The sequence below is a fragment of the Delftia sp. 11MD genome, from assembly GCF_050907895.1.
Classification (GTDB): Bacteria; Pseudomonadota; Gammaproteobacteria; order Burkholderiales; family Burkholderiaceae_C; genus Comamonas; species Comamonas tsuruhatensis.
The window spans coordinates 5,284,051-5,506,665 of record NZ_CP194333.1 but is presented as its reverse complement, the minus strand read 5'-3'; the positions used below and the strand labels follow the sequence as shown (position 1 = coordinate 5,506,665).

Here is a 222,615-nt window from a genome sequence, read left to right as displayed (position 1 = left end):
CCAGTTCGCGGCCGGCTTCCTCAAGACACCCCAGCCGGGCGTGGAAGAAGCCCTGCAGGCACTGCTGGCGCTGGATATCGAAGTCGCGGACGCTCCGGACAGCCGGCTCGATGCGCTGCTGCCGCAGCCTGGCACGGATGCCGTGCTCGACGCCGGCGCCCATGCGCAGGCCCAGGCACAGGACGTGGCGCCGCTGGCCTATTCCATGCGCCCCCTGGTCAACGACGCACGCCAGGAAGCCGAGCTGCAGCGCCGCATCGATGAGGCCATCGCCCATGCGGTGGCCGTGGGCAACGACCTGGACGACGACATCGACGCCCTGGACGAGGTGGACCCCGACCTATTCCCCATCTTCGAGGAAGAGGCCATCGAGCTGCTGCCCCGCCTGGGCGCTGCACTGCGTCGCTGGCATGGCCGGCCTTCCCTGGACGAGGCGCGCCACGAAACGCTGCGCGCCCTGCACACCCTCAAGGGCAGTGCCCGGCTGGCTGGCGCCATGCGCCTGGGCGAAATGGCCCACCGGCTGGAATCCGCCGTCGAGCGGGTCGACAGCGAATCTCCCACGGCCGAGCAGATCGAGCCCTTGCTGGGCAACTTCGACGCATTGCAGGCCGGCTTCGACGTGCTGCGCGTTGCGGGCGAACAGGTGCAGGATGGGCCGCTGGGCCTGGCCGATGGGCCGGACCAGGCCGAGCCTGCCGCCTCTGCGGTGTCTTCTGACGCCACGGCCTCCGACGCCTCGGGCGCTGGCGCATCCCCGGCGCCGGCCGACGCACAGCCGGCTCCTGTCACCGCGCCGCTGCGTGCGGGCGCCCACCAGACGGTGCGCGTGCGCGCCCAGTTGCTGGACCGCCTGATCAGCCAGGCCGGCGAGGTGCTGATTGCGCGCTCGCGTGTCGATGCGCGCCTGGCCCAGGCCCGTGGCTCGCTGGACGAGCTGGCCGGCAACCTGGAGCGCCTGCGCATGCAACTGCGCGACATCGAGGTCCAGGCCGAGAGCCAGATGCAGTCGCGCCTGGCCCTGTCCAAGGACTCGGCGGCCGGCTTCGACCCGCTGGAGTTCGACCGCTTCACGCGGGTGCAGGAACTCACGCGCATGATGGCCGAGTCGGTCAACGACGTGGCCACCGTGCAGCGCAACCTGCAGCGCGACATGGCGGGCGCCGAGGACGACCTGGTCGCCCAGGGCCGCCAGGCGCGCGAGCTGCAGCGCGACCTGCTGCGCACGCGCATGGTGGAGTTCGACTCCCTGGCCGAGCGCCTGTATGCCGTGGTCCGCCAGACCTCAAAGGAAATGGGCAAGCAGGTGCGGCTGAACATCCTCGGCGGCACCATTGAAATGGACCGGGGCATGCTGGACCGCATGATGCCGGCCTTCGAGCACCTGCTGCGCAACTGCGTGGCCCACGGCATCGAGCCGCCCGAGCAGCGCACCGCTGCCGGCAAGCCGGCCATGGGCACCATCGAAATCATCCTGAGCCAGGAGCGCAACGACGTGGCGCTGTCGGTGGAGGACGATGGCGCCGGCCTGAACCTGCAGCGCATCCGCGACAAGGCCGTGGCCCAGGGCCTGTGGCCCGAGGACCAGACGCTGACCGAGCAGGACGCCGGCCGCCTGATCTTCGAGCCCGGCTTCACCACCGCCACCGAGGTGACCGGCGTGGCCGGCCGGGGCATCGGCATGGACGTGGTGCGCTCCGAGGTCAACGCGCTGGGCGGCCGCATCGAGACCCACAGCGAAGCGGGCCGGGGCAGTGCCTTCCGCCTCGTGCTGCCGCTGACCACGGCCGTCACCCAGGTGGTCATGCTGCGCGCGGGCCGGCTGCTGGTCGGCGTGCCGGCCAGCCTGGTGGAAATCGTGCGCCGTGCGCCCTTGGATCTGCTGCAGCAGGCCTATGCCAGCCACGGCTTTGAAGATGGCGGCGAGACCCTGCCTTTCTACTGGGCGGGCGCGCTGTGGCAGTCCTCCCTGCGCAGCGAGGAAACCGTGGGCCGCACCCGGCCCGTGGTCATCCTGCGCAGCGCGTCGCAGCGCATTGCGCTGCACGTGGACGAAGTGCTGGGCAACCAGGAAGTGGTGATCAAGAACCTCGGCCCCCAGCTGGCCCGCCTGCCCGGCCTGACCGGCATGTCGGTGCTGGCCTCGGGCGCCGTGGTCCAGATCTACAACCCTGTGGCGCTGGCCAACGTCTATGGCGACGAGGTGCGCGCCCGGACCGAAGAGGCCGAGCGTGCCGCCGGCCAGGGCGACGGCGAAGCCGTGCCGGCCAGCGCGGGACCGGTCTCGGTGCCGCTGGTGCTGGTGGTGGACGACTCCATCACCGTGCGCCGCGTCACCCAGCGCCTGCTGCAGCGCGAAGGCTACCGCGTGGCCCTGGCGGCCGACGGCCTGCAGGCCATGGAACGCCTGGCCGAGGAGCGCCCGACCCTGGTGCTGTCCGACATCGAGATGCCGCGCATGGACGGCTTCGACCTGCTGCGCAACATCCGCGCCGACGAGGCCCTGCGCGACCTGCCCGTGGTCATGATCACCTCGCGCATCGCCCAGAAGCACCGCGAGATGGCGCGCCAGCTGGGCGCCAACCACTACCTGGGCAAGCCCTACTCGGACGAGGAGCTGCTGGGCCTGATCCAGCACTATTCCCTGCAAGGGAACAGCACCCAGCCTGCGCCGCTGTCACTGCAGACGGAGACGCAGGTGCTGGGCGAAGAGGCCTGAGCCTCGGCGGCCAGCCCTCGCCCCGCAAAAAAGGAGCAGCCAGCGCTGCTCCTTTTTTCTTGGCTCCGGTGTCTTTGCACCGGCTTCCTTCAGCCCGCCTGCTTGACCACGCTGTAGCGGGCCAGCGTGCGCTCGCGCGCGGCTGCGTGGTCCACCACGGGATGGGGATAGTCCGTGCCCAGCACCACGCCGGCCTCGGCCAGCTCCAGCGGCCGGGCCTGCCAGGGCGCGTGGCGCAGCGCGGCGGGCAGGCGGGCCAGTTCGGGCACGTAGCGCTCGATGAAGCGCGCGTCGGCATCGAACTTCTGGCTTTGCGTGATGGGGTTGAAGATGCGGAACCAGGGCTGGGCGTCGCAGCCCGTGGAGGCCGCCCACTGCCAGCCGCCGTTGTTGGCCGCCAGGTCGAAGTCGTTGAGCTGGCGCGCAAACCAGGCTTCGCCCCGGCGCCAGTCTATGCCCAGATCCTTGACCAGGAAGCTGGCCGCCACCATGCGCAGCCGGTTGTGCATGTAGCCCGTGGTGTTGAGCTGGCGCATGGCGGCATCGACCAGCGGATAGCCGGTGCGGCCCTCGCACCAGGCGGCGTACAGCGCATCGGCCTCGGGGCCGGTATCCCACACGATGGCGTCGTAGGCGGGCTTGAAGCTGGCGTGCACCACGTGCGGATGGTGGGCCAGGATCTGGAAATAGAAGTCGCGCCAGACCAGCTCGGACAGCCAGGTGGCGGCGCCCTCGGCATCATGGGGCTGGCTCTGCGTCTGCTCCCAGGCCAGCCTTGCCAGGCGGCGGATGGAGACCGTGCCGAAGCGCAGGTGCACGCTCAGGTAGCTGGGGCCCTTGACGGCGGGAAAGTCGCGCGCCTGCCTGTAGCGCGGCAGGCGCGGCAGGAAGTCGGCCAGCAGTTCCTCGGCGCCGGCGCAACCCGTGGGCAGGCGCAGGCCGTCCAGCGTGCCGGCCTCAAAGCCCAGGTCGGCTGCGGTGGGCACGGGGCGGCGCTCGCCTTCGGGGCGTGGCGCCAGGCGCTCGGGCAGGTCGCGCTCGCAGGGATAGGCGGACAGGAAGAACGGCGTGACCTGGCGCAGCCAGGCGTTCTTGTACGGGGTGAACACCGAGAACGGCGCGCCGGCCTGGGTCAGCACCTCGTCGCGCGCAAAGACCATGTGGTCCTTGAAGCTGTGCAGGGCCACGCCCTCGGCGGCGAGGGACTGGCGCACGCGGGCATCGCGGGCCAGTGCGTCGGGCTCGTCGTCCCAGTTGCAGAACACGGCCTGGGCGCCGAGCTGCCGGGCCAGGGCCGGGATCTGCTCAGCGGGCCGGCCGCGGCGCACGATGAGGCCGGTGTCGGCGCGGCCCGAGGCCTCGCGCAGCGCCTCGTCCAGGCCCGCCAGGCTCTGGCAGATGAACTCCACGCGCCGGTCGGCACGGGGCAGGGGGGCGAGGATGTCGTCGTCGAAGATGAACACGCAATGCACCTGCCGGCACTGGCGCAGCGCATGGTAGAGGGCGGCATGGTCGGACAGGCGCAGGTCGCGCCGCAGCCAGACCAAGCCCACAGGGTAAGAAGGTGGCATGGATCGCCGGTAAAATCCGTCGTTATGTCTGCTGAAACTGCGCCTATCAATCTGACGCACCACTTCCTGATTGCCATGCCTGGCCTGGAAGACGAAGCGTTCTCGCGCAGTGTGATCTACCTGTGCGAACACAGCGAGCGCGGTGCGCTCGGTCTGATTATCAACAAGCCCTCGCAGCTTACGCTGGAAGGCCTGCTGGAAAAGGTGGATCTGGCCCTGGGCCGCGAGGACCTTCGCGGCAACCGCGTCTTCAACGGCGGGCCCGTACAGACCGATCGCGGCTTCGTGCTGCACGATCCCATGGTGATCGAAGGCGCGCCCGACGACGAGTCCGCCTACGCCTCGACCATGACCATTCCCGGCGGCCTGGAGATGACCACCTCCAAGGACGTGCTCGAAGCCCTGTCCGACGGCGCAGGCCCCAAGCGCCTGCTGGTCACCCTGGGCTATGCCTCCTGGGGCGAGGGCCAGCTGGAGTCGGAGCTGGCCGAAAACGCCTGGCTCACGGTGGGCGCCGACGCCAACGTCATCTTCGATACCCCGGTCGACGACCGCTATGACCGCGCCCTGGGCCTGCTGGGCCTGCAGCGCTGGATGATCTCGCCCGAAGCGGGGCGCGCATGAGCCTGCCCGCTCCCGAGTCCCAGGCAGCAGCGGCAGCCGGCACGGCCGTGCCGCCCACCGTTCCCTCCCATTTCCAGAGTTTCGTGGCCTTCGATTTCGGGGCCAAGCGCACGGGCTGCGCCGTGGGCACGCGCATGCTGCGCTCGGCCAACCCGCTGCCCACCATCCGCGCCGAGGCCGGCGAGGCCCGCCTGGCCCAGGCCGGCGAGCGCATCAAGGAGTGGCAGCCCGATGCGCTGGTCATCGGCGTGCCCTACCACCCCGACGGCAACGCGCACGAGAACACGGCGCGGGCGAAGAAATTCGGCCGCCAGCTCAAGAGCCGCTTCGGCCTGCCTGTCTACGAGGTGGACGAGCGCTACAGCACCACCGAGGCCCTGGCCGGTGGCGCAAGGGATGCCGATGCGGCCTCGGCCTGCATCATTCTTGAACAGTTTTTGAGGAGTCTTCCATGAGTGAATCCATTGCGGGAGCCGGCAGCCTGGTGCTGGACGCCGAGGCCCTGTACCGCGAACTGCTGCGCGGCGTGCGCAGCCTCATGGGGCCTGAAACCCGCCTGGCCGGCATCACCTCGGGCGGCGCCTGGCTGGTGGAGCGGCTGCACAAGGACCTGAACCTGCCCGGCAACCCCAGCGTGCTGTCCTCGGCCCTGCACCGCGACGACTTCGCGCAGCGCGGCATGGCCACCAGCGCCCAGACGCAGATCGACTTTGACGTCAACGGCGCCGACATCCTGGTGCTGGACGACGTGCTCTACACCGGCCGCACCGTGCGCGCCGTGCTCAACGAACTCTATGACTACGGCCGCCCGGCCTGCGTGCGCCTGGCGGTGCTGGTGGACCGGGGCGGGCGCGAGCTGCCCTTCCAGGCCGACTTCGCCGCCGCGCGCATCGCGCTGCCGGCCGACCGCCTGCTGTCGCTGGCGCGCGATGACGCCGGCGTCTTCCAATTCCGCATCCAAGAGGCCTGACCGTGCTGTACAAGCGCAATCCCCAGCTCAACAAGAACGGCGAACTGATCCACCTGCTGTCCACCGAAGGACTGTCCAAGGACATCCTGACCCACATCCTGGACACGGCGGCCAACTTCGTCAGCGTCAATGACCGCGAGGTCAAGAAGGTGCCGCTGCTGCGCGGCAAGAGCGTGTTCAACCTGTTCTTCGAGAACAGCACGCGCACGCGCACCACGTTCGAGATCGCGGCCAAGCGCCTGTCGGCCGACGTGTTCAACCTGGACATCGCGCGCAGCTCGGCCAGCAAGGGCGAGTCGCTGCTGGACACCATCGCCAACCTCTCGGCCATGGCCGCCGACATCTTCGTCGTGCGCCACAGCGAGTCGGGTGCGCCCTACCTCATCGCCCAGCATGTGGCGCCCCATGTCCACGTGGTCAATGCCGGCGACGGCCGCCACGCCCACCCCACGCAGGGGCTGCTGGACATGTACACCATCCGCCACTACAAGAAGGACTTCGCCAACCTGCGCGTGGCCATCGTGGGCGATGTGCTGCACTCGCGGGTGGCCCGTTCCGACATCCATGCGCTGACCACGCTGGGCGCGGCCGAAGTGCGCGTCGTCGGCCCGCGCACGCTGGTGCCGCCGGACCTGGCGCAGATGGGCGTGCGCGTCTTCCACACGCTGGAAGAGGGCATCCGGGACTGCGACGTGATCATCATGCTGCGCCTGCAGAACGAGCGCATGAGCGGCGCCCTGCTGCCGTCCAGCCAGGAATACTTCAAGAGCTTCGGCCTCACGGCCGAGAAGCTGCGCCTGGCCAAGCCGGACGCCATCGTCATGCACCCGGGACCCATCAACCGCGGCGTGGAGATCGACTCCGAAGTGGTCGATGGCCCGCAGGCCGTGATCCTGTCGCAGGTGTCCTTCGGCATCGCCGTGCGCATGGCCGTCATGTCGATAGTGGCCGGCAACGAGGCTTGAAATGAAGCACCCCCTGAGCGACTGCGTCGCTTCCCCCTCTCTCGCTACGCGGGAGGGGGGCGTACGGGCAGCCGGCGACGCCCTCGCTGCAGGGCGGCCTTTGCTCGGCGTCCCTGAGATGGGCCATGCTTTTTCCATGCCCGGTGTCCTGGACTGAGTCCAGGCGCTTTTTGTGAATGCAAATGTTTTTGATCGCCGCAGGCCGCAGCCCATGCGCCGCCTGCGGTCTACGGGGTAGCAAACCATGAAGATACTCATCCGCAACGGCCGAGTGATGGACCCGGCACGGGGCCTGGACCAGCAGGCCGACGTGGCCATCGATGGCGGCAAGGTGCTGGCCATCGGCAAGGCGCCCGAGGGATTTGCCGCAGAACGCGAGATCGATGCGGCCGGCTGCTGGGTGCTGCCGGGCCTGGTCGATCTGGCCGTGCGCCTGCGCGAGCCCGGCCACGAGCACGAAGGCATGCTGCAGTCCGAGATGGCCGCCTCGGTGGCCGGTGGCGTGACCAGCCTGGTCTGCCCGCCTGATACCGATCCCGTGCTCGACGAGCAGGGCCTGGTGGAGATGCTCAAGTTCCGCGCCGAGAAGCTGCACCAGTCGCGCCTGTTCCCGCTGGGCGCGCTGACGCTGGGCCTCAAGGGCGAGGTGCTGACCGAAATGGCCGAGCTGACCGAGTCCGGCTGCATCGGCTTCGGCCAGGCCGAGGTGCCCATGACCAGCACCCAGACCCTGCAGCGTGCCCTGGCGTATGCGGCCACCTACGGCTACACCGTGTGGCTGCGCCCGCAGGAGCTGTACCTGGGCAAGGGCGTGGCCGCCAGCGGCCCGCTGGCCACGCGCATGGGCCTGTCCGGCGTGCCCGTGGCGGCCGAGACGATTGCCCTGCACACCATCTTCGAGCTGATGCGCGGCACCCAGGCGCGCGTGCACCTGTGCCGCCTGTCCAGCGCCGCAGGCGTGGAACTGGTGCGCCGTGCCAAGGCCGAAGGCCTGCAGGTCACGGCCGACGTGTCCATCAACTCGCTGCACCTGACCGATACCGATATCGGCTACTTCGACAGCAGCGCCCGCGTCACGCCGCCGCTGCGCCAGCAACGCGACCGCGATGCGCTGTCTGCCGCGCTGGCCGATGGCACCATCGACGCCCTGGTCTCCGACCACACGCCCGTCGATGAGGATGCCAAGGTCCTGCCCTTTGCCGAGGCCGAGCCCGGCGCCACGGGCGTGGAGCTGCTGCTGTCGCTGGCCGTCAAGTGGTCGCAGGACGGTGGCGTGCCTTTGAACCGTGCCCTGGCCGCCATCACGGCATCGCCCGTGCAGGTGCTGGGCTCGTCTCTGGGCGAGCTGCAGGGGCAGCTGGGCCGGCTGGCCGAGGGCGGCGTGGCCGACCTGTGCATCGTCGATCCGCAGGCGGCCTGGACGGTCAAGCCCCAGGAGCTGGCCAGCCAGGGCAAGAGCACGCCCTTCGGCGGCTACGAACTGCCGGCCCGCGTGCGCTGCACGCTGGTCGACGGCCATATCGCTTACGAACGCCGCTGAACATGAGCCGTCTGCGCAGGGGAGGGCGCGCCACGCTGCGCGCAGCGCGCCTGTTCGGCCATGTGTGCAAGGGGCTGTGGATCGTGGCCCTGCGCTTTCCGCAGCTGCCCGAGGAGCGCCAGCACGCCCATGTGCAGGCCTGGGCCCTGCAGTTGCTGGCCCATGCGGGCGTGCGCCTGGAGATCCAGGGCGGGCCGCCGAGCCAGGGCCCCATGCTCATGGTCAGCAACCATATTTCCTGGCTCGACATTCCCGTGCTGCATGCGGCGCGGCATTGCCGCTTCATCTCCAAGTCCGACGTCAAGGGCTGGCCGCTGATCGGCACGCTGGCCACGGCGGCGGGCACGCTGTACATCGAGCGCACCTCGCGCCGCGATGCGCGGCGCATGGTGCAGAGCATGGAGGAATCCCTGCAGCGCCGCGAGATCCTGGCCATCTTCCCGGAAGGCACGACGGGCGATGGCCGCAAGCTGCTGCCCTTCCATGCCAATTTGCTGCAGGCGGCCGTGCAGATCGGTGCGCCCGTGCTGCCCGTGGGCCTGCGCTTCATCGACGGCGCCACCGGGCAGATCAGCCACGCGCCCAGCTACGAGGGCGATGAAACCCTGCTGGGCTCCATCTGGCGCACGCTGTGTGCCGACGATCTGGTCGCCGCCGTCCACTATGGCCAGCCGCAGACGGCCGATGGCCGCGACCGCCGCGTCTGGGCCCAGGACCTGCATGCCGAGGTGGACCGGCTGCGCCAGGCCTGAACCTTGCCAGCGACATGACAGACACCTTCTCGCTTCGGCCCTCGCGGCCCGATGACCTTCCGGCCCTGAACGCCGTGCTCTGGGCCACCTACGACAGCACCTGGAAGCCGCAACTGACGGCGGACAAGGATGCGCGGTTCCGCGCCTCGGGCCGCACCGCGCAGTACGTGCAGTCGCGCGGCCACCTGTTCTGGGTGGCCGAGTGCGATGGCGTGGTGGTAGGCTTCGTGGACCGCGTGGATGACTTCATCGGCGCCCTGCATGTGCTGCCGGCCTGGCAGGGGCGCGGCGTGGGCCGTGCGCTGCTGGCCCACGCGGAGCAGGCCATGCGCGCCGACGGCCACGCCCAGGTGCGCCTGGAGACCGACAGCTTCAACACCCAGGCCCTGGGCTTTTACACGGCGCAGGGATATGCCACGCTGGACACCTATCCCGACGAGGAATGGGACTGCGGCCTGACCACGGTGCTCATGGGCAAGCCGCTGGCCTGAAGGCCAGGGCGGAGCAGGCCTGCCCTCAGTTGCTGTAGGGCTGTCGCTCCAGCACCAGGTTGGCGAAGTCCTCCACCAGGTCGGCGCCCAGTTCCTCGATGGCGTCGTCCTCCTCGTCAAAGGCCCAGACCACGCGGATGTCCGTGCCCTTTTGCCCGGCCTGGTCCAGCAGCGCGAACAGCGAGCGCAGGCCCATGGTGGAGGCGCTGTTGATGTACTGCAGCTTCATCTCGGCCACGAAGCGAGGAGGCTGGCTGGCCTCGAAATACCGGCCCAGCATGGACAGGATGGGGTTGAAGAAGGGCAGGGGGTTTTCTGGATAGCACTCGCCTTCGATGCGCAGAAGCTGCTCGGCCGGCGAGAAGACCACTTCGGGCGTGACGGAGGTGCGTTCGGATTTCAATGCTTGCATGGCGGCAGGTCGGTTCGTTGAAGGACGCCCGGCGTTCAGATCAGCGCCTTGACGTGGAATACGGCATGGGGCGCGGTCTCGGCGGCGTCCTCTCCCGTGGCGATGTGGTACTGCAGCGGTGCCGAGGCATCGCGCGCAATGGTCAGCCAGCCCAGGCCCGCGCCCCGGCTGATGTCGTCGCTGGTGCCGTGGTCCGTGTTGTGCAGCTGGGCCTTGTAGGCGGCCTTGATCTCGGGGTGGCTCATGGCGCGCACGGCGTCCAGCTTGGCGGCCAGGCGCGGCACATGCTCGCTGCGCACGGCGTTGCTGCAGGCGATCCAGAAGCGGGCAGGCGCCTGATCGGGCCCTGCCTCTTGGGCACAGGTCTGCGCATCGATACGGCCCACGCCGATGGCGCCCTGTGGCACGGGCGCGCTGAGCGCCTGGCGGGGGCCGGTGTCGGCCGCAGGCAGGGGCGCTGCGTAGTGCAGCACGTTCTGCGCCATCTCGATGAAGGTGGAAAACAGCTTGCGCTTGGCGCTGCTCGATCCGTCCTCGCTGGCCAGGCGGCTCTTGAGCGTGTCGGCCGCCGCCTGGATCACATTGGGGTTGAAGGTGCCCGCGTAGTACAGCAGCAGGCCGTTGTGCTCGGCCTGGGCGCGCAGCTGAGCGAATTCGGCCGGGCTCATGGCTGGCCTTGCACGCAGGTGGCGGGCTGCAGGGCCTGGTTGCGCCAGACCAGCAGAGACACATCGTCGCGCCGGCGCTGCGTGCCCTGCCACTGGGCGAAGGCCTGCCGGAACTCGGCGCAGGCCTGGGCGGCGGGGCGGTCCTGCTGCTCGTGCAGGAAGCGCGCCAGGCGCTTTCTGCCGTGGGCGATCTGGCGCGGCCCACCCAACTGGTCGATGACGCCATCGGTGGCCACCATCAGCAGCGAGCCGGGCGCGACCTCCAGCACCTGCGTGCTCCAGGCTGCGTCGTCGGGCGTGGTCGCATAGCCTATGCCCAGCTTGTCGCCGGCATGGATCTGCACCTGGGCCGCCTCCTGTACGCCGGGCGGCGCCACCAGCAGGTCCAGCCGGGCCGATGCAAAGCGCAGTTGCGTGCCGCAGGGCGACTGCAGGAACAGCGCGGCGTCCAGGCCATCGCTGGAGGTCTTCTCCGCAGGCAGGCCGTCGGCGGGGGCCGCTGGTGCGCCCCAGGCCGGCTGGGCGTCGCGGCTGCGCTGCTGCAGCACGCGCTTGATGTAGCGGTTCATCTGGCCCAGCAGGGCGCCGGGGTCGATGGCGGCGCCGGTGCCGGTACTGGTGCCGATACCTGCAGGCGCCACGGCCTGTTCGAGGAAGGACAGCGCAATCAGCGTCATGAAGGCGCCCGGCACGCCGTGGCCCGTGCAGTCGAACATGCAGCCCAGCAGGCCCTGCGGTGTGGCACGGAAGAAATACGCATCGCCGCCCACCACGTCGCGCGGCTCCCACAGCAGGCCGTGGTCGGCCAGCTGGCTGGCCAGCACGCGGTCGGACTCGACCAGGTGCGAGCGCTGGATCAGGCTGGCGTAGTCGATGCTGGCCATGAGCTGGCGCGTCTTGTCGGCCTCGATGTCTGACATGGCGGCCATCAGCGCGTGGCCCGTGCCTATGCCTGCATAGCGGCCTTCCTCGACGGTGATGAAGCCGTCCTTGAGCACACGGCTGCCGCTGGCCAGCGCCTGCTGCACCAGCTGGTCGATGGGCAGGCCGGCCGCCACCACCATGGGCGCGGTGTCGGTGAATACCAGGCAGCTGCGGCGGCCGAACACGTCGCGCGCAAAGGGCCGCGCGTACTGCTCCATGAAGCGCTGGCGGTTGATCAGGCCCAGCGGCCGGTCGTCGGCCACCACGGCCAGGGTTTCGAGCAGGGGCTGCTCGCTGAACAGCCGATGCACGTCCTCGTTGCTGGTGTCGGGGGGAATCGGCGCCGTGGGCTGGCTGAGCTGGCCTGCGCGGGCCAGCAGGCGTGGCGCGGCGGGCGCAGGGGCAAGCGCCGGAACCGGTGTCGGAGCAGATGCAGCGTGCTGCGTGGAGGAGGGGTCCAGAGCAAACATGGGTGGCCTTGAATTGTCACAAGATGTGACAGATTCTGGGTTTCACCCATGACCGTCGGATGACAAAGGCCTGGACGGCGCGGCGGCGGCCGCCTGCTCAGGCCGCTGCGGTCTGCGCAGTGCCCTGTCTCTCTCGCGGGAAGGCGACCACGTGATTCATGTCCAGCCGTATGCCCACCCACTCGCCCACCGCATGGTCGTGGTGGCTGGGCACATGGGCCAGCACGCTGTGGCCGCTGGCCAGCTCCAGCGTGTAGAGGAACTCCGAGCCGCGAAACGCCTTGCGCAGGATGCGCGCCTGCACGGGCGAGGCATCGTCGTGCACCACATCGTCGGCGCGCAGCAGCACATCGCATTCGCCGCCCGGGAACTGCGCAGGCAGCGGGCAGGTGGCCGGATCGACCAGATCGCCCAGCGCCGTGCGCGCCACCACGCCGCCGGCACCGCTGGGCGCCAGCGTGGCCGGCACGAAGACGCCGTGGCCGATGAAGTCCGCCACGAAGCGCGTGGCCGGACGGTGGTACAGCGAATAGGCGTCGTCCCACTGCTGCAGCTGCCCCTGGTGGACCACGCCGATCATGTCGCCGATGGCAAATGCCTCCAGCTGGTCGTGCGTGACGAACAGGGCCGTGGCGCCTGCGGCCTTGAGGATGCCGCGCACCTCATGCGCCAGGCGCTCGCGCAGGTCCACGTCGAGGTTGGAAAACGGCTCGTCCAGCAGCATCAGCTGCGGGCTGGGCGCCAGCGCGCGGGCCAGCGCCACGCGCTGCTGCTGGCCGCCTGACAGCTCGTGCGGAAACCTTCCTGCACTGCCGGCCAGGCCCACCAGCTCCAGCACCTCGGCCACGCGCTCGGCCTGGCGCGCCTTGGGCAGATGGTGGATGCCGAAGGCCACGTTGCGTCCCACGTTCAGATGGGGGAACAGCGCATAGTCCTGGAACACCATGCCGATGCGCCGCTGCTCGGGTGGGAGCGAGAAATCCGCGCTGCCCACGAGCTGGCCGTCGATGCGGATCTCGCCGCCGCTCACGGGCTCCAGGCCCGCCACGGCACGCAGCAGCGTGGTCTTGCCGCAGCCCGAGGGGCCGATGAGCACGCCGATGTCGCCAGCGGCCAGATTCAGCGTGACGCCCTGCACGGCAGGCCTGTCGCGGCCCGGGTAGCGCACCTCGAGTTGGGAGACGGTCAAAAACATGCGGCGATTGTAGAACCGCGCAAATGAATAGAATTCGCATTTGCATTGGCGGGCCAGGGGCATGCCCGGAGCCCGCCGACTCCAGCAGCCCGCAGGCACGTCCGGTCTCGGCGGCACCTCGGCCCACAGGCCGGTGGCTGCCGCGGATCCCGGCCCGTTCCATAGCCCGGCAGCCAGATCCTCCCCCTCATCCTCTAGCCGAGACCTCCGCTTTGCGCCGTCTGTCGTCCGTACTCCGCTCCCTTCCCCTGCTCCTGCTGGCCCTGGTGCTGATGCTGCCCGTGCTGGCCGTGCTCGGCTCCTGGCTGCCTCTGGGGCAGGGCGATGCCCTGGCCGGCTCCATCCTGCGCGAGATGGCGGCCACCGTGCTGCCCGGCTACCTGTGGACCACGGTCTGGCTGGGCCTGCTGGTGGCGCTGGGCGCGGCCATCGTGGGCACGGGCACGGCGGCGGCCGTGACGCTGTTCGACTTCCGCGGCCGGCGCCAGCTCGAATGGCTGCTGCTGCTGCCGCTGGCCATGCCGGCCTATGTCACGGCCTATGCCTATACCGACTTCCTGCAGTTCAGCGGCCCGCTGCAGACCTGGATGCGCGACACCTATGGCCTGGAAGGCCGGCTCCTGCCCGAGGTGCGCAGCCTCGGCGGCGCGGTCTGGGTCTTCATCTTCTCGCTCTACCCGTATGTCTACCTGCTGGCGCGCACCGCGCTGGGCGAACGCGCCGCGCACCTGATGGAGGCCGCGCGCCTGATGGGTGCGCCGCTGTCGCGGCGCATCTGGTCGGTGGCGCTGCCGCTGGCGCGCCCGGCCGTGGCCGCTGGCGTGGCCCTGGTGGTGATGGAGACGCTGGCCGACTTCGGCGTGGTCAGCTATTTCGGCATACAGACCTTCACCACGGGCATCTACAAGGCCTGGCTGTCCATGGACAACCGCATTGCCGCCGCGCAGCTGGCCACCTTCCTGCTGGTGCTGGTGGTGCTGCTGCTGCAGCTGGAGCTGCGCGCGCAGCGGCGCATGCGCTTCGTCACCGGCGGCGCGGGCCGTGCCGGCTCGGCCGAGGCGCAGCCGCTGCGCCTGCGCGGCTGGCGCTGCGCGCTGGCCTGGCTGGTGTGCCTGCTGCCTGTGCTCATGGGCTTTGTGGCGCCCGTGTTCTTCATGCTGCGCCCGCTGGCGGCCGACTGGTCGGTGCTGCCCTGGGACCGCTTCCTCGACTGGGCGCTCAACAGCGTGCGCCTGGGCGCCATCACCTCGGTGCTGGCCGTCATCATCGCCGTGGCCCTGGCGTTTGCCGTGCGCCGCCACAAGGAGTCGGCCGTCACGCGCGGCGTGGTGCAACTGGCCAGCCTGGGCTATGCGGTGCCGGGCGCCGTGGTCGTCGTCGGCCTGCTGCTGCCCGTGGGCTGGGTGCAGCAGGTGCGGCCCGAATGGGGTTTTGCCGGCCTGGTCACGGCCACCGCCGTGGGCATTGTCTGGGCCTACCTGGTGCGCTTTTGCGCCGTGGCCCTGCAGTCCATGCAAAGCGGCTATGCGCGCATCGCGCCCAGCCTGGACGACTCGGCCCGCATGCTGGGCACGGGCGCCTGGGGCGTGCTGTCGCGCGTGCACTGGCCGCTGCTCAGGCGCTCCACGGCAGCGGCGGCGCTGCTGGTCTTCGTCGATGTGATGAAGGAGCTGCCCGCCACCATGGTGCTGCGCCCCTTCAACAGCGACACCCTGGCCGTCGTGGCCTACCAGCTCGCGCGCGACGAACGCCTGGGCGAGGCCGCCCTGCCGTCGCTGGCCCTGGTGCTGGTGGGCCTGATCCCCGTGATCATGCTCAGCCGCACGCTGCGCGCCGAGCGCCCGGGCACGGCCCGCTGAGCCTGCGCCGCCGGGCGCTGCAAAGCGCGGCCCGGCAAACCCCGCTACGCTCGCGCCATGCACGCCAGAGTCCTGCGCTATCTCGACGAAGTAGTCCGCCGCGGTTCCATCCGCAAGGCGGCCGAACATCTGCACGTGGCCCCCACGGCCGTCAACCGCCAGATCCTCGACCTGGAGGCCGAGCTGGGCACGCCCCTGTTCGAGCGCATTCACAAGCGTCTGCGCCTTACCCCGACGGGCGAGATGGTGCTGGCCCATGTGCGCGCCACGCTGCGCGAGCATGCGGCGCTGCGCGAGCGCATTGCCGAACTGCAGGGCGCGCGCAGCGGCGAGATCACCGTGGCCGCGACCACGGGGCTGGCCGGCTCGCTGCTGCCCTCGCTGGTGCATGAATTCCGCCAGCGCCACCCGGGCATCGTGGTGCGCATCATCGACCTGCCCCTGAGCGACATCGCGGCCGCCGTGGAAGGCGGCGACGCCGACCTGGGCCTGGCCTACGACCTGTCCGAACGCCCCGCGCTGCGCGCGCTGGCCATCAGCGAATGGCAGATCGGCGCCATCGTGCCGCCCCGGCATGCGCTGGCGCGCCAATCGTCCGTGCTGCTCAGCGAGTGCATAGGCCATCCGCTCATCCTGCCCGCGCCGCCGCTGTCCATCCGCAGCCTGCTGGACGAAGCCTTTGCGCGCAACGCCATCGAGGTCACGCCCGTGGCCGAGTCCACCTCCATGGCGCTGATCCAGCGCCTGGTCATGCTGGGCGAGGGCATTGCCCTGCTCAATCCGCTGGACGTGATGGAGGAGCGCAGCCGCAATGCCCTGGTCTTCGTGCCTTTGCGCGATGCGCATCTGCGGCGGCAGACGCTGGTGCTGACCGGCCGGGCCAGGGGGCAGTTGAGCGCGGCGGGCGAGCTGATGGCCCAGTCCATCGGCCAGGCGCTGGCAAGGCTGTTTGCCGGGGGGCGGTGAGTCTTAGGCGCTTGTCCACTTTTTGTGGACACATCGGGCGAAATTCAGCGCTATCGGCAATGGCTTGTCCTTCCTAGACTGGCGGCTTTTCCATTTCGAAGAAGAGAACGCCATGACCTTGATCGCACTGAACGCCGATGTACTCGTCACCATGGATGCGCAGCGCCGCGAGATCCGCGACGGCGCCCTGGTGGCCGACGGCCCGGCCGTGCAATGGGTGGGCGCCACGGCCGATCTGCCGCCGCAGTACCGCCGCATGGTGGACGACGGCACGGCCCAGGTGCTGGACATGCGCGGCCGCGTGGTGATGCCGGGCCTGGTCAACACGCACCACCACATGTACCAGAGCCTCACGCGCGCCGTGCCGGCCGCGCAGGATGCGGAGCTGTTCTCGTGGCTCACCAACCTGTACATGCTGTGGTCGCACCTCACGCCGGAGATGATCCACGTCTCCACCCAGACCGCCATGGCCGAGCTGATGCTGTCGGGCTGCACCACCACCAGCGACCACCTGTACCTGTATCCGAATGGCGCTCGGCTGGACGACTCCATCGCCGCGGCGCAGCAGATGGGCATGCGCTTTCATGCGGCGCGCGGCTCCATGAGCCTGGGCCGCAGCAAGGGCGGCCTGCCGCCCGACGCGGTGGTGGAGGAAGAGGAAGCCATCCTGCGCGACAGCCTGCGCCTGATCCAGCAGTACCACGACAGCGCACGCCACTCCATGCTGCGCGTGGTGCTGGCGCCATGCTCGCCGTTCTCGGTGACGCGCGAGCTGATGCGCGAGTCCGCCGTGCTGGCGCGTGCGCATGGCGTGTCGCTGCACACCCACCTGGCCGAGAACGACAACGACGTCGCCTTCTCTCGCGAGAAATTCGGCCTCACCCCCGCGCAGTACGCCGAAAGCCTGGGCTGGGTCGGCCCCGATGTCTGGCATGCCCACTGCGTCAAGCTCGATGCCGAGGGCATTGCGCTGTTCGCGCGCACGGGCACGGGCGTGGCGCATTGCCCGTGCTCCAACATGCGCCTGGCCTCGGGCATCGCACCCGTGCGCACCATGCGCGATGCGGGCGTGCCCGTGGGCCTGGGCGTGGACGGCAGCGCCTCCAACGACGGCGCCCACATGCTGGGCGAGGCGCGCCAGGCCCTGCTGCTGCAGCGCGTGGGCCACGGCCCTGCCGCCATGGGCGCGCGCGAGGCGCTGGAGATCGCCACGCTGGGCGGCGCGCGCGTGCTGGGGCGCGACGACATCGGCGCGCTGGCGCCGGGCATGTCGGCCGACTTCGTGGCCTTCGACATGGCGGGCGTGGGCTACGCGGGCGCAGGCCATGACCCCGTGGCCGCGCTGGTGTTCTGCACGCCCACCGACGTGTCCACCAGCGTCATCAACGGCCGTGTCGTGGTCCGCGACGGGCTGCTGCTCACCGCCGACCTGCCGCGCGTGCTGACCCGCCACCGCGAGCTGGCCCGCACGCTGTTCGAGCGCGCAGCAGGCCGCTAATTTCTCCCTGCAGCGCGGCAGGCCAGCACCCAGGCCATCGCGGGTGCCGACCTGCCGCGCTGCGCCATTCCCCCGAAGCATCTCCAGGAGGCTCGAAGACCCGGACAGCACTTTCAGGACCCCCACCCTTTTCCGGCACCACTGCCCCGACATACATACAAGCGCCTCTGAAGAGGCCAACGGCCAGGACACAAGGAGACAAGACAATGGAACAACTGCTTTACAAGGTGGAAGACCGACCGCCAATGCTCATCACCACGGTCCTTCTGTCGCTGCAGCACCTGCTGGCGGCGCTGGGCGGCATCATCGCCGTGCCCCTGGTCTTCGGCGGGGCGCTCAAGCTGCCGGCCGACCAGATCGTGGCGCTGGTGAATGCAGCGCTGCTGGGCTCGGGCGTGGTCACCATCGTCCAGTGCAGAGGGGTGGGGCCCGTGGGCATACGGCTGCCCTGCGTCATGGGCACCAGCTTCGCCTTCGTGGGCGCGGGCATCAGCGTGGGGCTGGAGCATGGTGTGGCCGGCATCCTGGGCTCCTCGCTGGTAGGGTCGCTGGTGATGATCGTGGGCAGCTACTTCATGCCCGTGATCCGCCGCTTCTTTCCGCACACCGTGACCAGCGTGGTCGTGACCATGATCGGCCTGTCGCTGACCCCCGTCGCGGTGGACTGGGCTGCGGGCGGCGTGGGTCGCAGCGACTACGGCGCGATCGGCCATCTGGCCATCGCCGGCTTCGTGCTGGTGCTGGTGATCGGCTTCGTGCAGTGGGGCAGGGGCATCGTCTCTGCCTCGGCCGTGGTGCTGGGCATCGCCTGCGGCTATGTGCTGTGCCTGGCGCTGGGCCTGATCGACTTCACCCAGGTGAGCGAGGCTGCGGTCTTCGCCATCCCGCAGCCGCTGACCTTCGGCATGACGTTCCCGGTGGCCGGCATCGTCGCCATGTCCATCGCCTTTCTGGTGACCATCGTCGAGACCACGGGCACCTTCATGGCCCTGGGCGCAGCCACGCAGACGCGCATCGACGGCAAGCGCCTGTCCAGCGGCATGCTGTGCGACGGCGTGGGCTCGGCCTTTGCCGCCGTGATGTCCAGCCCTCCGCTGTCCACCTTCGCCCAGAACGTGGGCGTGGTCTCGCTGACCGGCGTGGCCAGCCGCCATGTGGTCATGCTGACGGGCGTCATGCTGCTGCTGGCCGGCCTCTTTCCTGTGCTGGGCGCACTGGTGGTGACGATTCCGCAGCCCGTGCTCGGCGGCGCGGGGCTGATGATGTTTGCCATGATCATTTCTGCCGGCATCCGCATGCTCAGCGGCGCCGAGCACTCGCGGCGCGCCAGCCTGATCATCGCGGTCTCGCTGGGCTGCGGCCTGGCGGTCACGGTGCGCCCGGACCTGCTGGCCCGCATGCCTGCCTTCGTGCGCGAAGTCTTCGGCTCGGGCATTACCGTCGGCGCCCTGGTCGCGGTGGGGCTGAACCTGCTGCTGCCCGGCCGCGAGGTCGATGCCCATCCCGAGGAAGCCGTGGCCTGAGACGCATTTTCATGGGCCTACACTGCGGCCCATGAACACCACCGCCCCCCGCACAGACATCACCATCTACCACAACAACCGCTGCAGCAACTCGCGCGGCGCGCTGGCCCTGCTGCGCGACAACGGCATAGAGCCGACCATCGTCGACTACATCGCCCAGCCCCTGGACGCTGAGCAACTGCAGGCGCTGGTCCGGCAGCTGGGCATGCCCGTGCGCGAGCTGCTGCGCAGCAAGGAAGCCGTCTTCGCCGAGCTGGGCCTGGGCGATGCATTGGCCAGCGATGCGCAGTTGCTCGCCGCCGTGGCCGAGCACCCGGTGCTGCTCAACCGCCCCATCGTCGTCACGCCCAAGGGCGCGGCGCTGTGCCGCCCGCCGGAGAAGGTGCTGGCGCTGATCTGAGATGCACGGCGAGGCCTCTAAGCCTCGCCTAAGTCTGCCCCTTCAGACTTCTCCCCAACGCAGCAAGGAACGCTGCTTTTGAGGAAAGGTCTGCCATGAACAAGATTCTGTCGACTCCCCGCCGTCTGGTGCTGGCCCTGGTGGCCGCAGGTGCCATCGGCGCCCTGGGCGCCACGGGCGCCGGTCTGGTTGGTGTGGTGCATGGCGATGCGCGTGCCGCCACGTCGCTGTTTGCGCCTGCGGCACAGCCTGCTTCTGCCGCTTCTCCTGCTTCTCCCGCCGGCGCCGTGGCGGCGCCCAACTTTGCCGACATCACGGCGCGCAATGGCGCGGCCGTGGTCAACATCAGCGTGGTCGGCAGCTCGCGTGCCATGGGCGAGGACGGCGACGAGGCCGCAGCGCGCCAGGGGCAGCAGGGCGTGCCGGGCATGGACCCCAACGATCCGTTCTTTGAATTCTTCCGCCGCTTCGGCGTGCCCGGCATGCCGGGCATGGGCCAGGGCCAGCCCCAGCGCGATGTGCCCACGCGCGGCGAAGGCTCGGGCTTCATCGTCTCCAGCGACGGCCTGATCCTGACCAACGCCCACGTGGTGCGCGGCGCCAAGGAAGTGACCGTCAAGCTGACCGACCGGCGCGAGTTCAGCGCCAAGGTGCTGGGCGCCGATCCCAAGACCGACGTGGCCGTGCTGCGCATCGAGGCGAAGAACCTGCCCACGGTGTCGCTGGGCAAGACGGCCGATCTGCGCGTGGGCGACTGGGTGCTGGCCATCGGCTCGCCCTTCGGCTTCGAGAGCAGCGTGACGGCCGGCGTGGTCAGCGCCAAGGGCCGCACCCTGCCGGACGACAGCTTCGTGCCTTTCCTGCAGACCGACGTGGCCATCAACCCCGGCAACTCGGGCGGCCCGCTGTTCAATGCGCGCGGCGAGGTGGTGGGCATCAACAGCCAGATCTACTCGCGTTCGGGCGGCTACCAGGGCGTGTCCTTCGCCATTCCCATCGAGGTGGCCACGCGCGTGCAGCAGCAGATCGTGGCCACGGGCAAGGTGCAGCATGCGCGGCTGGGCGTGGCCGTGCAGGAGGTGAACCAGGCCTTTGCCGATTCCTTCAAGCTCGACCGTCCCGAAGGCGCCCTGGTGTCCAGCGTGGACAAGAACGGCCCTGCCGCCAAGGCGGGACTGGAGCCCGGCGACGTGGTGCGCAAGATCGATGGCCAGCCCATCGTGGGCTCGGGTGATCTGCCGGCCTTTGTGGGCCAGGCGCTGCCGGGCCAGAAGGTCACGCTGGAGATATGGCGCAACGGCGAGGCCCGCACGCTCAGCGCCGTGCTGGGCGATGCCAGCGACAAGGCCGCCAAGGTGGCCAAGGACAAGCCCGACGCCGGCAAGGGCAAGCTGGGCCTGGCCCTGCGCCCGCTGCAGCCCGAGGAAAAGCAGCAGATCGGCGTGAAGGACGGCCTGGTCGTTGCCGACGCCGCAGGCCCGGCGGCCGAGGCCGGCATCACGCAGGGCGATGTGCTGCTGTCCATCAACGGCTCGCCTGCCGGTGATATCGAGGCCGTGCGCGCCGCCATGGCCAAGGCCGGCAAGACCGTGGCCGTGCTGATTTGGCGCGATGGCAACAGGATATTTGTTCCCGTACGTCTCGGGTAAGCGAAAGGAGGTAAGGGACTGAAAAGCACCTGCACACTGAATTGATCGCACAGCCCCGGCACGAATGTGCCGGGGCTTATTGCATGGGGAATTCAACCGGCCAGTGGCTGGCTATTCCTGCATTCGTGCGGCAATGTGATGGTTGTATTCTGTGAATTCGCGTCCTTTTGCGTTAGCGGTGTTTCAAATTGTGACGATTTGAGATAGAGCGAATACGCTTAGACTGCCGGCCCATCCAGGCGGGCGTGCACCGTTCTGGTTTCAGGAAGAAGCGCCCGCAAGGGCCCATGGCAAAACAGGAAGGGCATGCTTTGAAGCAGGACTACAGCTTGCAGGCGGCGGGTTTGGGCGCATCGTTCGGCGCGCGCGTCATCCTGGCTGAGGTGGACTTCACGCTGCCCACCCACGGCATCACGGCCCTGCTGGGCCCCAGCGGCTCGGGCAAGTCCACGCTGCTGCGCACGCTGGCCGATCTCAATGCCGCCAATCCGCGCTTTCGCCGCTGGGGCAGCGTGCGCTACGCGGGCCAGGAGTGGACCGGCGCCATGCAGGCGCCGCGCCTGGTGCAGCAGCAGGCCCGGCTGATGATGGCCAGCACCTTCGACGCCATCGTCGAGCTGGCCCGGCCCCGCCTCAAGCTCGTGCCGCATGCGCTGCGCGACTGGTGCCGCGCGCAGGTGCAGGCCTTCGGCTTTCCCGAGCTTGCGCTGATGTTCGACCAGCCGGCGCTGCAGCTGTCCCCCGTGCAGCAGCGTGCCGTGGCCATCCTGCGCGAGGCGCTGGCCGAGCCGGCCCTGCTGATGGTGGACGAGCCCACGGCAGAGCTTGAGGGCTACGAGGCCTTCGTGCTGCTGGAGCTGCTGCGCCAGGTGGCCCAGCGCACGGCCGTGCTGATGAGCACGCACCACCAGCAGCACGCACAGGCCGTGGCGCAGGACATGCTGCTGCTGGCCGGCGGCCGCATTGCCGAGGCGCAATCCATGGAAGCCTTCCAGCGTGCGCCGCTGTCGCTGGCGGGCCAGCAGTTCCTGCGCACCGGCAGCTGTGCCGTGGCCTCTCCCGATGCGCGGGCCGAAGACCTGGAGGAGGGCGTGCCCCTGCCTCCTCCGCTGCCTGCAGCGGCCGTGGCCGCGATCTCCGAATTCCTGTCGGATGCAGTGGCCGCCGAGCCTGCATCCGAACCCATGCCTGTACCTGCATCTGCGCCCGCGCCTGCACCCGTGCCTGCACCCGTGCCTGCGCCGGTACCAGCACCCGCGCCCGCACCGGCACCCGCTGCCGCGGCCCGGCCGCGCGCCGTCAATCCCTCCGTGCTGGTGGACTGGCAGCCGCTGGTGGCCGACCCGCAGGCCGTGCCGGCCAGCCGTGGCCCCAGCGGCTTTGCCTGGCTGGTGCCGGGCCGGCTGGCGGGCGCGCCGCAACCGGGCGTGGTGCAGTCCATGGACTTCGACCTGAAGGCCCTGCGCGGCTGCGGCGTCACCGTGCTGATCACGCTGACCGAAAACGACCTGCCGCAGGAGCCGCTGCAGCGCCATGGCCTGCGCAACCTGCACCTGCCGGTGCGGGACCACGAATCACCGTCGGTGGCCCAGATCCAGATGCTGCTGGCGCGCATGTCGGCCATGCTGCGCGCGGGCGAGGTGCTGGCCGTGCACTGCCTGGCCGGTCTGGGCCGCACGGGCACGGTGCTGGCCGCATGGCTGGTGCGCGAGGGCCTCACCGCCGACGAGGCGCTGCGCCGCGTGCGCCTCATCGATGCCCAGTACGTGCAGTCCCAGGCCCAGGAGGACCTGCTGTATGCGTACGAAGTGGCACTGCTGCTGAAGATGGGCTGACCGATCACATCCATTCACAAAAAAGGAAAGCTGCAATGAGCCTGGATAACGTTTTGAGCGAGGTGGCCGGTTCGGTGCCCGAATGTCTGGCCATCGGCTATGTGGATGCCGCCTCCGGCATGCTGCTGGCCATCCGCACGGTGGACTCGCATCCGCGCGAAGTCATCGATCTCGTGGCCGCTGCCACGGCCGACCTGTTCAACGGCCCCAACGTCTCGATGATCGAGAGCCTGTTCAAGAAGTCGCGCGGCCTCAAGGACGACGGCCACCACTACTTCCAGGAACTCATCGTCAACAGCGACAACCTCATCCACGTCTTCCTGCGCGGCAAGCTCATGCCCGACTACGTGGCCGTCTTCGTCTGCCGGCGCACGGCCAACCTGGGCATGGCGCTGACCAAGGCCCGCATGGCCATGCCGAAGATTGAAGCGGCGGTGTGACCGCCGCTCACCCCCTGAGTCGCTGCGCGCCTTCCCCCTCTCTAATCGCTTCGCGAAGGAGGGGGACGACAGCCTCGCGGCGGGGCGGCGCGGCCGGCTTAGGCCCTTGCTCGCTGTCCCCGACGTTTGAGCGCGCCAGTTTCGGGCGGCATGTGCCTCAGAACTGAGCCAGCCGTCCAGGGAGCTATTCTTCTGCCATGCGCTTACTGCTTGTCGAAGATGACGCCATGATCGGCGAGGCCGTGCAGACCCTGCTGCGCGGCGAGGGCCATGCGGTGGACTGGGTCCGTGACGGCCTGCAGGCCGATGCGGCCCTGTGCCCCGGCCCGGGTGGCGGCCATGGCTATGACATGGTGCTGCTGGATCTGGGCCTGCCGGGGCAGGACGGTTTGCAGGTGCTGCGCCGCCTGCGCGGGCGCCGCGACCGCACGCCGGTGCTGGTGGCCACGGCGCGCGATGCCGTGCGCGACCGCATTGCCGGGCTGGATGCGGGGGCCGACGACTACGTGGTCAAACCCTATGACCTGGACGAGCTGCTCGCGCGGCTGCGTGCGCTGGCGCGCCGGGCGTCGGGCGCAATGGATCCGCTGTACGAGCGCGAAGGCGTGCGGCTCAATCCCGCCACGCGCGAGGCCAGTGTTGAGGGGCGCGACGTGGTGCTCTCGGGCCGCGAATGGGCGGTGCTGGAGACGCTGCTGGCGCGCCCGGGCAGCACGCTGTCGCGCCAGCAGATCGAGGACAAGCTCTACGGCTGGGGCGACGAGGTTAGCAGCAACGCCATCGAGGTCTACATCCACGGCCTGCGCAAGAAGCTGGGCGCGGGGCTGATCCTCAATGTGCGCGGCGTGGGCTACATGGTGCCCAAGCCATGACGGCGCCGGCTTCCTCTGTCATCGCCCGGCTGCGCGGCCGCCTGCCCGGCGCACTGGGCACGCGGCTGCTCCTGTTCCTGGGGGCGGCCATCGTGCTCACGGCGCTGCTGCAGGGCCTGCTGGCCTACCGCAACGCGCTGCTGCAGACCGACACCCTGTTCGACTACCAGATGCAGCAGACCGCCTTTGCGCTGCGCGCCGGCCTGCCGGTGGATGCGCGCGGCAGGCCCCAGGGCACGCCGCCCGAGGATGAGAACCACGAATTCATCGTCCAGGTCTGGACCAACGAGGGCCTGCGCATTTTCGAGTCCGCGCTGGGTGCGGCATTGCCGCAGATGGCCGTGCTGGGCTTTGCCGATGTGCCCGCGCGCGGCACCGTCTACCGCGTGTTCTCGCTGCAGACGCGCTCGCAGGTGATCCAGGTGGCGCAGGACATGCGCGTGCGCCGCACGCTGGCGCGCGATGCCGCCTGGCAAAGCCTGCTGCCCATCGCCTTGCTGGCGCCCGTGCTGGCGCTGGCCGTGTGGTGGGTGGTGCGCAGTTCGCTGGCGCCCGTGCAGCGCGTGCGCCGCGAGTTGGCCGCGCGCCGCCCGCAGGACCTGGCCCCCGTGCCGGCCGAGGGCCTGCCCGACGAGGTGCGGCCCCTGGTGGCCGAGCTCAACGCGCTGCTGCAGCGCGTGGGCCAGGCCTTCGAGGCGCAGCAGCACTTCGTGGCCGACGCCGCGCACGAGCTGCGCTCGCCGCTGGCCGCGCTCAAGCTGCAACTGGTGGCCTTGCAGCGCGCGCCCGATGCGGCCGCGCATGACGAGGCCGTGCAGCGTCTTTCGGCCGGCATAGACCGGGCCACACGGCTCGTCGAACAATTGTTGACATTGGCGCGGCAGGAAGCCCAAGGCACGGTACAAGGCACGGCCCCAGGCCCGCAAGGCATGCAGGGGCAGCACGGCGCTGCCACGGCCGCACCTGCCGACGTGGACCTGCGCGAGGTGGTGGAGCAGGCCCTGGCGGACCAGGCCGTGGCGGCCCAGCAGCACGGCCTGGACATGGGCCTGAGCGAGTCCCCGCATCTGCGGCAGTCCTTTGCCGTGGCGGGCGACGCACAGGCCTTGCAGATGCTGGTGCGCAACCTGCTGGACAACGCCATCAAGTACGTGCCGCAAGGCGGCCGCGTCGATGTGGGCTGGCGCAGCGATGCCCAGGGCCGCGCGCTGGTGGTCGAGGACTCGGGCCCCGGCATTGCCGAAAGCGAGCGCGAACTGGTGCTGCGGCGCTTTGTGCGCGGGCCTTCAGCGGCTTCTGCGGGCCAGCAGGCGCAGGGCAGCGGACTGGGCCTGGCCATCGTGCAGACCATTGCCCAGCGGCATGGAGCACGCCTGCTGCTCGACCGCTCGCCCACGCTGGGCGGCCTGCGCGTGCAGGTGATATGGCCGCCTGTGTCGGCCTGCTGACAGCGGCGCGTGGCGCGCAGGCTTGTCGGCCTGCAGCGCGGCCGGGATGCTTCCCGCCTGCGTCTGGCCGGGTCACAATCCCCAAATTGGTGCCGGCCCGCCTGCCTTCCCATTCCCTCATCAGGCGCGCGGGCAGTCTGCTTCCGTCGTCATTTCGAGAGGTATTTCATGGAGTCCCTTGTCCAGCGCCTGTCCCAGTCCGTGACCCAGGCGCATTCTCTGGAAGAGTTGACGCGGCCCCTGCTGCAAATGCTCGAAGAGAGTACGCATCTGGAGTCCACCTATCTCACCACCATCAACGAAGAACAGGGCCAGCAGCGCGTGCTGTACGCGCGCAACGCGAGCGAGATGCAGATTCCCGAAGGCCTGGTCGTCCCCTGGGGCGACACGCTGTGCAAGCGCGCCCTGGACGAAGGCCGCATGTACACGCCCGATGTCGGTGCCTGCTGGGGCGACTCCGAGGCCGCGCGTGAACTGGGCATTCGCACCTACGCCAGCGCCCCGGTACGCTTTTCCGACGGCCAGCTCTACGGCACGCTGTGCGCGGCCAGCAAGACCTCCCAGGCGTTGAGCACCGAGGCCCAGGGCCTGCTGCGCCTGTTCGCCAACCTCATCGCCGAGCGCGTGGAGCGCGAGCAGCTCATCACCAGCTTGAGCAAGGCCAACCAGGAGCTGGCGGCACTGGCCTTGCTGGACCCGCTGACCGGCCTGCCCAACCGGCGCTGCCTCACCGACGAGCTGGGCCGGCTGATTGCGCGCTGCGCACGCAGCCAGGAATGCGTGGTGGTGGGCTTCATCGACCTGGACCGCTTCAAGAACGTGAACGACGAGCACGGCCACGAGGCCGGCGACGCACTGCTGCGCGCCATGGGAGAGCGCCTGTCCTCCCATCTGCGCAGCGCCGACATGCTGGCGCGCTTCGGCGGTGACGAGTTCGTCTTCATCGGCGTGGGCCCGCTGTTCGGCAGCGAGGCCGACGCCGTATCGCGCGACCTGCAGCAGCGCCTGTCGGAGGCCTCGGTCATGAAGGTCGAGCTGCCCGATGGCAAGACGCTGGACTACGGCGGCGCCAGCGTGGGCGTGGTCTGCCTGCGGCCGGACTCCATTGACGCCGACGACGCGCTGCAAAAGGCCGATGCGGCCATGTACCGCGTCAAGATGGCGCGCAGCCGCGGCGCCAGGGGCACCGCGCTGCATTGAGCCAGCCGCAGGCACTGGCCCGGCGGCCAGGGCCTGTTGCTGCCTTGCTCTGGCCTGTCTGGCGGCTTCTCGCGCGCGCTCTTTCTTGTTTCTTTCCGTCTCAGCCTGCTGCCAGCATGGGCTGCCTGCGCTGCAGCTCCACGGCGGCATGCTGATGGCCGCTTGCCGCCTCCAGCTTGAAGGCGCCCACCGTGCGAACCAGGTCGCCGGCCTGGCCGCGCAGGCTGGAGGCCGCGGCGGCCATCTCCTCCACCAGCGCCGAGTTCTGCTGGGTGGCCTGGTCCATCTGCGTGACCGCCTGGCCGATCTGGGCCACGCCCGAGCTTTGCTCGGAACTGGCGGCGCTGATCTCGCCCATCAGATCCGTCACGCGGCGTATGGCGTCCACCACCTCGGCCATGGTCGTGCCGGCCTGGTCGGCCAGCGCGCTGCCGTTGTGCACGCGGCTGGTGCTGTCGGTGATGAGCTGCTTGATCTGCTTGGCGGCCTCGGCACTGCGGCTGGCCAGGCCGCGCACCTCGGTGGCCACCACGGCAAAGCCCCGGCCCTGTTCGCCGGCGCGTGCCGCTTCCACGGCCGCGTTCAGCGCCAGGATGTTGGTCTGGAAGGCAATGCCATCGATCACGTTGATGATGTCGGCGATCTGCCGGCTCGATTCGCTGATGCCGCGCATGGTATCGACCACCTGCCGCACGACTTCGCCGCCCTGCTCGGCCACGGTGGAGGCGCCCAGGGCCAGCTGGTTGGCCATCTGTGCGTTGTCGGCGTTCTGGCGCACGGTGGAGCTGAGCTGCTCCATGGAGGCTGCCGTCTGCTGCAGCGCGCTGGCCTGGCTTTCGGTGCGCGAGGACAGGTCCTGGTTGGCCTGCGCGATCTGCCCGCTGGCCGCCGCCACGCTGACCGATCCCTGGTGCACCTGGCGCACCACGCCGCGCAGCCCCTCCTGCATGGTCTGCAGCGCGCGCAGCAGCATGGACACCTCGTCCTTGCCGCGCACATCGATGTGCCGTGTCAAATCGCCTGCCGCCACGGCATCGGCCGTATGGATGGCCTGTCGCAGCGACCGCGCCATGTTGCGGATGATGGACCAGCCCAGCAGCACTCCCAGCAGCACGCCCCCGATGATGGAGCCCACGGCCACCGCAAAAATCACCTGGTACAGCGATTGCGCGGCCTCGTATTCCTCCTTGGCGACGCGGGTCTGCAGCGCGGTCAGCTGCACGATCACATCACGCAGCGGCGCGTACAGCGCCTCGTCCTTGTCGATCAGCAGCTGCCGGGCCAGCTCCAGGTCACCGGACAGCAGCGCCTGCTGGGCCGGCTTCAGAAAGCCTTGCAGGAACAGCGCGCGCACGGCCTCGAAGCGGTCGGCCAGCTGCGCCTCTTCCTCTGTCATCCGGGTCTGGCGGAACGAGGCCCAGGCCTTGTTCACGTCGTTGATGTTGGTCTGTATCTCCTGCTGCTTTTGCTGCGTGTATTCGGGCAGGTGCACGGCAATGGCGCCCGAGACCGCATTGCGGTTGCGCAGCAGCAGGCGCTGCACTTCCAGCAGATCGCCCAGTGCGACCAGGCGCTCTTCATAGACCACCTTGAATCGGCGGTTGGACTCGCTGATTCCATAAAGCCCGAAAGCGCCGATCACGATCATGAGCAGTGAGAGAAAACCAATCAAGGCGGTCAGGCGAGTCGATAACTTGAAATTATTCATACTGCGTCCTTTGCATGCATTGCGGATGGTTGGTGGGTACTCGCGTTGTCAGGCCGCCCCGTGATGGCCCACATCTCTCGCAAAAAGAACTCGGTCGTGAAAATGAGATTTCATTCACGGTAAATGCCCGGTCTGCACAAAGGCTCACAGGCATCCGGAAACGGCGATGCTGGCTTGCCGATGGCCTGCGTGGCCAATGGCGATCCATGTTGTATTGGTTTGTAAACTATTTGTTACAAACTATAGTATGAATCGGATGGAGCAGGCAATACCAGCTTTTCAGGTATTCGCCCTGGCCTGATAGGGGTTCTCTGCCCATTGCTGCGGCAGGAAGAGACGGCCTGTGCCCGAGGCCGTCCCTGGCCGGCGCCGCGCGCCGGACGGGCCCGCCTAGAATCCGCGTTTGCGCGTGGCCGCTGGCACGCTTTCACGAAAGAGATCCATGAAACCCAAAACACTGGCCGGTGCGCTGGCCGCCCTCTGCGTGGCTGCGGCCGGCCTGCTCTATGCATCGCCCTATATCGTCCTGCACCAGATCGGCAAGGCCGTGGAGCGTCGCGACGCCCAGGCCCTGTCCGGCTACGTGGACTTCCCTGCGCTGCGCGAAAGCATCAAGGGCCAGATGATGGCCAGGCTGCAATCCCAGATGGGCGGCTCGGGCGACAGCGCCTCCAACCCCCTGGCCGGCTTTGGCCAGCAACTGGCCCAGGGCCTGGTCAGCCAGTTCACCGAGGCGCTGGTCTCGCCCGACGGCGTCATGCTCATGCTGGAAAAAGGCAAGCCCGGCAAACCCACGGACGTGGCCGCCGCAGGCGTGGGCGTGGACACCCAGGGCGGGCCGCCGCGCAAGGACTACTCCGTGGAGTACCAGGGCTGGTCCAAGGTCTTCGTGCACCCGCGCGGCGAGCCGGGCGGCTTCGTCTTCAGGCGCGAAGGCCTGATGGGATGGAAGCTGGTGGCCGTGAAAATGGATTGACAGGGGCGGGCCTGCGGCCTTCGCCCCGGCGCTTTATCCCTGGTGCAGTACCTTCATCACATGGCGCTTGCCCAGCCGCAGTGCGCGGACATCGGCCTCCTGCCGCGTGTCGCAGCCCTGGTCTTCGGTGACTGCTCCCAGGGCCTTGCCGCTGGCCACCTCCAGCAGCGTGGCGCGCGGCAGCCAGGCGCCGGGCGTGACATCGCTGGGCAGTGATGCTGGCGTGATCCGCACGCCCATGTAGAGAAGACTGTCCATGGCCTGCCAATATCCCGGGGGGCTCAGCCTGCCAGCGGCGGGCGGGGCAGGGCCAGCCACTGCTGGACGGCGGGGTGCTGCCACTGCCGGCGCGCATAGGCGGCCAGCAGCGCAGGCACGGCGTCGCCGTTGAGCACCAGGCGGTTGAGCATCAGCGCCAGATCCACATCGGCAATCGACCACGGGCCGGCGATGTGGTCGCCCTCCGAGCGGATGAAGGCTCCGGCCACCGAAAACAGCTTGCGCGCCGCCGCCTGGCCCGCATCCGACAGCGGCGTGGGCGTGGGGCGGTAGAACACCACCTCGGTGCTGCGCTCCGAGCGCAAGGCCATCAGATCGCTGCGCAGCCAGGCCTGGACCTGGCGCACACGGGCGCGCGCCTGCGCATCCTCGGGATAGAGCCGGGCGCCGCCAAAGCGCTCTTGCAGATACTCGGAAATCGCCGACGACTCCGACAGGCTGAAATCGCCATCCACCAGCGTAGGCACCCGTGCCGTCAGTGACGCGGCCACATAGTCCGCCCCGGTGTTCTGTCCCGCCGAAAGGTCCAGCGTGCGCAGCTCGAAGTCAATCCCCTTGACCTTCAGCGACACGAACACGGACAGGGCATAGGGAGAGGCGAATTGCGAATCGGCGTACAGCAGCATGAGGGCCTTCCAGGGGGACTGCATCGGTGATTGGGGCACTGATGGTAGCTGAGCACTCGGGGCCTATGGCCCGAGTAGGCAGTCTGCCTCACCTTGTGACTCCGATTGTCCAAGTCAGCCTCGCCGACTGGCCCACGCCATGAACTTTGCCAACCGGTGGGCACTGTACATGGATCGGCAGCATCGGTCAGAAGGTTAAGGGTCCTCTGCACAGATCAAAAACGATCTGCTACGCACCATTCATCACAACACTGTCCAGACAGCCAGTCGCCTGTAAGTCGTTGCGATTGCAACGATAGATAGTTCATGCCTGAAGTTGGCTGTCACAGAAAAAGTCGATTTTTGCAGAGGATTCCTAAGAAAATTCTTAAACTATCGATAGCCTGTTTGCACGCATTTATTGCATCTATAGAATTTCCCTATAGCATTGGGCCAGCCCCTAAAAATAAGTAGCCGTACGCTGACTCCAGCTGCGCCGGTCCGCTCTTGGCGGATGGTCACGCCAGAACAATGCCGCCCACCTTTGGAGTTGGGTTTTTGGTGCTTTTGATTATCCAGTTCTCAGCTTTTCCCAAGCTGGAGTTTTAGGATTCAATTGATTGGACCATGTTCCCTCTCGAAGGCTGCTTGGCGCAAGTTGAGCAACTCGCCTGTATTAAATCAATAGGCGATATTTCTATGGTTCTTAATCTTTCTGGGGGAGAATTATGAAAAGTTTACTTGTTTTTTTCTTTGTAATATTGAGTGCGATTTTTCCTGATACCGTCCTGGCGAATGAAGAGGTCGTGCAGGTAAAAATATCCACTCATTTCAAGGGTGAGGTGGTTAAAAGGAGTGCCGTCGTGGGTTTGGGTGATTCAATAAAGCTCACATCCAGTCAAGAAGGAATGATTGTTGCTATAGAATATGTGATAAAAAATATTCAAGTGAATAATTTGAAGAAATATAGCTTATCTGCGTCTTTATACTCTGGTGTAGAGGGTGGTGAAACTTGGTTGTCCAAGCGCGATATTTTTGCAGTTGTGGAAAAATCAGTTCCTGCCTTTTTCAGACTGGACGAAGCATCTGACGAGATGCAGGTGGAGGTAACCATAGCTGACATCCAGGACGAAGAGGGATACTTGAAAAATATGCCTAGAAAAACCTGCGATTTGAGCTTGGAAAGTCCTATTGTCCTGAAATCTCAGAGTGCATCAGGAACGTATGGCTGCTGCGATATTCGTTGCCAATCTCTTAATGGAACCTGTTGTGGCGCAATTATGTGCTGTCTCAGGGATCCCGATAGCTATCCAGTTTGGCAAAATGATATTGCGCATGATTGCTGCTGTTATCCACCTCAATATTAAGCAAAGATAGCATAAGGAACTCATTTACCGTCCAGCACGAGCGCCCCGAACCCACCCTCGCGGCCCGCCTGCAGCAGGAGCGCCAGCGCCTGAACCTCAGCGAAGCCGAACTCGCCCGCAAGGCCGGCCAAGCCAAACAGGTCCTGCAGCAATTCGAGTCCGGCGCCCTCGTCCCCGACGCCACGGCGCTGCAGCAACTGCACCTTGCCGGCGTCGATATCGGCTACGTGCTGCTGTCCCTGCGCTCCCATGCGCCCGACGCCGATGTACAGGCACTGCTGGCGCATTACGGCAAGGCGACGGACGCTGGGCGCGCGCTGGTGCGAGGGGTGGCGGAGCTGGCCGGGCGGGGGTGAGGCTCACCCTCCACAGGGTTCAGTGTCTTGTCGCCCGGCCCAGCGACGTGCGCGGCTTGCCGTGCAGAAGGCGCCGCAGGACATAGGGCAGGCGCCAGGCGGGCCGCAGCGATGGGCCTGTGCGCTCCACAAAGAGTAAAACGGCAGCAACAGCCATGGCCGGCAGGTGCCAGGCCGCGGGAAAGGCGAAGGGCGCCAGCATCCACGGCCAGCATGCCGTGGCGCATGCCACGCCGGTTCGCAGTCCGTGCTGCAGGCTGTCCCGGTTGGCCGTGGGGCCGCTGGCGGCCACGGGGTACAGCCTGTGGCAGGCATTGTGGGCGCGCGTTCCTGCGGGCGATGAACTCCACAGGACCGCCACGGCAATGCAGGCAAGAATGAGCGCGGGATGCGCGGCTGCGTGCAAGAGGGCGGCAAGCGGCACCATGACCAGGCCGGCCGCCATCCACACCAGCGCATAGCCCGCAAGCAGCAGGCCCGCCGCCAGCAGGCGCCGGCGGGCCACGCTCGATCGCATGGCGTGGCGCACCTGCCGCAGTGCCAGCAGCGGCATCATGGCCAGAACCATGGCCAGCCATGCCACACCGAGGATGCCGAGCGTGTGCCCGTCCAGCACCAGCGGCGATAGGTCGGCCAGCGTGACCGAGGACAGCGAGCCGCACAGCGACAGGCCGGGCGTGGCAGGCGGGCTGATGGCCAGGCTGATGAAGCCTGCCCCCGACACGGCCATCAGTGCTGGCGCGGGAGCGGTCCGCAGGTCTCTCAGCAGCGCGTCCATACGCGGGCCTTAGCGGGTGGCGTCCTGTGCGACCACGCTCACGCGGTCCACGGTGATTTCGCGCCCGGGGTCGGCTTCGGGCTGTTCGATGGCCACGTTCAACTGGTCCAGACTGCCGCCTGCGTCCAGGATGGCCTGCGTGGCATCGGTGATGTCGATGGTGGCGCCCAGTCCGTTGCCTCCATGCGGTCCGTCGCTGGCCGAGGCCTTGGCCAATCCGAACAGGGCGACGGTGTCTGCATGCCGCGCTGCCGCCCCGGGCGAGCCGATGGAGACCGTCAGCACGCCGCTGGGCGCATTGCCGCGAATGCCTTCCAGGTGAAGAAAGTAGCGCTGTGGCCGCGGCAGCGCGGCGCCTGCCTGCAGCAACTCGACCTTTGCGGCACCGGGGTCCGCGATCGATACGGTGGTCAGCCGCGGCGTGCGGCCCACGATGACCCGCTCCGCATTGGAGCCCAGTACACGCGGCGCGGGCGGCGGGACCGTCGAGAATTCTGCGGGCATGTCGATCTCCTGCGGTGTAAGGCCTGCCGTGCTGGCCGTGAGCGTGGTGGCGCCCGTGCCGCTGGTCAGATTGTCATAGTCAGGGGCCAGCGCACCGCCAGGCAGGGTTTCACCCGGATCATAGGAGGCCAGCTTTCCTTCGGTGTCCGGCATGACGAAGCCGCGGCCGGCAGGTCCGTTGCTCCAGGCGGCGCTGTTGTCCTGGATGTTGCCGGGCTGGGTCAGCCAGGCGGCCCAAAGCCGGTCCACATTGCAATGGTGCACCCAGAAAATCGGGTCCAGGGCGGCATAGTCGGGGTCTGACATGAATCCATAGGGCTCCTGCAGTCCGCCGACCATGATGTGAACCAGATTGTGCGGATTGGATTCAATGGCGCCAGTGTCGCTGCCGTCATGGGAAAAGGCGGTGATGCCACCGCCGTATTCCAAGGTGCCGGGAGCGCTGGTGAAGCGGTGGTAGTCCTGGCAACCCAGCGTGATATCACGGGGAATGTCAGGCGTTGGTCCCAGGCGCTTTGACCCATTGCGCCTGGCCTTGGCCAGGAAATTGGGAGAACCATCCGGCAATTTCTCTTCCAGGAAAGCCTGGGGTATGTTGCGTGCGGCCTGATTGCTGGAATTCAGGTAGTTCCAATAGGGAAGCGCCCAGTCCGCAGGACCGCCAAGCTCCTTGACGGTCTTCGCCACAATGGCTTCGAATGCGGCGAGATAGCCGCGATGCCAGGGAAGAAAGTACCAGGTGCCATGCTGGCATTGGTCCCACATCTCCTCGGTTTCGGATGTGGGTGGCAAAGGGTCCTTGGCCGAAAGCACGCCGGCACTGATCCAGCCGCTCTTGTTGATGCCATGAATGGCGGCAAGATATCTCCAGCTGGTCCTGTCCGTAATGGGAAGAGAGTAAAGGTGCCCCACGGCCTTGGAATACCAGATCAGCGTTTCATTCCAGACAGTTCCACCTTGATTGACATCGCGACGAATTCCAGTCATTGCGTTCTCCTCCATGAAAGTTGGAGACTGGAGTGTATGAAGGCGGATTTTATTTTGCAAGGAATTGTTTTTTATTGTGTCGGGTAGGGCATTTCAATTGATATTGAGATCGCATTCACATTGCGATCATCCCAATGGGATTGAATTGAGGATTTCCAGTATTGACCCATGGTAGGCATTGAGTCAGCTGACGGTGACGATTTTTTGTGTTGGAGCCGGGTTCTGGGTTCTTGCCATGGCGCTATCAAGGAAATGCATTGAGGGACGGCAGAGAGCGGTAAGCCCGGTTGCTCGTTTCGCGGCCGGTGAAATGAAAAAAGCCACCCGAAGGTGGCTTTTGTTTTCAGCCCTGGCGGCGGCGCATTCTTGCGATGCCGAACATGGCCAGAAGGGACGACAGCGCGATGATGCCCCATTCAGACAGGGTGGGAATCGCCGCAGTGCTGGCGGGTGCTGCCAGCAGTGCAAAGCCTCCCGGATCCTGGATGGATTGGTTGGCTATGCCGTCGTTGTCGCCGAGCCCGCCGTCGGTCAGCGTCAAGGTGGCGCTCAGCCGGTCCGATGCCAGCACAGCACGGTTGGCAGGCAGTTGGTACCAGTGTGGTTGAGCACATGCTGCGCCTTGGCAGTTGAAACCATCAGGGCTGGGGCCGTACTTCATGTATACCGCGCCTGCAGGCACCGGTGTGCTGAAGTTCAGGGTGACGGTTGCATCGCTGCCCAGGTTGCCGCTGCTGAGATTCAGCGAGAGCAGTCCAGAGGGGAAAGTCACGCCTTGCGGAGCGGTCGCGGGTGGCGTGGTGCTGAAGCTGGCGTTGCTCACCTGCCAACCGTTGGCTGTCTGCAGTGCGACCATTGCCTTGCTGCCTCCAGCGGTGGACCAGGGGGCTTCGCAGCTGTTGGCGCTGCCGCCGTTCAAGCCCTGGCACTGCCAGGTGTATTTGCCACTGGCGCTGGAGATCGCCGTAGCCGTGCCCGCGCTGCACAGGCCCGCTGCAGGGGCCAGTGCCGTGGCTTGGCCCGCCGCCGTGCCACAAGTGCCAGCGACTGGCACCTGTACATCAACGTTGTGCACGGTTCCTGTCGCGAAGCCCCCTGCAATGGGCTTGGCTGCTGCGGTGCTCTCGATGCCGGTGCCGCTGCTGTTGAGGTCCAGGCGCAGGCTGCCCGTGCCGCTGATGGCAGTGACGGGTACAGTCCATGTGATGCCGTTGTCGGTACTGGATGGCGTGCCCATCGTGCCGGTGGCGGTGCCTGTAGTGGTCAGCGCGAAATCGGTGCCATCCACTCCGTTGACCGCTTCGCTGAAGGTCACTGCGAAATTGATGCTTGTGGCGCTGGCTGATGGTGTGCCCTGCGGGGCAATCGATGCCACCGAGGGTCCACCCGGCGTGGCACTGGCGACGACGTTGCCGAGGAAGTCACCCCAGATCCATAAAGAAGAGGCGCCGGCTGCGGCAGATATCGTCTTGGTTTCCGTATCGGTGGCGACATCAATGACATGGACTGTGCCATTCGCTGTTACAGCATACAGCGCCGCATCGTTTGCCGAGATACCAAGGCCCGTGATACCTGAGACCTCACCGCTCAGTGTGAGCGTTTTCTGTGTTGAAGTGTTGGCAGTGTCAACGACGTGCAGTACATTGTTGTTTCCGCCAACATATAGTTTGCTGCCATTCTTTCGAACTGCTACTGCCTTGGCGGTGCCATTAATGCCGCTTATTGTGATCTGAGTAACCGTGTTGTCTGCCAAATCGATGAGGCCAACCGTGTTGCCAGCATTGCTCGACGTATATAGTTTTCCGGCTCCTGTCGGGTCATAAGCCAAGCCAAATCCCGAATTTGAGACGTTTTCCAGTGTGGATAACGTGTTGGTGGCAGTATCCAGTTTTTTGATCTCACCAGTGTCTCCACACCGCACATAAAGTGAGGCACCGTCTTGGCTTAGTGCAGAGGAGATTGTCCAGCATCCCGTATTTAAGCTGGCAGTGATTTGTTTGGAGTTGGCGTCTATAATATGCAGCTTACTATTGACGTAATCACTGACGTAGGCGATGGCACCATCTGCAGAAAAGGTGATGGAGACAGATGATCCAGTGTTGTCGATAACTGCTTTTAGGGAGTTGTTTGTTGTGTCAATAACTCCCAGTTTGTTGTTGGATCTGTATTGCCCGAACCACGACTCATTGTTGGCGCCTGGTCGCAATGCAAGAGTGTAGATGTTATCATTTAACCTTGCGTCCATGCTTGCTGGACTTAATGTGGTGGCGAGTTCTCCAGTCGCGGTATTGATGACCGAAATTGTTCTGCTGTTTGAATTGGGAATATAGGCGTAATCGGCGGCGCTTACGGCACAGGCAATGAGTGAGAGCGAAGCGGCGGCGAGGACGTGCTGCAAAGAACGGCGCTGAATCATGTGTGGACACCTTTGAGGAAAACCCCTGAAAGCTTGCAATGCACGCCTTGAGGATTGGGGAGGCTGGAAAGAAGACTTGCTTAGACCGGAGGTTTGGGCCTTGGTCTCATAGTGAGACTTTTGCTACAAATTAGAACAAAAAGAAACATTATGAATCTGAGCAAGTCTGAGCAGATCGCGTTACCAGGCGCGTCATCAGAGGGTGCTGGGGTAGGAGAGAGTCCCCCAGTTGTTGTGTTTTTGCTGCAGGTGCAGGGTCCTGCGGCCATTGAGTCTCCATGCTGCGGCAGTCGGGCAAAGGCTCCATCCAATTCATGCCAAACCGCAAGCGACTCAGTCCGCGTGCTTGATGGGTGCGCCGAGGCTGCAGCAGCTCGTCAGCCTGTGCTATCGGTTCCGTACATAGGACTGGCTCTGGACGATCGCCCCGAACGGGAGCGGGGCGAATCGCGATCTATGACGGTGTGCGATGCAAAAAAGCCCCTCAACACCCTATCCGGTGTCGAGGGGCTCTTGTCGTTTCTGCACTGTTCATGTCCCCGGTATGTCACCAGACCATTTACAGTGCGCGCAAATGATTAATGCAAAAACCATCTGATGGTCCCTCCGACAGGAATCGAACCTGATTCAATTGGATTTAGGCCAAAATCAACTGACTATCCATACAGTTTTCGGCCTCAAAACCCAATCTAAATCAGCCTAAATCGGTCTTCATGTCCCCGGCTTCAGCGGATATGTAACCGTCCAACTTCCGGCGCTCGGCCCCCTTGTCGGCGTGGTCGATCCATCGGCTGTAGACCCGGTAGAACATCTCCACCGAATGCCCCATCTGGCGGGCGGCCCATGCAGGCTTGATGCCAGCCATGAGGCACACGGTGGCGAACGTGTGACGCGTCTGCCTGGCGTCGCGGTGCCTGATGCCAGAGACTTTCATGGCTGGCTTCCACCAGGTGCGCAGCGGGTCGTCCGTGGACTTGAAGGCCTCGCCAGCTTCACCGACGAACACCAGCCCGCCAGCCAGCTGCGTCACCTTGCGCTGGCGCTCCAGCACCCTCAGCGCTCGGCTGGTCAGCTCCAGCTCGCGCGCAGCCGAGGTCTTCGTGCCCTTCACCTTGCCACGGGTCAGCGCAGCATCCACGAGCACTGTGCCAGAGCGCAGATCGACGTTCGGCCATTTCAGGGCCAGCATCTCGGAAGGGCGCAGGCCGGTGAAGAAAGCGAACTCGTAGTAGTCCCGCGCCCTGTCGCTGCGAAACTTGGACAGCAGGTGCTCGACCTCGTCCAGGGTGAACGGATCCGGGCCGGGCTTCTGGTGCTTGCGCATCGTTACCTGCAGGTGCAGCGGCTCGGCGATGAACTTGGCGTTATGCCCATACTCCAGGGCCATGCTGAAGACGCTGGCCACGTTGTTGAACGTCTTCGGGTTGTCAGGCAGGACCGCCATCAGCAGCTTGAGCTCGCGGAACGTGAACTCGGCGGCCGGCGTTTTGCGCACCGTGTCAAAGTGGTAGCTGTCGAGGGTCTGCTGGTAGTGGTGCGAGGTGCTGTGCTGCACCTCAGGCCGCTTCACCTTCAGCCACTCCTCAAACACATCGCCCAGCGTTGGGCCTGCCAAGCTCTCCGGCTCTTGCTCAGGCGCTTTTTCGGCACGCGGGCTTGTAGGGAAGTATTCGGCCACCACGAACGTGCCGCGCTCGATCTTGCCCAGGATCTCCGCGCGCAGCCGCTCGGCATATCGAACGTTGACCGGCGTGGGCGACAGGGCAAGTGGCTCTTTGCCGTACCCTTGTGCCCGAAGATCGATCTGGATGGCGTTCTTGCGGATGATCACGCCGGGCATGCATGCACCGCCTTTTTCCGTCCGCGCGTGCTGGGCGCGCATTCCGCCTGGTCAATGAACGAGTCAAGAGCCTCGCTGTCGATCAGCTTCCTGCCCTCGAACCACTTCCACACCCTCCCCTCGGGCCAGCGCCCAGACCTTCCAGTCCTCTCGTCAAAGAACGTTGTCGGCAGGCCTGTCAGGTCGGAAACTTTCTGAATCGTTACCCATCGAGTTGTCATGATCTTGGTCCTCTCTGGACTTGCCATTTTCTGGCTCTTTGCGCGAGCCAAGTGAAATGCGGCGGGTCTCCCGCCTGCTGATATGCATCCCACAGCGCCGCGCCGGCATCGCAGCGCGGCTGAGACCGCGTTACGCCGGCAGCGATGCACTGCGGGCACTGAAAGTGGTGGGCCTGATACGCGCGGTCGGCCAGCTCCCACTGGCCGGCGCTGGGCGGCTCAGGCATAAAAAATCCCGCTCTCGGCGGGTTCCCTGTAGTGCTTCTCTTCGTCTCGCCATTTGCGCGCTTGGCGCACGTCTCGCTTGCTCACGACGATCCTCCGGTGATGCTCGGCATCGCTGCCGGCCGATCTTGCAATTTCGCGGTTTTGTCAACCAGCGGTTCTTGCAGATTCGGTGATTTGTCAACCAGCGCGGCGTCGTACTGGTCAGTGATCTCCACGAACCACGCCTCGGCCTCTGCCATGTCGGTGAAGTGCAGGCTGACCATGGCGCCACCGTCAACGCTGCTGGCCATCACGCCGGAACGGTAGCTCAGCGGCAGCGGCTTGCACGCCTCCAGCTCTGCCTGCTCTTGGCGCTTGAGGATGCTGTTCTCGGAGGCGAGGTCCAGGGCGTCCATCTCCAGCTTGTGGATGCTCGCGTTCTTACTCGCCTCCAGCTCTTTTGCGAGAGCGATAGCACGGTCAGAAATGAGGCGCTGGGCCTCCAAGCTGCCTTGCAGGTGCTCGTTGTCGGCCTGCAGGCGGCTCAGCTCCACGGAAGCGTCGCGCGCAACATGCCGAGGGACAGTCACATAGCTCATGTCTGGCACGGCGCTGGCGATCTCCAGCGTGATCGCCAGCCGCTGGACTTTCTCGGAGGGTGTTGGTGCTGTGGTCACGGGGTCTGTCCTCCAACGTCAATTGCGTACACCTCGACCGGCTCGGGGCCGAAGTGTGGATGCGTGATGGTCTTGATCGTGTAGCCCCGCCACGGGCGCACGAGGCGTCGGGTGTGGTCGTCGCGCGCCGGGTAGCCCAGCGTGAGCACGATGTCGTCATAGTGGCCAGCGGCCACAGCGGCGAGCCGCTTGGCCCAGTACTGAGTGCAAAGCCGGTACTCCTCGGTCTTGCTGCCATCGCGGATGGCCTCGAAGTACTCGCGCTTGAGCGGCAAGACCAGGGTGCGGGAGTGCTGTTTCACGACGCAGGTCCTTTCTGCTGCGCCTGGGCGCGCTCGAAATAGAAAACTATGGGCGTGGCCTTCAGTTCAACCAAGCCATAGCGGACAGCACGGCGGAACGTGCTGACATCGCGCATCAGCACCTCGTTGCTGCGCTGCATGAGCGCGCGCCAGGCTTCCAGCGTCAGGCTGTGCTTGTCGAGGTTGCAGGGCGCGCATGCGGGGTTGAGGTTCTCCAACGTGTCGCGCTCGGGCCTGAGCATGCGTCCGGTGGAGACGACGCCTTTGCCGGGGACGAATACCAACTCGCGCTCCACATACTCGATGTGGTCGGCATGCCAGCGGTCGCCCAGTTCCTCGCCGCAGTACGCGCATCGGCCCCCGAACTTCTCGCGCAGGGCCGCGCGCTGGCTCTTGCTGAGCTTCATGTGCTCTCCTTGTGCCCAGTGGGGCGCTGGAAAAGGGGTAGGGCGTGGGCCTCGGCACGCACTGCAGCGGCGGCCTCGGCGCCGTAGCCCCAGATGTCGCCGTTGGTAGGGTCGATCCGGCTCGGTGCGATGTACTCGGGGTGCAGCAGCTCGCCGCGCAGGACGTAGCCGCGCAGGGCCTCCACCAGCGAGCGCAGCGTGCCCCCATGGCTGAAGCCGCGCCAGCGGTGCGGATAGCCCATCACCTTGCCCGTGTAGACCCGCGAGCCCCGGTATTCGTCAATCCACCAGAGCCGGCCGCTAGCATCCAGCTCCAGGCGCGCGATGGCGCCGGATTCGCGGTTGCGGAAGAAGCGGCGGCCATGCCGGCTGATGATCTCGATCAGGGCATTGGCGTGCCCCAAGCGTTCGGCTTTACTCATCGCTCGCCCCCTTGGCTGCTGCCTGGGCTGCGAGAGCGGAGTCCACAGCAACGGGGTCGAACAGCTCATGCGCGGCCGAGAACTCGATCCAGTTGCCGCGGGAGTCATCCACACGGCGGAGATTTCCCCGAGCATCAAGGTGAAATGACCATCGCGGGACCTTGCACAGGCGCTGGCGCACGGCCTCGAATGCCGCGCCGCGTTCTTCCTGGGCATCCACTGCAGGCGCAGCAGGTACTGCCTGTGGCGCGGCGTACAGCAGCGTGCCCACGGGCGGAACCTTGCCCTTCCAGAGAACCTGACCGTTGTAGCCATTCGACATGATCTCAGCCACCACAACGGATCCCGTATCCTGGGACTGATCCGATGCCGGGCTGAGAATCTGGCCGATGCGCTTGGAGGCGGGCTCAGCACGTACTACTGCACGGCCATCGCCCGTCACGGCCATGGCGCCGGCATCAGTTGCTCGGCAAACCTCGAAGCCGTGGCGCTCGGGAAGTGTTGCAGCGGCACGGATGTAGCAGAGCACATCGTCGGGCGTAGTAGGTGCTGCCTCCGGGCTCGGCCAGGGCGCGCCGATCCTCTCCAGCACGGCCTCGACCTTGGCCCGCGCCGCATCGCTGATCGCGTTCTCGCCGGCGCCCACATGCACCACGTCCACCGCCACGGCCTGCAGGGCCGCCAGCATTTCCGCATGCACTGGCTCATCAAGAACCTTCTGGGCCAGCAGCTCGAAATAGCGGCCCAGCCACTTCTTGAGGCGGTCCATCATGATCTGCGGGCCGTATGCCACCTCTTCGGGGTGCTGGCCATCGTGGGTCAGGATGCAGGGCACCCAGCCGCTCGGCAGACCCACGGGCGCAGCAGGTGTTGCCTGTGCACGCAGCACACGCGCCGCCCGGGATGGGCCGCTCAGAATCACGCCTTCCTCTGGCGGGGCATCGGGCAGGCTGTCAAGGAAATCCAGGATCTCTTCCAGCTTGTCCGCTTGCTCCTTGTGGAAGATGACGTGCAAGGTGTTGTCTTCCTTCGTCTCGCCCCAGTCCTCCACTGCCGTGTTCACGATGCGGGCCAGCTGCAGCAGGTTCTCGATGACCTGCGTTGCCATGGCCGATGGCGCAGCAGGTGCCTGGGGCGCTGCCGCGTGACGCGCGGATTCTTCGGCGACGATCTTTTCAAGCTCGGACCGGAACTCTGGCCCGGTGAGCGTGTGCTGATTGGAGAGCAGCCTGCGGAGCAGATGCAGCGCATCTTCACCCAGCCGAGGTGCCTGGGGCGCTGCTGCCAGCAGGTCAACAGCAGCAGAGATGACGGCCTCGAATGCATCTTCGATGCTCGGGCATGGCACGCCACGGCCAGCCTGCCATTGCGCCTCACCAAATGCATTCAGCAGCGCGCCCAGATTCTTTCGAGCCAGGGAGTCCAGTTGATCCCTGTCTGCCGTTTGCTTTGTCTCCGTGGGTATTGCAGAGATCAGCGCATCCAGATCCGCCAGAGCTTGGTGATACCGACCCTCTGCGGACTTGAGCAGCTTTTCATCTGGCCAGGCAATGCTGATATTTGAGTATGAAGAGTGCCGCACGGCCAGTGTTGCTGCTGCTTTTCTCAGGCGCGCGGCCAGTTCATCGGGTATTGCAGCATGCGCGGCACGCACGACATCGACTGGCAGCGCGGGGTCGCATGCGCGCCTGGCGACATATTGGAGCAGTTCACGCTGACCTTGCCGCCACGCCGGGTCGCACTTTGCGAGAGCTGCCAGCGCGGCAGCCTCGATGGCGCGAGCGAAGTTCATCCAGTCAGAGGCATCGATCGGTCGGCTTGGCGAAGGCTCTCCGACGCGCGTTTCCTGCAAATGCGTGATCTGCGCATCCGTCAGAACCTGGCGCACAGGGGCTGCAGGCGCTTCCAGGGCGGGCGCTGCGGCGGCAGGCTCGCCAGCACGCACCAGGGCGACGGTGTAGGGCCGCAAGCTGGACAGGCTGGCCCCGCCATCCTTGCGCGCTCCGTCCATCGTCTCTGCTGTCACAACGCGGTCGCCTTCAGGCGTCATCCACGCCGCCACGCCCCACCTTGCCACAGCGACAGGAGCTGCCCCTGCCGGCTCCTCGATCTGGGCCAGGCACTGGTGATCCAGGCGCGGCAGCTCGCACCACGCTACGACGTTGCCGCTGACGCCCCAATGCTGCTCCTCGAACTGGTTCATCTCGTACCAGCCAGCCGGGCAGAAGTATTCGTCTTTCTCCTCGCTGTATTCGCCCCATTCGGGGTCGGCGTCATCCCCAAGCGGCAGGGTGTGCTGGTCTGCCCACATGGCTCGCATTGGGATCTTCGCGCCCTCCAGCCAGGCGAGGACGTAGCGGCCAGATTTCGGAAGAGCCTCGGAGGTCTTGATGATCTTCATGGTTGCCTTTCGGGGCGCAGCTGCCAATGCGCTGCAGTTGTGTTGATGACGTGGCCTGCGCGCTGCAGCAGCTGCGGGCACGCGGCATGGGGTGGGGTCGGGGTCATGGGGTGCGTCGTGCTGATCGAGCGATCGACAGCAGCAGGTCTCGGAACTCGGGGGGCGTAGCAGCGGCCTCACGGCTTGGCAATGTCGGCTTGTTCCGGGCCTTGCCGCGTTGGTCGCGGAAACCAACCTGGTGCGTCCCTTTTGGCCGCTCCCAGCAAAGCTCCCTTGGGCGATCGCTCCCCACGTAGTAGAGCCATGTCGCTTTGTTGGCGCGGTGTCCGTACGCGGACTGCCAAACTTCGCAGACCCAGCCGCCAGACCTGCACGCCTGCCATCCGATGCGGGTTGGTTTTGTTAGGCCGTGAAGCTCCCATGCGCGGCTCTTGGCAGGATGCTCAAGCACCCCGCCCCATTGCTGGACGGCTCGCACCGCGGCCATGAAGCAGCCAAGATCGTTGCCAGGGCGGTTGTGTTCTCCGCCCCATCGGGTGTAGTTGACGGCTGCCATGGCTCCCCATCGCTGGCACGGCGGGTGCGCCACTACCGGGTGCGGTCCGTCATAGCGGCGTGCGTCCCGGGGCTCATCCCACGGGTCCACGCCAGGCAGATCGAAATATGCGCCGCCTGTCTCGACGTACAGGGCGGCAACAGGTTGGTGGTCCATGAGGTCTCCAGAAACAGGAAAGCCCTCGCGGCATGCGCCGGGAGGGCTCAGGGGGAGGGGAGGTATCAGGACAGCGCCCATGCGCTGTGCTCATGCCTCGGTCAATGGCCGCAGGGCAGGCCTTCGCCGGGTTTGGGCGGTGATTCGACGGGCGCGCCACAGCTGGCGCAGCGCGCAGGTGTCTGCTGCTCCCACCAGATGGACCGCGCACGGCGGCTGGCGCTGAGAGCTGCTTGTCGGTCGCGTTCCGCGCGTTGCGCGGCAATGTCGTGTGTCTGGCTGGTCATGTGGTGATCTGCTGCTTGATTGCGGTATCGATTGCGAGGCGTGCGGTCTCGAAGATGCCGGGCTGCGTTGCGCCGCTGGGCCATTCGAGCCAGTAGCCGTGCTGCCCGTCAGGGGTGGCCAGGTCGGAGCGGCTGCCCTGGCACACGCGTGCACCCTCTGCGATGAGGAAATCGAGGTGCTTTGAATCGGCACGGGCCTTGCTGGCGCTGGTTTTGCCCCCGCCGATGGTCTTGGGCGTCACGCGCGCTGCGCCCTGGGCCTTCGCTTCGCTGACCTGGGCGGCGAGCATTTCCGCAGCCTTGTCGCCGCCAAGAGAGCGGGCCGTCTTGGCGGCATGGCTTGCAGACACATCGCCGGCCGTTACCATGTCGCGCACGGGAGTTGGCGCATCGCCGAGCGCGAGCAGCTGCTGGACGTGCTCTGTGGACTTGCCTACCTTCTTGGCGATGTGGGCCGGAGGCCATCCGAAGGCCCGCAGGCGCTTGTATCCCTCGGCCATCTCCAGTGGTGTCAACGGCTTGTTGGCGGCGCTGGTGATGATCCGGGCAGTGCGGTCTGCGTCGTTACCCTCGAAGAGCACCATCGGAATCCACACCTTGCCGTCGCGCGGGTCCTCCAGCGGCGCGCCGCGCTCCAGTGCCAGACCGATGGCCGCGTGGCGCCGGTGGCCGTCCACGATGTACATGCCGCCCGCATCACGCACGCGCAGCTCCAGGGGGGGGTAGGTGCCGCCGTCGATGATGTGCTGCGCGAGGGCTTCGATGGACTCTTCGAGTTCGGCGCCGCCCAGGCGCAGGTTGAAGCCTGGCTCGATGTGGATCTCTTCGTAGAGGACTCGCACCGCGTCGGCGCGCTTTGCGACCTTCGCGGCCAGCATCTGGCGTATGGAGTTCGTCATGATGGATTGCGGTAGATGTGTTGCTGGACGGCCAGCGGAATGACGGAGCACACGTCGCTCAGGACGGCGCGCGCATGGGCGGCGTCGCGGCCGTAGCCGGAGGGGGCGCTGAATTCGAGAGCGTCGCGCAGCTTGGCTGGGCCTATGCGGGCGAGGGAGCCGATGGGGTCGGCCTCGGGCAGGGCGGTAGACCAGGTCTTGGCCATCGAGTGCACGATGAGCATGGGCACGCCACCCACGCGGGATGTGCCGGGCTCCACGACCAGGTAGATGTCGCCGATGTCTGCGATCTCGGTGACGCGCAGGGAGAGCAGGGGAGGGGTGTTGGTGGCTTTCATGGCCCCCTCAGAACGGGATCGTTTCGGAGTCGTCGTCTGCTGGCGCTGCCGACGGGCCGGTCCGGTTCAGGGACGCGGGCAGATCCTTGCCAAGCCCCGTCCGCCCTTCGCCGCCCAGCGCCTCGATCAGATCGGGGATGAGCTTGGACAGCTCGCCCGTGGCGATCGCCACATCGGCATCGAAGCCGCCGTCGTCCTGCGACTGGCCTTCCATCACGGCATCGAGCAGCGCGATCTTGCGGATCTGCAGACCCTCGGTGAGCACAAAGCTCACTCGGTCGTCCCAGGTCATGGCCACGCGCGTCGGGAGCTTGCCGTGCTGGATGTGCTGCTTGACCTCCTCGATGTCCAGCGGGTGCCGTCCGTACCGGACAACCGATTTGGACTCGTCGCAGGACTTCAGCTCGCACTCGCGATCCACACTGAAGCCAGTGGGCGGCTCCTGAGAAACCAGCCAGTGCGCCATGGCGGCCTGTGCGCTGGTCTGCGTATCGACCAGGGCCAGCGCAAAGCCTGTGAGGCCCTCCACCAGCGAGCTGACCACCTCGTCGGCGCGCGCCTGGCTGCCGGTGTCCAGCACCAGGGTGCGGGCCTGCGGGTCCAGCCAGACCCACATGGCGCCCTGCTTGGTGAAGGCCATGGGCAGCAGGTCCAGCTTGGCCTCGTCCTTGAGTTCCTTCTTTTCCTTCTTGCCGGGCTTGCGGCCTTCGGTGGCCTCGATGTGGGCGGCCTTCTCGTTGACGCGGCGGTTGAGCACGCTGGCCGGCAGCATCTTGGCCTCGGTCATGAAGCGGAAGATCCACTGGCCGCCGATGTTCTCCGCGAGGGCGCCGTGCTCTTCTCCCCGGGGCGGCACCCAGCCGGCAGAACGCTCTTGTGTCAGGCCGCATGCAGCGAACGGGGACTTAGCCAGCGCTGTCTCGATGGCCTGGAAGTCGGGCGCCCAGGAGGAGTCAATGCGATAGATGGTGAGGTTGGTGAACATGATCAGGTGGGGTAGAGGTTTCTTGCAGCCGTGGCGGCGGCGATGGCGCCCGCGCAGACGGCGGACCAGATGAAGACATGGAGCAGCGCGCGCATCACGGCCGCTCTCGTAGGCAGGTGACAACCTCCCCGGACCACTCGGCATGCATGCCAGGGCACAGCCAGGCCGAAGCCGCCGCGCGCTTGATGTCCGCCGCGCTGGCGCTGGGCTCCGCCGCATCTGCCGCAGTGCAGCCGCTGCAGGACAGCAAGATCAGGACCAGCAGCACAGCGGCGAGCCAGCGGCCCGGGATGCGCTCCTGCACGGCGAGCGGCCCCGGGGATTCGCGCAGGTAGCGCGCATCCGGGTCGTCGCAGAACGGCTCAGAAGGAGTAACGCGAATCATCGATAGCTCCTTTCGTTACCTCGGTCAGCTCCAGTGCCAGCCAGCCCGAGCGGTCGGCCAAGTCCTTGCACTGCATCGCAGCGGTCATGACCTCGTAAGGCTTGGAGCGCACTGGCTTTTTCTTTGCCTTTGCGAGCCACGCGCCCTGGTCGAAATCCGCAATCGGTTTGCCGCGCTTTTCCGCGTCGCGCGCCTTCTTGATGTGCTCCTCGCGCGCCTTTTCCAGGCTGCCAGGCGGGATGCCCATGACGCGCCACCCCTTGTGGAACGCATCGGGCTGGGCGCGGGCTTTCTTCTTGACTTCGATTGGGGGGGGCGACGCTCACGGGCCGCCCGTGGATGTTCACGTAGCTCAGCATGCGGATCTCCTGGGGATGTGGCCCGTGGGGCCGGAAACGAAAACGCCCGCGATGTGCGGGCGAGAGGTGAACAAAGGCCGGTGCCGCATGGCGGCGCGCAAGGGAGAGATGGCGTGGTGGTGAAGGCCCTGGCCCGGCGAAACTGAGATGAGGGTTGATGGCTGCCGTGTTCGCCCCGGCTTGTCCTTCTATGTGGAGGGCAGACTTTCACTGGTTGCAGGTGGGCAAGTACCTGTCACGATTTGCCATCAAGAAAAAGAGCGGATCACCCGGCCCCGGTATGTCGATGGAGGCATCTCGGATTGCCTTGCTCCCCGCCCGGTTGCAGTTTTTCAGTGCCGCGCTCTTTCTTGATGGTCCTGGCCTTTTATGTCGCCAGGGCGGACAACCCAAAATCAACTCTTTGCGTTGTGGTGCAGGTGCGGTTACATGGCGGCCTCCATGAGTTGTCCCCGAGCGTTCTGGCGGCTCAGGTTTCGCCGTGGCTGAAAAAGAGTCGCATGGTGTGCACGAAACCTTGCATTCCGGCCATCGGAGGTGGTGCACGCGACTTCAAACCAAGGGGCACTGCTGGCGCTGAACCCCTTGGTTTGCGCCCTGATGTCGCTCAGGGCTGGCGCCGGCAGTGCCGGAGGGCTTTGCTGTTCTTGGCAACCCTGTTTGCCTCACCTATTCACCCGTCTACCGCGCTTTGGCGGACTGTGGCCTGGCAGGACTGCCAGAGCAGAGCAGCGGCCATGCCCGCTGGTGCTTGTGCCGGACGAATGCCCCGCAGGTGGAGCAAGCAACATCGGCGGCAGGTTGTTAGAGATCCGGTAGAGCGCGGCCCGATCACCTCACCCGGCGCAACCTGTTTGTGGTGCGCTGGGCTGAATATTAGGACTAGCTAAGAATTTTGGCAATAGGAGTTGCTAACTTTTTTCTTGGACGGGATACTCCAGTCCATGACTACTCAACACACAGACGAAAAAAATCCCGCTCAAGGTGGGGTTGGCGGGCAAGTCGAAGCACGGGAGCCCATGCTGCCCTCATCGGCGCGCTGCGTATGGGCAGGCCCGCAGACGGAACAGGAGCGCTGGCGCCTAAAGGAGCAGGTGGAGCGTGCCCTTCAGCGCCTGGACAAAGCGTTGTGGGCGCTGGACAGCGGCAACCTCGACAATCCTGCAGCTCGGCTTGAGATTGCGCGCCGCGACATCATCCGGGCGATGGATCAGGCATTGGCAGTGGAGGCGCTTCTGTTCGAGCGCTGCCCTGAAGATCAGATGCGTCAGTCCGCCACTTGGCACTTTGACAGCCTAAAAAATGACAGAAGATTATTTGCTGCGGCGACGTCAGGCCTTCGCTGCGGCCTTCTGGATTCTTGCTCGGATGGCATTGGCCACCTTTAACTCTGCTTGCTTTGGGAACACGGAGAAATACTCGTCGGCCGCAGCTGCCGCTTCGGATGCGCGCTTACGTTTGCACAGACATATCGTTAGCCTGTCTAAGCACGATATTTCACCAATGTCTGCGGTCATTGACGGGCCAGACCAGTCGGCCGTGTTCTTGTATATTTCCACTCTTCCCGCATCAATTGCTAATTTTATTGCTTTGAGGTGGATGCTGATGGCCTCATCTAGATTCTCAGCCTCCTTCTCTTTGCCTAGAATTGATAAACCCTTTGCCTTGTTTCTGAGAAGGTGATATTTCTCGAGGTTTTCAAAATCCACCTCTCGGTCTGACGATCTAGGGCTTGGAGGGCTCGGCAAGAGTCCGGAGCTTATTGCTAGAAATAACCTTAGCGCTCGCTCTGCATCGTACAAAGCACGATGCTCAGAGAATCCTTGCTTTTCTGCTTCTGTATCAAAGATTCCGAATGCATCGCACACATCTCCAAGACGGTATCGCCTTAGATCTGGATGCTTATTCTTGACGTATTGCATTAGGCATACGGTTTCATTCTCAAAGATTCGGTTTATCCTTTTTGCTTCTTCCTTGAGAAATGAGGTATCGAAGCTTGCGTTGTACGCAGCTACAGGTCTATCTCCTATGGCATCAAGGAGTTCTCTAACAACTTCGCCCACAGGTCTTTCATCTTTGACCATTGCATCCGTTATTCCCGTTAAATCCGTTATCCGCGCTGGTATTGGAATGCCTGGATTCGCCAGTTTGCTATACCCTTCAACCATGCAAGAAACGCCAATCGGGAGTACTAGTAAAGCTACCTCAATTATTCTGTCTTTCGATGGGTCAAGACCGGTGGTCTCAACATCAATGAAGGCGACCTCTTCTCTTTTAGTGTCTTTAATTACTTGCTCGGGAGAATCGCATTGCGAACTCTCTAATGAATTCTGCGGGATTCCATTATCAGAATGTTGGTCACATCCAGCGACTTCATCAGTAATCGCTGGCGCATCCTTGTGATCGATAATTTGACCTGACTCGGAAAATTTTCGCTTGCTTTTCCTAATCCTCAAAAACACATAGCATGCCAATGCCGCAAGAATCAGGTAAGCCAAGTAAACCACGGTCAGCCTCTCCTTCCCGCTTAGATCCGCTCGCTTTGTTTGTGGACAACTTCGCCAATAAGCCTAACGTCTTCGTGGCACACCTTGCGTGGGTAGCGGCGCTGGTCGGGATTATCTGAAGAAAGCCACCACTGCCCGTCATCTCGGATTAGCCGCTTCACAACCATCTCGCCTTCGTAGTTCACGGCGAAGACTACGCCATCCTTGGGTTGCGTTTGGGCGGTATTGATGATCACAGTGTCGCCGTCGTAGAGGCCGGGTTCCATGCTGCCGTTGCTTACTGTTGTAGCCAGCAGGTCTGAGGGCTTGAAGCCTCGGCGCTCATACCAGTCCTTGCGGAAAGCCAGCGGGTTTCCTGCATCGCCTGATGGCTCCACCCCAAAACCGGTGACGCCAGCTGATAGCTTAAAGCGTACGCGGCGGATGATGGGGTACTCAGGGTTGTTCTCCAAGTCGATCTCCACCGGCTCAGGCATTGGCCCTGCCATAGGCCCTTCGCCTGTCGCGAGCCACAACTGGTTGACCTTGAGCGCGGCAGCCGCCTTCAGCAGGTTCTCGCCTCGGAGGAATTTTGCTTTGCCGCTCAGCCAGCCGTGAACACTCGGTGGCTTCACATCGCAAGCCCTTGCGAGGTCGGCCTGGCTGGTGCCCGAGGCCTCCATGGCTTTGGAAAGTCTGTCTGCAAGTGTCATTAGGAAAGGCTAACAGCTTGGTTGTTCGGAGTGGCTATTGACAATGAGTTAGCGACTCCTAATAATGGGAAGCATGAACACCTCCGCAACCCAGGTTATCGACGCGCTCGGCGGCACCGCTGCGGTGGCGCGCATCTTCAATGTGAAGCCGCCCAGCGTGAGCGACTGGAAGAAGGATGGCATCCCCGCAGCGCGGGTGATGTTCCTGAAAGTTGCGCACCGCAAGGTGTTATCGGGGATCGATCTGGCCGCAGCTACGGCGCCTCGCCGCGCTCGCGTGCCAGGTATGCCGCTGGCGCAGCCCACCCCCCAGACCCAGGAGGCCACCCATGGCTGAGCAGCGATACCGTTTCGGCGGCCCCACTCCCGAATCTGTGAAAGCGCTCAAGGCGCGGCGCCGGTTCCGCGACTCCAGCCTGTATGCCCGCATGAAGCGCGGCATCCGCGACCGGCTGGAGTCGGAAAAGCCGACTGCAAAACCTAGCGGACGGTGATTTTGGTGGGCGCTTTCCTTGTGGCCAGCCCCGTTGCAGCGCGCTTCTTTGCGGGCTTCTCTCTGCGCTCGAGTTCGCTGTTCACGCGCTCTATCCCATCCAGGAGCGTGAAGTACGCATCCTCGAAGGCGCTGGTAAGGATTTCTCGCGTGAATACGGAGTGCTCGGGTTCGACCTTCGAAAGGATCGCGGCGGCCAGTGTTGCCGCCGGCCCGATCAGCTCTTCCTTGATTTTCATGTCCGCCCTCCTTGGCGCTGGTTGTGTAGGAGCTTCCAGCATAGCCCAGGGAGTGGCGGGCACCTCTCTCGCTCGTTGTTGTGATTTTTTGCATGCAGCGAGTTTCGTTTCCAGCGGTAACGGCCGCAACGTCCTTTTTTCTGGAGCCCGGACATGAACTCCCTTGATGCCCTGCGACGCATGGTCGCGAACTATCCCGGTGGCCGTCCGGCCCTGGCCGCCCGCCTAAACAAGTCCGACGAGGTGCTGCGCAAGGAGCTGAGCGGCTCGTCGGCCCACCACAAGATTGGCTTGCTGGATGCCGAGCTGATCGCGGACATGTGCCGCGAGGCGAACTGCTCCGAGGCCCTTGCCTTGGGCACTGTGTTCTCGTTCAAGGCCGGCATGCTGGCGCTGCCTGCCGTCCCCACTGGCGGGAGCCTGTGCTTGCAGGGCGCTACCGCCCACGCTGTCCATGAAATGGCCGATGTGCTGCTTGCTGTCACCAAGTCCAAGTCCGACGGCAATGTGAGCGACAACGACCGCGCGTATGTGCGCACCGAACTCGGCCAAGCGCTTGCGGCGCTGCAGAGCGTTGCCATCGCCCTCGATGCTGAGCACGCGGCGGACAACGCAAGGAGCCAGGCATGACCAAGCGACTCCCCTGGCTCCGCCTGTACACGCGGATGGTCGATGACGACAAGCTCAAGCTGCTGGCGTTTGAAGATCGCTGGCACTTCGTGGCGCTGCTGTGCTTGAAGGGCGAGGGCCTGCTGGACAAGGCGGACACTCCGAGCCTGCTGATGCGCAAGGTTGCCGTGAAGCTGGGCCTGGACGTGCGCAGCCTGGAAGAGGTGGCCCGCCGCCTGGCCGAAGTGGGCCTGATCGAGCAGGAGACGCTGCAGCCGGTGAAGTGGGCCGTGCTGCAGATGCAGAGCGATGTGGACACCACGGCGGCTGTTCGCAAGCAACGCCAACGCGAACGCCAAAAGGCCGCGAAAGCCGCTCCAGGCAACGATGTCACGCAAGGTCACGAAGACAGTACGGATGCGTCACGCGTGACAGGTACGGATGTCACGCGTACAGATACAGATACAGATACAGATAAAGAAGAAGAGACATTTAAAGAACAAGTACCTGTTGGTCCACGTCACGCCGAAACTTCGCCTCCGGCTCAGCCTGCCAAGCCCGAACCCGATGCAAAGCCATCGACCACGGGGACTCGACTGCCGAGCGACTGGATGCTGCCGAAGAGCTGGGGAACCTGGGCAATCGAAGAGCGCCCCGAGATGACCGCCGAGGAGGTGCGACGCCAAGCGGCCATGTTCGCCGACCACTTCCATGCCGCTGCAGGCAAGGACGGGCGCAAGGCCGACTGGAAGGCGACGTGGCGCAACTGGATCCGTCGCGCCAACCTGCCGCGCAATGGCCGCCCGGTGGCTGGCGCTGCTGCCCCGGTGAACAAGCAGGAGGCCCTGGAGCAGCGCAACCGCAATGTGGGCGCGGCCTGGGCGGCGCAGGGACAGGGAGGCAGCTATGCAGCAGCATGAACAAGGCCAGTTCGCCGACCTCCTGACCGACGTGATGGCGTACTACGGCAAAGACGTCTCCAAGTTCCTGCTGGACGTGTGGTGGGACGCATGCAAGTCGTTCGACATGCAGCAGGTTTCCAAGGCACTGCAGCGACACGCATGCGACCCGGAGCGCGGCCAGTTTGCGCCGAAGGTGGCGGACGTTGCTCGCGTCCTGTCGGGCACATCCACAGATCGCGCGGCCATCGCTTGGGGCAAGGTGCACGAAGCCATGAGCGCTGTGGGTGCCTACACCGATGTCGTGTTCGATGACCCTGCGATCCATGCCGTGGTCGAAGACCTGGGCGGCTGGCCCAAGATGTGCCGGATGGAGCTCAAGGAGCTGTCCTACCTGCAGCACCGCTTCCAGGAATCGCACCGCGCATACACCGAGCGCGGCCAGTACGAGTACCCGCGCCGTCTGATGGGCGACCGCTCGCCCGACCATGAGTACACCCGCAATGGCCTGCCGCTGCCTCGGCCTGCGCTGGTTGGCAACCGGGAGCGCGCCGTCGCTGTCCTGAAGAACGGCAGCGCAGCGGGCAAGACCAACATCACAATGCTGGCGCAGCACGCCATGCATCTGCTGGCCAACTCCAGCGCGAGCCAGGAAGCGAGGCTCGCATGAGGACGCTTGAAGAAATCAAAGGCCGCTGCTTCATCGATGAGGACGGGCACTGGCTGTGGCGCGGTGCGACCCGTGGCGATGATGGCGTCCCGTTCATCTATGCCCCGAACCTCGCCCGGGGCGGAAAGATGTCCTCGCAGTGTGGATACCGCGCTGTCTATCACGTCACCAAGGGTGTTGCTGTGCCTCCAGGGCATCGGGTATTCAACACCTGTGGCAACCCGGCCTGCGTGAACCCCGAGCACATCCGCTGCGCCACGGATGCCGCATTTGGCCGATACGTGCGCAGCAAGGGAGCGTTCAAGGGCCAGGTTCGCCGCATCCTGGCGAACCGCTCCATTGCATTGGGTTGCACAAAGGTGACGCCCGAGATGGTCAGCCAGATCCTGGCCAGCCCCGACAGCTGCGCGAAGACAGGGGCAGCGTTCGGCGTGAGCGGCTTCCTGGTCTGGCGCATTCGCAATGGCAAGCACCCAGTCAAGCCGGCTGGCGCGGGCGGCCTATCCACCATGGTTTCAGCACTCACAAGGAGAGGGAAGTGATGCGACTGATCGCACTTTGTGGCGCCGCTGGCGCTGGAAAAGACACGGTGGCGGGCATGCTTCCCGCCTGGAGGCTGGCATTCGCCGATGCGCTGTATGCCGAGGTGGCCGAGGCCTGGGATGTGAGCGAGGACGATCTCAAGCGCAGGGACGCCAAGGAGCGCGCCTCGTGCCTGATGGCCATCGACTTCTGCAAGGACTCCGGCTTCTGCGACTTCAAGGCGGCCGAAGACTGGCACGCGGCGCGCAGCCCACGGCAGATTCTGCAATGGTGGGGCGACTACCGCCGCGCCCAAAACCCGGAGTACTTCGTCCAGCGCGCCCGCGAGGTGCTGCAGGGCGAAGGGGCTGGCCTGTTCTGGGTCATCACGGACTGCCGCTTCCAGAACGAGGCTGCGATGGTGCGCGAGATGGGCGGCCAGATCTGGCAGGTCACGCGCCCAGGGGTCTCGGCTGGCGCAACGGGCCACGTCAGCGACACCGACGGCAGCCAGTTCGCGCCCGACCGCGTGATCGACAACCATGGATCGCTCAAGGCCCTGCAGCTGGCGCTGCGCGATGTGATGCGGGAGGTCCAGTGAGGATCGAACTCCCATGGCCTCCGAAGGAGCTGAGCCCGAACGCTCGCCTGCACTGGGCGAGCTTGGCAAAGGTCAAGAAGCAATACCGCCACGCGTGCGCCTACGCCGCTGTGCAGCAGGGCGTACGCCGCATCCAGGCCCAGAAGCTGCACCTCGCCCTGACGTTCCACGCGCCGACGCGCCGCGCCTATGACCTGGACAACGCCCTGGCGCGCATGAAGGCCGGCCTGGATGGGCTGGCGGACGTGCTGGGCGTGGACGACAAGCACTGGAGTCTGAGCATCACGCGGGGCGACACCCCTGGCGGCCGTGTCGTAGTGGAGGTGTCCCCATGCTGAACAAGCTGAGCGCCCGCGAGCGCGAGCACCTGGCTGCCGTGAAGGAGCTGCCCTGCAGCGTGTGTGACGCCCCGGGCCCGAGCGAGGCGCACCACGTCAAGCAGCACCGCCAGTACGTGTGCATTGCGCTGTGCGAGAGCTGCCACCGTGGCGCGCTGCTCGGCCTGCATGGCCAGCGCCGCATGTGGGCGGTCAAGCGGATGGACGAAATGGACGCGCTGAACGTGACCGTGCAGCGCCTGCTTGGAAACTGAGGAGTAAGCGTTCCGCGAACGACACCCTTGCGCCGTCGATGACGGCGTGTTGAAGGATGGTTCTACGCGGCGGCGGCGAGCGCCGCGTTTGGCACGGCGATGTCGGTGGCAGGCCGCCAGTTGTGCGGCAGCAGCTGCGCGAGGTCGCGCTGCTTGAGCGTGGGCAGACGCTCGAAGACGTCCTTGAGGTAGGCCCAGGGATCGTGCCCGTTTAGTTTGGCCGACTCGATCAGGCTCATGACCACGCCAGCGCGCTCGCCGGCCTGCTGCGAGCCTACAAAAAGCCAATTCTTGCGGCCAACGCACAGCGGGCGCACCGCGTTCTCCGCCGCGTTGTTGTCGATTGGGACGTCGCCGTCGTCCAGGTAGCGCGTGAGCGCGCGCCAATTGCTCAGCGAATAATCGATCGCCTTGGCCGTCACGTCGGCATTGGCCAGCTTCTGGCGCTGCCCGGTCAGCCAGAGGTGCAGGGCCTGGACGATGGGCCTGGAGCGTTGCTGGCGCAGCAGCCACCGTGCCTGGGGTTCGAGTTCGCGCGCCTCGCGCTCGACCTCGTACAGCTTTGCGATCAGCGCCACCGCCTGGCCGGCGATCTGGCTGGCGTTGAACTCGTGCGCCTCGAACAGCTTGCGCCGCGCGTGGGCCCAGCATAGTGCGGCGCTGACGCCTTGCGCCTGAAGCCCAAAATAGCCGCTGTAATCGTCGCTGACCAGCGTGCCGCCGAAGCCTCGCAGCACGCGCCGCGGATGTTCGCCGGCGCGGCTGGCGGTGAAGTCGAACAGCACCGCGCGCTGGGCCACGAAGTTGGTCGTGCGGTAGACCCAGACGTAGGCCCGTTTGGTCTTGCCGCGCCCCGGCGCCAGCAGCGACACCGGCGTCTCGTCGGCGTGGATCACACCGTGGCTGAGGATGAAGCCCTTCAGTGCATCGGCCAGCGGTGCCAGACGCACCCGCAGATGCCGATCCACTGGGCCATGCTCGAGCGCGGGATGTGCACGCCAGAGCGCGCGTAGATCTCTTCCTGCCGGTACAGCGGCAAGTGATCGTCGTGCTTGGCCACCACCACCTGCGCGAGCAGGCCCGGCGCGGGGATGCCTTTGTCGATGATCTGCGCGGGCATCGGCGCGGCCTGGATCGTCTGGCAGCACGTGCAGGCGTACTTGCCGCGGATATGGCGCAGCACGAAGAATTGGGCCGGCACGCAATCGAGCTGCTCGCTGACTTCTTGGCCGATGCGCTTGAAGGGCTGGCCGCACTCGCAGTGGGTCTGCTCGATCTCGTGATGGTGATCGATGCGCGGCAGGCTCGCCGGCAGCGCCTGGCGCACCGCCTGGCCTTTGGCCCGGGGTGGCGCTACCGGTGGCTTCTGGTCTTGCTGGGCGGCGCGGTCTTCCAGCGCCGTGTCGGCCAGGATCTGATCGAACAGCACCGCCTGCGTGCTCGTCTCCAGGCTCTCGCTGGAGGAGCCGAAGCGCCAGCGCTTCAGCCGCGCGATCTCGAAGTTCAGCGCCTCGATCCTGGTTTGCTTGAACTTCAGCTCGCCTTGCATGCGCCCGATCACATCGCGCAGCTCCTGCATCGAATCCAGTGCGCCCGGCGCATCGATCGTGTGGGTGTCCGGGCCTTCGAGCATGGCCGCCATCATGCCTCGCGCGCGTGCGCGCGAGGCATGACTTTCTCCAATAGACAAACGCGCAAATCCCGACCTCGAATCGAGCGCATTCAGACCACCGTGATCGACTGCGGCTGCGCGCTGCCCAGGCGCTGCCACGGCAGGCCCGCGACGAGCCAGTCGAACTGCTCGCGCGTGAGTTGAAGTGACCCCGTGTCCTGGCGCGGCCAGGCGAAGCTGCCCGCTTGCAGCCGCCGGGTGCACAGCCACATGCCCGCGCCGTCGTAGACCAGCACCTTGAGCCGGTCGGCGCGGCGGTTGGCAAACACGTAGGCGTGGTGGGCTTGCGCGCCCAGCGCGAAGCCGCGCACCACTTGGGCCAACAGCGTGTCGATGCCCCCGCGCAGGTCGGCCGCGCCAAGCGCCAGCCAGATGACGTCGATGCGAATCATCGGCCGAACTCCCGCAGCAGCGAAGCGAGTTCACGCGTGTGCGCCAGCGGCCAATGCAGATCGAGCCGGGTGCCTCCCACGTTCAATTCGACGCGCACCGATGTCGATGCGGCACCAGGCGCCACGCGGGCGGCCACGAAGCCGCTCGGCCTGGCGGCTGGCGAGGGCTCAGGGCTGACGCCGTCGAGCCGCGCCTGCCAGCGCCGCGCATGTGCGCACCAGCTTTGCAGCGTTCCCGCTGGCACCCCGTTGGCCTCGGCCCATACCTGCGCCTTCTGGCCAGAGGCACGATACGCCGCCACTTGCTCCAGGCACCGTTCCATCTGCTGTCGATCCATGTCCACCTCGTCTCGTTCGTTGATTGCGAAGACCCGAGGTTCGCAGCTTCAACGGTGAGATGAAAGATGGGTTCGCGGAACGCTTACACTGAGGAGATCACGATGAGCGAAGCACCAACGATGCAAGAGCGGTACGCCGCAGCCACCCACTCCATGTCACTGCGAGTGGATGCGCGCACTACCGGGGATGCGGACTACCTCATGGCCGTGGCCTGGGCGCCCCAGCAGTTCGGCGCCGCGCTGATGCGCCTGCAGGCTGAATTCGATGGCGCTGGTCGCCGCCTGCCGAAGAAGCCCTCGCGCAGCGATGTATTCCGCGCCGCCCGTGTATCCATGGGCAAGGGCATCACCAAGGTGACCGCCAACAGTACGAAGGCGGCCAAGGACAGGCTGCAGGCCAGCTACGACAGCGAAATGCTCCTGCTTGTCCAGCCGCTCAAGTCGCTCCGCAGCGTGCGCCGTCATCTGGCCATCAAGCTGCTGCTCGACGGCATGCCCGACAAGGCGGTCGATCAGATCATCCTGCAATGGCTCTCCCCGAAGTGCCCGCTGTGCTGCGGCCGAGGGCTGATGCTCAAGCGCTGGAGCGACACGGAGCTGTCCGACGACAAGTGCATGGCCTGCGCTGGCTCGGGTGTGCTGCCCGCTCCAGAGGGTGCGGTAGGCGCGAAGGCGATGCGCTACATGGACAGCTGCATGCAGGACGCTGGCGGCCGGATCGGCGCAAAAACACACTCGAACCATTGACCGCCTGAAAACTGTTGTTAGAATTGCGACTGCCGGTTCGCATGAGAAAGTCTGCATGCCGGCGTCACCGTCCAGCACTCCGATGACTGCCCGTAGCGGCTTCGGTGAGCAAGAGATGGAAAGACACGTCCAAAGCCCGCACGGTTTGCGCCTTGCGGGCTTTTCTGTTTCCGCCCTGAGCCAGTCGGGGTGCGCGCTGTGGACTGAGCGTGCGGGGTTCTCCACCGTGAGCTGCCACGGTGCTGGTTGCGAAGCGAACGGCACATCCCCAGCGGCATTGCGCCGTAAGTCCGATGGGGAACCATTTCAGCCGCCACCAGGTGTACCCGGCAAAGCATGCATAGCGCATGGGGTGCAAGGCTTGCGTGGCGGTACCTATCAAGGAGGGCAGATGCTCAAGACGCTCAAGAGCACGCTGCCCGTGCTCGACACCCGCCGTGTGCAGACGATGCAGGCCGGCAGCTGGCGCACCAGCGACCAGACGGCAGCGCAGCGCGGCTACGGCTACAAGTGGCAGAAGGCCCGCGAGCAGTTCCTGCGCGAGCACCCGCTGTGCCTCATGTGCCAGGCGCAGGGCAGGGTCGAGGCGGCTACGGTCGTTGACCACATCACCCCGCATCGCGGGGATCAGTCGCTGTTCTGGCGGCGCAGCAACTGGCAGCCGCTGTGCGCCACCCACCACAGCAGGGACAAGCAACGCGAGGAGCAGAGGCAATGATCGAAGTCACAGACTGCAATGGTCACAGACATCTGCTCAACCCTGATGGCATCGTCCGGGTGAGCGAGGCCGGAACATCCAGCCAGTGGCATGGCATCCGGTCGTACATCGTGACGATGCACGGCAAGACCATCGAATGCCAGCAGAGCGTCCAGGAGGTGCAGAAGCTGCTGCGGGCGCTGGATCTATCCCGTCTCGGTGCTGGCGCTGCCTGAGGCCGTCTGACACGATCCAGAGGCATTGCCGGCGCGGTCAGGGGGAGGGGGTGGGGCAAAGTCTGGAGCCCTCGCCGGCCTAGACCGCCCTGTTCCTCACGCGCAGAAAATTTCCCCCGTGGGAAAAGATGTTAAAGGCCCGGCCTGCCCGTTAACACGGCTGCAGGCCGCGCCAGTACTGGGTTTGCGCGATTTTTAACGCGCGCCAGATGTTAAAGGGATGTTAAAGACTGGAAGGGGTTTGCGATGGCGCTGACAGGCAAGAAGCGGCTGTTCGCCGAGGCCTTGTTGGCGGGCAAGTCGAACAAGATGGCGGCGCTAGCCGCTGGGTACAGCGCGGCATCCGCTTCGGCGGCTGGATCGCGGCTGGCCAAGGACAAGGATGTGCTGGCGCACCTGCAGCGCAAGGCCAAGGTGGTCAGCGCGGCACCGCCTGCAGCGCCTGGTGCGGAGCCGCCAGCCGGAAGTTTCGATTTGAGCCAGGCGCTGTCCCACCGGGACCCCCGGGCTTTCCTACTGGCGGCCATGAACGACAAGATGCTGGAGCCGAAGCTGCGGATTGACGCTGCCAAGGCGCTGATGCCGTTCGAGTTCGCCAAGAAGGGCGAGGGCGGCAAGAAGGAGCAGCAGGCGGATGCCGCCAAGAAGGTGGCCAGCAGGTTTGCGCCGGCCGCGCCCCCAAAGCTGGCGGCATCTAACGGAAGAAAGGTATAGGAATGGACTGGACGACCGCATGCATCGACTGGGAAGAAAGGTTGGTGCAGCGGAAGTCCATCATTCCGCCGCCGATCTTCCGAGACCAGGCAGAGCAAGCCCTGGCCATCTTCAAAGAGTTGAAGGTGGTGGACCTGGCGAAGGTGTGGGATGAGGAGATAGGGCAATGGCGCCCTCCCACATTCGGCGAGTGCAGCGAGGAGTGGGTTTTCGACTTCGTTCGCGCCATCTTCGGCGCCTATGACGCTGAAACGGGCCAGCAGCTGATCCGGGAATACGGGCTGCTGATCAGCAAGAAGAACACGAAATCGACCATCGCGGCCGGCATCATGCTGACCGCGCTGATCCTGTGCTGGCGTGAGGACGAGGAGCATTTGATCCTCGCCCCAACAAAGGAGGTCGCGGACAACTCGTTCAAGCCAGCGGCCAGCATGGTGCGGGCGGACGAAGAGCTTTCGGCCTTGTTCCACATCCAGGACCACATCCGGACGATCACGCACCGCGTGAACCGCAACACCTTGAAGGTGGTGGCCGCCGATACCGACACCGTGTCGGGCAAGAAGGCCGGTCGGGTGTTGGTGGATGAGCTCTGGCTGTTCGGCAAGCGGGCCAATGCCAGTGCGATGTTCCAGGAGGCCCTGGGTGGCCAGGTGTCGCGGGAAGAGGGCTGGGTGATCTTCTTGACCACGCAGTCCGACGATGCGCCGGCAGGCGAGTTCAAGAAGAAGCTCGATTACTGGCGCGACGTGCGCGATGGCATCGTCCACAACCCGAAGGTGCTCGGCATCCTGTACGAGTTCCCCAGGGCCATGCTGGAGAGCAAGGCTTACCTGCTCAGCGAGAACTTCTACATCACCAACCCCAACATGGGGCGTTCGGTGAGCCTGGAGTGGCTGCAGGACGAGATGAGTAAGCGCTCGCCGGAGCGCGACGGCGGATTCCAGCGCTTCCTGGCCAAGCACCTGAATGTCGAGATCGGCATGAACCTGCGGGCCGACCGCTGGGCCGGCGCCGACTTCTGGGCCGGCGCTGTCGAGCGAGTCACGTTACAGGAGCTGCTGGCACGCTGCGAGGTCATCACGACCGGCATCGACGGCGGCGGGCTGGATGACTTGCTGGGCTTCGCACTGGTGGGTCGTTGCAAGGAGACTGGCCGCTGGCTCGCCTGGTGCAGGGCCTGGGCTCATCCTTCGGTGCTGGAGCGGCGCAAGGAGATCGCGCCGCGACTGCTGGACTTCGTGAAGGACGGCGACCTGGTGCTGGTCGAGCGCATCGGCGATGACATGGAGGAGTTGGCCTCCATCGTGGCCGAGGTGGAGCAGGCCGGCCTGCTGGATCGGGTGGGTATCGACCCTGCGGGCGTCGGCGGCGTGCTGGAAGCCCTGGTGGCGGCCGGCGTGCCGCAGGACAAGATCATCGGCATCAGCCAGGGGTGGAAGCTGGGAGGGGCCATCAAGACTGCCGAGCGCAAGCTGGCTGAGGGTGTACTCAAGCACTGCGGCCAGCCGCTCATGGCCTGGTGCGTCAGCAATGCGAAGGTGGAGCCAAAGGGCAACGCCATGTTGATCACCAAGCAGGCCAGTAGCTCGGGCACCGGCGCCGCAAAGATCGATCCGCTGATGGCGCTGTTCAACGCGGTGCAACTGATGTCTCTCAATCCAGAGGCCATGGGTGGCTTGGATGACTGGTTGAGCAACCCAATACGGACGGGCAAGGCATGAAAAATCGAACGAACACAGGCCTTGTCGGCCGCGTGCGCGCGGCCATCGACGGCTGGGTGCGCTCCTTCAGCTTGCGCGACAAGGACCTGTATACGGATCGCGTGATGGACAGCGAGGCGGGGGTGGATGTCACTCCCAAGGCGGTGATGCAGGTGGATGCAGTTTGGAGCTGCGTGCGCCTCATCTCCGAAACCATCGCCACGCTGCCACTGTCGATCCATGAGAAGACCTCGGCAGGCAAGCGCCTGGCAAGCCATCACCCGCTGCACTTCATCATCCACGACCAGCCGAACGCGGACTCGACCGCATCGGTGTTCTGGGAGGCCCTGGTGGCCTCGATGCTGTTGCGCGGGAACGGGCGAGCGGAAAAACTCTATGTCGGCACGCAGCTGGTGGGCCTGGCCTTCCTGGACCCGAACAAGCTGGTCATCACCCGCGACATCAATGGCCGAAAGATCTACCAGTACCCGCGAGCCGACGGCACGCCCCGGGAGATCCCGGCATCGCGGATCTGGAACGTGCCAGGCTTCACGCTCGATGGCGAAACCGGCGTGTCGGTGATCGCATACGGCGCCAAGGTGTTCGGCTCGGCGATGGCCGCCGAGCGCTCCGCCGCAAAGACGTTCCGAAATGGGATGCTGCCGACGGTCTACTACAAGGTGGCTGCATTCCTGAAGCCTGATCAACGGCGGATGTTCAAGGCCGAGATCCAGGGTTCGGTGGAGCGCGGCGAGGCCCCGGTGCTGGAGGGTGGAACGGATGTCGGGACTGTCGGCATCAACCCAGTTGATGCACAGCTCCTGGAGTCGCGGGCGTTCTCCGTGGAATCGATCTGCCGCTGGTTCCGTGTCCCGCCCTGGATGGTCGGGCATACAGAGAAGTCCACCAGTTGGGGGACCGGCATCGAGCAGCAGATGATCGGCTTTCTGACATTCACGCTGGGGCCATGGCTGCGGCGCATTGAGCAGTCCATCAGCAAGGACTTGATGACGCCAGCAGAGCGCACGCGCTTCTACCCCAAGTTCGCCGTGGAGGGCCTCTTGCGCGCCGACAGCGCAGGCCGCGCCGCGTTCTATGCCGCGATGGTCAACAACGGGATCTTGACCCGCGACGAAGTGCGCGAGTTGGAAGACCGGGAGCCGATGGGCGGCAACGCCGCTGTGCTGACGGTCCAGTCGGCCATGACGACCCTCGACGCCCTGGGCCAGGAAGGCGGCGCAGACCAAGCAAACCAGGCCCGGGCCGCGTTCCGCGCGTTCCTGGGCTTCAACGAAGAGCCGCAGAAAGGCTGAACCATGAGCATGAAGAACTTGCCGGTGGCCCCGATGGGTCGGCCGAGCGCTAGCCTGCGCAGCGAAATCCTCCCGCGCGCTATGGAGCGCTGGAGTCCCGAGGTTCGCGCAGCTGATCGCGACGAAGAGCGCTCCATCAGCATCTATGACGCCATCGGCTACGACCCCTGGACGGGGGAGGGCGTCACAGCCAAGCGCGTAGCCGGCGCGCTGCGCGGCCTGGGCAAAGGCCCGGTGACCGTCAACATCAACAGCCCAGGAGGCGACATGTTCGAGGGCCTGGCCATCTACAACCTCCTGCGCGAGCACGAAGGCGAGGTGAACGTCAAGATCCTGGGGCTGGCCGCGTCGGCGGGCTCTGTGATTGCCATGGCCGGCGACACGGTGCAGATTGCCCGTGCAGGCTTCCTGATGATCCACAACGCTTGGGTTGTCGCCATGGGCAACCGCAACGACCTGCGCGAGCTGGCCGCCTGGCTGGAGCCCTTCGATGCCGCCATGGGCGACATCTACGCGTCTCGCACGGGCCTGGAAGCCAAGGCCATCGCCAAGCTCATGGACTCCGAGTCCTGGATCGGCGGCGCGGCGGCCGTGGAGCAGGGCTTCGCAGACGAGCTGCTTGCCTCCGACCAAGTAGGCAAGGGCGGCGGCAACGCCAGCGCCTCGGCGGTGCGCCGTCTGGAGGCTGCATTGCGCAACAGCGGCATGCCCAAGAGCGAGGCCATGCGCCTCATCAGCGATTTCAAGTCCAGCGTGGGTGATCCCGCTGGCAGCGGCGAGGGAGATCCCGCCGAGCGCGGCCCTGCGGCCGACATCAGCAGTACGGCGGCTCTGGCCGCATCCCTCACCTCTATCCTCCTTTGAAAGGGCATCCCATGCCTCAAATCGATGACGACATCAAGCAGATCAATGCCAGCCTGAAGACGGTGGGCGATCAGCTCAAGACGCACGCCGAGTCGGCCGCGAAGAACGCGGAGCTCAGCGCCGAAACCCGTCGCCAGGTCGATGACCTGCTGCTCAAGCAGGGCGAACTGCAGGCCAGCCTGCAGGGCGCGCAGCAGCTGCTGGCGAAGCTGGAGGCCAACGGCGCTGGCGGCGATGTGCAGCACCAGTCGCTGGGCCAGCAGTTCGTGAACAACGAAAAGGTCAAGTCCTTCCTTGGAGAGACCACCCCCCGTGGCCGCGCCGACATGACCATCAAGGCGGCCATCACCAGCGTGACCACCGACACCGACGGTGCAGCTGGCGATCTGGTGCAGACGACGCGCCTGCCTGGCGTGCTGGCCCTGCCGCAGCGCCGCATGACCGTACGCGACCTGATCACCCCCGGCAACATGGACGGCAACGCCCTGGAGTACGTGAAGGAAACGGGCTTCACCAACAACGCCGGCATGGTGGCCGAGGGCGCCAAGAAGCCCGAGTCCAGCATGAAGTTCGACCTGGTGAGCACGACCGCAAAGGTGATCGCCCACTACATGAAGGCATCGCGCCAGATCCTGAGCGACGCTTCGCAGCTGGCTAGCCTGATCGATGGCCGCCTGCGCTACGGCCTGGCCTTCAAGGAAGAGCAGCAGCTGCTGAACGGCGACGGCACCGGCCAGAACCTGCTGGGCATCATCCCGCAGGCCACGGCCTTCTCTGCGCCGTTCGACCCGGCCGGCACCGAGACGAACATCGACAACATCCGCCTGGCATTCCTTCAGGCTGAGCTGGCCGAGTTCCCGTCCACGGGCGTGGTGATGAATCCCATCGACTGGGCGCGTATCGAGCTGCTGAAGGACACCACGGGCCGCTACATCATAGGCAACCCGCAGGGCATCATCGGCGCCTCGTTGTGGAACCGCCCGGTGGTCACCACCCAGGCCATCACGGTGGACAAGTTCCTGGCGGGCGCCTTCAAGCTGGGCGCGCAGCTGTTCGACCGCTGGCAAGCGCGTGTCGAGGTGGCCACCGAGAACGAAGACGACTTCGTGAAGAACTTGGTCACCGTCCTGGCTGAAGAGCGTCTGGCCCTGGCCGTGTATCGCCCCGAAGCCTTCATCTACGGCGACTTCGGCAACATCACCTGATGGCTGGGCCCGCTTCGGCGGGCCTGCCCATCTCCACCAGGAGAGAGCCATGCTCATCAAGTTCAAAAAGCCGGACCCGCGCGCCGGCATGGTCGCGTGCATGGACAGCAGCCGAGGCCGGCAGCTGATCGACGCTGGCGCTGCTGACCAGGTGTCCGAATCGGTTGCCAAGGAGCAGCCCGCCGAGGCCGAGCAGCCCAAGGCGGCAGACGCTGGCGCTGCTGACCAGGTGCCTGCAGCCGCCCCGAAGCCGGCGCGAGGCAAAAAGTGAGCCTCATCGACCTACCGACGGCAAAGCTGCACCTGCGCGTCGATGTCGATGATGAGGACGCCCTGATCGAGCTCTACATCGGCGCGGCCGAGACGGCGGCCAGCGACTTCCTGAACCGGAACGTCTACGCCACCCAGGCCGACCTGGATGCTGCTGACGAGCCAGAGGAGGCGATGCCCATGGTGATCAACCCCGCCGTGCGGGCCGCCATCCTGCTCATCCTGGGGCACCTGTACGCAAACCGCGAGGATGTTGTTTCCACGGCTGCCAACAAGCTGCCGATGGGCGCGCATTCGCTGCTGTACCCGCATCGGGTTGGCCTGGGGGTGTGACATGCAGGCCGGCACCCTCAAGGATCGCATCCACATCCAACGCAAGACTGGCGGCGCGGATGACTGGGGCACTCCGCTGCCCGAAGGCTGGGAGAACATCTCCACGGGCCGTATCGCTGCCAACGTACAGCACAAGTCTGGCCTGGGAACGATCAAGGCAGACGCTGAGGTGTCCATCGTCCGCGCGAGCATTCGCATCCGCCGCCGCGCCGGCCTGGACGCCGGCATGCGCGTGCTGTTCGACGGCCAGATCTACAGCATCGAGGCAATGCTTCCGGGTCCGACCCGGGAATACATGGACCTCGTGTGCAAGCTCATCCATGGCAAGTCCTGAAGGAGGATTGAATGGCAAGGCGCACCCTATCCAATCCGGGGCGGGATGGCCGCCGCAAGGTGCTAACCGGTGGCAATTCGTTCGGCATGGAGCTGGACCTGAGCGCCGTGAACGACATGCTCCGCGACTTGGAGTCCGGCGTGGAGGCTGCCATCCGGCCGATGGCCCAGGCCGGCGCACAGGTGATCTACGAGCGCGTCAAGCTCAACGTCCAGGGCCTGGGCCGTGTGACTGGCAACCTTGACCGCTCCATCTACCAGTACTTCAGCGACGAGAAGTCGGAGGACGGGAAGAGGGCGGAGTACCACGTCAGCTGGAACCACAAGAAGGCGCCGCATGGGCACCTGGTGGAGTTCGGCTACCTGCAGCGCTACCGCTACTACCAGACCAACGACGGCCAGGTGCGACCCATGGTCAGGCCGGGCATGGACGGCCAGCCGCCTCCACCCCGCCGCGCGAGTCAAGCCCAGAAGGATGCCTACTATGTGACTCTTCCGAGCCCGAAGCAGGTGCCTGGCAAGGCCTTCGTGCGCAGCGCAGCCAGCTCGCTGCCGGAGGCGCAGAAGGCCGCCCAGGCTGAGCTGTGGCGCCGGCTGTTTGGACAGGGGGCCTACGGTGGCGCTTGAATCTGACCTCATGGCCGTTCTGCTGACCGCCTGCCCACGCGTGCATGTCGGCACGGCGCCATTCGGCACCCAGCAACCCTATGTGACCTGGCAGCACATCGGTGGCGATCTGCTGGAGTGGCTGGACAACACCGTGGCCGACAAGCGCAACGTGCAGATCCAGATCAACACCTGGGACAGCACGCCGCTCAAGGCCTTTGCTCTCATGCAGACCATCGAGGCCGCACTGCGCGCAGCGATGCCTCAGCTGATCGCGCGGCCGGTCTCCGAGCCCATCGGGGCCTATGGAGACGGCGACGAGACGCCAGGCTACCTGCAGACCTACACCATCTGGGGCGCCCGATAGGGTCCCGACCAGTTCCGCCGCCTGGCGGTTTTCTTGCCCGCTCGGGCGCAACTCTCAACCCGCTTCGGCGGGTTTTTTCATATCCGAAAGGCCCACCATGGCATATAGCGTTCCGGACGGCTCCAAGCTGTTCATTTCCACCGAATACGACGCAGTGATCCCGATCACCGCCATCAGCAACGCGACAGCAGCGGTTGCCACGGCAGCGGGCCACGGCATGGCAAACGGCAAGGAGTTCATCCTGACCGCAGGCTGGGACGACGCGAACAACCGCGCGTACCGCGTCGCCAATACGGCCGCAGGCACCTTCGAGATCGAAGGTCTGGACACCTCCAACACTGCGCGCTTCACCACAGGCGGCGGTGTGCCGGCGTCTGCCTTGCCCATCAAGAAGTGGCAGGAAATTCAGCAGGTCCTGAACCCGTCCACCTCGGGCGGCGAGGCTCAGTTCGCCGAAGTGGCGCCCCTGGCCAGCATGAACACCTTCCAGATCCCCACGGGCTTCAGTGCCACCAGCATCACCATTCCCATCGGCGATGACCCCAGCCTGCCGGGCTACAAGGCGACCAAGAAAGCCTCCGAGGACCGCCTGCTGGTCGCGCTGAAGGTACTCAAGCCCAACGGCAACGTGAACTACTTCTACGGCTACATCGCCCTGAACGAGGTTCCTTCGCTCACAAAGGGCCAGGTGGACACCGTGACCGCCGCCATGGCCCCGCAGGGCCGCACCACCCGCTACGCCGTCTGATCGGCCGCCAGTTGCACCGGCCCGGCTGTTTCGTCTCTCAGCAGAGGCGGGCAGTCGGGCGCGGGCATTTCTCATCCATCTGCTGAAAGAACATCACCATGACCGCATCCGCAAAGAAGGCCGACAAGGCTGCTCCGTTCATCCTGGGCAAGCGTCCCGAGACCATTTCCGGCACCATCGAATTCCCTCTGCCGGATGGCACCAGCGCGAAGCTGGAGTGCAAGTTCAAGTACCGCACCCGCAAGGAATTCGGCGCCCTCTGGGACGAGATCGCGGGCGCCACGCTGGCGCTGGCCACGGCCCAGCAGGACACGGCCAAGAAGGAAGGCGAGGAAGCCAAGTTCAGCTTCGCCGGCATGTTCGAGCGTGGCGATGCCGTGAACGCAGACAACGTGCTCAAGTACCTGGCCGCCTGGAACGAGGAGTTCCCCGCCCTAAGCAAGGACACGCTGATCGAGCTGTTCGACCAGGCGCCGGCCGCGCCCGCCGCGCTGTGGGACGGTTACCGCCAGCTCTGCACCACGGGCCGCCTGGGAAACTGAGGGCCATAGCTGCTGCCATCTACCGCAAGCCCCCGACAGCCGAGCAACTCGGCTTTTGGGGCATGACGTACCGGGACTGGGAGGCAGAGCAGCAGCCCGTGGAGATATGGCCCGAGAACTTCCCGGCCTACAAGCTGTGGTGCAAGGTCGGCAGCCAGTGGCGCTACACCATGAGCGGTCCGGCCTCGCTCGACTACATCCCGCTGCAGCACGAACTGGACCGCATGGGCCTGAGCGAAGAGGACTACGACGCACTGTTCAGCGACATCCGTGTCATGGAGTCGGAGGCCCTGGCCGCCATGCGTGAAGAATAACGCCGCCCGCTGGCGGCCTTGAAACATCTGGAGGCTGTATGGAAACTCAAGGAAAAGCAGCAACAACACACTCCGCAGAAGACTGCGCCTGCCAAGCCGAAATCGCTGCCAAGGCCCAGGCCTACGGCTTCAGTCATGCTGATGTCTTGCGCGCGCTGGACGCCGCCGGAATGCCGAAGTTCGCCGTGGGCAGCGAGCTGTTGGCCGAATTGCGCGCGCTGCGGCAGGAAGTTGCGACCGTCCGGCGCAGCGACCAGCTTTTGCAGCAAGTGCTGGAAGAGCTGCAGTCCTTGCGCCGTTTTGAGGAGTGCAGACTGATCTGTGCTACTTAGGATGTGTGCCGCTTGATCTCTGTTGAGATTTCGGAAAGCTGGCGCAAGGCATTCTGAACATATCCCGTCAGCGGGTGCGATCTAAGCCATTCCTCCTTGAACTCGGCGTAAGCGATCCGCTTGGATTCCGTATCCAATTTATCGTAGCCCTCGGTTTTTTTGAGATTCCTATGGCGCTCATCCTCTATTGCATGCAACTCCTTGCTACGAATATCGTACGCAAGTGACCTCACATGAGCAGCTAGAAGTAGGTCAGCGGTGGCTTGGTTCATGTTCACCCTCCTGGCGATGGGTTGTGTGGAAGCTCCCATCGTATGCCAGGAGGGCAACTGCACTGCCAGGGGGTGGGCTGGCGCTACCTGCGAGGGGTGTTTGATACCATCCCCTCCAGTTTTACCTACTGGAGGGGATATGGCGCTCATCGCATGCACAGAATGCGGGAAGGAAATCAGTGACAAGGCGGCTGCATGCCCTGGATGTGGCGCACCTGTTCAGACGCTGATTGCAACACCTGAAATAGGCGCGTGCCCTGGGTGCGGCAGCTCGGTGAGCATGAGTGCGGGAAGCTGCCAGAAGTGCAAGGCGATTTTTTCTGAAGATGGATGGAAACCTGTTGCTGGCGCAGGATCAATTGACGCTGTTGCAAATATCCCCGTAGGAAAGCAGCGGGTAGAGAAGGAGAAGTCCAGCGTCTGGAAGTGGTTGGTTGGCGTCCCTGTGGTCGGCTTCATTCTCATGATGATTGTGGGATCTTGCGCTGGCAACACGCCTGAAGGCAAAGAGCGTCAAGCATCTCGCGATGCGATTAGCTATTGCTGGGAACAGCAGTCGAAGAAATCACTTGATCCAAGCGCCGCCAGGTTCGCGGCAAGCGCATGCGAAAAGATGGAGAGCGATTACCGAGCTAAATGGGGTCGTAATCCGTAGAGAATATTCTGATAAGTAAGCCCGCTTCGGCGGGTTTTCTATTTCTGGCTCGCCGTTGGCGGGCCTTTTTTATGGGCGGATCTATGACGCAAGAAGGACCCAAGGCCGTAGTCAGCGTTGTCGCTGAGGACAACACGAAAGAAGGGCTGGATCAGGTCAAGCGCGGCATCCAGGAAACCGCTCGGACTGTAGTCAAGGCCGGCCAGGAGGCAAGCAAGGGCATCTCCAAGATGGGCGAGGGGGCTGACCAGACCGCTCGGAAGCTGGAGTCCTTTGAGAAATCCTGGGTCAACAGCGTGCAGCGCGCACTGGTCGCGGCAGAGGCCGGCGAGAAAGGGACCGCCAAGTATTTCGAAGCCTGGGGCAAATATCGCGGCATCGGCGGCGACGTTATGGAGCCGATCCTTGCCCAATTGCGCGCGGTCGAGGCCGCCCAGGCCGCCGCCGCTGGCGCTGCCGCAAAGGGGCTTGGCACCATGGGAGTGTCCGCCGCTCAAACCGCCGCCGCGCTGCGCCAGGTGCCCGCTCAGTTCACCGACATCGTGGTCAGCCTCCAGGCGGGCCAGGCTCCCCTTACTGTGCTGCTGCAGCAGGGTGGCCAACTCAAAGATATGTTTGGCGGCACTGGCGCCGCTGCCAAAGCCCTTGGCGGATACGTCATGGGGCTGGTGAGCCCGCTCACACTGGTTGCTGCCGCTGGCGCTGCGATGGCCGTGGCGTTCCATCAGGGGGCTCAGGAGAACGAGGCGTTCGTGCGTTCCATTGCCCTCACTGGCAATGCCTCGGGCGTCACCACAAGCCAGCTGCGCGAGTACGCACGGCAGATCGATGCTGTGGTGGGGACTCAGGCGCAGGCTGCGTCCGGCCTGGCGGATTTTGTCGCGGCTGGTGTGCGCGGCGGCGAAGAATTGCGCCGCTACACACAGACCGCCATCGAGTGGGAAAAGATCACGGGCCAGGCAGTCAGCAAGACAGCTGACCAGTTCGCCAGCCTGCAGAAGGATCCGTTGGCTGCCGTCCTCAAGCTCAACGAGGGAACCAACTTCCTGACGGTATCTGTGTACGAGCAGATCAAGGCCCTGGATGACCAAGGCCGCAAGGCTGACGCATCGAAGATAGCCATGGACGCGCTGGACGGCGCCATGCGCGAGCGCAGCAAGACCATCAAGGACTCCCTGGGGTACATCGAGCGTGGATGGAATGCCATCAAAAGCGCAGCGTCTGGAGCTTGGGATGCGATGCTCAACGTTGGCCGCGCATCAACCCCCGTAGACACGCTGGCTGCGGTGCGGAAGCAAATCGCTGATCTTGAGAAGCGCTCCTCGGGCGGGTTTGGCGATACGGGTGGCGGGGCGGCGACTGGCAGGCCTAGCCAGGAAGCTGTCGAAAGAATCAAGGCGCAAGTTGCGGCTTTGAAGCAGCAAGAAACGCAACTGCTCGCGACCATTGATGCTGAAAAGAAAAATGCGGCCGCGAATGAGGAGTCGAGCCGTGTAATGCAGGCACGGCAGGAATTTGACAAGACATACGCCAAGGCGCTGGATAAAGAGGCGACTCTTGAAGAGAAGCTCACCAAAGCCAGGAATGAGGCAGTTGCAGCTGGGAAAAGCGAAGCTGACATCAAGACGGTCTTGGCCTGGGTAACCGAAGAGCACAACAAAGCCAACAAGGGCAGTGCTGCTGCCGCGCGCGAGGCGAAAAAGGAGCTTGCCGATCAGGCTAAGGTTTATGCTGAACTGGCCGGATTGAGCAGCACTTATTACGAGGAACTGGCGCGTGGTCAGAAGGAATTCGAGAAGGGCAACATCACCCAGGCTCAATACGTCAAATACGTCGAGGACCTGATCAAGAAGCAGCCTTTCGCCATCGCCCTGGCCAAGGAAGAGGCGGAGGTCACAAAGTCGCGCGTGAAGGCCTGGGGCGATGAGGTCAAGGCGCAGGAGAAGTTGCTTGCCGAACGCCAACGCGCCACGGCACAGGTCGAGGAGACGCTGCGCAAAGCAAAGGATGAGGAGGAGGCTCACCAACTCGCCGCCTCGGCCGGCATTACGCATGCTGAGGCGCTGGCCCGCATCGCACTGGCGCGTGCTGAGGACAGCTATCAGCAGGCACTGAGCCGTCAAGCTGATGGGGAAACGCTGCTCGCGCTCCAGAAAGAAATAGAAGCCCGTCGTGAACTGCTCGGCCTGATGCAGCAGAAGGGTGTTCGCGAGGCCAACAAGAAGGCCGCAGACGAAGCCGCGAAGGACTGGGACAAGACCGCCCAGACCATCAGCCGGACCTTGTCCGACTACATCATGGCCGGTGGCAAGGACGCTGCGCAGTACCTCAAGCGCCTGTTTGCCACGCTGGTGCTTGAGCCCATCGTGCAGTACGGCGTGAGCTCTCTGTTTGGCATGGGCGGCCAGGCCGCCAGCGTTGCCAGCGGCGGCCTCAACCCCTTGAGCATGCTCAGCGGAGGCAAGTCCGCCATGGGTCTGTTCGGTGGTGGTGCCGGCGCGGGCTTCATGAACGGCCTGGGAGCATGGGGCAGCGGTGGCAGCGTCACTGGCGTGCTCACGAATCCGGGCCTGTACACGGGTGCGGAGCTGCTGGGAACGGTGGCGCCGATCCTGCTGGGTGGCATCGCGCTGTTCAAGATCCTGTCCGGCGACTGGTTCGGCTCTCGCGGCCCCAACCACTCTGGCGGCGTGGCCTCCACAGCAACGACCGATCGTGACCTGGCCGCGCGCCAGGCGCTTGGAACGGACGCATGGGGCAACACCCTGGGCGATTTCACGTCGCGCAAGAACGAGGCCATCGACAAGCAGCTCGACACCACGGTGAAGGGCATGCTCGACATGTACAAGGCGCTGGCCAAGATCGGTGGCGTCACGGCCCGAGAAGTCGATATCGCTGCCGGGTTCTCCACGAACCCCAAGCACGGCGACGAGGGCGCGATGGGCTTTTTCCAGCTCATCGACAAGACCACGGGGGAGGTGCTCAAGAAGTACAAAAACCGTGACCTCGACAAAGACCCGCAGAAGGCCTGGGCGCAGTTTGTGGCCGACATGGGCGGCGAGCTCATCAGCGAAATCAAGAAGGGCGACATACCCGGATGGATGCGCGAGGAGCTTGATGCTCTGGGCGACAACGTGACCATCGAGGGCCTCAACGCAGCGATTCAAAAGATCGCGGTGATCGACGCCTCCTTCAAGAACTGGGCGAACACCCTGGTCGGCTTTAGCGACTTGAGCGCCAAGGCGCAGACAGCGCTGCTCAAGTTCAGCGGCGGCATCGAGGCCCTGACGGGCAACATCAATGCGTTCTACGCTGGGTTCTATTCCGAAGCCGAGCGCGCCGAGATCCTGCAGCGGCAAGTCCGCGAGCAGCTCAAGGGCCTGGGCGTTGACATTGACCCGAAGGACGGAGAGGCCGCAAAGAAGGCTTTCCGCAAGTTGATCGAGGACGCGCTCGCTTCGGGCAATACAGAGCTTGCTGCCAAGCTGCTTGCGCTCGCGCAGCTGTTCGGTGTCGCAGCGGACTCGGCTCAAAAGGCCGCAGAGACCGCGGCGGATGCTGCGAAGACTGCTGCTGATGAAGCCGCTCGCGCCCTGGAAGAGTCCCGGCAGAAGGCCAAGGACGCGGCGCTGGCGAACTTCGAAGCGGCGGTGGCGCGCGAGCAGGAGTACTGGCAAGGAATCGTGTCCGCCTCGCAAGAGGCGATCAACAGCCTGACCAGCGCCCTCAATACGCTCAAGAGCAATGCGCGCGACCTGTATGGGACTGTGGATGCAGTGCAGCAGATGCTCGCTGCGCAGGGCATGGTGTACATCGAGCAGGCTCTCGCGGGCGTGCGTGGTGGCGCCAAGCTGACTGCCTACGACGGCTTGTCGGATGCGATCAGTGCTGCGCGTGGCGGCATCAACGCAGGGCGCTACGCGTCCCAGTTCGAACGGGAGCGTGATGCGCTGATCCTCGCCGGCCAGCTCACCGAGTTGGCCGAGAAGGGTGATGCACAGCTGAGTGTCGAAGAACGGCAACTCAAGAACTCGCAAGAACAGCTTGAGCGGCTGGACAAGACGCTGACCTACTGGCGGGATCTGCTTGACGGCAACAAGGCTCAGATCGATGCAACGCTCAGCGTTGAGAAGGCCATTCAGGCTCTCAAGGCGCTGATGTTCCCGGAAAGCCCCGCCACAGGCGGTGGCAGCGGCGGCGGCAGCAAAGGTAATCAGCCAAGCTGGGGCAGTGGTGGCGGCGGGTTTGAGCCGGCCAACAGCGGCAAATACAAGACGCCTACTGCAATCTTGTCGGGTGGCGCCGTCATCTATGACTACGCCGACGCTGATTACTCGAAAAAGCTCGACGGGCTCTCGTCCACGTTCCACAAGTACGACGGCACGGGGGATTTTGCGGGCCTGGCAAACGAGTTCAAGGGCGCTGGCGGCACGGCCAAGGACCTGGCCTACCTCTACGGCTTTACCGAAGCCGATGTCCTGGCCGCGCTCGACCGCAACGGCATCCCGCGCTTCGATGTTGGCACCAATCGCGTCCCGCACGACATGCTGGCAATGATCCACAAGGATGAGGCCATTGTCCCAGCGCCGTTCAACCCATGGGCCGGAGGCGCATCAATGGGAAGCGTCGGCAACGCGGAGTTGCTGGCGGAAGTGCGGGCGTTGAGGTCTGAGGTCAGCGAGCTGCGAATGGCTGCCCAGCGTACAGCGCAAAACACAAACCCACTGCCTCAGATGGCAGATCGATTCGACACGGTTTCCGAGTCGGGGGTACTGAGGGTTGCACAGGTATGAACATCCTTTTGCCGAAAGAAATCACGACGGATTCTTTCGGCCCTGCCACCTCGATTCCTGAGCTGGATACAGCCCGGGGCGAAGTGGCGTGGGTCGGATCCGGAAATTACAAGGTGGGTGACCGCCGCGTCTATGAAAGGAAGATCTATGAATGCGTGAAGGATCACACGGGCACCGCGACAACGCCGGACAAGATGCCGGCGGAGTGGCTGTTCAAGGAGCCTACGAATCGCTGGTGCCCGTTCGATCAATACCTGTTTACCAAGGCCCGCGCCCTTCAGTCTCTGACCTACGAACTGAAGGGCGTTTTCATTGATGGGCTTGCGCTGTACGGCCTGGAGGGGGACTCCCTCACCATCTCGATCACTGCAGGACCCGGCGGGTCAGATCTACTCCCACCGATCAACGCGGACCTGTGGCGCCAGGCGTACGGTGAGTGGGAGTATCTGTTCGGTGATCTGCAGCGCGGCGATCACTACGTGCTCAAGGGCATCCCTCTGCATCCAGATCAGCGCATCAAGATCACCGTGCGCCGCACCGCGCCGACCGCTGAGGCCGCCGTGGGCTACATCAGCATTGGTAATCACAAGACGTTGCTCTCGCCCGTGGGGAATTTCAGTGCGGTTGAGCGAGGCGCAGAGGTGGCGACAAAGGACTACGGCTACACCAAAGACAACCCCGATGGAACCTATGAATACATCGAAGGGCGGAAGGCAAAGAACATCAACCTTTCTGTGGTCGTGAAGGATGACCAGGCGCCGCTCGTTGATTCGCTCTTGAGCCAGATCGCAGGAAAAGTGGTTGCAATCGAGGTGTCCAACATGGCCAAGTTCTCCCACCTGGCGACTGTGGGGAAGGTGTCCGGCACCGTGAGGTCCACAGGCGGTCCGACCGCCAGCGCAGAAATCCAAATCAAAGGCAACGTATGACCGATATCGTCACGATCCCGGACGTGCTGCCCATCTCGCCGTATCCGGCGCTCGGCAGCATCAATTTCAACAACGAGGCCTATGCGTATGCGACGAGTGTCCCGCCTGCCGTTGCTCGCATGCGCGAGATCGCTGTCGCGTGCTGGACGAACGCAACGGCGGCGCAGGAGCGTGCCAGCTCTGCGGCTGGGAGCGCCTCTGGCGCCGCAGGCAGCGCTTCAGCTGCCGCTGGTAGCGCGAGTGCGGCCAGCGGCAGTGCATCAGCAGCTGCAGGGAGCGCGAGCACCGCATCCTCGGCTGCAAGCACTGCATCCGCCTCTCTGGCAGCAATGCAGGTCATGTACCTTGGCAGCAAGGCCGTCAACTCCCACCCAACGACCGACAACCTGGGCCAGCCGTTGCAAGCTGGTGCCATGTACACAAACACGGGCACCAACGCCGCGCTCAACAAGCGTGGATATTGGTACGACGGCGCAGCCTGGCAGCTTGCCTGGGGCGACATCACCGGGCAATACATGCCGACCACGGGTGGCGTGTTCACCGGGCATGTGAGTGGCCCATCCGGCGCCACTGGGGCGCAGCACCCGCAGGCGCAGGAAGTGGTTCCCCGCAACGTGGTCGTGCTGCCGAACGCCACGGACCTGAACTCCCTGGCAAACACGTTGATGGCATATGTTGCGAATGCGACCGTCATCAACGTGCCTGTTGCGGATGGCTATTGGTACGTGCAGCACTTTCCTGGCGATGGCGCCAACTGGTCCAGCCAGCGCGCGCAGTCGATGGACCGCACTCTCGGCAGCTTCGTGCGCTACAAAAAGTCGGGCACTTGGAGCGCCTGGTCGCGTGTCATCGATGATGCAACTTTCATCGAAAAGGTCACGACTCAGACCGCAGCATCGAGCTACACGGCGAATCCCGCAACCGCGAGCGTTCACCATGTGACCATCACTGCGGCTTGCACGATTTCATTGACAGCGCCGCGTGACCTGGGCGACCAGCTCACGCTGAAGGCGCAATTCAGTGGCGGCGCCTGGCCGCTCACATTCGGCAGCAGCATCAAGGTGCCGGTCGGCGGGGCGCCAAACTACACCGCGAACCAGATCCTTACGCTGGTGTTTGAATGCTCGCGTGCGAATATTTGGGATCTGAGCTACGGTCAAGTGAGGCCCGTATGACAGCGCGCAGGCTTTTGATCACACGGCGCGCCGCGACTGTGGTAATTGCAGCAAACGTATTCAAGCCAAATATCAAAGCTCTTGCAACAGCGCAGGGATGGGATGGATATGGCAATGTGGATGTGGTAATTAACTCCGGGGTTTATGTCGTGGCCCTGGAAATTATCGATATGCCGCATGATGTCGTGACCATCACGAATAACGGAATCATCGGCGGAACGATCCACAGCGACGGCACGGGGATGTATATCCGCAATCGAATTCGCGTCATCAACAATGGCACGATTTTCGGATGCGGCGGCACTGGGGGTGTTGGTTCAAGCGTTTCCGTTTGCTGGGGTGGCGCCTGCCACTCTGCATCTGGCGGCGACGGAGGAATCGGCGCAGGTTTCTATACGACAAATAGCTGGGCAACGGTTTTGTACAGGGCGACCGGGCTTCCTGGCGTCGCAGGACAAAATGATCACCGCCCTTCATCTGGATATCCCGGGGACAGTGGTAGCGACATTGTCGGAGGCACGGGCGGCACGGGGGGGTCTATAGGCGTTGCTGGAAGTCCTGGCGGCGATGCTCAGGCGTATGGTAGTTATGACTACTACAACGCAACAGTTGCCGGATCTGGCGCACCGGCTGGCTATTACATCAATGGAAATTCATTCGTAACGTGGCTTGTTAATGGCAGTCGTTACGGCCGAGTGATTTAGGGGGCGAGATGTACATCGACAAAGAAACCCAAGAATTCGGATTGACGGCATTTGAAATAATGCAGCGTCATCCAGATACGATTTTTCCTACTGCGCCATTCGTGCCATTGGGGAAATACGCAATTGTCGAGGAGTCGCCGCATCCGGTTTTTGACAGCAGCACGCAAAAGCTTGCCGAGATAACTCCTGTGGAGATTGATGGCGTGTGGCGTCAGCAGTGGTCCGTTGTGCCGCTGTCCGAAGAGGAGCTGGCAGAGCTGCAGCGGCAGCGAGATGAGGCGGCAGCCGCCCTGATCCCCAAGTCCTGCACGCGCCGGCAGGGGCAGCTCGCACTGCTCACCCATGGTGTGCTGGACGATGCCGAGGCGGCCATAGCCGCGATCACGGACCCCGTGCAAAAGCGCGAGGCTCAGATCGAATACGAGGCGGACACCTGGGAGCGCGCGAACCCGTTCCTGCAGCAGCTCTGGGCGCAGCTCGGCGGCACGCCGCAGTCGCTCGATGAGGCCTTCGCGCTCGCTGTGACGCTCTGATCAGTCCCGCTCCACAACAGCCGCCTTCGGGCGGCTTTTTTATGCCCGGAGGAGGGCCGATGAATCAACTTGAACCAACAGCTGCAGCTGTGGCAATCGCGTCTGTGCTCTTCGGGCCTGCGATGGCGGGCTACATCGGGCCGTATGCAGTGATCCTCATTGCATCGACCGTGGGCGCCGCGTGGGCCCTGGGCCGTCGCGACCCCAGTTCGCGGCTCGGTGCCGTGGGCTACTTCGCCCGGCTCAATGCGACCGCCCTGCTAATCACTGCCGGCCTGGCCACGCTCGCGGGGCGCTGGATGGGCATGGATGAGACGAATTGGATGCTGGCGCCCATTGCGCTCGTCGTGGGCGGTGTGGGCGACGACTGGCCGCGCCTGGGCCGCTGGGTCTTCGAGCGCGCCGGCCGCGTACTGGAGCGAAAAGCTGGCGGCGGCGGGGAAGGAGGCACTCCATGACATGGCAATCCCATCAGCTGCTCGCGATGCTCAACCTGGGCATTTGCTTGGCCATCGGCTGGGCATGCATCTGCCGCCTCAACTCCCACGTTGCCCGCGTGCACAAGCTGGCTCGCGCTCGGTACGCGCTGCTGCTGGCCGGCGCGGTGGCCTCTGGCCTGCAGCCCATGCTGTGGAACACCTGGACCACCGTGGGCGACACCATCTTCAGCGCCTGCGTGCTCGCGGGCCTGCTCATCAACGTGGCGCGCTGGCACGGCGCTGGCCACCCAATGCGGAGGCAAGACGACAATGAACTTTGACCAGGCATTCGACAGGCTGATCGGGCACGAAGGGAAGTTCACAGCCAACCCTGCCGATGACGGCAACTGGACCGGAGGCCGACAAGGCCGCGGCGAGCTCAAGGGCACCAAGTACGGCATATCCGCCGCCGCGTACCCGCATCTGGACATCAAGGGCCTGACGCTTGAGCAGGCTAAGGCGATCTATCTTGAGGACTTCTGGGACGTGATCGGCCGCGCTCACCCCTCGATCAAGTTCCAGATGTTCGACGCTGCAGTCAACCACGGCCGGGGCAACGCCGTGCGGATCCTGCAGCGTGCTGTGATGGTTGCCGATGACGGCATATGGGGGCCGCGTTCCCAGGCCGCCCTTGACGGCATGCAGGAGCTGCGCGGGCACAACGATGTGCTGCTGCGCTTCCTGGGGTTCCGGCTGAAGTTCTGGGCCAGCCTGGCCAAGTTCGACCAGTTCGGGCGCGGCTGGACGAACCGGGGTGCTGAGAACCTGCTGTTCGCTGCGGAGGACAACTGATGATCAGCGAAAAGCTTCTGCCGGCCCTTGTTGCCGTGCTGGTGGCCAGCGCTGCAGGCAATGCCCTGCTGGGCTGGGCCTGGCTGTCCGCCCGGGACGACGCGGCCAAGACTGCTGCTGAGCTGGGGAGCATGACGGGCCAGCGCGACGGTGCGCTCAAGGGCGCGCAGGCGTGCAGCGACGCGACCGAGGCCCTGGGCACGGTGGCCGCACAGCGTGCAGCCGAGGCGGCGCCGGCCCGTGTTGCGGCCGCTGGCCAGGCCCAGGCACTCAACGCCCGCGCCGACTACACGCTTTCCCGCCAGCCCGCTGCCGGCGACAGCTGCGCGAGCCTGCAGGCCCTGGGCGGCGACTGGCTCAAGGGGAGGGCCAAGCCATGATGCGCGCCATCCTGCTGCTGGCTGCGCTGGCCCTGGCCGGCTGCGGCTCCGTGCCGCGTGTCGAAATCCAAGAGGTCAAGGTTCCCGTGCCCGTGGAGTGCCGCGAGCCGATCCCGGACAGGCCTGCCATGCCGACCGACGCCCTGTCAGAGGACGCCGATCCCTTTGAGCTGCTGCGCGCGGCCCTGGCCGAGATCGACCGCCGCGAAGGCTACGAGGTGCGGCTGCTTGCCGCGCTGATGGCGTGCACGAGGCTGGCGTCACCAGTGATCATTCGGCGTCTTTAACTTGGTCGGTGAACATGTTGATCACGCCACTATGACCTGCAGGGCAGGTCAAATGGGCATCGCCTCGCGCCATTGACGACCGAAAGTTGGAGTACGTCTCCTGGCACTGAACACAATCAAGTAAGTCGATCCGGAACCCTGTGGCAATCAACTGCCCTGGACCAGGCTTCAACTCTCGGGACTCCGTATAGGTCAGTTCGCCAAATGCCGTGAATTCTTTCGTGTTCCACATGGTCATAAGTCACTCCTCGTTGAAACGGCGAGGGTACTGCATGCGGAGAAACAGAGGATTTGATCAGACCTGAAATCTGGGCAAGTTGGTCAAGGGTTGGACGTGAAATCCGACCCTGCCAACTGCTGCTCATGTCCCACTTATGTCCCAGACACCCACTTAATGCTCTGTAAGTGGTTGTCATCATTGGGAAAGGGGTGGTCCCTCCGACAGGAATCGAACCTGTATCTGGCGCTTAGGAGGCGCCCGTTCTATCCATTGAACTACGGAGAGGAGCAAACGGCGATTGTAAACCCATGGCGGGTCCGCCCCGCGCAGCGCCGGCAGGGCGGCTGCGCAGGGGTGGGGCGTCAGTCCTTGCGCACGGTGTAGATCAGGTCCAGCGCGCTGGTTTCCCCGGTCTGGCCGCGCAGGGTGAGGCGGCGCGAGAGGTCGTAGAAGATGTACAGCGTGCCCATGGCGCCCGAGAGGCTTTGCTCGTAGGTGACATAGAGGTCGCTGGACAGGCGCTTGCCCAGGGTGAGGGCGGCGCCGGTGGAGCCTTCGCCGCCCGGTCCCTTGAAGCCGATCTCGTCCAGGCCCAGGTTGCTGGCGATCTTGCCGCTGTTGTTGCGCCCGCCGCTGAGCAGGGACAGCGCGGCCTGCTGGAGCAGGGCGCTTTCGGCGCCGCCCGTGGCGGGGTCGCGGCCCATGACCACCCAGGAGAGCTTTTCGGCATCGGGCATTTCGGGGTCGGAGTACAGGCGCACGCGCGGGGCGTTGGCCGTGCCCTGCACCTGCACGCCTGCGCGCACGGCGATGTTCGGGCGCAGCGCCAGGATGTCCAGCGAGGGGTTGGCGTAGGGGCCGTTGAAGCGGATGAGGCCGGTCTCCACGTCCAGCGACTGGCCCCAGGCGCGGTAGCGGCCCTGCACGGTGCGGATCTCGCCGGTAATGCGCGGCGGGCCGCCCGCCACGGTGGGGCCTTGCACTTCCAGCGCGCCTTCCAGGCGTGTGGTGATGCCGTAGCCCTGCAGCGCGAAGTCGCGGCCCAGGTCAAGCTTGACGAGGATGTCGGGCAGCTTGATGGTTTCGGCGCGGGCCTGGGCCTTGCGGTCGGCCTGCTGCTGCTTGCGCGCCGCTTCCTGCTCGGCCTTGCGCGAGGCGGCCGAGTGCACGACCACGTCGGAGTCCAGCGATGGCGCGGATTCCTCGGGCAGGATGATGGTGGCGCGGTCGGTGGTGAGGTCGCCGCGCAGCGTGAACTGCCCTTGCTCCAGCCTGGCCTGCAGGCCGCCCGAGACGCTGACCTGGCGGTCCGCGCGCACCAGCACCTGCAGCCTGGTGGCCTGGGCGCGCAAGTCCATGCTCAGGCCAGAGTTGCTGCCATCGGCGTTGGGCGGGTCCCAGCGCACGAAGCCCGAGCCCGTGAGTTCGCCGCCTTCGCGCGGTGCCGTGGTGAGGTTGCCGCTGTAGCCCAGGATGCGCGCATTGCTGCCGCGCCCGCCCTGCATGCGCAGCTCGGTCAGGTCCAGGCGGTTGCCTTGCAGGCGCGCGCGCAGCACGCCGTTTTGCAGGTCGATGCCGTCCAGCGCGGACAGGATGCTCAGGCCGTCGGCCGAGAGATTGCCCTGCCACTGCGGGTTCTGGCGGTCGCCGCTGATCTCGGCCTTGGCCTGCAGCGAGCCGGTGACGCGCCAGCCGGGCGGAGCGAACAGCGCCCAGATGCCGATGTCGGGCATGCGGGCGTCGATCTGGCCGGACAGAGGGGCCTTCTCGGGCCAGGTCCAGGTGCCGTCCTGCTGGGCCAGGCGCGTGCCCAGCTGCGCGGTCAGGGTGCCGGCGCGTTCGCTGTCCCAGTCGAGCTTGGCCTGCACGTCGTCGCCCTGGGCGCGCACGCTCAGGCGGGCCTGCTTGATGTGGGCGCGCATGCCGGCGCCGCGCACGGTATGCGTGCGCACTTCGCCGGGCTTGCTGGAGCGCGGCCCCGTGGTGTGGATGACGGTGGTGCCCGAGCCGTCTTCCACGGCCAGGCGCAGGTCGCCGGCTGCACGCTCGACCAGCAGTTCGGCCTTGAGCGCGGGGCCCGTCGTGTCGATGTCCCAGCGGGCGTTGAAGCTCAGGTCGCCGCTCAGGCCCATGGCGGCCAGCGGGGGCTCCTCGGCCATGGACAGGGCATCGACCCAGGCCAGCGGCAATGCCTGGGCGCGGCCTGTGCTGCGCAGGGCCCAGCGGCCGTCGCCGCCCTGGCTGGCGCGGGTGTCGTCCCAGGCCAGCAGCACGGGCTGGGGCGCTTGGGCATTGGTGCGGCGCTGGGGCAGGGTGGGCGGCGTGACCTGCAGGCTGCCGGCCGATGCCGTGAAGGCGGTGGACAGCACGGTGCGGCCCGTGATGCGCTGGGCGATCCGTATGGGCTGGTTGCCTGCCAGTTGCAGCTGCCATGGGCCGGGCAGGTCCTGGCCCGGACTCAGCCGGGCCTGCAGCCTGTCGATGCTGGCCTGCCAGTCCAGGGGCGCGGCACTGCGCGCCGTGGCAAGGCCTGCCTGCAGGGCCGTGTCGATCTGCGCGGTCTGCGTGCCGCGCTTCGCCTGGCCGGTGAGGGTGAGGCTGGCCTGCTCGGGCGAGCCCTTGAGGGCCAGGCGCAGCTCGGGCAGCTCCAGCGCCTGCTCGGGCGGCGTGTTGGCGGGCAGGTAGCGCAGCTTGGCGGCCTGCAGGTCGGCCTGCAGCTGCAGGCCGCTGGCGGGCAGGGGGTCGCCCACGGCGGCCTTCATGCGCTTTTGCAGTGCGCCCCATCCGCCGCGCCAGCTGGCGTCCAGTTGGGCCTGGCCTTCGAGCAGGGCGCCGGCCAGCGGGTCCTTCATGCCGGGCAGCTTGCGCAGCCACTGTGTGAGGGCGGTGAGTGACGACAGCTTGAGCTGGCTGCTGCCCTGGCCTGCGGCAGGGCTGATGTGGCCGTCCAGCGAGAGTTCGGCGCCGGGCAGCTGGGCCTTCAGCACGGTCTGCAGCTTTTGCTGTTCGGTGTCGAACTGCAGGCTGCGGCTGCGCACCGAGGCCTGCAGCGCATCAAGCTGCAGGTTCTCCAGCGAGAGCACGGGCTGGGCCCAGCGACCCTTGGTGGCGAGTTTTTCTATGCGCAGGGGCTGGCGCTTGGCGCCTGCGGGCGCTGCTGCGGCCTGGATGTCCACGCTGAAGTCCACCTGCTCTGCCGTGGTGCTGGCGCGCAGCTCGCCCTGCAGCGGCGCTGCTTCCAGGAGGCTGTAGAGCGCGGCGGGGTCCAGGCGCTGGACCTTGGCCTGGCCTTCGAAGACCTTGGTGGCGGGCTCGAAGCGGCCCTGGGCGTCGATGCTGCCCGAGCCGATGGCGATCTGCGCCTGCTCCAGCAGCCACTGCTGGCCGTCATAGCGCACTGCGGCCTCGATCTGGTCCAGCGGCAGGCGCTGGCGGTCCCAGGGGCCGGGCATGGCGTTGTTCAGGCGTGTCGTCAGCTGCCAGGCGGTGGTGGCGATGGCCGAGCCTGGTGCCTGGTCCGATGGCTGTTCCGTGGCGGGTGCCTGGGCTGTATCAGCTGCCTTGCCATCCGGCCCGGCCTGCAATTCGCCGCTGATGCGGGTGCGCGGTCCCTGGGGCCAGAAGGCGGCGATGTCGATCTGGCTGAGCTGGGCGCGCGCGGTCTGCAGCGGCTGGGGCTGCCAGGGCCGGATGCTGGCCTCGATGTCCGCGTGCATGGGTTCGGACACGGGGGCGGCTTCCTTGCGCTCCCTGCCCTTGCCGTTCTTGCCATCGGCCCTGGCGGATTTCTGTACGGCGGAAGGGGCAGGCGTTTCCTCGGGCACCGTCCCGGGCTTGGCATCAACCTGGAGCTTGATGCCCAGTTGCGCAGCGGCGGTGGCCAGGGTGCCGTCGATCCGGGCCTTTGCCTGCACGGCCAGCGGTGCAGGTTTGGGGGCCTTGGCTGCGGAGGCCTCGTCGTCCGAAGCCAGGGCAGGCGCCTGCAGGTCGCCCTGCAGCTCGGCCTGGATGGCCATGGGCGCGCGGGCCTGCAGGCTCAGCCTGGCCTGGTAGCTGCCATCGGCCCATTGCAGGTCGCGCACGTCCAGCTGGTGCTCGCTGCCGTCGTAGGCGTAGTGGCCTTGCAGGCCCAGTACCTCGGCCTGGGGCGGGCCTTGCCAGACGATGCGCTCCACATGGAAGGGCACGTCGATCTTCACGGGCAGCACGAGCTGCTGCAGCGGCTCGACGGGTTTCTTGTCCTCGGGGTCAGGCGTGCTGGCAATGTTCAGCTCGGCGATGCGCACTTCGCCCAGGCGCACGGTGCGCGACAGCAGGGGACGCAATTGCCAGCCGATGGTGGCGTCGCGCAGCTCCACCTTCATGGTGGGGCTTTGCCATTGCAGCCAGCCGATGCGCCCGCCCTGGCGCACGGTGCCGGTGACTTCCTTGGCCTGCAGGCTCTGGCCTGCGGGCAGCCAGCCGGCCACGCGCTGCAGGGTGTAGGCCAGCGAATCGGCACGGCCGCTCCACCACCAGGCGGAACCCAGCAGGGCGGCCAGCAGCAGGACCAGGACCAGGAAGAACCAGAGCAGGTAGCGCAGCCAGCGGCGGCGGGGCGCAGGCGACGGAGGGGACGCCTGGGGGCTTTGGTCTGGCGCGGCGGAGGAGGCAGGGGTATTCAAGCGGGAATCCACCATGGTCAGAAGTTGAAGCCCAGGCGCAGGTGCAGGCGCAGCTGCTTTTCCTGGGCGCCCCAGGCGATGTCGGCCTGCACGGGGCCCACGGGGCTGCGCCAGCGCAGGCCGGTGCCCACGCCCACGCGCATGTACATGGAGTCGGGCGCATCGCCCACGGTGCCGGCGTCCAGGAAGACGGCGTGCTCCCAGTCCTGCGTGTTGCCCTTGATGACGATGGGCCGCTGCCACTCGATGCTGCCCACGGCCATGTAGCGCCCGCCGATGACCTTGCCGCTGTCGGTGCGCGCACCGATGCTCTGGTACCCGTAGCCGCGCACGGTGTTGTCGCCGCCGGTGATGAACAGCTGGGTGACGGGCAGGTCGGCATCCTTGCGGGCCAGCAGGGCACCGCCGGAGGCGCGCAGCGCCAGGCGGCTGCGGCGCTTGGTCTCGGGATCGACCTCGCCGATGGGAATCAGGCTGAGCCAGCGGCCCGAGACACGGCCGAACGGTGTGCGCTGGGGCGTGAGCGTGGTGCCCGCGCCGACTTCCCAGGCAAAGCCGAAGCCCGAGGAGGGCGCCAGCGTGCTGTCGAAGTAGCGGCCCGTCCAGCCGTAGTTGGCCGTGACCGACGAGCTGGACGGGGGCGCGCCCTCGCCCTGGGTCTTGGCGTAGTCGTACTGCAGGTAGTAGTTGCGGTCGATGTGGTCTTCGGACTTGGTGCGGCCGGCGCGCAGCTGCAGGCTGTTGACATCGAAGTCGCCCGAGGGCGCGCGCTCGGCCTTGGCCGTGGTGAACCAGCGCCACAGGGTTTCGTCGGGCAGGGCGGTCCACTGCGTGGAGATCAGCGGGTTCTTGCGGTCGAAGCGCATGCGCGTGACGGCACGCCAGCCCAGCCAGGGCAGGCGGTTGTGGATGTGGTCCACGCTCAGGCGCGGGCCGGTGTCGGTGCTCATGCCCACGCCGAAGACCCACTTCTGCATCTGGGCCTCGCGCACCTGGGCGATGACGGGCGTGGTGACCTGGGCGCCCTTGCGCTTGATGGCTTCCTCGTCCTCGGCGGCGCTGTCTCCCTGCTGGGGCACGTTGGCCAGCGTGAGGAAGACGGAGTCGTAGTAGCCGCTGCTGGCCAAGCGCAGCTGGGCGTCGACCAGGGCGGTCTGGTCGTATTCCTCGCCCTCGGGCAGGCGTGCGATGCGGGCCGTCCCCACGGGGTCGTAGCGCTGGGCGCCTTCGATGCGCAGCGGGCCGAAGGTGTAGGCCGGGCCGGGCGCATAGGCCACGCTGACGTCGGCCTCGTGCGTGTCGGCGTCGATGTCGGCCAGGCTGGAGTCGATGCGCGCCAGCGGGTAGCGGCGCGACTGCAGCGTGCGCAGGCCCTGGCTCTTGGCCTGGCTCCAGCTGGCCTGGCTGAAGCGCTGGCCGGGCTGCAGCGGCCATTGGCTTTCGATGGTGGCGCGCTGCGAGGCGCCATCGGGATCGTCGGCATTGACGCCCGCAAAGCGCACCTGGCTGCGCGCAATGGTGGCGGGCTCGCCCGGGTCCACCTTGACGGTGACCTCCAGCGGGGCCTCGTCGGATTCGGGCGTTTCCTTGATCTCCACCGTGACCGTGGGGCTGAAGTAGCCCAGCGTGCCGATCAGGTCGCGCACGTTGGCATCGGTGGCGCCCAGCAGCCGCGTCAGCTCGCGCCGCTGCAGGTCGCTCTGGTAGCGGTAGCGGCGCAGTTCGAGGTGCTTTTCCAGCAGCTCGCGCACTTCCTTGGGCGCATCGACGACGAGCGAGAAGGCCGGGTCGCCGGTCGCTGCAATCAGCGACGGGTCCGTGTCCTTGTCATCATTCTTGGACGGCAGGAGGCTGCAGCCGCCGAGCATCAGGGCTGCACTCAACAGAAACAAAAACGCCGGCCCTCGGGCCGGCGCTGTCGCGGGGGGGAGCTTGGGCATCGGCCTATTTTGACAGCAGGCGCATGGCGTCTTCCAGACCTTTGAGTGTCAAAGGGTACATGCGGTTGCCCGTGAGCTGCTGGATGATGCTGATGCTCTGGCGGTACTGCCAGACGCCGGGCGGCTCGGGGTTGATCCAGGCAAAGCGCGGGAAGGCATGCGTCAGGCGCTGCAGCCATTCGGCGCCGGGCTCCTCGTTCATGTACTCCACGCTGCCGCCGGGCTGCAGGATCTCGTAGGGGCTCATGGTGGCGTCGCCCACGAAGATCAGCTTGTAGTCCTTGTTGTACTTGCGGATGATGTCCCAGGTCGGAAACTTCTCGGCGAAGCGGCGGCGATTGTTCTTCCACATGAAGTCGTAGACGCAGTTGTGGAAGTAGTAGAACTCCAGGTGCTTGAACTCGCTCTTGACGGCGGAGAACAGCTCCTCCACGCGCTGCACGTGCTCGTCCATGGTGCCGCCCACGTCCATGAGCAGCAGCACCTTCACGTTGTTGTGGCGCTCCGGGATCATCTTGATGTCCAGGTAGCCCGCGTTGGCGGCCGTGCTGCGGATGGTGTCGGGCAGGTCCAGCTCCAGGTCGCTGCCTTCGCGTGCGAACTTGCGCAGCCGGCGCAGCGCCACCTTGATGTTGCGCGTGCCCAGCTCCTGCGTGTCGTCGTAGTCGCGGTAGGCGCGCTGCTCCCAGACCTTGACGGCGCTCTTATTGCGGCCCGGCCCGCCGATGCGCACGCCGGCCGGGTTGTAGCCGCCGTGGCCGAAGGGGCTGGTGCCGCCCGTGCCTATCCACTTGTTGCCGCCTTCGTGGCGCTCCTTTTGCTCCTCCAGGCGCTTCTTGAGCGTGTCCATCAGCTCGTCCCAGCCCATGGCTTCGATGGCGGCCTTCTGCTCGGGCGAGAGTTCGCGCTCCAGCAGCTTCTTCAGCCAGTCCTGGGGAATCTCGCGCGTGAGGTCGGCCACCATCTCCACGCCCTTGAAGTAGGCAGCGAAGGCGCGGTCGTACTTGTCGTAGTGCTTCTCGTCCTTGACCAGCACGGTGCGGCCCAGGTGGTAGAAGTCGTCCAGGCTCCAGGCGTCCTCGCTCCTGGGGCCGACCACGCCGGCCTGCAGCGCCTCCAGCAGGGTCAGGAACTCCTTGACCGAGACGGGCAGCTTGGCCGCGCGCATGGTGTAGAAGAAGTCGATCAGCATGGCATCTCCCGGGGGCCTTGCGTACGCGCCCTCATGTGCGCGCCACGGCGGTGCTGCCGTCCGAATGGCGCTGCAACTGGTCCAGCAACTGGGCGCGCGACTCGGGCCATTCGCCGCTGCGCAGGCTGTACATCACGGTGTCGCGGATGGTGCCGTCACGGCGCAGCGCGTGGCCGCGGATCACGCCGTCCTTCCTGGCACCCAGGCGCTCGATGGCGCGCTGGCTGGCGAAGTTGAAGCAGTCCGTGCGCCAGCCCACCACATGGCAGGCCAGCGTGTCGAAGGCATGGCCCATGAGCATGAGCTTGGCCGAGGTGTTGACATGGGTGCGCTGCACGCTGCGCGCGTACCAGGTGTAGCCGATCTCCACGCGGCGCACCTCGGGCAGGATGTCGTGGTAGCTGCTGGTGCCCAGCACGCGGCCGCTGTCGTCGTCGAGCACGGCAAACGCGAAGCGCTTGCCCTGGCTGCGCTGCTCCAGCGCGGCCTCGATATAGGCGCGCACGTCGTCGGGCTCGGGCGCGGAGGTCACGCGGATGCGCCACAGCTGGCCGTCCTGCACGGCCTCGCGCAGGCCCGCTTCATGGCTGAGCGCCAGGGGCTCGAGCCGCACGCCGTTGAAGCGCATGACCACGGGCTGCACGAAGCCCTGGTGCGCCACGGCGCCAGCCACGGGGATGGTGGTGACCTGGCCGGTGATGACCGGCACGCGCGGGTCTGCGCCGGCGTGGTCGGGGCCTTCGGTGTCGGGCTTGGAATCCGGCATGGCTGGCCTCAGCGGTTGCGCTGGTTCATGAAGACCAGCTTCTCGAACAGGCTCACATCCTGCTCGTTCTTGAGCAGGGCGCCCACCAGCGGCGGCACGGCGACCTTGCCCTCGGCGGTCTGCAGCGATTCCACGGGAATGTCCTCGGCCACCAGCAGCTTGAGCCAGTCGATCAGCTCGCTGGTGGAGGGCTTCTTCTTGAGGCCGGGCAGGTTGCGCACGTCGTAGAACACCTTCATCGCGGCGGCCAGCAGCTCGCCCTGCAGCTTGGGGAAGTGCACGGCCACGATCTGGCGCATGGTGTCGGCGTCGGGGAACTTGATGTAGTGGAAGAAGCAGCGGCGCAGGAAGGCGTCGGGCAGCTCCTTCTCGTTGTTGGAGGTGATGAACACCAGCGGCCGGTGCTTGGCGCGGATCATCTCGCGCGTCTCGTAGCAGTAGAACTCCATGCGGTCGATCTCGCGCAGCAGGTCGTTCGGGAATTCGATGTCGGCCTTGTCGATCTCGTCGATCAGCAGGGCCACGGGCCGGTCTGCCGTGAAGGCCTGCCACAGCACGCCCTTGACGATGTAGTTGTGGATGTCCTTGACGCGCTCGCCGCCGTCGATGTCGGACAGTTGCGAGTCGCGCAGGCGGCTGACGGCGTCGTATTCATACAGGCCCTGCTGGGCCTTGGTGGTGGACTTGATGTGCCACTGCAGCAGCGGCATGTCCAGCGCGGCGGCCACTTCCTCGGCCAGCATGGTCTTGCCCGTGCCGGGCTCTCCCTTGACCAGCAGCGGGCGCTGCAAGGTGGCTGCGGCATTCACCGCGAGCATCAAATCCTGGGTGGCGACGTAGTTCTCGGAACCTTGAAATTTCATGGGCGGTATCAGCGTAAGTATTGATGGGGACGCTTGACGGTGACTGCCATAATCGTTCGCGCTACCCGCTCAGCAGTAGGCATCCGTCAGAACTCTTGAAGGATTGTGCGCGCAAAATGATAAAAACTTTGACCACGGTATTGGCGCTGGCTGTCGCATCTGTGACCTCTGTGGCACAGGCCCAGCAAAGCAAAGGTGACGCAAAGGCAGGGGAGGGGAAGATCGCCATGTGCATTGGCTGCCATGGCATCCAGGGCTACCAGGCCAGCTTCCCCGAGGTGTACAAGGTCCCCAAGATTTCCGGCCAGGGCGCACCCTACATCGTGGCCGCGCTGCAGGCCTACCAGAAGGGCGAACGCAAGCATCCCACCATGCGCGGCATTGCCGATCCGCTGACCGAGCAGGACATGGCCGACGTGGCGGCCTACTACGCCGAGCATGGCGTGGCCAAGGCCGCCGACGCCAAGGTCCGCGAGCCCAGCACCCAGGTCGCCGCGCTGCTGCAAAAGGGCGCCTGCGTATCCTGCCACGGCCAGGGCTTTTCCAAACCCATCGATCCCAGCTACCCCAAGGTGGCCGGCCAGTACGCGGACTATCTGTACTCCGCCCTCAAGTCCTACAAGACCGAAGGCAACCCCCACATCGGCCGCAGCAACGGCGTGATGGCCGGCATTGCCAAGCAGTTCACCAACAGCGAACTCAAGGCGCTGGCCAACTACATCGGCAGCCTCGATGGCGAGCTGCAGACCCTGCCGCAGCCCCATTTCCGCCTGGGCCACAAATCGCAGTGAATCGCGCGCAGCCCCATACCCCATAGCAAAAGCCCGCAATCGCGGGCTTTGTCTTGAGGGGGATGCACAGAGGCGCTATGCGCCGCCCGTGGCCTTGGCGCCGTCGCTCGTGGCGCGGCGCTGGACTGCGGCGATATAGGCCTCGCCATCGGGCGGGCGGCCCGAACGCTGGCTTTCCCAGAGCATCTGCCCCAGGCATTCCATGGTGGCGTGGTGGGCGTCGTGCAGCGAGTCCAGGCGGCGGCTGAGCAGCTCCACGGCCTGGCGTATGCCGCGCGGCTGGTCGATGCTGCACTGCTCGCTGATGGACAGATGCATGGACAGATGCAAAAACGGATTGGTCACGCCGGGCGTGGCGTCGTAGTCGCGCAGCAGGGCGGCGTCCACGTCGGCAAGGTCATCGAAATACTCGGGATGCTCGGCGATCCAGAGGCTGGCCAGCGTCTCTATGGCCTCCATCGGCGCGCCGCTCAGCATCTTGGTGCGCACGCCGCAGAAAAAGCGCCGCACATCGGCTTGGGTGGGGTTGAACATGGTGGCGCGCAGCGTAGCACGCAGCCTTTTTGGGCGGGGCACGCAAGGACTTTGCCGAGGGCCCGCCGCAAGACATGGATCAGAGCACTTCGAAGACCCTGCCGGTCTGGGCGCCTTCCACGCTGCGCTGGTAGGCCAGGGCCACGCGCGCGGCGGGCACGGTCTCGAAGCCGGGGAAGACCGAGCCATAGGCATCGGCCGATTCGGTCAGCAAGGTGGGGCTCACGGCATTGATGCGCAGGCCGCGCTGCAGTTCGACCGCAGCGCCGGTGACGAAGCCGTGGAGGGCGGCATTCACCGTCGATGCATTGGCGCCGTGGCGGATGGGCTCGGTGGCGGCGACGCCGCTGGTCAGCGTGATGGAGCCGCCGTCGCGCAGCCAGCGCTGGCCCAGCAGGGCGAGCCGCACCTGGCCCAGCAGCTTGTCCTGCAGGCCGGAGTTGAACTGCTCGGCCGTCATCTCGGACAGCGGGCCGAAGTGCAGTTTGCCGGCCGTGCTGACGATGGCGTCCACCTGGCCGGCGGCTTCGAACATTTTCTGCAGCGTCTCGGGCTGCGTGAAGTCGGCGCGCAGGTCGCCGCTGTTGCGGCCCACGGTGACGATCTCATGGCGCGGGGCCAGCAGGGCGTGGACAGCGCGGCCAATGGTGCCGGTGGCACCGATGAGCAGGATCTTCATGCGGTTTTCTTTCGGAAGGAGTGAACAGGCCTCCAGTGTTTTGCAAATCGCTCATGCCATAAAGTAGCGAAATCTTTTTGTACTACTAAGCATTGGTTAGCAATCCATGGACAAGCTGCGCAATATGGAGGTCTTCATGGCCGTGGTCGAGGACGGCAGCTTTGCCCAGGCCGCGCGGCGCCTGGATATCTCGGCCGTGATGGTGGGCAAGCATGTGCAGCAACTGGAAGCCCACCTGGGCGCGCGCCTGCTGCAGCGCACCACGCGGCGCCACAGCCTGACCGAGGTGGGCCGCAGCTTCTACGAGGACAGCCGCCAGGTCTTCGAGCAGTTGCGCTGGGCCGAGTCTGCCGTGGAGCGCAGCCGCAGCGCACCCCAGGGCCTGCTGCGCATCAGCGCGCCGACCACGCTGGGCAACCATGTGATCGCGCCGCTGGTGGCCGACTACCAGCTGGCCAATCCGCTGGTGCGCGTGGACCTGCAACTGAGCGACAGCATGGCCGACCTGGTGGGCGAGAACATCGACGTGGCCGTGCGCATCGGTCCCGTGGGCGGCGAAGGCCTGGTGGCGCGGCCGCTGCAGCCCTATCGCATGGTGATCGCGGCGGCGCCTTCGTACCTGCGGCGGCGCGGTCATCCGCGTGGCGTGGGCGATCTGGCGCGCCATGACTGCCTGAGCTACGCGGTCTGGCAGCGCCGCTCGGAATGGATTCTGCGCGGCGACGGCTCGGCGCCGGTGCAGTGGCCCGACGATGCCCGCCTGCGCTGCAACAGCGGCGACGGGCTGCGCCATGCGGCGCTGCGCGGCCTGGGCCTGATCCTGCAGCCCGAGGTGCTGCTGGCCGCCGACATGGCCGCTGGCCGGCTGGTGCCCGTGCTGCAGGACTGCGTGCCACTGCCGCGCCCGGTGCACCTGGTCTATCTGCCGGACCGCCGCCAGCTGCCCAAGCTGGCGCAGTTCGTGGACCACATGGTGCAGGCGCTGGGCGCGTCCTGAGGCCCGGTTTTCAGGGGGCGGGCGGGGGCGGGGCTTCCTGCGGCGCCTGCTCCTTCTCCTGCTGCGCCTGGGCCTCCTGCCGCTCCTTGGCCATCTGCTCGACCAGTTGCTGGCGGCCCTGCTTGGCCACGGCAATGAGCTGGGCCTGGTCCTTGTGGTGGGGGTACATGCGCTCGATCAGCTGCAGGTTGTGCTCCCGAAAGCGCGCGGTGGTGCGCCGGGCCTCGGCAGGGCTGTGGCCAGCGAGCTCCAGCACGGTGCGTGCCGAGACCAGGCTGGACTCGAAGACTTCGCGCTCGACATGGTGCACGCCCAGGTCGCGCAACTGGTACCAGTGGGCCATGTCGCGCGCGCGGGCCACGATCTCCAGGTGCGGAAAGCGCTTGCGCACGCGGGCGGCGATCTTCAGCGATTGCTCGGAAGAGTCCACGGCAATGACCAGCACCCGCGCCTTGTCCGCGCCGGCAATGCGCAGCAGGTCCATGCGGGTGGCATCGCCGAAGAACACGCGGTAGCCGAAGGTGTGTGCCACTTCCAGCATCTCCACGCTGTGGTCGAGGATGGTGGCCGGCACGCCCTGGGTCAGCAGCACGCGCGCCACGATCTGGCCGTAGCGGCCAAAGCCCGCAATGATGATTTGCGCGTCCTGCGGCTCCGAGATTTCATGGGCCCTGGCAGCCTGGCCCGCGCCGTCGACCTGGCAATCCTTCATGTCGGCAAAGCGCTTGAGCAGCAGCTTGTCCATCAGCACCAGCACCAGCGGGCCGATCAGCATGGACAGGGCCACGGCGGCCACCAGCATGGACGAGATGCTGTGGTGGAACACCTTGTACTGCGCCGCCGTCTGGAACACCACGAAGGCGAACTCGCCGCCCTGGGCCAGCAGCAGGGTGAACACCGGGCGCTCGCGCCAGGGCAGCTTCAGCACGCGGGCCAGGGTGTAGAGCACGGCGCCCTTGAGCGCCAGAAAGCCCAGCACCATGGCCGCCATGGCCCAGGGCGCGCGCAGCAGCACGCCGAAGTCGATGCTCATGCCCACGGCCATGAAGAACAGGCCCAGCAGCAGGCCCTTGAAGGGCTCGATGTTGGTCTCCAGCTCGCTGCGGTACTCGCTGTCGGCCAGCAGCACGCCGGCCAGGAAGGCTCCCAGCGCCATGGACAGGCCCACCTGCACCATCAGCATGGCAATGCCCACCACCAGCAGCAGCGAGGTGGCCGTGAAGATCTCGGGCGTGCGGCTGCGGGCGATCCAGCGCAGCAGGGGGCGCAGCAGCAGGCGGCCGCCCACCACCACGGCGGCGATGGTGCCCACGGTCTTGAGCACCTGCAGCCACAGGTGGCTGTCTGTGTGCGTGGCATTGGCGGCCTTGACCGCGCCCAGGATGGGGATCAGCGCCAGGATGGGAATGGCGGCCACGTCCTGGAACAGCAGGATGGAAAAGCCGGCCTGGCCGCTGGGCGTGCGCATGAGGTTGCGCTCGGCCATGACCTGCAGGCAGATGGCCGTGGACGACAGGGCCAGGCCCATGCCCGCGATCAGGCTCACGCGCCAGGAAAAGCCGAAGGCCCAGGCCGCCAGGAACAGCACGCCCGTGCAGGCCAGCATCTGCGCGAGCCCCCATCCCAGGATGGGCCGGCGCAGCTCCCACAGGCGGCTGGGCTGCAGCTCCAGCCCGATCACGAAGAGCATCAGCACCACGCCGAACTCGGCAAAGTGAAGAATGTCATCCACATTGCTGACAAGCGACAGTCCCCAGGGGCCCATGGCAATGCCGGCACCCAGGTAGCCAATGATGGCGCCCAGGCCCAGGGCACGCGCAATGGGCACGGCCAGCACGGCGGCGGTGAGATAGAGAAAGCCGTAGGTCAGCCAGATGGGGGCGCTGTGTTCCATGGAAGCTCGGGATCTTGGAGTTGGTGTTTACCCTGGGGTGATTGATTGTGTCACTCTCACAGCTGGGTCAGCTTTTTGACAGGGTTGAAAATGCCCCCACGCTCCCTTTGCTGCGCTAGGTCCGCTGCCCCTGGCCGGGCGCCCCCCGAGGGGGCCGTTTTCATCTTGGGGCGGCCCGGCGATGAAAAATGCCACCGAATGCTTCACCGCCCCATCCGGCTTTGCCGCGGCAGTGCGCCAGATCGGCTGCACGGTTTTAAGATGCCGGCCTGCTCCGTATTTTTAAGGTGTTTGGCATGGATTGGCACACTTGGATCGCCTACTTTGTGGCCTGCTGGATCATTGCGGTCTCCCCGGGCTCGGGCGCCGTGCTGTCCATGAGCCATGGCCTGTCGTATGGCGTGCGCAAGAGCAGCGCCACCATCTTCGGGCTGCAGCTGGGGCTGCTGACCATCTTGCTGATCGCCGGCGCGGGCGTGGGCTCGCTGCTGCTGGCCTCCGAATGGGCGTTCAACGCCGTGAAGATCGTCGGCGCGTGCTACCTGATCTACCTGGGCATCAGCCAATGGCGCTCGGGTGCCGCACCCCTGGCCACCCAGGAATCCATGCCCGAGCTCAGCGTGCGCCGCCGCGTGCTCACGGGCTTCCTGACCAACGCCACCAACCCCAAGGGCATCATCTTCATGGTGGCTGTGCTGCCCCAGTTCATGACCACCAGCCGCCCGCTGTGGCTGCAGTTGCTGATCCTGGCCGCCACCATGCTGGCCGTGGACACCATGGTCATGCACGGCTATGCGGCCAGCGCCAGCGCGCTGCGCGGCTTCATGCGCAGCGCGCGTGCCGTGCGCAGCCAGAACCGGGTCTTCGGCGCGCTGCTGATGGCCGTGGGCACGGGGCTGTTCTTCGTGCAGCGCGCCTCGCGCTGAGGCCGGCCCTGGGCTAACCCTGGCTGTCGCGCGCCCGACATGGAGCGCGCGGCACTGGCCCCTACCATTTGGGGCATGAAAACCTTCCATTCCTATTCCGAAGTGCGTGCCTGCGTGGGGCAGGAAGTCGCCGTCAGCGACTGGATCACCATCACCCAGCAGCAGGTGCAGCTGTTCGCCGATGCCACGGGCGACCAGCAGTGGATCCATGTGGACCCCGAGCGTGCGTCCAAGGGCCCCTTCGGCGCGCCGATCGCGCATGGCTTTCTGACGCTGTCGCTGATTCCCCAGTTTTTCCAGAGCTGCTTTCACATCGAAGGCGCGCAAATGGGCGTGAACTACGGCCTCAACCGCGTGCGCTTCACCTCTCCCGTGCCCGTGGGCAGCCGCCTGCGCGCGCGCCTGACGCTGCAGGCCGCCGAGCCCATCGAGCCCGGCGGCCTGCAGATGACCTGGCTGGTGACCGTGGAGCGCGAAGGCGCGGACAAGCCCGCCTGCGTGGCCGAGTCCGTGGCCCGCAACTACGGCGCCAAGGCCTGAATGAAAACTGACCCCCACGCTGCCCTCCCAAGAGGGAGCTTTTCATCTTGGGGCGGCCCGGCGATGAAAAAAGCCCGCAGGCGGCACCTGCGGGCTGGCTGCATGGTGGCAGCGGTTGCGGGGTCTGGGGCTCAGGCGCCGAAGTTCAGCTGGCCCGAACGCTCGGCAGCGGCGGCCTCGCGGCGCACTTCCTCGCGGCTCACGCCAGCGGTGGCGGTGTTCTGGATGGGCAGGTAGCCTTCGGCGACGGAGGGCATGGTGCCGTTGGCCTGGGCGGCCTTCAGGTCAGCCATGACCTGGGCACGTGTCAGCGTGCTTTGGGTCTTCACTTCGGGCGGGTAGCTGCTGTTGTCGGCGTAGTCGAAGCCGGCGGCCTGGGCGGCGAAGGCGGAAACGGTGAGGGCGGCCAGGACGGCAAAACGGCGGGTGTTCTTCATGATTCAAGTCCTTTGTTTTGTTTCTGGGACAGGGCGTTCCTTGCGGAAATCGCTTGGTAACGTAGAGCCCATGACTCAAATGTAGGACGATGTGGAATCGGGATAAACCCTTGGATTGGCAATGCGCTTTTTCAGCGGTTGAAACAATCGGCGGGGAACTTTCCGCCGACCCAGGCCGGTCGCTCAGGCCGCGCCGGGCGCGCCCTCGGCCAGTGCGGCGCCGGCAAACTGCTGCTGGCGCCAGGCTTCAAACACCGTCACGGCCACGGCGTTGGACAGGTTCAGGCTGCGCTGCTGCGGCAGCATGGGCAGGCGCAGGCGCTGCTGCGGCGGGAACTGCTCGCGCACCTCGGCGGGCAGGCCCTTGCTTTCGGAGCCGAACACCAGCCAGTCGCCGGGCTGGAAGCCGATGGCGTGGGCGGGGCTGCTGCTGTGCGTGGTCATGGCGAACATGCGCTGGCGGTCCGGCCGGCAGTCCTGCAGGAAGGCCTGCCAGTCGGCATGGCGGCGCACGGGCGCGTACTCGTGGTAGTCGAGGCCGGCGCGGCGCATCAGGCGGTCTTCCATGGAAAAGCCCAGCGGCTCGATCAGGTGCAGGCTGCAGCCGGTGTTGGCGGCCAGACGGATCACATTGCCGGTATTGGGCGGGATCTCCGGCGCGACGAGAACGATATGGAACATGGCCCGTATTGTCTCGCGGCGGCAGATGCCCCGGGCCCCGGTCCCCTGCGGTCAGGGCGTGCGCGCCAGCACCAGGGCGCTGACCTCGGCCGCGCCTGCGCAGCGCAGGCAGGTGGCCAGCGCATGCAGGCTGGCGCCCGTGGTCATCACATCGTCGATCAACAGGATCTTGCGGCCGCGCACGTGGGCCAGCTGCGCAGGTGGCACGGCAAAGACCGTGCGCAGCTGGCGCAGGCGCAGGGCGCGCGGCAGGTCATGCTGGGCCTGTGCCGTGTGGGCGCGCTGCACGGCCTGGTGCCGCAGCTTGCCCCGGGTGGATGCGCTGCAGAGCGCGCGGGCCAGCACCAGGGTCTGGTGAAAGCCGCGCTCTCGCAGGCGCTGCGGCGACAGCGGCATGGGCAGCAGCAGGTCGCATTGCTGCAGTTGCTCGCGCGCCTGAGGCAACTCCAGCACCAGATCGGCCAGGCTGCGTGCCAGGCCGGTATCTCCCCGGAACTTGAAGTCGCCGATCACCGTGTGCCACGGGTAGGCATAGTCCAGCGCGGCCAGGCAGTGCGTCAGCGGCGGCGGCTTGACCAGGCAGGCGCCGCAGGTGCGGGGACCATCGGCGCCGGTGCGGGCCGGCAGCGGCATGGCGCAGCGCCCGCATCGCGCCATGGGTCCGGCCCAGCGTGCGCGGCAGTCCTGGCACAGGCGCCGCGCAGGCCAGCGGTGGCAGACGGCGCACTGGCTGGGCAGCAGGCCGGGCAGGCCGGCATGCCAGCGCGAAAGCCATGACGCAGGCAGGTTGGGCATGGAGTCAATATACTCGCGCCGCGTCCGCCACCCCTTTGCTCCGGGGCCGGGCGCCTGTCTTTTGAGGAGCACGGATTCCCCGCCCAGCCATGTCCCACGAATTGCCTCCCACCATCGATCCGGCCGCCGCATTGCGCTGGCAGCAGGGCGCGCCTGCGGCCTCGCCGTGGCTGCATGAGGAGGTGGCGCGCCGCATGCAGGAGCGGCTGGACTGGATCGTCAAGCCGCCCCAGCGCTGGTGCCACTGGCAGCCCGTGCGCGGCGGCCTGCAGGCCCATGCGCTGCTGCGCCAGCGCTATGCCCAGTCCGAATGCCTGGTCTATGAAGCCTCGCCGCTGCATGAGGCCGCCGCCCGCGAGCAGCTGGGCGCGCGCTGGTGGCAGCCCGCGCGCTGGACCGGGGGCGCCACGCGCTTCGGCGAGCCCGAGCCCGCCGGCGTGGACATGCTGTGGGCCAACATGGCCCTGCACCAGCAGGCCGACCCGCAGGCGCTGATCGCGCGCTGGCACCAGGCGCTGTCCGTGGACGGCTATGTGATGTTCTCCTGCCTGGGGCCCGATACGCTGCGCGAGCTGCATGCCCTCTACGCCCAGCTCGGCTGGCCGCCCGCCGGCCAGGCCTTCACCGACATGCACGACTGGGGCGACATGCTGGTGCACGCAGGCTTCAGCGAGCCGGTGATGGACATGGAGCACATCACGCTGACCTTTGCCACGCCCGAGCGGCTGCTGCAGGAGCTGCGCGAGCTGGGCCGCAACTTCCATCCGCAGCGCTTTGCCGCGCTGCGCGGCCGCCGCTGGCAGCAGCGCCTGCACGATGCCCTGCGCGAGCGCCTGGCCGGCCCCGACCGGCAACTGGCGCTGACCTTCGAGATCGTCTACGGCCATGCCTACAAGCCGCAGCCGCGCGTGCGCCTGGAGTCCAGCAGCGCCGTGTCGCTGGAGGACATGCGCAGCATGCTGCGCCAGCCACGCAACACGGGTTTGCGATAGCCTGAATGTCGCTTTCCGGTCATTGATCGAAAACAAAAACGTCTACACTTTTCCCGAGCTGACAGAGACAACAGCTTTTCCCTGGGCTCGCTCTCCCGGGCCGGGAAAAGACCAGCGGTCCGCAGGCCGAAAGGGGAGACGATTTGGTGTTTCGCTTTGCCACGGGAACGAGAACGGGCCGGCGCATTCAAGAGTGGCCCGCCCGCAAGTTTGATCATCACCGGCTGCAGCAGTGCCTGCTCCTCTGGGAGCGGGCACTGGTTTTTCTGTCCCTGTGTTCCCTGCTGCCCGCACTGCTGGGCCGCATGCGCTGCCTCTTTCCATCCGCTCCCGGCCCGCACGGCACACACGGCACACATGCCCTGAAGGGCCGGCGCGCGCGCATCCTCCCATCCACTTTGCTGCTGTCCCCCGAGTTCATGCGCCTGCAGGCGCAGGCGGGGATGGCGGCCCGCCCCCATCCTGGTCCCACGTCCGAGCTGCCGTTGATGCCGGCTGGCACGCTATTGGTGATTGCGCGCAGGCACATCTGCGGCGCTTTCATGCATGCTCGGACAGTTGAGGCCGGGAGTTGCCCTTTGGGCAGGCGTTGAACGGTCTGGCTGCGCGGCCCCCACGCCGGCGCAGCGGAGCGAGTGGATAACCCGAGGCTTAGATGTAAGTGAAAACTATGAAAAGCATTTCCACCAGGCTGGTTCTCTGGGGCTTGATGAGTGTGGCAGGGGCAGGCTCCCTTGCACATGCGGCGACAGATCTGCCAGGCGGCCCGGCCGTCAATCAGCTCAACCTTCATCCGGCGGTCACGCGCATCGCGCACGAGCAGCATTACCTGCACTGGATGATGCTGATCATCTGCACGGTGATCTTCATCGGCGTGTTCGCCGTGATGTTCTATTCGATCTGGAAGCACCGCAAATCGCGCGGCGCCAAGGCCGCGAACTTCCACGAATCGGCCACGGTCGAGGTGGTCTGGACCGTCGTGCCCTTCATCATCGTCGTGCTCATGGCGCTGCCGGCCACCAAGGTGCTGGTGGCGCAGAAGGACACCACCAACGCCGATGTCACGATCAAGGCCACGGGCTACCAGTGGAAATGGGGCTACGACTACATCAACGGCGAAGGCGAGGGCCTGAGCTTCATCTCCACGCTGGACAGCAGCCACCGCGTGCTGTCCGACAGCGGCGATGTGTCCAAGGCACCCAACGACTACCTGCTCAAGGTGGACAACCCGCTGGTCGTGCCCGTGGACCGCAAGGTGCGCATCATCACCACGGCCAACGACGTGATCCACTCCTTCATGGTGCCGTCCTTCGGCATCAAGCAGGATGCGATTCCGGGCTTCGTGCGCGACACCTGGTTCCGCGCCGAGAAGACCGGCGACTACTACGGCCAGTGCGCCGAGCTGTGCGGCAAGGAGCATGCCTACATGCCCATCCACGTGAAGGTGCTGTCCAATGACGGCTACAAGGCCTGGGTGGACGAGCAAAAGAAGATCGCCGCCGCCAAGAAGGACGACCCCAGCAAGGTCTGGTCCCTGCAAGACCTGATCGCACGCGGCGAGAAGGTCTATGCGGCCAACTGCGCGGCCTGCCACCAGGCCAACGGCAAGGGCGCCGGACCCATCAAGGCGCTGGACGGCAGCCCCGTGGTCCTGGGTCCCACGGCCGAGATGATGCATGTGGTGCTGGAAGGCCGTGCCAACGGCGCCATGCCCGCCTGGAAGCAGCTGAGCGATACCGAGCTGGCCGCCGTGGTCACCTTTGCCAAGAACCACTGGTCCAACAAGACCGGCCAGCTGGTGCAGCCGGCCGAGTTCGTGGCCGCCCGCACCGGCAAGTTCCCTGCGCAGTGAGCACGCAAGACAGATGAGCGATTGGAGATAACAGCATGAGCGCCGTACTTCCCCCCATCCACAGCCCTGCGGGCGAGGGCCACGAACATGCGCATGAGCACGAGCATGGACACGGGCATGACGACCATCACCACCACGCCACGCCCACGGGCTGGCGGCGCTGGATGTTCGCCACCAACCACAAGGACATCGGCACGCTGTACCTGCTGTTCTCGTTCACCATGCTGATGGTGGGCGGGGTGCTGGCGCTGCTGATCCGCGCCGAGCTGTTCCAGCCCGGGCTGCAGATCGTCAACCCCGAGCTGTTCAACCAGCTGACCACCATGCACGGCCTGATCATGGTGTTCGGCGCCATCATGCCGGCCTTCGTGGGCTTTGCGAACTGGATGCTGCCGCTGCAGATCGGCGCCTCCGACATGGCCTTCGCGCGCATGAACAACTTCAGCTTCTGGCTGCTGATCCCGGCCGGCCTGATGCTGGTGGGCTCGTTCTTCATGCCCGGCGGCGCACCCGCCGCAGGCTGGACGCTGTATGCGCCGCTGACGCTGCAGATGGGGCCGTCCATGGACACCTCCATCCTGGCCATGCACATCATGGGCGCCAGCTCCATCATGGGCGCCATCAACATCATCGTCACCGTGCTCAACATGCGCGCGCCCGGCATGACGCTGATGAAGATGCCCATGTTCGCCTGGACCTGGCTGATCACGGCCTACCTGCTGATCGCCGTCATGCCCGTGCTGGCCGGCGCCATCACCATGACGCTGACGGACCGCCATTTCGGCACCAGCTTCTTCAACCCCGCAGGCGGCGGCGATCCGGTGATGTACCAGCACATCTTCTGGTTCTTCGGCCACCCCGAGGTCTACATCATGATCCTGCCGGCCTTCGGCATCATCAGCCAGATCGTGCCGGCCTTCAGCCGCAAGAAGCTGTTCGGCTATGCGTCCATGGTGTATGCGACCTCGTCCATCGCCATCCTGTCCTTCATCGTGTGGGCGCACCACATGTTCACGACCGGCATGCCCGTCACGGGCCAGCTGTTCTTCATGTACGCCACCATGCTGATCTCGGTGCCCACGGCCGTGAAGATCTTCAACTGGGTGGCCACCATGTGGCGTGGCTCCATGACCTTCGAGACGCCCATGCTGTTCTCGGTGGGCTTCATCTTCGTGTTCACCATGGGCGGCTTCACGGGCCTGATCCTGTCGATGGCGCCCATCGACATCCAGCTGCAGGACACCTACTACGTGGTGGCCCACTTCCACTATGTGCTGGTGGCCGGATCGCTGTTCTCCATGTTCGCGGCCTACTACTACTGGGCGCCCAAGTGGACGGGCGTGATGTATTCGGAGACGCGCGGCCAGATCCACTTCTGGGGCTCGCTGATCTTCTTCAACATCACCTTCTTCCCCATGCACTTCCTGGGCCTGGCGGGCATGCCGCGCCGCTATGCCGACTACCCCATGCAGTTCGCCGACTTCAACATGGTGGCCTCGCTGGGCGCGCTGGGCTTCGGCCTGATGCAAGTGTATTTCTTCCTCTTCGTCGTCGTGCCCGCCATGCGCGGCAAGGGCGAGAAGGCGCCGCAAAAGCCCTGGGAGGCTGCCGAAGGCCTGGAGTGGGAAGTGCCCTCGCCGGCGCCGTTCCATACCTTCGAGACGCCGCCCAAGCTGGATGCGACGGCGACCCGCGTCATAGGCTGAAATGAACCACCGCCTGGGTCGCTTCGCGCCTTCCCCTTCCTCGGTGCCCCTGGGGTGGGGCGCGACAGTCTCAGAGATTGCCAGTAGTCATGGAGATCAGAAAAATGGATGCACAGCAACGAAAAGCCAATGTGCGGCTGGCGCTGATCCTGGTATCGGTGGCGCTGGTCTTTCTGGCCGGCTTCGTGATCAAGATCACCGTGCTCCATTGAGCGCTTGAAGGCAACAGGAGGGCAATCCGTGAGCGTGCGCAGTGAAAACGCGAAGATGGTGGGCAAGCTGGCCGTGGTGGCGCTGGGCATGTTTGCCTTCGGCTACGTGCTGATTCCCATCTACAAGCACATCTGCGAGCTCACGGGCATCAACATCCTGTCGCTGTCCGAGCGGCAGGTGCCGGGCAACGGCACGGCCGGGCGCGATGTGAAGCTGCCGGCCAACTCGCAGGTGGACAAGAGCCGCACCATCACCGTGGAGTTCGACGCCAATGCGCGCGGGCCCTGGGACTTCAAGCCGGCGCAGCGCTCCATGCAGGTCCATCCGGGCGAGCTGGCCACGGTCATGTACGAATTCCAGAATGTGCAGAACCGCCGCATGGCGGCCCAGGCGATACCGAGCTATGCGCCACGCCAGGCGGCTGCGCATTTCAACAAGCTCGAGTGCTTCTGCTTTTCGCAGTACACGCTGGAGCCAGGGGAAAAGCGCGAGTGGCCGGTGGCCTTCGTGATCGATCCGCGCATCTCCAAGGACGTGACCACGATCACGCTGTCCTATACCTTCTTCGAGGTGGGCGGCAGGACGCCGGCCGCGCCCACGGGCGATGCGCCGGTGGCCGCAGGGCCGAAGCAGGAGCCGGCCTCATGAATGCGCCGCAACCCGGGGACAAGCGCCGCCCGCCCAGCGTGTGGCGCACGGTGCGCGCCGTGGCGTGGTCCCTGTTCGGCGTGCGCAGGGCTAGCGAGTACCAGCAGGACGGGGAGCGCATCACGCCGCTGCATGTGATTGCAGTGGGGCTGGCGGCCATCTTCCTGCTGGTGCTGGGATTGATCGCGCTGGTCAAGCTCGTGGTCTGAGCGGCGCGGCCATCGGGGACAGAGAGTGATCGACGGGAAACACAGAACCAAGAATGTCAGGAGCTGAGCAATGAGTGCAACCACCCACGGCAAAACGCCTTACTACTACGTGCCGGCAGAGTCCAGCCATCCCGTCATGGCGGCGGCGGGGCTGTTCTTCGTGATCCTGGGCGCGGGCAACTGGATCAACGGCCATGAATGGGGCATGTACAGCCTGGGCCTGGGCCTGGTCTGGTGGCTGGCCGTGCTCTTTTTCTGGTTCCGGGAGGCCGCGCATGAAAGCGAGTCGGGCAAGTACGGTCGCAAAATCGACCTGTCCTTCCGCTGGAGCATGAGCTGGTTCATCTTCTCCGAGGTGATGTTCTTCGGCGCCTTCTTCACCGCCCTGTGGTGGGCGCGCTCGCACTCGGTGCCCGCGCTGGGCAGCCTGGACAACGCCTTGCTGTGGCCCGACTTCAAGGCCGTCTGGCCCAGCATGGCAGCGGGTGCCACGGCCTCGCCGGCCAACAGTGTCGAGCCCTTCCAGACCGTAGGCCCGTTCTGGCTGCCCACCATCAACACGGCGCTGCTGCTGACTTCGGGCGTGACGCTGACCATTGCCCACCATGCGCTGCAGGCCGGCCACCGCGCCCGCACCATCGCCTTCATGTGGATGACGGTGATCCTGGGCTTCGTCTTCCTGTGCGTGCAGGCCTACGAGTACTACCACCTGTACACGGATCTGAACCTCAAGCTGTCCTCGGGCGTGTTCGGCTCGACCTTCTTCCTGCTCACGGGATTCCACGGCTTCCACGTCTTCGTGGGCATGCTGATGCTGTTCTTCATCACCATGCGCCTGCATGCCGGGCACTTCACGGCCGAGCGGCATTTCGGCTTCGAGGGCGCGGCATGGTACTGGCACTTCGTGGACGTGGTGTGGCTGTTCCTCTACGTGCTGGTCTACTGGATGTAATCTGTATCCGGCCCCATGCAAAAAGAAGCGCCAGGGCGCTTCTTTTTGTTTGTGGGGGCAGGGGGCTTGTCTATTGCCCGGCGGTCCAGCCGGTGGGATGGATGTAGCCCAGCTTGGCCGCCAGCAGCACGCACAGGAACAGCGCGATGGACAGGCCCACGCGCAGCGCCAGTGCACGGAACATGGCGCGGCTGCGGCGCCTGTCGTCGCCCGCTCCCTGCTGGTCTTCGGGATTGCGGCGCATCATGAAGAACAGGGCGCTGCCCAGACTGGCGACAATGGCCAGCAGGGCGAGAACGATCACGAATTTCATGGGTGGATTATCCGGTGCGTGTTTCCAGAATGCCAGAGCGCTGGCGGTTTGTACTGATCACCTTGGCCGCGCTGATCGGCGTGGCCGTCACGCTGTCCCTGGGCCGCTGGCAGCTGCAGCGCGCGGCCTACAAGCAGGAACTGTTCGACGCCGTGCAGCGCCAGCAGGGCCTGCCGCCGTGGAGCAACGCCCAGCTAGCCGTGCAGCCCGGTGCGGCGCCGAACCCCGAAGCCGCGCCCTGGCTGCACCGTCCCGTGCAATTGCAGGGCCACTGGATTGCGGGGCAGACGCTGTACCTGGACAACCGCCAGATGCAGGGCCAGCCGGGCTTCTTCGTGCTCACGCCGCTGCGGCTGGCTGCGCCGCATGAGGACGTGGTGATTGCCGTGCAGCGCGGCTGGGTGCCGCGCAACTTCCTGGACCGCACGGCCCTGCCCGAGGTGCAGACGCCCGAAGGGCTGGTGACCGTCCAGGGGCGCATGGAGGCCGCGCCGTCCCGGCTCTACGAATTCGGCCGTGCAGGGGCAGACCCTGATGGGCAAAAGTCGCGCATCCGACAGAATGTGGACATTGCCGAATGGGCCGTGGCCTCCGGGCTGCCGCTGCGCGAATGGAGCCTGCTGCAGACCGGCGAAGCCAGCGAAGGCCTGCGGCGCGACTGGCCCGTTGTGACGGCCGGTGTCGAGAAACACCATGGCTATGCGTTCCAATGGTTTGGACTTGCGGCCCTGATCACGCTTTTGTATGTCTGGTTCCAAATCGTCCGACGCTTTGTCCGCCCGCGCCATGCCCGCTCCTGAGACTCCCCTGGAGATGACTGTCCATGGCCTGCCACCCTTGCAGCCGAGCCTTGCCGGCGCGCAACGCACGCGCAGCGGCCGCTGGAAGATGCTGGCCGTGTTCGCGGTCTGCGCCGCGCCCGTGGTGGCCTCCTATTTCACCTACTACGTGCTGCGGCCTGGCCAGCAGCGCAGCTTTGGCGAGCTGATCGCGGACCAGCCAGCCTTGCCACCGGCCACGGCCACCACGCTGGACGGCGCCCCTGTACCGCTGCAGTCGCTCAAGGGCCAATGGCTGTTGCTGAGCGTGGCGGGCGGGGCCTGCGGCAGCGCCTGCGAAAGCCATCTCTATCTGCAGCGCCAGCTGCGCGAAACCCTGGGCCGCGAAAAGGACCGGCTGGACCGGGTCTGGCTCATCTCCGACGACGCACCCGTGCCCGCCCACCTGCGCCCCGCGCTGGCCCAGGCCACGGTGCTGCGCGTGCCCGAGGCCGTGCTGCGCGGCTGGCTGCAGCCCGCGCCCGGCCATGCGCTGCAGGACCACCTGTACGTGGTGGACCCGCAGGGTCACTGGATGATGCGCATGCCCGCCGGGCTGGGCATGGCCGACGCCGGCAAGGCCAAGCGCGACCTGGACCGGCTGCTGCGAGCATCGGCCTCGTGGGACACGGCGGGACGCCCCGGCGACGGCGACTGAGGCCTGCGCCAAGGAACCGAGCCGGCAGCCAGGCCGTCTCATGGAGGCAGGCAGGCCCCGCAGCGCCGGGGTCTTGCGGTTATGGGTTATGGTTTGCGGCTGTGCGAAAGCGCCTTCAGCAGACGCTTTCGCCTTTTCCCTTTCCAGCCCGGGCGGCGCGCAGGCTTTGCGGCCACGCAGCCTGCGGCAACTACCTTGTTGAGGAAGCATGAACAAACGGACAGCGCTGCGCTTTCTGGGCGTGACCGCCATGGCATGGGGCGCCCTGGCGCTGAGCGGATGCTCGCGCGAGGCCAAGACCAGTTTCCAGGGCGTCGATGTCACGGGCGCCGAATACGCCAAGGACATTCCCCTGCGCGATGTGGACGGCAAGCAGCGCAGCATCAAGGACTTTGCGGGCAAGGTCGTCGTGGTCTTCTTCGGCTACACGCAATGCCCCGACGTATGCCCCACCACCCTGCAGGAGCTGGTCGAGGTCAAGCAGCAGCTGGGCGCCGATGGCGACAGGCTGCAGGGCGTCTTCGTCACCCTGGACCCCGAGCGCGACACGCCCGAGGTGCTCAAGGCCTACCTGGGCAACTTCGATCCCGGCTTCGTCGGCCTGCACGGCACGCCCGAAGAGACGGCGGCCGTGGCCAAGGATTTCAAGCTCTTCTACAAGAAGGTGCCCGGCAAGACCGAAGGCACCTACACGCTGGACCATTCGGCCGGCAGCTATGTCTATGACACGGCCGGCCGCCTGCGCGTGTATGAGCGATACGGCGGCGGCCCGCAGGTGCTGGGCGCCGACGTCAAGGCCCTGCTGCAGGAAAAGCGTTCCTGATCCTGCGCGCGCCGCAGCCAGTGTGACCGCCGTCACATTGGCTGCGTTTAGGCGCGATGCGGCACACCATCCCTGATGTGCATCGCCGCAGGACTGCTTAGAGTGGGCCCCGCCTGGAGCGTCATGCCGATGCCCCGCCCATCTCCAAGAGACCTGATCCATGCGGCGAAACGTGTACGTCACCCAGCGTGAGTACCCTTTGAACGAAGGAGAGACGCTTCTTTCCGTCACCGACCTGAAGGGGCGCATCGTCTATGCCAACGATGCCTTCATCCGCGTCAGCGGCTTCGAGGCCGCCGAGCTCTACGGCAAGGCCCACAGCATCGTGCGCCATCCCGACATGCCGGCCGCCGCCTTTGCCGACATGTGGTCCACCATCCAGCGAGGGCTGCCCTGGAGCGCCCTGGTCAAGAACCGGCGCAAGAACGGCGACCACTACTGGGTGCGCGCCAACGCCAGTCCCATACGGCATGCGGGCGCCGTGGTCGGCTACCTGTCCGTGCGCACCCGGCCGCAGCCGTACGAGGTGCAGCAGCATGCGGCGCTCTATGAACAGATCAATGCCGGCGTGCGCTCGCTGGGCCTGCACCGGGGCTTTCCGGTGGGGCGCGGCGCCGCGGGCGCGCTGCAGCGCTGGTGGCGCTTCAGGCCGCTGGCCTGGCGGGCGCAGGCCATGGTGGCGGGACTGTGGCTGCTGGGATCGGCCGGGCTGTGGTTGCCGTCGCTGCAGGCCTGGGCCTCGGCTTTGCCCCTGTCCCTGACGCTGGCCGAGATCTGGCCCGCCTGGCTGATCTGGAGCCTGGCTTGCGTGGCGGCCGGGCAGTGGCTGCGCACCAGGCTGCTCATGCCCCTGGCTGCCCTGCGCGGACAGGCCCAGGCCGTGGCCAGCGGGCAGCAGACGGGGGAACTGTTCACGCAGCGCACGGACGAGATCGGCGCCATCGGCGGCGCCGTGCGGCAGACCGGACTCAACCTGGTCTCCCTGGTGGACGACATCCAGGGCAAGAGCGACCAGGTGCGCCGCTGCGCGCTGGCCGTGCAGCAGGGCAGCACCGAACTGAGCGACCGCACCGAGGCTGCCGCCGCCAGCCTGGAGCAATCGGCCCAGGCCATGCAGGCCCTGGCCTGCGCCATAGAGCGCAGCAGCGCCCAGGCCGGCGAGGCCGCCCGCCGCGCGCGGCATGGCGTGGACATGGCCGGGCAGAGCAGCCGCATGGTCGCGCAACTGGACCAGGGCATGCGCGGCGTGGCCCGGACCAGCGATCAGGTCGGGGAGATCAGCTCGCTCATCGACGGCATTGCCTTTCAGACCAATCTGCTGGCGCTCAACGCCGCCGTGGAGGCCGCGCGCGCCGGCGAGCACGGCAAGGGCTTTGCCGTGGTGGCCGACGAGGTGCGCGGCCTGTCCCAGCGCAGCGCCCACGCTGCGCGCCAGATCAAGGCATTGATCGAGGCATCGCAGCAGCAGGTGGCGCAAAGCTGCGCCATGGCGCGCGAAATGGGCGAGGCCATGCTCGCCGTGCAGGCCGACATGCGCGAGCAGCTGCTGCTGGCCGAAGGCATGCAGGCCGCCAGCCAGGCCCAGGCCGGTGGCGTGCAACAGGTACAGGCCGCCGTGCAGCAGCTCGAACAGATGACCCAGCACAACGCCACGCTGGCGCGCGACACCATCGCGCACGCGCAGCAGCTGGCCGGGCAGGCTCAGGCGCTGGAGGCTGCGGCATCGGTCTTCCACGGCAAGGGGCCGTCCGCATGATGGCGTCGGCCTGGAGCGCGCAAGCCGGCCATCTGATCGGGCCGTGCGAGGCGCTGGATGAGGAGCTCAAGCGCGTGGCCATGGAGGCCGCGCCCGACGGCATCGTGCTCGTGGATCGCAAGGGCCGCATCCTGCTGGCCAATCCCGCCATGCAGGCCATGAGCGGCTATGGCGCCTCCGAGCTGCTGGGCCGTCCGCTGCAGATGCTGCTGCCGCCCGAGGTGCATGCGGCCCATGGGCCGCAGCTGCAGTCCTACTTCGCCCAGCCCGCGCGCCGGCCCATGGGGCAGGGGCGGGACCTGTGGCTGCTGCGCAAGGACGGCAAGCGCCTGTCCGTGGACATCGCCCTGGGCCATTCCCCGCACGGCGGGGGCGTGGCCGTGGCCTTTGTGCGCGACCTGTCGCAGCTGCGCCAGATGGAGGCCTGCATGCACTACCACGCCACGCACGACACGCTCACCGGCCTGCTCAACCGCTGGCAGTTCGGGTTGCAGCTGGAGCAGGCGATCTCGCAGGCGCAGGCGCAAGTGGGTTCGGGCTCGGGCTCGGGCTCGGGCACCGGGCCCGCGTCCTTTGCGCTGCTGCTGCTCGACCTTGACAACTTCAAGGCCATCAACGACGGATATGGCCACGACGTGGGCGACCAGGTGCTCAAGGAAGTGGCGCGCCGCCTGCAGGCCGCGCTGGGCACTTCGGCCACGCTGGCGCGCATGGGCGGTGACGAATTCACCGCCGTGCTGCATCCCTGCAACGGGCCGGACCTGCGCCGGCGCGTCGACGCGCTGCTGGGCGAGCTGTGCCGGCCCTGCGCCATCGGCCACTACGCGCTGAACTTCGGCGCCAGCGTGGGCGTGGCCTTCTACCCGCAGGACGCGGGCGATGCGGCCACCCTCATGCGCTATGCCGACATGGCCATGTACGACGCCAAGCAGCGCGGCCGTGCCTCCTACGCCTGCTATGCCAGCGCCATGGGCGAGGCCATGGCCGAGAAAGTGCTGCTGCACGAACGCCTCAAGCGCGCTCTGGACCGGGGTCTGCTGAGCCTGCATTTCCAGCCCCAGGTGCAGGTGCTGGGCGGCCAGGTCCAGGGCGTGGAGGCCCTGCTGCGCTGGAACGACGAGCAGATGGGCTGGGTCTCGCCGGAGCGCTTCGTGCCCGTGGCCGAGTCCACGGGCCTGATCCTCGCGCTGGGCGAATGGGTGATCGATGCGGCCTGCCGCCAGGCCGGCGATTGGCTGCGCGCAGGCATGCCGCTGCGCGTGGCGGTCAACCTCTCGGCCCAGCAACTGCGCCAGGCCGACCTGCAGCAGCGCCTCATGGGCAGCCTGGCCCGGCATGGCGTGCCGCCGCACCTGCTGGAGCTGGAAGTCACCGAGTCCGCCGCCATGACCGACCCGCAGCAGGCGCGCGAACTGCTGGGCAGCCTGCTTGCCGCAGGCGTCTGCGTGGTGCTGGACGATTTCGGCACCGGCTACTCCTCGCTGGCCCATCTGCGCGATCTGCCCGTCTCGCGCGTGAAGATAGACCGCACCTTCATCGGCCCCATGCTCGACAGCCCGGCCGACGCCAAGATCGTCAAGGCCGTGATCGCGCTGGCCCGCACCCTGGGCCTGCAGGTGGTTGCCGAAGGCGTGGAAACCGCCGAGCAGCTGCGCCTGCTGCGCATCCTGGACTGCGACGCCTACCAGGGCTGGCTCTTCGCCCGCGCCATGCCGGCGGAGCAGATTCCCGCGCTGATTCACAAGCCCGTGGCGACCTTGCTGGCGCAGCAGGAGGAATAGGCGCTTGAGCATCAAACTGCGGACTGTTGCGATGGGAAGGGAGCGATGGTGAGCAGGGACGGCGGTTCTGCCAAACCTGGCGCTTGATGTTGCAACAGGTCGGCAAGCCTACCGGTCCGCCCGATCAACCGCCACGCCTCTCGCACCCCACCTCCTTCACCCCACCTCCCTCACCCCACCCTCACTGATCCTCGACAACACCGCAGGCTGCAGCACGCAATGCCATCGATCCGGCCGCTCCAGCGCGCCCAGTTGCACCAGGCGCACAAGGCTGCGCGCAATGGTTTCGCGCGTGGTGGCCAGCAGGGCGGCCAGTGCGCCCTGGCTGGGCAGGCGCACGAGCAGGCTTGACTGCAGCGCGGCCAGTTGCATCAGGGTGGCGGCCAGCTGGCGCAGCACGCCGGGGATGCGGACGATGTGGGCCCATTCCGCCAGCAGGGCGTTGTTGCAGGTGTAGCTGGTGGCCAGCGCGCGCACGAAGGCGGCATCGACCAGGCCGCGGCGCGTGATGGTGGCGATGTCCACGCAGCAGATGCGCCCCGGGCCCAGGGCCTCGAAGTGCATGGCCGAGGGCTGCTGCAGCCAGCCCGGGCTGCCCAGCGCGTGGCCGTTGCCGAACAGTGCCACGGGCCGCTGCACGCCGTCGCCGCCACGGCGGATAGCCAGGACGAAACCGAGCTTGATCACCTGGAATTCATGGGCAACGCAGCCTTGCGCCTGGAGCTTCTGGCCCTTGGCCAGGCCGCGTTCGCGGATGTGCGGCAGCCATTGCAGGAAGGCGGGTTCGGGCAGTTGCCCCAGCAGGCAGTGCGACGAACGCATGCATTCGCTGCAGCGTACGGCTGAAGGCGCAAAGGACGACGATGGCATGGCACGGACGGTTCGAAGGCGCCGCAAGCCAGGGCAGGAGGCGCCCTGGCGCTGGCAGGGACCCGGGCGTGCGGCCAGGGCGAAGCCGTGCAGGCTAGCGGGCCCTGCGGCTGAATGCAACGTGATGTAACCGTTTTCGCGCCAGATGGCGTCAATCCACCGCTGTTCCTTGACCTGGGTCAGACGGCTGCCGTGCTGCTGGCGCTGCTGGCATGGTCGGCACCGCTGGCCGTTTCGCTGCCGTGGGCGCGGGCGGCTTCGCGCATGCGTGCCAGCTCGCGTGCGGGCAGGGGGATGTCGCCGCTGGCGACCTTCATCAGCAGGCAGTGCAGCATTTCGGTGGACAGTCCGTGCAGCACCAGGCGGTGGCCGGCGCGCAGGGTGGACAGGGGCACCAGCGGGTGCTTGTTGTTGAGCATGACCAGGTGCTCGGGCGAGGCGAGGATCTTGGCCGCATAGATGGCCACGGTCTCGTCCAGCTGCAGCGAGTTGCTGGCGCGCCAGAAGTCGTTGTCGGTCAGCAGCAGCTGGTAGACGGGCGTGTAGACCTCGATGGCGCTTTGCAGGTCCAGCAGGTTCAGGCGCCCGCGCGGCATGTCCTCCAGGCGCAGGGGCGGGTTGCGCAGCATGGAGAAGTCGGGCTCGGCCACGGGCTGCAGTTCCTGGCCTGCGGCGCGCAGCGCGTTGTTCAGGCGGATGACGAAGTTGAACAGGTTCAGGTCGTGCCTGAGGAACAGGTCGTCCCTGATGTCGTCGATGCTGCCTGGCTCCAGCGGTGTGGTGGACACGGGCGTGGGCGCGTTGGCCGCGACAAAGGCCAGGATCTGCGAGCCCAGGTGGAAGTGGCGCAGGATGAGCCAGTTGGCCTCGGGCGAGACGAAGCGGTTCATGCTGAAGGCCAGCAGCCGGTGCAGCAGCCTGGAGTGCGCCCAGTTGCGCGGCAGCAGCACCTTGAGGATCTGGATGAGCACGATGCTGGTGCGTGCAAGTGGCCGCAGGAAGGGCAGCAGGTACTGGCGCGAGCCGCTGCTGCAGTCGCGCAGCCAGGCGGCCTTGACGTCGTCGGGCAGCGGCGTGCTCTGGTCCAGGTACAGGGCACGCCAGGGGCTGGGGTCGCGCTCGTCGTGGGGCTGGTCGATGAAGTCTGGCGGTGGCATCAGTTCTCCTCGGTCAGGACATGCTCGAACTGCATCAGGTACAGCGCCGCCGTGTGGCGCGCGGTGCGCACGATGGCCTGCGCCGCCGTGCCCCCGCTGCCGTCTGTGTCGTCTGTGCCGTCCAGCGCCATCACCATCTGCACGGCCATGAGCCAGCGCTCCAGGTGGTGTTCGTCGTTGGCGCCGTGGTATTCCAGGAAGCGGAAGGCATCGGGCGGCAGCGGCAGGCTGGCGCGCAGCAGCGGCAGCAGGCTGGGCACGATGCGCTGGCCCGTGCCTTCGATGATGTAGATGGCGCCCAGCAGGCCCACGGGATTGGGCGTGGCGGCCAGGCCGTGCAGATAGGCGTTGAGCGCCTCGCCGCCGGGGTTGCGGCGCAGGTGGGTGAGGTCGGTCTCGGTGCCGCCGGCCTTCAGGTAGTCCTCGTGCAGGATGCGGAAGTCGTTCTGCTCCTCGCCCGCATGCACGTCGATCAGCGCGGCCAGCGCCGCATGTTCGCCGGTCAGCGAGGCCGCGCCCTCGCGCATCCACAGGCTGCCCTCGCGCACCTGGGGAACCCAGTGGCTCATCCAGCGCACGTAGTCGGCGGTCTGCAGCCTGCCTGTGCGTATGCGCTGCAGCAGCGGCGTGCGCCACACGCGCGAGCGGTAGTCCTGCCAGAGGCTGGCCAGCTCGGTCAGCAGCGGCGCCAGCGTGGCCGGGGCCTGGTTCGGGTCGTGGGGCGGGGCGATGGTGGGGACATCGGGCAGCAGGTCCGGGGCAGCGGGAGCTTCGGCGGTGGCACTGCGTGCTGCGGCGGTGGCCGGGGTGGCGGTGGGCGCCTGGGCCGCATCCTCCACTTCCAGCAGCATGTAGCCGGCCGTGAAGCGGCCCGATTCGGGAATGAAGCACAGCACCGTGTCGCCGTGCTTCAGGCGTGCCGATTGCGTGCGCAGGAATTCGGACAGCATCACGAAGATGGAGGCCGCGCCCGTGTTGCCGCGCCAGGCCAGGTTGCTCCACCAGCGTTCGCGCGGGATGCCGAGCTGGGCCTTTCCCAGCAACTCGTCCACCACGGGGATGAAGCGCTCCGACGAGTAGTGGCACAGGAAGTGGTCTATGCCGCGCCCGGGCACCCAGCCCGTGTGCGCCAGGTGGGCGTATTCGTGGATGCAGACATCGAACAGGTGCGGCAGCAGACGGATGTCCTGGCGCAGCGACAGCGCGCCTGCGGCCTCGGCCTCGCCCCAGGCGGCAAAGTCCAGGTGGCTGGTGGCGCGGTCGGGCGTCAGGCCCAGCTGCATGCAGACCGGGTAGTCGCCCGCAAAGCTGCGCAGGTGCGTCCAGCGCAGCTTCAGGCGCAGGCCGGGCGCGTCGGGCAGGGCCTGCGGGCCGCCCAGCAGCACGGCGCCTGCGCCATCGGACAGCATCCAGCGCAGGAAGTGGGCGTCGAAATCCGTGTTGTATCCCTGGGCCGCGAAGCGCGAGCGCTTGAACAGGCGCGAGGGCATTTCGCTGGCCACGGCCAGGGCCAGCGAGTCGGGCGCGCGGTCCACGGCCTGGGCCGCCGCCTGCAGCGCGCCCACGCTGGCGGCGCAGACGCCGTGCACGGACAGGGTCTCCATGGGCGGCGCGGCCATCTCTCCCTGGATCATGCTGGCAAAGCCGGGCATGAGCGCATCGCCGCCCGAGGAACCGCTGGCCAGGAAGCCCACATCGCCCAGCGCGCGCCCGGCCTGCGCCAGGCAGTCCTGGATGGCCTGGGCGGCCATGGCCGTGTTGCTGTGCACGGTGCGGCCTTCGGCGTCGATGGCGTAGTGGCGCTGGACAATGCCGTTCTCGGCCAGGATGCGGCGCTTGAGGCGCTCGGACAGGCGGTTGAGCGGCGCCACGTAGGCATCCATGCCTGCGTTGTCCACGGGTTCACCGGGCAGGAACATGCCTGCGGCATGCAGATAGACGTTGGAATAGGCGACGGGCATGGGTTCTGGGACGTATCAGTCGTATGTTCCGGGAGGCATTTGCGCACGCGTGCGGGCCGGCGGCCAGATCGTGCCGAGCACGAAGACGCGGGCCATGTAGGGTAGCAGTCCGCCTTCGTTGAGCGCGGGGGCCACGCGCTGGCGGTAGTGCTCGCTGTGCAGGCGCGTGAGCTCTGACCAGTGGGCCTGGGGCCGCTCGTGGTGGGCCGTGTGCAGGCCGATGTTGAACAGCAGCGGATTGACCCAGCCCTCGAAGTTGCGCGCGTAGTTCAGTGGCGTGGCGCTGTCCAGCCGCTGGCCGCGCGTCAGTGGCCGGCCATCGGCATGGGCGTGCTGCAGGTAGTTGGTGGCCAGCAGCCAGTGCAGGCCATGCAACTGGGGAACGATCACCAGCAGCAAGGCCTTTTGCCAATCCAGCGATAGCAGCAGCGCCCAGCTGCCCAGCCACAGCAGGTACTGGCCCATGCAGTAGCGAAAGGCGCCGGGCCAATGCCGCCGCAGCTGGCCCAGCCAGCGCAGGAACAGCGGGTACAGCACCCAGCCGGCCTGCAGCGGGTGGAGCAGGTAGCCCAGCAGATGGTTGTGGTCGCCGCCGAAGCGGTAGGTGCGTGCCATGTCGCGCGGGCCGTGGCGGAAGCGGTGGTGGTTGGCCACATGGGCGGGCCAGAACACAAAGGTCGGGTGGCCCTGCAGCAGGGTCAGCCAGTAGTCGGTGAAGCGGTTGGCCCAGCGCCCGCGCCACATGCGCAAATGCGTGTGGTTGTGGTGGATGACGCCCACGCCCAGCGTGAGGAACAGCTCGATCCCGTAGAGCCACAGGTTCCAGCCATGCTGCCACTGCCACCACACGATCAGCGGCAGCGCCACCAGATAGGCCAGCGACTGCAGGTCGCGCCCGTGGCGCAGCCGGGGCAGCCGGGGCTGGACGTGGCGAGCAGGCGGTCGGCTCATTCCGTCCTGGGCCGGGCCGTGGCGGGCAGGGCCACGCGCGTGCGCATCAGCCGGTCCATGAAGGCCAGCGCAAAGCCATAGTTGCCGTTGGGCCGGGCATGGTGCAGGTGGTGGCGCCGGCTGGCGGCCAGCGCATGCGTGTCGGACACCCCGGGAAAGAAGTCGTAGTTGGAGTGGCCTATGACGTTCAGCAGCAGGCTGAGCACCGGCACCGAGGCCAGCGACCAAAAACTGAAGTCGTGCACCACCATGGGCAGCAGGATGACGTTGCCCAGCATCAGCGCCTCGATGGGATGGAAGCTGTAGGTGGACCACGGCGTGGTGACGATGGAGCGGTGGTGGTCACCATGAAAGCGCCCCAGCAGCCGCGTATGCAGCAGGCGGTGGTTGATCCAGAAATGCACATCGTTCCAGATCAGCAGCACCACGATTTCGATGGCAATGCGCCAGGGGCCTGCATCGGGCTCCAGCCGCGCCCATCCCAATTGCAGAAGGCCCCAGGGCACGATCATGCCGATGCCGAAGATCAGCACCGAATGCAGCGACTGGCGCCATTCGCGCTGCAACTGGTCGGGCTTGAGCGGGCGCGTGTCCAGCACGCGGCCCACGCCGCGCCGCTGCAGCCAGCGCGTGAGCGCCGACATGCCCCAGCCACCGGCCAGGTAGAGCACGCCAAAGAAGGCCAGGCCCCAGGCCATGACCTGCCAGGCATTGAGTTCGGTGAAGGCTTGGGCTGCGGTCATGGGGGTGTCAAAGAGGGCACGTCACTGGGCGCATCATTGTGCGCGTATGCCCTGTTCGCGGATGATGCGGCCCAGCGTCGCCACGTCCTGGCGCATGCGCAGGGCCAGGCCTTCGGGCGAGCTGCCCACGGCCTGCCAGCCCTGGGCGGCCAGGCGCACGCGCATCTCGGGCGAGCGCACGATCTCGCTCACGGCCTCGGCCAGCTTGTGCACATGGGCGGCGGGCATGGCCTTGGGCGCGGCCACGGCGTTCCAGATCTCCAGGTCGAAATCGCCCACGCCCAGCTCCTTGAGGCTGGGCAGGCCCGGCGCCAGCGGGCTGCGCGCGGCCGAGGTCACGGCCACGCCGCGCAGCTTGCCGGCCTGGACCTGGGCCATGGCCAGCGCGGGCGGCAGCATGGACAGCTGCAGGTCGCCGCCCTGGATGGCGTTGAACACCTGCGGGTAGCCGGGATAGGGAATGTGCTCGGGCCTGAGCGCGGAGCGGCTCTTGAGCAGCTCCATGCCCAGGTGGCCCACGGTGCCCACGCCGGGCGAGCCGTAGCTCCAGCGGCTGCCGGCCTGGGCAGCGGCCTCCAGGAAGGCCCGGCCCTCGGGCGCGCCGGCCGGCGCCACCAGCACCAGGGGTGCCACGCCGATCAGGCTGACGGGCTGCAGGTCCTTGACGGGGTCGTAGCGCACGGCGGGGTTGAGCAGGCGGGCAATCGTCAGGTTGCCGTTGATCATCACGCTGAAGGTATGGCCATCGCGCGCACGGGCCACCTGCTCGCCTGCAATGTTGCCGCCTGCTCCCACCTTGTTCTCGACGATGACGGGCTGGCCCAGGCGCTTTTCCAGCGGCTCGGCCAGGGCGCGCGCCGTGAGGTCGGGGGAGGAGCCCGCGGGAAAGCCCACGATCAGATGCAGGGGCCTGCTGGGCCACTGGTCGCCCGCCACGGCGGCGCAAGGCAGCAGGGCCGAAGCCAGGGCGGTGGCCAAGGCATTGGCGAAGAGGCGGCGTAGTGGCGAGATGGCGCTGGCGGGCATGGGTGCGTGGGGGCCGCAAAGGCTGCGGGCAATAAAAAACCCGGAGATTATCCGGGTTTGTCTTGAAGCGGCCTGTCAGCCCAGGCCGTCAGGCCATCAGGCGAACTCTGCCAGGGCCTTCTTCATCTTCTTCATGGCAGCCACCTCGATCTGGCGAATGCGCTCGGCGCTCACGCCATACACGGCGGCCAGCTCATGCAGCGTCATGCCGCCCGAGCCGTCATCGTTGACCTTGAGCCAGCGCTCCTCGACGATGCGGCGGCTGCGGTCGTCCAGCGAATCCAGCGCCATGGCAATGCCGTCGGTGGCCAGGTGGTCACGCTGGCGCGACTCGATCATGGCCGTGGGCTCATGTGCGCCGTCGGCCAGATAGGCGATGGGACCGAAGGCCTGCTCGCCATCATCGCTGGGCGAGGGGTCCAGCAGCACGTCGCCACCGGCCAGGCGCGTTTCCATCTCCATGACTTCTTCGCGCTTGACGTTGAGCTTCTCGGCCATGGCGTCGATCTCGCCGGAGGTCAGCGTGTCGCGCAGCATGGCGCCGTCCTCGGCCATGGCGGCGTCGGACTTCAGGCCCTGCTTCATGGAGCGCAGGTTGAAGAACAGCTTGCGCTGGGCCTTGGTCGTGGCGACCTTGACCATGCGCCAGTTCTTGAGGATGTACTCGTGGATTTCGGCCTTGATCCAGTGCATGGCGTAGCTCACCAGGCGCACGTTCTGATCGGGATCGAAGCGCTTGACGGCCTTCATCAGGCCGACATTGCCTTCCTGGATCAGGTCGCCGTGCGGCAGGCCGTAACCCAGGTACTGGCGCGAGATGGACACCACCAGGCGCAGGTGGGACATCACCAGACGCCCTGCGGCGTCCAGGTCACTGTGTTCTTTGAGCTTGCGGGCGTAGTCCTGCTCTTCCTCGAGGGTGAGCATGGGCAGGCGGTTGACCGCGGAAATGTAGGCATCCAGATTGCCCAGAGGCGGCACCAGGGCCCAGGGGTTAGCGGGCGCCAAGGTGGTCGCAATGGAGCCGGAGGCGTTTGTCATTGCAGAGTTCCTTTCTTCCATTCCTTCATATTAGCACTCGTTAGGATTGAGTGCTAAAGCCGAAGTTCCGCGGGTTTTTCAGTCGGTTGCAGAAAATCTTCGGCACTGCAAAAGTCGCTTCTGGCTAGTCTGAGCGATTTTTGGAAACCCTGCTTGCCGGCGGGAGGCATGTTGTCGATTCCCACCGAGTTTTGAACTTTTCTCACTCAGTTTTGAACTAATTTCTTGTCGATTCGCTTCGTAAGTCATTGATTTAAATGAATATTTTTGCACTCTGAACTTGCCTGGCGAGTGATCAGGGCCGAGAAATGCCAAGTTTTGAGGTGCCTATCCCATGGCTTACATTCGCGAGCCCTGCGCCCTGCGCCCTGCGCCCTTCGCCCTTCGCCCTGCGCCCTGCGCCCTTCGCCCTTCGCCCTTCGCCCTTCGCCCTTCGCCCTTCGCCCTTCGCCCTTCGCCCTTCGCCCTTCGCCCTTCGCCCTTCGCCCTTCGCCCTTCGCCCTTCGCCCTTCGCCCTTCGCCCTTCGCCCTTCGCCCTTCGCCCTTCGCCCTTCGCCCTTCGCCCTTCGCCCTTCGCCCTTCGCCCTTCGCCCTTCGCCCTTCGCCCTTCGCCCTTCGCCCTTCGCCCTTCGCCCTTCGCCCTTCGCCCTTCGCCCTTCGCCCTTCGCCCTTCGCCCTTCGCCCTTCGCCCTTCGCCCTGCGCCCTGCGCCCTGCGCAGCAGCGGATCTCTGTGGGAGCATCGAATCAGTCGGTAAGACGCCCTCCCAGGCTCCGACAGGTCAGGAGTTGCGAAAAGTTCAACTCGCTATGAGAGTCACAGCGGGTCCAGACTGGGCGGTCCAGGTACATGTAAGTCCCTGATCTGCCTCATGTGCAGAGACAACCCTCGGTGAACATCGACACTGGATCACCTCGGTGCGGCTGCATTTTTTGCACCTTCTATGGCAGATCCCTGAGGGATATCGAAAGGTTCACACGCTCAGCGGGGCGAACGCAGGTCCTTATCTCGACAACGCTTTTTGCCTCTCAGTTTTGAACTCCTCGGCTGGAAACCCTCTGAATTTTGAACTCTTCCCGCCGCTTCTCACTGAGTGTTGAACTATCCGCAGGTTGTGATTAAATTTTCAGCAGATCACGGTGTCTGAGTGCAGGCGCTATGCGGCCACATTTCAGTGTGGATGTCATCAGCTGGTGAGCCGATGAAGGCGAGCAGCAAGCTGTGGTGCGACGCCTTCAGTAACGCCTTCGAGGCCGTTGGTCACGAACAGGGAGCCGCAAAATGGCATGAACAGCCAAGGACGGTCGTCCACTGCCAGCCAAGGCAGGTGGGCTGAATTGTTAGCCCACAGCCAAGCCCGGCATTCAGCTTGACGGTGGTAGCCCAGCAAAGTGTTTGGAACATCACGCAGCTCGGGATAGTGGGGGGTGACGCCCAAAATTCTGTCCGCGATGTCTGGTGAGAAGTGCTTTCGAAGCTTCTCAACTGGCGCTTGCAAGCGCCAGGTACTTGAAATCACCACCAAACATGTCGACGCTTGACGCAGGAGATCTTCCATCAACGGCAGGCAGCAGAAGTGCTTTGACTCGTGACAGAACTCAGGGTGCAGCACCCCATCGAAGTCAAGGAAAACTATGGGGGCTGCGATTGATGGCAGGGACATAGCAAAACCTTAGATGAGACTAGTTGGTCGTGGTCTTTTTGGTCTCACTGGGCGGAAATCGAGGCGATGCAGCCTCGCAAACATGTTCCCACTCGAGCCGACTTTGGCCACGCGCTTCGACAGCTGCGTGCCCTGCGCGGTTTGACGCAAGAGGACATGCTGATGGCAACCAGCAGGCGTCACATGAGCAGAGTTGAGCAAGGCCATCAGATACCGAGCGTTCGCGTTATTGAGGCATTGGCCGAAAGCTTGCAAATTCATCCATTGACGCTCATCGCAGCTGCATACTGCGTTAACTTGGACGAGGCGTCGATCAAGCTGATCACAGATACAGTACAGCTTGATCTTCAACGCATGGTGCAGGATCACATGGAGAATGGCTCTGTGAGTGAGTTCAGCTGAACAAGCTCGCGCAGGCTTTGCATGAATCCTGCCCCCGATGTCCCATCTTCTCGACGAAGTAGTCTGCTGACTATTTCATGGTCTACGGAGATGCTCAGCAGCGTCAAGACCTCGTGCAAACTGGCCATATCCGCTTCTCTGGAAAGATCCTCCGGTAGGGAAGCACCTGCCTTGGACAAGAGCAGAAGGCCCAAAGACAGGGCGGCACTACCATCGCCATGCTTTGAGTTCCATCCCTTGCCCGCCAGCAGGTCTCGGAGCTGGTCTGAAAGCAGGAGCAACTGGTGGTCCTTCAAGGCATCAGGCAGGGCTGCTTGCCAGCCATGGGCGCTGATGCACTTGGCAAGCTCGTGTTCATCAAATTTCCCAAGAAGACTTTTCTCAACTGTAAGCATGATCGTTCATCCGTTCGTATGAGACTATTTGGTCTCGTGCACAAGTGATGCATGCGAAGATAGCGCAGTACGGCGAGCGGTTGCGTCTTGCGCGCTCGCGCATCAAGTAACAGGAAGCCGTGAGTTGCCTGACCGAATGATGCAGGCAACCAATCTGTTGCCCAATGCAGAGGGGTTTTGAATTTGTTGAAAAATAGAATAGATCTTATTCGCCTTGCTGAACTAGATCGCCAGTTTGGCGAGTTTGCAAAAATGCAGCGAAGTGCGACGCCAAGATGTGGATGGGCAAAGACCATAAGGCTTGCCTTGGGTATGAGCTCGGGTGCTTTGGGGCGCCGCCTTGCTATATCCGCTCAAGGTGTGCGTAAGTTAGAGCAAGCTGAAGCCAACGGAACAATTACACTCAATACCTTGGCGCGACTTGCTGAAGGAATGGATTGTGAGGTGCATTACGTGCTTGTGCCACGTACCAGGCTGGTCGAGCAGGTTCTGCGACGTGCAAATGGGTTCTCTGGCAGGCGCGAAAAAACTCCAGTTGAGGTTCAGCAGCTTTTAACTGAATCAGATTCTTTCAACGTTTTATCAGATCTGTTCGAAAATTTGGAGAAGCGTGGATTTTGGTAAGGTGCCAGATTAAGCGAAAATTCATGAGACATGCTGCGGGATTATTCAGAGTCGCGTATGGCTGCGTGCAACTTCAAGAATTCATCAAGACCTTCCAGACGCATGAGAATTATTATGGTTTTGCCATTGATAGTGATCCCTAGTGCTCTTTGGTGAATCCTTGTTTATGAAAAATTACATCAATTAAATCAACAAGTTGTAAGTGATTGGTGGGTAAAGAAAGGGATTCTGTAGACCCATTCTAGAGAGTTATTCGCTCTTCAACGAGTCAGCTTTGATTGCTCGTAGTCACAAGACTCGGATTCCCGAAATGGCCGGAGTTTGGCGAGCGCTGCAATCCCACGATCACCTGTGTAAAAAATCAGCCAAAAAATTCCGAGAGAATCCATAGTATGCTTTGGCTGATATGTTGTGCATTACTTATCGCTCTGCACTCAACTCTGATGTGTCTATTTTAAAGTCTTCATAGATGTCGAGTTTTTTCATTATTACTGGTAGGACTTGGTGTATTACACGCATGCCCGTCAGTAGCTCATTTAGGTAAATATCTGGATGAATCTTATTTCTTGTGAAGCCTAGACTATGAGCATCTGCCTCTCGACCAAGCTCATCGTGTGAAGCATATGCTAGATCAAGTAACTCTGCTTTCAGTGGAATACATGATTTAAACGCATACTCCTTAAGAAGACTTAGTTTTTTTGCAACTTCCGTCTCGATAGTCCATTTGAATCTGATGAATTCTGGAGTCAGGTCTTTGTCTATTTCTATTTTTGAGGCTGCTAGCCTTAGCATGTCGTTTTCCAGTTCCCATACTGGGGTATCTATCAGATCTAGATCTTCGTCGTAGATGATTCCTGAAACGAATGCGGAATAGAATCCATAGACATTGTTAAGTGAGTTGAATATCTCGTTAATTATAAATACAATATTGTTCTTGTAAATTAATTCTTCTTGCTCATCATTCTGGAAATTAATGTCCAGTTCTTCAGGGTACTGGCTAGGAATCTCTATGCCCATATCCTGTAGAGCCTTAAGAGTGTCAAAAAAAATAGGGCACGAGTCTTCTTGAATATCCTCTGTGAGGGGGACCGTTTCGTAGCCAGTTTCGGCTGAATGGACAGCGGTGTCAGCCAAGTGGCGAATCAGTAGTTGCCATTTTTTTGCGTCTTCCATCGTGCCAGCGAGCAAGATGAAGTCAGGATCGATATCGCCGATCCCTGTTAGAGCACGCAAACGTTGGCTCATCTCGATTGACATGTACTCACCCTTCTTCCATTTGCTAACCTGTGCTGGTGAAACGCCCAGCTTGGCTGCCAGGTCTCGTTGGGTGCAACGCAAGGTGTCAAGAGTGAGCTGGATCAATGAAGGTGTGGTCATAAAAATGTTAAGTAAATTGTTTGTAGAATTTACTTAACAATCTACACGCAAGCCACCGAAAAGGCAAGCATGGCCCTTCCCCAGCAGGTGCCGCACAGTGATCTGAGATGTTCTCTATCGCTGGAGCTTGGCGGCTTGGCAGGCAGTGTCGGTGGAGATGTATGCAGGCCAGTTGATGGGGGACCCGTGTCTGATGCTTAGCAGCCCTCGGGCTGCTTTCTTCATACGATGAGGTTGGTTGGGATCAGCCCAATTTATGCGAGCAAAGTGGCTTTCATGGATGATCTATGTCCTCGCACGCCGTACGCAGCATCTCTCAGGTGTTGCAGATCTGCTGCAGGCCCAGTTGCATACGGATGTTCTGGGCGTGTTGCCATTGAGGGCCGATCACGTTCAGCGCCCATGTCATCCAACCTGTGTAGATGGTCAAAAATCCCAGGACAAAAGTCTCTCGTACGAGCTGTCCGTTGGCAACGATGGACCACGCTGTCCCCAGTAGCAGTATCGGTATCAGAGCACCTACGACATTGCGAAGCGCGCCTGCGCAGACATGCAGCCAATTTGGGAGGCTGTACATGTGAACTTTGTTTGCTGTCTGGAAAATTCCTGCTGCAGTGAACGCAAGGTGCATGGTGCGCGGCGCCATGGATTTGCGAACGCAGGCCTGCCGAATCCGGTGCCGTTGCGACGGGACTAGGCGTCGCGAATTAAATTCGATGCTGCTCAGCAGGTCATCGGCCTTGGCAAGTAGCAGTGGTGTTGGAGCGACCTTCAGGTCATGTTGCAGCTTTTTAAGTCGCCAGCATGCAAGAGGACGACGGATCCACTGCTTGGAAGAGAGCTTGGCGCTAGGCACATAGAACGCCACGGAGGCCGCGTGAAAGCTCATCACGTCCTGCATGGACTTGCGCGGATCACGCATCTGTTTCAAAGACTTCAGGGTCGCGTTCCACAACTTCTGCGCCTCTACGCTCAGGTGCACATCACTTTCCATAGTCGGCCCACAGCTTGCTAAGTACCTCTAAAGACGGTGGTTGTGGTGCTTCTGGCTCCTGCAAGAGTGCAGCAGAAAGCGCCTCATACAGCTGCCTGATCAGCTTCCAGCGATAGCTGGCCGGACAGGTCGGCGCAAAGCGTAGACAGAAGAAGTCCACTGTGTCGCAGCACTCTTGGATGAGTACCCAGTCAGGTTGTCCGCGCGCTGGGGGAGGAGCCGCATGATCAATCTCTTCCCTCGGTCCAAACAGAACTGCGTCGATGTCGAGTCCAGCCCGCTGCGCTGCTTGTAAGTATCCAGTTGTGGGCTCTGTAGTGCCTTTTTCGTAGGCAATCTGCGTTGAGCGGCTGATGGCCGTCAGGGTTGCGAGCTCCGCTTGTTTGAGGCCTAAAAGTTCTCGTGCTTCACGCAGTCTTGTAGCTACCCCATCTCTTATGTTTGATATCTTCGACTTCATGATCTTCTATAAGTTTTGAAAAATTTGCATAGAATTGAAGGAAGTTGGAGAAAAAGTGAAACAAGCATCGTCAGTGATCAGAGAACAGTTCCTTTTGCACGGTGTCTCCGTCAGAGAGTGGGCGCTCGCACGCGGATTCTCTGTGGCACTGGTGTACGCCGTTCTGGCAGGCAAAAGTAAGGCGTCGCGCGGGAAAAGTTACGAAATCGCCATCGCCTTGGGCATGCTTGAGCATCCCAAGGTCGAGGTCATCCCTGCCTTTGTGAACGATGTTCACCTTCATCGGCGCCAACAAAAACTGCTACAGGAGCGTCCCATGACATAAAAAAAACCGATCAATCCCCGAAGAAATTGACCGGCCAGAGTGCTGATAAAAATATCAGCCGCAAACTTAAGTCTACCCAGCACTCTCCGGTTGTCAAGAAAATCCGACCTCAAGCATGAGGTTGGAGGATATTCTGTTGTCTGGAGAAAACATGCAACCTGCTACCCGCAAGGTGGTGCATCGCTCGCCCGCGCACACCGTGCGCTTGCTAAACCTTCCTCACCTGCAAGACGAAGCCATCGAGGCGGATTCGTCTGTCGAGCGCGACTTTGTGCATTGTGCGGCTTTGTTCACCTTGACCAGGGCTATCAAAGCGCAGCCTTTCAAGCTCAGCCTGAAAGCATCAAGCTACACCCCAGACTTTGCGGTGAAGTTTGCAGATGGGTCCTGTGCTGTCGTCGAGGTCAAGCCCGAAAAATTCGTGGACTCCTACCAGGAGTTGTTCGCTCACGCACGACGCCAGCTCGCGGAGCGTGGAATGCTGTTCTTCGTTGTTCGAGACACGAGGCTTCGGCATGGCGGCTTGATGGAGAGAGCATTGATCATCAGGCGCTACGCGAAAGGTGTCTGCCGACTTGCTGACCAGCAGTTGGCTAAAACCATGGTTGCAGAGGCTGGCGGTACCGTGAGCATCATGTCGCTCCGAGAGGCTGGCGTGCCCCTTGAAGTGATTTTGTATCTGGTAGCCCATAGGCAACTGATGCTTGGCGCTGATCTGCGCTATGAATCTAAGGACTTGGTGTACTTGCCGAATGTTGGTGAGGAAGGAGCGTGCCATGCACTTCAGTTTGGTCGCTGGCTTGACATTTAGGCAGGGTCAACGAACGCTTGAGCTGGTCCGTGAACTCGACAAAAGCGAGTACCTGATTGAGGATGTCATCACTCGTAGATCCTTTACGGCCACAGCGGCTCAACTGGTGAGCGGGTTTCACGATGGCAAATATCAGCTCATTAAACATAGCTCAGAACCGGTACCCCGCGGGCCCGATCTGTGGCCAGCGCTCGTTGACTTGGCTTCACTGACAGAGCACGAACGCAAAGGGTTAGAGCAGCGTCTTGCGTACATCAAGCAATTGAGGCGTTTACGCATTTCGAAGGGACAACGTGCAAAGGTGGCGCTGGCCATAAAAAAATTTGCCGAATTTAGAGGGGAGAAAGCACCCTCTGCATCTGCAGTAATGATGTGGGTGCGAAACTATGAAAGGAGCGGCAACAACCCGCTGGCTATTGTTGATAAGCACAGGGTGGGAAAGAGGGTCAAGCGACTGAGGAACGAGGCTGAAAAGATCGTTTGGCAAGTGCTCAAGCGCGAGTACTTCACGACGAAACAGCAATCAATCAAGCATGCTCACAGGCAGCTGGAAATCGCACTCAAGCGTGCTTATCAGCAGGGAATTCTGCAGTCAGACGAAGCGGCGGTGAGTTACCAAACAGTGGCACGCCGTATCAAAGACGTAGATTTTTATCACAGGATCGCCTCGCGACAGGGCCCCACGCAAGCGCGAATGCAGTGTCGCAGCGCGTTCCCTGAGGGAGTGGCTACCTATCCCTATCAGAAAGTGGAAATCGACCATACGCCACTCAATTGGGTTGTGATCTGTGACAGAACAGGCCTCCCCCTAGGGAGGCCCACGCTAACAGTGATGATTGATGCTTTCTCTGGCTATATTCTTGGATTTTACATCTCCTTTTATGGGCCGGGGCTAACATCAGTTTGCGGAGTGGTTCGCAATGCATTGCAACCTAAAGCAGACATGATTAAATCGTTGAAGTTGGAGAATGAATGGCTATCTTGCGGGTTGGGTGACGAATGGGTAATAGATAACGGTCTTGAATTTCATTCATTTGGCTTCAAAACGATGGCAATGAGTCTCGGCGTAGACTTGATGTTTTGCCGTGTTCGTACGCCTTGGCTGAAACCTCACGTAGAGCGGTTTTTTAGCACGCTAAATACATTGACTTTGACCAAGGGTCGCGTGACAAAGTCTGTAGGCAGCATACTAAGGATAGACCCCTACAAAGATGCTGCGATCACCTTCACAGATTTGATTAACGGTCTGCTGATGTTTGTTGTCGATGTATATCCGCATCAGCCAAATTGGCGAAAGATGGCGACTCCTTTTACTTTGTTTCAAGAAGGAATTGAACGTGTGCCACCAGCACGCTATCCTGGGACGTTAGATCAGCTACGGCTAGCAGCAGGTATGTCCAGGATGCTGACTGTGAATCAGGGCGGAATTGAATTCACTGGATTGCCCTACGGTAGCTATGCGTTTAAAGACGTTTTCAAGAGGCATGGAAGTAAATTGAAGCTCTTGTGCAAATGGGATCCTGATGATATTTCCACATTGCATTTTTTAGATCCAGATGGTGTGACATGGCATGAAGCGCAGTGTCGTTGGCCGCAATATGCTAGTGGCCTTAGTTTCAATCAACATCGCTTGATTAGAAAGTTCGCTAAAGAAGACCTTCAGTCCGTCGATCGTATGGACTCACTTGCACGCGCCCGGCAGCGTTTGCACGACCACTGGCTCGATGCAACGAGTCGGCGAGGCCGAGTTGACGCGTTGACGGCGGGACGGTATGCCGACCTGACTTCACACAAAGTGATGTCTCCAAGCTCCGCACAATCCGTCTCGAAGGAGACGAGCGCAACTCAGTTGCTGTCAGAGTCGGAATACAAGTTGTCTGAGAAAGACATTCCGCAATTTGAAACATTTTCATTTTGACTATGGAAAATAGCGGTAAAAATAAATACTTTGATCAGTCGATGCAATTCGATGCGATTGCTTCTGATGATGAACTTCTTGAGGCACGCAGGTTGGCTACATATTCGGTTAATGCATTGCGTGTGGCAAAATCTGTTGATCGGACATTTGTGCTATTTCCTGCTGCAGTTCAAGCACTCACGTCGCTCGACAGGCTATTTCAGCTAGGCACTGAGTTTAATATGCCACAGGGAATGCGACTGGTCGGTCCTTCGGGTGTCGGAAAAACGGCATCTTTTGAGTATTTTCGTGCATCATTGCCGAATTCAGCTCTTTTTGCGCAAGGTATGGCTGCTATTAGTGTTCGGGTGCAGAATAAGCCAAGGACATCTCACCTTGTCCAAGCCATCCTCAACGCGATCCGCTACCCATTTAATTCGGGCTCAGCACGGCAGCTGTACATGCGTAGATCTCTCCTGTTCGACGCTCTCAAGAACTACAAAACGAGGCTGATCTGGCTCGATGAGGCTCAGCACCTGCTGTATCAGCGGCGCTCCGAGATGAGCAACGAATGGGAGAACGATGCTACCGAGTTTCTTAGAGAGCTGGTGGACGAATGTAAATTGAGTCTGGTTCTAGCTGGCACTTCTGAACTCGACAACTTGCCTGAGGTGGCGCCCCACCTTTCATCACGCGTTAGTGGCCGTGAGAGTATGGATAACTTCATCGCTGATGCGAATTGGGTGGGATTTGTTCGGGGATTCGTTAAACAATGTCAATCTTTCGATCTGACCTGTATGAATGATGTGCAGATGGCTATGCGTTTGCACATGGCCAGCGAGGGAAATCTACGCGCTTTCAAGCGCTTAGTTACCGAGGCAGTCCTCATTGCTTACGACTCCAATGATCGGCAAGTGGATAGAAAAGCGCTCCAGCGTGGTTTTCAAGGTGTTTTTGGTGCGGGGGCAGTGCGAGGTAATCCGTTTGTTTGATCTTCCCTTTCCATTTTGCCAAGAGTTATTCGATGATGAATCTGGTCTTGGTTTCTGCCTGCGTGTCGTGACTACCAATGGAGGCAAGTTGCACTTGCTACGAAAGATGTTGGGTATAGGGCGCTCTGTAAGGTTCAATGCGGTCCATGCACAAAAACTGGCCCCATTGCTTGGTGTGGATGCTTCAAGGCTTGCTTACAGGCTTCCCATTGCTGCTACCGTTGCACCTGGAGTGCCTAGACGATGCTACGGGCATGTTTTCAGAGTTGCTGGGCTGCTGAGGATGAGCCGTCCTCAGCTATGCGCTCTATGCATACAGGAAAGTGGCTATCTCAAAGCGCATTGGGACATTGGCCTGTCGAGTTGCTGTGTTAAGCATGGGCTTGGTTTCACTGACAAGTGCCTTCGCTGCGGATCTGCAGTTCGATGGGACCGCAGATCAGTGGAATGGGGTCACTGTGGACATCATCTTGGCCGAACCGGTACCTCTGTCGCAGATGGAAAACAGCTGCAGGTGCAGCGGTTGCTTGATGGGGTTTTCTACAGGCAACAACTGTCGCAAGTACTCGCGGAATTTAGCTTGCATCCTTGCATAGGTTTGTTATCCATGGATGGTCTGATACACACACTGTATGCTTTTGGCTTGCTCCATGGTCCATGGGCTGCCACAAGCGCAGGAGCGCTCGCCAAGTGCCTATCACCTGGCTATGCAAAAGCCATCGCTGCACGAGGCTTGGTGCGCCTTCAAGCTTGGTCCAACGAGTATCCATACGCCGGTGAAAAACTTGCTCCGGTAGTCGCGGCTGCCGCATTCATCAAAGTCATTGTCCATCCTGTCACACCGCAGGACAGAAGCATAGCACTGGGTATGTACGGCTCCATCTTCGGCCGACGTGAGCTTGAACAGCTGAAATCCCGGCACGCGGCACTCGGGCAGAAGAGCCTGTTCGAGGAAACTCTATGAAATTGGTTGGTGTGCCCGATACTTGCTGTGGCGAAAGCCCGGCATCCTGGCTTACACGCGCCGCGCTAAGTCAGGCTGTAAATTTACCGAGCTTGAAGTCACATCTTGGAGTTCCAACTAGATGCGACCCAGACATAACAGTTTTTGGAGGCGCGATTTGTAAGATTTCTAGAGTCTCTGGGTTGCCCGCGTCATCCTTTGCGCTCGCGGAGCACATCTTTGCTGGGCTGCGAAGTCTTGATCCATTAGGGCATAATTTTCTACTGTGGACTGAATGCCGTAAAGCCCGCTACAGATACTGTCCACTTTGTCTGGAAGAGCCTGGTTGTAAATTTTTCCCGCTGCATTGGCGTTTTAAAGCGTGGCGATGGTGTCCTGTTCACGACTGCTTGCTAGAGGACGTCTGCGCTCACTGCAGCGCACCTGTCACTCTCCCAGATACAATGATTAACGCGGGGCCGGATAAGCAAGGCGTCGCTACTTTGCAATACTGTTTGCAGTGTGCTAATCCGCTATCTTCAGGGCTAGGAAAAATCTTCCATCCGGTAGCCGACGATCTCCTTACCTCTGCAGAGCGGGTTTTCTTAATGAATGGCCGTGCGGTGTTGGCCGCTCTGCTTCACCGCTCAGTGTACTCGGATCAGTCGGATAAAAGACGACCACTTGCTTACTTGGAGACAATGAGAAAATTTGGAGTTCTTCCTCACGAATATTTTGAAATTCCTAGCTCTTTGTTGGAGAGGAGATTTTCTCAGCGATTTTAGTTGAAGCGACCGGGAGGTCTATGCTGATGCCGACTATCAAAGTGTTGTCAAACGGCCTGAAACTAAGTGAGAGGTGACTTGGCGCATCGCCATGCGATCCAGAAAGCGCCGCTTACTGCGTCCTGGCCAAACTGATCGATGCTCTGAACGCGCTTCTCGAGCACGTCAAGAAAGGCATTCGGGAAGCGAATAGCGATAGTGATTGCTTTCTTTCCATCTGACGTTCAGAGAACGGCATCATGGCCCTCACCGCGATCATCCAGCACACGGCCCAAGAGCCTGGAAATCTGCAGGGCTTTGATAAGAGTGCTTGGCTGAGCGACTGACTCGTGAACGCCGTCCCGGTATTCGGCTGCCGGCTGCCGGCTGCCCCTGGATGTTATGAAGGATCTTGGTAGCATGGGTCTAGCGCGCAACCATCCGCTACAGACTCCGCCTAACAGCTACCCTTATGCGTGACGCACATGCGATGACTTCTGGTCACAACGCGCCCTATGTACCGGCATCCACGCCTCGCAGCGCGGATGTGATCCTGTACTTGGACCTTGATGGCGTAGTCCACCATGAGAAGGTACTCTGGCATCCCCGCAAGGGCATCTACATGAGCCCATACCAAGCTCCTGGCCATGCGCTGTTTGAGTGGCTTCCCATTCTGGAAGAGGAACTGGCGCCATATCCCTCTGTGGCCTTGGTGCTGAGCAGCACCTGGTGCATTCGCCCAGGTTACGCCAAGACGCTTCAGCGGCTGCCTGAGCGACTGCGCGCGCGATTCATCGGCGGCACATACCACAAGCGTGTCCATGGGGCTGATCCTTGGAACCTAGCGTCGTTCCAGAGCACCCCGCGAGGCATGCAGATCTTGGCAGACGTGCAGCGGAGAAAACCGCGCCACTGGATCGCCCTGGACGATGACATTGAGGACTGGCCTCCGCTCGCTATCAGCAACTTGGTAGCTTGTGACGGCACCACCGGGCTTTCCGACCCGGAAGTGCGACATCAACTACGGCAGCAATTAAGGCAAAGTGCGACAGCATGAAAGGCCTCTGAGCGTGAAAGATTGCGCCTAAATTTGCGGATCACTAAAACAGTGTAAGCCCATGATTTTTATGAGATTTATGCAAAACCAAGGAACTCATTGCGGCTAAGTATTTGGCTATTTCACCCGTTCCCCATGTTCCATGGGCCTGCTGGTAGGCGGGCGCTCAAGCTGAGCAGCCTTGCGGTCTGCAAGCGCTTGAGCAGTGGATCCTGAAATGCGCGGTCGTACTGTCGGCCGTTGAAATTTCAGTGATGAGGACAACTCACCAGCATCGACCAGCCCACGATGCGACGGGAGCCCAGGCCCGGTATCGCGACCACATAAAGCCTACGTTGTGCCGACCAGATGCGGGGAAGTTGGCCTTGTCGGAGCAAGCGGCGGCGAATCGTGTGGAGATGCCCCGTCTCATCCGCGCCTATAACATTTCCGACATTAAGACTGTGCGTCTTCAAAGTCTGCGGGATGGCCGCCCCGCCAGCGCCAAGCCGACGAAAGTCACGCGGGCAGAAAGCGATGATGAATTCTTGATTAGCAGCATCGCGCGCTTGCGTCCGACTTGATCAGACAACCCATCAACGGCCTGGATGATACTGGGCTGCTGCCGGTTTCATGTGCAATAACAAGGTGTCATCGAAACCGGTACCAGCTCAAGCAGCACCGGTTCTGAACAGTACAGCTAGAGCTGTAGGAGGCAGTTGCGAACAGCTTTCATGTGCTGGATTTGCATCCTACTCTGCGCCTGAACACGGAGGACGTGATCAGTCAGCGGAGAAATCCCCTCGCCAAGGGTAAGCGGCTGATGGTCATGGACCAATTCACCCTCCTGCAGATCGGTTTCTCGCGTTGCTTTGCATGCAAGTGGCTCGGTTACCCGGGTATCGGCGACCTTACGAAGAGCGAATTTGTGCAATGACTACAAATATGTAATCATGAAATAAATTGTGAAATTTCTCGTTCGCGAGGCGATTCGCGAAATAATAAATTTCAAATCAACAGAACTCAGTACCCTACAGAAATGATGGGGATCTTCGGCCACATTGAAGTGGCACTGAAGGGAGACCCAAGTTGACCACCATTTTCAAAAAATACAACAGAGGCTTTACCCTAAATTACGAGAAAATGACACTGGCGTGACGAAAATGCAAGAAATAGTGGGTTTGATGATCACCTTATAAAACCAAAAAACGTACCCAAGAAAAATTATCAGTTGCAAAATAGGATGTATTTTTAATGAAATCTGAACACAATCAAACACATGCAGACAAAGAAATGTCTGAAATAAACAACGATGGAGATTTGACAGATCTACTTGGAGAACTCCGCATTCTACTTCCTAGCTCACAGCTACTGTCCGCATTTTTGATAACAGTACCTTTCATGCCAAGATTCGATGCAATCGCTTACACGGAAAAATGGGTATTCTTGGCGACATTCCTCTTGGCAGTGATGAGCTTGATACTACTAAGTGCAACCGCCGTCCAGCATCGACTAATTCGACCGCTGATTGACAGACCTCGCTTCAAAACATTTGCATCTCGTCAGATTCTGGCGGGCGCGGTAACGCTTGCTATCGCGCTGATATCAGGCACACAACTTGTTCTTTCAACCATATTTGGTCATTTCGTGGGCAGCATAGCTGCGGCGTTGATCGCTGTTTTGATTCTTACGACATGGTGGTGGTTACCGCGTCACTGGAAAGAGGCTGGAAGATTATGAGAGAATTCCCTTTCTCTTGTCGCTGAGGTATATCTGGCAAAAATCGTGCTCGGGCTCTCATTTATCGGTACTGTGTAAGCTGGTCTGTTGCTGCACGTTGGATCCAGCGTCAACCATGTTACCGTTCTATCCTTCGGTGCCCCGTAGTGGCTGGAAGGGAGTCAGTTGGAATCAGCCAAGAAAGGGGGTTCACCGAGTGCCGCCCGCAGGCTCGCTATCGACTCAAGTGGCGATCGTCTATTTTTCGTTGAGCTAATATTTCCGCGAAGGGAGAGCAATGACGCTAACAGCCTTCTCAATTACTCGCACCGGCGAGTTCGACGTCGACCAAATTCTGGAAAAACTTAGTGCAGAAACAGGCCATGCCTACATGTCCGTTGAGAGAATTCCTGATGAGTGGCGAGCCCATCTTCGCGCTGATCTCAAGTGCCCAGACTGCTCGGTGACAGGGGCCGAGGTTGTTCGTTCCGTCGTCGCGGGCAAGTCCGGTAAGCCCAAAAGGCAGTCATTCTTCAGATTCACGACACCAGGTCACCACCCCTTTTGCGACTACGCCAACCCAGATGCGACGAATGCCGTACCCGAAACCCTAGTAGCTTTCAGTGAGTCACGGTCGAATCTGACGCGAGCGGTGAGGGATCTTGTGTGCACCGGGATCGAGGTAGGCAGCTTCAGCCAAGGTTCCATTCGTTCCATGCGGGATTGGTTTTTCAACAAGAAGGTCGAGTCGATGTTTGTGGTCTCCCTAGACCCGCGAACGTATCCGTGGATCGATGCACTGCGGGAGAACGCATTTCACGCTCGCGGCGCCTTGCCGACGGATGTAGAGATCACGCCAGAGATCGCCGAACTGCCCAACTTTAACTGGAGGGCCCAGGCAGCTCGCCTAGTTCAAGCCCGCTATCCCCAGCACCAGGCGAACATGCGCGCTTTGATAGACCAGCACATTGGCCTGTTCGGCGCGAGCGGAAAGCGGTCGGAGAGCTTGGCCAGGCGCTACGCCGGCAGGCCAGTTTTCAACCCTACGGTGCTGGCCTCCGAATATAGGAAGACCCTGGCCTTGTCGGAATTCATCGCTCATACGCACCCCCCATTGAATGCGGTCAAAGACACTAGTTCGAGCACGGGCAGTGTGCTCGCCTTGTCAGCATTGCTGCTGTTCGGACGAGACTGGGATATCAGCAAGGCGATCGCAGATTTCGCCAAGATCTCACCGGCGGTGGGTACTGCAGACCAGCAGCTCGGGAACGTAATGGGATTGAACCCTTTCCACGACTACGAAGCCTGGGCCGCACTAAAAAAGCTGCAGGACCTGAACATCCAGGTGCCGAAAGACATCGACATCAAGGCCGAGCGAGTCGTGGTGGAGGCGGCATTACGTGCGAAGTTCGGTGTATCGCCGCCCGGCGATTGATCGGCCATTTGCGAGCGAGTCTCGCGCCGCAGCAGTTCTCGGCTAAGAGCGGTCGGCACTGGCAGACTTCCGAGCGACAGCTTCAGGCGGTCATCGTGTTGTATCGACCAGTTGAATTCACACGCCCGCAAGGTCAGGGAGCTCTGGGGGGCACACCTGAGCATTGATGATCAGGAACTCCTGCTGCTGCCACGGACTTTGTCACTGGATACGGACTCCACGTCATTGGAAGGCCATCGGGAAAATCTGGCCTTGCTGCTCGAGAGCCGTGATCTACGCCGAATCCCCGTGAGCGAGAGCAGCTTCGTGTATGACGAAGTTGCCTTTCAGTGGCTTGCGCAGGGCAGACTGGACTTCAATCGGCAAACGTTTCGCGAGGCCTGCAAGCGTGAGGGGTTGTTGGATGGCGACGGCGAGCTCATGGGCTGTTCGGTGTGAAATCATTCGAGCACCCTTTCAATTGCCAGGAGGATCGTTGCATGGTGATGCTTGATCTGATCACTCACTTCGACGAACGTGCTATCCGCGACGAACTCGCTCTATCCCAAGCTCAAGGGCTTTGTGCAGGCTTAGGCCACTGGCACCCAACATCGCTGACTAAGTCTTGATGCGCACATTACACTGGCCTTCGCTACAGGATTAGTGCTGGACATCAAGGCTGACCGCGATGTCGAGATCGAGCAAAGAGCCATTCATCGAAATGTCTGGAACTCGAACGACACACCTCGCGATCCATCTTGGCCAGGAAGGCATTTCGACCAAAGGCACAAACCCCATCGATCACGGCGTTTACGCGTTCAAGCTCGCGTGCTCCTGGCCGCCCGTCAGATCTCGAAAGAGGTCCGATCCGCAGCATCCTTGATCCAGTTGGGCGGCTTGCCACGCCCCGTCCACGTAGCGCCGGTACCAGGATCGCGGTACTTGGCCGCGCCAGCCGAAGCTTTGCGTTTGGAGCCTCCGAACACATCGTCTGGAGTCAGGTGGAATTCCTCGATCAGGCTGCGCACGCGGGCGACCACGCCAGACTTTTCTGTGGCCAGAGCGTGGGCAATCTTGGCTTCAAGTTCAGCCTTCTGCTGAAGAAGTGTCTTGTAATCGGATGTCATGGTGTTCCTTAAATTTGCATGCTAGCAAATTGCTAATTTTAAGGGTTTCTAGCCAAGGATGCTTTCATTTCAGCGGGGCTAGAGAGCGAAATTTTGCTGCGCCCGCCTCATACTCAAGCACACCTCACACACACGAGAGTCATACACCCAATCTGAGCAGGACAAAAATGTCATGCTAACGACCATGTTCGCTCATGTTCGCTCATGGTCGCATGCTGGGCGTGGCCTCCGTCAACGGAAATGGAAGCTTCGGAGCAATCCATTGATAGTCTTCAGCCAGGATATTTAACTTACTACTTTTTCCCTCCCATTGCAGCGAGAGTAAATCCGCAATTGTCCAAGAGGCCCAGTCAGACCTAAATCCTCTATCACCAAGGTTATCCGGACTATTACTCTCAATTTTATTGCGCCAAATTATGGTCGGAATACGATAGCCAGACTCAGTTGAAGGGCTGTGACCAACCTTATTTAGTAGATGTCCAACCTCTTGGCCATGATCAGATAGGTACATCCAGGCCTGATAATCTGAACTACTTTCTGAAGTTTTCATCAGATCCAGTGTTTTGGCAATTACCGAATCATGATACAAGAGTGCGGCGTCATACTGCTCTCTGAAACCACGCACCCAAAATGATCTATGCTTAGCCTCCATCTCCCGATCTACATCATCAGTTGTATCATCAAAAGGGTTCTCATTTTTCGGGTAGCGAAGACTGTAATGAGGATGTGCACCAAGCAAATGCACAACAATAAATTTATTCTCCGCCCCATCCTTTAGAGCTTCTTCCAAAAGATTCAGAGTCTCGCCATCCAATGAGGATGATGAGCGACCAGGCGTGCGGTTGATCAACTCGACTATGTCTGCATAGCTTGCATGCCGCGATTCAATTGCAACATCATCATGATTGCTTACCCACCACGTCTTATAACCCGCGGCTCGAGCCATGGCCAAAAGGTGCAATGAATTATCAGTAGAAGCGGCCTGCAATGAAAACATCCGTTCAAACGCAGGTATTGTGCTTGCATCCAATGACCAAGAATTACGGAATATCACCATATTTCTACCCGCATCCCTCCGCTTTAGCGAGAGCATCGGCGTGGTATTTCTTGGGTAGCCATATATCCCCAAATTATCTCTATTAATACTATCCGCAATTACGAGAACAATTGTGGAGCTCCCTTTGCGCTCAACTTTTGGCGCCAGTGTCTTCGCTCTCGTGAACTGCTCTTCACGGATGGCAACTTGGTTTGCCCATTCTGCCTGAACAAGTGAAATAGACTCCTGCCAGTTTTTCCAGAAAACTATTGGATGCAACTTCCTCCAGGGCTTATTGACATGGGCAACCAAACTAAACGTCATCAGCAAGACGACGATGCACCAAATAGCCCTCGAGTAGCTCCTTGGCGCTGAATCAACCGAGATCAAGAGAACCAAAGAAAGGGTCGCCAGAAAAAACAACAGCAACCCCAAGCATATCAACAACACTGAATTTGCAAATGCATATTCAATGCCCTCTCGGAGATTGGTATTCGCTACTGCATTTAAAACAAGTGCGCTATCAGGCGCGGCGTCATAGGCCTCTCTCAGATAATATCGAGCGATTCCATCCACATAAAATGCCAAGGTCACAAGCCAAACGAAGGTCTTGCCGATCCAAGACGGATTTCCATTTTTTGCAAAAAGAAAAATCAGAAAGCAATATGGCAGGTACAAAACCAGTAGCTTTACCAACCTCAGTCCTTCATGACCAATACTTAATGCAGAAAAAACTGAAAGAAGTATTATTGCAAATACAAGTTCCGGTTTCTTAATTGCGCGCCACACTCTATCCCCAAAATTCTTCACCATCTCGATCATCTCACGCTCAGGGCATCATATTCTGACGAAAATTGATTATGCGTCATCACTGATCTGCGGGAATATCAACCCAATACTAGTCACTCCCGCTTCAGATCTTGCGAATACATTACCCTGATGCAGCCTGGCAATTGCGGCAACAATTGCCAGTCCTAGTCCGTGGTTACTTCTAGCCTGCGTCCTAGAGGAGTCTGCTCTGTAAAATCGATCAAATAGTCTCGGAAGATGAGAGGGATCTATGGTCTGGCCTTCGTTAGTGACTGTCAATTGGATATGCTGTGCATTCATGGTGAATGGGTTTCGATCAGAAGCAACCATTCGGATATCAACAATTATCTTGCTACCTTTTGAGGCATAGCGCGTAGCATTCCCCAAAAGATTCGAAAGTGCACGACGTAATAAGCTCGCATCCAAGATGCCTTTTGCTTCGCCCTGTATGGCTACCTCTAAACCAGCGTCCAGAAGAGACGCTTCGTGGAATTCAATAACCTCGCGAGCGAGCTCAGCGAGACTGCTTACCGCCATTCGCTGAGCACCATTCCCTCTATCTGCGTTTGAGAGGAAAAGCATATCGGCAATGATGCTGGCCATTCTATGCAAATCCTCCAAATTGGAAGATAGGACATCAACCAGTTCATCCGATGTTCTCCGCTTTCGTAGTGCCAGCTCCGCGCTACTTATCAAAGTTGACAAAGGTGTATTCAGCTCATGTGCCACGTCCGCGTTAAAAGATTCCATCTGCCTGTAAGCAACAGATAACCTATCCAAGAGGTCATTAATTTGCCGTATCAAGGGCATCAACTCTTGAGGCTGCTGGCTATCGTCCAATCTCTTTATCAAATTTTGAGCAGATACCTGTCGCGTCTGTGTGATCAAAAGGTTAATTGGCGACAGCCCCTTCTTCACCAACCAGATACTTGAAATAGAAACAATCAAAGTGCTAGCGATAGCTGCGATGCCAAGCGTCCATGCCAAATGACGCAAAATCATATTATCCGGACCACGATCCAATATGAGTGTTACAGCTATTTCTTGAGGGCTAGAATCTTGACTTGAAACTTTCACAGAGAACTCGCGTTCAATGGTATTTTCTCTGTGACGCAGCAGTTCAAAAAGAACCTCCCCATTCACGCCATATTTTCGCACCACCAATGACAAATCGTCGTGCCCGCTCAAAAAATCCAACAGTGAACTCTGCAACGATTCGGTATTTATGTGTAGCTTACTCTCATTGAGCAGGCGCTCCAACGCTACTTGTTTATGATCAAGAGCATCGGTTTGCTTCAAATAGAGCGTTTGCGATATGACCAGATAAACAGCCACGCACACTATTCCTAGTCCAAAAATAGTTTGCAGAGCCAGAGAAATAGACAAACGCGCCGACAAAGGGCGCGTCGCTTTTTTTGCTCTTCCTTGTTTAATCATCTTGATTCCAAAATGTAGCCCATTCCGCGAATGGTGTGCAGCAATGGCTTATCGAACGGCTCATCGATTTTCATTCTTAGCCTTCTAATGGCCACCTCAACGACATTTGACTCTGACTCAAAATTTATTGACCAGACCTGAGAGGCTAGCTCAGCTCGAGAAATCACCTCTCCTTGTCTACGTATCAACAATATCAGCAAGCTATACTCTTTCGCACTTAGATCGAGTTTTTTCCCCGCACGAAAGGCACGCTGCCTTGCAAGATCTATTTCCAAGTCGTGCATTCTCAATATTGTCGCAACATTCACCGCACTGCTCAATGAAGGATTCCTGCGGAGCAATACCTTTATTCTTGCGACCAATTCGGAAAATGCAAACGGCTTGACCATATAGTCATCAGCACCGCTTTTCAAGCCGGTCACTCTGTCTTCAACTGAATCTCTTGCAGTGAGCATCAAAACAGCTGTTTGCTTTGACTGTCTCAAAGCCGCTAAAACAGCAAGGCCATCTATTCCAGGAAGCATGCCATCAAGAATAATTACATCGAAATCCTGGGTAGCCGCCTTATTTAGTCCTGAGATCCCATCAAGTGCAAAATCTACAGTAAACCCTTCGTCGTCCAACCCTCTGACAAGCTGGTCTACCAACTTTTCATCATCCTCAATTATTAGGATTCTCATGGGGCGGATTGTGATCCCAGGGCCCTGGCACTTGGATGATAAATTTGTCATCTGATTATCAGGAAGCCGCCGGGAACGCTCCTCTATAGTGCCCTTCGCCCATACCTTGCGCTTGCGCATAAATATTTCAGGGCACTACAGCGACCGACAGGAACATGGATTCTGTCCGGGCAGGAGTTTCATACATGATCTTGGTAACCACACGTGGCAAGGAGAGGCTTCGCACGAGCTTCTGCCAAACCTTGCTTGTCAGCATGTTGGTAGGGGCAGGCCTAGTCCACGCCGCACCCACGAGCTCAAGCAGCCTCACAACGGCCTCAAGCGAAGCACCGGCGGCGCCCTTGACATTGTCTGTCGCGGTCGCTCAAGCCTTAGCAACTCATCCGAGCTTGCGTGCGGCTCAGTTCGGACTTGAGGCCAGCGACGGCGCAGTCCTTCAAAGCAAGTCTCGCCCCAACCCCGAGCTCTCCTACGCTCAAGAAGATACACGCAGCCGTACCAAAACATCAACCGTTCAGTGGAATCAGTTGGTTGAAGTCGGAGGCAAGCGAGACGCACGCATGCGCATCGCGGAACGCGGGCGTGACGTCGCTCAAGCCGGGGTGGCCGCCACCCGTGCAAACATCCGTGCCGACGTGCGCGCAACTTTCTACAGTCTTTTAGCGGCCCAGGAGCGGGTGACTGTTGCCAAGCAAACAGTGGAGATAGTTAGGAGTGCCCGCGAAGCGGCAGCAAAACGCGTTGCGGCCGGCAAAGTAGCTCCGCTTGAAGAAAGCAGGGCAAAGGTTGCTGAGTCTGGGGCTGAACTCGAGCAGGGTAAAGCGGAGTCGGACCTTCGTGTTGCTCGGCAGCAGATGCAGGCACTTCTAGGAGGACAAGACTTCTCCTTTGGACCAGCGCTCGGGACCTTCGAGATCGCTCCTGAAGCACCTGCTGCATCGGAATTGTTGGCCCAGTTGGAGGACTCCCCATCCATCAGGCAGGCGCGCTCTACGCTGGAGCAAAGCCGCGCATCAGCAGATCTAGAGCGAGCAAAGCGCTTGCCTGATCCGACCTTGAGCTTGGGTGTGAAGCGCGCGCAGGAGGTGGGGCGTAACCAACTTGTTTTTGGAATTTCGATACCACTTCCGGTGCTGGACACCAACCGCGGTAACCAGATCCAAGCACTGCGCCTTGCCGATCAAGCTGAAGAGAAGCTTCAAGCGCTGCGCGTCCAGATGCAGACAGATGTGTTTCAAGCCCGTGAGCAGTTGGAAACCAGCCGTCGCCTTGCACAACAGCTATCAACCCAAGTACTGCCCACAGCACAAACTGCTTATGAAGCAGCCGTGAAGGGCTTTTCACTTGGAAAGTTTAGCTACCTCGACGTTCTGGACGCACAGCGCACATGGTTCGACGCGCGTAGCCAGTATCTAAGCCAGCTGCTGTCCACCCATAGCGCCGTCGCGGACCTCGAACGTCTGCTCGGATCGCAAGCTGATCAGTAAACCATTGAGCCGCCAAATGAAAACGAACTCTTCTTCAAGTTCTAGCCGTACGCCAACCGTCATAGCGATTGTGAGCATCCTGTCTGTAGGGGTTCTCGCAGCGACTCTGATTTTGCGATCAGGCAACTCCAACTCCCCCGAATCCAGCGGAAAGACCCCCCAGTCCCAGGAGCATGGTCATGGTGAGGCCGCAGGCCATGCTGATCAAGAACATCATGGGGAGAAGGCTGCCAAGTCCCACAGCGATGACAAGGGCCATGCTGATGGTGAGCATCATGAAGAGGGCGATGGCAACAAGGCCAAGCCAGAAGCTTCCGCCAAGCCCGGCGCCGAAGCTGGTCATGACGAAGATGAAGGATTGATCCCGATGGATGCCCAACGCATCCAGGTTGCCGGCCTCAAGGCCGCTCAAGCTGGACCATCGGTTATCCGTAGCGTGCTGCAACTGCCTGGAGAGATTCGCTTTAACGAAGACCGCACCGCTCACGTGGTACCCCGCGTTGCCGGCGTCGCGGAAAGCGTGCCAGCCAACTTAGGTCAAAACGTTAAGAAGGGCCAGCTGCTGGCTGTTCTGAGCAGCGTTGCAGTGTCGGAGCAGCGCAGCGAACTGTTGGGCGCGCAAAAGCGTTTGGCACTCGCCCGAACCACCTATCAGCGTGAAAAGCAGCTTTGGGAGGAAAAGGTTTCGGCGGAGCAGGACTATCTGCAGGCCCAACAGGTACTACGCGAAGCTGAGATCGCGGTCTCCAACGCTCAGCAAAAGTTGGCAGCTACTGGTGCAGGCGCTGGCGCGGGCGCAGGGCTCAATCGCTTCGAACTACGGGCACCATTTGACGGTGTGATCGTGGAGAAGCACCTGTCTATCGGTGAGGCCGTTCAGGACACCACGCAAGTCTTCACGATCTCCGACCTTCGTTCTGTGTGGGCCGAGATGAGAGTCTCCGCCCCCGATCTGCCCTCAGTGCGTGTTGGCGAAAAGGCAACGGTTCGCGCGACAGCATTTGAATCTGCAGCGACGGGCGAAGTCTCCTATGTCGGCGCGCTCATCGGACAGGACACGCGAACTGCCCCAGCCCGTATCACCTTGCCGAACCCAGACGGTGCCTGGCGCCCAGGTCTGTTTGTGAATGTGGAGGTCACAGCATCCTCGCAGGAAGCCGCGCTCACCGTTGTGTCCACCGCAATTCAGCGCATCGAAAACCAAAAGACAGTGGTGTTCGTTCCAGTGCAAGGCGGCTTCCGGGCACAGCCGGTTCGAATCGGACGTACGGACTCCAAAAATACGGAAATCTTGGAAGGCCTCAAGCCTGGCCAAGCGTACGTGGCCGAAGGGAGTTTCCTCCTGAAGGCGGAGCTCGGCAAAGCCACGGCTGAACATGCTCATTGAGGCGGGGACCGGAGAACTACATGTTTGAACGCATCATCCGCTTTGCCATTGAGCAGCGCTGGCTTGTGCTGCTCGCCGTTTTCGGCATGGCAGCACTGGGCATCTTTAGCTACCAGCGCCTGGCCATCGACGCTGTGCCCGACATCACCAATGTCCAGGTGCAGATCAACACCCAGGCTCCCGGCTACTCTCCGCTGGAGACTGAGCAGCGCGTCACCTACCCGATAGAAACGGTGATGGCTGGACTGCCGAACCTGGAGCAGACGCGCTCGCTGTCGCGCTACGGCCTGTCTCAGGTTACCGTAGTGTTCAAGGACGGCACGGACATCTACTTCGCGCGCCAGCTCGTGGGCGAACGCATGCAACAGGCCCGAGAGAGCCTGCCAGACGGCGTGTCTCCCACCTTAGGGCCGATATCGACTGGCCTAGGAGAGATCTATCTCTGGACCGTTGAGGCGGAGGAAAACGCCAAAAAGCCCGATGGGTCTCCCTACACTCCTATGGACTTGCGGGAGATCCAGGATTGGGTGATCAAACCTCAGCTGCGCAACGTGCCAGGCGTTACTGAGATCAACTCAATTGGTGGCTACGCGAAGGAGTACCTCGTCGCGCCCTCTCCTGAGAAGCTCTCTGCCTACGGCTTCACACTGGCCGACATCGTGGCGGCGCTGCAGCGCAACAATGCAAACGTCGGCGCTGGCTACATCGAGCGCCAAGGCGAGCAATATTTGATCCGTGCGCCTGGTCAAGTTAAGGGCATCGCAGACATCCGTGAGGTCATCGTTGGCTCTGCACAGGGTCAGCCTATTCGCATCCGTGACTTGGCAGAAGTGGGCCTCGGCCGCGAGCTGCGCACTGGCGCAGCCACCGACAACGGTCGCGAGGTAGTGCTGGGAACGGTGTTCATGCTGATTGGAGAGAACAGCCGAAAGGTTTCCCAGGCCGTCGATATTCGTATGCGGGAAATTAACCGCAACTTGCCCGAAGGCGTCAAAGCCGTAACGGTCTACGACCGTACGAACCTGGTGGACAAGGCCATTGCCACCGTCAAAAAGAACTTGCTCGAAGGCGCCGCCCTGGTGGTGGTCATCCTCTTCCTGTTCCTGGGTAACCTGCGCGCGGCGCTGATCACAGCGTTGATCATCCCACTGTCCATGTTGTTCACCTTCACCGGAATGGTGTACTACAAAGTCAGTGCCAACCTCATGAGCTTGGGAGCTCTCGACTTCGGCATCATCATCGATGGCGCCGTGGTGATCGTGGAAAACTGTGTACGCCGTTTGGCCCATGCGCAAGAAGCGCGCGGCCGCCCCTTGACTCGCAGTGAGCGGTTTCATGAAGTGTTTGCTGCCGCCAAGGAAGCTCGGCGTCCGTTGCTCTTCGGCCAGCTCATCATCATGGTGGTCTATCTGCCCATCTTTGCCCTCACAGGGGTGGAAGGCAAGATGTTCCATCCCATGGCGTTGACTGTGGTCATTGCCTTGGCCGGCGCCATGCTGCTGTCCATCACGTTCATTCCTGCGGCTGTGGCCCTGTTCATGGGCGACAAAGTGGCCGAAAAGGAAAACCGCATCATGGGCTGGGCTCGGCAGGCGTACTCGCCTGTGCTTGCCCGCGTTATGGCGGCTCCAGCAGTGGTGTTGACAGCAGCAGGCGTGGCGGTCGCGCTCAGCCTTCTGCTTGCGACGCGCCTTGGTAGCGAGTTCGCTCCTAATCTCAACGAGGGTGATTTCGCCATACAGGCGCTGCGCATACCAGGCACCAGCCTCACGCAGTCCTTGGAGATGCAGATCCAGATCGAAAATACTCTGAAAAAGGAGTTCCCCGAGATCGATCGAGTGTTCGCTCGTACAGGTACTGCCGAGATCGCTTCGGATCCGATGCCTCCCAACATCTCCGACGGCTACATCATGCTCAAGCCCAAGGACCAGTGGCCAGATCCATCTCGTTCACGCGATGACCTGCTCGCTGCCATCCAGAAGACTGCTGACGGAGTGCCAGGCAACAACTATGAGTTTTCGCAGCCGATTCAGCTTCGCTTCAACGAACTGATCTCGGGCGTGCGCAGCGACGTCGCCGTCAAGATCTTTGGTGACGACATGGCCGTCCTGGAGAAGAACGCCCAAACAGTGGCAGGGATGCTTCAGCAGATCCAAGGCGCCTCTGAGGTTAAGGTTGAACAGACGACAGGCCTGCCCATGCTCACCGTTCAAATTGACCGTGAGAAGGCTTCACGCTATGGGCTGAACATGGGTGACGTACAGGACACCATCAGCGTTGCGTTGGGCGGAGGAGAAGCGGGGATCGTGTTCGAAGGCGATAAGCGCTTCGACATTCAAGTGCGCCTGCCGGAGAACATCCGCAATGACGTGGAAGCGCTGAGCCGCCTTCCCATCGCCTTGCCAAAGGGAGCAGATGGCCGAGTTGGCTTCGTCCCTTTGTCTTCCGTTGCGACCTTTGAGACGGCGCCTGGTCCCAACCAAGTCAGCCGAGAGGATGGGAAACGACGCATCGTCGTCAGCGCAAACGTGCGCGGACGTGACATCGGGTCCTTTGTGGGCGAAGCAGAGCAGCGCCTGGAGAGCTTGCAACTGCCGGCTGGCTACTGGACCCGTTGGGGAGGTACGTTTGAGAACCTGGAGTCCGCTCGACAGAGACTTCTGATCGTCGTACCCGTTGCACTTTTGATGGTGTTCGTGCTGCTCTTCGCAATGTTCGGCAACGTTCGTGACGGCCTCATCGTCTTCACGGGTATTCCGTTTGCGCTAACGGGAGGCATCTTGGCGCTATGGCTGCGCGACATCCCGTTGTCGATTACGGCAGCTGTGGGTTTTATCGCGCTATCCGGTGTGGCAGTGCTCAACGGCCTGGTGATGATCTCCTACTTCCGTACATTGCGTGAAGAGGGTCGAAACGTAGCTGACGCCGTGACTGAGGGAGCCCTGACCCGGCTGCGGCCGGTCTTGATGACCGCCCTGGTCGCCTCACTTGGGTTCGTCCCCATGGCCATCGCCACGGGTACTGGAGCTGAAGTGCAGCGTCCCCTGGCCACCGTGGTGATCGGAGGGATTCTGTCCTCAACGATCCTCACGCTCTTAGTGCTGCCTTTGCTGTACCGACTCATACACAGGAACGACCCTTCAGAAAGTGAAGGTCAAGGGAACCCCGAGAGTGGAGCATCGTCCTCTGGCGAGGTGGCGATCGTGTAACTGGGACAGCGATCGCCTTTTACAGGTCATGGCTTAATGCCATGGCCTTTTTTTGTGTCAACAAGATTACAGCTTTGTCACTGCAATGTGTGCGTCCTGTGGGGGGCATTTTTCTACAGTAGAGCCATCGACTTGAGATAGATCCAAATCTCGAGAAGAGAATCAAAACTCTGTTGAAAGGAAATCCAATGAAGCACCGTCGTTTTTACTCTGCATCTTTTATTGCAGCATTGGTCGCTTCGGCGGCGTTCGTTCTCCCTGGTACCGCCTCGGCAGAAAGCTACCAGCACCCTGCCAACAACGAAGCGGGGGTGAAGACTTACCCGGAGCATTTCAAGGGCGAAAAAACCCGTGAACAAGTTCAAGCTGAAGCTGCAGCGGCTGTCCGTGAGGGTGGTACCAATCGTTTTAATACGGGAGTTTACCCGGCGGCCTCGAAGCAACCTACTACAGGCAAGACACGCGAAGAAGTAATTAACGAGCTGCTGAGGGAAACTCCTGCTGAGCGCGACGCCCGTCAGCGTTCGATGGGCGGTTAAGCACGAAATCGCTTAACACGACAGCCGTATACCATCAAAAAAGACGTGGCTATCTGTCATCAGCAATGACAAAATAGTCGCGCATAGAAAAGCAGATTATGCCTTCCTCTTTAGAACAACGTTCTCTTGAGGAAGGCTTTCTGCGTTTGGCTCAAGCAAAAGAGCTAGTCATGAAAAATAATAATCAAAGCTTTCTACAGAAAATATCAGCGCACCTGACAGTTGGCCCAGCTCTTTTAATCATTGCGACAGGACTGTGGATCGCGACCATTGGAAATATTCCATTGTGGAAAGCTCTGAGCCAACTGCCTGAAGGTGTCGATGCCAAGTTCTTTACAGGGTTTCTAACGGCAGTCGCTGCATTAAATATATCACTCATCGCAATCTTCGCCTGGGGACGGCTGCTAAAGCCAGTGTTGATTTTTTCGATACTTACAGCGTCTATCACAAGCTACTTCATGCTGAACTACGGGATAGTCATTGATCCCGGCATGGTGAGGAACACAATACAAACGGATGTGGCTGAGGCGAGCGATCTCGTAAGCGTACAAATGCTGCTTACCGTAGTTATGCTTTCTGCAGTACCGATCGCGTTCATATGTCTTGCGAATGTAAAGAAGACTACTGCAGTTGGGTCGTTAGCCACCTCCATTGCTTTGTCAGCAACGGGCTTAGTATTTTCAATTTTGTGCATATTTTTAATTTATCAGCCATTCTCCTCGACGATGAGAAATCATACAAAGATGAGATATCTGATAAACCCACTAAATACCTTTTACTCAACAATTAAGGTTGCCACAAATCCATTAGAACGGACAAATGCTGAGCTTTCTAAAATAGGCCAAGACGCCAAAATAATTACACCCCCTGCAGAAACTACAGCCGCGCCCATCCTACTACTAGTAGTCGGTGAAACTGCACGATCAGAAAGCTTTGGATTAAACGGGTACGAAAGGAATACAACTCCGCAGTTGTCCCAACGTACAGATATCTTCTCATCGAAAAATGCTTGGTCTTGCGGGACGAGTACAGCTGAGTCGCTTCCCTGCATGTTCTCTCACATGAGTAGAGAAAAATATTTCTCCAGAAAGCAAAATTACGAAAACATGCTCGATGTCTTGAGTCGCGCCGGGCTATCCGTCTTCTGGCTCGACAACCAGTCCGGGTGCAAGGGCATTTGCGCAAGGGTCGCAAACGAACAATTCAAGCATCAACCAAACAACCCTCTATGTGACAAAGAAGGTGTTTGCCAAGATGCAGCCATGCTGGACTCTCTTGAAGAGCGTATTAAATGGCCTCCAACAAATACAGGAGATAAAGGCAAGGTGATCGTGCTTCACCAGATGGGTAGCCATGGACCCGCCTATTACAAGAGATCAAGCATGCAGAGAAAGCCTTTCCAGCCCGAATGCAAATCAGCATCTCTGCAGCAATGTACACAGCAAGAGGTTATAAACGCCTACGACAACAGTATTGTCGAAACGGATCACTTCATAAATAGCTCTATCGAGTGGCTGAAAAACAAATTCCCATCAACCCCCACTGCATTGATTTACGTCTCTGACCATGGAGAATCACTGGGTGAAAATAACATATATCTTCACGGCCTCCCATACTCAATAGCGCCCAACGTACAGAAAAATATACCGTGGATAGTTTGGCTCTCCGAATCCATGATGGCATCCAGACAAAAAAACCTATCCTGCATTGCAGAGAAAAACAACGACAGAGCCATTAGTCATGATAACTACTTTCATACTGTACTTGGATTAATGAACGTTCAAACAGATGTTTATGAGAAATCTCTAGACATCACTGCACCATGCATGAAGAAAGAGTCGGTCGCCAACATAACAAATATGTAACCCAATCAAATTAGCCAGTCCACTATCATATTTAACCAGTCTTTGACCGTCAACGATGAAATGGCAATCACCTCGAAAGAGGATTTTACTGGAGGCATGAAATGAGTGAAGTTCGTTTTGAAGATATAGCTCTAAAGATAAGAACTCAAAGACTTGCGATTATTGCAAGTAATATAGCCAACGCAGATACACCTGGGTACCAGGCAAAGGACCTTGATTTCAAAGAAGCACTTGAACGGAGCAACGCAACAATGCTGTCCGTTAGTAGCACCAGCAAGGGTCACATTCCCAGCTCTGAGATGAAATCTATTTATGACACACAAGTCGCCTTCCGTCCGGCATCACAAAATTCTCTCGACAGAAATACTGTCGACTTAGACCAAGAAAGAGCCAGCTTTATTGACAATGCAATTCGGACAGAGCTTGCAATGAAACAAGCGGTAGAAGAGTATTCTGAAATTGGCGATATGCTAGCCAAAATGATTAAATAATTAAATCTCGCTTCAAGGAAATTGAATCATGGGTATCAGTAAATGGCTATTTGGAAAAATTCAACATAACAATAATGGTGGCCATCACCAAAAAAATGGCGGTCATCACAATCAATACAATCAGCCCGCACAAAGGGGGAGTTATGGAGAAGTCGGATATGCATGTCCAACCTGTAGAACGATCAATTCAGCGACGAGCCGCTTCTGCCGACAATGCGGACTTTCATTAGTTTGCCAAGGTTGCGATGCAACTATCACGCCTGGCGCAAAATTTTGCCCTCAATGCGGACGCGCGGCTTCCTAAGTTGACGTTGCCTGCGCCAACTAGTACGCTGCGAAGCAAGTATCGATTTCTTCCTGTCTTCGCCTAAACATCATGACAAAAAAACTGCGTCTAGACATACCAGTAGTGCTGCCATCGATTTCCTCGAGCGAGGATCTTCTAGTAAGAAGATTGTTAAATGATATTGAAGGAAGGGATGGGGTTGAGAAAGTACATCTTGAGCCTGGACAGGATGGTGAATGGCCTAAGCTTTGCATACACTATGATTCAGATAAGCTGTCATTAGTTCGGATACGCGAACTAGTTCAAGCAGCTGGCTCCAGGATCACCGACCGATGGGGCCATTTTCTGCTCGAGTTAGATGGAATCAAGCACGCGCGCAAGGCCCAAACCGTTGAGGCCAAACTCAGCGAATTGAGTGGTGTTCTGGAAGTGCAAGTAAGCGCAACTGGACAAGTTCATATCGACTTCGACAAGTCAAAAATAAAAGAAGCTGATATTTTGGAGGCACTAAAAGAGTTGAACGTTACGCCAGTTCGGTCGAAGGCTGCTAATCCTTCTGCCCCAAAGGGTCACGAGCATTCAAAATCCGAATCGGATCATAAGCATGATCATGGGAATGGCATTTTGGGAGAAAATGCCGAGATGATTTTCGCGATCACCTGCGGCGCGCTACTAGGATTGGGGGTGGTCATTGAAAAATTTGTAGCCAATGCACCATCTTGGCTACCAATTAGCTGCTTCGTATTAGCATACTTTTTTGGTGGATTCTTCACCTTAAGAGAAGCAATAGAGAACCTCAAACTTAAGAGGTTTGAAATAGATACCCTCATGCTTGTAGCTGCAGCGGGCGCTGCTGCTCTGGGCTCTTGGGCAGAAGGTGCATTATTACTTTTTCTTTTCAGCATTGGTCATGCCCTCGAACACTACGCGATGGGCCGCGCCAAGCGTGCAATTGAAGCACTCGCAGAGCTAGCACCTGATAAAGCAACAGTTCGGAGAGACGGCGAGGCCCGCGAAATTCCTGTCGAAGAACTGGTCGTAGGCGACACTGTCCTCATTAAGCCAAATGAGCGCATTGCGGCCGATGGCTTCATCGTACGCGGCAACTCTGCCATCAACCAAGCTCCAGTTACCGGCGAAAGCATTCCAGTTGACAAACGAGCTGTTGCTGATATTGATAGAGCCAGAGCAAAGCCCGATATTGTCGGATCGGAATCAAAGGTTTTTGCCGGAACGATTAATGGAGCTAGTGGTATCGAAATTGAGGTAACCAAAAAATCCTCAGACTCAGCACTGGCCAGAGTCGTGAAAATGGTTAGCGAAGCCGAGACCTTGAAGTCACCGACTCAGCGCTTCACCGAGAAATTCGAGAAGGTATTTGTCCCAGCGGTTCTGCTGCTCGCATTTTTACTGCTTTTTGCGTGGGTTGTTGTTGACGAGTCATTCCGAGAGAGCTTCTACAGATCGATGGCTGTACTGGTCGCCGCCAGCCCATGTGCGCTCGCAATAGCCACACCAAGCGCTGTGCTGTCCGGTATAGCCCGCGCAGCTCGAGGAGGCGTACTGATCAAAGGTGGAGCTCCTCTAGAAGAACTTGGATCGCTGAACGCAATTGCCTTTGATAAAACCGGAACATTGACCGAAGGTCAGCCAAGGATTACCGATGTAGTACCGCTGGAAGGAGTTACGCAGGAAGAACTGCTAGAAGTGGCCATAGCAGTTGAGTCTCTCAGCGATCACCCTCTTGCTGTAGCAATTGTGAAAGATGCAGGCGCCCGCATCACCGTGCCGGTCCGCCTGAATGCCGTCGATCTCAACAATTTGATTGGCCGTGGAGTGAAGGCGACCATCGACTCCAAACCGGTTTGGATCGGTAAGGCCGAGATGTTCGGCACTGAGGGAATTCCCAGTCTAAGCAGTCAGTCAAAATTCATAATAGACAAACTCCGAGAAGATGGCCGAACAACAATGTTTGTTCGGTTTGATGATAAAGAGCTAGGAGCTATCGGTCTACTAGATACTCCGAGGCCTGGAGCGAAGGAAGCACTGCAAGAACTGCGTCGTCTAGGTATTTCCAGAATGATAATGATCTCTGGTGACCATCAAAAGGTTGCGGATGCGATTGCTAAAGAGGTGGGCCTAGACGAGGCTTGGGGTGACCTCATGCCAGAAGACAAAGTTAAGGCAATACGGGATCTAAAGAAAAATACTAAAGTCGCCATGGTTGGAGATGGTGTTAACGATGCCCCCGCCATGGCGAACTCCACTGTAGGAATTGCAATGGGAGCTGCCGGTTCCGACGTGGCTCTAGAAACAGCAGATGTCGCATTAATGGCAGATGATCTAAAGCACTTGCCTTTTGCGGTAGGCCTGAGTCGACACACCAGATCAGTCATACGACAGAATGTCTTCGTGAGCTTAGGCATAGTCGCGGTTCTAGTTCCGGCTACTATTATGGGACTCAGTATTGGTGCTGCGGTTGCGGTCCATGAAGGATCAACCCTATTAGTGGTTTTCAATGCACTACGTTTGCTAGCCTACAAGAAGCAGCAGGTTTGATCGGTGCTGACCACATAGTCTGAAAAACTGGCCCTTCGATACGGGCCAGTTCTAATTGGGGCATCGGCCCTGCAGTGCGGCCTCAGAATAAAAAATATGTTTCAAGAACAATTGGGAAATTATATAGATTCCCAGCGACACCAGTTTCTGATCACCCATATCTTCACACCATTCCTCCCAATAATTGCTATGTCATATGTGCTCATGGCAGGAGGAGGTGATCAATGGCTTGCTGATTCTATATACGGAATGCAAGGCCATGAATGGAGGTTTGTCGATAACTGGCTCGCGTCAACAATACTTCATCGAGGTGGAAAGATTGCAAGCATCCTTGCAGCAATAACAGTTTTCTGCCTCTACACTATATCTTTTCTTAAATGTGCGCCATACATTCGGTTGTGGAGAACGCCATTGTGCTATTTGCTGCTTACCATAATAGCGAGTGTGGTAGCAATAAGCTTATTAAAATCACTAACTAACATGGACTGCCCTTGGAGCCTGGTGGACTACGGAGGGGATCGCCCATTTGTAGGGCTATTTGAGACCAGGCCCTCAGGCCTCGGGCGAGGAAAATGCTTTCCTGCCGGGCATGCTAGTGCTGGATATGCATGGATTAGTCTCTATTTTTTCTACCTAATGGTTAAACCATCGTACCGATGGCTGGGCCTCGCCATTGGAATATTGTCCGGATTGATCTTTGGCCTGACGCAGCAGTTTCGAGGCGCTCATTTTGCATCCCATGACCTCTGGTCTTTAGCAATCTGCTGGTACATATCAGCACTGATGTACACCTTCTTCTCAAAATTTGAATCTCACCCCCGCAGCCACTATTGTGAAAAACAACTCTACCAAGCCTAATATTTTCGTCAATCAGCAGAAGAGCCGAAAAGGACTAAACCGACTAATTCACGCAACGCGTTACTCCTGGCGAGGCATCCTAGATGCTTGGCATGAAAAAGCATTCAGGCTAGAGTGCAAGATATTTGTCATATCCACACCTTTGGCATTGTTGATTGGAAACGGTTGGCTGGAGAAGTTTCTACTTATCGCAAGCATCTGGGTCTTGATGTTAATAGAAGTTCTCAATTCTGCTATCGAATCTGCAATAGACAGGGTAGGCTCCGAAGAGCACGAACTCTCTAGAAGAGCAAAGGACCTAGGTAGTGCGGCAGTGCTGATGGGCATACTGCTATGCTTGGCGCTATGGACGGCTACCATATACAACAACATCCGACTTTTCAATTAAAAATAGCCCACCTACGGTGGGCTATTTTTTAGATGGCAGACAGATTACCCACCATACTCATATTCATTGGGGGCAACAAACATCGACCTGCCTTGGGCATCAAAACCCTTGGGAGCAAATTTTGCAATCGGTACTTCAGAATGGTAAATTGAATCAGCCTTCCAGATGAACGTCTTTCCGTTGCTCGAAAACTGAATAATTTCTCCACAATTTATGTTTATTGGTTTTTTCTGAGAAAGGTCTATCGTTCGAAAATTCGGAGACTGAACCTCAGAGCCGTAGTAAGACTTTCCGGTAGGGAAAGTATCCGCCCATGCTTGGCTCGTAACGAGCATCATGGCAACAGCGGCAAGCGACAGAGTGGACTTCATTGGAGACTCCTTTCCTATAAAAAAATGCCATGGAGCGCTAACTCCATGGCATTCACTGTAACCGAGCCAACATTTAAATTTGCAAGCTGGACAGTTACTTTCCTGTCACATTGCAGACTGAAAACCTGGCTCTTTAGAAGGAATGACGAATACCGACTTCTGCGCCAGTAGAACTACCGCCTCCAGCCAGACCAGACGCCCCGCCGACCAAGCTGAAGTTCGCACCACCCTTGTTCGTGATACGGGCGATAGTGCCGTAGACAGCCGTACGAGTCGACATGTTGTGGACGTAGCCGATTGCGTACTTGTTAGCATCGCTCTGGTTGTACCCAACGGGGCCCTTACGCGAATCGGTGCGCACATAAGAAGCTCGGATGTAGTCCTTGCCCACAGGCACCGTCACACCAACTTGCCAGCGATCTTCTGAGCCCGCAGCACGAGAGCCATAAGTTCCAAAGGGCAGATCGTCACGCTGGAAATAACCCATCAGAGTCGCTACACCGAAGTTGTACGACGCTGCTGCACCATATTGCTTGAGCTTGGCACCAGCAGTCGTGACATCGGTTGCACCGTACGAAAGCGAGAGGCTCAGAGGACCGTTGTCATAGGCCAAACGCCCAGCCATGTGTCGACCAACTTTGGTCAGCGGATCTTCGTCCATAGCGTACATTGCTTCCGCTTGGAAACCCGCGAACTTCGGAGAGAAGTACTGAATGGCATTGTCGTAACGATAGTACGACGCGATTGTGCCAGGCAAGCGGCTGGTGACGTTGGAGCCGGCCAGGCCGATCACATTGAAGGGATCGAACTTGGTTGCATTGATGGAAGCAGGCGAGAAATCGCGACCCAGGCGAACTTCACCAAAATTGCCCATCAGGCTGATCGTCGAGCGACGCTGGAAGAATTTTCCCGTCGAGCTGAAGGTGCCGGTATCGGCATTAACGTCAGACTCAAGCCAGAAACCAGCTTTCAGGCCTCCGCCAAGATCTTCTACGCCACGAAAACCGAAGCGGCCGGACGACAGACCGCTGTTGTTCATCGTCAGGTTGCTTGGAAGATTGCTGTTGTTCACGTAACGCGTGTTCACGTCAACGATACCAAACAGGGTGACGGAGGATTGAGCACTTGCACTTGCAGCAATGCCTGCCAGCGACAACGCAACTATATGTTTGAGGTTCATGATCAGTTTCCTTAAGAAAGCGGTAGGTTGATGCCTGCTTAGGCCATCAAACGGAATCCTAAACGTCACACAAAAAAATATCGCTCAGTGAAAAGGAATGAGCATGTTTGCGCAAGCCAAAACTGCGCATTTCCATCGTTCATGAACCCTCTTTCCAACATCTCAAGCTGCAGATCTGATTTCTGATAGTTCCGAGGCATAGCGTTTCATGAAAATTGCAAATATGTCATTTTTTTGAGTGGAATATGCCATCACAAATTTGTTAGTGTCTTTGAAAAACTAGGATTCGGATTTTTTGCTCAACTTATAGTGATTCCGGGAGATGTGATGCGGAGAGAGGATTTACAGCTCAGGCAGCTTGCGAAGACTGGGGATACAGAGGCATGCTTAAAGCTTGGTGAAGCATATTTAACAGGCTCACCTGGGATAGCCAAAAATACTTCCATCGGGATTTCTTATCTCAGATTGGCGATCCCAAAAGCCGAACAAAGAGTTGCTTCCTGCTTAGCAAAAAATCTATCGCTCCGAGAGCTCATCAGCGAGGACCTGGCTTTCGCTCTTAGGCAAGCTGCTGAAGTGGATGAGATCGCTAGATTAAAGTTGTCAGCCTGGCACTTTCTTCGTTGCGAGCCAGATATGGGAATTTCCTGGCTACGCCGATGCCAGACCAGACTTATTGAGAGCAATGCTATCGATAGTCAAATTCCATCTGTTTCCAAGATATTGGAATCCTTATATGCACTACGTGTTATTAATCCGAAAGATGTCTCTTATGTCATCGAAAGCGAGGCTCGATCCGCACTAGATGAAAATCGCCTCGACAAGAGCATACAGATGATATCAATGCTCTCAATGAGCTGCCGATCTGTTGCGCTTGACCCAGTTTTTCATCAGCTGATATGCGACATTGTTGCGTATGCAGAGAAATTTAGGCGCGATTTGGGTTGTCTATCCAAGAGTATGATCGAGCAGAGCTTAGAGCGATGCTCTGCAAATGGCGATCTCAATGCGTGCCATATTTTGGGAAGATCACTAGCCGGATATCCATGCGGTCATTTACCGGCGGATCGACTTGTGCGCTCACAAAATCTCAGGAAATCCGTTGCACTCCTCTTGCGATGCGCCGATGCTGGCATGTCTATCGCTTGGCTGCATCTATTTAGAATTTGCTCCGATTACCGCAGCTCTGTAGCAAATCCAACAATGGCAAAATTTTGCCTCGAAAAGGCGGCAAAACATGGAATTGTAGAAGCAGAACGCTGCCTCGGAATAATTATTCTCAGAGAATCCTTGGATATAGATTCAATGGCAACCGGAATGAAGTTACTTCATTCTTCTGCCCACAAAGGGGATTCACTGGCTAAGACTTTGCTTTGCTCCTTCGTACTTCCTGTTTCTGGCTTAGAAGAAGATGCCGAAGCAGCAATATTAGAAATCCAAAGCGTTACTCCCATGCTGGCGATGCGACTGCGACTGGCAAGAGCTTTTGTACTGACAAAGCTCGAAGCCCTGTCCATGAATATTACAACCACCATTCGGCCATGGGGTTTGGTTTTAGAAAAGAACACCCTCGTTGCGAAGGGAAAGCTCTCCGAACCAAGAGTTATTCCTGCAACTAGCACTTATGCGATGAACTGCCTTGATATCGCATCAGCTCTTTTTACATCTAATTCGTTGGAGAGCACGATATTTGAAGGATCGCTTAGAGCGAGATCGCTGCAACTGAGGAGGTTGCTCCAGAAGTTGCATGTACAGGAGAAAATTTTCTTTTCTTCAGCGTCTTCCCAAGAAAGAGAAAGCACCAGAGTGGGGGCTAAATGGGCAAAGGTGCAAAAAGAAATCCTAAAAGAATCCTTCTAGGTGCAAATGTATAAATGCGAATAGTTGTAATTAGATCTTATGAAGATTTTCCACAATATCTCAGAGAGACTTTGCATAATTTCGAGCTCACAATAGAAGAATTTATCGACTATGACTCAGGTATGAAGTTCGCCATAAGCAATAATATTGCCATCATACTGGTTTATGAGAAACAGTCATATTTGGAGAAGGTAGAGTTATTCTGCAGGCAAGGCCCTGATAAATATCTCCCAGTTTCGGCCATCACAAAAATCACACATAACACTGGCCACCAGCTATTTTTAAGAGATAAAAAGACATTATCAATGTCGCGTATCAAAAACAACGAAGAGATCATAAAAATTGTTGAAAAAATCAAAGCCGGCTTGCTGCGTGACTTGAGAAACAGAGAGTTTTATAATTTAGAAGATCTCGTGCTTGATTTGTCGAAACAAAGAGCAGAACGTGGTGGTAAGAGACTTGACCTAACCAAAGGTGAGTTTTCGTTGCTATTGGAATTCATGCGTCGATCAGGACGGGTTTTATCCCGAGAGTATCTGGCGGTACATGTTTGGAAGAAAGAAGGCGAATTTACGAAAAATATGGTTGATGTTGCAGTACGCAGACTACGAAAGAAGCTAGACGACAATCATGAGTTGAAGCTACTCCATACTCGAAGGGGTGTGGGATATATTTTAGAAGTCCCCGCAGCCAAAGAATTGGAGCCGGAATCATCCACTCGAGATTCAGAGACACAAGCGCCTTGAACGAAAAAGTGGTGCGCCGTTTCGTATATTGGGTGTAACTGTGCTGCCTCGCAGAGAGTTGAGTCAATTAAATCGACGCAGATCCCACACACTCGCTTAAATCAAACCTCGCCAACAGAACTAGCCCAGCTCTTATTTCGCAACTGTAGAGACTCGATGTTTCCAATGCGCGCCCGCCAAGATTACGCCCCAGGTGCGGTGCAACAGCCAACCGATGTAGATCTCCAGCTGGTGCGCGTCCGGACCGGTCAGCAACATGCTGTAGTTCAGCGCATGCAGGAACCGCTTCTTGGAAATCCAGCGGCGGCAGCCCACCAGTTCCTCCTGCATGTGGAAATCTGGCCAGCAGGACCTCCAACGCTGATGAAGCCAATCTTCACCCGAAAGCGCACGTGCGTAATGGCTCTGAGCACTCGGTGCGCCACTGCACTTTAGTTTGTGCCCCCTCCCGAACGGGGGAGGAGTGAGCGATCGGCGAAAGCACGGGGCTCTGGGCTGATGCGCCGCGGCCGTCAAGGGCTCGTGAAGGTCTGCATGCGAGCCGCTGCAGCCGCTCAGAATCTGTGCACCAACAACAGGTTCACAACGAACAATTGCCGCTCACCTCGCCGTCATTGTTCATCCGGCGGCGGCTTGGTACCCCGGCGCGCCTCCCCCGGAAACCGGAACGGCCCAAGCGGAAGCTCGGCCAGAAGCAAGACCGCGTGCACCTTGTTCAGCTCGCCTGCGTGCTCATGCATAAAGGCGCGCAAGCGCTGCTCAGAGTCCAGCAGTTCCAGGCATTGAGGATGTCGCATGTCGAGCACTTCGGCATGGCTGTGCGAGAGACGTTCGCCCGGCAGGTAGCCCGAGCTGACCCGATGCAGCATGGCCTGGCGGATGTGCGCGTTCTTTGCTGCAACCAGCAGGTGATGAGCCAGCGCAGGCGCGCTCAGGCGGTGCCAGAAGCGCGTGGCCTTGGCCGTGCTAGCGCCCGGGAAGTACAGACGCAGAGCTGCCAGCGTGGCCGGTTTGGTGCTCATCATGCTGGATCCTTGGTCTTGGTTGCCTCCACATCGCGGCGTGGAACTTCGGCCCCGGTCAGGCTGCGCCTGTGGTGCTTGCTGTGGCCAATGCGCTGGGCGTGGTAGATGCCTGCATGCCCGGAGAACAGGTAGGCGGTGACGCAGCCGATAGCCGCCAGTGGTCCGATGCCAGCGCCGAACAGCTCCATCGCCATCAAGGTAGTAGCAATGGGCGTGTTCGCCGCCCCCGCGAATACTGCAACAAAGCCGATGGCGGCCATGAGCGCGAACGGCATATGCAGCAAAGGCGCCAGGACGTTGCCCATGGTCGCACCGATGTAAAACAGCGGTGTCACCTCGCCGCCCTTGAAGCCCGTCCCCAGCGAGGCGACCGTGAACACCAGCTTGCCCAAGAAGTCCCATGGCAGCATGGGCTCTTGGAAGGAGCGAGCGATGTCCGGAATACCCAGGCCGATGTAGCGGTAGGCGTCGAGCGCCCAAACCGCCGTGGCGATGACGAGGCCGCCGAAGAAAGGCCGCAGTGGCGGGTATGCGATCAGGTGTTTGACCAGCGCGCCGATCTTGTGCACGGCGGTGGCAAAGAGCATTCCGACCAGGCCAAAGAGAATGCCGGCGATGATGACGGCGACCACACTCCAAGCATCGATATTGTTCACGGCGCTCATGGCGTAGTGGGTGTGGTGGACTCCCCAGGCGGTGCAGACCTGATCGGCTACGAAGGCTGCCACGATGCAGGGAAACAGCGCGTCGTAGCGCATACGGCCGATGGCCAGCACCTCCAGACCGAAGACTGCCCCGGCCAGCGGCGTGCCGAAGACCGAAGCGAAGCCGGCGCTGATTCCGCTCATCAGCAGCACGCGGCGATCGTCTTGGTGGAGTCGGAAAACATGCGTCAGCTGGTCGGCCAGAGCGCCCCCCATCTGCACGGCGGTGCCCTCGCGCCCGACTGATGCGCCGAACAGATGGGATATGACGGTGCCGCCCAGTACCAGCGGCACCATGCGTAACGGCACCACCTGCTTGGGGTCGTGAATCTCTTCGATCAACAGGTTGTTGCCGCCGTCCACCCGCTTGCCCAACAGGAAGTAAACGAGGCCCACTGCCATGCCTGCGAAGGGCAGCAGCCAGATGATCCAGGGATGGGCCTCACGCCAGGCCGTCGCCAGGTCCAGGGACAGCAAGAAGAACGCGGAAGCGGTGCCGGCCAGGGCCGCCACGAGGGTGGCGAAGATGAACCACTTGCCCAGATAGGGAAGCAGTTCAAGCTGTTCGAAATGGGGGAATTTGCGCATTGGTCAGGTAGCTCGAATTAATCGGCCTGACCAACGACGAGTTGCATGCGCGAGCGCCTACAGCCCTGAACAAGCCAGGTTCTGTAGGCGTCATCAGCCGCACTAGTGCGGCGGTTTTAGAGGCACGCCATCTCTTTGCGCTGCATTATAGGAAAAAGCATGGATGCTGTGCAGTACGCGCCGCGAGATGGCCGGTGTTTTGATTTATTAAAGTCGTAAACATGCTAAAGAGTGGCTAACACCACTTCGTCACAGGCCCCCGCAGAGCAGTTACGCTCGCTGCCCTCATGGCATGACGACCCGTAAGCAAAGAACTGTGGCTACAGCTACAACCCCTGATCCCAGCCTTCGTGCCTTCTGCCAAAGGCGATGCGCGCAAACTCGCAGTCAGCGATGAAGCCGTCCTCAACGGCATCTTGTTCGTGCCGCAAACAGGCATTCCATGGGAAGACCTTCCCCAATCGCTGGGCTACGGCAGCGGCATGACTTGCTGGGGGCGCTTGCGCGACTGGAACGCCGCTGGTGTCTGGGAGCCGCTGCACTAAGCCATGCAGACTTGCTTGCGTGAACATGACCAAATCGATTGGAGCCGGGCCAGCATTGATGACTCCTCGGTACCAAGCCCCAGGGGCAGGAAACGGGCCCAAACCCCACTGACAGAGGCAAGCTCGGCTCCAAGCGGCATATCGTCGTAGATGCCAGAGGCATCCCGCTGGTGATCTTGGTCAGCGGCGCGAACCGGCACGACTCCACGATATTCGAGAAGTGCGTGGACGCGACTCCTGCGATTGCTGGCCTGCCAGGACGTCCCCGTAGAAGACCGGCAAAGCTGCACGCCGACAAAGGCTACGACTTCAAGCGATGCCGAGCCCACCTGAGGCAGCGGGGCATCATTGGCCGCATTGCCAGACGAGGCATTGAGAGCAGCGAGCGCCTGGGCAAACACCAGTGGGTGGTGGAGTGGATGCACAGCTGGTTTGCAGGCTTTGGCAAGCTGCGAATCCGCTTTGAACGACGGCTGGATATCCACGAAGCGCTGCTGAAATTGGCGGCAGCGGTCATCTGCGCGCGCTTCGTGGATCGGTGGTGTTCGCCAGTCTTAAGCCCAGATATAATAAAATTTAGGGAGGAGAGATGAATTTCTACAAGAGTACTAAAAACCGCGACTACGTCCTGCCGCAGGGAGCAGAACTCCCGTGTGTCGTTTACATCGTAGACAACTGGGACGACTACAACTTCGAGACGTTGTACCACCTCTGTCTGTTCAAAAAGAGCGGGGGCAAAGAAGTTCTTGGGGATGTGAAGATTCTCCAGACCAACAGTCGGAACACCAAGATCCCCGATTCGTTCCCTTCTCTTGGTCCTGAGTTCTTTAGCCTTGGTCAGGACTTGGAGTACTACGAGAACATGCGCAAGCATCTCCCGAAAACCCATCGCAAGGTATTGGATGCTTTGAACGACGTCGTCGTGAAGCCGCAGTTGCTCGATGAAATCGAAACGTCGAGTGGCTTCCGCAATTCGCTGATTCGATTCAATGATGCTAAGCTAGCTTTGCGCGACGGACTGGCAACGCTTGAGGAGCGGCCCTTGGAGAAGGGCTATAGGTTCATGTACTCGGGCAAGATTCCAGGCGCTGAAGAGGGAGTGTCCATAGACGTGGACCTTCAGCCAGATGACCCTGTGCCAGGCCGAATCCTCGCGATCATTGGTCGCAACGGAGTGGGGAAGACTCAATTTTTAGCCCAGCTTGCACGAGACCTTGCGACGACAAAGCGGGTGTCGATAGAGACAGCCAGCCAAGTAGAGTCTGCTTTTGAGCCTGCCAGACCTCTTTTCTCACGAGTCATCGCGTTGTCCTTCAGCGCATTCGACAAGTTCCAGCGCCCCGAGCCGGAGAAGTACTTCAGCTATATCTACTGCGGGGTGCGTGATGACAGCGGCGGAATTTCTAGGCGAGCACTTGAAGCGAAGCACCTTGAGTACCTAAAGCGCATCGTTGAACAAGACCGTGAGGACCATTGGGAGCAGCACGTTGCGAACGTAATGGGCGTTCCGAAGAAAATTATCTCCATTACGGAGCACATCGAGGAGCTTGAGAAGAGCCTGCCGCCCACCATGAGCTCCGGGCAGTCCATCCTGGCCTACTTCATTTCGGCTGCACTGGCTTACCTCAAGGAAGGGTCGCTGGTCATCTTCGACGAGCCCGAAATTCACCTGCATCCCAATGCAGTTGCGCTGCTGATGCAGACCTTGCAGGCACTGCTGAAGGAGTTCGACTCGTACGCAATCATCGCGACCCATTCACCGGTGGTGATCCAGGAGGTTCCCCGCAAGCGGGTCATTCGGTTTGAGCGTGAAGGCAACATCACCACTGGCAGTCCCCTCGGCCATGAGTCATTTGGGGAGAATATCGCCGAGCTGACCCGCCTGGTGTTTGAGACTGTCGAGATTCCAAATTTCTATAAGAAGACATTACAGGCGCTGGCCAAGAAACACGATTTCGACACGGTCGCCAAGATGTTCGACGAACAGCTAAGCCTGCACGCAACGGCGTACCTTGCCTCGCTGTACGAGGACGGGGATGCATAAGCTTACCCTTGCAGCCGGTCTCCCGAGAGAGCATTTTTCCGGTATCGTCGATGGGAAAAGCGGTGACCGAGGCGCCCGATTGACGGACATGCTACCGGTAGTCCAAGCTCACTATGGAGTCTTTGAGGCTGCCTATACAGTGGCGGACATCAGTGGTGTGGCTCAGGGCACTTGGACGAAGACTGAACGTGAAGACCTGCTGCACTGCTATGAGACCACGGCCAAGGCTCTGCAGCAACTGAAGACGCTGATTTTAGACAGCCAGCCGGAAGGCATTCGAGAGGTTTGCCCTTACTGCGGCATCGGTGGCCCCAGGCAGTTTGACCACTATTTGCCAAAAGAGAAGTTCCCCGAGTACAGCGTCCACTCGTACAACTTGGTGCCGTGCTGTGGCGTCTGCAATGGCAAGAAGGCCGATATCTGGCTGCAGCCCAACAACACCCGGACATTCATCAATTTTTATCTCGACTCTTTGCCTGCAGTGCCGATGCTCGACGTCACGGTTCAATGGTCAGTGAAGAACGGCAAGCTCGTCCCGGTGTCGATATTTCAGTTAGTCTGTCCAGCTGGGTTTGGAGCAGCTGAGTTCCAGCTCGTCTCGAATCACTTCCAGAAGCTGGGTTTGCTCGCAAGGTACAAGGACCAGGCGCACACTGAGTTCCTTGCCATTCGAAATGCTGCGCTTTCCAGAGAGGCGAAGACTGTAGTGGTGCTGCGTCGGTTTTTGGGAGAATTTGTCAAGAATTGGGAGCAGACTTTGGGACCGTTGAACTGGCGCATCTCGCTCTACCGAGCGCTGATTGCACACACAGACTTCCTGCAGACTTGCCTCAAGCCATAGGCTAACAGTTTGGACTGTCCCTGATAGGGGAGACTGGCCTGCGGTGTATCGGCACCACCCGATCGCCTGCGACGGAACGGCGGGTCTGTCCGATACCGACGTTCAGCGGGAGCTCAAAGAACAGCTGCAGCGCTGCCATATGGAGTGGTCCCGGTCTAGTAGACAAACCCCAGCCTCAAGCCGAGGCGCGTTCAAGCGTCTCAGATCTAGCGCCGGTCAGAGGTAGCAGTGGCGGGGAGCTTCGCCGATGGTTGCGTTTTTTAAATCATCCATCCTCTGTGCGATTTGCTCTCGGCACAGCAGGTGATGCTGCGTGCGGCGGATGTCTGCCTGTGTTTCCGACATTAGCTAGGCCCATCGATCGTCGCGGACGTACGAAGGCCGCATGAATGCTGGATCCCAGTTTCCAATTAACCCAAGAACAGCCGGCGCGGGCATAGCGTCGGCTTGCGGCTAAAGCAACCGTTTGAGCGCGCTGGAAACTCCATTGAGCATCTCCAGCGCTGGAGCGTGACACCCTCTACCCCTGCGGGACAGGAGGCTGCAATCACGATGCGAGAATCTTGCGCAACGTCGAGCAGGCATTGCTCAATGCACATGCCGATGATGAATGTCCGGGTAGTGCGGATGCCTGTGAGTCAGCACCTCGTGCGTATGGGCATGGACATGAGGTTCTTTGCCGCCCCATTCAGCGCCATGGCCATGTTGATGGTGCTCATCATGTCGGTGGCTGTGCGTATGCACGATCGGCTCATGCGAGTGCTCATGCTCATGACGCTCTCGCAGGTGAAGCCAAACGCCGATGCCCATGAACACTGCCGCCGCCCAGAACAGCGTGGAGGGCGCTTCTTGCAAAATGGCGAACGACAGTGCCACACCGAACAGCGGTGCGACGGAGAAGTACGCGCCGGTACGAGCGGTGCCAAGGGTTCGGAGTCCGACAACGAAGAGAGTCAAGCTGAGTCCATAGCCCAGGAACCCCACAGCCATGCTTGATATGACAGCTGCGGGCTCGGGTTGCTGAGCTCCCATGTAGACAGCCAACGCAGTGTTGCAGACTCCGGCCAACAGACCTTTGCAGCACGCAATGACCATTGCATCATTCGAAGACACTTGGCGCGTGAGGTTGTTGTCGATGCCCCAGCAAAGGCAAGCAGCCACGACGAGCAATGCATGGGGCGAAAGTGAAGCGCCACCGGGTTGCCAGGAAAGGAGCACACCACCCACGACGATGGCGACCATGCCGAGCACGATGTGCCGGTCAGCGTTTTCCTTGAAAACGACCCATGCAATCACGGCGGTAAGCACCCCTTCGACATTAAGAAGCAAAGATGCTGTCGCACCCGATGTCTCGGTAAGGCCCCACATCAGAAGCGCCGGGCCCAGCATCCCGCCGAACAGTACTGCGCCAAGGAGCCATGGGATGTCCTTCTTCGAGATACCAACCGCCGGCGCTTGGTCGGGCCTGTCCCAAAGTTGCCGGATGGCGAGCAATGCACCAAGACCGATGCCGCTTCCGAGGTACAGCAGTCCCGCCAACAACAATGGCGGCACATCTCCAACGAGGAGCTTAGCGAAAGGTGTGCTGGCACCGAAAAGGAGGGCCGCAGCCAGGGCAGGAGATGCTGAGCGGACGGACATGGGATGAACTTTGGAGCTGATTGCTCTCAATCCTAAGGGTCCCCCACCGAAGGGCCTGCCCGATGTTCGGCATACCCCGTTTGCCAAAATGGCCCTAGCGAGTCATTGGCATACAGCTTTTTGCACACGAACAGGTAGACTCCCTCCCCGTGCGTAAATCACTCATCCTCGTAGCAGTGCTCTTCGGGATGCTCTGGCAAAGTCTTGCCATAGCAGGCTCGGCTGTCTATGGAGAGGATTTCGAGCACACGCTCATGCACTGGTCTGAGGCAGGACACCATCATCACGATGATGGGTCCTTCCACGAAGCTGATTCGGACGACGCCAGCCAGCACGTCGCTCTGGACGCAGTGTTGAGCCTCTCGGCCCTGCTGCCCTCCATGTCTCTCAGTCTTCCTCCTGCAGATGCTGGGCAGGTGCTGACGCTGCACGACGCTGCGTTCCCCAGCCCGTCTCCGCACCGATTGCGAAGACCTCCCCGTCTCCTCCTCTGAACTTATTGGTCGGCATGCCTGATGGCTTGCCGAGCCCGTGGCGTGCGCGTTTGAACGCGTGCTCGTCACTGCTTTAAGTCACGAGGTGTACCTTGAAATCCGTTTTATTGGCCTTTGGCATCGCCATCGGCCTGGGCGCTGGCATGCCCTTTGCCAACGCCCAATATGTGACGTTGTCGCAAGCTGTTGATGCGGCTTGGCAGCGCACCACCGACTCACAGGAGTCATCTGGCCAGGTCCGTCGTGCAGGTGCTGAGCTGGAGGTCGCCAGGTCCTTCTGGTCAGCCGCTCCCACACTTGAGATTGGCCACCGAGACGACCGGCTGCAATCGAACCGCGGAGCGAAGGAGACCGAACTCGGCATAGCGCTTCCGTTGTGGAGGCCTGGACAGCGCGGCGCCCGCCTGGACGCAGCGCAGGCAGACCGAGATGCCGCAGAAGCATCCATAGCAGCGGGCCGATTGCGTACGGCAGGCGCCGTACGCGAGGCAGCATGGAACATCGCAATCCAGCGAGCCGAGCTAGAGGTATCCAAGGCACGGCAGTCAGCCTTGCGGTCCCTCAGTGCGGACGTTGGGAGAAGAGTCGACGCAGGAGAGTTGGCTCGGGCCGATGGCTTGGCGGCGCGAGCAGAGATGCTAGGAGCGCAAGCTGCTGTTCTGGCCGCAGAGCAGCAACTCCAGGCTGCAACCCAGGAGTGGTCAGTGCTAACAGGCTTGACCGCAATACCGGAACCGACGCTTGAGCCTGATGTCATCGGTCCGGAAGAGCATCCAGCCTTGCGCTTCGCCCGGTTGCATGTCGAAGCGGCGCAACGCCGCCTGAAGGCAGTGTCTGCGTCGTCGACGGCATCACCGGAGCTCATTGCCCGAGTCCGTCAAGACACCTCCGGCCGAGCCGAGGCCAGCAGCCATTCGTTTGGACTGGCCGTGCGCATTCCCCTCGGAGCATCCAAACGCAACGCGCCATTGGTCGAAGCGGCAATGACAGCGCTCAATGTCGCTGAGGCGGCCGAGCGCCAGTTCAAGGACCGGCAACAGGCGGCACTGACAACGGCAAGGTTGACCGAGGCCAACGCACAACGACAACTGAAAGACGACCGCAAGCGGGCGGCCCTGTTGTCTGAGCGGGCCCAACTGATGGAGCGGGCATTCGCGGCTGGTGAAGGCGCGCTGCCTGAGACGCTGAGGGCCCTGTCCGCAGCGCAGGACGCTGCCGCAGCAGCCAAGCGCCAGGAGGCGGCGGTTGGTCTTGCCCGTGCCAAGGTATTGCAAGCGCTAGGAGTTACCCCATGAATTTCAAAAAACACTGCATGGGGTACGTTGCTGCAGCCCTGTTTGCATTCGCCGATGTCAGTCTCGCGGCCCCTGGTGCCCATGGTCCCAATGGCGAGCATCTTGACGGGCCCGCTACTCAGGTCCAGGGCAGCAGCGCTCCGCGCCTGGAGACACGCTCCGAGTCGTTCGAAATGGTTGGGCGTCTCAGCGTTAGCGAATTCTCTATGTTCATCAATCGGTATGAGACCAACGAGCCCGTGCTGAATGCGCAGGTGGAACTGGAGCTGGGCAACCTCAAGGCCACCGCGCCATTCCATGCAGACCAAGGGGACTATGCAGTCGCTGACGAGGCCTTCCTCAAAGCGCTTGCCGCCCCTGGTGAGCACGCGATGGTCATCATGGTCACGGCAGGCAATGAGGCAGACCTGCTCGACGGAACGCTGGTTGTTCTGTCAGAAAGTGCCGAACACGGCCACGGTCACCACATGTCAAACGCCATCAAGGCTGCCATCGTTGCAGGCCTGGCACTTTTGTTCTTGATTGGCTGGGCAGTCATGCGTCGGAAAGCTACCGCCAAGAAGGCTGGAGTTTCCCAATGAAGTACTTCCTTTCAGCTCTCATGGTCGCACTGTGCGCCTCCGTTCACGCCGCTCCTGGTGCGCATGGCCCCAATGGCGAGCATCTTGACGGCCCCTCCGTCCCCACAACGTCCAATAGCCTGAGCCGATTGCCTGACGGTAGCGTCAACGTACCGATGCTCGCCCAACGACGATTGGCGATTCGGACCACGTTCATCACCGAGCAGGATGCCGGCGTGACGGTGCAACTGCCTGCTCGCATTGTCATGGACCCCAATGCAGGTGGTCGAGTGCAGACGGCGCTGGGCGGCCGCATTGAGGCAGGTCCCAGAGGGTTGCCTGTCGCGGGGCAAGCGGTACGCAAAGGAGATGTCCTCGCCGTTGTCGCGCACCAGCCAGACCCCATCGCACTGGCGAACCAGCATGCAGCCTTGGCAGAGCTCCGCAGCGGCCTGGAATTGGCTCGCCAACGAGTCAAACGGCTTGAAGGCCTCGAAGGGTCTGTACCTCGCAAAGACATTGACGCAGCTCGAGCGGAACGCTCAGGTCTGGAAGCTCGGTCATCCGCAGTGGGGGCCAGCCTGAGCACACGGGAGAGGTTGGTGGCTCCGATAACCGGAGTGATCTCCCGCGCGGATGCCGTGGCAGGACAGTTCATTGAGCCACGCGATGTGGTGTATGAGATTGTTGACCCGGGCCGTGTACTGGTGGAGGCATCGACAGCCGATGCAGCGCTGGCGGGCAAGCTGTCCTCCGCCTCCTTGTCAGGCATTCCAGATGCCGAACTCCAACTCATTGGAGCCGCGCGCGCCTTGCGCGATGGCGTGTTGCCACTCACGTTCCGATTGAGCTCCAAGCAGGCGCTTGCCGTGGCTGTGGGTCAGCCGGTCACAGTGCTGGCCACCCGCAAAGACACGACCAAGGGCTATGTCCTGCCGGCGCAAGCTGTTACCCGGAACGCTGCGAATGAGCCCGTCGTTTGGATTAAGTCCGGAGCCGAGCGGTACATACCGCAGCCAGTGCAGTTTCGCCCCTTGGATGCCCAGCGCGTGGTGGTCACGCAAGGTCTGGGCAGCGACAACCGGGTCGTGGTCCAGGGTGCACCGCTGATTGCACAAATCCGCTGAGCCCAGGAGACACACTCATGTTCAACTGGGTCGTTAGAAATAGCCTCCACAACCGGCTGTTCGTACTGGTCTTTGCGGCCATTTTGCTGGTCTATGGAGCCATTACCGCTTGGCGCACGCCGGTGGATGTGTTCCCGGACCTCAATAAGCCGCTTGTCACCGTCCTCACCGAGGCCGGCGGCATGGCCCCTGAAGAAGTGGAGCAACTCGTCACCTTTCCGTTGGAGACGGCGCTCAACGGGATGCCCGGCGTGACACGGGTTCGCTCCATGTCCGGAGTGGGTCTGTCCATCGTCTACGCAGAGTTCGACTGGGGCACCGACGTATACCGCAACCGACAGTTGGTATCGGAGAGACTTTCACTCGCTCGCGAGCGACTCCCTGCCGACGTCAATCCGATGATGGGGCCAGTCTCATCCATCATGGGCGAAATCATGCTGCTCGCGCTTCCGCTGCAGGGCACTGAGGGAGGAACGGCCACGCCGATGGAGGCACGGGAGTACGCCGACTTTGTGCTGCGACCACGGCTGTTGTCGATTCCTGGCATCTCACAGGTGATCCCCATCGGGGGCGATGTACGTCAGCTCCGGGTCGAGCCCGACACCGCAAGGATGGCGCAGTTTGGAGTGTCGCTCACGGAGGTCGAGGACGCCTTGCGCGGGTTCTCGTCCAATGCGGGGGGCGGCTTTATCGACCTGAACAGTCGTGAGTTCCTCATTCGGCATGTAGGACGAACGAACCGTGTTGAAGACTTGCAGGGCATTGCTGTTGCATGGAGAAACGGTCGCTCCATTCTCTTGGAGCAGGTTGCACAGGTCTCCTTTGCCGCTGGTATGAAACGTGGTGATGGCGGCTACAACGGCGCGCCTGCTGTGGTCGTCAGTGTGCAAAAGCAACCTGCGGGCGACACAGTCGTTCTGACGCAAGCCATCGAGTCGGCTTTGGAAGAGCTCAAGCAAGGCCGCCCAGCTGGCCTGCAAGAGCCGCGTGTGTTGTTCAAGCAGGCGGATTTCATCAAGGCGTCCGTGGGGAACGTCAGTGAAGCGCTCCGTGACGGCGCCATCATGGTAGCCATCGTGCTCTTTGCGTTCCTGCTATCAGCGCGGACCACACTTATCTCCCTCGTCGCCATCCCGCTCTCGCTGGCGGTGACGGCGGTAGTCTTCAAGCTGCTCGGACAGTCCATCAATGTGATGACATTGGGAGGCCTGGCCATCGCCATTGGCGAGCTGGTCGACGATGCTGTCGTGGACGTGGAAAACATCCTGCGACGGCTGAAGCAGAACCGCCAGTTGCCCAGGCCACTGTCGACCATGGAGGTGGTACGCCACGCCAGTATCGAAGTGCGCTCAGGCATCGTTTACGCCACCATCATCGTGTGTCTGGTGTTCGTTCCTCTGTTCGCTCTTCCCGGCATCGAAGGGCGGCTCTTCACACCGCTGGGCATTGCCTACATCGTCTCCATCCTGGCATCGATGCTGGTGTCCATGACCGTCACGCCGGTGATGAGCTCCTACCTGCTGCCAAAGATGCGCCGTATTGACCATGGTGACAGCACATTGGTCACGCATTTGAAGCGCTGGGATGAGGCGCTGCTGAGCTGGTCCTTTCCGCGCACCAAGATACTGCTTTGCGCGGCAGCTTTGGCCGTTGCCGGTGCAGCAGCGAGCGTGCCATTCTTCCCGAGGGCGTTTCTGCCGGCTTTCAACGAAGGCTCCCTGGTTCTCGGAATGGTCTTCAACCCCGGGACATCACTGGCAGAGGCTAACCGGATGGGCTCACTGGCTGAAACACTCATCAAGGAGGTTCCAGAGGTAACGCAGGTGGGGCGTCGTACCGGACGTGCGGAGCTGGACGAGCATGCGGAGGGTGTGCACTCTGCAGAAATCGATGTCGACCTTCGCCGTAGTCAGCGGGACCGAGAAGCCATCATGGCTGACATCCGCGGCAAGCTTTCCGTCTTGCCCGCGCAAGTTGCCGTTGGCCAGCCCATCTCACACCGGTTGGACCATCTCTTGTCGGGCGTTCGCGCGCAGATTGCAGTCAAAGTTTTCGGTGACGACACTGACACCCTACGTGGTTTGGCGGAGCAACTACGCCTGGGGATGTCGACCATTCCTGGCGTGGTGGACTTGTCTGTTGAGAAACAGGTGCTTATTCCCCAAATCACGGTGCGCATCGACCAGCGCAAGGCAGCGCAGGCAGGCATCTCTCCCGGGGAAGCCGTCCGTATCCTCCAAGCCCTGACAGATGGAGCACACAGCGCGCAAATTGTCGATGGCGTAAAGCGGTACGAGTTGGTGCTGCGTTTGCCAGATGGGGCTCGAACGCCCCAGGACCTGGAGCGTACCCTCATCGATACTCCGTCGGGACGTATCCCTGTGTCTTCCATCGCGACGGTCGAGCAGAACGACGGCCCAAACCAGATTGGCAGGGAGAACGGGAGGCGCCGCATTGTTGTCTACGCGAACACGGATGGCAACGATATGAGCTCCATCGTGAGCAATATCCGGAGCGTGATTGGCGGGGTGACGCTGCCGGCTGGCGCGTTCATCAGCCTTGAGGGACAGTTCCAAGCTCAGGAGCAGGCCGCGCAACTGATTGCCAGTCTATCCGTGCTGTCCCTGTTGCTGGTGTTCCTGGTCCTGTACTCCCGGTACAAGTCTGTCACGCTGGCGGCCATCATCATGGCGAACATCCCCCTCGCCTTGATAGGCAGTGTGGTCGCCATGTGGATTGGAGACATCAGCCTCTCTGTTGCCTCAATGGTGGGCTTCATCACGCTGGCCGGCATCGCGACGCGCAACGGCATCCTCAAGGTCAGCCATTACATCAACCTCTGCAAGTTCGAGGGGGAGACGTTTGACCAGGCCATGGTTGTACGCGGCTCACTGGAACGATTGACTCCAGTCCTGATGACTGCGCTCGTTGCCGCGTTTGCTCTGACTCCTTTGCTGCTGTCTGCCGACGCACCCGGCAAGGAAATTCTGCACCCAGTGGCTGTCGTCATCTTCGGCGGTTTGGTGAGTTCAACGCTACTCGACACATTGATGACACCGCTGATGTACCTGCGGTTCGGTCGCAAGGCGACAGAGCGTCTCATCACCGACCAACCGGAAGAATCTCACGACGTTCAACACGCGTACTGACGCGTGCACTCAGATAGGCGACACCGCAGCCTCAACTTGCGGTCAACTTGAAACTTGGAGATGGAAATGATGAATCGTAAAACTGCCCTGGCCGTCATGCTCGGCTTGTCTGCGTTGGCCTTCAATGCTTCCGCCCATGGCCCTAGCAAGGCCCAATATGGAGGCGTGGTTCAGACCGCTAGCGACCTGTCGTTTGAGCTTGCGAACGAAGGCGATAAGGCTGCGCTGTACATCGTGGACCACGATGCGCCTGCAGACGCCAGCAAAATGAGTGGCAAGCTGGCCATTCTGAATGGCACCGAGAAGAGCGAGGTCGAACTCAAACCGGTCGGGGGCAACAAGCTCGAGGCTACGACGAAGTTGGTGTCTGGTGCTCGCGTCGTTGCGACGGTGACCACGGCTGAAGGCAAGGTCATCACGGTCCGATTCAAAGCCAAGTAAGCTGGGCGCATCGGGGCAGAAGTCCACAGCCCGAAATCAGTTTTTTTGCACTTCTGTGCCAGATGCGTTTCTAGGGGAGTCTTGCAAGGAGCGGACAAGACCATTGAGCGAGCCAACTATCCAGGCATACCGCCAGAATTTCCCATCAGCGAGATGACTTCCGCAGTTGCCGGTGCTCGCCCCAAGCTAGGCCTGATCGAGGAAGGCGGGAAGTTCTATACACCCGGCACCTCACCCTCTGAGGTGTTGAATGCTTTCGAGGTTTGTAAAGATCTCATCGCGCAGATGGTTCCATACTGCAAACGCAAGCTCGCTCAGGCCGTAGCAGAGCCTGAGGGTGTTTGAGGCGTTTGTTTCCATGGGGCGCCTCAGGCCAGTTCCAGCTCAGTCTGCAGATTTTGCGACGTCGCGGGCCTGCCGTGAAGAGCTTGGCTCATCACGTGCAGTAAAGGTCCATCATTTGCGACATTGGCGAAGAACTGTGGTGGGTGAAAGCCTCCCGACACGTCGCGCAGCTTGCTCAGCGGGATGGGGGACGTGAGCTCAGTAGGCTCACTCAGGCCCAATGCAAAGGCTTTCGAAATACCTGAAAAGTATTCGAAAAATTCTTGGCGCTTGAGGCCCGATACGGTGCCAAATCGCCTCCACAGTGTGCTGGGGGCGAGCGTGTGCAGGCCTGTGACAGTGGCGCAGCCGACGATGCTGCCGACCGGCATCTTTACGTAGAACCAGACCGTTGATCCAAGGGCTACGTGCATAGGCCGACGACGGAGCTCAACGGTTTTGGTGCCCTGCAGAATCCTGTTCGCATGCCGTTCTTCAAGAGAGATCAGGAAGTTATGCGGGGCGTTCATGCGGAAATCCTTCGAGGAGAATGTTTTCGATCTGCTCGGATGTGAGCGATCGACTTGTCAGCAGTTGGGTAGGCTCGCCACAACCGAGCCTCTTAAGGCGCGCCAGCGGCACAGGGTTTGGCAGTTTTCTAAGGTTGCTGAAGGCCACGACGGCCTTGATTTTTGACTTGCCGATGGTTGATAGATCGACTTCCTCAAGCGCCGATCGGTCCAAGTCCCCTTTGTCGACCATCCCCTCAGCACTCAGGTAAGCGTTTGTCACCCGTGCAACAGCCACCACGGCTTTGAGTCCTTTGTGGCGCCCAGATTCGTAGAAGAACATCAAGCTCCCACGTCGGAACGCCTTTAGGGTCTGCGGCGAACTCAAATAGTGGCGTTGCTGGTAGAGCAGAGCTTTGGCGCTCGGCAGCAGCTGCATCTGATCTAGGTGATCCAGCAAATGTTCTGCATAGTCTCGCAGGATAGGCACGAGCACCCCAGGTTGGCCAGGCATGCAAATCAGCGCTGGCGAGAGCAAAGTTTCCAAAGCGAAAGCTGTCAGCTGGGTGCGTTGACCATCGGGCCGAGTGAGTTCGATGTATTGGTCTGGATCTCGGAAAATCGGCATCGACGTTGGCAGGCCGATTTCGCTCGCGCTTTGAAGTTTCGAGCGGTGTGTAGACCAGTTCTGGGCAAGGACCACGCTGTAGAGCGATACCTTGTGCAGCTCCTGCGCCTTGTTCGTGCCGGTGAAGCCGATCTCAAGTGCAACCTCCCTGACAGACGCCTGCTGGGGAGCGAGGTTCAGCCGAATGCGTTGAACCTCTTTTTCAGCCCTTCCCATCAAGTGAACGAGCATCAGGCGTGCTGCGTCATGTGCGCACGTAACCCGTTCATCGACCGCGAGGTAGGCATCGCAAGTGCCTCCTCTGAGACCACTGGGCCACATCAGATACCCAATAGTTTGATCCTCTTGCACAACGATGTAGCGATGGCGGGCCCGGCTGTTGCCATCATCTGCAGCCCAGGCAGTGGACTGATCAACCAGAGCTACGCCCAGGCGCGCAAGGAGTTCGCGGACCGCAACCTCGTTGCCACAGGTGAGCTCCTTCAGCTCCAGCGTGTCACGTGTGCTGGCTGTGATGGCGCCAAGCTCCGGGTCAATCTCCCCCAAAATCTGAAACGCAGATGGGGAGAGCACTTCGATTCCATACCGCAGGCGAAGCATGGCCGATGCATCGCGAATGGAACCATCGCTGGTCACCAACCCTGCTAACTTGTGATGTATCACTGTGCCAAGGTGCCGCAGGTCAGAGAGGTCGTTTGCTGTCAGGGCACCTGCTGCGAAACGCTCCGCAAAAATAACGGGAGCAAGTTCGTTGGTGAGCTGCGTCATGACATCGCCAGGGGGCACTGCGAACTTCGGGAAAACTTGTCCTAGACCCTGCATGGGGTCGGTCTTTCCGCTTGTTGCCGACCGCTTGAGCTCTGTATCAAACTCGGTGCTCAATGCGAGGCGGCACACGCCCAAGCGCTCTAGCGCAAACAGGTCGACAACATCCTGATGCCGTGCTCTGCGCGGACCCAGGTCGAACATGACGTTAAGGTCCAGCAGATAGAGTTTGGTGGCTGCAGAGGGCTCGACAGCAAGGCCCAGAGGATCTCGATGGTTCAGTCCACTGGGCGCAAAAAGCTGCTGGGTCGGTAGTTCGTGGCTGCGCACCACCAGCGTCCGGCCCCTTGTCTTCCCTCCTGGCGTGGTGCGATATGCATAGAACTCCTGGCTTTGCCAAAACTCCTGGGAGGAGCGAAGGTCTTCAGCGACCCGAGCATCAATGGCGATGTAGTTCAACGCGCTCAAATGTGCCTTGAGCGAGTCGAGCATTGTCTTTGCGACGTTGTGGCGGCGGCACCTCGAATCGACATGGATCTGCATGACGTAGCCCCGCGGAAACCGCGTAGCAAACAGAAGGTGCCCCGCATAACGTGCCTCATTAGCTTGGCGAGCAACCGCCACGATAAGCCGTTCACCGGTTGCAGCTTCGTTGTAGACCTTGAACGGGAACCAACCCAACGCATCACGGACAGTTTCAGCGGCCTCAACCACCTGAGCAACATATGGCAGGACATCTTGGCGTTTCGAAAGTAAGTCGATCGTGAGCTTTTGGGTTTCCATGCAGTCAACGCTCCACCTTTTTAAGTCGATGGGCAGGACTGTATCAAAGCTGTTACGTATGAAAGCCGCCAGTAGAGCAAGGGGCGCTAAGCTGCAATGAATCAAAGTCGGGAGGCGATAGATGCGCTTGCCTTTAGAAGCTCTCACCTTATGCTTGCATGTGGGTACCTCCAACGCCTGATTGAGACCGCGCTGGCGGCCTGTCACGCATACAGATCCCGGAGAGGGTTTTGGTATGGGTGATGCTTCCATAGAGGTAACTGTATATAAATACAGTACATTGGTCAAGTCCGAAGAGCATCAAGCTGGTGCAGAGCTCCCGCTTAAAGGCGGCGCGACCGGGACAGGGGCGCCCCATCGCCAAGCCGAAGACCTCATTGCTGTGTTGCGGGAGCTTCATCAGGACGGCGAGCTCTCGAGCTTGGTTGCCGATGGAGCGATGCACACCAAACCCAGCCCCTAGACTCTGCCGCTACGAAGGCGTTCTTCTGCGGAGCGGGAGCGGGGTTGAACGGGCATGGCCCCTATGCCTCTACCTGAAGGACGTGCTCACGCGCCTGCCCACACACGTGCCAGCCGGACCGAAGAATTGCTGCTGTATCGCTGGCAGGCTGAGGGCGCCGCCTGATCAATGCCTGTGTTGCCTGCGACGGTCAACATGGGATTGCCGCGCTGTTACCATAGACCTGCTCCGTGCGTAGGCTATAGTGCTTGTTACGAATTCGCTCGCAGATCTTATTCAACAACTACGTGGTGCGTAACATAGGAGATGCGGTGGGTTTTATGGCTGCGTTTGGTACTGTATTTTCATTCAGCACACCTGCAACAAGGCCAGGCTACAAGCCCCTTGCTGCTTCTTTTAAGTGCCGATTTAGATCGCAAGCATCAGATATGATCTGCGTTTTTTGCGATCCATAATCCGTTATGCCGCAGGATAAATTCATGACTGGCCTAAGCATTCTCTTCGCCTCAAAAGATGGCGGCTCAATCACGGCAGACGATGCAAGGATCATCGATTCAGCCCTCTCGGAAGTTTGCTCATCAGGCATTCCGGATGACCAGGTCGAGAATGTAGTGGGTTACCTAGATACGAATTTGTTGTATAACAGCGCAGCAATGCCAGCCCACCAGGTGGCTGCGCTTGATGCCTTGAGGGCAAATCTTGAGGCTCGTCGTTGAAGCGGCTTCACTCAAGCGTTAGGTACTCGAGATCAGATCGGCGACACCGCAAACAGGAGGTGGATGCAAGATGACCAAATATGCAGGCGCGCAAGACACTTATCGCGAACTCGTCGAAGAATCAAATGAGAGTTGGCTTTTGGGTCTCGTAGCTTTTGCTGTCGTTGAAGAGCAGCGCGTTGAATGGATGCGACACTACGAGAAGAGCCACGGCGCTCTGCCGACTGCGGATCAGGTTCATGGCTGGTACGAGCAGCAACCACCGGGCGCCCTGTTGCGTGCAAAGGGTACTGCAGAGAATGCCTTGCTTGCATACTCAGAACAGGTTTCCGCCGAGTTAGATGCGGAGTATCGGAAAGAAATCGAAAACGGAATCGTGGTCGGCGAGATCAAAGAGCTGAAGCAGTTCTGGCCGCAGTTCGGAGTAAACGTGGCGGGCGGTCTTACTAGCGCACTATTGTTTGCAGCCATCCTCACCGTGGTCGCATTCCTGGTGTTCAATGACACATCTCCAGTCGAAATGGTGAAGAAGTCAAATCAATCTTCCGTAGGAGTGGAACATGGCAATTAGGCCCGAAGTCACCGGCAAGCGTGCCGCTACGGCCGCTTCCAAAGTGCTACGAAGCAGCGATTCAAGTAAATCTGCGAAATCCGCTGCCGGATCTGCCTTGTCTCAGCACAAAGCACCACCAAAGGTCACATCCACAAAGGCAGCGACTGCCGCATCTGCCGCGTTGCGTAGCGCGGGATCAAGCAAGTCGACAAAGACTGCTGCGGGTTCGGCACTGACACAACGTGCAATTCAAAAGAAGTAGGCGGGGCACATTGAGCGGCGTGGCACGGGCACCTTGTCCTTCCATTAAGACTGGCTAACACCACCGATCCACGAAGCGTGTGCAGATGATCGCTGCCGCCAATTTCAGCAGTGCTTCGTGGACAACCAGCCCTGCCAAGTAGAGACGTACGTGAAGTCGCTGACCCATAGCTGGTTGGGCCGCTCGACAAGAAACTGCCGGTTCATCCGGCCCAGTGGGCATGGGGCCTTGGCATCGCCGATGGTGGTACGCACGACCTTGCCGCGCGTCACGCCGCGCAGTCCCATGCTGCGCATCAACCGCTCGACTGTGCAGCGGGCCACGACGACGCCTTCGCGTGCCATCTGTCGCCACACCTTATCGGCACCTTAGACCTGCATGTTGGCCCGCCAGACGCGCTGAATTTGCGGCATCAGCAGTAGTTCTTCGCGTTTGGCTCGGGCACAGCGCCTGTGGGGCTCGCGCAGCAGCGCGGCATGCCGCCGATATGCCGACGGAGCAACCTGCAGAACCTTGCAGAGCGGCTTGACCCCGAAGGCGTGGCGGTGCTGGTCGATGAAAGCCTTTACGACTTCAGTCGGCGTAGGGGGCTTGCCAGTCGAGCTCCGCCTGGGCGAAAAACGTTCAATATCTCGTTGGCCCCGCGTAGTTCCTTGTTCTCACGCTCCAGTTCCCTCATCCGCTGCGTCTCGCCGGTCGTGATGCCTTCACGCGCGCCGGCATCGACCTCGGCGCGCTTGACCCATTCGTTCAGGGTCTGCGGCACGCAGCCAATCTTGAGAGCGATGGACTCGATGGTCGCTCACAGCGACGGGTATTCCCCACGGTGCTCCCGAACCATCCTCCCCGGACGCTCACGGACCTCGGGCGAGAACTTGTTCGATTTGCTCGTGGCTCAATCCTCTCAGAGTGTTGAGCATCTGCGAAAACCGGGGCGGTTCAGTTCTTTGCTTACCGGTCGTCGTGCTATGAGGGCATTGAGCATAACCACTCTGACGGACCCTCTGGGGCAGTGGTGTTAGCCACTCTTAGTTGAGCGCGCGACTAACCATGTTCAGCTCGCTTCGGGATGTTGCGCCACGAAGAGGTCGGTCGTATTCGTAGTGAGCGGTTTGGTGCCGCTCACCGGCTTGACCAAGACAACTATTCCTTCGCTGGAGAGGCGGGTCTGCGTAGGATCAATCCATAATCCTCGCGCAGTTCACGATCAACTAGGTGGAATCGTTCCAACCCCAGGCCTGTCCAATGAGTCTCTTCGATATGTTCCAGCACGATGATTTGAAAGCCTCCATGCGCGTCCATTTCCTTGACGAAGCCGTTGAGTTCGCTTAGCACGACGTCAAGGCTGACGATATCGTCGGTCGGCTTTCCGTCGGTCCAATACGGCGTACTGGGTTGGTCCAGCACCAAGAACGATGGCATCCAGGGTACGCGCTGAAGCTTGGCGATCTCGTGCAGTGCAAGAAAATAGGCGACATGTAGGTAGAGGTAGTTCGACGCACTGCCAATGTCCGGCATTTTCTCTGTCTGCGAGAGATCCGGGGAGTACAGGGTGATCAGGCGTTCCCGCTCGGCAAGATGCGCGAAAAAGCCCTCGTAACCCTTGAGTTTCAGCCGCGTCAAACGTGCGTTGATGCGTCGGTTGAGTTCTTCCTTGGTGTGGGCAGTCTTCTGCAGGTTAGCGTCGACTGCTTCCTGCAGTTCTCGGATCGGCGCATCGAGGTCGTCGTTGATAACTGGTTGGCGCAAGTCGTCGCGTCTGGCGTAGAGCTCAAGCTTCGACTCGAGCCGGCCAAGATACCGATGGTAGGTCTGCGGACTCCGGCGCATCGCCTGACTTTGCTGTAATTCCGCCTGTCTAGCACGTAGATCGACGATGCGCCTTTCGTTATCATCGATCAGCGTTTGCACCTCCTTGAGAAAGGGGAAGGTGTCGCGGCTGCGGATAGTTCGCTGAATATCGTTCAGTTCCCTCTGAAGGCGCGAAACCACCTGATGGGCCAGGAACGACGGAAACACCTGCTCTAAATCGGCGTCGAATATGCTGGCCGGTTTAAGCGCATCGGCCATGTTCCGGAGCGCACCTTTATGGTGGTCTCCGTTTTCGACGAAAGCCACCAACCGGCGGTTCTTCGTGCGTAGCTCAAAAATCTCGGCCTCAATTCGATCTTCTTCATAGAGTTGTGCTGGCAAGATATCGGCCATGTCGAGCGCTAGCCGGAGTGCATTGATCTGTTCCGTAGGCGTATCCGGGAAGTTGTCGACTAGGCCAAAAGACATGGCTTCCCGGCCGAGCTGCTCAAGCTCGTCGGAGAACGCGTGGACCGCCTTGTCATAAATCCCCTGCTTTCTCGCTTGCGCGGCCTTCTTGCGTTCGAGGTCAGCCAGTTGACTGCGCGCGAGCGCTGTCTTGACGTTCTCTGCACCGATGGCCATGCGAAAAGTCCGTTCGATCCCTTCCTGGTATCGGCCATCACTTGGACGAATGTACAGATAATCTGGGGCGATGATGGTCGTCTGATCCTGATAACAATGCGCCAGGAAGTTGCGAAACGAGACCTTCTGACCAGCCTGTATGAACTTGCCGCCGTAAGGAACCTTCAACTCGGGATCGATCCCGAAAGCCTTGTTGAGGACCCGCTTGAGGTTATCGATACGGATATTCGGTGTCGGCCGCTCTGGGATGATTCCATCCTCACTGAAGTAGGCGCGATCTCTGTCCTGTTGCGCCTCCGAAGGGCGGGCGATGACCAGTTCCTTGCCGTCGATGGTAAGCCTGATGCCATACCAGTCGACCTTGGAATCGATATTGGTCTTGGATATACCCTTGGTTTCACTGGCCAGCAGGCAATAATCGATGATGAACAGGATGGACGATTTTCCCTTGCCCGCATCACCGGTAATTACGTTGACGTGGTTGTGTCGAAATTCCAGATTTCTGAACTGCTGGTCTTTCTGCCAAAGGAGAATGTTCGATATCTGAATGTTGCTCACAGCGCTATCCGAAAGGTTTGATACAGATCAACGGCTGGCTCCCGCAATAGTGTGGCCAGGTGCGGACCGGCGCCCATGATGTCACTGGCAGTCTTGCCGACGCGTGCCGGCTTGTTATCGTCGAAAAAGACTTTCTCAAGCACAATTTCACTGTTAACCAGCTGGGTCATGCCCATCTCGCAGGCAAGCAATATAGTGTTGAGTGAGGTCAGAGACAGATCGCTGAAGCGTGCGCTGACGGTGGTGAAAGCTTCGGGGTGCGACAGGATTAGATCCTTGCAACTCACGATGGCGCTGCGCTGATCCTTGAGTATTTTGCGAATGCTGCGGTCGAACAGGAGAGGCAAGACGAGGAACGCTTTGGAGAGCGGGAGTCGCCTGTCTGGTGCGTACTGCAGAGCTGTCTGCAGTGCAACTGCACCGAGCAATTCGTTGGTGGACAGGGTACTCATGATTTGAATTTCGCCTCCCAGTCCTTCGTCCAGCCGATTCTCGGCTGATCCGACAGGCTAATGAACTTGCCACGGCTCATGGCGATCGGCAGCGAATTTTTATTGGCAGTCAGCGACTCCTTGATGGTTTGCTTGTAGCAGGCATAAGCCGCTTGGCGGTGTGCTGCCTCGTCGGCATGCGCATCGCGGTGAGTATCCCGATGGATCTCTGTCCAGATACCGTGCGCGCTGTTTTCCAGCCGAAGATTTTCAACTTGCCCAAAAAGTCCGCGGTCGCACAGTTCCTCGATGAAGTCTTCGGCGACCTTCATCTCAATGCCGCGATCGATGATTTCTTCGGATGCGATATTGAGCGCGGCAAGCTGCGCCTGGAACTTACTGTTCAAGAAGGACAGTTCTTGCGGACGGCGATAAGAATAATGGCGATCCACAAACTCCTCAAAATTTGCTTCGTCAGTCCTCGCGGCCGTCAGAATCAGCCTGAATCCCATCCGTTTTCGGAAATCATCGAAGGAAATGCTAACCTTCTCGTTGGCACAGATGGTCTTGAACTTGTACTCCTTGAAAGCCCCGATCAAGGCTTGGCGGGTCGCTAGGAGCCGGCTATCCGGCACTGAGAGGTAGGTCAGGAGCGAGTCGATTCGTGCGAGGATCCCGCTGTTGTCCGCATGGAACTCGAAGCGTTCGAAAAGAAAGCACAGGTCGACATCGGATGCTTGCGCCAGTGCCCTGGCGTAGCCCGCGATTGGATTGGGAGATGCCTCGGGGGCTTTCTGCGCGTCTGTAGCAGCGATGTCATGGTGTGTCTCACGAATATGCGTGATGATCGCTTCGATGTCTTTTTTGGGTGCCTTGAGCAGACTGATAAGTGTCTGGCTGTTCAACGCCTTATTCGTATATATTCGAAAACCGACCTCGCCGTGCTGCGGCAGTTCGGGTAACGCTTTAAGCCAGTTGGCGAGCGTTTTCCACAGGTCGCAGTCACGATCAGTGATGTTGCCTCCGGACAGGCTATGCTTGACCTGATACAGGAGGAACTTGCTGGATATCGTCTCGAGGTGGATGTCATCTAAGACTTCGAGCCCCAGTGATTCGCCAGGCTTGAGTTCCAGGAGTTTTTCGATAAACACTAGATCCTGGAATTCAAAGCCGAGTGAGGTTTTGTCTGCCGAAACTGCGTCTAGATGGCCCATATTTGTTATATCGTTGTACAGCAATTTTAATGAATGATGCCCATGCTGCGAACGCAGGCGCAATATCGCATGATCGATCATAACGTCCGGATCGACGCGTGGCTATGCATGATGACCACAGGTACCGTCCAGGCGTGCATTAGCCCCTCAGTGTCCGCTTCCCGTCGTGAAGCCGCCGCCTGGATGACCAGTTAGCGGTGGAATCAATCGGCCGCTCCTGGCTGCGAATTCAACCGGTCGATGCAACACAATGACTGCACCTGGCGCAAGGAGTGCTGGCCATGCAGCAAAGACCTCGGATCTACTACACCGAAGTACAGAAAGCGATGATGTGGGATCGCTGGAGCAAGGGCGATACCCTGCACCAGATCGGCAAGCTGTTCGATCGACCACATACCTCCATTCAGAACATCCTGGCCGCAACCGGCGGAATCCGCTCGCCAGCGCGCCATCGGTCCCGATTGGCACTGACCCTCACTCAGCGCGAGGAGATCTCGCGAGCTCTGGCAGTGGGCGAATCCATTCACTGCGTGGCTGCACGCTTGGGTCGAGCCGCATCCACCGTCAGCCGTGAGCTTCACCGCAACGGTGGCAAGACTTGCTACAGGGCTGCTCGGGCCGACGAAGCTGCCTGGGAGCGTGCACACCGCCACAAGCCTTGCAAGCTGGCGAGCAATCCAGCCCTGGCACAGATCGTAGCGGGCAAACTGCAGCATCAATGGTCGCCGGAACAGATCGCAGGATGGCTTAAACAGACTTACCCGGGGGAAAGGGACTTGCAGCTGTCGCATGAAGCCATCTATCGCACGCTCTTTGTCCAGACGCGGGGTGCCTTGAAGAAGGAACTTCTCGAGCATCTGCGGCGCACCAGAGGCATGCGTCGTTCACGGCACTACACGCAGAAGACCAGCATTCATGGCCGAATCGTCGATGCCGTTCCCATCGCTGAACGCCCAGCCTGCATTGAGGACCGAGCCGTGCCGGGGCATTGGGAGGGAGACTTGCTGTTCGGCGATGCCCATAGCCAGATCGCGACCTTGGTGGAGCGACACACGCGTTATGTGATGCTGATCAAGCTGGTGGACAAAGACTCGTACACCGTGGCTGCGGCCCTGGCCAGGCATGCCAGGAGCCTGCCGCATGAGCTCTACCGCTCCTTGACTTGGGATCGCGGCTCGGAAATGGCAGGGCACAAGCGCTTCACGTTGGCGACCGACATCCAGGTCTACTTCTGTGACCCGCACCATCCATGGCAGCGGGGTACCAACGAGAACACGAACGGGTTGCTCAGGCAGTACCTCCCCAAAGGGCTTGATCTGTCAGGCTACTCGCAGGAAGGACTGGATGCGATTGCAAGGCAATTGAACCAACGTCCCAGGAAGACACTGGGGTTCAGCACACCTGCTGAAATGTTTGATGAGTGTGTTGCGTTGACCGGTTGAATCCACCGCCGTCAGCAGTCTTTCGCCCCAAAGCCGCTACCGGCGGCCCCAGAACTGATTTCGGACACTCAGCCTAAGGCTTCAACGACTGCTGCGGATTACAGTGCGGACTGAAGATTTGTTTGGCGCGAGGGACTGCTGCCAACTAGGCGAACGGCAACGGCCGCCCGGGTTCAGCCTTGGATCAGCAGATGGCGCACCGATGCCATCGCGTCGTCCCAGGCCTCTGTAACCGCGGCCAGCACTCGCGCATCCGCCTCGCCATCGTGCTTGACGCAAAACCAGTCATGATTGCGCACATTGATTCGCTCCCGATAGCCTTTCCCCAGACCCCACTGGCTGCTGCAATCGCGCCAGAAGTCGGAGTCCCCTCGCATCTCGTCGGCGTGCACACTTTCGCCGACCAGTTGGGCCTTGCGGATCACTGCGTCAAAGCCGGCCTCCACGGACCTGATGGTCTGATGCACGAGGCCGTGTGCGTCGGCGAACTGATCGTCCTGGAGCAGGTTGTTCGCAATCGCCCGAAACTCGTTTAGCTTCGGCTCTGTGAGAATTGCGGCGAGCCGGCGTGCGCCGTGACTCAATTGATGCCCGTAGTGCAGGTTCAACCAATCCCCGTCGCGCACGATGGCAGCGTAGACCGTCCGCGGATGGGCGGCCTCGACCGCCTTGACGAGGCTGTCATGCACGTGCCGCGTTGTGCTCTTGGGCAGCGCGGCATTGTTTTCGAGCCAAGTTTGCAGTCTGCGCGCTGCGGCCTGCATCGCCTCGCGGGCCTGGGCCCGTTCATGGTTTTCTAGCAGCGCCTGCGCTCCCGAAATGATCTCCTCCAAGGCGTCGCGCTGCCACTGCCGGACTACGCGGATACGCCTGCAGACGAAGCTGCGTAGATCCTCCGGGTCATCCTCCGATGCGTTGAAGAACTCGATCGGTATTGTGCCAACGCCGAGTTGCTGGAGACGATCTGCAGCCTCGAAGCCCTTGACCTCGCGACCTTCCGCCGCGTCCTGGACCAAGACGCCGTTTTCCTTGACCATCGTCGCCTCGCCCGGCCGCGGCAGCGCCAGGATCGCTGCGTGGCTCTCCAGGGTGCGTACCCCGGCCTCCCTAGCGCGCGTCAGCAGCTGCCGGACCGGCAGAGCTGGGGTTTCATCGAACCGGCTGCACAGCACGACGACTGTATGCGGGTCGTCAAAGTGCTGCTCAAGGTCGCGACGCTCCGCCAACTCATCGATGCCGCGCGTGTCGATCAGAGTGAGATCGACCTCACTCTCCTGCAGGATGGTCTGCGGTACGAATAGTTCAATGCGCCGGGGCAGCGTGAAATCCGAGTGGCGGCCGTTGTTGATGCGCTCGAACGCGTCCTGTAGCCACTCCAGCGGGTTTGTGCCGCTGTCGGCGCTGTGCCACATATCGCGCTCTGCGCGCCGGTGCAGCTCCATGCGCGAGAGGATTTCGACCGCGAGCGCCTTCGAGTCTGTCAGCGTTGCTGCCAGCGCCCGGGCTTCGTCGCTGGCGGGCACGACCGTGCCGTCCTGCTTCCGCTCCGCTCGGCGGCGGCGCAGGCCTGCCATATTGCGGATGGCGCGCTCAATCTCGCCGGACACGCCAGGTGAAGCGGATTCACTTTCGTCGTCATCCTGCGGCACCGGTTGCGTCGGTCGGAGCAGGAAACTCGCAAAGTCAGAAACGTGGCGGCGGATTTCGTCATCGCTGCAGGGCTCGACCATCAGGCCGTAGCCTGGACCCTGCCGGACGTGAACCTCGCAAAGCGTGATGCGCCCGGTGCCGGTCTCAAGCACCGCTTTTGGCAAGCCCTTTCCCGTCGAAATCTCGAGGCCCTGCGCACTGCAGATTGCTGTCGACTTGCCGACGGCGATGGTGCCGATGAAGGCGGCGCGGAAGCGTTTGTCGGCCACGCGCGCGGCGGCTGTTTTCAGCTCGTCCTGATAACGTACCAGGCGGCGCTCGAAGAACTGCTTGACGTCCGGCCGCTCGGCCAGGTCATGAACCTGTTGGGCCGTCTGCTCAGCGCTCCATAGGAGGTCGGCATCCGGGTCGCCGAGCGGAGGTTCAGAAAGGATCTTCCATTCACGGGCGAGCATTTCCTGTAGTTTGAGAGCTTCGGGAGTGCCGATGCCGTTGAGGATCGTAGCCAGCTCGTCGCCGCCGAGCGTGCGCTCACCGCTCTCGACGCGGGACAGTACGGCGGGGCTCCAGGTGAGCTTGCGTGCGAGTTCGGCTTGCTTCAGTCTCGCCTGCTCGCGCAGGGTGGCGATGTATTTTCCAACGGCGATGTCGCGTGTCATGGATGCCCTCCGAAATTGTTTGGAAATCATCCTGCAACATTGCTGCAATGTCAATGGCAACGTTTCTATGTCTTCGGGCTCGCATACATACATGCCGCCGGCTGCGCTCTGCGCCATGACTTGCGAGCGTAGAGCTGCCGCACCACTACCAGGTAAAGCCAAGCGCTATCGACGAGAACGAAAAGACTGACGTCAGTATTCGGTGAAGGAAGAATTCAAAACTTAGTGAAAAACTTCTGGTGAAGTTCAAAACTGAGCGATCCGGGAGTTCAAAACTATGCTGCTCGAGGTAAGCCAAGTGGTTGATCTACCTTGATTCAAGGTTCAAGCCTCGAAGAGACTCGACACATGTGTCGGCCCCCGCCGGGTTTTGACCCCTTTGCGCCCGGCTCCGCCGGCGACCGGCACGAAAGATCCAGGTTCGTGCAGTCGCGGTGCCCAGCGGCTATTTGAACCGTGGCTGCACGATGATCTTCACCGCCGACTCGTTGTTGTGGATCAGCGTGTCAAAGCCCTGGGCCACCAGGTCATCGAGCTGGATGCGCTGGGTGATGAAGGGCTCGAGGTTGATCTTGCCCTCCTCGACCAGCTTGATGGTTTCCTGGTGGTCGTTGCAGTAGGCGATGGTGCCGCGCACGTCCAGCTCCTTCATGACCACGCTGTGCACGTTGATGGTGGCCGGATGGCTCCAGATGGACACGATCACCACCACGCCCGTGGCCTTCGTCGCGGCCACCAGCGTGTCCAGCACCTTGTTCACGCTGGTGCATTCGAACGACACATCCACGCCCTTGCCGCCGGTGAGCTTCATCACCTCGGCCACCACGTCCACCTCGGAGGGGTCCAGGATGTGATCGGCCACGCCCGATTCACGCGCCTTTTGCTTGCGCTTGGCACTGAGCTCGGTGATGACGACGGTCAGGCCCTTGGCCTTGAGGATGGCCGACAGCAGCAGGCCGATGGGGCCGGCGCCGCCCACCAGTGCCACATCGCCGGCCTTCGCTCCGCTGCGGGTGTAGGCATGGTGGCCCACGGACAGCGGCTCGATCAGCGCGGCCTGGTCCAGTGGAATGGCATCGGAGATGGGATGCACCCAGCGGCGCTTGACGGCAATCCGCTCGGACAGCCCGCCACCGCGCCCGCCCAGGCCGATGAAGTTCATGTCCTTGGACAGGTGGTAGTTGTCGCCCGGCCCCGTGGGCACATCGTCGGCCACGATGTAGGGCTCCACCACCACATGCTGGCCGACCTGGATATCGTCCACCCCTGCGCCCACGGCGTACACCACGCCCGAGAACTCATGCCCCATGGTGATGGGTGCGGACTCGCCCGAGATGGGATGCGGGTGGCCGCAGGGCGGGATGAAGATCGGCCCTTCCATGAACTCATGCAGATCCGTGCCGCAGATGCCGCACCAGGCCACTTCGATGCCCACGGTGCCGGGCTCCACCACGGGTTCGGGGATGTCCTCGATGCGGATGTCGCCCCGGTCGTGGAAACGTGCTGCTTTCATGATTGAACTTTCTGTTTTGCAAGGCTGGGTTGGCGGGCGGCACAGCCGCCCCATGGCGATTATTCGGCCTTACCGCAGGTGATGAACTTGCTGCAGGTCATAGACACGCACCGGCAGGCCTTCCTGCCGCGCCTTGAGCTGCAGCGCCAGGTACAGCGAGTAGTGGCGCGACTGGTGCAGGTTGCCGCCGTGGAACCACAGCGCCTCTTGCTGCGTGGGCTTCCACATGTTGCGCTGCTCGCCCTCCCACGGTCCCGGGTCCTTGGTGGTGTCCGAGCCCAGGCCCCAGACCTTGCCTACCTTGTCCGCCACCTCCTGGCTGATCAGGTCGGCCACCCAGCCGTTCATGGAGCCATAGCCGGTCGCGTAGACCACCAGGTCCGCCGGCAGCTCGGTGCCATCGGCCAGCACCACCGCGTTTTCCGACAGGTGGCTGATCTGCTTGCCCGCCTGCAGCTTGATGCTGCCGTCGATCACCAGATCGCAGGCCCCCACGTCGATGTAGTAGCCCGAGGCGCGGCGCAGGTACTTCATGAAAAGGCCCGAGTCGTCATCCCCGAAGTCCAGCATGAAGCCGGTCGCCTCCAGCTGGCGGTAGAACTGAGCGTCGCGCTCGCGGATGCGGTTGTACACCGGCACCTGGAAGTCGGCCATGATGCGGTAGGGCAGCGAGGCAAAGATCAGGTCCGCCTTCCTGGTCGTCACGCCGCTGGCCACGGCGCGCTCCGAGTACAGGTCGCCCAGGCCGATGTCCATCAGCGAATCGGAGCGCACGATATGCGTGGACGAGCGCTGCACCATGGTCACATCGGCGCCGTGCTCCCACAGAGCCGCGCAGATGTCGTGGGCGGAATTATTGGCGCCGATCACCACCACCTTCTTGCCCGCGTAGGCGTCCGGGCCATGGTGCTGGGACGAGTGCTGCTGCTCGCCCTTGAAGATGTCCTGGCCCTTGATCTTGGGCACATTCGCCTTGCCCGACATGCCGGTGGCGAACACCACATGCCTGGGGCGCAGCACCTGCGTCTCGCCATTGCGCTCCACGGTGACTTCCCATTCCTGCCGGTCCTCATCGAAGCGGGCGTTCAGGCAGTTGGTGGACGGCCAGTAGTTGACCTCCATCACCTTGGTGTACATCTCCAGCCAGTCGCCGATCTTGTCCTTGGGCGCGAACACGGGCCAGTTGTCCGGGAAAGGCATGTACGGCAGGTGGTCGTACCAGACCGGGTCGTGCAGGCACAGCGATTTATAGCGGTTGCGCCACTGGTCGCCGGGGCGCGCCTGGCGGTCGATGACGATGTGCGATACCCCCAGCTGGCGCAGCCGCGCGCCCAGCGCAATGCCGCCCTGGCCGCCGCCGATGACGAGCACGAAAGGCTGCCTGTCGCGGCCCAGTTCCTGGGCCTCCTGCTGGCGGCGCTCCAGCCAGGTCTGGCGGCCACGCCGGATGCCGTGCTCGGCCCCCATCGGGCGGCGCGTGCCCATGGGTTCCTCATGCCCCTTGAGCTCCTGGGCGGCCGTCAGCAGCGTCCAGATGCGCCCGTCCCTGATGCGGACATGGCCGCCGCCGCGCGCATGGCGCGTGTCGATCACGATCCAGGCGGACACCACGCCATCGGCCTCCTCCACCGACTCGCGCTCGTCCAGCGAAAAGCGCACGGGCGCCGCGGCGTCCAGCTGCGCAGCCAGCATGTCGGCGATCTGGCTGCGCCCTTCCATGGTCTTGATGTTCCAGGTCAGCAGCACCAGGTCGCGCCAGTAGCATTCGTCGGCGAACAGGCGGCTGGCGGCCGCGAAGTCGCGGTCTCCCAGGGCATGGTTGAGTTGGTCAAGCATCGCCTTGGCGCGGGCGTTGGGCGTCGTATCGGTCATGGTTGTCTCCTTGATGCGGTCATGCCCGCTGGTTTTTCTTCGGGCAGGCGCTCTTACGCAATCACCATGCCAGGCAGGCCCGGCGGCAGGATGCGCCAGGCAAATCAAGGGGTTGCCTGCGCGCCTCCGGTACAAACCCTGCGCCTTGCAACCCACTGCCCGGCATTGCCGCCCGCCACAGGTGGGGCAGCCCTGCGACACCTGTCGCACCAGGCGTGCTGCAGCGCAGCAGGGGCAGTGGGTAAGTCTTGATTGGCGCTGCGCCGCACAGGGCACAGAATCGTCTGCGGCACGTTCAAAGCCCGCATCGACTCCACGCCATGCCCCTGCAGTCCTACGCCTCGCACATCCAGGAAATCGAAGCCTTCGGCCTGGGCTACTCCCACCGCGGGCAGGAGCGCGACCGCGCCGTGCTGCGCAGCTGGCGCCGCTGCATCGACTCCCACCGGCTCGACCCGGCGCATACCAGCGAAGCCCACATCGTCACCGAAGGCCAGCTGCGCGCGCACCGCGAGGAGTCCGAGCCGCTGATCCACATCGCCCGCCATGCGCTGGAGCGGCTGTACCAGCAGCTCAAGGGCCTGGACTACGTGCTGCTGCTGGCGGACCGGCATGGCGTGGCCGTGGACTTTTTGGGGCATGAGGCCGACAAGGGCGACCTGCGCCGCGCGGGCCTGTATCTGGGCGCGCAATGGCGCGAGGACCACTCGGGCACCTCGGCCGTGGGTGCCTGCCTTGAGACGGGCGAGGCGCTGACGGTGCACCAGAGCGACCATTTCGACTTCACCCACACCGGCCTGTCCTGCACGGCCGCGCCCATCTACGACATGCGCGGCGAACTCGCGGCGGTGCTGGACCTGTCGCTGCTGCGCTCACCTGCCGAGCGGGCCAGCCAGAACCTGGCGCTCAACCTCGTCATGGCCGCGGCGCGGCGCGTGGAGCAGGCCAACCTGATGGCGCAGTCCGGCCAGGACTGGGTGGTGCGCCTGGCCCAGTCGCCCGATTTCCTCGACGTCGATCCCGACGCCTCCATCAGCGTCGATGCACGTGGCCGCATCCGCGCCATGACCCACGCGGGCGCGCGGCTGTTGGCAGCGGCCGCGCAACTGGACTGGCGCCAGCGCAAGAGCCTCATCGGCCAGCCGCTGGAGCGCTTCTTCGACGTGGACCTGCGCCACCTGTCCGAGCTGCGCCGCAATCGCCCGGCGCAGGAGCGCATCATCCGCGCCCGCGACGGCAGCATCCTCTTCGCCCATGCCATGGAGCCGCAGCGCCGGACACGCCGCCTGCAAGCGCAGGCAAGGCCGGCGCAGCCCCCGCTGCCTGCTGCGCTGCAGGCGCTGGACACGGGTGATGCCGCACTGCAGACGCTGCTGCGCAAGGCCGCGCGGCTCGCACCGCAAGAGCTGCCCGTGCTGGTGCAGGGAGAGACCGGCGCGGGCAAGGAATACCTGGCCCGCGCGCTGCATGCATCCAGCGGCCGCAGCGGCGCCTTCATTGCCATCAACTGCGCAGCCATTCCCGAGGCACTGTTGGAGAGCGAGCTGTTCGGCTACCTGCCCGGCACCTGGACCGGCGGCGCCAGCAAGGGCCGCGAAGGGCTGATTGCTGCGGCACACGAGGGCACGCTGTTCCTTGACGAGATCGGCGACATGCCCCTGGCCCTGCAGGCCAAGCTGCTGCGGGTGCTGTCCGAATCCGAAATCACTCCCTTGGGGGCGCGCGTGCCACGGGCGGTGGCGGTGCGCTTCATCTCGGCCTCGCACCAGCCGCTGGCCGAGCTGGTGCGGCGTGGCAGCTTCCGGGAAGACCTGCTGTACCGCCTCAACGCGGCCGAGCTTCGCCTGCCTGCGCTGCGCCAGCGCAGCGACCTGCAGACCATTGCCGACCAGATGCTGGCCACCCTGGGCAGCCACCTGCACCTGGGCGACGCAGCCCGCGCCGTGCTGGCCGCGCACGCCTGGCCCGGCAACCTGCGCGAGCTGCACAACGCGCTGCGCTACGCCGCAGCCCTGTGCGGCCACGATGGCGACGGCACCATCGAGCCCGACCACCTGCCTGACCATCTGCACGATGCGCTGCACCGCGCACCAGCGCGCACCGCCTTGGCTGGCAATGCCGGCGAGCCCGCCGCACAGGCGCTGGAACAGCTGCTTGCGCAATGCCAGGGCAATGTCTCCGAGGCGGCGCGCCAGCTCGGCGTCAGCCGCTCCACCATCCACCGGCGCATCCAGCAGCTGAAGCTGGGCGTGCGGCATGCCCATTGGCGCGGGACATAGCACGGCCTTCGCCCCAGGGCCCATGCGATGTCCATGGCGGCTGGCCGCGGCGATCGGCCCGTCGGTCGCAGCGCCAGGTCAGTCGCAGTGCAAGTCCAGTCGCAGTGCAAGTCCAGTCGCAGTGCAATTTCAGTCGCAGCGTGCGGTCATGCCGCCGTCCACGACAAGCTCGGTTCCCGTCACGAAGCGGGCCTCGTCGCTGGCCAGGTACAGGGCGGCACTGGCGGTATCGCGGCCATCGCCCATGAAGCCCAGCGGGATGCGCCTGACCCGCGAGGCCAGCAGCGTCTCCACATCGCCGCCTGTGCGCTGCCTGGCCAGCCGCGCTTCCACCATGGGGGTGTGCAGCTGGCCCGGCACCACCGTGTTCACGCGAATGCCGTCAGGCGCATGCTGCACGGCCACCACGCGGGACAGGTGGATCACGCCGGCCTTGCTGGCCGCATAGGCGACCTGCGCGCTGCCGGTCCAGCGCAGGCCCGAGGTGGACGCCACGTTGACGATGGCGCCGCTGCCGCGTTCGACCATGTGCGGGAGCACATGCTTGCAGGTCAGAAAGACGCTCTTGAGGTTGATGTCGATCTGGCTGTCCCAGTCCTGCTCGCTCAGCTGAATGGGGCCGCCGGCTGCGGAGCCGCCCACGTTGTTGATCAGGATGTCCGGGACGCCCCAGGCCTGCAGGCAGGCCTGGACCATGGCCCTGACGCTGGACGAGTCGGTGACATCGCAGATGTAGGTCGTGATGGACGCTGCCGCCTCGCCGGCCAGGGACAGCGTTTCGTCAAGCCGCGCCTGGTCACGGTCCACCGCCAGCACCTTCGCGCCTTCCTCCGCCAGGCGCACGGCCATGGCCCTGCCGTTGCCCCAGCCTGCTGCCACGCATCCGGCCCCCGTAACGATGGCTATCCTGGACTTGAACCTGCTCATTGGCTTTCCTCATGTGACACGGTGGAGCCGCTGTGGCAAGCGGCGATGCAGGCCAGTTTGCGATCGATGCCTGCAAAGTTAAACTGGATGGCGCCTATACCAGCTATGTTGAATACCTATGGATCTGCGCCAACTGGAGTACTTCGTCGCCGTGGTGGAGCACGGCAGCATCAGCCGCGCGGCCGTGGCGCTGAATTTGGCGCAGCCGAGCGTGAGCCGCCAGATCGCACTGCTGGAAGAGGAGCTGGGGCAGCGGCTGCTGGACAGGACAGGGCGCGGCGTGGCAGCAACCGCGGCCGGGGAGACACTGCTGTCGCATGCACGCACGATGCTCAACTCGGCCAGCCAGGCGCTGTCCGATCTCAAGGAAATGCATGCCGAGCCCGTCGGCAGCGTGGTCGTGGGCCTGCCCCACCGGGTGGCGGCAAGCCTGGCCGTGCCGCTGATACGGGAGTTCCGGCGCCGGCTGCCGCATGCACTGCTTTCGGTGGTGGAGGGGCTGAGCCTGTCCTTGCGTGAGGGAATGATTGCGGGCCGCATCGACCTGGGTCTGATGTTCGACCCTGCTCCGACGCCCCTGCTGTCCTACGAACCCCTGATGCGCGAGTCCATGCTGCTGGTGGCTCCCAAGGGCTACCGGTTGCCGTCGCGCATCGGCCTTTCGGCCCTGGCGGACTTTCCGCTGGTGCTGCCGGGCACCCATAACCCGATACGCAGCCTCGTGGACGCCGTCCTGCTGCCGCGCAAGATCCGGCTGAACGTGGTGGCCGAGGTGGGGGCCGTGCACACGGCGCTGTCCGTGGTGGAGGAGGGACTGGCTTGCTCCATTCTTCCGGACAGTGCGTTGAATCTGGCCGGTGCCCGCACTGGCATACAGTCTGCGCCCATCGGCCCGCCGGCCATACGCAACCAGCTCGTGCTGGCCATGCCCAGGGCGCGTCCCGCGAACCGGCTGATGGCGGAAACCGCCAAGTTGCTGCGCGAGCTTGACTTTCGCAAGGGCGCCCGCGCCGTGTAGGGCATGCCTTCCGGATCGGAAGCGGCAGGTCAGTCGATGCGGATGCCCGCTTCCCTGACGGCCTTGCCGATCTTGTTCAGGTCGTCAGCGATCAATTTCCGAAACTGCGCAGGACTGGACTTCGCGGGGACAAAGGACAGTTCGGCGAACCTGGATTTCAGCGACGGCGCCTCCACGGCCTTTGAAATTTCGGTGTTCAACCTGTGGGTGATGTCTGCGGGCAGGCCGGCCGGGCCCCAGATTCCGTACCAGGACAGGAGCTCGAACCCGGCAATGGTGCCCTCCGCCAGCGTCGGCACATCGGGCAGCGACGGGACGCGGGTCTTGCTGGTGACGGCAAGGGGCCGCAGACGGCCGGCCTGCACGAAGGGCATGACACCCGGCATGGGCGAGATGGCCGCGGAGACATGGCCGCCGATCACGTCCGTCAATTGGGGAACGGCACCCTTGTAGGCGACGATGTCCATCTGCAGGCCAAGGGCCCGGTTCAGCATCTCTTCGCTCAGGTGGCTGGTGGTACCCAGGCCGGAAGTCGCCCAGGTGTACTTGCCTGGATGGGCCCTGGCCAGTTGCACGAACTCTGCCACGGTCCTGACGGGCAACTCGTTGGTGACCGCCACGATCAGCGGCACGTACCCGATTTGCCCCACGGGCGTGAAGTCACGCTCGGCGTCATAGGTTTTCTTGGAACTGACCAGCGGCAGGTAGGCGTGGCTGGAGGCATTGAAGATGAGCGTGTATCCGTCAGGCTTGGCCTTCTTGACCTGCAGGGTTCCCAACAGGCCGGAAGCCCCCGGAACGTTCTCGATCACGATGGCCTGGCCCAGCTGCCTTTGCAGTTGGTCGGCCACCAGGCGGCCCACGGTGTCGATCGAGCCACCCGGCGTGTACGGAATCACCATGCGGATCGGCTTGCCCGGATAGTCTTGCGCGCCCACCAGGGTGCAGGTGGCCCAGGCAGCACAGGTCATGGCGAACTTCCAGGCTTTCCTGATGGCGGCTGCGGGCGTGTGGATGGTCATCTTTGTCTCCTGAGCACTGTTTCTGTCCGGCGCATCCCCGAAGGGGCCGGGTGTCTTGCGGGCAAGGGCTGGCCTAGGCGGCGTACACGCGGCGCGTGAATGCCGCAATGGCGTCTGCCATGGCAAGGGGCTGCTCGGGCGCCAGGGCGTGGCCCGCGTCGGCAATCACCTGTTCCGTCACCCGCTCGCCCAGGCAGGACTTCATCACATGGGGGATCACGACCGCGTCATGTTCGGCCCGAAGGTCCAGTATGGGAACGGTCGTTCCTGCGCTGAAGTAGTCATCGACGGGCGTGACGCGCCGTGCATGGCCTTGCGCTTCATGGGCCTGGGCGTTCCACCCGTCCAGCCAGGCGCTGGGGTCATGTCCCGGGGCAAAGAAGGCGCGGCGCAGGCAGTCCAGGCGCTGCTCCCTGGACAGCCGTGCATCGCCCGCGCCGTCGATTGCGTCCCGCAGGCGGCCATACGGCATTTCGTCCGATCCCGGCGGCAGCTTGCCTGCCGAGGCGGCGGCCATGACGACGCCGCGCACCAGGTCCGGCCTGTCGGCCGCCAGCATGCGCGCCGGCTGGCTGCCCCAGGCATGACCCACGACCACGACAGGGCCGGTGGCTTCGTGGTCGATGACGGCCGCGACGTCGGCTGCGAAGTCATGCAGCGTCAGCCCCTGCATGGGGCCACGGCTTTGGCCTATGCCCCGAGGCTCGGGGCGCAGTACCCGCAGCCCTTGCGCCTGCAGATGGCGGGCAACGACGTCGTAGTCCCGGCCGGAACGGGCCAGCGATGGCAGCATGCAGACGACCGGCCCTGCGCCCTGGTCCGCATACTCGATTTGAATCTCGTCCTTCGCAGCCTGCGGGCGGTAGCGCACGAGCCGGCGAGTGACGCCGGTTGTCTCCAGATGGGTGTTTGTCATGCCGCCAGTCTGGGTTTCGGGCGCCATTGCGATAAGGCAATGCAGCCTATATCAGCTATGTTTTTTCCCTATGCAAAGCGGGCCGCCCGCAGGTGCGTGGAACGGCGGGCAAACCTCACCGTTTCTCCAGCAGGCTCTGAATCTGGCGGCCCAGCTGCAGCAACGCCGGGTGCAGCTCCTGCACGATGGCTGGCACAGGCTCCGTCGTGGACACGCTGCAGTTCAGGACATAGATGGCATCGGGTGTCACCAGCGGCGTGGCCAGTGCAACCACTTCCGGCTGCCACGATGCAGCGCAGAAGCCTTGGCTTTTCACGGACCTGATGGCCGCCTGGATCTGTTTTTCCAGGTCGCGCCATTGGGCGCCTCTCTTGAGCCTGAAGCTGTCGAACAGTGCCTTGCGCCTGGCAGGCGGCGCCACGGCAAGGTAGGCACGGCCCAGCGACGTCAGCTCCATGGGCACACGCTGACCCGACACCACATGCCTGAGCACAATCCGGCGGTTGTAGCGGATCGATTCCAGATAGACCATCTCGTCCCTGTCGGGACAGGCCAGGCCCACGTTGATCCTGCGTGTCTCGGCGAGGGTGCGCATCAGGGGGGCCGCCATCGAAAGCACCGTCGATCCGGTACGCATGGCGTGCGCCAGGCTCAGGACAGCGGGAGCCAGGCGAAAGGCGCGGCTTTGGTGATCGGCCTGCAGCATGCCGCAGCCCACCAGGGTCTGCGTCAGCCGGCTCACGGTGGCCTTGGACAGTCCGGTGCGTTCCACCAGGTCGCCGTTGCCCAGCAGTTCCGACCCGGGCCTGAACGCACGGAGTATTTCGATGCCTCTTTCCAGGGAGCGGTTGCTCGGGGACTGACCGGGCTTGTCATGGAGTATGGGGGATCGCCTGTGGGTCATGTTGCTGCCGCCTGCGGGAGGACCGGTTCATCCTCGGTTGAAAGCCTGGTTCTTGCTGCACAGGCGCGGGCGCCTGATGGCGTGGAGTATTCCACCGAAAGGATGGCAGATGAAAACGCAAGTCCTGGCGCGCTCGCTGTGCGGTTTCACTGGTTGGAACATGGGGGATCACAACTGCGGCGCGTTTCCCTAAGCTTTCACCAATCCGTCGCCAGCGTCATCGCAACGCTTGCGCATGGACCGGACCTCTGCCCATAGAACCAGGAGACACACCATGCTTCGTTTCGCCGCCCGCCGTTGCGCCAGGGCCATTGCGCTCATTGCCGTGCTCGCGACTGCCTGCAACGCAGTCTTTGCAGCCTTCCCGGAAAAGCCCGTGCGCCTCGTCGTGCCCTTCGCGCCCGGTGGCGGAACCGACCTGATCGCACGCACGCTGGGGGCCGAGATGGCCAAGGACCTGGGCCAGCCCGTCATCGTGGACAACAAGCCCGGTGCCGGCACGATCATCGGCACCGACAACGTTGCCAAGAGCGCGCCGGACGGCTACTCCGTGGTCGTGGCTTCCTTCGCGCACGCCGTCAATCCGGCGCTGCAGGCCAAGCTGCCGTACGGGAGCAACAAGGCCTTCGCGCCGGTGATCCTGATCGGCCGCGGCCCCAACGTGCTGGTGGTGCCCGCCGCCAGCCCGTACAAGACGGTGGCGGACGTGATGGCCGCCGCCAAGGCCAGTCCCGACAAGCTGACCTATGCCTCGCAGGGCGCCGGGACGTCGGCGCATCTGGCCGGGGAGCTGTTCGCTAACCTGGCCAAGGTCAGGATCACCCATGTGCCCTACCGTGGCGCAGGCCCGGCACTCACCGATCTGATGGGTGGCCAGGTGGACATGATGTTTGCCACCGCGGCGGCGGTATCCACCTTCATCGACAACGGCAAGCTGCGCGTGCTGGGTGTGACCACGGCCGAGCCGTCTGCGGCCTTCAAGGATGCGCCGCCCATCGCCGTCACCGTCCCGGGCTACCGCGTCGAGAGCTGGTACGGCCTGTACGTGCCGGCCGCCACGCCCGCTGCCGTGATCGAGCGCCTGAACACTGCGGCCCGCAAGGCGGCCCGTTCGCCGGACTTTGTTCGCAAGCTGGAACACGAAGGCCTGGTGGTCAATGCCGGGCCGGCGGCGGAACTGGACACCTATGTGCAGGCCGAGGAAAAGCGCTGGGCGCAGATCGTCAGGCAAAACAACATCCATCCCGATTGATCGCACTGGCTGCGATCGCTTTCAAAGCACGCCATGAACTACGAACTGATCCAACTGAATGTCGCCGATGCGGTGGCGACCCTGACCCTGAACCGCCCCGACAAGCGCAACGCCATGAGTGACGACATGCGCACCGAGTTCATCGATGCCCTGGAGCGCGTGGCAGCAGACAAGGCCATCAAAGCCCTGGTGCTGACAGGCGCGGGCAAGGGATTTTGCGCAGGCGGCGACATTGCCGGAATGCAAAGGCGCATGAATGCTCCCGCGGGCGAGGTGGGCTTCAACGGCTGGCAGCGCCAGCAGCGCGTGCACCATGTCCAGGCCCTGCTGCACACCATGCCCAAGCCCGTGATCGCCGCCGTCAACGGCGCGGCTTCGGGACTGGGGGCAGACACGGCGCTGGCCTGCGACTTCGTGATCGCCAGCGAATGGGCCAGCTTCGCGTGGAGCTATGTGCTGCGCGGCATCATCCCGGACGGCGGGGGCATGTACTTCCTGCCGCGCCGTGTGGGCCTGGCCAAGGCCAAGGAGCTGATCTTCACGGGCCGCCAGGTCAAGCTGCCGGAAGCCCTGGCCCTGGGCATCGTGGACCGCCAGGCCAGTGCCGAGACCTTGGTGGCAGACGCCCAGGCCTGGGCGCGCGAGCTGTCCTCGGCTTCTTCCACCGCGCTGGCATTGACCAAGACCATTCTGAACCAGAGCTTCGAGCTGTCTTCACACGATGTCTTCGCCCAGGGCAGCCAGGCCCAGGGCATCTGCTACACCAGCAGTGAACACCGTGCATCGGTGGAGGCCTTCCTGGCCAAGACGGCCGGCAAGGAGTGATGCCATGAGCGAAGCCATTGCCAAGCTGCTGTCGCCGCGCAGTGTCGCCGTCATAGGCGCCTCTGCCGACCTGAAAAAGACCACGGGCCGCCCGGTGGCCTACCTGCAAAAGCACGGGTTTGCCGGCCGCATTCTTCCCGTCAATCCGCGCGTGGAGCGCATCGGCGATCTGGCCTGCTATCCCGATGTGGCCTCGCTGCCTGAAGTGCCCGATGTGGCCGTGGTGCTGCTGGGCGCCGAGCGTGCGCACCAGGCCGTCAGGGAGCTGTCGGCGCTGGGCTGCGCGGCAGCCATCGTGCTGGCCAGCGGCTACACGGAAACGGGCGAGGACGGGGCGCACCGCCAGCGGCAGCTGATCGAGGCGGCCGGCAGCATGCGCCTGCTGGGGCCCAACACCATCGGGCTGGTCAACCTGACCGACCGGATCGTGCTGTCGCCCTCGGGCGCGCTGGAGATGGACGAGTTCCCCGTCGGAGGCATCGGCGTCGTCTCGCAAAGCGGCGGCATCCTGGGCTCGCTGCTGTCGCGCGCGGCCGCGCGTGGCATCGGGCTGTCCAAGCTCATCTCCACCAGCAATGAAGTGGATCTGGAACTGGCCGACTTCATAGACCACCTGGCCGATGACCCGGCCACCAAGGTGATCGCGCTGTATGTGGAGACGGTGCGCCATCCCGCCAGGTTCCGTGCCGCCTGCCTGAAGGCCGCGCGTGCCGGCAAGCCCGTGGTGGCCTTCAAGATCGGCCGCTCCGAGGCCGGCGCCAAGGCCGCCGTATCGCACACGGGCGCCATGGCCGGTGCGGATCGCATGTACGACGCGCTGTTCCGGCAGGTCGGCGTGATTCGTGCGCAAAGCTTTTCCGACCTGCTGGACGTGCCCGCTGCGCTGGCCACGGGCCGCAGGCTGCGCGGCAAGCGCATCGCCATCCTGACGTCCACCGGCGGTGCGGGCACCCTGGTGTCGGACGATCTGGGCGTGGCCGGATTCGACACGCCGGCCCCTGACCAGGCGACCGCCGATGCACTGCGCGCGCTGCAGACCGGCAGCGAGGCCGTGCTGGACCGCAACCCCATCGACGTGACCCTGGCGGGCCTGCGTCCCGACCTGCTGCGCGGCGCCATCCATGCCTTGCTGGCAAGCCCCAGCTACGACGCGCTGGTGATCATCGTCGGCTCCTCCAGCCTGGCCATGCCCGAGCTGCTGGCCGGTGCCATCCAGGAGTGCCTGCCCCACTCCGACAAGCCGGTGCTGGCCTATGTCAGCCCGCATGCGCCGGAAATCGGCGCGCTGCTCACGCAACGCGGCGTGCCGGCCTTCGCTGCGGCGGAAAGCTGCACCGCCGCGCTGGCGGGCATGCTGCGCGTCAATGGCTTCCAGGGTGCGCCTTCCGAGCTGGTCGTCGGCAAGGACACCCTGCAGGAACCGGATCTGCCCGTTGGCTGCCTCGATGAAGCGCAGGCCAAGGCCGTTTTCCGCCGTTTCGGCGTGCCGTGCGCGGCCGAGCGTGTGGTGCGCACCGCCGAAGAGGCCGAAGCCGCCGCGCGCGAACTGGGCGGCCGAGTGGTGCTCAAGATCCTTTCGTCCCGGATCACGCACAAGAGTGATGTGGGCGGTGTCGCCGTCGGCCTGACGACGCAGACCATAGGTGCCCGGTTGGGTGCGATGGTGGCCGACGTGCAGGCCAGGGCGGGCGTGCGCCCGGACCGGTTCCTGGTGCAGCAGATGGTGGCCGGTGGCACCGAGCTGATCCTGGGCCTGCACAAGGATGCGCTGGGCACCGCCGTGATGCTGGGCATGGGGGGCGTTGCGGCCGAATTGTTCCAGGACACCACGCTGCGCCTGCTGCCCGACGATGGGACACAACTGGGTGTGCTGAGCCGCTCAGAAGCGCTGGACATGGCCAGGGAGCTCAAGACCTGGCCGCTGCTGGACGGCTTTCGCGGCCGCCCCAAGGCGGATGTCGATGCCCTGGCCGATGCCATCGTCGCGTTCTCTGCGATGGCCGCCCAACTGGGCGACCGCGTGATCGAGGCGGAGATCAACCCGGTGTTCGTGCTGCCGCAGGGCCAGGGCGTGTGCGCTGCGGATGGTGTGCTGGTTCTGGCCTGAGGGGCCGGCCACTGCACATTTGTGCCAAAAAAGTGAGACTGCCCCGGCCAGTGTTCATCCAGGAGACCACGCATGCATGCGACCGAAGTGTTCGGACAATTTGCCTCTCGATACCAACGCACCGAGCTTCCCGACACCGTCATCCACCACGCCAAGCGGGCCGTGATCGACTGGTATGCCTCCCTGTTCCCGGGCCTGGGCTGCGCGCCTCTTGCACAGTTGGAACAGGTGCTTGCCGAGGATCTGGATCGCGGGTCCTGCCGGCTTGGAAACGGCCGCATGGCCACGGCGCGGGCGGCGGCACTTTTCAACGGCTCGGCGGCCCATGCCGCCGAGGTGGACGACAGCTTCCGCGATGCCATGTACCACCCCGGGGCCGCAACCATTGCAGCGGCGTTGGCGGCAAGCCAGCAGGCAGGGGCCAGTGGCCTGGAATTCCTGCGTGCCGTGGTGCTGGGCTATGAGGTCTCCACCCGCATCGGCGTGACCCTGGGCCGGGCCCACTACCGCTTCTGGCACAACACCGGCACCGTGGGCGTCTTCGGGGCTGTGGCGGCCGCAGGGTATGCGCTGCGGCTGGATGCAGGGCCATTCGCCCATGCACTGGCCACGGCGGCCACCTTCTCTGCGGGTCTGCAGCAGGCATTTCGCATGGATTCGATGTCCAAGCCCCTGCATGCCGGGCGCGCAGCGGAGGCCGGCCTGCTGGCTGCGCAACTCGCGCACAGGGGGGTGACGGGATCGCTGGATGTGCTGGAGGGGGAGTCGGGCCTGGGCCGCGCTGTCAGCGACGGACCCGACTGGTCAGGCATCGGGGACACGCTGGGCAGGGACTTCCACATCACCCGGCTCACCTTCAAGAACCATGTCGGCTGCGGCCATACCTTTGCGGCCATCGACGCCGCGCTGGCTCTGCGCAGCCAGCATGCCCTGCGGGCGGACGACATCTGCAGCGTGGCCGTGGCCACCTATGGCCCGGCCCTGGATATCGCCTGCTACACCGATCCCGTGACCGAAAACGAAGCGCGCTTCAGTCTCCGGTTCGTGGTGGCGACGGCCTTGGTCCATGGCAGCGTGCGAATGTCCGCGTACACCCCCGAGCGCCTGGCCGATCCCGCCGTGCGCGCGATGCTCGAGCGCGTCCAGGTCTCGGTGGACCCGCAAATCGATAGGGCCTTCCCGGGAAAGAGATCGGCGCGCCTGGAAATCGTTGCCAGGGATGGACGCCGCCATGTCTGGGTGCAGCCCGATCGCAAGGGCGATCCCGAACTGCCGTTGTCGGATGGGGAGCTGGAGGACAAGTTCATGGAGCTTGCCGCTCCCGTCGCCGGCGCGGGACGTGCCCGGCAGCTGCTGTCAAACATCTGGGGCCTTGAGCGGGCGAGCTGCCTGCGGGGTCTTGCGGTCTGACAAGGCGCAAGCCCGGGGGCGGCTCACGATGCAGACTGCCGGCGCTGGATGCTGCGGATGTCGAAGGCGCCGCCGGTCTGGGCCTGGTCGCTGGTGGTGACGGCCCGCTTGCCGAGCAGGGGGAAGACCAGCTCGGCAAAGCGGATGGACTCCTCCAGGTGCGGGTAGCCCGAGAGCACGAAGCTGTCTGCACCCAGCGCGGCGTACTCGCGCAGGCGCTCGGCCACGGTGGCCGCGTCGCCGACCAGGGCCGTGCCCGCGCCGCCACGCACCAGGCCCACGCCGGCCCAGAGGTTGGGCGCCACCTCCAGCCGGTCGCGCCGCCCGCCGTGCAGCGCGGCCATGCGCGACTGGCCCACGGAGTCCATGCGCGCATAGCCGGCCTGGGCGCGGGCGATGTCCTCGTCGGTGAGCTTGCTGATCAGGCGCTCGGCATCGGCCCAGGCCTCTTCGTTGGTCTCGCGCACGATGACGTGCAGCCGCACGCCCAGGCGGACCTGGCGGCCCTGCTGCGCGGCGCGGCGGCGGATGTCGGCGAACTTTTCGGCCACGGCGGCGGGGGGCTCGCCCCAGGTGAGGTAGGCGTCCACCTGGCGTGCGGCCAGGTCGTGGGCGGCGTCCGAGGAGCCGCCGAAGTACAGCGGCGGATGCGGCTTTTGCACCGGGGGAAAGAAGTTGCGGCCCTGCTTGACCTTGAAGTATTTGCCGTCGAAATCCACGGCCTCGCCGGCCAGCAGGCGGCGCCAGATGGTCAGGAATTCATCGGCATAGGCATAGCGTTCGTCATGGGCCAGGAAGATGCCGTCGGCCTCCAGCTCGGTGGCATCGCCCCCGGGCACCACGTTGAGCAGCAGGCGCCCGCCCAGGGCCTGGTCCAGCGTGGCGGCCTGGCGCGCGCTGGAGACCGGCGCTCCCAGCGAGGTGCGCAGGGCCACCAGCAGCTTGATGCGCTGCGTGACGGGCACCAGGCTGGAGGCGACCACCCAGGGGTCCAGGCAGGAGCTGCCGGTGGGGATCAGCAGGCCGTCGTAGCCCAGCTCCTCGGCCGTGACGGCGATCTGGCGCATGTAGGCGTTGGTGGGGGCGCGGCCGAAGTCGGAGGTGCCGAGGTAGCGCGTGTCGCCCGAGGTGGGCAGGAACCAGAAGATGTCTGGCGATGCGTGGGGGTCTTGGCTCATGGGATCTCCGGGGACGATGGAAAAGACGGTGGCGCGGCCTCGCCCGGCACCTGGCCCAGGCGCTGCAGCCGCGCGCGCACCACGCTGCGGCTGATGCCCAGCTGGCGCGCGGTCTGCACCTGGTTGCCGCGGTTGCGCTGCCAGGCCTTGAGCAGCAGGGCGCCCAGCACGTGCTGCTCCAGGCCTTCGGCATGCACGTCGCACAGGCTGTCCAGCGCTTCGCCCAGGGCCAGTTCGGCGGCGGCGGCCTGGGCGCCGTGTTCAGCCTCGCGTGTGGGGACGGGATCGGGCTCGCCCTGGCTGCTGGCGATGTGCAGGTCGCCCGCGCCGATGTGCATGCCCTGGGTCAGCAGCAGGCTGCGGTGGATGACGTTCTCCAGCTCGCGGCTGTTGCCGGGCCAGTCGTGCTCCAGCAGCTTGCGCTGCGCGTCCTGGCTCAGTGCCATGGGCGCGTAGCGCATGCGCTGGCAGTAGCTCGCGATGAAGTGGCGCGCCAGCGGCAGGATGTCGGCCGGGCGCTGGCGCAGCGGCAGCACGGTGAGGGTGACGACATCGAGCAGGTAGTACAGGTCTTCGCGAAAACGCCGCGCCGCCACCTTGGTGTGCAGCGGCGCGCTGCTGGCCGCGAGCACGCGCACATCGGCCGGCGTGCGCTGGCTGGCACCGATGCGGGTGACCGCCTTGTCCTGCAGCACGCGCACCAGCTTGCTCTGGATGTGCAGGGGCAGGTCGTCGATCTCGTCCAGCAGCAGGGTGCCGCCGTGGGCGTCCTCGAAGCGGCCGGGCAGGTTGCCGAAGGCACCCGTCAGCGCACCGCTTTCGTGGCCGAAGAGCTCGGCGTTGATCAGGGCCTCGGACAGCGCGCCGCAGTTGACGGCGACAAAGGGGCCGTGGCGGCGCGGGCTCAGGCGGTGGATGTGGCGGGCCACCATTTCCTTGTCGGCGCCGCTGTCGCCCAGGATGAGGACGCCGGCCTCGCTGGCGGCCACCTGTCCCATGGTCTTGAGCAGGGCCTGCGAGGCCGGGTCTTGCAGTATCCACGGCGCGGGCGCGGCGCCGTCATCGTGCGCGGCAGAGGCTGCGGGCGCATGCACGGTTGCAGGTACGGGCGCAGGTACGGGCGCAGGTGTTGCCGAGGACTTGCCGGGCGGCCAGGTGGGCAGACGGGTGTTCATGGCGCGGCGTCACGAGTAGAAGCTGGGCTGAGGATGGGTTCCGTTGAGCACCCAGTCGCCCAGCTCCTGCAGCTTGTAGTGCAGCGGGTCGTGCAGCGTCTGCGTGCGCAGGTTGCGCCAGAAGCGGTCAAAGCGCAGCGCCGCGTGCGTGGCGCGCGCGCCCGTGGCCTCGAAGATGCGGCTGGACAGGTCCAGCCCCGAGCGCGTGGTGGCAATCTTGGCGGCCGTCACGGCCACGGCGACTTCGCCGCGCTCGTGGGCGGTCAGCGCCGGGCCACGGCGCCAGGCGGCGTCAAAGCGCTGCGCGGCCTGCAGGGTCAGCAGGCGCGCGCCTTCCAGCGCGGCCCACAGCTCGCCATACAGCGCCTGGATGTGGGGGTCTGCGCCGGCCGCATCGGCAGGGGACTTGAACCAGGGCCGCGCCTCGTTCAGCGTGTAGCCGCGCGCCTGCTCCAGCGCACCCTGGGCAATGCCCAGGAACAGATGGGCCAGGATGAGCTGGGCCAGCAGCGGGCGCAGCGCGGCATGCGGCGTGGACAGCGGGCCGGGATCCAGCAGCAGCTCGGCCGCCTCCACGCGCACGCGCTCGAACAGGGCCGAGCCGCTGTCGGTCTGGCGCTGGCCCATGTTGTCCCAGTCGCGCAGCAAGGTGATGCCCGTGCGCTCCGTGGGCACCACGCCGATCAGCAGCTGGCCGCTGTCGGCATCGATGGCCGAGGCCACCAGCATCTGCGAGTCCAGCGCGCCCGAGGTAAAGCTCTTCTTGCCCGAGAACTCCCAGTGGCCGGGCTGGCGCGTGGCCGTGGTGCGGCGGTCCAGAGGGTTCAGCGTATTGCCCCAGAACCAGCGGTGGCGCGCCGTCTGCAGCAGCCAGGGCCGCCACTGGGCGGGCTGGCCGAACAGCTGCACGGTGGCCAGGTGCAGGTGCTGGAAGCCGTAGACATGGGCCAGCGAGCCGTCTGCCGTGGCCAGGATGCGCACCGTCTCCAGCGTCTGCACCCAGTCCGCGCCCAGGCCGCCCAGCTCGCGCGGAATGCTCAGTGCCAGCAGGCCGCTGGCGCGCAGCGCATCGCGCTCGGCCTTGGGTGTGCCGCCTGCGGCATCGCGCCGTGCCGCCGTGGCGGCAAGGCGCTGCGCCAGATCCTGCGCAGTGGCTATCGGGTCCGCAGGGACGGCCTCTGCCTGGCTCACGCGGGCTGCCCGGCCAGGGCCAGGTCGGCGGCTTCGGGAACGGGCCGCTGTGCCTCGGCCTGGGCCTGGGCCTGGGCCTGCACCAGCTGCTGCAGCGCACCGCGCAGCACCGGGGCCGACAGCTGCACGGTCAGCTCGATGCGCTGGCGCAGCGATTCGCTGTGCACCTGGCCGTCCTGGATGTCCTCGGGCGTGGAGTACACGCCAATGGGCAGGGTGAGGGCCGAGAAAAAGCCGAACAGCGGGCGCAGCTGGTGGTCCAGGATGAGTGCGTGGCGCGGGCTGCCGCCGGTGGCGGCCAGCAGCACGGGCGTGCCCTGCAGCGCGTCCAGGTCGATGAGGTCGAACAGGTGCTTGAGCAGGCCCGGCAGGCTGGCGCGGAAGACCGGCGCGCCGACGATCAGGAAGTCGGCCTGCTCGATGGCCTCGATGGCCTGCAGCGTGGCCGGCGGCAGGTCGTTCTTGGACAGGGCCGCGCCCAGGTGGGGCTGCAGGTCCAGCAGGTCGATGACCTGTGCCTGCAGCGGCAGCTCCTGGCCCAGGCGGGCATGCAGGGCGTCCAGCAGGACACGGGTGCGGGAGGGGCGGCTCAGGCTGCCATTGACGATGACAGTCTTCAGCGATCGGCTCATGGAAACTCCTTGGCGTGGGTTCCAGGAGGCAGCGCGGCATGCGGTTTGCGAAGACTGCCAGCCCGGACGAGGTGGGATGGATGCCTTCATTACAGGGCCGAACGCCGGTATGGCGAAAGAAACTTAATGCATTTGCTTATCGGTTTGGGTGCCTTGGCAAGTGCTTGTTTCTGAAAGGGATTTTGTGGCGCATGGCATGTGCTAATGCGTTCTGGCGATATGCGCACGGCCGCTGCGCCCGTCCCTGCGCAGCGCGGCCGCACAAGGGCCTTCAGCCCGCCACTGCCGCCACGCCCGTCACGCCCACGTGCCAGTAGTAGATGGGGTCGGCGCCGTTGAGCAGGATGTCGCCCGCCGAGCGGGCCTTGTACAGCACGGGGTTGTGCGAGGCCAGGGTGCGCGCATTGCGCCAGTGGCGGTCCAGTGCCAGGTCTTCGGACAGGGCGCTGGAGCCGCCCACCTCGAACAGCCGCGCGGCCGCCTGCAGCACGGGATCGACCACGGCCACCTGGGCCTGGGCCGTGCGCAGCTCCAGGGCATGCAGCTGCTGCAGCGGCACCTCGCGCCCGGCCTCGCGTTCGCGCGCGATGCGGCCCAGCTCGGCGGCCACGTCGGCCACGGCCAGGCCTGCGATGTAGGCCGTGCCGGCCAGCTGGCCGACGATGTGCTGCACCAGCGGATCGTCCTTGGGCAGGGTGGCGCTGCCGTGGCTGAACACGCGGCGGCGCGCCTGCACATAGGCGATGGCATCGCGCTGCAAGGCCCGGGCAATGCCGGCCAGGGTGGCCAGGTGGGCCAGCTGGAAATAGGCCACCAGGGGCGTGGGCTGGGCGCGCGGGAAGCGGATCACGGCGTCGTCGGGCACGCGCACCTGGCTGAGCACGGTGGTGCCAGAGCCGGTCAGGCGCTGGCCAAAGCCGCGCCAGTCATCGAAGCGCTGCACGCCGGCCTCCGAGGTGGGCACGACGGCGTGCACGGTCTGGTCTTCCTTGCCCGGCTCCACCGCGCGCGCCACCACGGTCACCCAGTCGGCATACAGGGTGCCCGTGCTGTAGAACTTGCGCCCGTCCAGCCGCCACCAGCCGGGCTGCGCATCGGGCACCAGGGTGGTCTGCAGCGTGCCCAGGGTGCCCGTGCCCACCTCGGTGGTGGCATTGCCGAACACGGCGCCGCGCGCGGCCAGCGGCAGCCAGCGGGCCTGGGTGGCGGCATCGCGGTCGATGAGCACGCGGTCCAGAAAGCCGAAGTGCGGGCGCAGGATCTGGGCGACGTTGGAGTCGGCCTCGGCCAGCTCGGTCCACAGCGCAAACAGCTGCTCCACGCTGGCGCCGGCTCCGCCAAGGCGGCGCGGCACGCGCAGCGCGGTGAAGCCGCTGTCACGCAGCCAGGCGATGGGTTCATGGGCCAGGCTGCGCGTGCGTTCGCGCTCGGCCGCACCCTGGGCGATGCGGTCGAACACAGGGCGAAAGCGTGCCTGCAGCGAGGGCGCGTCGGGATCGGCCGGGCCGTCTGTGGTTGGGCCGTCTGTGGTTGGGCCGGGTGCCGCGTAGGCCGCAGGCTCGGTGGCGCAGGGGAGGGTGGTGGTCATGGCTTTGCAAATTCAAAGGCCCGCCAACCCGGCCTGCCTGCAAGGCAGAGCCGGGCCACGGGCCGGTGGGGAGGGTGGCTAAGGACTTCAACGCCGCCAGCGCGCGGCGGCGTGGCTGGCGGGCAGGCGGTCGCCCTGGCCGAACAGGCGCTGGCGCAGCGTGGCGTCCTCGCCGTAGCTGGTGCGGTAGCGGCCCCGGTTCTGCAGCTCGGGCACGACCAGGCGGGCGAAGTCTTCCCAGGTCTCGGGCGCGACGATGCGGGTCAGGTTGAAGCCGTCGATCTCGCCCACGTCGATCCAGCGCTCCAGCTCGTCGGCCACCTGGGACGGGTCGCCCACGATGGTGGCGTAGCGGCTGCCCAGCGTGAACTGCTCCAGCAGCTTGCGCCGCGTGGTCCAGCCCTGCTTCTGCGCGGCCTGGGCCGCCGACTGGATGGCGTTGGTGTTGCCGAAGGAGATGGGGTCGTCCAGCCCGTACTGCGCAAAGTCCACGCCGGTGCTGGCGGCAAAGTGGGCCAGCCCGCTTTCCGCGCTGGCGTGGGCCAGGTAGTCGGCGTATTTCTCGCGCGCCTCGGCCTCGGTGCGGCCGGGCACCACGGCCACGCCGGCGTAGATCTTGATGTCCTCGGGACGCCGGCCCGCGTCCACGGCGGCCTGGCGCAGCTGGCGCGAGGCCTCGCGCGCGGCCTCGGGCGTGCGTGCGCCGATGAAGATGCCCTCGGCATGCCGGCCCGCAAAGCGCAGCCCGCGCGGCGAGGTGCCGGCCTGGAACAGCACGGGCGTGCGCTGGGGCGAGGGCGCGCTCATGTGGATGGCGTTGGCGCGGTAGAACGGCCCCTCGTGCACCACCGGGTGCACCTTGCCGGGCAGGGCGTGGATGCGCCGCGCCTTGTCGGCGATCACGGCGCCCTCTTCCCAGCTGCCTTCCCAGAGCTTGTAGGAAAGCTCCAGGAAGTCGTCGGCGCGGTCGTAGCGGCTGTCGTGCTCGGCCAGGCCGTCCTGGCCCAGGCCGCGCGCGCCGCTGTCCACATAGCCGGTGACGATGTTCCAGCCGATGCGGCCGTTGGTCAGCTGGTCCAGCGTGGTCACGTCGCGCGCGAAGGTATAGGGCTGGTGCGCGCCCACGGTGGCCGTGAGGCCGAAGCCGATGTGCCGCGTCACCGCCGCCATGGCCGAGACCAGCAGCCAGGGGTTGTTGACGGGCAGCTGTATGCCTTCGCGCAGGGTCAGGTCCACGCCGCCCTGGTAGACGTCGTAGTAGCCGACCACGTCGGCGATGAAGATGCCGTCGAACAGGCCTTCCTCCAGCACCCTGGCGATGTGGGTCCAGTAGGCCAGCGTGCCGTACTCGGTGGAGCGGTCGCGCGGATGGGTCCACAGCCCGTGGTGTATGTGGCCCACGCAGTTCATGTTGAAGGCGTTGACGTGGATGTGGCGCTTGGCTTGCGTCATGGGGCGGGTCCTGCAGTCCGTTGCGTCAGTTCTTCAACCAGGCCAGGCGGTAGAGCTTCTGGTCGTTCAGGTAGAAGGCGTGGATGGTCTTGCGCACCACGTCGGAGTTTTTGTAGATGTCCAGGAAGCGGGCGATGCGCGGGTCGGCCGCGCGGTCGCTGCGGGCCACGAACTGGATGGCCCAGGAGTCGTCCTCGTAGCTGGTGTAGGCCAGGCCCTTGCTGGCATCGAAGGCCTTGGAGGCGATGATGAAATACGGAAAGCCCTGGGCCAGGTCCACGTCGGGCGTGGTGCGCGCCAGCTGCGGGCCCTCGATCTCCACGAACTGCAGCTTCCTGGGGTTGGAGACGATGTCCGCCTGGGTGCCCAGCAGCCCGGTGTCGGGGCGCAGCGTGATCAGGCCCGCGTGCTGCAGCAGGCGCAGGCCGCGGCCCACGTTGACGGGGTCGCTGGCAATGGCCACCTTGGCGCCCGTGGGCAGGTCGGCCAGGGATTTGTGGCGCGTGGAGTACAGGCCCAGATAGGACAGGATGCCCGCCTGCACGCTGGTGAACTTGAAGCCCTTGCTGCGCGCTGCATTGGCCAGGTAGTTGCTGTTCTGGTAGTAGTTGAGGTCGATGTCGCCCGCGTCCAGCGCCACGTTGGGCGTGGCCCAGTCGGTGAATTCCACCACCTGCACGTCCAGGCCCTGCTTCTTGGCTTCCTTGGCGGCGGCTTCCACCGAGTCCGCGAAGATGCCCGGCACCACGCCGATCTTCAGGGGCGCTGCCAGGGCGCTGCCCGCGAGCAGGGCAGCGCCCAGGAAGGCGGCCAGCCGGGGCCAGAGTGTGGGGGAGGTCGTTGTCATCATTGCATTCCTGTGTCGTTGATAAAGGTCAGAGCGCGCCATGGCGCGGCGGGCGTATGCCGTTGAGCACGTAGTTGCCCACGGCGTGGTATTTCCAGCGCACGGGGTCGTGCAGGGTGTGGGTGCGCGCGTTGCGCCAGAAGCGGTCCAGGCCCTGTCCCGCCAGGGTGGAGGCCGTGCCTGCCAGCTCGAACAGCTTGCTGCCCGCCAGCAGGCTGGCGCTGGTGCTCAGCGCCTTGGCCTGGGCCACGGCCACCGAGGCGGCGGCCACGCTGTCGTCCGTGGGCGCACGCTGGGCGGCGTCCACGGCCAGGGCCGCGCGGGCCACCAGGGCATCGGCGGCGCGCAGGCGCACGTGGACATTGCCCAGTTGCTGCAGCAGCAGCGGGTCCTGCGTGGCGCTGGCCACGCCCGCGTCCACCCAGGGCCGCGCATGCTCGCGGATGAAGGGCAGGGCGGCCTGCAGCGCGCCGTGGCCAATGCCCGCGTCCAGGGCGGCATGGATGATCTGGGCAAAGGGGCCGATGGTGGTGGGCCGCTCGAAGGAACTGGTGAAGGGCACCACCCATTCGGGCTCCACGCGCACGCGGTCGAACTGCACCGAGCCGCTGCCGGTCACGCGCTGGCCGAAGCCATCCCAGTCGTCGGTGACGGTGACGCCGGCCGCATCGCGCGGGATGAAGACCAGATACATGCGCTCGCCTTGCCCCGGCGCCTCTTCCTGCGCGCTGACCAGGGTGGGAATCCAGTGCGCGAACAGGGCGCCCGTGCAATAGAACTTGCGCCCCTGCACGAACCAGCCGCCGCTGTCGCGCAGCAGCCGGGTGCGGCGCTGGAAGTCGCGGTGGCCGATCTCGGCCAGCGCATTGCCCAGGCGTTCGCCGCGCAGCACACGGTCATAGAAGAAGGCCTTTTGCGCGGGCGATCCGCCCACGCGCAGCACTTCCAGCGAGTAGTAGTGGTTCTGCGGAATGTGGCCGAAGTTGCCATCGGCCGCCGCAATCAGGGCAATGGCCCGCGTCAGCGTGGCCGTGGACACGCCCGCGCCGCCGTACTCCCGGGGAATGGTGATGCCCCACAGGCCGCTCTGGCTGAACTGCTCCACCTCCTGCCAGGGCAGCAGGCGGTCGCGGTCGCGCGCCAGGGCGCCGGGGGCGATGAGGGCGGCAAAACTGCGGGCTGCCTCCAGCGCCTCGGCCTCGCTGCCGATGATGTGGGCGGGCCGGGCCGGAGGCGCGGCGGGCGCGGGCTGGCCGCCCGGCGTGGAGGCCAGGGCCTGCAGCTCTTGGGTCGATGTCTGTGTCATGGCGGTCAGTTCCACTGGTGGCGGCGCGGCAGGGCGCCGTTGAGCAGGTAGTTGCCCAGCAGGTGGTATTTCCAGCGCACGGGGTCGTGCAGCGTGTGCACGCGGGCGTTGCGCCAGTGGCGGTCCAGGCGGTGGGCAGCGCGGCTGGCCGAGGAGCCGGCCAGCGCGAACAGGTGCTCGCCGGCCTGCAGCGCGGCCTCGGTGGTGAGGATCTTGGCCTCGGCCACGGCCACCGAGGCCTGGGCGCTGGCCTGCTCGTCCACCGCGCCACCAGCCGCTGCAGCCAGCGCATCCAGCGTTCGCGCGGCCTCCAGCAACACGGCATGGGCCGCGTCCACCTCGATCTGCAGCTGGCCGACCTCGTGGATGAGGTGGGGATCGTCGCTGGCACGCGCCACGCCCGAGTCCATCCAGGGCCGGCTCTTGTCGCGCACGAAGTCCACCGCGTCGCGCAGCGCGCCCTGGGCAATGCCCGCGTCGATGGAGGCCTGGATCAGCTGCGACACCGGGCCGGACAGCGAGGGCGTGGCCTCGAACTGCCAGGCAGGCACCACGTCGCCCGGCTGTACCTGCACGCTGTCCAGCTGCACGCTGCCGCTGGCCGTGGTGCGCTGGCCGAAGGAGTCCCAGTCGTCGAACACGGTCACGCCCGGCGCATCGCGCCGCACCCAGACCTGCACGATGCGGCCCTCCTCGTCCTGGGCACGGAAGGGTACCCAGTGCGCGAAGGCCGAGCCCGTGGAGTAAAAGCGCGTGCCGCTGACGCGCAGGCCGCCTGCCGCATCGCGCGACAGGCGCGCCGTGGCCTCCAGCACATGGGCCGCGCGGCCCTTGCGCTCCGGCCCGGCATTGCCCAGGCGGTGGCCGGCCAGCACGTCGGCGAACCAGCGGCGCTTCTGGGACTCGCTGCCCATGTCCCGCAGGTTCTGCAGCACGGCGAAATGGTTCTGCGGAATCTGGCCCAGCGAAGGGTCGGCCGCGCACAGCGTGACGAAGACCTGGGCCAGCGTCTCGTAGGAAGCGCCCAGGCCGCCGTAGGCGCGGGGCACGGTGATGGCGCCCAGCCCGCTGGCCGTGTGGCGCTCGATTTCCTGCCAGGGCAGGCGCCGCTCGTGGTCGCGGGCCGCTGCGTCCACGCGCCATTCATCGGCCAGGGTCTGGGCGGCCTGCAGGGCCTCGGCCTCGCTGGTGATGCGGTGCGGGGTGGAGGGCGGCAGGGGCAGGCGCCGCAGCGCCCCGCCCGGGGTGTGGTGTGTGTTGCCGGGCAAGGCTGCGCCCAGGGCATCCGGTGTGGTCATTCCGTGCCTCGTTGCTGAGTCGGTGGGGAGAGGGCCGCCAGGCGGCGGCCCCGGAGGGAAAGGCTTGGTGCCTGTTTTCAGCGTCAGCGGCTGCGCAGCCGGCGCACGTAGCGGTCGCCCAGCACCTGGACCACGGTGACCAGCGCGATCAGCACGGCAATCACCAGCAGCATCACCTGGGTGTCGAAGCGCTGGTAGCCGTAGCGGATGGCCAGGTCGCCCAGGCCGCCCGCGCCCACGGCGCCGGCCATGGCCGAGGAACTGATCAGCGCCACCAGGGTGATGGTGAAGCCGCCCACGATGCCGGGCAGGGCCTCGGGCAGGTAGACGTGGCGCACGATGTCCCACTTGCGGCAGCCCATGGCCTGGGCGGCTTCGATGAGGCCGGGATCGACCTCGCGCAGGCTGACCTCGACGATGCGCGCAAAGAACGGCGTGGCGCTGATGGCCAGCGGCACGATGGCCGCCCACACGCCGATGGTGGTGCCCGTCACCAGCCGCGTGAACGGGATCAGCGCCACCAGCAGCACGATGAAGGGCGTGGCACGGAAGCCGTTGATCACGCTGCCCAGCGCGCGGTGCGTGCGCGGCGAGGCCAGGAAGCCGCCGGGTGCGGTGACGATGAGCAGCACCGCCAGCGGAATGCCCGCCGCCAGCGCGATGCCGCCCGAGACGCCGACCATCATCAGCGTGTCGGCCAGCGCGTTGCCGTAGCGCTCAATGGGAATGGACAGATTCAGCGACATATCCGAGATCCTTGATGTCATGCGCAATGGCCGCCGGGCCCTGCGTCAATGTGTGCCAGTCATGCGCGGCCGTGCCGCCGCCCAGCGCGATCAGCAGCTGCCCCTGGGCATGGCCCTGGATGCGGTCCACGCCGCCATGCAGCAGGCGAACCCGGCCGCCCAGGGCCTGGGCGATGCGCGGGAAGTCGGGCTCCAGCCCGTCCTCGCCGCGGTAGGTCAGCTGCAGGATGCGTTCGTGGCGGCCTGCGGGCGCGTCGGGCAGCAGGCGCTGGCGCAGGTCGTCGGGCAGGCCGTGCTGCAGCGGTGCCAGCAGGGCGCGCGTTGCCGGGTGCTGCGGGTTGCCGAAGACCTTCCAGACCTCGCCCAGCTCTGCGATGCGGCCCTGCTCCAGCACCAGCACGCGGTCGGCGATCTCGCGGATCACGCTCATCTCGTGCGTGATCAGGACGATGGTGATGCCCAGCTTGCGGTTGATGGTGCGCAGCAGCTCCAGGATGGACTGCGTGGTCTCGGGGTCCAGGGCCGAGGTGGCCTCGTCGCACAGCAGGATCTCGGGGTCGGTGGCCAGGGCGCGGGCAATGCCCACGCGCTGCTTTTGCCCGCCCGACAGCCGGCTCGGATAGGTGCCAGCCTTCTCCTGCAGGCCCACCAGGGCCAGCAGCTCATTCACCCGCGCATTGATGCGTGCGCGCGGCAGGCCCGCCACCTGCAGCGGCAGGGCCACGTTGTCATGCACCGTCTTGGCCGACAGCAGGTTGAAGTGCTGGAAGATCATGCCGATGCGCCGGCGCAGCTGCACCAGTTGCGCCTCGTCCAGCGTGCCGATGTCCACGCCGTCGACCCGCACCTGGCCGCTGCTGGGCTGCTCCAGCCGGTTGATGGTGCGCAGCAGGCTGGACTTGCCCGCGCCGCTGCGCCCGATGATGCCGAAGATGCTGCCCGGCGCGATCTCCAGGCTGATCGCGTCCAGCGCCTGTACGGGCCCGGCCGAAGACTGGTAGGTCTTGGCCACGCCGCTGAAGGCCACGGCGCCGGGCCCACGGATGGATTCCCGCGTGGTGCCGGCCGCTGCCGATGAGCGCCTGTCCGCCTCGTGGGCCGGCCTGTCCGCCAGGGGCTGCCTGGCTGCAATGCTGGTTGACATGGCTGAAGTCCTCCCCGCGCCGCTCAGGGCTTGACCCAGGCCAGGTTGTACAGGCGCTTGTCGTTGGAAAAGGCGCGCTGGGCTTCGGCCTTCACCGCATCGGAGTTCTGGTAGATGCGGATGAACTTCTGCACCACGGGGTCCTGCGTGCGGTTGGCCTTGACCACGAACTGGATGGAAAAGCGCGCGTCCTCGATGCCCGAATATGCAAGCCCGCTGGACGGATCGAAGGCCTTGGCCGCCACGATGAAGTGCGGGTAGCCCTGTGCGATGTCCACGTCGCCCGTGATGCGCACCAGCTGCGGCCCCTCGACCTCGACGAAGCTGAGCTTCTTGGGGTTCTCGACGATGTCGTCCAGGCTGCCCAGGTAGCCCACGCCGGGCTTGAGCTTGATCAGCCCCACCTTCTGCAGCAAGAGCAGGCCGCGCCCCTGGTTCACGGGGTCGTTGGCAATGCCCACCTTGCCGCCCTGCGGCACCTGGGCGATGGCCTTGTGCTTGAGCGAGTACAGGCCCACGTTGGCCAGGATGCCCGTGCCCGCGCTGGCCAGCTTGTAGCCGTTCTTCTGGATGGCGTTGTCCAGGAAGGGCTGGTGCTGGAAGTAGTTGATGTCCAGGTCGCCCGAGTCCACGGCCACGTTGGGCGTGGTCCAGTCGGTGAACTCCACCACCTGCACATCGATGCCCTGGGCCTTGGCCTCCCTGGCGGCCACGGCCACCGAGTCGGCGTAGGCGCCGGGCACCACGCCGATGCGCAGCTTGTCGGCAGCATGGGCGGAGAACAGGGCCAGGGCGGCCAGCGGGGCGATCAGGGCACGGGAAAGCTTCATCGGGATCTCCGGAAAAAAAGGTTCGAAAAAGACAGGAAGGGGCCGCGTCACGGCTTGCGCCACGGCAGGCTGTACAGCCTGTCGTTGGCGGCGAATGACTTGTGGATCTGCGCCTGCACGGCGCCCGAGGTCTGGTAGATGCGCACGAACTGCGCAATGCGCGGGTCCCGGGCGTTGTCCTGGCGCGAGACGAAGCGGATGGCGTAGTACAGGTCGTCAATGCCCGAATACAGCAGCGCATTGCCGGCCACCTGCGGCCGCCCGGCGTTGACGAAGTGGGCCGGGTAGCCCTGGGCCAGGTCCACATCGTCCAGCGCGCGCACCAGCTGCGGCCCTTCGATCTCGACAAAGCGCAGCCTGCGCGGGTTGGACACGATGTCGTCCAGCCCCGCGCGCGGGCCCTTGCCTTCGCGCAGCTGGATCAGGCCGGCCTTCTCCAGCAGCAGCAGGCCGCGCCCCTGGTTGACGGGGTCATTGGCCACGCCCACGCGCGCACCCTCCTTCAGGTCGGCAAAGCGCTGGGTCTTGAGCGAGTACAGGCCGATGTTGGGCAGCAGGCCCGTGGCCACGCTGGTGAAGGCATAGCCGCGCTCGCGGATGGCGTTGTCCAGGAAGGCCTGGTGCTGGAAGTAGTTGAGGTCGATGTCGCCGGCCGCCAGCGCCGTGTTGGGCGTGGTCCAGTCGGTGAACTCGATGACCTGCACGTCCAGCCCCTGGGCGCGCGCCTCCTTGGCGGCGACCTCCACGGAGTCGGCCAGCGAGCCGGGCGTGACGCCTATCTTCAGCGCGGCGGCCGCCGCAAGGCCGGGCAGCGCCAGCGTGGCGGCGAGCGACCAGAGCAATGTGTTTCTGCGCGTGGGCAAGGCGTGGTTCCTCCAGCTCGGCCAGGCCCGGCGCCGGCGCCCACATGGCGCCTGCCGGCATGGCCTCTGAAGGCATTGCAACACCCGGCCCCGGCGCGCACCACGACGGAATTCACATTTCCTTATAGCGAGCCATGCGCGGCGCAAGGCATTGATCGCAAAGGAAATTTTGCACAGGCGAGATTGAGCTTATGCCCGCGCGAAATATGGCACCGTGCCGGCTGCGCAGGCTTGCGGCAGCCAGGGCGGCCTGCCGCGCTCCCAGGATCAAGCGCCCTGTTGCGCCTTCATCCTCGTCCAGGCCTTGAACAGGATGGACTGCAGGCTGGCACGCTCGCCCTCGTCCAGGTAGTCGACCAGCGACTCGCACATGCGCCAGAAGGCCGGCAGCGCGCGGGCCAGCACCTCGCGGCCCTGGTCGGTGAGCGCCAGGTCGAAGCTGCGGCGGTCTTCCTGGCTGAGGCTGCGCGCCAGCAGCGAGCGCTTTTCCAGCCAGTCCAGCAGGCCCGTCACCGACGAGCGCGTCACGCCGACGTAGCTGGCGATATAGGACGGCGTGACCACCGTGTCGCCCAGCAGCCCGCGCTCGGCCAGGCCGAAGATCATGAGCACGTCGAGCTTGCTCTCGGACAGGCCGAACGCCTGCAGCGATGCGTTGGCGCGCTGCTCCACATCGTCGGCCAGCCACAGCAGCAGCAGGCCCAGGCCGGCGGCCGGCGTGTCGGTGCCGGGCTGCGCGGTCTCGGCCATCAGGGCCAGGTGCGGGCGCAGCGCTTCGGGGGCGTTGGCGAGGGGGGTGGAGTCGGGGGCCGGTGCGGCAGCGGTCTTGCGCGGACTCATTGGAGTGGATGGAAGCGGTTGAGGCCGGGATGAAGCCGGGAGAAGAAAGGGCGGTTGATTTTACGGCTTTCATATATTACGCTTTATGTATAGTACGTTAAGCGTATTATTTGGCAGCACACAAATATGCAAGGACATCCCATGCCCATCAAAGTTCTGGAACTCCACCATGTCGGGTTCGGCGTCAACCACGCCCAGGCCGACGCCATGCTCGACTTCTACCGCGAAGTGCTGAACCTGCCCCAGGACGCCGCGCGCTGGAAGATCCCCGGCATCTACGGCTCCTGGATCAACCTGCCCAACGGCAGCCAGTTGCACATCCTCGGCAGCGAGGGGCCGTCGCGCTATGCGCAGGGCCCGGGCAAGGACCCTGTGTCCAACCACATCGCGCTGGCCGTGGACGACATCCTCGGCGCCGAGCAGGAGCTGCAGGCGCGCGGCGTCGATTACTTCACGCTGGACAACGTGGCATCGCCCAGCCTCAAGCAGCTGTTCCTGCGCGACCCGGCCGGCAACCTGGTGGAACTGCACCAGTCCAATGCGCGCGCCCCGGGCATCGCCCAGGCCGAGCAGGACGCGGCGTGCGCCGGCAACGAGTGACGCGACGCCCTCCCTTTTTCCCTTCCCCTCCGGATTCCCATGTACTTTGAAATGCAATCGCTCAACAGCGAGCAGCGCAGCAACATCCTGCACTCCCTGGTTCTGCCCCGTCCCATCGCCTGGATCAGCTCGGTGGACGGGGACGGCACGGTCAACGTCGCGCCGTTTTCCTTCTTCAACGCCATGTCGGGCGATCCACCGCTGCTGTGCGTGTGCATTGGCTCGCGCCAGGGCGTGCTCAAGGACACGGCGCGCAACATCGCGGCCACGGGCGAGTTCGTGGTGAACCTGGTGTCCGAGCCGCTGGCGCGCCGCATGGCGGTGACGGCCATAGAGTTCGGCGCGCAGGTGGACGAGTCGGCCCAGGCCGGTCTGGTCCTGGGCGATGCACGGCGGGTGAAGGCGCCGCGCATCGTGGACAGCCCTGCTTCATTCGAGTGCCGCGTGCGCCAGCTCATCGATATCGACGGCGTGCGCAGCCTGGTGCTGGCCGATGTGCTGGCCGCCCATGTCATGGATGCGGCCGTGGTCGATGGCGAGCTCATGTACTTCGACCCCGCGCCCATGGAGCTGATCGCGCGGCTGCAGAACCCCGGCTGGTATGGCCGCGTGGGCGATGCCTTCCAGATACCCACGCCTTCGGTGGCGCAGTGGGATGCCATGCAGCGCCAGGGCGTGTCCGACGGCTACCTGGCCTGGGCCGACGATGGCCCCGCCGCGCGCTGAAGGGCCGCCCATGCTTGCGCAACACACCATAGACAGCCTGGCGGCCGAGCTGCACGCCAGCGAAAAAAGCCGGGTGCAGGTCCGGCACTTTTCCCGCCGCCATCCGGACATGACGGTGCAGGACGGCTACGCCATCTCGCGCGCCTGGATGCGGCTCAAGCGCGCCGAGGGCCGCACGGTCAGGGGCCACAAGATCGGCCTGACCTCGCGTGCCATGCAGCAGGCCGTGCAGATCACCGAGCCCGACTACGGCACCCTGCTGGACGACATGTTCTTCGAGCCCGGCGGCGACATTCCCTTTGCGCGCTTCATCGCTCCGCGCGTGGAGGTGGAGCTGGCCTTCGTGCTGGGCCGCGCGCTCAAGGGGCCGGGCGTCACCCTGTGCGATGTGCTGGCCGCCACCGACTGGGTGGTGCCCGCCGTGGAAATCATCGACGCCCGCATCGAGCAAAAGGACCGCGATACCCAGGCCATGCGCACGGTGCGCGACACCATCGCCGACAACGCGGCCAATGCCGGCATCGTCATGGGCGGGCGGCCCGTGCGCCCCGACGCGGTGGACCTGCGCTGGGTGTCGGCGCTGCTGCAGCGCAACGGCGTGATCGAGGAGTCCGGCGTGGCGGCCGCCGTGCTCAACCATCCGGCCACGGGCGTGGCCTGGCTGGCCAACCGGCTCGCGCAATGGGATGAGCAGCTGGACGCAGGCCAGGTGGTGCTGGCAGGCTCGTTCACGCGGCCCGTCACGGCCCAGGCCGGCGACAGCTTCCATGTGGACTACGGGCCGCTGGGCTCCATTGCCTGGCGCTTTGCCTGAGCTTCGTCCGCAGTGCGGCGATGGTGTCGCCTGCGGCACAGTCCGCAGGCCCGGCGCGTCGTCGACAATGCAGCGGCGCCGCCCGCCACCGGTGCGCGGGCGGCGGCTGCAACACTTGCACTACAGGATGGACAAGCAATGGAGATGAAGAACGCAAAGACGGCCGTGGTCACGGGCGGAGGAACCGGCGTGGGCAAGGCCGTGGCGCTGGCCCTGGCGGGCGCTGGCTACCAGGTGGTGGTGGCGGGCCGCCGCCAGGCGCCGCTGGATGAGACCTGCGCCGAGGCCCAGGCAAAGTACGGCGCAGGCGAGCGCATGCTGGGCATTGCCACCGATGTCAGCGATCCGGCTGCCGTGGAGCAGCTGTTCGCGCGCACGGTGCAGCGCTTCGGTCGCGTGGACCTGCTGTTCAACAACGCGGGCCGGGGCAATCCGCCCGGCTCCTTCCTGGACTGGACGCCCGAGCAGTGGCGCGAGGTGGTCGATGTCAACCTCAACGGCATGTTCTATTGCCTGCAGCAGGCCTTCCGCACCATGCGCGACCAGTCGCCGCGCGGTGGCCGCATCATCAACAACGGCTCCATCTCCGCGCATGCGCCGCGCCCCAATTCCAGCGCCTACACGGCCACCAAGCATGCCGTCATGGGCCTGACCAAGACGGCTGCGCTCGACGGCCGTGCCTACGACATCGCCGTGGGCCAGATCGACATCGGCAATGCCATGACCGAGCTGGCATCGCGCATGGCCAAGGGCGTGCCCCAGGCCAATGGCGAGATCGCGGTGGAGCCGCTGATCGACGCGGATGTGGTGGGCCAGTCCGTGCTCTACATGGCCAGCCTGCCGCTGGAGGCCAACGTGCTGTTCCACACGGTGATGGCCACCAAGATGCCCTTCGTGGGCCGGGGCTGAACCGGCAAAGGCAGGCCCTCAGGCCTGCACGCGGCGGCTCGCCGTCTCGGACGGGAGCTCGCCGAAGCGGCTGCGGTACTGGGCCGCGAAGTGGCCCAGGTGCAGGAAGCCGTATTTCTGCGCCACGTCGCGCACGCCGGAGCCGGCTGCGGCGCCCGGGCCCTTGGCTGCCTGGAGTTCGGCGCGCACCCGGTCCAGCCGCAGCTGGCGCAGGAAATCCATGGGCCCCATGCCTGCGTGCTGGCGGAAGGCGGCCTGCAGCGTGCGCGCGCTGCAGCCGGCCTCGCGGCAGACATCGGCCAGCGACAGGGGCTGGTCGGCATGGGCCTGCATGTACTCCTGGGCCTTGCGCACGCCGCGCGGCAGCAGGCTGCGCCGGCTGTCCCCGGCCAGTGCGCGGCTGTGGCTGTGCGTGGCCGACATCAGCAGGCTGGTCAGCAGGTATTCCTCCGCATGCCGGGCCAGTGCCTGCGTGGCCTGCAGGGCGTTGCCCGCATCCAGCGTGTGCCGCAGGCAGTCGATGAAATGCACCAGCGGTGCCAGCGCCGGCTGGTCCAGCGGCACGCCCAGATCGAACACCAGGGGCCGGCCTGCGGGCGCCTGCAGCAGCGCCTCCAGCCGCGCCACCAGGGCCGGGCGGGCCATGCGCACGATCAGGTGCGGGCTGTCGTCGGCCCAGCGCATGGACAGCGGCTCGGTCGGCGAGGGCAGGGAGGCCAGGCGCGGCGTGGCATCCACCTGCTGCGCGCCGCAGCGGATCTCGGCACTGCCGCGCAGGGGAATCTGCAACAGGAAGAAGTCCCGCAGGTAGCCGGGCTCGATGTGCACGCCGGGACCGTACTGCACATAGTTCAGGCTGACGTTGCGGGAAAGCGGCGCGCTGTGGTGGCAGGCATCCAGCTCGGCGCGCGGGCGCAGCATGCCCAGGCCATGCGGACAGAAGACGCGCGCCACGCTTTCGCGGGCCTCGTCCATGTCGTGGCTCTCGAAAAGCCGGTAGCGCTGCAGCGGCAGCGGTGTGTGCATGGCGTGTTCCATAGGCTGGGCAGAACGTAGCAAAAACCACCCGCTCCCACAATTCGGACCATTCCCCGGGAGCCGATTTCTGCGCGCCAGGGACAGTGCCTGCGCTTGCCGGATGCATGCGCGGCCCGGCCCCCCGTAACGTGTGCTGCACAGGCCAGCCCGGCCTGGCATCCACACGGGAGAACAAGCGTCATGTTCAAGGGACTCGAAGGCAAAAGCGCCATCGTCACCGGCGGCTCCACCCTGATAGGCGCCGGCGTGGTGCGTGCGCTGCACGCGGCCGGCGTGAAGGTGGTCATTGCCGACATCGATGCCGACAACGGCCAGGTGCTGGCCGATGCGCTGGGCGAGGGCGCGCTTTTCGTGCGCACCGACATCACCGACGACGCGCAGGTCGCCGCCTGCGTTCAGCAGGCATGCAGCCGGCACGGCGGCGTGCACATCCTGGTCAACCTGGCCTGCTCCTATGTGGATGAGGGCCTGCAGTCGCCGCGTGCCGACTGGCTGGCCTCGTTCAACGTGAACGTGGCCAGCGCCGTGGCCATGCTGCAGGCCGTGCACCCGCACATGGTGGCCGCCGGTGGCGGGGCCGTGGTGAATTTCACCAGCATCTCGTCTGAGGCCGCGCAGACGGGGCGCTGGCTCTACCCGGCCAGCAAGGCGGCCATGAAGCAGCTCACGCGCAGCATGGCCATGGACCTGGCGGCCGATGGCATCCGCGTCAACAGCGTCTGCCCGGGCTGGACCTGGTCGGCGGTGATGGACCGGCTCAGTGGCGGCGACCGCGCCAAGACCGACCGCGTGGCCGCGCCCTTTCACCTGCTGGGCCGCGTGGGCGATCCGCACGAGGTGGCGCAGGTGGTGCTGTTCCTGTGCTCGGACCATGCCAGCTTCGTGACCGGGGCCGACTACGCGGTGGACGGCGGCTACGGCGCCATGGGGCCCGAGCGGGCCGTGGCCGCCATTCCCCAATTGATGGACTAGTACGCAGTACGGACACGGAGCCGCAAGGAGACAGCCATGAAGAAAATCGCCATCGTCGGAGCCGGCCAGTCGGGCCTGCAACTGGGCCTGGGCCTGCTGGCCGCGGGCCATCAGGTCACGATACTGAGCAACCGCACGGCGCAGGACATCGCCCAGGGCCGGGTCATGTCCAGCCAGTGCATGTTCGACAGCGCGCTGCAGATAGAGCGCGGCCTGGGCCTGGACCACTGGTCGCGCGAATGCCCGGTGGTCGAGGGCATCGGCCTGTGCGTGCCGCACCCTGGGCAACACGGCGAGAAGGCAGCCGACAAGGCCATCGACTGGGCGGCGCGGCTGAACGCGGGCGCGCAGTCCGTGGACCAGCGCCTGAAGATCCCCGCATGGATGGACGATTTCCGCCGCCAGGGCGGCGAGCTGGTGCTCAAGGACGCGGGCATCGCCGAGCTGGAGGAATGCACGCGCAGCCATGACCTGACCCTGGTTGCCAGCGGCAAGGGCGAGATATCGAGGCTGTTCGAGCGCGATGCCCACCGCTCGCGCTTCGACCAGCCCCAGCGCGCGCTGGCGCTGACCTATGTGACGGGCATGAAGCCGCGCGAGCCGTTCTCCGCCGTGTCCTTCAACCTTGTGCCGGGCGTGGGCGAGTATTTCGTGTTCCCGGCGCTGACGACCACGGGCCCCTGCGAGATCATGGTGTTCGAAGGCGTGCCCGGCGGCCCCATGGACTGCTGGGGCGATGTGAAGACACCGGAGCAGCACCTGGAGCGCAGCCGCTGGATCCTCGACACCTTCGTGCCCTGGGAGGCCGAACGCTGCCGCGACATTGCGCTGACCGATGACAACGGCATCCTTGCGGGCCGCTTCGCCCCCACGGTGCGCAAGCCCGTGGCCACGCTGCCGTCGGGGCGCAAGGTGCTGGGCATGGGCGACGTGGTGGTGCTCAACGACCCCATCACGGGCCAGGGCTCCAACAACGCGGCCAAGTGCGCCGACACCTATCTGCGCAGCATCCTGGCGCGCGGCAATGGCGACGGAAATCGTGACGGAAATGGCGCATTCGACGCCGCCTGGATGCAGCAGACCTTCGACCGCTACTGGTTCGGCTATGCGCAATGGGTCACGCAGTGGACCAACATGCTGCTGGCGCCACCGCCACCCCATGTGCTCAAGCTGCTGGCCAGCGCGGGCACGCTGGCACCGCTGGCCAGCGCCTTTGCCAACGGCTTCGATGACCCGCGCACCTTCTTCCCCTGGTTCGCGGACGCGGGCGAGGCAGACCACTACATCGACAGCTGCGCGGCCATAGCCGCCATGGCAGCCGTCCCCGCCTAGCCGCAGAGGCCGCCATGAGCACATGCGAAACCCCGGCCCCCGCCACGGCCTGCTCCTTCGATCCGCGCGAGCTGCGCAAGGCCTTCGGCCAGTTCACCACGGGCGTGACCGTCATCACCACGCGCGCGCCGGACGGGCGGCGCGTGGGCATGACGGCCAACTCGTTCTCCTCGGTCTCGCTGGACCCGCCGCTGGTGCTGTGGAGCCTGGCGCGCCAGGCGCCCAGCGTCTGCGATTTCCAGGGCGCCAGCCACTTCGCCATCCACGTGCTGGCTGCGGGCCAGCACCTTCTGTCGCGGCGCTTTTCCACGCCGCAGCAAGACAAGTTCGTCGGCCTGGACTGCGCGGAAGGCCCGGCCGGCGTGCCCCTGATCGATGGCGTGCTGGCCCGCTTCGTCTGCCGCAACATCCGGCAATACGATGGCGGCGACCACCTCATCTTCATCGGCCAGGTCGAGCGCTGCGAACGCTTCGACGGCGAGCCCCTGGCCTTTCACGCGGGCTACTATCAGGTGACGGTGCGGCACCCCGAATGCGTATGACGGGTCATGAAAAAAGCGGCACCGCAGCTTTCCCCACCCTTTGAAACGGAGACAACCCCATGCAGCAGAAAGAACCCCCGGCCAGCCGCCATGTGCGCATCAACGCGCTGGACGGCAGCGGCAGCTTCAACGCCTACCTGGCCGTGCCGGCCTCGGGCAGCGGCCCCGGCCTGGTGCTGGCGCAGGAGATCTTCGGCGTCAACGCCACCATGCGCGAGGTGGCCG

At 63.0% G+C, this 222,615-nt stretch carries 215 protein-coding genes, 1 tRNA gene, 5 pseudogenes, 1 riboswitch and 1 other annotated feature (2 of these 223 cut by a window edge); of the genes and pseudogenes, 126 read left to right on the top strand and 95 right to left on the bottom strand.

Features of this window, described 5'->3' with window-relative positions; translation table 11 throughout:
* Positions 1-2,719, top strand: the 3' end of a protein-coding gene (locus ACRSCF_RS25305) for an Hpt domain-containing protein (protein ID WP_244387411.1). It extends 3,611 nt beyond the left edge of the window; the window shows 2,719 of its 6,330 coding nt (coding positions 3,612-6,330); its start codon lies off the left edge, out of view; it ends in the stop codon at positions 2,717-2,719.
* Between the two features lie 89 nt (positions 2,720-2,808).
* Here the strand turns inward: ACRSCF_RS25305 and ACRSCF_RS25300 are convergent, their stop codons facing one another.
* On the bottom strand, positions 2,809-4,290 hold the full coding sequence (locus ACRSCF_RS25300; protein ID WP_244387380.1) for a cryptochrome/photolyase family protein: 1,482 nt from the start codon (positions 4,288-4,290) through the stop codon (positions 2,809-2,811).
* 24 nt (positions 4,291-4,314) lie between these two features.
* Between ACRSCF_RS25300 and ACRSCF_RS25295 the strand changes: the two genes are divergently transcribed.
* The 7 genes from ACRSCF_RS25295 to ACRSCF_RS25265 all read left to right on the top strand — a co-directional run bounded on the left by ACRSCF_RS25295 (position 4,315) and on the right by ACRSCF_RS25265 (position 9,632).
* The gene (locus ACRSCF_RS25295; protein WP_012203507.1) at positions 4,315-4,914 is read left to right on the top strand and encodes a YqgE/AlgH family protein; all 600 of its coding nucleotides are present in this window, start codon (positions 4,315-4,317) and stop codon (positions 4,912-4,914) included.
* On the top strand, positions 4,911-5,369 hold the full coding sequence (gene ruvX / locus ACRSCF_RS25290) for a Holliday junction resolvase RuvX (protein WP_012203508.1): 459 nt from the start codon (positions 4,911-4,913) through the stop codon (positions 5,367-5,369). Before ACRSCF_RS25295 ends, ruvX begins: the two co-directional genes overlap by 4 nt.
* The gene (pyrR, locus tag ACRSCF_RS25285; protein ID WP_013804027.1) at positions 5,366-5,884 is read left to right on the top strand and encodes a bifunctional pyr operon transcriptional regulator/uracil phosphoribosyltransferase PyrR; all 519 of its coding nucleotides are present in this window, start codon (positions 5,366-5,368) and stop codon (positions 5,882-5,884) included. The genes ruvX and pyrR overlap by 4 nt, the downstream gene beginning before the upstream one ends.
* Before the next feature lie 2 nt (positions 5,885-5,886).
* On the top strand, positions 5,887-6,849 hold the full coding sequence (locus tag ACRSCF_RS25280) for an aspartate carbamoyltransferase catalytic subunit (protein WP_012203510.1): 963 nt from the start codon (positions 5,887-5,889) through the stop codon (positions 6,847-6,849).
* Between the two features lie 244 nt (positions 6,850-7,093).
* Positions 7,094-8,389 carry a dihydroorotase gene (locus ACRSCF_RS25275; protein ID WP_016447929.1) on the top strand — a complete coding sequence of 432 codons (1,296 nt, stop codon included), beginning with the start codon at positions 7,094-7,096 and terminating at the stop codon, positions 8,387-8,389.
* A 2-nt stretch (positions 8,390-8,391) separates the two neighbouring features.
* Positions 8,392-9,141 carry a lysophospholipid acyltransferase family protein gene (locus ACRSCF_RS25270; protein WP_034364279.1) on the top strand — a complete coding sequence of 250 codons (750 nt, stop codon included), beginning with the start codon at positions 8,392-8,394 and terminating at the stop codon, positions 9,139-9,141.
* A 14-nt stretch (positions 9,142-9,155) separates the two neighbouring features.
* Positions 9,156-9,632 carry a GNAT family N-acetyltransferase gene (locus tag ACRSCF_RS25265; RefSeq protein WP_244387377.1) on the top strand — a complete coding sequence of 159 codons (477 nt, stop codon included), beginning with the start codon at positions 9,156-9,158 and terminating at the stop codon, positions 9,630-9,632.
* A 25-nt stretch (positions 9,633-9,657) separates the two neighbouring features.
* Here ACRSCF_RS25265 and ACRSCF_RS25260 read toward each other — a convergent pair whose 3' ends face one another.
* The 4 genes from ACRSCF_RS25260 to ACRSCF_RS25245 form a co-directional block, all read right to left on the bottom strand.
* On the bottom strand, positions 9,658-10,044 hold the full coding sequence (locus tag ACRSCF_RS25260) for a DUF1987 domain-containing protein (RefSeq protein ID WP_016447926.1): 387 nt from the start codon (positions 10,042-10,044) through the stop codon (positions 9,658-9,660).
* 35 nt (positions 10,045-10,079) lie between these two features.
* Complete coding sequence (locus ACRSCF_RS25255; protein ID WP_046986992.1) at positions 10,080-10,712, bottom strand: DUF6272 family protein; 633 nt, start codon at positions 10,710-10,712, stop codon at positions 10,080-10,082.
* Positions 10,709-12,106 (bottom strand): SpoIIE family protein phosphatase, encoded by a 1,398-nt coding sequence (locus tag ACRSCF_RS25250; protein WP_016447924.1) that lies wholly within the window; start codon positions 12,104-12,106, stop codon positions 10,709-10,711. Before ACRSCF_RS25250 ends, ACRSCF_RS25255 begins: the two co-directional genes overlap by 4 nt.
* Before the next feature lie 97 nt (positions 12,107-12,203).
* Positions 12,204-13,301 (bottom strand): ABC transporter ATP-binding protein, encoded by a 1,098-nt coding sequence (locus ACRSCF_RS25245; RefSeq protein WP_034364323.1) that lies wholly within the window; start codon positions 13,299-13,301, stop codon positions 12,204-12,206.
* 212 nt (positions 13,302-13,513) lie between these two features.
* Between ACRSCF_RS25245 and ACRSCF_RS25240 the strand changes: the two genes are divergently transcribed.
* The 11 genes from ACRSCF_RS25240 to ACRSCF_RS25190 all read left to right on the top strand — a co-directional run bounded on the left by ACRSCF_RS25240 (position 13,514) and on the right by ACRSCF_RS25190 (position 26,991).
* The gene (locus ACRSCF_RS25240; protein WP_126312478.1) at positions 13,514-15,160 is read left to right on the top strand and encodes an ABC transporter permease; all 1,647 of its coding nucleotides are present in this window, start codon (positions 13,514-13,516) and stop codon (positions 15,158-15,160) included.
* A 57-nt stretch (positions 15,161-15,217) separates the two neighbouring features.
* On the top strand, positions 15,218-16,126 hold the full coding sequence (locus ACRSCF_RS25235) for a LysR family transcriptional regulator (RefSeq protein ID WP_016447921.1): 909 nt from the start codon (positions 15,218-15,220) through the stop codon (positions 16,124-16,126).
* 112 nt (positions 16,127-16,238) lie between these two features.
* Positions 16,239-17,624, top strand: a complete 1,386-nt coding sequence (locus ACRSCF_RS25230; RefSeq protein ID WP_154835569.1) for an 8-oxoguanine deaminase — start codon at positions 16,239-16,241, stop codon at positions 17,622-17,624.
* Between the two features lie 206 nt (positions 17,625-17,830).
* Positions 17,831-19,147, top strand: coding sequence for a nucleobase:cation symporter-2 family protein (locus ACRSCF_RS25225; RefSeq protein WP_013804016.1), 1,317 nt, complete (start codon positions 17,831-17,833; stop codon positions 19,145-19,147).
* Between the two features lie 31 nt (positions 19,148-19,178).
* A complete protein-coding gene (gene arsC, locus ACRSCF_RS25220; protein ID WP_016447918.1) occupies positions 19,179-19,547 on the top strand; it encodes an arsenate reductase (glutaredoxin) in 369 nt (122 codons plus the stop codon).
* 95 nt (positions 19,548-19,642) lie between these two features.
* Positions 19,643-21,196, top strand: a complete 1,554-nt coding sequence (locus tag ACRSCF_RS25215; protein WP_016447917.1) for a Do family serine endopeptidase — start codon at positions 19,643-19,645, stop codon at positions 21,194-21,196.
* Between the two features lie 287 nt (positions 21,197-21,483).
* Positions 21,484-23,031: an ATP-binding cassette domain-containing protein gene (locus ACRSCF_RS25210; protein ID WP_432675113.1), complete on the top strand. Its 1,548-nt coding sequence runs from the start codon at positions 21,484-21,486 to the stop codon at positions 23,029-23,031.
* 35 nt (positions 23,032-23,066) lie between these two features.
* Entirely contained in the window at positions 23,067-23,471 is a 405-nt protein-coding gene (locus tag ACRSCF_RS25205) for a hypothetical protein (RefSeq protein WP_012203525.1), read from the top strand.
* 197 nt (positions 23,472-23,668) lie between these two features.
* Entirely contained in the window at positions 23,669-24,343 is a 675-nt protein-coding gene (locus tag ACRSCF_RS25200) for a response regulator (protein ID WP_017405435.1), read from the top strand.
* Complete coding sequence (locus tag ACRSCF_RS25195) at positions 24,340-25,791, top strand: ATP-binding protein (RefSeq protein ID WP_017405436.1); 1,452 nt, start codon at positions 24,340-24,342, stop codon at positions 25,789-25,791. The genes ACRSCF_RS25200 and ACRSCF_RS25195 overlap by 4 nt, the downstream gene beginning before the upstream one ends.
* 168 nt (positions 25,792-25,959) lie before the next feature.
* On the top strand, positions 25,960-26,991 hold the full coding sequence (locus ACRSCF_RS25190; RefSeq protein ID WP_016453209.1) for a sensor domain-containing diguanylate cyclase: 1,032 nt from the start codon (positions 25,960-25,962) through the stop codon (positions 26,989-26,991).
* A 100-nt stretch (positions 26,992-27,091) separates the two neighbouring features.
* On the opposite strand, the gene ACRSCF_RS25185 is transcribed toward ACRSCF_RS25190, so the two are convergent.
* On the bottom strand, positions 27,092-28,699 hold the full coding sequence (locus ACRSCF_RS25185) for a methyl-accepting chemotaxis protein (RefSeq protein WP_016447912.1): 1,608 nt from the start codon (positions 28,697-28,699) through the stop codon (positions 27,092-27,094).
* A 442-nt stretch (positions 28,700-29,141) separates the two neighbouring features.
* On the opposite strand from ACRSCF_RS25185, the gene ACRSCF_RS25180 reads away from it, so the two are divergent.
* On the top strand, positions 29,142-29,675 hold the full coding sequence (locus ACRSCF_RS25180; RefSeq protein WP_034364287.1) for a DUF2939 domain-containing protein: 534 nt from the start codon (positions 29,142-29,144) through the stop codon (positions 29,673-29,675).
* Positions 29,676-29,708: 33 nt separating this feature from the next.
* Here ACRSCF_RS25180 and ACRSCF_RS25175 read toward each other — a convergent pair whose 3' ends face one another.
* Complete coding sequence (locus tag ACRSCF_RS25175; RefSeq protein WP_034364289.1) at positions 29,709-29,933, bottom strand: hypothetical protein; 225 nt, start codon at positions 29,931-29,933, stop codon at positions 29,709-29,711.
* Positions 29,934-29,956: 23 nt separating this feature from the next.
* Positions 29,957-30,580, bottom strand: coding sequence for a glutathione transferase (gene yfcF / locus ACRSCF_RS25170; RefSeq protein ID WP_034364325.1), 624 nt, complete (start codon positions 30,578-30,580; stop codon positions 29,957-29,959).
* A 707-nt stretch (positions 30,581-31,287) separates the two neighbouring features.
* On the opposite strand from yfcF, the gene ACRSCF_RS25165 reads away from it, so the two are divergent.
* Together ACRSCF_RS25165 and ACRSCF_RS25160 are read left to right on the top strand one after the other, a co-directional pair.
* Positions 31,288-31,926, top strand: a complete 639-nt coding sequence (locus tag ACRSCF_RS25165; RefSeq protein WP_158528231.1) for a hypothetical protein — start codon at positions 31,288-31,290, stop codon at positions 31,924-31,926.
* Positions 31,899-32,282, top strand: a complete 384-nt coding sequence (locus ACRSCF_RS25160; RefSeq protein WP_016453215.1) for a helix-turn-helix domain-containing protein — start codon at positions 31,899-31,901, stop codon at positions 32,280-32,282. Before ACRSCF_RS25165 ends, ACRSCF_RS25160 begins: the two co-directional genes overlap by 28 nt.
* Before the next feature lie 19 nt (positions 32,283-32,301).
* Here the strand turns inward: ACRSCF_RS25160 and ACRSCF_RS25155 are convergent, their stop codons facing one another.
* The 16 genes from ACRSCF_RS25155 to ACRSCF_RS25080 form a co-directional block, all read right to left on the bottom strand.
* Positions 32,302-33,060: a DUF2182 domain-containing protein gene (locus ACRSCF_RS25155; protein WP_016447904.1), complete on the bottom strand. Its 759-nt coding sequence runs from the start codon at positions 33,058-33,060 to the stop codon at positions 32,302-32,304.
* A 9-nt stretch (positions 33,061-33,069) separates the two neighbouring features.
* Positions 33,070-34,611: a tyrosinase family protein gene (locus tag ACRSCF_RS25150; RefSeq protein ID WP_236884702.1), complete on the bottom strand. Its 1,542-nt coding sequence runs from the start codon at positions 34,609-34,611 to the stop codon at positions 33,070-33,072.
* A gap of 283 nt (positions 34,612-34,894) precedes the next feature.
* A complete protein-coding gene (locus ACRSCF_RS25145; protein WP_244387365.1) occupies positions 34,895-36,967 on the bottom strand; it encodes an IPTL-CTERM sorting domain-containing protein in 2,073 nt (690 codons plus the stop codon).
* A 694-nt stretch (positions 36,968-37,661) separates the two neighbouring features.
* Positions 37,662-38,807 carry a tyrosine-type recombinase/integrase gene (locus tag ACRSCF_RS25140; protein ID WP_126312491.1) on the bottom strand — a complete coding sequence of 382 codons (1,146 nt, stop codon included), beginning with the start codon at positions 38,805-38,807 and terminating at the stop codon, positions 37,662-37,664.
* A 529-nt stretch (positions 38,808-39,336) separates the two neighbouring features.
* Positions 39,337-39,912, bottom strand: coding sequence for a hypothetical protein (locus ACRSCF_RS25135; RefSeq protein WP_324622773.1), 576 nt, complete (start codon positions 39,910-39,912; stop codon positions 39,337-39,339).
* Positions 39,909-40,214 (bottom strand): RNA-binding protein, encoded by a 306-nt coding sequence (locus ACRSCF_RS25130; RefSeq protein ID WP_047219092.1) that lies wholly within the window; start codon positions 40,212-40,214, stop codon positions 39,909-39,911. The genes ACRSCF_RS25135 and ACRSCF_RS25130 overlap by 4 nt, the downstream gene beginning before the upstream one ends.
* A complete protein-coding gene (locus ACRSCF_RS25125) occupies positions 40,211-40,621 on the bottom strand; it encodes an HNH endonuclease (RefSeq protein ID WP_047219093.1) in 411 nt (136 codons plus the stop codon). The genes ACRSCF_RS25130 and ACRSCF_RS25125 overlap by 4 nt, the downstream gene beginning before the upstream one ends.
* Complete coding sequence (locus ACRSCF_RS25120; RefSeq protein WP_047219094.1) at positions 40,618-41,043, bottom strand: hypothetical protein; 426 nt, start codon at positions 41,041-41,043, stop codon at positions 40,618-40,620. The genes ACRSCF_RS25125 and ACRSCF_RS25120 overlap by 4 nt, the downstream gene beginning before the upstream one ends.
* Complete coding sequence (locus ACRSCF_RS25115) at positions 41,036-43,444, bottom strand: hypothetical protein (protein ID WP_432675112.1); 2,409 nt, start codon at positions 43,442-43,444, stop codon at positions 41,036-41,038. Before ACRSCF_RS25115 ends, ACRSCF_RS25120 begins: the two co-directional genes overlap by 8 nt.
* Before the next feature lie 103 nt (positions 43,445-43,547).
* Complete coding sequence (locus tag ACRSCF_RS25110; protein ID WP_074923734.1) at positions 43,548-44,156, bottom strand: hypothetical protein; 609 nt, start codon at positions 44,154-44,156, stop codon at positions 43,548-43,550.
* A gap of 101 nt (positions 44,157-44,257) precedes the next feature.
* A complete protein-coding gene (locus tag ACRSCF_RS25105; RefSeq protein ID WP_322737116.1) occupies positions 44,258-44,443 on the bottom strand; it encodes a hypothetical protein in 186 nt (61 codons plus the stop codon).
* Entirely contained in the window at positions 44,440-45,342 is a 903-nt protein-coding gene (locus ACRSCF_RS25100) for a ParB/RepB/Spo0J family partition protein (RefSeq protein WP_322737114.1), read from the bottom strand. Before ACRSCF_RS25100 ends, ACRSCF_RS25105 begins: the two co-directional genes overlap by 4 nt.
* On the bottom strand, positions 45,339-45,680 hold the full coding sequence (locus tag ACRSCF_RS25095) for a hypothetical protein (protein ID WP_322737112.1): 342 nt from the start codon (positions 45,678-45,680) through the stop codon (positions 45,339-45,341). The genes ACRSCF_RS25100 and ACRSCF_RS25095 overlap by 4 nt, the downstream gene beginning before the upstream one ends.
* Positions 45,681-45,687: 7 nt before the next feature.
* Positions 45,688-46,665: a recombination-associated protein RdgC gene (locus ACRSCF_RS25090; protein WP_324622771.1), complete on the bottom strand. Its 978-nt coding sequence runs from the start codon at positions 46,663-46,665 to the stop codon at positions 45,688-45,690.
* A 94-nt stretch (positions 46,666-46,759) separates the two neighbouring features.
* Positions 46,760-47,050, bottom strand: a complete 291-nt coding sequence (locus ACRSCF_RS25085) for a hypothetical protein (protein WP_324622770.1) — start codon at positions 47,048-47,050, stop codon at positions 46,760-46,762.
* Positions 47,028-47,297: a hypothetical protein gene (locus tag ACRSCF_RS25080; protein WP_324622769.1), complete on the bottom strand. Its 270-nt coding sequence runs from the start codon at positions 47,295-47,297 to the stop codon at positions 47,028-47,030. Before ACRSCF_RS25080 ends, ACRSCF_RS25085 begins: the two co-directional genes overlap by 23 nt.
* A gap of 1,056 nt (positions 47,298-48,353) precedes the next feature.
* On the opposite strand from ACRSCF_RS25080, the gene ACRSCF_RS25075 reads away from it, so the two are divergent.
* A complete protein-coding gene (locus ACRSCF_RS25075; RefSeq protein ID WP_324622768.1) occupies positions 48,354-48,797 on the top strand; it encodes a hypothetical protein in 444 nt (147 codons plus the stop codon).
* Here ACRSCF_RS25075 and ACRSCF_RS25070 read toward each other — a convergent pair.
* Both ACRSCF_RS25070 and ACRSCF_RS25065 read right to left on the bottom strand, forming a co-directional pair.
* Positions 48,741-49,916, bottom strand: a complete 1,176-nt coding sequence (locus ACRSCF_RS25070; RefSeq protein ID WP_324622767.1) for a 3'-5' exonuclease — start codon at positions 49,914-49,916, stop codon at positions 48,741-48,743. The genes ACRSCF_RS25075 and ACRSCF_RS25070 overlap by 57 nt on opposite strands.
* 20 nt (positions 49,917-49,936) lie before the next feature.
* Positions 49,937-50,608, bottom strand: a complete 672-nt coding sequence (locus ACRSCF_RS25065; protein WP_324622766.1) for a LexA family transcriptional regulator — start codon at positions 50,606-50,608, stop codon at positions 49,937-49,939.
* Positions 50,609-50,681: 73 nt separating this feature from the next.
* Here ACRSCF_RS25065 and ACRSCF_RS25060 point away from each other — a divergent pair, with 73 nt between their 5' ends.
* Together ACRSCF_RS25060 and ACRSCF_RS25055 are read left to right on the top strand one after the other, a co-directional pair.
* The gene (locus tag ACRSCF_RS25060) at positions 50,682-50,945 is read left to right on the top strand and encodes a YdaS family helix-turn-helix protein (RefSeq protein WP_324622765.1); all 264 of its coding nucleotides are present in this window, start codon (positions 50,682-50,684) and stop codon (positions 50,943-50,945) included.
* Complete coding sequence (locus ACRSCF_RS25055) at positions 50,938-51,102, top strand: hypothetical protein (protein ID WP_324622764.1); 165 nt, start codon at positions 50,938-50,940, stop codon at positions 51,100-51,102. Before ACRSCF_RS25060 ends, ACRSCF_RS25055 begins: the two co-directional genes overlap by 8 nt.
* Here the strand turns inward: ACRSCF_RS25055 and ACRSCF_RS25050 are convergent.
* Positions 51,089-51,340, bottom strand: coding sequence for a hypothetical protein (locus tag ACRSCF_RS25050; protein WP_046986919.1), 252 nt, complete (start codon positions 51,338-51,340; stop codon positions 51,089-51,091). The genes ACRSCF_RS25055 and ACRSCF_RS25050 overlap by 14 nt on opposite strands.
* Positions 51,341-51,493: 153 nt before the next feature.
* On the opposite strand from ACRSCF_RS25050, the gene ACRSCF_RS25045 reads away from it, so the two are divergent.
* From ACRSCF_RS25045 to ACRSCF_RS25015, 7 genes are all read left to right on the top strand, one after another.
* Positions 51,494-51,970, top strand: a complete 477-nt coding sequence (locus ACRSCF_RS25045; protein WP_324622763.1) for a phage regulatory CII family protein — start codon at positions 51,494-51,496, stop codon at positions 51,968-51,970.
* Positions 51,967-52,869 carry a hypothetical protein gene (locus ACRSCF_RS25040; RefSeq protein WP_324622762.1) on the top strand — a complete coding sequence of 301 codons (903 nt, stop codon included), beginning with the start codon at positions 51,967-51,969 and terminating at the stop codon, positions 52,867-52,869. The genes ACRSCF_RS25045 and ACRSCF_RS25040 overlap by 4 nt, the downstream gene beginning before the upstream one ends.
* A complete protein-coding gene (locus ACRSCF_RS25035) occupies positions 52,856-53,518 on the top strand; it encodes a DUF6475 domain-containing protein (RefSeq protein WP_324622761.1) in 663 nt (220 codons plus the stop codon). The genes ACRSCF_RS25040 and ACRSCF_RS25035 overlap by 14 nt, the downstream gene beginning before the upstream one ends.
* Positions 53,515-54,060, top strand: a complete 546-nt coding sequence (locus tag ACRSCF_RS25030) for a hypothetical protein (protein WP_324622760.1) — start codon at positions 53,515-53,517, stop codon at positions 54,058-54,060. The genes ACRSCF_RS25035 and ACRSCF_RS25030 overlap by 4 nt, the downstream gene beginning before the upstream one ends.
* Entirely contained in the window at positions 54,060-54,641 is a 582-nt protein-coding gene (locus ACRSCF_RS25025; protein ID WP_324622759.1) for a hypothetical protein, read from the top strand. The genes ACRSCF_RS25030 and ACRSCF_RS25025 overlap by 1 nt, the downstream gene beginning before the upstream one ends.
* A 62-nt stretch (positions 54,642-54,703) precedes the next feature.
* Positions 54,704-54,979 carry a hypothetical protein gene (locus ACRSCF_RS25020; protein ID WP_324622758.1) on the top strand — a complete coding sequence of 92 codons (276 nt, stop codon included), beginning with the start codon at positions 54,704-54,706 and terminating at the stop codon, positions 54,977-54,979.
* Positions 54,973-55,233, top strand: a complete 261-nt coding sequence (locus tag ACRSCF_RS25015) for a hypothetical protein (protein ID WP_324622757.1) — start codon at positions 54,973-54,975, stop codon at positions 55,231-55,233. Before ACRSCF_RS25020 ends, ACRSCF_RS25015 begins: the two co-directional genes overlap by 7 nt.
* Positions 55,234-55,295: 62 nt before the next feature.
* Here ACRSCF_RS25015 and tnpC read toward each other — a convergent pair.
* The 3 genes and pseudogenes from tnpC to tnpA all read right to left on the bottom strand — a co-directional run bounded on the left by tnpC (position 55,296) and on the right by tnpA (position 57,635).
* A pseudogene (gene tnpC / locus ACRSCF_RS25010) lies at positions 55,296-56,812 on the bottom strand (IS66 family transposase).
* 143 nt (positions 56,813-56,955) lie between these two features.
* The gene (tnpB, locus tag ACRSCF_RS25005; protein WP_014386445.1) at positions 56,956-57,297 is read right to left on the bottom strand and encodes an IS66 family insertion sequence element accessory protein TnpB; all 342 of its coding nucleotides are present in this window, start codon (positions 57,295-57,297) and stop codon (positions 56,956-56,958) included.
* On the bottom strand, positions 57,294-57,635 hold the full coding sequence (gene tnpA, locus ACRSCF_RS25000; RefSeq protein WP_014386446.1) for an IS66 family insertion sequence element accessory protein TnpA: 342 nt from the start codon (positions 57,633-57,635) through the stop codon (positions 57,294-57,296). The genes tnpB and tnpA overlap by 4 nt, the downstream gene beginning before the upstream one ends.
* A 66-nt stretch (positions 57,636-57,701) precedes the next feature.
* Here tnpA and ACRSCF_RS24995 point away from each other — a divergent pair, with 66 nt between their 5' ends.
* From ACRSCF_RS24995 to ACRSCF_RS24915, 17 genes are all read left to right on the top strand, one after another.
* Positions 57,702-58,382 (top strand): hypothetical protein, encoded by a 681-nt coding sequence (locus tag ACRSCF_RS24995; protein WP_432675110.1) that lies wholly within the window; start codon positions 57,702-57,704, stop codon positions 58,380-58,382.
* 391 nt (positions 58,383-58,773) lie between these two features.
* Positions 58,774-59,100, top strand: a complete 327-nt coding sequence (locus ACRSCF_RS24990; protein ID WP_432675109.1) for an HNH endonuclease signature motif containing protein — start codon at positions 58,774-58,776, stop codon at positions 59,098-59,100.
* Positions 59,097-59,315, top strand: a complete 219-nt coding sequence (locus ACRSCF_RS24985; RefSeq protein WP_432675108.1) for a hypothetical protein — start codon at positions 59,097-59,099, stop codon at positions 59,313-59,315. Before ACRSCF_RS24990 ends, ACRSCF_RS24985 begins: the two co-directional genes overlap by 4 nt.
* A gap of 246 nt (positions 59,316-59,561) precedes the next feature.
* The gene (locus ACRSCF_RS24980; RefSeq protein WP_432675107.1) at positions 59,562-60,029 is read left to right on the top strand and encodes a terminase small subunit; all 468 of its coding nucleotides are present in this window, start codon (positions 59,562-59,564) and stop codon (positions 60,027-60,029) included.
* Between the two features lie 2 nt (positions 60,030-60,031).
* Entirely contained in the window at positions 60,032-61,750 is a 1,719-nt protein-coding gene (locus ACRSCF_RS24975; RefSeq protein ID WP_432675106.1) for a terminase large subunit, read from the top strand.
* Positions 61,747-63,042: a phage portal protein gene (locus ACRSCF_RS24970; protein ID WP_432675105.1), complete on the top strand. Its 1,296-nt coding sequence runs from the start codon at positions 61,747-61,749 to the stop codon at positions 63,040-63,042. The genes ACRSCF_RS24975 and ACRSCF_RS24970 overlap by 4 nt, the downstream gene beginning before the upstream one ends.
* A 3-nt stretch (positions 63,043-63,045) precedes the next feature.
* A complete protein-coding gene (locus tag ACRSCF_RS24965; protein ID WP_432675104.1) occupies positions 63,046-63,906 on the top strand; it encodes a head maturation protease, ClpP-related in 861 nt (286 codons plus the stop codon).
* Positions 63,907-63,917: 11 nt separating this feature from the next.
* A complete protein-coding gene (locus ACRSCF_RS24960) occupies positions 63,918-65,111 on the top strand; it encodes a phage major capsid protein (protein WP_432675103.1) in 1,194 nt (397 codons plus the stop codon).
* A 49-nt stretch (positions 65,112-65,160) separates the two neighbouring features.
* Positions 65,161-65,382, top strand: coding sequence for a hypothetical protein (locus ACRSCF_RS24955; protein WP_432675102.1), 222 nt, complete (start codon positions 65,161-65,163; stop codon positions 65,380-65,382).
* The gene (locus ACRSCF_RS24950) at positions 65,379-65,714 is read left to right on the top strand and encodes a head-tail connector protein (protein WP_154833963.1); all 336 of its coding nucleotides are present in this window, start codon (positions 65,379-65,381) and stop codon (positions 65,712-65,714) included. The genes ACRSCF_RS24955 and ACRSCF_RS24950 overlap by 4 nt, the downstream gene beginning before the upstream one ends.
* A gap of 1 nt (position 65,715) precedes the next feature.
* Positions 65,716-66,048, top strand: coding sequence for a phage head closure protein (locus ACRSCF_RS24945; protein ID WP_432675101.1), 333 nt, complete (start codon positions 65,716-65,718; stop codon positions 66,046-66,048).
* A gap of 11 nt (positions 66,049-66,059) precedes the next feature.
* The gene (locus ACRSCF_RS24940) at positions 66,060-66,674 is read left to right on the top strand and encodes an HK97 gp10 family phage protein (protein ID WP_324622747.1); all 615 of its coding nucleotides are present in this window, start codon (positions 66,060-66,062) and stop codon (positions 66,672-66,674) included.
* A gap of 10 nt (positions 66,675-66,684) precedes the next feature.
* The gene (gp17, locus tag ACRSCF_RS24935; RefSeq protein ID WP_324622746.1) at positions 66,685-67,020 is read left to right on the top strand and encodes a tail completion protein gp17; all 336 of its coding nucleotides are present in this window, start codon (positions 66,685-66,687) and stop codon (positions 67,018-67,020) included.
* Between the two features lie 97 nt (positions 67,021-67,117).
* A complete protein-coding gene (locus tag ACRSCF_RS24930) occupies positions 67,118-67,768 on the top strand; it encodes a phage tail tube protein (protein WP_324622745.1) in 651 nt (216 codons plus the stop codon).
* A 98-nt stretch (positions 67,769-67,866) separates the two neighbouring features.
* The gene (locus tag ACRSCF_RS24925; RefSeq protein WP_324622744.1) at positions 67,867-68,310 is read left to right on the top strand and encodes a phage tail assembly chaperone; all 444 of its coding nucleotides are present in this window, start codon (positions 67,867-67,869) and stop codon (positions 68,308-68,310) included.
* Positions 68,311-68,372: 62 nt separating this feature from the next.
* Entirely contained in the window at positions 68,373-68,624 is a 252-nt protein-coding gene (locus ACRSCF_RS24920; protein WP_050771847.1) for a DUF1799 domain-containing protein, read from the top strand.
* Between the two features lie 38 nt (positions 68,625-68,662).
* A complete protein-coding gene (locus tag ACRSCF_RS24915; protein WP_324622743.1) occupies positions 68,663-68,956 on the top strand; it encodes a hypothetical protein in 294 nt (97 codons plus the stop codon).
* On the opposite strand, the gene ACRSCF_RS24910 is transcribed toward ACRSCF_RS24915, so the two are convergent.
* A complete protein-coding gene (locus ACRSCF_RS24910) occupies positions 68,953-69,228 on the bottom strand; it encodes a hypothetical protein (protein ID WP_324622742.1) in 276 nt (91 codons plus the stop codon). The two genes, ACRSCF_RS24915 and ACRSCF_RS24910, sit on opposite strands and share 4 nt — an antisense overlap.
* Positions 69,229-69,367: 139 nt before the next feature.
* Here ACRSCF_RS24910 and ACRSCF_RS24905 point away from each other — a divergent pair, with 139 nt between their 5' ends.
* The 11 genes from ACRSCF_RS24905 to ACRSCF_RS24855 all read left to right on the top strand — a co-directional run bounded on the left by ACRSCF_RS24905 (position 69,368) and on the right by ACRSCF_RS24855 (position 79,955).
* Entirely contained in the window at positions 69,368-69,883 is a 516-nt protein-coding gene (locus ACRSCF_RS24905) for a zinc ribbon domain-containing protein (RefSeq protein ID WP_324622741.1), read from the top strand.
* Between the two features lie 83 nt (positions 69,884-69,966).
* Positions 69,967-74,676 carry a phage tail length tape measure family protein gene (locus ACRSCF_RS24900; RefSeq protein ID WP_432675099.1) on the top strand — a complete coding sequence of 1,570 codons (4,710 nt, stop codon included), beginning with the start codon at positions 69,967-69,969 and terminating at the stop codon, positions 74,674-74,676.
* Positions 74,673-75,605 (top strand): hypothetical protein, encoded by a 933-nt coding sequence (locus tag ACRSCF_RS24895; RefSeq protein WP_324622739.1) that lies wholly within the window; start codon positions 74,673-74,675, stop codon positions 75,603-75,605. The genes ACRSCF_RS24900 and ACRSCF_RS24895 overlap by 4 nt, the downstream gene beginning before the upstream one ends.
* Positions 75,602-76,780: a pyocin knob domain-containing protein gene (locus ACRSCF_RS24890; RefSeq protein ID WP_082254227.1), complete on the top strand. Its 1,179-nt coding sequence runs from the start codon at positions 75,602-75,604 to the stop codon at positions 76,778-76,780. The genes ACRSCF_RS24895 and ACRSCF_RS24890 overlap by 4 nt, the downstream gene beginning before the upstream one ends.
* Positions 76,777-77,484 (top strand): hypothetical protein, encoded by a 708-nt coding sequence (locus ACRSCF_RS24885; protein ID WP_158528349.1) that lies wholly within the window; start codon positions 76,777-76,779, stop codon positions 77,482-77,484. Before ACRSCF_RS24890 ends, ACRSCF_RS24885 begins: the two co-directional genes overlap by 4 nt.
* A gap of 8 nt (positions 77,485-77,492) precedes the next feature.
* On the top strand, positions 77,493-78,017 hold the full coding sequence (locus ACRSCF_RS24880; RefSeq protein WP_034369247.1) for a hypothetical protein: 525 nt from the start codon (positions 77,493-77,495) through the stop codon (positions 78,015-78,017).
* 89 nt (positions 78,018-78,106) lie between these two features.
* Positions 78,107-78,475, top strand: a complete 369-nt coding sequence (locus tag ACRSCF_RS24875; protein WP_324622738.1) for a hypothetical protein — start codon at positions 78,107-78,109, stop codon at positions 78,473-78,475.
* Entirely contained in the window at positions 78,472-78,777 is a 306-nt protein-coding gene (locus ACRSCF_RS24870; RefSeq protein ID WP_432675098.1) for a hypothetical protein, read from the top strand. Before ACRSCF_RS24875 ends, ACRSCF_RS24870 begins: the two co-directional genes overlap by 4 nt.
* A complete protein-coding gene (locus tag ACRSCF_RS24865) occupies positions 78,767-79,288 on the top strand; it encodes a glycoside hydrolase family 108 protein (RefSeq protein WP_034369239.1) in 522 nt (173 codons plus the stop codon). The genes ACRSCF_RS24870 and ACRSCF_RS24865 overlap by 11 nt, the downstream gene beginning before the upstream one ends.
* Entirely contained in the window at positions 79,288-79,668 is a 381-nt protein-coding gene (locus ACRSCF_RS24860) for a hypothetical protein (RefSeq protein WP_432675097.1), read from the top strand. Before ACRSCF_RS24865 ends, ACRSCF_RS24860 begins: the two co-directional genes overlap by 1 nt.
* Positions 79,665-79,955 (top strand): hypothetical protein, encoded by a 291-nt coding sequence (locus tag ACRSCF_RS24855; protein WP_432675096.1) that lies wholly within the window; start codon positions 79,665-79,667, stop codon positions 79,953-79,955. Before ACRSCF_RS24860 ends, ACRSCF_RS24855 begins: the two co-directional genes overlap by 4 nt.
* On the opposite strand, the gene ACRSCF_RS24850 is transcribed toward ACRSCF_RS24855, so the two are convergent.
* The 7 genes from ACRSCF_RS24850 to ACRSCF_RS24820 form a co-directional block, all read right to left on the bottom strand.
* Positions 79,939-80,193: a hypothetical protein gene (locus ACRSCF_RS24850; RefSeq protein ID WP_430276709.1), complete on the bottom strand. Its 255-nt coding sequence runs from the start codon at positions 80,191-80,193 to the stop codon at positions 79,939-79,941. The genes ACRSCF_RS24855 and ACRSCF_RS24850 overlap by 17 nt on opposite strands.
* 192 nt (positions 80,194-80,385) lie before the next feature.
* Positions 80,386-80,460 (bottom strand) — tRNA-Arg (locus tag ACRSCF_RS24845).
* Between the two features lie 77 nt (positions 80,461-80,537).
* Positions 80,538-84,854 (bottom strand): translocation/assembly module TamB domain-containing protein, encoded by a 4,317-nt coding sequence (locus tag ACRSCF_RS24840; RefSeq protein ID WP_244387282.1) that lies wholly within the window; start codon positions 84,852-84,854, stop codon positions 80,538-80,540.
* A 2-nt stretch (positions 84,855-84,856) separates the two neighbouring features.
* On the bottom strand, positions 84,857-86,779 hold the full coding sequence (locus ACRSCF_RS24835; protein ID WP_370690604.1) for an autotransporter assembly complex protein TamA: 1,923 nt from the start codon (positions 86,777-86,779) through the stop codon (positions 84,857-84,859).
* Between the two features lie 4 nt (positions 86,780-86,783).
* On the bottom strand, positions 86,784-87,971 hold the full coding sequence (locus ACRSCF_RS24830) for a vWA domain-containing protein (RefSeq protein WP_016453729.1): 1,188 nt from the start codon (positions 87,969-87,971) through the stop codon (positions 86,784-86,786).
* A gap of 31 nt (positions 87,972-88,002) precedes the next feature.
* On the bottom strand, positions 88,003-88,737 hold the full coding sequence (locus ACRSCF_RS24825; RefSeq protein ID WP_034367829.1) for a GNAT family N-acetyltransferase: 735 nt from the start codon (positions 88,735-88,737) through the stop codon (positions 88,003-88,005).
* A gap of 8 nt (positions 88,738-88,745) precedes the next feature.
* Positions 88,746-89,600: an AAA family ATPase gene (locus tag ACRSCF_RS24820; RefSeq protein WP_016453731.1), complete on the bottom strand. Its 855-nt coding sequence runs from the start codon at positions 89,598-89,600 to the stop codon at positions 88,746-88,748.
* A gap of 116 nt (positions 89,601-89,716) precedes the next feature.
* Here ACRSCF_RS24820 and ACRSCF_RS24815 point away from each other — a divergent pair, with 116 nt between their 5' ends.
* Positions 89,717-90,391, top strand: coding sequence for a c-type cytochrome (locus ACRSCF_RS24815; protein ID WP_016450129.1), 675 nt, complete (start codon positions 89,717-89,719; stop codon positions 90,389-90,391).
* A 75-nt stretch (positions 90,392-90,466) separates the two neighbouring features.
* On the opposite strand, the gene ACRSCF_RS24810 is transcribed toward ACRSCF_RS24815, so the two are convergent.
* Both ACRSCF_RS24810 and ACRSCF_RS24805 read right to left on the bottom strand, forming a co-directional pair.
* On the bottom strand, positions 90,467-90,925 hold the full coding sequence (locus tag ACRSCF_RS24810) for a DUF1841 family protein (RefSeq protein WP_016453732.1): 459 nt from the start codon (positions 90,923-90,925) through the stop codon (positions 90,467-90,469).
* A gap of 79 nt (positions 90,926-91,004) precedes the next feature.
* Entirely contained in the window at positions 91,005-91,604 is a 600-nt protein-coding gene (locus tag ACRSCF_RS24805) for a short chain dehydrogenase (RefSeq protein ID WP_017405388.1), read from the bottom strand.
* Positions 91,605-91,710: 106 nt separating this feature from the next.
* Between ACRSCF_RS24805 and ACRSCF_RS24800 the strand changes: the two genes are divergently transcribed.
* Positions 91,711-92,601 (top strand): LysR family transcriptional regulator, encoded by an 891-nt coding sequence (locus tag ACRSCF_RS24800; protein WP_244387281.1) that lies wholly within the window; start codon positions 91,711-91,713, stop codon positions 92,599-92,601.
* Between the two features lie 10 nt (positions 92,602-92,611).
* Here the strand turns inward: ACRSCF_RS24800 and kefC are convergent, their stop codons facing one another.
* Positions 92,612-94,495 carry a glutathione-regulated potassium-efflux system protein KefC gene (kefC, locus tag ACRSCF_RS24795; protein ID WP_244387279.1) on the bottom strand — a complete coding sequence of 628 codons (1,884 nt, stop codon included), beginning with the start codon at positions 94,493-94,495 and terminating at the stop codon, positions 92,612-92,614.
* 296 nt (positions 94,496-94,791) lie between these two features.
* Here kefC and ACRSCF_RS24790 point away from each other — a divergent pair, with 296 nt between their 5' ends.
* Positions 94,792-95,421 (top strand): LysE family transporter, encoded by a 630-nt coding sequence (locus tag ACRSCF_RS24790; RefSeq protein ID WP_012203595.1) that lies wholly within the window; start codon positions 94,792-94,794, stop codon positions 95,419-95,421.
* A gap of 75 nt (positions 95,422-95,496) precedes the next feature.
* On the top strand, positions 95,497-95,961 hold the full coding sequence (locus ACRSCF_RS24785) for a MaoC family dehydratase (protein ID WP_017406698.1): 465 nt from the start codon (positions 95,497-95,499) through the stop codon (positions 95,959-95,961).
* Between the two features lie 131 nt (positions 95,962-96,092).
* Here the strand turns inward: ACRSCF_RS24785 and ACRSCF_RS24780 are convergent, their stop codons facing one another.
* The 3 genes from ACRSCF_RS24780 to ACRSCF_RS24770 form a co-directional block, all read right to left on the bottom strand.
* Positions 96,093-96,398 carry a DUF4148 domain-containing protein gene (locus ACRSCF_RS24780; RefSeq protein ID WP_016453737.1) on the bottom strand — a complete coding sequence of 102 codons (306 nt, stop codon included), beginning with the start codon at positions 96,396-96,398 and terminating at the stop codon, positions 96,093-96,095.
* Between the two features lie 183 nt (positions 96,399-96,581).
* On the bottom strand, positions 96,582-97,079 hold the full coding sequence (gene trmL, locus ACRSCF_RS24775) for a tRNA (uridine(34)/cytosine(34)/5-carboxymethylaminomethyluridine(34)-2'-O)-methyltransferase TrmL (RefSeq protein ID WP_016450136.1): 498 nt from the start codon (positions 97,077-97,079) through the stop codon (positions 96,582-96,584).
* A gap of 51 nt (positions 97,080-97,130) precedes the next feature.
* Positions 97,131-97,874: a phosphoribosyltransferase family protein gene (locus ACRSCF_RS24770; protein WP_244387277.1), complete on the bottom strand. Its 744-nt coding sequence runs from the start codon at positions 97,872-97,874 to the stop codon at positions 97,131-97,133.
* 89 nt (positions 97,875-97,963) lie between these two features.
* On the opposite strand from ACRSCF_RS24770, the gene ACRSCF_RS24765 reads away from it, so the two are divergent.
* The 7 genes from ACRSCF_RS24765 to ACRSCF_RS24735 all read left to right on the top strand — a co-directional run bounded on the left by ACRSCF_RS24765 (position 97,964) and on the right by ACRSCF_RS24735 (position 104,446).
* Positions 97,964-98,866: a class I SAM-dependent methyltransferase gene (locus ACRSCF_RS24765; protein ID WP_034367837.1), complete on the top strand. Its 903-nt coding sequence runs from the start codon at positions 97,964-97,966 to the stop codon at positions 98,864-98,866.
* A 670-nt stretch (positions 98,867-99,536) separates the two neighbouring features.
* Positions 99,537-100,718 carry a cytochrome c oxidase subunit II gene (gene coxB, locus ACRSCF_RS24760; RefSeq protein WP_016450139.1) on the top strand — a complete coding sequence of 394 codons (1,182 nt, stop codon included), beginning with the start codon at positions 99,537-99,539 and terminating at the stop codon, positions 100,716-100,718.
* A gap of 35 nt (positions 100,719-100,753) precedes the next feature.
* The gene (ctaD, locus tag ACRSCF_RS24755; protein WP_016450140.1) at positions 100,754-102,424 is read left to right on the top strand and encodes a cytochrome c oxidase subunit I; all 1,671 of its coding nucleotides are present in this window, start codon (positions 100,754-100,756) and stop codon (positions 102,422-102,424) included.
* A gap of 104 nt (positions 102,425-102,528) precedes the next feature.
* Positions 102,529-102,636 carry a cytochrome oxidase small assembly protein gene (locus ACRSCF_RS24750; RefSeq protein ID WP_016450141.1) on the top strand — a complete coding sequence of 36 codons (108 nt, stop codon included), beginning with the start codon at positions 102,529-102,531 and terminating at the stop codon, positions 102,634-102,636.
* A 28-nt stretch (positions 102,637-102,664) separates the two neighbouring features.
* Positions 102,665-103,285 (top strand): cytochrome c oxidase assembly protein, encoded by a 621-nt coding sequence (locus tag ACRSCF_RS24745; protein WP_016453742.1) that lies wholly within the window; start codon positions 102,665-102,667, stop codon positions 103,283-103,285.
* The gene (locus ACRSCF_RS24740; protein WP_016450143.1) at positions 103,282-103,494 is read left to right on the top strand and encodes a DUF2970 domain-containing protein; all 213 of its coding nucleotides are present in this window, start codon (positions 103,282-103,284) and stop codon (positions 103,492-103,494) included. The genes ACRSCF_RS24745 and ACRSCF_RS24740 overlap by 4 nt, the downstream gene beginning before the upstream one ends.
* A gap of 70 nt (positions 103,495-103,564) precedes the next feature.
* Positions 103,565-104,446, top strand: coding sequence for a cytochrome c oxidase subunit 3 (locus ACRSCF_RS24735; RefSeq protein WP_432675094.1), 882 nt, complete (start codon positions 103,565-103,567; stop codon positions 104,444-104,446).
* Positions 104,447-104,516: 70 nt separating this feature from the next.
* Here ACRSCF_RS24735 and ACRSCF_RS24730 read toward each other — a convergent pair whose 3' ends face one another.
* The gene (locus ACRSCF_RS24730; protein WP_016450145.1) at positions 104,517-104,759 is read right to left on the bottom strand and encodes a twin transmembrane helix small protein; all 243 of its coding nucleotides are present in this window, start codon (positions 104,757-104,759) and stop codon (positions 104,517-104,519) included.
* Between the two features lie 29 nt (positions 104,760-104,788).
* Between ACRSCF_RS24730 and ACRSCF_RS24725 the strand changes: the two genes are divergently transcribed.
* The 5 genes from ACRSCF_RS24725 (at position 104,789) to ACRSCF_RS24705 (ending at position 110,595) form a co-directional block, all read left to right on the top strand.
* A complete protein-coding gene (locus tag ACRSCF_RS24725) occupies positions 104,789-105,559 on the top strand; it encodes an SURF1 family protein (protein WP_324623356.1) in 771 nt (256 codons plus the stop codon).
* Positions 105,546-106,235, top strand: coding sequence for an SCO family protein (locus ACRSCF_RS24720; protein ID WP_016450147.1), 690 nt, complete (start codon positions 105,546-105,548; stop codon positions 106,233-106,235). The genes ACRSCF_RS24725 and ACRSCF_RS24720 overlap by 14 nt, the downstream gene beginning before the upstream one ends.
* Before the next feature lie 208 nt (positions 106,236-106,443).
* Positions 106,444-107,058 carry an SCO family protein gene (locus tag ACRSCF_RS24715; protein ID WP_016453745.1) on the top strand — a complete coding sequence of 205 codons (615 nt, stop codon included), beginning with the start codon at positions 106,444-106,446 and terminating at the stop codon, positions 107,056-107,058.
* A 160-nt stretch (positions 107,059-107,218) separates the two neighbouring features.
* Positions 107,219-108,814 carry a methyl-accepting chemotaxis protein gene (locus ACRSCF_RS24710; protein ID WP_034367842.1) on the top strand — a complete coding sequence of 532 codons (1,596 nt, stop codon included), beginning with the start codon at positions 107,219-107,221 and terminating at the stop codon, positions 108,812-108,814.
* Positions 108,811-110,595 (top strand): putative bifunctional diguanylate cyclase/phosphodiesterase, encoded by a 1,785-nt coding sequence (locus ACRSCF_RS24705; protein ID WP_244387271.1) that lies wholly within the window; start codon positions 108,811-108,813, stop codon positions 110,593-110,595. The genes ACRSCF_RS24710 and ACRSCF_RS24705 overlap by 4 nt, the downstream gene beginning before the upstream one ends.
* 156 nt (positions 110,596-110,751) lie before the next feature.
* Here the strand turns inward: ACRSCF_RS24705 and ACRSCF_RS24700 are convergent, their stop codons facing one another.
* From ACRSCF_RS24700 to ACRSCF_RS24665, 8 genes are all read right to left on the bottom strand, one after another.
* Positions 110,752-111,417 (bottom strand): Crp/Fnr family transcriptional regulator, encoded by a 666-nt coding sequence (locus ACRSCF_RS24700; RefSeq protein ID WP_034367844.1) that lies wholly within the window; start codon positions 111,415-111,417, stop codon positions 110,752-110,754.
* A 227-nt stretch (positions 111,418-111,644) separates the two neighbouring features.
* A complete protein-coding gene (locus ACRSCF_RS24695; RefSeq protein WP_016453749.1) occupies positions 111,645-112,622 on the bottom strand; it encodes a DUF6999 family protein in 978 nt (325 codons plus the stop codon).
* Positions 112,622-114,583, bottom strand: coding sequence for an iron-containing redox enzyme family protein (locus ACRSCF_RS24690; RefSeq protein WP_244387269.1), 1,962 nt, complete (start codon positions 114,581-114,583; stop codon positions 112,622-112,624). The genes ACRSCF_RS24695 and ACRSCF_RS24690 overlap by 1 nt, the downstream gene beginning before the upstream one ends.
* A gap of 15 nt (positions 114,584-114,598) precedes the next feature.
* Entirely contained in the window at positions 114,599-115,534 is a 936-nt protein-coding gene (locus ACRSCF_RS24685) for a fatty acid desaturase (protein WP_034367863.1), read from the bottom strand.
* Entirely contained in the window at positions 115,531-116,277 is a 747-nt protein-coding gene (locus ACRSCF_RS24680; RefSeq protein WP_034367865.1) for a sterol desaturase family protein, read from the bottom strand. The genes ACRSCF_RS24685 and ACRSCF_RS24680 overlap by 4 nt, the downstream gene beginning before the upstream one ends.
* A gap of 33 nt (positions 116,278-116,310) precedes the next feature.
* On the bottom strand, positions 116,311-117,303 hold the full coding sequence (locus ACRSCF_RS24675; RefSeq protein WP_244387267.1) for a Bug family tripartite tricarboxylate transporter substrate binding protein: 993 nt from the start codon (positions 117,301-117,303) through the stop codon (positions 116,311-116,313).
* A 96-nt stretch (positions 117,304-117,399) separates the two neighbouring features.
* A complete protein-coding gene (gene rpoH, locus ACRSCF_RS24670) occupies positions 117,400-118,344 on the bottom strand; it encodes an RNA polymerase sigma factor RpoH (protein WP_016450157.1) in 945 nt (314 codons plus the stop codon).
* A 1,185-nt stretch (positions 118,345-119,529) separates the two neighbouring features.
* Complete coding sequence (locus ACRSCF_RS24665) at positions 119,530-120,006, bottom strand: HAD domain-containing protein (protein ID WP_012203623.1); 477 nt, start codon at positions 120,004-120,006, stop codon at positions 119,530-119,532.
* A gap of 66 nt (positions 120,007-120,072) precedes the next feature.
* Between ACRSCF_RS24665 and ACRSCF_RS24660 the strand changes: the two genes are divergently transcribed.
* Positions 120,073-120,408: a helix-turn-helix domain-containing protein gene (locus ACRSCF_RS24660; RefSeq protein WP_080649860.1), complete on the top strand. Its 336-nt coding sequence runs from the start codon at positions 120,073-120,075 to the stop codon at positions 120,406-120,408.
* On the opposite strand, the gene ACRSCF_RS24655 is transcribed toward ACRSCF_RS24660, so the two are convergent.
* Positions 120,372-120,803: a hypothetical protein gene (locus ACRSCF_RS24655; RefSeq protein WP_012203624.1), complete on the bottom strand. Its 432-nt coding sequence runs from the start codon at positions 120,801-120,803 to the stop codon at positions 120,372-120,374. The genes ACRSCF_RS24660 and ACRSCF_RS24655 overlap by 37 nt on opposite strands.
* 177 nt (positions 120,804-120,980) lie before the next feature.
* On the opposite strand from ACRSCF_RS24655, the gene ACRSCF_RS24650 reads away from it, so the two are divergent.
* A complete protein-coding gene (locus ACRSCF_RS24650) occupies positions 120,981-121,427 on the top strand; it encodes a DNA-binding protein (RefSeq protein ID WP_225971060.1) in 447 nt (148 codons plus the stop codon).
* A gap of 420 nt (positions 121,428-121,847) precedes the next feature.
* On the opposite strand, the gene ACRSCF_RS24645 is transcribed toward ACRSCF_RS24650, so the two are convergent.
* The 3 genes from ACRSCF_RS24645 to ACRSCF_RS24635 all read right to left on the bottom strand — a co-directional run bounded on the left by ACRSCF_RS24645 (position 121,848) and on the right by ACRSCF_RS24635 (position 124,258).
* Complete coding sequence (locus ACRSCF_RS24645; RefSeq protein ID WP_012203626.1) at positions 121,848-122,804, bottom strand: helix-turn-helix domain-containing protein; 957 nt, start codon at positions 122,802-122,804, stop codon at positions 121,848-121,850.
* Positions 122,805-123,120: 316 nt separating this feature from the next.
* Entirely contained in the window at positions 123,121-123,786 is a 666-nt protein-coding gene (locus tag ACRSCF_RS24640) for a hypothetical protein (RefSeq protein ID WP_225971061.1), read from the bottom strand.
* A gap of 1 nt (position 123,787) precedes the next feature.
* A complete protein-coding gene (locus ACRSCF_RS24635) occupies positions 123,788-124,258 on the bottom strand; it encodes a helix-turn-helix domain-containing protein (RefSeq protein ID WP_012203628.1) in 471 nt (156 codons plus the stop codon).
* Between the two features lie 55 nt (positions 124,259-124,313).
* Between ACRSCF_RS24635 and ACRSCF_RS24630 the strand changes: the two genes are divergently transcribed.
* The 11 genes and pseudogenes from ACRSCF_RS24630 to ACRSCF_RS24580 all read left to right on the top strand — a co-directional run bounded on the left by ACRSCF_RS24630 (position 124,314) and on the right by ACRSCF_RS24580 (position 134,618).
* Positions 124,314-124,583: a DNA-binding protein gene (locus ACRSCF_RS24630; RefSeq protein WP_126313170.1), complete on the top strand. Its 270-nt coding sequence runs from the start codon at positions 124,314-124,316 to the stop codon at positions 124,581-124,583.
* A gap of 151 nt (positions 124,584-124,734) precedes the next feature.
* Positions 124,735-125,394: a TnsA endonuclease N-terminal domain-containing protein gene (locus ACRSCF_RS24625; RefSeq protein ID WP_016453756.1), complete on the top strand. Its 660-nt coding sequence runs from the start codon at positions 124,735-124,737 to the stop codon at positions 125,392-125,394.
* Positions 125,360-127,312, top strand: a complete 1,953-nt coding sequence (locus tag ACRSCF_RS24620; RefSeq protein WP_012203630.1) for an integrase catalytic domain-containing protein — start codon at positions 125,360-125,362, stop codon at positions 127,310-127,312. Before ACRSCF_RS24625 ends, ACRSCF_RS24620 begins: the two co-directional genes overlap by 35 nt.
* A 2-nt stretch (positions 127,313-127,314) precedes the next feature.
* Positions 127,315-128,283 carry a TniB family NTP-binding protein gene (locus tag ACRSCF_RS24615; protein WP_012203631.1) on the top strand — a complete coding sequence of 323 codons (969 nt, stop codon included), beginning with the start codon at positions 127,315-127,317 and terminating at the stop codon, positions 128,281-128,283.
* A pseudogene (locus ACRSCF_RS24610) lies at positions 128,195-128,656 on the top strand (TniQ family protein); the annotation flags it as partial. The gene ACRSCF_RS24615 and the pseudogene ACRSCF_RS24610, both read left to right, overlap by 89 nt.
* 234 nt (positions 128,657-128,890) lie before the next feature.
* Positions 128,891-129,247 (top strand): hypothetical protein, encoded by a 357-nt coding sequence (locus tag ACRSCF_RS24605; RefSeq protein ID WP_012203632.1) that lies wholly within the window; start codon positions 128,891-128,893, stop codon positions 129,245-129,247.
* Positions 129,244-130,011: a TniQ family protein gene (locus ACRSCF_RS24600; protein ID WP_016453758.1), complete on the top strand. Its 768-nt coding sequence runs from the start codon at positions 129,244-129,246 to the stop codon at positions 130,009-130,011. Before ACRSCF_RS24605 ends, ACRSCF_RS24600 begins: the two co-directional genes overlap by 4 nt.
* A gap of 451 nt (positions 130,012-130,462) precedes the next feature.
* Positions 130,463-131,047 (top strand): HAD domain-containing protein, encoded by a 585-nt coding sequence (locus ACRSCF_RS24595; RefSeq protein WP_012203634.1) that lies wholly within the window; start codon positions 130,463-130,465, stop codon positions 131,045-131,047.
* A 1,233-nt stretch (positions 131,048-132,280) separates the two neighbouring features.
* Positions 132,281-132,766 carry a DUF6328 family protein gene (locus ACRSCF_RS24590; RefSeq protein WP_012203635.1) on the top strand — a complete coding sequence of 162 codons (486 nt, stop codon included), beginning with the start codon at positions 132,281-132,283 and terminating at the stop codon, positions 132,764-132,766.
* Positions 132,767-133,043: 277 nt separating this feature from the next.
* Positions 133,044-134,180: a hypothetical protein gene (locus ACRSCF_RS24585; RefSeq protein WP_012203636.1), complete on the top strand. Its 1,137-nt coding sequence runs from the start codon at positions 133,044-133,046 to the stop codon at positions 134,178-134,180.
* A 111-nt stretch (positions 134,181-134,291) separates the two neighbouring features.
* Positions 134,292-134,618, top strand: coding sequence for a hypothetical protein (locus ACRSCF_RS24580; RefSeq protein ID WP_012203637.1), 327 nt, complete (start codon positions 134,292-134,294; stop codon positions 134,616-134,618).
* A gap of 386 nt (positions 134,619-135,004) precedes the next feature.
* Here the strand turns inward: ACRSCF_RS24580 and ACRSCF_RS24575 are convergent, their stop codons facing one another.
* The 4 genes from ACRSCF_RS24575 to ACRSCF_RS24560 all read right to left on the bottom strand — a co-directional run bounded on the left by ACRSCF_RS24575 (position 135,005) and on the right by ACRSCF_RS24560 (position 139,249).
* A complete protein-coding gene (locus ACRSCF_RS24575) occupies positions 135,005-135,286 on the bottom strand; it encodes an H-NS family nucleoid-associated regulatory protein (protein ID WP_012203638.1) in 282 nt (93 codons plus the stop codon).
* Between the two features lie 202 nt (positions 135,287-135,488).
* Positions 135,489-137,144, bottom strand: a complete 1,656-nt coding sequence (locus ACRSCF_RS24570; RefSeq protein WP_012203639.1) for a sulfatase-like hydrolase/transferase — start codon at positions 137,142-137,144, stop codon at positions 135,489-135,491.
* Between the two features lie 36 nt (positions 137,145-137,180).
* A complete protein-coding gene (locus ACRSCF_RS24565; RefSeq protein WP_012203640.1) occupies positions 137,181-138,569 on the bottom strand; it encodes a heavy metal sensor histidine kinase in 1,389 nt (462 codons plus the stop codon).
* The gene (locus tag ACRSCF_RS24560; RefSeq protein ID WP_012203641.1) at positions 138,566-139,249 is read right to left on the bottom strand and encodes a response regulator; all 684 of its coding nucleotides are present in this window, start codon (positions 139,247-139,249) and stop codon (positions 138,566-138,568) included. Before ACRSCF_RS24560 ends, ACRSCF_RS24565 begins: the two co-directional genes overlap by 4 nt.
* A gap of 185 nt (positions 139,250-139,434) precedes the next feature.
* On the opposite strand from ACRSCF_RS24560, the gene ACRSCF_RS24555 reads away from it, so the two are divergent.
* The 10 genes from ACRSCF_RS24555 to ACRSCF_RS24510 all read left to right on the top strand — a co-directional run bounded on the left by ACRSCF_RS24555 (position 139,435) and on the right by ACRSCF_RS24510 (position 152,318).
* Positions 139,435-140,736, top strand: a complete 1,302-nt coding sequence (locus ACRSCF_RS24555; protein WP_016453760.1) for a TolC family protein — start codon at positions 139,435-139,437, stop codon at positions 140,734-140,736.
* A 16-nt stretch (positions 140,737-140,752) separates the two neighbouring features.
* Positions 140,753-142,123, top strand: coding sequence for an efflux RND transporter periplasmic adaptor subunit (locus ACRSCF_RS24550; protein ID WP_012203643.1), 1,371 nt, complete (start codon positions 140,753-140,755; stop codon positions 142,121-142,123).
* Positions 142,124-142,143: 20 nt separating this feature from the next.
* Entirely contained in the window at positions 142,144-145,332 is a 3,189-nt protein-coding gene (locus ACRSCF_RS24545) for an efflux RND transporter permease subunit (protein WP_012203644.1), read from the top strand.
* Positions 145,333-145,520: 188 nt separating this feature from the next.
* Positions 145,521-145,871 carry a DUF4148 domain-containing protein gene (locus ACRSCF_RS24540; protein ID WP_012203645.1) on the top strand — a complete coding sequence of 117 codons (351 nt, stop codon included), beginning with the start codon at positions 145,521-145,523 and terminating at the stop codon, positions 145,869-145,871.
* Between the two features lie 170 nt (positions 145,872-146,041).
* Positions 146,042-147,736 carry a phosphoethanolamine transferase gene (locus ACRSCF_RS24535; protein ID WP_016453762.1) on the top strand — a complete coding sequence of 565 codons (1,695 nt, stop codon included), beginning with the start codon at positions 146,042-146,044 and terminating at the stop codon, positions 147,734-147,736.
* Positions 147,737-147,837: 101 nt separating this feature from the next.
* Positions 147,838-148,227: a flagellar basal body rod protein FlgB gene (gene flgB / locus ACRSCF_RS24530; protein ID WP_012203647.1), complete on the top strand. Its 390-nt coding sequence runs from the start codon at positions 147,838-147,840 to the stop codon at positions 148,225-148,227.
* Between the two features lie 28 nt (positions 148,228-148,255).
* A complete protein-coding gene (locus ACRSCF_RS24525) occupies positions 148,256-148,531 on the top strand; it encodes a double zinc ribbon domain-containing protein (RefSeq protein ID WP_012203648.1) in 276 nt (91 codons plus the stop codon).
* A 72-nt stretch (positions 148,532-148,603) separates the two neighbouring features.
* Complete coding sequence (locus ACRSCF_RS24520) at positions 148,604-151,072, top strand: heavy metal translocating P-type ATPase (RefSeq protein WP_012203649.1); 2,469 nt, start codon at positions 148,604-148,606, stop codon at positions 151,070-151,072.
* Positions 151,073-151,168: 96 nt separating this feature from the next.
* Complete coding sequence (locus ACRSCF_RS24515; protein ID WP_012203650.1) at positions 151,169-151,930, top strand: phosphatase PAP2 family protein; 762 nt, start codon at positions 151,169-151,171, stop codon at positions 151,928-151,930.
* A complete protein-coding gene (locus ACRSCF_RS24510) occupies positions 151,905-152,318 on the top strand; it encodes a diacylglycerol kinase (protein WP_012203651.1) in 414 nt (137 codons plus the stop codon). Before ACRSCF_RS24515 ends, ACRSCF_RS24510 begins: the two co-directional genes overlap by 26 nt.
* A gap of 44 nt (positions 152,319-152,362) precedes the next feature.
* On the opposite strand, the gene ACRSCF_RS24505 is transcribed toward ACRSCF_RS24510, so the two are convergent.
* Positions 152,363-152,689 (bottom strand): CzcE family metal-binding protein, encoded by a 327-nt coding sequence (locus ACRSCF_RS24505; RefSeq protein WP_012203652.1) that lies wholly within the window; start codon positions 152,687-152,689, stop codon positions 152,363-152,365.
* Positions 152,690-152,822: 133 nt separating this feature from the next.
* The gene (locus ACRSCF_RS24500) at positions 152,823-153,869 is read right to left on the bottom strand and encodes a porin (RefSeq protein ID WP_012203653.1); all 1,047 of its coding nucleotides are present in this window, start codon (positions 153,867-153,869) and stop codon (positions 152,823-152,825) included.
* 327 nt (positions 153,870-154,196) lie between these two features.
* Between ACRSCF_RS24500 and ACRSCF_RS24495 the strand changes: the two genes are divergently transcribed.
* Positions 154,197-155,729, top strand: coding sequence for a hypothetical protein (locus ACRSCF_RS24495; protein WP_244387262.1), 1,533 nt, complete (start codon positions 154,197-154,199; stop codon positions 155,727-155,729).
* A gap of 122 nt (positions 155,730-155,851) precedes the next feature.
* The gene (locus ACRSCF_RS24490) at positions 155,852-156,475 is read left to right on the top strand and encodes a winged helix-turn-helix domain-containing protein (protein WP_225971062.1); all 624 of its coding nucleotides are present in this window, start codon (positions 155,852-155,854) and stop codon (positions 156,473-156,475) included.
* A gap of 171 nt (positions 156,476-156,646) precedes the next feature.
* Here the strand turns inward: ACRSCF_RS24490 and ACRSCF_RS24485 are convergent.
* The 3 genes and pseudogenes from ACRSCF_RS24485 to ACRSCF_RS24475 form a co-directional block, all read right to left on the bottom strand.
* A pseudogene (locus tag ACRSCF_RS24485) lies at positions 156,647-156,900 on the bottom strand (chromate transporter); the annotation flags it as partial.
* Between the two features lie 186 nt (positions 156,901-157,086).
* Entirely contained in the window at positions 157,087-157,497 is a 411-nt protein-coding gene (locus ACRSCF_RS24480; RefSeq protein ID WP_017405063.1) for a DUF190 domain-containing protein, read from the bottom strand.
* Complete coding sequence (locus ACRSCF_RS24475; RefSeq protein ID WP_012203660.1) at positions 157,497-158,792, bottom strand: voltage-gated chloride channel family protein; 1,296 nt, start codon at positions 158,790-158,792, stop codon at positions 157,497-157,499. Before ACRSCF_RS24475 ends, ACRSCF_RS24480 begins: the two co-directional genes overlap by 1 nt.
* A 77-nt stretch (positions 158,793-158,869) precedes the next feature.
* Positions 158,870-158,936, bottom strand: a riboswitch (Fluoride riboswitch).
* 170 nt (positions 158,937-159,106) lie between these two features.
* On the opposite strand from ACRSCF_RS24475, the pseudogene ACRSCF_RS24470 reads away from it, so the two are divergent.
* The 3 genes and pseudogenes from ACRSCF_RS24470 to ACRSCF_RS24460 all read left to right on the top strand — a co-directional run bounded on the left by ACRSCF_RS24470 (position 159,107) and on the right by ACRSCF_RS24460 (position 162,222).
* A pseudogene (locus ACRSCF_RS24470) lies at positions 159,107-159,930 on the top strand (IS5 family transposase).
* Positions 159,927-161,381, top strand: a complete 1,455-nt coding sequence (locus tag ACRSCF_RS24465; protein WP_012203663.1) for an ATP-dependent nuclease — start codon at positions 159,927-159,929, stop codon at positions 161,379-161,381. The pseudogene ACRSCF_RS24470 and the gene ACRSCF_RS24465 overlap by 4 nt, the downstream one beginning before the upstream one ends.
* Positions 161,374-162,222, top strand: coding sequence for an HNH endonuclease (locus tag ACRSCF_RS24460; protein WP_016453766.1), 849 nt, complete (start codon positions 161,374-161,376; stop codon positions 162,220-162,222). The genes ACRSCF_RS24465 and ACRSCF_RS24460 overlap by 8 nt, the downstream gene beginning before the upstream one ends.
* Before the next feature lie 588 nt (positions 162,223-162,810).
* Here the strand turns inward: ACRSCF_RS24460 and ACRSCF_RS24455 are convergent.
* Positions 162,811-163,863: a DMT family transporter gene (locus ACRSCF_RS24455; protein ID WP_012203665.1), complete on the bottom strand. Its 1,053-nt coding sequence runs from the start codon at positions 163,861-163,863 to the stop codon at positions 162,811-162,813.
* A 586-nt stretch (positions 163,864-164,449) separates the two neighbouring features.
* Here ACRSCF_RS24455 and ACRSCF_RS24450 point away from each other — a divergent pair.
* From ACRSCF_RS24450 to ACRSCF_RS24430, 5 genes are all read left to right on the top strand, one after another.
* Complete coding sequence (locus tag ACRSCF_RS24450) at positions 164,450-165,652, top strand: TolC family protein (protein ID WP_012203667.1); 1,203 nt, start codon at positions 164,450-164,452, stop codon at positions 165,650-165,652.
* A complete protein-coding gene (locus tag ACRSCF_RS24445) occupies positions 165,649-166,233 on the top strand; it encodes a hypothetical protein (RefSeq protein WP_012203668.1) in 585 nt (194 codons plus the stop codon). The genes ACRSCF_RS24450 and ACRSCF_RS24445 overlap by 4 nt, the downstream gene beginning before the upstream one ends.
* Positions 166,230-167,339: an efflux RND transporter periplasmic adaptor subunit gene (locus ACRSCF_RS24440; RefSeq protein ID WP_012203669.1), complete on the top strand. Its 1,110-nt coding sequence runs from the start codon at positions 166,230-166,232 to the stop codon at positions 167,337-167,339. The genes ACRSCF_RS24445 and ACRSCF_RS24440 overlap by 4 nt, the downstream gene beginning before the upstream one ends.
* Positions 167,340-167,356: 17 nt before the next feature.
* Positions 167,357-170,488, top strand: a complete 3,132-nt coding sequence (locus ACRSCF_RS24435) for an efflux RND transporter permease subunit (protein ID WP_012203670.1) — start codon at positions 167,357-167,359, stop codon at positions 170,486-170,488.
* A 66-nt stretch (positions 170,489-170,554) separates the two neighbouring features.
* The gene (locus ACRSCF_RS24430; RefSeq protein WP_012203671.1) at positions 170,555-170,929 is read left to right on the top strand and encodes a hypothetical protein; all 375 of its coding nucleotides are present in this window, start codon (positions 170,555-170,557) and stop codon (positions 170,927-170,929) included.
* Positions 170,930-171,297: 368 nt separating this feature from the next.
* On the opposite strand, the gene ACRSCF_RS24425 is transcribed toward ACRSCF_RS24430, so the two are convergent.
* Together ACRSCF_RS24425 and ACRSCF_RS24420 are read right to left on the bottom strand one after the other, a co-directional pair.
* Positions 171,298-171,783 (bottom strand): ASCH domain-containing protein, encoded by a 486-nt coding sequence (locus ACRSCF_RS24425; protein WP_012203672.1) that lies wholly within the window; start codon positions 171,781-171,783, stop codon positions 171,298-171,300.
* Positions 171,767-173,938, bottom strand: a complete 2,172-nt coding sequence (locus tag ACRSCF_RS24420; protein ID WP_289241449.1) for a GNAT family N-acetyltransferase — start codon at positions 173,936-173,938, stop codon at positions 171,767-171,769. The genes ACRSCF_RS24425 and ACRSCF_RS24420 overlap by 17 nt, the downstream gene beginning before the upstream one ends.
* A 942-nt stretch (positions 173,939-174,880) precedes the next feature.
* On the opposite strand from ACRSCF_RS24420, the gene ACRSCF_RS24415 reads away from it, so the two are divergent.
* Positions 174,881-175,117, top strand: coding sequence for a hypothetical protein (locus ACRSCF_RS24415; RefSeq protein WP_012203674.1), 237 nt, complete (start codon positions 174,881-174,883; stop codon positions 175,115-175,117).
* Between the two features lie 70 nt (positions 175,118-175,187).
* On the top strand, positions 175,188-175,688 hold the full coding sequence (locus ACRSCF_RS24410; protein ID WP_012203675.1) for a hypothetical protein: 501 nt from the start codon (positions 175,188-175,190) through the stop codon (positions 175,686-175,688).
* A 366-nt stretch (positions 175,689-176,054) separates the two neighbouring features.
* On the opposite strand, the pseudogene ACRSCF_RS24405 reads toward ACRSCF_RS24410, so the two are convergent.
* From ACRSCF_RS24405 to ACRSCF_RS24390, 4 genes and pseudogenes are all read right to left on the bottom strand, one after another.
* Positions 176,055-176,773: pseudogene (locus ACRSCF_RS24405) on the bottom strand (IS3 family transposase); the annotation flags it as partial.
* Positions 176,427-176,557 (bottom strand) — a sequence feature (AL1L pseudoknot). (Overlaps the previous pseudogene by 131 nt.)
* A 302-nt stretch (positions 176,774-177,075) precedes the next feature.
* The gene (locus tag ACRSCF_RS24400; protein ID WP_012203678.1) at positions 177,076-178,926 is read right to left on the bottom strand and encodes a DUF3732 domain-containing protein; all 1,851 of its coding nucleotides are present in this window, start codon (positions 178,924-178,926) and stop codon (positions 177,076-177,078) included.
* Complete coding sequence (locus tag ACRSCF_RS24395; protein WP_012203679.1) at positions 178,923-179,378, bottom strand: three component ABC system middle component; 456 nt, start codon at positions 179,376-179,378, stop codon at positions 178,923-178,925. Before ACRSCF_RS24395 ends, ACRSCF_RS24400 begins: the two co-directional genes overlap by 4 nt.
* Positions 179,375-180,652 carry a hypothetical protein gene (locus ACRSCF_RS24390; RefSeq protein ID WP_012203680.1) on the bottom strand — a complete coding sequence of 426 codons (1,278 nt, stop codon included), beginning with the start codon at positions 180,650-180,652 and terminating at the stop codon, positions 179,375-179,377. Before ACRSCF_RS24390 ends, ACRSCF_RS24395 begins: the two co-directional genes overlap by 4 nt.
* A gap of 200 nt (positions 180,653-180,852) precedes the next feature.
* Between ACRSCF_RS24390 and ACRSCF_RS24385 the strand changes: the two genes are divergently transcribed.
* Positions 180,853-182,013 carry an IS30 family transposase gene (locus ACRSCF_RS24385; RefSeq protein ID WP_012203681.1) on the top strand — a complete coding sequence of 387 codons (1,161 nt, stop codon included), beginning with the start codon at positions 180,853-180,855 and terminating at the stop codon, positions 182,011-182,013.
* Positions 182,014-182,186: 173 nt separating this feature from the next.
* Here the strand turns inward: ACRSCF_RS24385 and ACRSCF_RS24380 are convergent, their stop codons facing one another.
* The 3 genes from ACRSCF_RS24380 to ACRSCF_RS24370 all read right to left on the bottom strand — a co-directional run bounded on the left by ACRSCF_RS24380 (position 182,187) and on the right by ACRSCF_RS24370 (position 187,707).
* The gene (locus tag ACRSCF_RS24380) at positions 182,187-184,322 is read right to left on the bottom strand and encodes a helix-turn-helix domain-containing protein (RefSeq protein WP_012203682.1); all 2,136 of its coding nucleotides are present in this window, start codon (positions 184,320-184,322) and stop codon (positions 182,187-182,189) included.
* A 445-nt stretch (positions 184,323-184,767) separates the two neighbouring features.
* Positions 184,768-185,835 (bottom strand): 2,3-butanediol dehydrogenase, encoded by a 1,068-nt coding sequence (locus tag ACRSCF_RS24375; protein WP_016450158.1) that lies wholly within the window; start codon positions 185,833-185,835, stop codon positions 184,768-184,770.
* A gap of 69 nt (positions 185,836-185,904) precedes the next feature.
* Positions 185,905-187,707, bottom strand: a complete 1,803-nt coding sequence (locus tag ACRSCF_RS24370) for an NAD(P)/FAD-dependent oxidoreductase (protein ID WP_034367991.1) — start codon at positions 187,705-187,707, stop codon at positions 185,905-185,907.
* A 320-nt stretch (positions 187,708-188,027) separates the two neighbouring features.
* Here ACRSCF_RS24370 and ACRSCF_RS24365 point away from each other — a divergent pair, with 320 nt between their 5' ends.
* Positions 188,028-189,986 carry a sigma-54-dependent Fis family transcriptional regulator gene (locus tag ACRSCF_RS24365; RefSeq protein WP_244387256.1) on the top strand — a complete coding sequence of 653 codons (1,959 nt, stop codon included), beginning with the start codon at positions 188,028-188,030 and terminating at the stop codon, positions 189,984-189,986.
* A gap of 129 nt (positions 189,987-190,115) precedes the next feature.
* Here ACRSCF_RS24365 and ACRSCF_RS24360 read toward each other — a convergent pair whose 3' ends face one another.
* Positions 190,116-190,913 (bottom strand): SDR family NAD(P)-dependent oxidoreductase, encoded by a 798-nt coding sequence (locus ACRSCF_RS24360; protein WP_034367984.1) that lies wholly within the window; start codon positions 190,911-190,913, stop codon positions 190,116-190,118.
* A gap of 118 nt (positions 190,914-191,031) precedes the next feature.
* On the opposite strand from ACRSCF_RS24360, the gene ACRSCF_RS24355 reads away from it, so the two are divergent.
* Positions 191,032-191,931, top strand: coding sequence for a LysR family transcriptional regulator (locus ACRSCF_RS24355; protein ID WP_034367981.1), 900 nt, complete (start codon positions 191,032-191,034; stop codon positions 191,929-191,931).
* Between the two features lie 29 nt (positions 191,932-191,960).
* On the opposite strand, the gene ACRSCF_RS24350 is transcribed toward ACRSCF_RS24355, so the two are convergent.
* The 3 genes from ACRSCF_RS24350 to ACRSCF_RS24340 form a co-directional block, all read right to left on the bottom strand.
* Positions 191,961-192,953 carry a Bug family tripartite tricarboxylate transporter substrate binding protein gene (locus ACRSCF_RS24350; protein WP_034367978.1) on the bottom strand — a complete coding sequence of 331 codons (993 nt, stop codon included), beginning with the start codon at positions 192,951-192,953 and terminating at the stop codon, positions 191,961-191,963.
* Positions 192,954-193,026: 73 nt separating this feature from the next.
* Positions 193,027-193,869: an alpha/beta fold hydrolase gene (locus tag ACRSCF_RS24345; RefSeq protein ID WP_189354077.1), complete on the bottom strand. Its 843-nt coding sequence runs from the start codon at positions 193,867-193,869 to the stop codon at positions 193,027-193,029.
* 115 nt (positions 193,870-193,984) lie between these two features.
* The gene (locus ACRSCF_RS24340; RefSeq protein ID WP_016453776.1) at positions 193,985-194,773 is read right to left on the bottom strand and encodes an IclR family transcriptional regulator; all 789 of its coding nucleotides are present in this window, start codon (positions 194,771-194,773) and stop codon (positions 193,985-193,987) included.
* Positions 194,774-195,047: 274 nt separating this feature from the next.
* Here ACRSCF_RS24340 and ACRSCF_RS24335 point away from each other — a divergent pair, with 274 nt between their 5' ends.
* The 4 genes from ACRSCF_RS24335 (at position 195,048) to ACRSCF_RS24320 (ending at position 200,367) form a co-directional block, all read left to right on the top strand.
* The gene (locus ACRSCF_RS24335; RefSeq protein ID WP_016453777.1) at positions 195,048-196,025 is read left to right on the top strand and encodes a tripartite tricarboxylate transporter substrate binding protein; all 978 of its coding nucleotides are present in this window, start codon (positions 195,048-195,050) and stop codon (positions 196,023-196,025) included.
* A 33-nt stretch (positions 196,026-196,058) separates the two neighbouring features.
* Entirely contained in the window at positions 196,059-196,850 is a 792-nt protein-coding gene (locus ACRSCF_RS24330; protein ID WP_046239522.1) for an enoyl-CoA hydratase/isomerase family protein, read from the top strand.
* A gap of 4 nt (positions 196,851-196,854) precedes the next feature.
* Positions 196,855-198,957, top strand: a complete 2,103-nt coding sequence (locus tag ACRSCF_RS24325) for an acetate--CoA ligase family protein (RefSeq protein WP_034367974.1) — start codon at positions 196,855-196,857, stop codon at positions 198,955-198,957.
* Between the two features lie 72 nt (positions 198,958-199,029).
* The gene (locus ACRSCF_RS24320) at positions 199,030-200,367 is read left to right on the top strand and encodes an MmgE/PrpD family protein (protein WP_016453779.1); all 1,338 of its coding nucleotides are present in this window, start codon (positions 199,030-199,032) and stop codon (positions 200,365-200,367) included.
* A gap of 23 nt (positions 200,368-200,390) precedes the next feature.
* On the opposite strand, the gene ssuD is transcribed toward ACRSCF_RS24320, so the two are convergent.
* The 14 genes from ssuD to ACRSCF_RS24250 form a co-directional block, all read right to left on the bottom strand.
* A complete protein-coding gene (ssuD, locus tag ACRSCF_RS24315) occupies positions 200,391-201,545 on the bottom strand; it encodes an FMNH2-dependent alkanesulfonate monooxygenase (RefSeq protein WP_016453780.1) in 1,155 nt (384 codons plus the stop codon).
* The gene (locus ACRSCF_RS24310) at positions 201,542-202,720 is read right to left on the bottom strand and encodes a sigma-54 interaction domain-containing protein (RefSeq protein ID WP_034367969.1); all 1,179 of its coding nucleotides are present in this window, start codon (positions 202,718-202,720) and stop codon (positions 201,542-201,544) included. Before ACRSCF_RS24310 ends, ssuD begins: the two co-directional genes overlap by 4 nt.
* 9 nt (positions 202,721-202,729) lie before the next feature.
* Positions 202,730-203,911 (bottom strand): acyl-CoA dehydrogenase family protein, encoded by a 1,182-nt coding sequence (locus ACRSCF_RS24305; RefSeq protein WP_012203700.1) that lies wholly within the window; start codon positions 203,909-203,911, stop codon positions 202,730-202,732.
* Entirely contained in the window at positions 203,908-204,543 is a 636-nt protein-coding gene (gene msuE / locus ACRSCF_RS24300; RefSeq protein WP_034367966.1) for an FMN reductase, read from the bottom strand. Before msuE ends, ACRSCF_RS24305 begins: the two co-directional genes overlap by 4 nt.
* Positions 204,544-204,814: 271 nt before the next feature.
* Complete coding sequence (locus ACRSCF_RS24295) at positions 204,815-206,131, bottom strand: acyl-CoA dehydrogenase family protein (protein ID WP_034367964.1); 1,317 nt, start codon at positions 206,129-206,131, stop codon at positions 204,815-204,817.
* 87 nt (positions 206,132-206,218) lie between these two features.
* The gene (locus ACRSCF_RS24290) at positions 206,219-207,583 is read right to left on the bottom strand and encodes an LLM class flavin-dependent oxidoreductase (protein ID WP_013803957.1); all 1,365 of its coding nucleotides are present in this window, start codon (positions 207,581-207,583) and stop codon (positions 206,219-206,221) included.
* A 25-nt stretch (positions 207,584-207,608) separates the two neighbouring features.
* A complete protein-coding gene (locus ACRSCF_RS24285) occupies positions 207,609-208,433 on the bottom strand; it encodes a MetQ/NlpA family ABC transporter substrate-binding protein (RefSeq protein WP_012203704.1) in 825 nt (274 codons plus the stop codon).
* A gap of 25 nt (positions 208,434-208,458) precedes the next feature.
* Entirely contained in the window at positions 208,459-209,736 is a 1,278-nt protein-coding gene (locus ACRSCF_RS24280; protein ID WP_244387254.1) for an SfnB family sulfur acquisition oxidoreductase, read from the bottom strand.
* 5 nt (positions 209,737-209,741) lie between these two features.
* Positions 209,742-211,034 carry an SfnB family sulfur acquisition oxidoreductase gene (locus ACRSCF_RS24275; protein ID WP_034367963.1) on the bottom strand — a complete coding sequence of 431 codons (1,293 nt, stop codon included), beginning with the start codon at positions 211,032-211,034 and terminating at the stop codon, positions 209,742-209,744.
* An 83-nt stretch (positions 211,035-211,117) separates the two neighbouring features.
* The gene (locus tag ACRSCF_RS24270; RefSeq protein ID WP_012203707.1) at positions 211,118-211,780 is read right to left on the bottom strand and encodes a methionine ABC transporter permease; all 663 of its coding nucleotides are present in this window, start codon (positions 211,778-211,780) and stop codon (positions 211,118-211,120) included.
* Positions 211,752-212,924: a methionine ABC transporter ATP-binding protein gene (locus ACRSCF_RS24265; protein ID WP_034367960.1), complete on the bottom strand. Its 1,173-nt coding sequence runs from the start codon at positions 212,922-212,924 to the stop codon at positions 211,752-211,754. Before ACRSCF_RS24265 ends, ACRSCF_RS24270 begins: the two co-directional genes overlap by 29 nt.
* A 23-nt stretch (positions 212,925-212,947) precedes the next feature.
* The gene (locus ACRSCF_RS24260; RefSeq protein ID WP_016449092.1) at positions 212,948-213,754 is read right to left on the bottom strand and encodes a MetQ/NlpA family ABC transporter substrate-binding protein; all 807 of its coding nucleotides are present in this window, start codon (positions 213,752-213,754) and stop codon (positions 212,948-212,950) included.
* Positions 213,755-213,801: 47 nt separating this feature from the next.
* Positions 213,802-214,617 carry a MetQ/NlpA family ABC transporter substrate-binding protein gene (locus tag ACRSCF_RS24255; protein WP_016449091.1) on the bottom strand — a complete coding sequence of 272 codons (816 nt, stop codon included), beginning with the start codon at positions 214,615-214,617 and terminating at the stop codon, positions 213,802-213,804.
* A gap of 267 nt (positions 214,618-214,884) precedes the next feature.
* Complete coding sequence (locus ACRSCF_RS24250) at positions 214,885-215,457, bottom strand: MarR family winged helix-turn-helix transcriptional regulator (protein WP_016454129.1); 573 nt, start codon at positions 215,455-215,457, stop codon at positions 214,885-214,887.
* Between the two features lie 141 nt (positions 215,458-215,598).
* On the opposite strand from ACRSCF_RS24250, the gene ACRSCF_RS24245 reads away from it, so the two are divergent.
* The 4 genes from ACRSCF_RS24245 (at position 215,599) to ACRSCF_RS24230 (ending at position 218,506) form a co-directional block, all read left to right on the top strand.
* Positions 215,599-216,057 carry a VOC family protein gene (locus ACRSCF_RS24245; protein WP_034367958.1) on the top strand — a complete coding sequence of 153 codons (459 nt, stop codon included), beginning with the start codon at positions 215,599-215,601 and terminating at the stop codon, positions 216,055-216,057.
* A gap of 39 nt (positions 216,058-216,096) precedes the next feature.
* Complete coding sequence (locus ACRSCF_RS24240; RefSeq protein WP_034367956.1) at positions 216,097-216,783, top strand: flavin reductase family protein; 687 nt, start codon at positions 216,097-216,099, stop codon at positions 216,781-216,783.
* A 10-nt stretch (positions 216,784-216,793) separates the two neighbouring features.
* Positions 216,794-217,597 carry a 2-oxo-hept-4-ene-1,7-dioate hydratase gene (gene hpaH / locus ACRSCF_RS24235; protein WP_016449088.1) on the top strand — a complete coding sequence of 268 codons (804 nt, stop codon included), beginning with the start codon at positions 216,794-216,796 and terminating at the stop codon, positions 217,595-217,597.
* A 138-nt stretch (positions 217,598-217,735) separates the two neighbouring features.
* The gene (locus ACRSCF_RS24230; protein WP_013803947.1) at positions 217,736-218,506 is read left to right on the top strand and encodes an SDR family oxidoreductase; all 771 of its coding nucleotides are present in this window, start codon (positions 217,736-217,738) and stop codon (positions 218,504-218,506) included.
* Between the two features lie 18 nt (positions 218,507-218,524).
* Here ACRSCF_RS24230 and ACRSCF_RS24225 read toward each other — a convergent pair whose 3' ends face one another.
* The gene (locus tag ACRSCF_RS24225) at positions 218,525-219,532 is read right to left on the bottom strand and encodes an AraC family transcriptional regulator (protein WP_016449087.1); all 1,008 of its coding nucleotides are present in this window, start codon (positions 219,530-219,532) and stop codon (positions 218,525-218,527) included.
* Between the two features lie 192 nt (positions 219,533-219,724).
* Between ACRSCF_RS24225 and ACRSCF_RS24220 the strand changes: the two genes are divergently transcribed.
* The 4 genes in view from ACRSCF_RS24220 to ACRSCF_RS24205 are tightly spaced (at most 59 nt apart) and all read left to right on the top strand, a layout consistent with a single transcriptional unit that may run on beyond the window.
* Positions 219,725-220,516 (top strand): SDR family oxidoreductase, encoded by a 792-nt coding sequence (locus ACRSCF_RS24220; protein WP_012203717.1) that lies wholly within the window; start codon positions 219,725-219,727, stop codon positions 220,514-220,516.
* Between the two features lie 36 nt (positions 220,517-220,552).
* On the top strand, positions 220,553-221,848 hold the full coding sequence (locus ACRSCF_RS24215; protein WP_244387252.1) for a styrene monooxygenase/indole monooxygenase family protein: 1,296 nt from the start codon (positions 220,553-220,555) through the stop codon (positions 221,846-221,848).
* A 14-nt stretch (positions 221,849-221,862) separates the two neighbouring features.
* Positions 221,863-222,390 carry a flavin reductase family protein gene (locus ACRSCF_RS24210; protein WP_244387250.1) on the top strand — a complete coding sequence of 176 codons (528 nt, stop codon included), beginning with the start codon at positions 221,863-221,865 and terminating at the stop codon, positions 222,388-222,390.
* A 59-nt stretch (positions 222,391-222,449) separates the two neighbouring features.
* On the top strand, positions 222,450-222,615 hold the start of the coding sequence (locus ACRSCF_RS24205) for a dienelactone hydrolase family protein (protein ID WP_016449084.1). 1,070 nt of this gene lie beyond the right edge of the window; 166 of the gene's 1,236 nt are visible here — the first part of the coding sequence; its start codon is at positions 222,450-222,452; the stop codon falls past the right edge of the window.

Excerpts from the sequence above, each read along its gene's own strand:
- ACRSCF_RS24550 (WP_012203643.1), top strand. The coding sequence starts at position 140,753 with ATGAAAACGAACTCTTCTTCAAGTTCTAGCCGTACGCCAACCGTCATA.
- ACRSCF_RS25055 (WP_324622764.1), top strand. The coding sequence starts at position 50,938 with ATGGCTGAGCAGCGATACCGTTTCGGCGGCCCCACTCCCGAATCTGTG.
- ACRSCF_RS24560 (WP_012203641.1), bottom strand. The coding sequence starts at position 139,249 with ATGAGAATCCTAATAATTGAGGATGATGAAAAGTTGGTAGACCAGCTT.
- ACRSCF_RS24240 (WP_034367956.1), top strand. The coding sequence starts at position 216,097 with ATGTACTTTGAAATGCAATCGCTCAACAGCGAGCAGCGCAGCAACATC.
- ACRSCF_RS25080 (WP_324622769.1), bottom strand. The coding sequence starts at position 47,297 with ATGGGCATCCCGCCTGGCAGCCTGGAAAAGGCGCGCGAGGAGCACATC.
- ACRSCF_RS25035 (WP_324622761.1), top strand. The coding sequence starts at position 52,856 with ATGCAGCAGCATGAACAAGGCCAGTTCGCCGACCTCCTGACCGACGTG.
- ACRSCF_RS24780 (WP_016453737.1), bottom strand. The coding sequence starts at position 96,398 with ATGAAGAACACCCGCCGTTTTGCCGTCCTGGCCGCCCTCACCGTTTCC.
- ACRSCF_RS25090 (WP_324622771.1), bottom strand. The coding sequence starts at position 46,665 with ATGTTCACCAACCTCACCATCTATCGCATTGACTCCTCCTGGGCGCCC.
- ACRSCF_RS24955 (WP_432675102.1), top strand. The coding sequence starts at position 65,161 with ATGCTCATCAAGTTCAAAAAGCCGGACCCGCGCGCCGGCATGGTCGCG.
- ACRSCF_RS24380 (WP_012203682.1), bottom strand. The coding sequence starts at position 184,322 with ATGACACGCGACATCGCCGTTGGAAAATACATCGCCACCCTGCGCGAG.
- ACRSCF_RS25180 (WP_034364287.1), top strand. The coding sequence starts at position 29,142 with ATGAAACCCAAAACACTGGCCGGTGCGCTGGCCGCCCTCTGCGTGGCT.
- ACRSCF_RS24310 (WP_034367969.1), bottom strand. The coding sequence starts at position 202,720 with ATGAACACCCGTCTGCCCACCTGGCCGCCCGGCAAGTCCTCGGCAACA.
- ACRSCF_RS24415 (WP_012203674.1), top strand. The coding sequence starts at position 174,881 with ATGACTGGCCTAAGCATTCTCTTCGCCTCAAAAGATGGCGGCTCAATC.
- ACRSCF_RS25025 (WP_324622759.1), top strand. The coding sequence starts at position 54,060 with ATGCGACTGATCGCACTTTGTGGCGCCGCTGGCGCTGGAAAAGACACG.
- ACRSCF_RS24420 (WP_289241449.1), bottom strand. The coding sequence starts at position 173,938 with ATGGAAACCCAAAAGCTCACGATCGACTTACTTTCGAAACGCCAAGAT.
- ACRSCF_RS24700 (WP_034367844.1), bottom strand. The coding sequence starts at position 111,417 with ATGCGTTCGTCGCACTGCCTGCTGGGGCAACTGCCCGAACCCGCCTTC.
- ACRSCF_RS24945 (WP_432675101.1), top strand. The coding sequence starts at position 65,716 with ATGCAGGCCGGCACCCTCAAGGATCGCATCCACATCCAACGCAAGACT.
- ACRSCF_RS24790 (WP_012203595.1), top strand. The coding sequence starts at position 94,792 with ATGGATTGGCACACTTGGATCGCCTACTTTGTGGCCTGCTGGATCATT.
- ACRSCF_RS25200 (WP_017405435.1), top strand. The coding sequence starts at position 23,669 with ATGCGCTTACTGCTTGTCGAAGATGACGCCATGATCGGCGAGGCCGTG.
- ACRSCF_RS24375 (WP_016450158.1), bottom strand. The coding sequence starts at position 185,835 with ATGAAAGCAGCACGTTTCCACGACCGGGGCGACATCCGCATCGAGGAC.
- ACRSCF_RS24245 (WP_034367958.1), top strand. The coding sequence starts at position 215,599 with ATGCCCATCAAAGTTCTGGAACTCCACCATGTCGGGTTCGGCGTCAAC.
- ACRSCF_RS24395 (WP_012203679.1), bottom strand. The coding sequence starts at position 179,378 with ATGAGTACCCTGTCCACCAACGAATTGCTCGGTGCAGTTGCACTGCAG.
- ACRSCF_RS24515 (WP_012203650.1), top strand. The coding sequence starts at position 151,169 with ATGTTTCAAGAACAATTGGGAAATTATATAGATTCCCAGCGACACCAG.
- ACRSCF_RS24320 (WP_016453779.1), top strand. The coding sequence starts at position 199,030 with ATGCATGCGACCGAAGTGTTCGGACAATTTGCCTCTCGATACCAACGC.
- ACRSCF_RS25125 (WP_047219093.1), bottom strand. The coding sequence starts at position 40,621 with ATGAAGCTCAGCAAGAGCCAGCGCGCGGCCCTGCGCGAGAAGTTCGGG.
- ACRSCF_RS25190 (WP_016453209.1), top strand. The coding sequence starts at position 25,960 with ATGGAGTCCCTTGTCCAGCGCCTGTCCCAGTCCGTGACCCAGGCGCAT.
- ACRSCF_RS24925 (WP_324622744.1), top strand. The coding sequence starts at position 67,867 with ATGACCGCATCCGCAAAGAAGGCCGACAAGGCTGCTCCGTTCATCCTG.
- ACRSCF_RS24740 (WP_016450143.1), top strand. The coding sequence starts at position 103,282 with ATGAATGCGCCGCAACCCGGGGACAAGCGCCGCCCGCCCAGCGTGTGG.
- ACRSCF_RS24720 (WP_016450147.1), top strand. The coding sequence starts at position 105,546 with ATGCCCGCTCCTGAGACTCCCCTGGAGATGACTGTCCATGGCCTGCCA.
- ACRSCF_RS24865 (WP_034369239.1), top strand. The coding sequence starts at position 78,767 with ATGAACTTTGACCAGGCATTCGACAGGCTGATCGGGCACGAAGGGAAG.
- ACRSCF_RS24825 (WP_034367829.1), bottom strand. The coding sequence starts at position 88,737 with ATGCCGGATTCCAAGCCCGACACCGAAGGCCCCGACCACGCCGGCGCA.
- ACRSCF_RS25115 (WP_432675112.1), bottom strand. The coding sequence starts at position 43,444 with ATGAAGATCATCAAGACCTCCGAGGCTCTTCCGAAATCTGGCCGCTAC.
- ACRSCF_RS25145 (WP_244387365.1), bottom strand. The coding sequence starts at position 36,967 with ATGATTCAGCGCCGTTCTTTGCAGCACGTCCTCGCCGCCGCTTCGCTC.
- ACRSCF_RS25040 (WP_324622762.1), top strand. The coding sequence starts at position 51,967 with ATGACCAAGCGACTCCCCTGGCTCCGCCTGTACACGCGGATGGTCGAT.
- ACRSCF_RS24785 (WP_017406698.1), top strand. The coding sequence starts at position 95,497 with ATGAAAACCTTCCATTCCTATTCCGAAGTGCGTGCCTGCGTGGGGCAG.
- ACRSCF_RS24460 (WP_016453766.1), top strand. The coding sequence starts at position 161,374 with ATGCATAAGCTTACCCTTGCAGCCGGTCTCCCGAGAGAGCATTTTTCC.
- ACRSCF_RS24350 (WP_034367978.1), bottom strand. The coding sequence starts at position 192,953 with ATGACCATCCACACGCCCGCAGCCGCCATCAGGAAAGCCTGGAAGTTC.
- ACRSCF_RS24770 (WP_244387277.1), bottom strand. The coding sequence starts at position 97,874 with ATGCCCAACCTGCCTGCGTCATGGCTTTCGCGCTGGCATGCCGGCCTG.
- ACRSCF_RS24895 (WP_324622739.1), top strand. The coding sequence starts at position 74,673 with ATGAACATCCTTTTGCCGAAAGAAATCACGACGGATTCTTTCGGCCCT.
- ACRSCF_RS24815 (WP_016450129.1), top strand. The coding sequence starts at position 89,717 with ATGATAAAAACTTTGACCACGGTATTGGCGCTGGCTGTCGCATCTGTG.
- ACRSCF_RS24480 (WP_017405063.1), bottom strand. The coding sequence starts at position 157,497 with ATGAGCACCAAACCGGCCACGCTGGCAGCTCTGCGTCTGTACTTCCCG.
- ACRSCF_RS25185 (WP_016447912.1), bottom strand. The coding sequence starts at position 28,699 with ATGAATAATTTCAAGTTATCGACTCGCCTGACCGCCTTGATTGGTTTT.
- ACRSCF_RS24465 (WP_012203663.1), top strand. The coding sequence starts at position 159,927 with ATGAATTTCTACAAGAGTACTAAAAACCGCGACTACGTCCTGCCGCAG.
- ACRSCF_RS24890 (WP_082254227.1), top strand. The coding sequence starts at position 75,602 with ATGACCGATATCGTCACGATCCCGGACGTGCTGCCCATCTCGCCGTAT.
- ACRSCF_RS24715 (WP_016453745.1), top strand. The coding sequence starts at position 106,444 with ATGAACAAACGGACAGCGCTGCGCTTTCTGGGCGTGACCGCCATGGCA.
- ACRSCF_RS24505 (WP_012203652.1), bottom strand. The coding sequence starts at position 152,689 with ATGAAGTCCACTCTGTCGCTTGCCGCTGTTGCCATGATGCTCGTTACG.
- ACRSCF_RS25110 (WP_074923734.1), bottom strand. The coding sequence starts at position 44,156 with ATGGACCACCAACCTGTTGCCGCCCTGTACGTCGAGACAGGCGGCGCA.
- msuE (WP_034367966.1), bottom strand. The coding sequence starts at position 204,543 with ATGAGCCGATCGCTGAAGACTGTCATCGTCAATGGCAGCCTGAGCCGC.
- ACRSCF_RS24665 (WP_012203623.1), bottom strand. The coding sequence starts at position 120,006 with ATGTCCCTGCCATCAATCGCAGCCCCCATAGTTTTCCTTGACTTCGAT.
- ACRSCF_RS24280 (WP_244387254.1), bottom strand. The coding sequence starts at position 209,736 with ATGACACAGACATCGACCCAAGAGCTGCAGGCCCTGGCCTCCACGCCG.
- ACRSCF_RS24555 (WP_016453760.1), top strand. The coding sequence starts at position 139,435 with ATGATCTTGGTAACCACACGTGGCAAGGAGAGGCTTCGCACGAGCTTC.
- ACRSCF_RS24870 (WP_432675098.1), top strand. The coding sequence starts at position 78,472 with ATGACATGGCAATCCCATCAGCTGCTCGCGATGCTCAACCTGGGCATT.
- ACRSCF_RS24335 (WP_016453777.1), top strand. The coding sequence starts at position 195,048 with ATGCTTCGTTTCGCCGCCCGCCGTTGCGCCAGGGCCATTGCGCTCATT.
- ACRSCF_RS24285 (WP_012203704.1), bottom strand. The coding sequence starts at position 208,433 with ATGATGACAACGACCTCCCCCACACTCTGGCCCCGGCTGGCCGCCTTC.
- ACRSCF_RS24985 (WP_432675108.1), top strand. The coding sequence starts at position 59,097 with ATGATCGAAGTCACAGACTGCAATGGTCACAGACATCTGCTCAACCCT.
- ACRSCF_RS25210 (WP_432675113.1), top strand. The coding sequence starts at position 21,484 with ATGGCAAAACAGGAAGGGCATGCTTTGAAGCAGGACTACAGCTTGCAG.
- ACRSCF_RS24600 (WP_016453758.1), top strand. The coding sequence starts at position 129,244 with ATGAAATTGGTTGGTGTGCCCGATACTTGCTGTGGCGAAAGCCCGGCA.
- ACRSCF_RS24410 (WP_012203675.1), top strand. The coding sequence starts at position 175,188 with ATGACCAAATATGCAGGCGCGCAAGACACTTATCGCGAACTCGTCGAA.
- ACRSCF_RS24250 (WP_016454129.1), bottom strand. The coding sequence starts at position 215,457 with ATGAGTCCGCGCAAGACCGCTGCCGCACCGGCCCCCGACTCCACCCCC.
- ACRSCF_RS24385 (WP_012203681.1), top strand. The coding sequence starts at position 180,853 with ATGCAGCAAAGACCTCGGATCTACTACACCGAAGTACAGAAAGCGATG.
- ACRSCF_RS24590 (WP_012203635.1), top strand. The coding sequence starts at position 132,281 with ATGAAATCTGAACACAATCAAACACATGCAGACAAAGAAATGTCTGAA.
- ACRSCF_RS24695 (WP_016453749.1), bottom strand. The coding sequence starts at position 112,622 with ATGCCACCGCCAGACTTCATCGACCAGCCCCACGACGAGCGCGACCCC.
- yfcF (WP_034364325.1), bottom strand. The coding sequence starts at position 30,580 with ATGCTGCTGTACGCCGATTCGCAATTCGCCTCTCCCTATGCCCTGTCC.
- ACRSCF_RS24570 (WP_012203639.1), bottom strand. The coding sequence starts at position 137,144 with ATGATCGAGATGGTGAAGAATTTTGGGGATAGAGTGTGGCGCGCAATT.
- ACRSCF_RS24645 (WP_012203626.1), bottom strand. The coding sequence starts at position 122,804 with ATGACCACACCTTCATTGATCCAGCTCACTCTTGACACCTTGCGTTGC.
- ACRSCF_RS25235 (WP_016447921.1), top strand. The coding sequence starts at position 15,218 with ATGCACGCCAGAGTCCTGCGCTATCTCGACGAAGTAGTCCGCCGCGGT.
- ACRSCF_RS24270 (WP_012203707.1), bottom strand. The coding sequence starts at position 211,780 with ATGTCGCTGAATCTGTCCATTCCCATTGAGCGCTACGGCAACGCGCTG.
- tnpB (WP_014386445.1), bottom strand. The coding sequence starts at position 57,297 with ATGATTCGCATCGACGTCATCTGGCTGGCGCTTGGCGCGGCCGACCTG.
- ACRSCF_RS24565 (WP_012203640.1), bottom strand. The coding sequence starts at position 138,569 with ATGATTAAACAAGGAAGAGCAAAAAAAGCGACGCGCCCTTTGTCGGCG.
- ACRSCF_RS25215 (WP_016447917.1), top strand. The coding sequence starts at position 19,643 with ATGAACAAGATTCTGTCGACTCCCCGCCGTCTGGTGCTGGCCCTGGTG.
- ACRSCF_RS25250 (WP_016447924.1), bottom strand. The coding sequence starts at position 12,106 with ATGTTTGCTCTGGACCCCTCCTCCACGCAGCACGCTGCATCTGCTCCG.
- ACRSCF_RS24620 (WP_012203630.1), top strand. The coding sequence starts at position 125,360 with ATGCACTTCAGTTTGGTCGCTGGCTTGACATTTAGGCAGGGTCAACGA.
- ACRSCF_RS24220 (WP_012203717.1), top strand. The coding sequence starts at position 219,725 with ATGTTCAAGGGACTCGAAGGCAAAAGCGCCATCGTCACCGGCGGCTCC.
- ACRSCF_RS24655 (WP_012203624.1), bottom strand. The coding sequence starts at position 120,803 with ATGCTTACAGTTGAGAAAAGTCTTCTTGGGAAATTTGATGAACACGAG.
- ACRSCF_RS24345 (WP_189354077.1), bottom strand. The coding sequence starts at position 193,869 with ATGACAAACACCCATCTGGAGACAACCGGCGTCACTCGCCGGCTCGTG.
- ACRSCF_RS24735 (WP_432675094.1), top strand. The coding sequence starts at position 103,565 with ATGAGTGCAACCACCCACGGCAAAACGCCTTACTACTACGTGCCGGCA.
- ACRSCF_RS24915 (WP_324622743.1), top strand. The coding sequence starts at position 68,663 with ATGGAAACTCAAGGAAAAGCAGCAACAACACACTCCGCAGAAGACTGC.
- ACRSCF_RS24525 (WP_012203648.1), top strand. The coding sequence starts at position 148,256 with ATGGGTATCAGTAAATGGCTATTTGGAAAAATTCAACATAACAATAAT.
- ACRSCF_RS24675 (WP_244387267.1), bottom strand. The coding sequence starts at position 117,303 with ATGCCCGCCAGCGCCATCTCGCCACTACGCCGCCTCTTCGCCAATGCC.
- ACRSCF_RS24355 (WP_034367981.1), top strand. The coding sequence starts at position 191,032 with ATGGATCTGCGCCAACTGGAGTACTTCGTCGCCGTGGTGGAGCACGGC.
- flgB (WP_012203647.1), top strand. The coding sequence starts at position 147,838 with ATGAGTGAAGTTCGTTTTGAAGATATAGCTCTAAAGATAAGAACTCAA.
- ACRSCF_RS24885 (WP_158528349.1), top strand. The coding sequence starts at position 76,777 with ATGACAGCGCGCAGGCTTTTGATCACACGGCGCGCCGCGACTGTGGTA.
- ACRSCF_RS25230 (WP_154835569.1), top strand. The coding sequence starts at position 16,239 with ATGACCTTGATCGCACTGAACGCCGATGTACTCGTCACCATGGATGCG.
- ACRSCF_RS24435 (WP_012203670.1), top strand. The coding sequence starts at position 167,357 with ATGTTCAACTGGGTCGTTAGAAATAGCCTCCACAACCGGCTGTTCGTA.
- ACRSCF_RS24325 (WP_034367974.1), top strand. The coding sequence starts at position 196,855 with ATGAGCGAAGCCATTGCCAAGCTGCTGTCGCCGCGCAGTGTCGCCGTC.
- ACRSCF_RS24685 (WP_034367863.1), bottom strand. The coding sequence starts at position 115,534 with ATGAGCCGACCGCCTGCTCGCCACGTCCAGCCCCGGCTGCCCCGGCTG.
- ACRSCF_RS24500 (WP_012203653.1), bottom strand. The coding sequence starts at position 153,869 with ATGAACCTCAAACATATAGTTGCGTTGTCGCTGGCAGGCATTGCTGCA.
- ACRSCF_RS25205 (WP_012203525.1), top strand. The coding sequence starts at position 23,067 with ATGAGCCTGGATAACGTTTTGAGCGAGGTGGCCGGTTCGGTGCCCGAA.
- pyrR (WP_013804027.1), top strand. The coding sequence starts at position 5,366 with ATGAGTGAATCCATTGCGGGAGCCGGCAGCCTGGTGCTGGACGCCGAG.
- ACRSCF_RS24765 (WP_034367837.1), top strand. The coding sequence starts at position 97,964 with ATGTCCCACGAATTGCCTCCCACCATCGATCCGGCCGCCGCATTGCGC.
- ACRSCF_RS25045 (WP_324622763.1), top strand. The coding sequence starts at position 51,494 with ATGAACTCCCTTGATGCCCTGCGACGCATGGTCGCGAACTATCCCGGT.
- ACRSCF_RS24880 (WP_034369247.1), top strand. The coding sequence starts at position 77,493 with ATGTACATCGACAAAGAAACCCAAGAATTCGGATTGACGGCATTTGAA.
- ACRSCF_RS25275 (WP_016447929.1), top strand. The coding sequence starts at position 7,094 with ATGAAGATACTCATCCGCAACGGCCGAGTGATGGACCCGGCACGGGGC.
- ACRSCF_RS24980 (WP_432675107.1), top strand. The coding sequence starts at position 59,562 with ATGGCGCTGACAGGCAAGAAGCGGCTGTTCGCCGAGGCCTTGTTGGCG.
- ACRSCF_RS24615 (WP_012203631.1), top strand. The coding sequence starts at position 127,315 with ATGGAAAATAGCGGTAAAAATAAATACTTTGATCAGTCGATGCAATTC.
- ACRSCF_RS24605 (WP_012203632.1), top strand. The coding sequence starts at position 128,891 with ATGGATGGTCTGATACACACACTGTATGCTTTTGGCTTGCTCCATGGT.
- ACRSCF_RS24850 (WP_430276709.1), bottom strand. The coding sequence starts at position 80,193 with ATGACCATGTGGAACACGAAAGAATTCACGGCATTTGGCGAACTGACC.
- ACRSCF_RS24595 (WP_012203634.1), top strand. The coding sequence starts at position 130,463 with ATGCGTGACGCACATGCGATGACTTCTGGTCACAACGCGCCCTATGTA.
- ACRSCF_RS25155 (WP_016447904.1), bottom strand. The coding sequence starts at position 33,060 with ATGGACGCGCTGCTGAGAGACCTGCGGACCGCTCCCGCGCCAGCACTG.
- ctaD (WP_016450140.1), top strand. The coding sequence starts at position 100,754 with ATGAGCGCCGTACTTCCCCCCATCCACAGCCCTGCGGGCGAGGGCCAC.
- ACRSCF_RS25095 (WP_322737112.1), bottom strand. The coding sequence starts at position 45,680 with ATGAAAGCCACCAACACCCCTCCCCTGCTCTCCCTGCGCGTCACCGAG.
- ACRSCF_RS24540 (WP_012203645.1), top strand. The coding sequence starts at position 145,521 with ATGAAGCACCGTCGTTTTTACTCTGCATCTTTTATTGCAGCATTGGTC.
- ACRSCF_RS24750 (WP_016450141.1), top strand. The coding sequence starts at position 102,529 with ATGGATGCACAGCAACGAAAAGCCAATGTGCGGCTGGCGCTGATCCTG.
- ACRSCF_RS24855 (WP_432675096.1), top strand. The coding sequence starts at position 79,665 with ATGATGCGCGCCATCCTGCTGCTGGCTGCGCTGGCCCTGGCCGGCTGC.
- ACRSCF_RS24275 (WP_034367963.1), bottom strand. The coding sequence starts at position 211,034 with ATGACCACACCGGATGCCCTGGGCGCAGCCTTGCCCGGCAACACACAC.
- ACRSCF_RS24430 (WP_012203671.1), top strand. The coding sequence starts at position 170,555 with ATGATGAATCGTAAAACTGCCCTGGCCGTCATGCTCGGCTTGTCTGCG.
- ACRSCF_RS25050 (WP_046986919.1), bottom strand. The coding sequence starts at position 51,340 with ATGAAAATCAAGGAAGAGCTGATCGGGCCGGCGGCAACACTGGCCGCC.
- ACRSCF_RS24905 (WP_324622741.1), top strand. The coding sequence starts at position 69,368 with ATGGCGCTCATCGCATGCACAGAATGCGGGAAGGAAATCAGTGACAAG.
- ACRSCF_RS25225 (WP_013804016.1), top strand. The coding sequence starts at position 17,831 with ATGGAACAACTGCTTTACAAGGTGGAAGACCGACCGCCAATGCTCATC.
- tnpA (WP_014386446.1), bottom strand. The coding sequence starts at position 57,635 with ATGGATCGACAGCAGATGGAACGGTGCCTGGAGCAAGTGGCGGCGTAT.
- ACRSCF_RS25075 (WP_324622768.1), top strand. The coding sequence starts at position 48,354 with ATGACTACTCAACACACAGACGAAAAAAATCCCGCTCAAGGTGGGGTT.
- ACRSCF_RS24340 (WP_016453776.1), bottom strand. The coding sequence starts at position 194,773 with ATGACCCACAGGCGATCCCCCATACTCCATGACAAGCCCGGTCAGTCC.
- ACRSCF_RS24710 (WP_034367842.1), top strand. The coding sequence starts at position 107,219 with ATGCGGCGAAACGTGTACGTCACCCAGCGTGAGTACCCTTTGAACGAA.
- ACRSCF_RS24975 (WP_432675106.1), top strand. The coding sequence starts at position 60,032 with ATGGACTGGACGACCGCATGCATCGACTGGGAAGAAAGGTTGGTGCAG.
- ACRSCF_RS24730 (WP_016450145.1), bottom strand. The coding sequence starts at position 104,759 with ATGAAATTCGTGATCGTTCTCGCCCTGCTGGCCATTGTCGCCAGTCTG.
- ACRSCF_RS24585 (WP_012203636.1), top strand. The coding sequence starts at position 133,044 with ATGACGCTAACAGCCTTCTCAATTACTCGCACCGGCGAGTTCGACGTC.
- ACRSCF_RS24230 (WP_013803947.1), top strand. The coding sequence starts at position 217,736 with ATGGAGATGAAGAACGCAAAGACGGCCGTGGTCACGGGCGGAGGAACC.
- ACRSCF_RS25245 (WP_034364323.1), bottom strand. The coding sequence starts at position 13,301 with ATGTTTTTGACCGTCTCCCAACTCGAGGTGCGCTACCCGGGCCGCGAC.
- ACRSCF_RS24210 (WP_244387250.1), top strand. The coding sequence starts at position 221,863 with ATGAGCACATGCGAAACCCCGGCCCCCGCCACGGCCTGCTCCTTCGAT.
- trmL (WP_016450136.1), bottom strand. The coding sequence starts at position 97,079 with ATGTTCCATATCGTTCTCGTCGCGCCGGAGATCCCGCCCAATACCGGC.
- ACRSCF_RS24265 (WP_034367960.1), bottom strand. The coding sequence starts at position 212,924 with ATGTCAACCAGCATTGCAGCCAGGCAGCCCCTGGCGGACAGGCCGGCC.
- ACRSCF_RS24680 (WP_034367865.1), bottom strand. The coding sequence starts at position 116,277 with ATGACCGCAGCCCAAGCCTTCACCGAACTCAATGCCTGGCAGGTCATG.
- ACRSCF_RS25065 (WP_324622766.1), bottom strand. The coding sequence starts at position 50,608 with ATGACACTTGCAGACAGACTTTCCAAAGCCATGGAGGCCTCGGGCACC.
- ACRSCF_RS24440 (WP_012203669.1), top strand. The coding sequence starts at position 166,230 with ATGAAGTACTTCCTTTCAGCTCTCATGGTCGCACTGTGCGCCTCCGTT.
- ACRSCF_RS25195 (WP_017405436.1), top strand. The coding sequence starts at position 24,340 with ATGACGGCGCCGGCTTCCTCTGTCATCGCCCGGCTGCGCGGCCGCCTG.
- ACRSCF_RS25270 (WP_034364279.1), top strand. The coding sequence starts at position 8,392 with ATGAGCCGTCTGCGCAGGGGAGGGCGCGCCACGCTGCGCGCAGCGCGC.
- ACRSCF_RS24545 (WP_012203644.1), top strand. The coding sequence starts at position 142,144 with ATGTTTGAACGCATCATCCGCTTTGCCATTGAGCAGCGCTGGCTTGTG.
- coxB (WP_016450139.1), top strand. The coding sequence starts at position 99,537 with ATGAAAAGCATTTCCACCAGGCTGGTTCTCTGGGGCTTGATGAGTGTG.
- arsC (WP_016447918.1), top strand. The coding sequence starts at position 19,179 with ATGAACACCACCGCCCCCCGCACAGACATCACCATCTACCACAACAAC.
- ACRSCF_RS24360 (WP_034367984.1), bottom strand. The coding sequence starts at position 190,913 with ATGAGCAGGTTCAAGTCCAGGATAGCCATCGTTACGGGGGCCGGATGC.
- ACRSCF_RS24820 (WP_016453731.1), bottom strand. The coding sequence starts at position 89,600 with ATGAAATTTCAAGGTTCCGAGAACTACGTCGCCACCCAGGATTTGATG.
- ACRSCF_RS25175 (WP_034364289.1), bottom strand. The coding sequence starts at position 29,933 with ATGGACAGTCTTCTCTACATGGGCGTGCGGATCACGCCAGCATCACTG.
- ACRSCF_RS24705 (WP_244387271.1), top strand. The coding sequence starts at position 108,811 with ATGATGGCGTCGGCCTGGAGCGCGCAAGCCGGCCATCTGATCGGGCCG.
- gp17 (WP_324622746.1), top strand. The coding sequence starts at position 66,685 with ATGGCCGTTCTGCTGACCGCCTGCCCACGCGTGCATGTCGGCACGGCG.
- ACRSCF_RS25260 (WP_016447926.1), bottom strand. The coding sequence starts at position 10,044 with ATGCAAGCATTGAAATCCGAACGCACCTCCGTCACGCCCGAAGTGGTC.
- ACRSCF_RS25030 (WP_324622760.1), top strand. The coding sequence starts at position 53,515 with ATGAGGACGCTTGAAGAAATCAAAGGCCGCTGCTTCATCGATGAGGAC.
- ACRSCF_RS24920 (WP_050771847.1), top strand. The coding sequence starts at position 68,373 with ATGACGTACCGGGACTGGGAGGCAGAGCAGCAGCCCGTGGAGATATGG.
- ACRSCF_RS24225 (WP_016449087.1), bottom strand. The coding sequence starts at position 219,532 with ATGCACACACCGCTGCCGCTGCAGCGCTACCGGCTTTTCGAGAGCCAC.
- hpaH (WP_016449088.1), top strand. The coding sequence starts at position 216,794 with ATGCTTGCGCAACACACCATAGACAGCCTGGCGGCCGAGCTGCACGCC.
- ssuD (WP_016453780.1), bottom strand. The coding sequence starts at position 201,545 with ATGAGCCAAGACCCCCACGCATCGCCAGACATCTTCTGGTTCCTGCCC.
- ACRSCF_RS25105 (WP_322737116.1), bottom strand. The coding sequence starts at position 44,443 with ATGACCAGCCAGACACACGACATTGCCGCGCAACGCGCGGAACGCGAC.
- kefC (WP_244387279.1), bottom strand. The coding sequence starts at position 94,495 with ATGGAACACAGCGCCCCCATCTGGCTGACCTACGGCTTTCTCTATCTC.
- rpoH (WP_016450157.1), bottom strand. The coding sequence starts at position 118,344 with ATGACAAACGCCTCCGGCTCCATTGCGACCACCTTGGCGCCCGCTAAC.
- ACRSCF_RS24900 (WP_432675099.1), top strand. The coding sequence starts at position 69,967 with ATGACGCAAGAAGGACCCAAGGCCGTAGTCAGCGTTGTCGCTGAGGAC.
- ACRSCF_RS24490 (WP_225971062.1), top strand. The coding sequence starts at position 155,852 with ATGAAGTTCGCCATAAGCAATAATATTGCCATCATACTGGTTTATGAG.
- ACRSCF_RS24495 (WP_244387262.1), top strand. The coding sequence starts at position 154,197 with ATGCGGAGAGAGGATTTACAGCTCAGGCAGCTTGCGAAGACTGGGGAT.
- ACRSCF_RS24990 (WP_432675109.1), top strand. The coding sequence starts at position 58,774 with ATGCTCAAGACGCTCAAGAGCACGCTGCCCGTGCTCGACACCCGCCGT.
- ACRSCF_RS24830 (WP_016453729.1), bottom strand. The coding sequence starts at position 87,971 with ATGCTGATCGACTTCTTCTACACCATGCGCGCGGCCAAGCTGCCCGTC.
- ACRSCF_RS24635 (WP_012203628.1), bottom strand. The coding sequence starts at position 124,258 with ATGAAGTCGAAGATATCAAACATAAGAGATGGGGTAGCTACAAGACTG.
- ACRSCF_RS24800 (WP_244387281.1), top strand. The coding sequence starts at position 91,711 with ATGGACAAGCTGCGCAATATGGAGGTCTTCATGGCCGTGGTCGAGGAC.
- ACRSCF_RS24370 (WP_034367991.1), bottom strand. The coding sequence starts at position 187,707 with ATGACCGATACGACGCCCAACGCCCGCGCCAAGGCGATGCTTGACCAA.
- ACRSCF_RS24810 (WP_016453732.1), bottom strand. The coding sequence starts at position 90,925 with ATGTTCAACCCCACCCAAGCCGATGTGCGGCGCTTTTTCTGCGGCGTG.
- ACRSCF_RS24805 (WP_017405388.1), bottom strand. The coding sequence starts at position 91,604 with ATGAAGATCCTGCTCATCGGTGCCACCGGCACCATTGGCCGCGCTGTC.
- ACRSCF_RS25015 (WP_324622757.1), top strand. The coding sequence starts at position 54,973 with ATGCTGAACAAGCTGAGCGCCCGCGAGCGCGAGCACCTGGCTGCCGTG.
- ACRSCF_RS24660 (WP_080649860.1), top strand. The coding sequence starts at position 120,073 with ATGCAGCCTCGCAAACATGTTCCCACTCGAGCCGACTTTGGCCACGCG.
- ACRSCF_RS24835 (WP_370690604.1), bottom strand. The coding sequence starts at position 86,779 with ATGCCCAAGCTCCCCCCCGCGACAGCGCCGGCCCGAGGGCCGGCGTTT.
- ACRSCF_RS24690 (WP_244387269.1), bottom strand. The coding sequence starts at position 114,583 with ATGCCCGTCGCCTATTCCAACGTCTATCTGCATGCCGCAGGCATGTTC.
- ACRSCF_RS24215 (WP_244387252.1), top strand. The coding sequence starts at position 220,553 with ATGAAGAAAATCGCCATCGTCGGAGCCGGCCAGTCGGGCCTGCAACTG.
- ACRSCF_RS24995 (WP_432675110.1), top strand. The coding sequence starts at position 57,702 with ATGGGTTCGCGGAACGCTTACACTGAGGAGATCACGATGAGCGAAGCA.
- ACRSCF_RS25300 (WP_244387380.1), bottom strand. The coding sequence starts at position 4,290 with ATGCCACCTTCTTACCCTGTGGGCTTGGTCTGGCTGCGGCGCGACCTG.
- ACRSCF_RS24930 (WP_324622745.1), top strand. The coding sequence starts at position 67,118 with ATGGCATATAGCGTTCCGGACGGCTCCAAGCTGTTCATTTCCACCGAA.
- ACRSCF_RS25140 (WP_126312491.1), bottom strand. The coding sequence starts at position 38,807 with ATGCCCGGCGTGATCATCCGCAAGAACGCCATCCAGATCGATCTTCGG.
- ACRSCF_RS24575 (WP_012203638.1), bottom strand. The coding sequence starts at position 135,286 with ATGACATCCGATTACAAGACACTTCTTCAGCAGAAGGCTGAACTTGAA.
- ACRSCF_RS24475 (WP_012203660.1), bottom strand. The coding sequence starts at position 158,792 with ATGCGCAAATTCCCCCATTTCGAACAGCTTGAACTGCTTCCCTATCTG.
- ACRSCF_RS24425 (WP_012203672.1), bottom strand. The coding sequence starts at position 171,783 with ATGAACGCCCCGCATAACTTCCTGATCTCTCTTGAAGAACGGCATGCG.
- ACRSCF_RS25100 (WP_322737114.1), bottom strand. The coding sequence starts at position 45,342 with ATGACGAACTCCATACGCCAGATGCTGGCCGCGAAGGTCGCAAAGCGC.
- ACRSCF_RS24965 (WP_432675104.1), top strand. The coding sequence starts at position 63,046 with ATGAGCATGAAGAACTTGCCGGTGGCCCCGATGGGTCGGCCGAGCGCT.
- ACRSCF_RS25120 (WP_047219094.1), bottom strand. The coding sequence starts at position 41,043 with ATGAGTAAAGCCGAACGCTTGGGGCACGCCAATGCCCTGATCGAGATC.
- ACRSCF_RS24970 (WP_432675105.1), top strand. The coding sequence starts at position 61,747 with ATGAAAAATCGAACGAACACAGGCCTTGTCGGCCGCGTGCGCGCGGCC.
- ACRSCF_RS24535 (WP_016453762.1), top strand. The coding sequence starts at position 146,042 with ATGAAAAATAATAATCAAAGCTTTCTACAGAAAATATCAGCGCACCTG.
- ACRSCF_RS24445 (WP_012203668.1), top strand. The coding sequence starts at position 165,649 with ATGAATTTCAAAAAACACTGCATGGGGTACGTTGCTGCAGCCCTGTTT.
- ACRSCF_RS24910 (WP_324622742.1), bottom strand. The coding sequence starts at position 69,228 with ATGAACCAAGCCACCGCTGACCTACTTCTAGCTGCTCATGTGAGGTCA.
- ACRSCF_RS24940 (WP_324622747.1), top strand. The coding sequence starts at position 66,060 with ATGGCAAGGCGCACCCTATCCAATCCGGGGCGGGATGGCCGCCGCAAG.
- ACRSCF_RS25060 (WP_324622765.1), top strand. The coding sequence starts at position 50,682 with ATGAACACCTCCGCAACCCAGGTTATCGACGCGCTCGGCGGCACCGCT.
- ACRSCF_RS24520 (WP_012203649.1), top strand. The coding sequence starts at position 148,604 with ATGACAAAAAAACTGCGTCTAGACATACCAGTAGTGCTGCCATCGATT.
- ACRSCF_RS25085 (WP_324622770.1), bottom strand. The coding sequence starts at position 47,050 with ATGATTCGCGTTACTCCTTCTGAGCCGTTCTGCGACGACCCGGATGCG.
- ACRSCF_RS24860 (WP_432675097.1), top strand. The coding sequence starts at position 79,288 with ATGATCAGCGAAAAGCTTCTGCCGGCCCTTGTTGCCGTGCTGGTGGCC.
- ruvX (WP_012203508.1), top strand. The coding sequence starts at position 4,911 with ATGAGCCTGCCCGCTCCCGAGTCCCAGGCAGCAGCGGCAGCCGGCACG.
- ACRSCF_RS24365 (WP_244387256.1), top strand. The coding sequence starts at position 188,028 with ATGCCCCTGCAGTCCTACGCCTCGCACATCCAGGAAATCGAAGCCTTC.
- ACRSCF_RS24455 (WP_012203665.1), bottom strand. The coding sequence starts at position 163,863 with ATGTCCGTCCGCTCAGCATCTCCTGCCCTGGCTGCGGCCCTCCTTTTC.
- ACRSCF_RS24725 (WP_324623356.1), top strand. The coding sequence starts at position 104,789 with ATGCCAGAGCGCTGGCGGTTTGTACTGATCACCTTGGCCGCGCTGATC.
- ACRSCF_RS24625 (WP_016453756.1), top strand. The coding sequence starts at position 124,735 with ATGCAACCTGCTACCCGCAAGGTGGTGCATCGCTCGCCCGCGCACACC.
- ACRSCF_RS24260 (WP_016449092.1), bottom strand. The coding sequence starts at position 213,754 with ATGAAGCTTTCCCGTGCCCTGATCGCCCCGCTGGCCGCCCTGGCCCTG.
- ACRSCF_RS25165 (WP_158528231.1), top strand. The coding sequence starts at position 31,288 with ATGAAAAGTTTACTTGTTTTTTTCTTTGTAATATTGAGTGCGATTTTT.
- ACRSCF_RS24330 (WP_046239522.1), top strand. The coding sequence starts at position 196,059 with ATGAACTACGAACTGATCCAACTGAATGTCGCCGATGCGGTGGCGACC.
- ACRSCF_RS24290 (WP_013803957.1), bottom strand. The coding sequence starts at position 207,583 with ATGACGCAAGCCAAGCGCCACATCCACGTCAACGCCTTCAACATGAAC.
- ACRSCF_RS25255 (WP_046986992.1), bottom strand. The coding sequence starts at position 10,712 with ATGAGCCCGGCCGAATTCGCTCAGCTGCGCGCCCAGGCCGAGCACAAC.
- ACRSCF_RS24390 (WP_012203680.1), bottom strand. The coding sequence starts at position 180,652 with ATGATCGATCATGCGATATTGCGCCTGCGTTCGCAGCATGGGCATCAT.
- ACRSCF_RS24960 (WP_432675103.1), top strand. The coding sequence starts at position 63,918 with ATGCCTCAAATCGATGACGACATCAAGCAGATCAATGCCAGCCTGAAG.
- ACRSCF_RS25295 (WP_012203507.1), top strand. The coding sequence starts at position 4,315 with ATGTCTGCTGAAACTGCGCCTATCAATCTGACGCACCACTTCCTGATT.
- ACRSCF_RS25265 (WP_244387377.1), top strand. The coding sequence starts at position 9,156 with ATGACAGACACCTTCTCGCTTCGGCCCTCGCGGCCCGATGACCTTCCG.
- ACRSCF_RS24840 (WP_244387282.1), bottom strand. The coding sequence starts at position 84,854 with ATGGTGGATTCCCGCTTGAATACCCCTGCCTCCTCCGCCGCGCCAGAC.
- ACRSCF_RS24295 (WP_034367964.1), bottom strand. The coding sequence starts at position 206,131 with ATGACCACCACCCTCCCCTGCGCCACCGAGCCTGCGGCCTACGCGGCA.